At 61.3% G+C, this 228,705-nt stretch carries 214 protein-coding genes, 3 tRNA genes and 1 pseudogene (2 of these 218 only partly in view); 106 read left to right on the forward strand and 112 right to left on the reverse strand.

The window, feature by feature from the left end; all coding sequences use genetic code 11:
• Both PverR02_RS24495 and PverR02_RS24500 read left to right on the forward strand, forming a co-directional pair.
• Positions 1 to 399: the end of a glycerophosphodiester phosphodiesterase family protein gene (locus tag PverR02_RS24495; protein ID WP_017847227.1), read on the forward strand. Its footprint begins 729 nt before the window's first position; only the last 399 of its 1,128 coding nucleotides appear in the window; the start codon falls outside the window, past its left edge; its stop codon occupies positions 397 to 399.
• A gap of 87 nt (positions 400 to 486) precedes the next feature.
• Positions 487 to 795, forward strand: coding sequence for a PepSY domain-containing protein (locus PverR02_RS24500; protein WP_046382309.1), 309 nt, complete (start codon positions 487 to 489; stop codon positions 793 to 795).
• A gap of 59 nt (positions 796 to 854) precedes the next feature.
• Here PverR02_RS24500 and PverR02_RS24505 read toward each other — a convergent pair whose 3' ends face one another.
• The gene (locus tag PverR02_RS24505; RefSeq protein ID WP_046382308.1) at positions 855 to 2,483 is read right to left on the reverse strand and encodes a methyl-accepting chemotaxis protein; all 1,629 of its coding nucleotides are present in this window, start codon (positions 2,481 to 2,483) and stop codon (positions 855 to 857) included.
• 260 nt (positions 2,484 to 2,743) lie between these two features.
• Here PverR02_RS24505 and PverR02_RS24510 point away from each other — a divergent pair, with 260 nt between their 5' ends.
• Both PverR02_RS24510 and PverR02_RS24515 read left to right on the forward strand, forming a co-directional pair.
• On the forward strand, positions 2,744 to 3,766 hold the full coding sequence (locus tag PverR02_RS24510) for a transporter (RefSeq protein WP_017847224.1): 1,023 nt from the start codon (positions 2,744 to 2,746) through the stop codon (positions 3,764 to 3,766).
• Between the two features lie 140 nt (positions 3,767 to 3,906).
• A complete protein-coding gene (locus PverR02_RS24515) occupies positions 3,907 to 5,523 on the forward strand; it encodes an inorganic phosphate transporter (protein ID WP_046382307.1) in 1,617 nt (538 codons plus the stop codon).
• A gap of 141 nt (positions 5,524 to 5,664) precedes the next feature.
• Here the strand turns inward: PverR02_RS24515 and PverR02_RS24520 are convergent, their stop codons facing one another.
• Genes PverR02_RS24520 through PverR02_RS24530 form a run of 3 tightly spaced genes read right to left on the reverse strand, consistent with a single transcriptional unit; the run spans position 5,665 to position 8,328 of the window.
• A complete protein-coding gene (locus tag PverR02_RS24520; protein WP_079444560.1) occupies positions 5,665 to 6,639 on the reverse strand; it encodes a 5-oxoprolinase subunit C family protein in 975 nt (324 codons plus the stop codon).
• Positions 6,636 to 7,514: a 5-oxoprolinase subunit B family protein gene (locus PverR02_RS24525; protein ID WP_017847221.1), complete on the reverse strand. Its 879-nt coding sequence runs from the start codon at positions 7,512 to 7,514 to the stop codon at positions 6,636 to 6,638. The genes PverR02_RS24520 and PverR02_RS24525 overlap by 4 nt, the downstream gene beginning before the upstream one ends.
• A gap of 55 nt (positions 7,515 to 7,569) precedes the next feature.
• Positions 7,570 to 8,328 (reverse strand): 5-oxoprolinase subunit PxpA, encoded by a 759-nt coding sequence (locus PverR02_RS24530; RefSeq protein ID WP_079444561.1) that lies wholly within the window; start codon positions 8,326 to 8,328, stop codon positions 7,570 to 7,572.
• Between the two features lie 104 nt (positions 8,329 to 8,432).
• Here PverR02_RS24530 and PverR02_RS24535 point away from each other — a divergent pair, with 104 nt between their 5' ends.
• Positions 8,433 to 9,350, forward strand: a complete 918-nt coding sequence (locus PverR02_RS24535) for a LysR family transcriptional regulator (RefSeq protein WP_017847219.1) — start codon at positions 8,433 to 8,435, stop codon at positions 9,348 to 9,350.
• On the opposite strand, the gene PverR02_RS24540 is transcribed toward PverR02_RS24535, so the two are convergent.
• Entirely contained in the window at positions 9,347 to 10,243 is an 897-nt protein-coding gene (locus PverR02_RS24540; protein ID WP_017847218.1) for a LysR family transcriptional regulator, read from the reverse strand. The two genes, PverR02_RS24535 and PverR02_RS24540, sit on opposite strands and share 4 nt — an antisense overlap.
• 105 nt (positions 10,244 to 10,348) lie before the next feature.
• Between PverR02_RS24540 and PverR02_RS24545 the strand changes: the two genes are divergently transcribed.
• Positions 10,349 to 11,107, forward strand: a complete 759-nt coding sequence (locus PverR02_RS24545) for an SDR family NAD(P)-dependent oxidoreductase (RefSeq protein ID WP_046382305.1) — start codon at positions 10,349 to 10,351, stop codon at positions 11,105 to 11,107.
• Here PverR02_RS24545 and PverR02_RS24550 read toward each other — a convergent pair.
• On the reverse strand, positions 11,006 to 11,518 hold the full coding sequence (locus PverR02_RS24550) for a multidrug/biocide efflux PACE transporter (protein WP_079444562.1): 513 nt from the start codon (positions 11,516 to 11,518) through the stop codon (positions 11,006 to 11,008). The two genes, PverR02_RS24545 and PverR02_RS24550, sit on opposite strands and share 102 nt — an antisense overlap.
• Positions 11,519 to 11,605: 87 nt before the next feature.
• Here PverR02_RS24550 and PverR02_RS24555 point away from each other — a divergent pair, with 87 nt between their 5' ends.
• Entirely contained in the window at positions 11,606 to 12,460 is an 855-nt protein-coding gene (locus PverR02_RS24555; protein WP_017847215.1) for a LysR family transcriptional regulator, read from the forward strand.
• 54 nt (positions 12,461 to 12,514) lie between these two features.
• On the opposite strand, the gene PverR02_RS24560 is transcribed toward PverR02_RS24555, so the two are convergent.
• The 3 genes from PverR02_RS24560 to PverR02_RS24570 all read right to left on the reverse strand — a co-directional run bounded on the left by PverR02_RS24560 (position 12,515) and on the right by PverR02_RS24570 (position 14,657).
• Positions 12,515 to 13,732 carry an RNA polymerase sigma factor gene (locus PverR02_RS24560; RefSeq protein ID WP_079444563.1) on the reverse strand — a complete coding sequence of 406 codons (1,218 nt, stop codon included), beginning with the start codon at positions 13,730 to 13,732 and terminating at the stop codon, positions 12,515 to 12,517.
• A 118-nt stretch (positions 13,733 to 13,850) separates the two neighbouring features.
• On the reverse strand, positions 13,851 to 14,195 hold the full coding sequence (locus PverR02_RS24565; RefSeq protein ID WP_017847213.1) for a YciI family protein: 345 nt from the start codon (positions 14,193 to 14,195) through the stop codon (positions 13,851 to 13,853).
• Positions 14,196 to 14,237: 42 nt separating this feature from the next.
• A complete protein-coding gene (locus PverR02_RS24570) occupies positions 14,238 to 14,657 on the reverse strand; it encodes a YybH family protein (protein ID WP_046382301.1) in 420 nt (139 codons plus the stop codon).
• Between the two features lie 144 nt (positions 14,658 to 14,801).
• On the opposite strand from PverR02_RS24570, the gene PverR02_RS24575 reads away from it, so the two are divergent.
• Entirely contained in the window at positions 14,802 to 15,296 is a 495-nt protein-coding gene (locus tag PverR02_RS24575; protein WP_079444564.1) for a GNAT family N-acetyltransferase, read from the forward strand.
• 107 nt (positions 15,297 to 15,403) lie between these two features.
• Here PverR02_RS24575 and PverR02_RS24580 read toward each other — a convergent pair whose 3' ends face one another.
• Positions 15,404 to 15,886, reverse strand: coding sequence for a GyrI-like domain-containing protein (locus PverR02_RS24580; RefSeq protein WP_079444565.1), 483 nt, complete (start codon positions 15,884 to 15,886; stop codon positions 15,404 to 15,406).
• 196 nt (positions 15,887 to 16,082) lie between these two features.
• Between PverR02_RS24580 and alaC the strand changes: the two genes are divergently transcribed.
• Entirely contained in the window at positions 16,083 to 17,300 is a 1,218-nt protein-coding gene (alaC, locus tag PverR02_RS24585) for an alanine transaminase (protein ID WP_079444566.1), read from the forward strand.
• A gap of 44 nt (positions 17,301 to 17,344) precedes the next feature.
• Here alaC and PverR02_RS24590 read toward each other — a convergent pair whose 3' ends face one another.
• The 3 genes from PverR02_RS24590 to PverR02_RS24600 all read right to left on the reverse strand — a co-directional run bounded on the left by PverR02_RS24590 (position 17,345) and on the right by PverR02_RS24600 (position 19,705).
• Positions 17,345 to 17,626 carry a hypothetical protein gene (locus PverR02_RS24590; RefSeq protein WP_079444567.1) on the reverse strand — a complete coding sequence of 94 codons (282 nt, stop codon included), beginning with the start codon at positions 17,624 to 17,626 and terminating at the stop codon, positions 17,345 to 17,347.
• A 108-nt stretch (positions 17,627 to 17,734) separates the two neighbouring features.
• Positions 17,735 to 19,087: a GntP family permease gene (locus PverR02_RS24595; protein WP_046382297.1), complete on the reverse strand. Its 1,353-nt coding sequence runs from the start codon at positions 19,085 to 19,087 to the stop codon at positions 17,735 to 17,737.
• 84 nt (positions 19,088 to 19,171) lie between these two features.
• On the reverse strand, positions 19,172 to 19,705 hold the full coding sequence (locus tag PverR02_RS24600) for a gluconokinase (RefSeq protein ID WP_046382296.1): 534 nt from the start codon (positions 19,703 to 19,705) through the stop codon (positions 19,172 to 19,174).
• A gap of 213 nt (positions 19,706 to 19,918) precedes the next feature.
• On the opposite strand from PverR02_RS24600, the gene gntR reads away from it, so the two are divergent.
• The 5 genes from gntR (at position 19,919) to PverR02_RS24625 (ending at position 23,901) form a co-directional block, all read left to right on the forward strand.
• Positions 19,919 to 20,950, forward strand: coding sequence for an HTH-type transcriptional regulator GntR (gene gntR, locus PverR02_RS24605; protein ID WP_162231529.1), 1,032 nt, complete (start codon positions 19,919 to 19,921; stop codon positions 20,948 to 20,950).
• A gap of 175 nt (positions 20,951 to 21,125) precedes the next feature.
• Positions 21,126 to 21,758 (forward strand): glutathione S-transferase family protein, encoded by a 633-nt coding sequence (locus PverR02_RS24610; protein ID WP_017847205.1) that lies wholly within the window; start codon positions 21,126 to 21,128, stop codon positions 21,756 to 21,758.
• A 213-nt stretch (positions 21,759 to 21,971) separates the two neighbouring features.
• A complete protein-coding gene (locus PverR02_RS24615) occupies positions 21,972 to 22,397 on the forward strand; it encodes a hypothetical protein (protein WP_079444568.1) in 426 nt (141 codons plus the stop codon).
• Positions 22,398 to 22,574: 177 nt separating this feature from the next.
• Positions 22,575 to 23,087: a hypothetical protein gene (locus PverR02_RS24620; RefSeq protein WP_057004505.1), complete on the forward strand. Its 513-nt coding sequence runs from the start codon at positions 22,575 to 22,577 to the stop codon at positions 23,085 to 23,087.
• Positions 23,088 to 23,484: 397 nt separating this feature from the next.
• The gene (locus PverR02_RS24625) at positions 23,485 to 23,901 is read left to right on the forward strand and encodes a GNAT family N-acetyltransferase (protein WP_057004506.1); all 417 of its coding nucleotides are present in this window, start codon (positions 23,485 to 23,487) and stop codon (positions 23,899 to 23,901) included.
• A 43-nt stretch (positions 23,902 to 23,944) separates the two neighbouring features.
• Here PverR02_RS24625 and def read toward each other — a convergent pair whose 3' ends face one another.
• The 3 genes from def to PverR02_RS24640 all read right to left on the reverse strand — a co-directional run bounded on the left by def (position 23,945) and on the right by PverR02_RS24640 (position 25,804).
• Positions 23,945 to 24,484 (reverse strand): peptide deformylase, encoded by a 540-nt coding sequence (gene def, locus PverR02_RS24630; RefSeq protein ID WP_026140057.1) that lies wholly within the window; start codon positions 24,482 to 24,484, stop codon positions 23,945 to 23,947.
• 3 nt (positions 24,485 to 24,487) lie between these two features.
• A complete protein-coding gene (locus PverR02_RS24635) occupies positions 24,488 to 25,438 on the reverse strand; it encodes a YihY/virulence factor BrkB family protein (RefSeq protein WP_046382291.1) in 951 nt (316 codons plus the stop codon).
• A gap of 180 nt (positions 25,439 to 25,618) precedes the next feature.
• Positions 25,619 to 25,804: a CsbD family protein gene (locus PverR02_RS24640; protein WP_046382290.1), complete on the reverse strand. Its 186-nt coding sequence runs from the start codon at positions 25,802 to 25,804 to the stop codon at positions 25,619 to 25,621.
• A 199-nt stretch (positions 25,805 to 26,003) separates the two neighbouring features.
• On the opposite strand from PverR02_RS24640, the gene PverR02_RS24645 reads away from it, so the two are divergent.
• Positions 26,004 to 26,381 (forward strand): hypothetical protein, encoded by a 378-nt coding sequence (locus PverR02_RS24645; protein ID WP_017847198.1) that lies wholly within the window; start codon positions 26,004 to 26,006, stop codon positions 26,379 to 26,381.
• Positions 26,382 to 26,497: 116 nt separating this feature from the next.
• On the opposite strand, the gene fadD1 is transcribed toward PverR02_RS24645, so the two are convergent.
• Both fadD1 and fadD2 read right to left on the reverse strand, forming a co-directional pair.
• Positions 26,498 to 28,189 carry a long-chain-fatty-acid--CoA ligase FadD1 gene (gene fadD1, locus PverR02_RS24650; RefSeq protein WP_017847197.1) on the reverse strand — a complete coding sequence of 564 codons (1,692 nt, stop codon included), beginning with the start codon at positions 28,187 to 28,189 and terminating at the stop codon, positions 26,498 to 26,500.
• 384 nt (positions 28,190 to 28,573) lie between these two features.
• Entirely contained in the window at positions 28,574 to 30,262 is a 1,689-nt protein-coding gene (fadD2, locus tag PverR02_RS24655) for a long-chain-fatty-acid--CoA ligase FadD2 (RefSeq protein WP_057004508.1), read from the reverse strand.
• A gap of 210 nt (positions 30,263 to 30,472) precedes the next feature.
• Here fadD2 and PverR02_RS24660 point away from each other — a divergent pair, with 210 nt between their 5' ends.
• The gene (locus PverR02_RS24660) at positions 30,473 to 31,417 is read left to right on the forward strand and encodes an alpha/beta hydrolase (protein ID WP_079444569.1); all 945 of its coding nucleotides are present in this window, start codon (positions 30,473 to 30,475) and stop codon (positions 31,415 to 31,417) included.
• Between the two features lie 57 nt (positions 31,418 to 31,474).
• Positions 31,475 to 31,945, forward strand: coding sequence for a MaoC family dehydratase (locus PverR02_RS24665; RefSeq protein WP_017847194.1), 471 nt, complete (start codon positions 31,475 to 31,477; stop codon positions 31,943 to 31,945).
• 54 nt (positions 31,946 to 31,999) lie between these two features.
• Here PverR02_RS24665 and PverR02_RS24670 read toward each other — a convergent pair whose 3' ends face one another.
• Entirely contained in the window at positions 32,000 to 32,467 is a 468-nt protein-coding gene (locus tag PverR02_RS24670) for a ferritin-like domain-containing protein (protein WP_017847193.1), read from the reverse strand.
• Between the two features lie 207 nt (positions 32,468 to 32,674).
• Here PverR02_RS24670 and PverR02_RS24675 point away from each other — a divergent pair, with 207 nt between their 5' ends.
• Both PverR02_RS24675 and PverR02_RS24680 read left to right on the forward strand, forming a co-directional pair.
• Positions 32,675 to 32,911, forward strand: a complete 237-nt coding sequence (locus PverR02_RS24675; RefSeq protein WP_003213031.1) for a DUF3820 family protein — start codon at positions 32,675 to 32,677, stop codon at positions 32,909 to 32,911.
• A gap of 11 nt (positions 32,912 to 32,922) precedes the next feature.
• Complete coding sequence (locus tag PverR02_RS24680; RefSeq protein ID WP_079444570.1) at positions 32,923 to 34,098, forward strand: aminotransferase class V-fold PLP-dependent enzyme; 1,176 nt, start codon at positions 32,923 to 32,925, stop codon at positions 34,096 to 34,098.
• A 144-nt stretch (positions 34,099 to 34,242) separates the two neighbouring features.
• Here PverR02_RS24680 and PverR02_RS24685 read toward each other — a convergent pair whose 3' ends face one another.
• From PverR02_RS24685 to zwf, 3 genes are read right to left on the reverse strand one after another with little or no spacing between them, the layout of a single operon-like run.
• Complete coding sequence (locus PverR02_RS24685) at positions 34,243 to 34,908, reverse strand: bifunctional 4-hydroxy-2-oxoglutarate aldolase/2-dehydro-3-deoxy-phosphogluconate aldolase (protein ID WP_017847191.1); 666 nt, start codon at positions 34,906 to 34,908, stop codon at positions 34,243 to 34,245.
• Positions 34,909 to 34,925: 17 nt separating this feature from the next.
• Complete coding sequence (gene pgl / locus PverR02_RS24690; protein ID WP_046382287.1) at positions 34,926 to 35,639, reverse strand: 6-phosphogluconolactonase; 714 nt, start codon at positions 35,637 to 35,639, stop codon at positions 34,926 to 34,928.
• Positions 35,626 to 37,092 carry a glucose-6-phosphate dehydrogenase gene (gene zwf, locus PverR02_RS24695; protein ID WP_017847189.1) on the reverse strand — a complete coding sequence of 489 codons (1,467 nt, stop codon included), beginning with the start codon at positions 37,090 to 37,092 and terminating at the stop codon, positions 35,626 to 35,628. Before zwf ends, pgl begins: the two co-directional genes overlap by 14 nt.
• Positions 37,093 to 37,311: 219 nt before the next feature.
• Here zwf and PverR02_RS24700 point away from each other — a divergent pair, with 219 nt between their 5' ends.
• Entirely contained in the window at positions 37,312 to 38,172 is an 861-nt protein-coding gene (locus PverR02_RS24700; protein WP_169850571.1) for a MurR/RpiR family transcriptional regulator, read from the forward strand.
• A gap of 132 nt (positions 38,173 to 38,304) precedes the next feature.
• On the opposite strand, the gene PverR02_RS24705 is transcribed toward PverR02_RS24700, so the two are convergent.
• The 10 genes from PverR02_RS24705 to PverR02_RS24750 all read right to left on the reverse strand — a co-directional run bounded on the left by PverR02_RS24705 (position 38,305) and on the right by PverR02_RS24750 (position 49,356).
• Positions 38,305 to 39,150: a D-hexose-6-phosphate mutarotase gene (locus tag PverR02_RS24705; protein WP_079444571.1), complete on the reverse strand. Its 846-nt coding sequence runs from the start codon at positions 39,148 to 39,150 to the stop codon at positions 38,305 to 38,307.
• A 102-nt stretch (positions 39,151 to 39,252) separates the two neighbouring features.
• On the reverse strand, positions 39,253 to 40,599 hold the full coding sequence (locus PverR02_RS24710; RefSeq protein WP_017847186.1) for a carbohydrate porin: 1,347 nt from the start codon (positions 40,597 to 40,599) through the stop codon (positions 39,253 to 39,255).
• An 86-nt stretch (positions 40,600 to 40,685) separates the two neighbouring features.
• Positions 40,686 to 41,846, reverse strand: a complete 1,161-nt coding sequence (locus PverR02_RS24715; RefSeq protein ID WP_017847185.1) for an ABC transporter ATP-binding protein — start codon at positions 41,844 to 41,846, stop codon at positions 40,686 to 40,688.
• 2 nt (positions 41,847 to 41,848) lie between these two features.
• Positions 41,849 to 42,694 carry a carbohydrate ABC transporter permease gene (locus PverR02_RS24720; protein WP_046382285.1) on the reverse strand — a complete coding sequence of 282 codons (846 nt, stop codon included), beginning with the start codon at positions 42,692 to 42,694 and terminating at the stop codon, positions 41,849 to 41,851.
• Positions 42,687 to 43,595 carry a carbohydrate ABC transporter permease gene (locus PverR02_RS24725; protein ID WP_003175732.1) on the reverse strand — a complete coding sequence of 303 codons (909 nt, stop codon included), beginning with the start codon at positions 43,593 to 43,595 and terminating at the stop codon, positions 42,687 to 42,689. The genes PverR02_RS24720 and PverR02_RS24725 overlap by 8 nt, the downstream gene beginning before the upstream one ends.
• Before the next feature lie 77 nt (positions 43,596 to 43,672).
• The gene (locus PverR02_RS24730) at positions 43,673 to 44,959 is read right to left on the reverse strand and encodes an ABC transporter substrate-binding protein (protein WP_017847182.1); all 1,287 of its coding nucleotides are present in this window, start codon (positions 44,957 to 44,959) and stop codon (positions 43,673 to 43,675) included.
• A gap of 104 nt (positions 44,960 to 45,063) precedes the next feature.
• Positions 45,064 to 46,323: a D-mannose isomerase gene (locus PverR02_RS24735; protein WP_017847181.1), complete on the reverse strand. Its 1,260-nt coding sequence runs from the start codon at positions 46,321 to 46,323 to the stop codon at positions 45,064 to 45,066.
• A gap of 115 nt (positions 46,324 to 46,438) precedes the next feature.
• Positions 46,439 to 47,284, reverse strand: a complete 846-nt coding sequence (locus PverR02_RS24740) for an ATPase (RefSeq protein WP_079444572.1) — start codon at positions 47,282 to 47,284, stop codon at positions 46,439 to 46,441.
• A 127-nt stretch (positions 47,285 to 47,411) separates the two neighbouring features.
• A complete protein-coding gene (locus PverR02_RS24745; protein WP_079444573.1) occupies positions 47,412 to 48,410 on the reverse strand; it encodes an NAD-dependent epimerase/dehydratase family protein in 999 nt (332 codons plus the stop codon).
• A gap of 52 nt (positions 48,411 to 48,462) precedes the next feature.
• Positions 48,463 to 49,356: a LysR family transcriptional regulator ArgP gene (locus PverR02_RS24750; RefSeq protein WP_017847178.1), complete on the reverse strand. Its 894-nt coding sequence runs from the start codon at positions 49,354 to 49,356 to the stop codon at positions 48,463 to 48,465.
• A gap of 100 nt (positions 49,357 to 49,456) precedes the next feature.
• Here PverR02_RS24750 and PverR02_RS24755 point away from each other — a divergent pair, with 100 nt between their 5' ends.
• From PverR02_RS24755 to PverR02_RS24775, 5 genes are all read left to right on the forward strand, one after another.
• Positions 49,457 to 50,056 (forward strand): LysE/ArgO family amino acid transporter, encoded by a 600-nt coding sequence (locus PverR02_RS24755; RefSeq protein WP_057004515.1) that lies wholly within the window; start codon positions 49,457 to 49,459, stop codon positions 50,054 to 50,056.
• A gap of 178 nt (positions 50,057 to 50,234) precedes the next feature.
• Positions 50,235 to 50,831 carry a superoxide dismutase gene (locus PverR02_RS24760; protein ID WP_017847176.1) on the forward strand — a complete coding sequence of 199 codons (597 nt, stop codon included), beginning with the start codon at positions 50,235 to 50,237 and terminating at the stop codon, positions 50,829 to 50,831.
• Positions 50,832 to 50,987: 156 nt separating this feature from the next.
• Complete coding sequence (locus PverR02_RS24765) at positions 50,988 to 51,170, forward strand: hypothetical protein (RefSeq protein ID WP_017847175.1); 183 nt, start codon at positions 50,988 to 50,990, stop codon at positions 51,168 to 51,170.
• Between the two features lie 203 nt (positions 51,171 to 51,373).
• Positions 51,374 to 53,425: a putative bifunctional diguanylate cyclase/phosphodiesterase gene (locus PverR02_RS24770; RefSeq protein ID WP_017847174.1), complete on the forward strand. Its 2,052-nt coding sequence runs from the start codon at positions 51,374 to 51,376 to the stop codon at positions 53,423 to 53,425.
• Positions 53,426 to 53,552: 127 nt separating this feature from the next.
• Positions 53,553 to 54,896, forward strand: a complete 1,344-nt coding sequence (locus tag PverR02_RS24775; RefSeq protein WP_079444574.1) for an imelysin family protein — start codon at positions 53,553 to 53,555, stop codon at positions 54,894 to 54,896.
• 78 nt (positions 54,897 to 54,974) lie between these two features.
• On the opposite strand, the gene PverR02_RS24780 is transcribed toward PverR02_RS24775, so the two are convergent.
• Positions 54,975 to 59,210, reverse strand: a complete 4,236-nt coding sequence (locus PverR02_RS24780) for a dermonecrotic toxin domain-containing protein (RefSeq protein ID WP_167379491.1) — start codon at positions 59,208 to 59,210, stop codon at positions 54,975 to 54,977.
• A gap of 157 nt (positions 59,211 to 59,367) precedes the next feature.
• On the opposite strand from PverR02_RS24780, the gene PverR02_RS24785 reads away from it, so the two are divergent.
• Complete coding sequence (locus PverR02_RS24785; RefSeq protein ID WP_079444576.1) at positions 59,368 to 60,822, forward strand: TrkH family potassium uptake protein; 1,455 nt, start codon at positions 59,368 to 59,370, stop codon at positions 60,820 to 60,822.
• On the opposite strand, the gene PverR02_RS24790 is transcribed toward PverR02_RS24785, so the two are convergent.
• Positions 60,779 to 61,837, reverse strand: a complete 1,059-nt coding sequence (locus PverR02_RS24790; protein WP_079444577.1) for an AraC family transcriptional regulator — start codon at positions 61,835 to 61,837, stop codon at positions 60,779 to 60,781. The genes PverR02_RS24785 and PverR02_RS24790 overlap by 44 nt on opposite strands.
• Positions 61,838 to 61,997: 160 nt before the next feature.
• Here PverR02_RS24790 and PverR02_RS24795 point away from each other — a divergent pair, with 160 nt between their 5' ends.
• The 4 genes from PverR02_RS24795 to PverR02_RS24805 all read left to right on the forward strand — a co-directional run bounded on the left by PverR02_RS24795 (position 61,998) and on the right by PverR02_RS24805 (position 64,155).
• The gene (locus PverR02_RS24795; protein WP_017847169.1) at positions 61,998 to 62,309 is read left to right on the forward strand and encodes a DUF962 domain-containing protein; all 312 of its coding nucleotides are present in this window, start codon (positions 61,998 to 62,000) and stop codon (positions 62,307 to 62,309) included.
• 160 nt (positions 62,310 to 62,469) lie between these two features.
• Positions 62,470 to 62,598 carry a hypothetical protein gene (locus PverR02_RS32925; protein WP_017847168.1) on the forward strand — a complete coding sequence of 43 codons (129 nt, stop codon included), beginning with the start codon at positions 62,470 to 62,472 and terminating at the stop codon, positions 62,596 to 62,598.
• Positions 62,599 to 62,672: 74 nt separating this feature from the next.
• Positions 62,673 to 62,855 (forward strand): hypothetical protein, encoded by a 183-nt coding sequence (locus tag PverR02_RS24800; protein WP_046382277.1) that lies wholly within the window; start codon positions 62,673 to 62,675, stop codon positions 62,853 to 62,855.
• A gap of 103 nt (positions 62,856 to 62,958) precedes the next feature.
• Positions 62,959 to 64,155, forward strand: coding sequence for an MFS transporter (locus PverR02_RS24805; RefSeq protein WP_017847166.1), 1,197 nt, complete (start codon positions 62,959 to 62,961; stop codon positions 64,153 to 64,155).
• Here PverR02_RS24805 and arfB read toward each other — a convergent pair.
• Positions 64,152 to 64,565 (reverse strand): alternative ribosome rescue aminoacyl-tRNA hydrolase ArfB, encoded by a 414-nt coding sequence (arfB, locus tag PverR02_RS24810; RefSeq protein ID WP_017847165.1) that lies wholly within the window; start codon positions 64,563 to 64,565, stop codon positions 64,152 to 64,154. The genes PverR02_RS24805 and arfB overlap by 4 nt on opposite strands.
• Before the next feature lie 110 nt (positions 64,566 to 64,675).
• Positions 64,676 to 66,091 carry an amino acid permease gene (locus PverR02_RS24815; protein WP_057004518.1) on the reverse strand — a complete coding sequence of 472 codons (1,416 nt, stop codon included), beginning with the start codon at positions 66,089 to 66,091 and terminating at the stop codon, positions 64,676 to 64,678.
• Between the two features lie 648 nt (positions 66,092 to 66,739).
• Between PverR02_RS24815 and PverR02_RS32340 the strand changes: the two genes are divergently transcribed.
• Positions 66,740 to 66,877 (forward strand): hypothetical protein, encoded by a 138-nt coding sequence (locus tag PverR02_RS32340; protein ID WP_003175756.1) that lies wholly within the window; start codon positions 66,740 to 66,742, stop codon positions 66,875 to 66,877.
• Between the two features lie 73 nt (positions 66,878 to 66,950).
• Positions 66,951 to 67,922 carry a M29 family metallopeptidase gene (locus PverR02_RS24825; protein ID WP_079444578.1) on the forward strand — a complete coding sequence of 324 codons (972 nt, stop codon included), beginning with the start codon at positions 66,951 to 66,953 and terminating at the stop codon, positions 67,920 to 67,922.
• Positions 67,923 to 68,033: 111 nt separating this feature from the next.
• Here the strand turns inward: PverR02_RS24825 and rluB are convergent, their stop codons facing one another.
• The 5 genes from rluB to PverR02_RS24850 all read right to left on the reverse strand — a co-directional run bounded on the left by rluB (position 68,034) and on the right by PverR02_RS24850 (position 72,833).
• Positions 68,034 to 69,278, reverse strand: a complete 1,245-nt coding sequence (gene rluB / locus PverR02_RS24830; protein WP_017847162.1) for a 23S rRNA pseudouridine(2605) synthase RluB — start codon at positions 69,276 to 69,278, stop codon at positions 68,034 to 68,036.
• Positions 69,279 to 69,568: 290 nt separating this feature from the next.
• A complete protein-coding gene (scpB, locus tag PverR02_RS24835) occupies positions 69,569 to 70,495 on the reverse strand; it encodes an SMC-Scp complex subunit ScpB (protein ID WP_079444579.1) in 927 nt (308 codons plus the stop codon).
• Positions 70,496 to 70,507: 12 nt separating this feature from the next.
• Positions 70,508 to 71,206 (reverse strand): segregation and condensation protein A, encoded by a 699-nt coding sequence (locus PverR02_RS24840; protein WP_169850570.1) that lies wholly within the window; start codon positions 71,204 to 71,206, stop codon positions 70,508 to 70,510.
• Between the two features lie 120 nt (positions 71,207 to 71,326).
• The gene (locus PverR02_RS24845; protein ID WP_017847159.1) at positions 71,327 to 71,956 is read right to left on the reverse strand and encodes an L-threonylcarbamoyladenylate synthase; all 630 of its coding nucleotides are present in this window, start codon (positions 71,954 to 71,956) and stop codon (positions 71,327 to 71,329) included.
• A 13-nt stretch (positions 71,957 to 71,969) separates the two neighbouring features.
• Positions 71,970 to 72,833, reverse strand: a complete 864-nt coding sequence (locus PverR02_RS24850; RefSeq protein ID WP_046382274.1) for a PHP domain-containing protein — start codon at positions 72,831 to 72,833, stop codon at positions 71,970 to 71,972.
• An 87-nt stretch (positions 72,834 to 72,920) separates the two neighbouring features.
• Here PverR02_RS24850 and PverR02_RS24855 point away from each other — a divergent pair, with 87 nt between their 5' ends.
• The 7 genes from PverR02_RS24855 (at position 72,921) to PverR02_RS24885 (ending at position 78,455) form a co-directional block, all read left to right on the forward strand.
• Entirely contained in the window at positions 72,921 to 73,517 is a 597-nt protein-coding gene (locus PverR02_RS24855) for a septation protein A (protein ID WP_046382273.1), read from the forward strand.
• 1 nt (position 73,518) lies between these two features.
• Positions 73,519 to 73,818, forward strand: coding sequence for a YciI family protein (locus PverR02_RS24860; protein ID WP_046382272.1), 300 nt, complete (start codon positions 73,519 to 73,521; stop codon positions 73,816 to 73,818).
• 106 nt (positions 73,819 to 73,924) lie between these two features.
• Entirely contained in the window at positions 73,925 to 74,332 is a 408-nt protein-coding gene (locus PverR02_RS24865; RefSeq protein WP_057004520.1) for a hypothetical protein, read from the forward strand.
• 7 nt (positions 74,333 to 74,339) lie between these two features.
• Positions 74,340 to 75,017 carry a response regulator transcription factor gene (locus tag PverR02_RS24870; protein WP_079444581.1) on the forward strand — a complete coding sequence of 226 codons (678 nt, stop codon included), beginning with the start codon at positions 74,340 to 74,342 and terminating at the stop codon, positions 75,015 to 75,017.
• A gap of 169 nt (positions 75,018 to 75,186) precedes the next feature.
• On the forward strand, positions 75,187 to 75,654 hold the full coding sequence (locus PverR02_RS24875) for an LTXXQ domain protein (RefSeq protein WP_079444582.1): 468 nt from the start codon (positions 75,187 to 75,189) through the stop codon (positions 75,652 to 75,654).
• A gap of 67 nt (positions 75,655 to 75,721) precedes the next feature.
• Positions 75,722 to 77,065 (forward strand): sensor histidine kinase, encoded by a 1,344-nt coding sequence (locus PverR02_RS24880; protein WP_057004521.1) that lies wholly within the window; start codon positions 75,722 to 75,724, stop codon positions 77,063 to 77,065.
• 40 nt (positions 77,066 to 77,105) lie between these two features.
• Positions 77,106 to 78,455 carry a CoA transferase gene (locus tag PverR02_RS24885; protein ID WP_079444583.1) on the forward strand — a complete coding sequence of 450 codons (1,350 nt, stop codon included), beginning with the start codon at positions 77,106 to 77,108 and terminating at the stop codon, positions 78,453 to 78,455.
• Positions 78,456 to 78,514: 59 nt separating this feature from the next.
• Here PverR02_RS24885 and arcD (PverR02_RS24890) read toward each other — a convergent pair whose 3' ends face one another.
• Complete coding sequence (arcD, locus tag PverR02_RS24890; protein WP_046382266.1) at positions 78,515 to 79,942, reverse strand: arginine-ornithine antiporter; 1,428 nt, start codon at positions 79,940 to 79,942, stop codon at positions 78,515 to 78,517.
• Positions 79,943 to 80,382: 440 nt separating this feature from the next.
• Here arcD (PverR02_RS24890) and arcD (PverR02_RS24895) point away from each other — a divergent pair, with 440 nt between their 5' ends.
• From arcD (PverR02_RS24895) to PverR02_RS24950, 12 genes are all read left to right on the forward strand, one after another.
• Complete coding sequence (gene arcD, locus PverR02_RS24895; protein WP_026140052.1) at positions 80,383 to 81,810, forward strand: arginine-ornithine antiporter; 1,428 nt, start codon at positions 80,383 to 80,385, stop codon at positions 81,808 to 81,810.
• 24 nt (positions 81,811 to 81,834) lie between these two features.
• A complete protein-coding gene (gene arcA, locus PverR02_RS24900; protein ID WP_017847148.1) occupies positions 81,835 to 83,091 on the forward strand; it encodes an arginine deiminase in 1,257 nt (418 codons plus the stop codon).
• A gap of 69 nt (positions 83,092 to 83,160) precedes the next feature.
• Positions 83,161 to 84,171: an ornithine carbamoyltransferase gene (locus tag PverR02_RS24905; protein ID WP_017847147.1), complete on the forward strand. Its 1,011-nt coding sequence runs from the start codon at positions 83,161 to 83,163 to the stop codon at positions 84,169 to 84,171.
• Between the two features lie 185 nt (positions 84,172 to 84,356).
• Complete coding sequence (gene arcC, locus PverR02_RS24910) at positions 84,357 to 85,286, forward strand: carbamate kinase (RefSeq protein WP_017847146.1); 930 nt, start codon at positions 84,357 to 84,359, stop codon at positions 85,284 to 85,286.
• Between the two features lie 18 nt (positions 85,287 to 85,304).
• Complete coding sequence (locus tag PverR02_RS24915) at positions 85,305 to 85,667, forward strand: DUF5064 family protein (protein ID WP_079444584.1); 363 nt, start codon at positions 85,305 to 85,307, stop codon at positions 85,665 to 85,667.
• Positions 85,668 to 85,786: 119 nt separating this feature from the next.
• Positions 85,787 to 87,295, forward strand: coding sequence for a sigma-54-dependent transcriptional regulator (locus PverR02_RS24920; protein ID WP_079444585.1), 1,509 nt, complete (start codon positions 85,787 to 85,789; stop codon positions 87,293 to 87,295).
• A gap of 413 nt (positions 87,296 to 87,708) precedes the next feature.
• Positions 87,709 to 88,092, forward strand: a complete 384-nt coding sequence (gene gcvH, locus PverR02_RS24925) for a glycine cleavage system protein GcvH (protein ID WP_079444586.1) — start codon at positions 87,709 to 87,711, stop codon at positions 88,090 to 88,092.
• A gap of 10 nt (positions 88,093 to 88,102) precedes the next feature.
• Positions 88,103 to 90,943 (forward strand): aminomethyl-transferring glycine dehydrogenase, encoded by a 2,841-nt coding sequence (gcvP, locus tag PverR02_RS24930; protein WP_046382262.1) that lies wholly within the window; start codon positions 88,103 to 88,105, stop codon positions 90,941 to 90,943.
• A gap of 165 nt (positions 90,944 to 91,108) precedes the next feature.
• Positions 91,109 to 92,485, forward strand: a complete 1,377-nt coding sequence (locus PverR02_RS24935; RefSeq protein WP_057004524.1) for an L-serine ammonia-lyase — start codon at positions 91,109 to 91,111, stop codon at positions 92,483 to 92,485.
• Positions 92,486 to 92,524: 39 nt separating this feature from the next.
• On the forward strand, positions 92,525 to 93,649 hold the full coding sequence (gcvT, locus tag PverR02_RS24940; protein ID WP_079444587.1) for a glycine cleavage system aminomethyltransferase GcvT: 1,125 nt from the start codon (positions 92,525 to 92,527) through the stop codon (positions 93,647 to 93,649).
• Positions 93,650 to 94,038: 389 nt separating this feature from the next.
• Positions 94,039 to 94,254 carry a cold-shock protein gene (locus PverR02_RS24945; RefSeq protein ID WP_017847139.1) on the forward strand — a complete coding sequence of 72 codons (216 nt, stop codon included), beginning with the start codon at positions 94,039 to 94,041 and terminating at the stop codon, positions 94,252 to 94,254.
• A 105-nt stretch (positions 94,255 to 94,359) separates the two neighbouring features.
• The gene (locus PverR02_RS24950) at positions 94,360 to 94,848 is read left to right on the forward strand and encodes an RDD family protein (RefSeq protein WP_046382260.1); all 489 of its coding nucleotides are present in this window, start codon (positions 94,360 to 94,362) and stop codon (positions 94,846 to 94,848) included.
• 63 nt (positions 94,849 to 94,911) lie between these two features.
• Here the strand turns inward: PverR02_RS24950 and nadA are convergent, their stop codons facing one another.
• Together nadA and PverR02_RS24960 are read right to left on the reverse strand one after the other, a co-directional pair.
• Positions 94,912 to 95,970 carry a quinolinate synthase NadA gene (nadA, locus tag PverR02_RS24955; protein WP_017847137.1) on the reverse strand — a complete coding sequence of 353 codons (1,059 nt, stop codon included), beginning with the start codon at positions 95,968 to 95,970 and terminating at the stop codon, positions 94,912 to 94,914.
• Positions 95,971 to 96,211: 241 nt separating this feature from the next.
• Entirely contained in the window at positions 96,212 to 97,168 is a 957-nt protein-coding gene (locus PverR02_RS24960; protein ID WP_407691831.1) for a hypothetical protein, read from the reverse strand.
• Positions 97,169 to 97,481: 313 nt separating this feature from the next.
• Here PverR02_RS24960 and PverR02_RS24965 point away from each other — a divergent pair, with 313 nt between their 5' ends.
• Entirely contained in the window at positions 97,482 to 99,482 is a 2,001-nt protein-coding gene (locus tag PverR02_RS24965; protein ID WP_227778713.1) for a hybrid sensor histidine kinase/response regulator, read from the forward strand.
• Positions 99,483 to 99,643: 161 nt separating this feature from the next.
• On the opposite strand, the gene PverR02_RS24970 is transcribed toward PverR02_RS24965, so the two are convergent.
• From PverR02_RS24970 to PverR02_RS25055, 18 genes are all read right to left on the reverse strand, one after another.
• Positions 99,644 to 99,719: transfer RNA gene (locus tag PverR02_RS24970), tRNA-Lys, on the reverse strand.
• 63 nt (positions 99,720 to 99,782) lie between these two features.
• Positions 99,783 to 100,457, reverse strand: coding sequence for a 7-cyano-7-deazaguanine synthase QueC (queC, locus tag PverR02_RS24975; protein WP_162231531.1), 675 nt, complete (start codon positions 100,455 to 100,457; stop codon positions 99,783 to 99,785).
• Between the two features lie 16 nt (positions 100,458 to 100,473).
• Positions 100,474 to 101,121 carry a 7-carboxy-7-deazaguanine synthase QueE gene (gene queE / locus PverR02_RS24980; protein WP_017847133.1) on the reverse strand — a complete coding sequence of 216 codons (648 nt, stop codon included), beginning with the start codon at positions 101,119 to 101,121 and terminating at the stop codon, positions 100,474 to 100,476.
• A gap of 164 nt (positions 101,122 to 101,285) precedes the next feature.
• The gene (gene ybgF, locus PverR02_RS24985; protein ID WP_046382258.1) at positions 101,286 to 102,116 is read right to left on the reverse strand and encodes a tol-pal system protein YbgF; all 831 of its coding nucleotides are present in this window, start codon (positions 102,114 to 102,116) and stop codon (positions 101,286 to 101,288) included.
• Between the two features lie 6 nt (positions 102,117 to 102,122).
• On the reverse strand, positions 102,123 to 102,623 hold the full coding sequence (pal, locus tag PverR02_RS24990) for a peptidoglycan-associated lipoprotein Pal (protein WP_003209827.1): 501 nt from the start codon (positions 102,621 to 102,623) through the stop codon (positions 102,123 to 102,125).
• Positions 102,624 to 102,675: 52 nt separating this feature from the next.
• Positions 102,676 to 103,956: a Tol-Pal system beta propeller repeat protein TolB gene (gene tolB / locus PverR02_RS24995; RefSeq protein ID WP_046382256.1), complete on the reverse strand. Its 1,281-nt coding sequence runs from the start codon at positions 103,954 to 103,956 to the stop codon at positions 102,676 to 102,678.
• A gap of 17 nt (positions 103,957 to 103,973) precedes the next feature.
• Positions 103,974 to 105,047, reverse strand: coding sequence for a cell envelope integrity protein TolA (gene tolA, locus PverR02_RS25000; RefSeq protein ID WP_017847130.1), 1,074 nt, complete (start codon positions 105,045 to 105,047; stop codon positions 103,974 to 103,976).
• The gene (gene tolR / locus PverR02_RS25005) at positions 105,047 to 105,499 is read right to left on the reverse strand and encodes a protein TolR (protein WP_160384999.1); all 453 of its coding nucleotides are present in this window, start codon (positions 105,497 to 105,499) and stop codon (positions 105,047 to 105,049) included. The genes tolA and tolR overlap by 1 nt, the downstream gene beginning before the upstream one ends.
• Positions 105,500 to 105,522: 23 nt before the next feature.
• Complete coding sequence (tolQ, locus tag PverR02_RS25010; protein ID WP_017847129.1) at positions 105,523 to 106,218, reverse strand: protein TolQ; 696 nt, start codon at positions 106,216 to 106,218, stop codon at positions 105,523 to 105,525.
• Position 106,219: 1 nt separating this feature from the next.
• Complete coding sequence (ybgC, locus tag PverR02_RS25015) at positions 106,220 to 106,675, reverse strand: tol-pal system-associated acyl-CoA thioesterase (RefSeq protein ID WP_046382255.1); 456 nt, start codon at positions 106,673 to 106,675, stop codon at positions 106,220 to 106,222.
• 139 nt (positions 106,676 to 106,814) lie between these two features.
• Complete coding sequence (ruvB, locus tag PverR02_RS25020) at positions 106,815 to 107,873, reverse strand: Holliday junction branch migration DNA helicase RuvB (protein WP_017847127.1); 1,059 nt, start codon at positions 107,871 to 107,873, stop codon at positions 106,815 to 106,817.
• Positions 107,874 to 108,485, reverse strand: a complete 612-nt coding sequence (ruvA, locus tag PverR02_RS25025; RefSeq protein ID WP_079444590.1) for a Holliday junction branch migration protein RuvA — start codon at positions 108,483 to 108,485, stop codon at positions 107,874 to 107,876. It abuts the gene before it with no gap.
• A gap of 68 nt (positions 108,486 to 108,553) precedes the next feature.
• Positions 108,554 to 109,078, reverse strand: a complete 525-nt coding sequence (gene ruvC, locus PverR02_RS25030; RefSeq protein WP_017847125.1) for a crossover junction endodeoxyribonuclease RuvC — start codon at positions 109,076 to 109,078, stop codon at positions 108,554 to 108,556.
• A 157-nt stretch (positions 109,079 to 109,235) separates the two neighbouring features.
• Positions 109,236 to 109,982, reverse strand: a complete 747-nt coding sequence (locus tag PverR02_RS25035) for a YebC/PmpR family DNA-binding transcriptional regulator (protein ID WP_046490070.1) — start codon at positions 109,980 to 109,982, stop codon at positions 109,236 to 109,238.
• A gap of 135 nt (positions 109,983 to 110,117) precedes the next feature.
• Positions 110,118 to 111,893 (reverse strand): aspartate--tRNA ligase, encoded by a 1,776-nt coding sequence (gene aspS / locus PverR02_RS25040; protein ID WP_079444591.1) that lies wholly within the window; start codon positions 111,891 to 111,893, stop codon positions 110,118 to 110,120.
• Between the two features lie 109 nt (positions 111,894 to 112,002).
• Positions 112,003 to 112,224: an FmdB family zinc ribbon protein gene (locus tag PverR02_RS25045; RefSeq protein WP_026140049.1), complete on the reverse strand. Its 222-nt coding sequence runs from the start codon at positions 112,222 to 112,224 to the stop codon at positions 112,003 to 112,005.
• Positions 112,225 to 112,406: 182 nt separating this feature from the next.
• Positions 112,407 to 112,748, reverse strand: a complete 342-nt coding sequence (locus PverR02_RS25050) for a ribbon-helix-helix domain-containing protein (RefSeq protein ID WP_017847121.1) — start codon at positions 112,746 to 112,748, stop codon at positions 112,407 to 112,409.
• Between the two features lie 182 nt (positions 112,749 to 112,930).
• Positions 112,931 to 113,404, reverse strand: a complete 474-nt coding sequence (locus PverR02_RS25055) for a Dps family protein (RefSeq protein ID WP_046382254.1) — start codon at positions 113,402 to 113,404, stop codon at positions 112,931 to 112,933.
• Positions 113,405 to 113,831: 427 nt separating this feature from the next.
• Here PverR02_RS25055 and PverR02_RS32960 point away from each other — a divergent pair, with 427 nt between their 5' ends.
• A complete protein-coding gene (locus PverR02_RS32960) occupies positions 113,832 to 114,434 on the forward strand; it encodes a cold-shock protein (RefSeq protein WP_010566142.1) in 603 nt (200 codons plus the stop codon).
• 67 nt (positions 114,435 to 114,501) lie between these two features.
• On the opposite strand, the gene PverR02_RS25065 is transcribed toward PverR02_RS32960, so the two are convergent.
• A complete protein-coding gene (locus PverR02_RS25065; RefSeq protein ID WP_017847119.1) occupies positions 114,502 to 114,708 on the reverse strand; it encodes a SlyX family protein in 207 nt (68 codons plus the stop codon).
• Positions 114,709 to 114,711: 3 nt separating this feature from the next.
• Entirely contained in the window at positions 114,712 to 115,137 is a 426-nt protein-coding gene (locus tag PverR02_RS25070) for an HIT domain-containing protein (RefSeq protein WP_017847118.1), read from the reverse strand.
• A gap of 743 nt (positions 115,138 to 115,880) precedes the next feature.
• Between PverR02_RS25070 and PverR02_RS25075 the strand changes: the two genes are divergently transcribed.
• Positions 115,881 to 117,179, forward strand: coding sequence for an OprD family porin (locus tag PverR02_RS25075; protein ID WP_079444592.1), 1,299 nt, complete (start codon positions 115,881 to 115,883; stop codon positions 117,177 to 117,179).
• Between the two features lie 191 nt (positions 117,180 to 117,370).
• On the opposite strand, the gene PverR02_RS25080 is transcribed toward PverR02_RS25075, so the two are convergent.
• On the reverse strand, positions 117,371 to 118,213 hold the full coding sequence (locus tag PverR02_RS25080; protein ID WP_079444593.1) for a mechanosensitive ion channel family protein: 843 nt from the start codon (positions 118,211 to 118,213) through the stop codon (positions 117,371 to 117,373).
• A 135-nt stretch (positions 118,214 to 118,348) separates the two neighbouring features.
• Positions 118,349 to 118,834 carry a YajQ family cyclic di-GMP-binding protein gene (locus PverR02_RS25085; RefSeq protein WP_017847115.1) on the reverse strand — a complete coding sequence of 162 codons (486 nt, stop codon included), beginning with the start codon at positions 118,832 to 118,834 and terminating at the stop codon, positions 118,349 to 118,351.
• Positions 118,835 to 118,957: 123 nt separating this feature from the next.
• Here PverR02_RS25085 and PverR02_RS25090 point away from each other — a divergent pair, with 123 nt between their 5' ends.
• The 3 genes from PverR02_RS25090 to PverR02_RS25100 are packed head-to-tail and all read left to right on the forward strand — an operon-like array spanning position 118,958 to position 122,539.
• Positions 118,958 to 119,875, forward strand: a complete 918-nt coding sequence (locus tag PverR02_RS25090) for a putative 2-dehydropantoate 2-reductase (protein ID WP_017847114.1) — start codon at positions 118,958 to 118,960, stop codon at positions 119,873 to 119,875.
• Between the two features lie 46 nt (positions 119,876 to 119,921).
• Positions 119,922 to 121,958 carry a sensor histidine kinase gene (locus PverR02_RS25095; RefSeq protein WP_026140048.1) on the forward strand — a complete coding sequence of 679 codons (2,037 nt, stop codon included), beginning with the start codon at positions 119,922 to 119,924 and terminating at the stop codon, positions 121,956 to 121,958.
• Positions 121,959 to 121,960: 2 nt separating this feature from the next.
• Positions 121,961 to 122,539, forward strand: coding sequence for a cob(I)yrinic acid a,c-diamide adenosyltransferase (locus PverR02_RS25100; RefSeq protein ID WP_017847112.1), 579 nt, complete (start codon positions 121,961 to 121,963; stop codon positions 122,537 to 122,539).
• Positions 122,540 to 122,654: 115 nt separating this feature from the next.
• Here PverR02_RS25100 and PverR02_RS25105 read toward each other — a convergent pair whose 3' ends face one another.
• The 3 genes from PverR02_RS25105 to secA form a co-directional block, all read right to left on the reverse strand.
• The gene (locus PverR02_RS25105) at positions 122,655 to 123,599 is read right to left on the reverse strand and encodes a Nudix family hydrolase (RefSeq protein ID WP_079444594.1); all 945 of its coding nucleotides are present in this window, start codon (positions 123,597 to 123,599) and stop codon (positions 122,655 to 122,657) included.
• A 19-nt stretch (positions 123,600 to 123,618) separates the two neighbouring features.
• Positions 123,619 to 124,836 carry a bifunctional glutamate N-acetyltransferase/amino-acid acetyltransferase ArgJ gene (gene argJ, locus PverR02_RS25110; RefSeq protein WP_026140046.1) on the reverse strand — a complete coding sequence of 406 codons (1,218 nt, stop codon included), beginning with the start codon at positions 124,834 to 124,836 and terminating at the stop codon, positions 123,619 to 123,621.
• Positions 124,837 to 124,960: 124 nt separating this feature from the next.
• Complete coding sequence (gene secA, locus PverR02_RS25115) at positions 124,961 to 127,696, reverse strand: preprotein translocase subunit SecA (RefSeq protein WP_017847109.1); 2,736 nt, start codon at positions 127,694 to 127,696, stop codon at positions 124,961 to 124,963.
• A 294-nt stretch (positions 127,697 to 127,990) separates the two neighbouring features.
• Here secA and PverR02_RS25120 point away from each other — a divergent pair, with 294 nt between their 5' ends.
• A complete protein-coding gene (locus PverR02_RS25120) occupies positions 127,991 to 128,446 on the forward strand; it encodes a DUF721 domain-containing protein (protein WP_017847108.1) in 456 nt (151 codons plus the stop codon).
• A 4-nt stretch (positions 128,447 to 128,450) separates the two neighbouring features.
• Here PverR02_RS25120 and PverR02_RS25125 read toward each other — a convergent pair whose 3' ends face one another.
• Entirely contained in the window at positions 128,451 to 129,935 is a 1,485-nt protein-coding gene (locus PverR02_RS25125) for a helicase HerA-like domain-containing protein (protein ID WP_046382248.1), read from the reverse strand.
• A 205-nt stretch (positions 129,936 to 130,140) separates the two neighbouring features.
• Between PverR02_RS25125 and PverR02_RS33185 the strand changes: the two are divergent.
• The 5 genes and pseudogenes from PverR02_RS33185 to PverR02_RS25145 all read left to right on the forward strand — a co-directional run.
• Positions 130,141 to 131,172 (forward strand): annotated as a pseudogene (locus tag PverR02_RS33185) (HAMP domain-containing protein); the annotation flags it as partial.
• A 93-nt stretch (positions 131,173 to 131,265) separates the two neighbouring features.
• Positions 131,266 to 132,030: a methyl-accepting chemotaxis protein gene (locus PverR02_RS33190; RefSeq protein ID WP_370737559.1), complete on the forward strand. Its 765-nt coding sequence runs from the start codon at positions 131,266 to 131,268 to the stop codon at positions 132,028 to 132,030.
• Positions 132,031 to 132,173: 143 nt separating this feature from the next.
• Entirely contained in the window at positions 132,174 to 133,295 is a 1,122-nt protein-coding gene (locus tag PverR02_RS25135; protein WP_046382247.1) for a glycosyltransferase family 4 protein, read from the forward strand.
• On the forward strand, positions 133,288 to 134,031 hold the full coding sequence (locus PverR02_RS25140) for a DUF2334 domain-containing protein (RefSeq protein ID WP_079444595.1): 744 nt from the start codon (positions 133,288 to 133,290) through the stop codon (positions 134,029 to 134,031). The genes PverR02_RS25135 and PverR02_RS25140 overlap by 8 nt, the downstream gene beginning before the upstream one ends.
• Positions 134,028 to 135,128, forward strand: coding sequence for a lysylphosphatidylglycerol synthase transmembrane domain-containing protein (locus tag PverR02_RS25145; protein WP_046382245.1), 1,101 nt, complete (start codon positions 134,028 to 134,030; stop codon positions 135,126 to 135,128). The genes PverR02_RS25140 and PverR02_RS25145 overlap by 4 nt, the downstream gene beginning before the upstream one ends.
• 127 nt (positions 135,129 to 135,255) lie before the next feature.
• Here PverR02_RS25145 and purU read toward each other — a convergent pair whose 3' ends face one another.
• Entirely contained in the window at positions 135,256 to 136,104 is an 849-nt protein-coding gene (gene purU, locus PverR02_RS25150) for a formyltetrahydrofolate deformylase (protein ID WP_017847102.1), read from the reverse strand.
• Between the two features lie 347 nt (positions 136,105 to 136,451).
• Between purU and mvaT the strand changes: the two genes are divergently transcribed.
• Positions 136,452 to 136,826 (forward strand): histone-like nucleoid-structuring protein MvaT, encoded by a 375-nt coding sequence (mvaT, locus tag PverR02_RS25155; protein ID WP_005790963.1) that lies wholly within the window; start codon positions 136,452 to 136,454, stop codon positions 136,824 to 136,826.
• Between the two features lie 90 nt (positions 136,827 to 136,916).
• On the opposite strand, the gene sbcB is transcribed toward mvaT, so the two are convergent.
• Positions 136,917 to 138,344, reverse strand: coding sequence for an exodeoxyribonuclease I (sbcB, locus tag PverR02_RS25160; RefSeq protein WP_017846069.1), 1,428 nt, complete (start codon positions 138,342 to 138,344; stop codon positions 136,917 to 136,919).
• 167 nt (positions 138,345 to 138,511) lie between these two features.
• Here sbcB and PverR02_RS25165 point away from each other — a divergent pair, with 167 nt between their 5' ends.
• Genes PverR02_RS25165 through PverR02_RS25180 form a run of 4 tightly spaced genes read left to right on the forward strand, consistent with a single transcriptional unit; the run spans position 138,512 to position 142,851 of the window.
• A complete protein-coding gene (locus PverR02_RS25165) occupies positions 138,512 to 139,204 on the forward strand; it encodes an RDD family protein (protein WP_079444596.1) in 693 nt (230 codons plus the stop codon).
• On the forward strand, positions 139,201 to 140,181 hold the full coding sequence (locus PverR02_RS25170) for a stage II sporulation protein M (protein ID WP_017846071.1): 981 nt from the start codon (positions 139,201 to 139,203) through the stop codon (positions 140,179 to 140,181). Before PverR02_RS25165 ends, PverR02_RS25170 begins: the two co-directional genes overlap by 4 nt.
• The gene (locus PverR02_RS25175) at positions 140,168 to 141,697 is read left to right on the forward strand and encodes a DUF4129 domain-containing protein (protein ID WP_079444597.1); all 1,530 of its coding nucleotides are present in this window, start codon (positions 140,168 to 140,170) and stop codon (positions 141,695 to 141,697) included. The genes PverR02_RS25170 and PverR02_RS25175 overlap by 14 nt, the downstream gene beginning before the upstream one ends.
• Entirely contained in the window at positions 141,694 to 142,851 is a 1,158-nt protein-coding gene (locus PverR02_RS25180) for a DUF4350 domain-containing protein (protein ID WP_079444598.1), read from the forward strand. The genes PverR02_RS25175 and PverR02_RS25180 overlap by 4 nt, the downstream gene beginning before the upstream one ends.
• Before the next feature lie 282 nt (positions 142,852 to 143,133).
• On the opposite strand, the gene PverR02_RS25190 is transcribed toward PverR02_RS25180, so the two are convergent.
• Entirely contained in the window at positions 143,134 to 144,462 is a 1,329-nt protein-coding gene (locus tag PverR02_RS25190) for an OprD family porin (RefSeq protein ID WP_046382240.1), read from the reverse strand.
• 498 nt (positions 144,463 to 144,960) lie between these two features.
• Between PverR02_RS25190 and PverR02_RS25195 the strand changes: the two genes are divergently transcribed.
• The gene (locus PverR02_RS25195) at positions 144,961 to 146,001 is read left to right on the forward strand and encodes an AAA family ATPase (protein WP_186354534.1); all 1,041 of its coding nucleotides are present in this window, start codon (positions 144,961 to 144,963) and stop codon (positions 145,999 to 146,001) included.
• A gap of 7 nt (positions 146,002 to 146,008) precedes the next feature.
• Positions 146,009 to 147,340 (forward strand): DUF58 domain-containing protein, encoded by a 1,332-nt coding sequence (locus PverR02_RS25200; protein ID WP_057004539.1) that lies wholly within the window; start codon positions 146,009 to 146,011, stop codon positions 147,338 to 147,340.
• Between the two features lie 60 nt (positions 147,341 to 147,400).
• On the opposite strand, the gene PverR02_RS25205 is transcribed toward PverR02_RS25200, so the two are convergent.
• Complete coding sequence (locus PverR02_RS25205) at positions 147,401 to 147,760, reverse strand: PilZ domain-containing protein (RefSeq protein ID WP_046385190.1); 360 nt, start codon at positions 147,758 to 147,760, stop codon at positions 147,401 to 147,403.
• Positions 147,761 to 147,986: 226 nt separating this feature from the next.
• Positions 147,987 to 148,361, reverse strand: coding sequence for a tetratricopeptide repeat protein (locus tag PverR02_RS25210; RefSeq protein WP_017139782.1), 375 nt, complete (start codon positions 148,359 to 148,361; stop codon positions 147,987 to 147,989).
• A 172-nt stretch (positions 148,362 to 148,533) separates the two neighbouring features.
• Between PverR02_RS25210 and pyk the strand changes: the two genes are divergently transcribed.
• The gene (pyk, locus tag PverR02_RS25215) at positions 148,534 to 149,985 is read left to right on the forward strand and encodes a pyruvate kinase (RefSeq protein ID WP_079444600.1); all 1,452 of its coding nucleotides are present in this window, start codon (positions 148,534 to 148,536) and stop codon (positions 149,983 to 149,985) included.
• 92 nt (positions 149,986 to 150,077) lie between these two features.
• Here pyk and PverR02_RS25220 read toward each other — a convergent pair whose 3' ends face one another.
• Positions 150,078 to 151,022 (reverse strand): iron-sulfur-binding ferredoxin reductase, encoded by a 945-nt coding sequence (locus tag PverR02_RS25220; RefSeq protein ID WP_079444601.1) that lies wholly within the window; start codon positions 151,020 to 151,022, stop codon positions 150,078 to 150,080.
• A gap of 217 nt (positions 151,023 to 151,239) precedes the next feature.
• On the opposite strand from PverR02_RS25220, the gene PverR02_RS25225 reads away from it, so the two are divergent.
• The 5 genes from PverR02_RS25225 to PverR02_RS25245 all read left to right on the forward strand — a co-directional run bounded on the left by PverR02_RS25225 (position 151,240) and on the right by PverR02_RS25245 (position 158,414).
• Positions 151,240 to 152,763: a fumarate hydratase gene (locus tag PverR02_RS25225; RefSeq protein ID WP_017846082.1), complete on the forward strand. Its 1,524-nt coding sequence runs from the start codon at positions 151,240 to 151,242 to the stop codon at positions 152,761 to 152,763.
• A gap of 105 nt (positions 152,764 to 152,868) precedes the next feature.
• The gene (locus PverR02_RS25230) at positions 152,869 to 154,635 is read left to right on the forward strand and encodes a sensor histidine kinase (protein WP_046382236.1); all 1,767 of its coding nucleotides are present in this window, start codon (positions 152,869 to 152,871) and stop codon (positions 154,633 to 154,635) included.
• Positions 154,629 to 155,954 carry a sigma-54-dependent transcriptional regulator gene (locus PverR02_RS25235; protein WP_079444602.1) on the forward strand — a complete coding sequence of 442 codons (1,326 nt, stop codon included), beginning with the start codon at positions 154,629 to 154,631 and terminating at the stop codon, positions 155,952 to 155,954. The genes PverR02_RS25230 and PverR02_RS25235 overlap by 7 nt, the downstream gene beginning before the upstream one ends.
• A gap of 216 nt (positions 155,955 to 156,170) precedes the next feature.
• Positions 156,171 to 157,490, forward strand: a complete 1,320-nt coding sequence (locus PverR02_RS25240; protein ID WP_079444603.1) for an MFS transporter — start codon at positions 156,171 to 156,173, stop codon at positions 157,488 to 157,490.
• A gap of 291 nt (positions 157,491 to 157,781) precedes the next feature.
• Positions 157,782 to 158,414, forward strand: coding sequence for a flavin reductase family protein (locus tag PverR02_RS25245; protein WP_017846086.1), 633 nt, complete (start codon positions 157,782 to 157,784; stop codon positions 158,412 to 158,414).
• A gap of 124 nt (positions 158,415 to 158,538) precedes the next feature.
• Here PverR02_RS25245 and PverR02_RS25250 read toward each other — a convergent pair whose 3' ends face one another.
• Together PverR02_RS25250 and PverR02_RS25255 are read right to left on the reverse strand one after the other, a co-directional pair.
• On the reverse strand, positions 158,539 to 158,784 hold the full coding sequence (locus PverR02_RS25250) for a hypothetical protein (protein WP_017846087.1): 246 nt from the start codon (positions 158,782 to 158,784) through the stop codon (positions 158,539 to 158,541).
• A gap of 41 nt (positions 158,785 to 158,825) precedes the next feature.
• Entirely contained in the window at positions 158,826 to 159,167 is a 342-nt protein-coding gene (locus PverR02_RS25255) for an antibiotic biosynthesis monooxygenase family protein (RefSeq protein ID WP_046382232.1), read from the reverse strand.
• A 327-nt stretch (positions 159,168 to 159,494) separates the two neighbouring features.
• On the opposite strand from PverR02_RS25255, the gene PverR02_RS25260 reads away from it, so the two are divergent.
• Positions 159,495 to 160,424, forward strand: coding sequence for an AraC family transcriptional regulator (locus tag PverR02_RS25260; RefSeq protein ID WP_079444604.1), 930 nt, complete (start codon positions 159,495 to 159,497; stop codon positions 160,422 to 160,424).
• 130 nt (positions 160,425 to 160,554) lie between these two features.
• On the opposite strand, the gene PverR02_RS25265 is transcribed toward PverR02_RS25260, so the two are convergent.
• The 4 genes from PverR02_RS25265 to edd form a co-directional block, all read right to left on the reverse strand.
• Entirely contained in the window at positions 160,555 to 161,982 is a 1,428-nt protein-coding gene (locus PverR02_RS25265) for an ATP-binding protein (protein WP_162231530.1), read from the reverse strand.
• A 31-nt stretch (positions 161,983 to 162,013) separates the two neighbouring features.
• Positions 162,014 to 162,748 (reverse strand): response regulator, encoded by a 735-nt coding sequence (locus tag PverR02_RS25270; protein WP_079444605.1) that lies wholly within the window; start codon positions 162,746 to 162,748, stop codon positions 162,014 to 162,016.
• Between the two features lie 123 nt (positions 162,749 to 162,871).
• A complete protein-coding gene (locus tag PverR02_RS25275) occupies positions 162,872 to 163,831 on the reverse strand; it encodes a glucokinase (RefSeq protein WP_079444606.1) in 960 nt (319 codons plus the stop codon).
• On the reverse strand, positions 163,828 to 165,654 hold the full coding sequence (gene edd / locus PverR02_RS25280) for a phosphogluconate dehydratase (protein WP_046382228.1): 1,827 nt from the start codon (positions 165,652 to 165,654) through the stop codon (positions 163,828 to 163,830). Before edd ends, PverR02_RS25275 begins: the two co-directional genes overlap by 4 nt.
• A 221-nt stretch (positions 165,655 to 165,875) precedes the next feature.
• Here edd and gap point away from each other — a divergent pair, with 221 nt between their 5' ends.
• From gap to PverR02_RS25315, 7 genes are all read left to right on the forward strand, one after another.
• Positions 165,876 to 166,877: a type I glyceraldehyde-3-phosphate dehydrogenase gene (gap, locus tag PverR02_RS25285; protein ID WP_057004545.1), complete on the forward strand. Its 1,002-nt coding sequence runs from the start codon at positions 165,876 to 165,878 to the stop codon at positions 166,875 to 166,877.
• Between the two features lie 190 nt (positions 166,878 to 167,067).
• Positions 167,068 to 167,586, forward strand: coding sequence for an RNA polymerase sigma factor (locus tag PverR02_RS25290; protein ID WP_017846095.1), 519 nt, complete (start codon positions 167,068 to 167,070; stop codon positions 167,584 to 167,586).
• Positions 167,587 to 167,660: 74 nt separating this feature from the next.
• The gene (locus PverR02_RS25295) at positions 167,661 to 168,629 is read left to right on the forward strand and encodes a FecR family protein (RefSeq protein ID WP_046382226.1); all 969 of its coding nucleotides are present in this window, start codon (positions 167,661 to 167,663) and stop codon (positions 168,627 to 168,629) included.
• Positions 168,630 to 168,745: 116 nt separating this feature from the next.
• Positions 168,746 to 171,310: a TonB-dependent receptor gene (locus PverR02_RS25300; RefSeq protein ID WP_079444607.1), complete on the forward strand. Its 2,565-nt coding sequence runs from the start codon at positions 168,746 to 168,748 to the stop codon at positions 171,308 to 171,310.
• Positions 171,311 to 171,450: 140 nt separating this feature from the next.
• Positions 171,451 to 172,059 (forward strand): biliverdin-producing heme oxygenase, encoded by a 609-nt coding sequence (locus PverR02_RS25305; protein WP_046382224.1) that lies wholly within the window; start codon positions 171,451 to 171,453, stop codon positions 172,057 to 172,059.
• 160 nt (positions 172,060 to 172,219) lie between these two features.
• A complete protein-coding gene (locus PverR02_RS25310) occupies positions 172,220 to 172,621 on the forward strand; it encodes a YbaN family protein (protein WP_057004547.1) in 402 nt (133 codons plus the stop codon).
• A 135-nt stretch (positions 172,622 to 172,756) separates the two neighbouring features.
• Entirely contained in the window at positions 172,757 to 174,895 is a 2,139-nt protein-coding gene (locus PverR02_RS25315) for a methyl-accepting chemotaxis protein (RefSeq protein ID WP_079444608.1), read from the forward strand.
• Positions 174,896 to 174,997: 102 nt separating this feature from the next.
• On the opposite strand, the gene PverR02_RS32930 is transcribed toward PverR02_RS25315, so the two are convergent.
• A complete protein-coding gene (locus PverR02_RS32930) occupies positions 174,998 to 175,126 on the reverse strand; it encodes a hypothetical protein (RefSeq protein ID WP_262377345.1) in 129 nt (42 codons plus the stop codon).
• Between the two features lie 77 nt (positions 175,127 to 175,203).
• Positions 175,204 to 175,767 (reverse strand): NAD(P)H nitroreductase, encoded by a 564-nt coding sequence (locus tag PverR02_RS25320; protein WP_017846101.1) that lies wholly within the window; start codon positions 175,765 to 175,767, stop codon positions 175,204 to 175,206.
• A gap of 140 nt (positions 175,768 to 175,907) precedes the next feature.
• Between PverR02_RS25320 and PverR02_RS25325 the strand changes: the two genes are divergently transcribed.
• From PverR02_RS25325 to PverR02_RS25335, 3 genes are read left to right on the forward strand one after another with little or no spacing between them, the layout of a single operon-like run.
• The gene (locus tag PverR02_RS25325; protein WP_079444609.1) at positions 175,908 to 177,335 is read left to right on the forward strand and encodes a di-heme oxidoreductase family protein; all 1,428 of its coding nucleotides are present in this window, start codon (positions 175,908 to 175,910) and stop codon (positions 177,333 to 177,335) included.
• A gap of 31 nt (positions 177,336 to 177,366) precedes the next feature.
• On the forward strand, positions 177,367 to 178,431 hold the full coding sequence (locus PverR02_RS25330) for an imelysin family protein (protein WP_017846103.1): 1,065 nt from the start codon (positions 177,367 to 177,369) through the stop codon (positions 178,429 to 178,431).
• A 2-nt stretch (positions 178,432 to 178,433) separates the two neighbouring features.
• Positions 178,434 to 179,531: a DUF1513 domain-containing protein gene (locus PverR02_RS25335; RefSeq protein WP_046385189.1), complete on the forward strand. Its 1,098-nt coding sequence runs from the start codon at positions 178,434 to 178,436 to the stop codon at positions 179,529 to 179,531.
• A 97-nt stretch (positions 179,532 to 179,628) separates the two neighbouring features.
• Here PverR02_RS25335 and PverR02_RS25340 read toward each other — a convergent pair whose 3' ends face one another.
• From PverR02_RS25340 to colR, 5 genes are all read right to left on the reverse strand, one after another.
• Entirely contained in the window at positions 179,629 to 179,856 is a 228-nt protein-coding gene (locus tag PverR02_RS25340; protein ID WP_017846105.1) for a hypothetical protein, read from the reverse strand.
• Positions 179,853 to 180,572: a lipopolysaccharide kinase InaA family protein gene (locus tag PverR02_RS25345; RefSeq protein WP_026139920.1), complete on the reverse strand. Its 720-nt coding sequence runs from the start codon at positions 180,570 to 180,572 to the stop codon at positions 179,853 to 179,855. The genes PverR02_RS25340 and PverR02_RS25345 overlap by 4 nt, the downstream gene beginning before the upstream one ends.
• 4 nt (positions 180,573 to 180,576) lie before the next feature.
• A complete protein-coding gene (locus PverR02_RS25350) occupies positions 180,577 to 181,257 on the reverse strand; it encodes a class I SAM-dependent methyltransferase (protein WP_046382219.1) in 681 nt (226 codons plus the stop codon).
• A gap of 187 nt (positions 181,258 to 181,444) precedes the next feature.
• Complete coding sequence (locus tag PverR02_RS25355; RefSeq protein ID WP_046382218.1) at positions 181,445 to 182,725, reverse strand: sensor histidine kinase; 1,281 nt, start codon at positions 182,723 to 182,725, stop codon at positions 181,445 to 181,447.
• Positions 182,715 to 183,398: a two-component system response regulator ColR gene (gene colR, locus PverR02_RS25360; protein ID WP_016975511.1), complete on the reverse strand. Its 684-nt coding sequence runs from the start codon at positions 183,396 to 183,398 to the stop codon at positions 182,715 to 182,717. Before colR ends, PverR02_RS25355 begins: the two co-directional genes overlap by 11 nt.
• Before the next feature lie 203 nt (positions 183,399 to 183,601).
• Here colR and PverR02_RS25365 point away from each other — a divergent pair, with 203 nt between their 5' ends.
• Complete coding sequence (locus tag PverR02_RS25365; RefSeq protein ID WP_079444610.1) at positions 183,602 to 185,551, forward strand: LTA synthase family protein; 1,950 nt, start codon at positions 183,602 to 183,604, stop codon at positions 185,549 to 185,551.
• Between the two features lie 50 nt (positions 185,552 to 185,601).
• Positions 185,602 to 186,339: a phosphatase PAP2 family protein gene (locus PverR02_RS25370; protein ID WP_079444611.1), complete on the forward strand. Its 738-nt coding sequence runs from the start codon at positions 185,602 to 185,604 to the stop codon at positions 186,337 to 186,339.
• A 107-nt stretch (positions 186,340 to 186,446) separates the two neighbouring features.
• On the opposite strand, the gene groL is transcribed toward PverR02_RS25370, so the two are convergent.
• The 5 genes from groL to PverR02_RS25395 all read right to left on the reverse strand — a co-directional run bounded on the left by groL (position 186,447) and on the right by PverR02_RS25395 (position 191,071).
• The gene (groL, locus tag PverR02_RS25375; RefSeq protein WP_017846111.1) at positions 186,447 to 188,093 is read right to left on the reverse strand and encodes a chaperonin GroEL; all 1,647 of its coding nucleotides are present in this window, start codon (positions 188,091 to 188,093) and stop codon (positions 186,447 to 186,449) included.
• 50 nt (positions 188,094 to 188,143) lie between these two features.
• Positions 188,144 to 188,440: a co-chaperone GroES gene (locus PverR02_RS25380; RefSeq protein WP_017846112.1), complete on the reverse strand. Its 297-nt coding sequence runs from the start codon at positions 188,438 to 188,440 to the stop codon at positions 188,144 to 188,146.
• 246 nt (positions 188,441 to 188,686) lie between these two features.
• Positions 188,687 to 189,163 (reverse strand): FxsA family protein, encoded by a 477-nt coding sequence (locus tag PverR02_RS25385; protein WP_017846113.1) that lies wholly within the window; start codon positions 189,161 to 189,163, stop codon positions 188,687 to 188,689.
• Between the two features lie 67 nt (positions 189,164 to 189,230).
• Entirely contained in the window at positions 189,231 to 189,962 is a 732-nt protein-coding gene (locus tag PverR02_RS25390) for a HugZ family pyridoxamine 5'-phosphate oxidase (protein ID WP_079444612.1), read from the reverse strand.
• 101 nt (positions 189,963 to 190,063) lie between these two features.
• Positions 190,064 to 191,071: a DUF481 domain-containing protein gene (locus PverR02_RS25395; protein ID WP_079444613.1), complete on the reverse strand. Its 1,008-nt coding sequence runs from the start codon at positions 191,069 to 191,071 to the stop codon at positions 190,064 to 190,066.
• Positions 191,072 to 191,263: 192 nt separating this feature from the next.
• Here PverR02_RS25395 and PverR02_RS25400 point away from each other — a divergent pair, with 192 nt between their 5' ends.
• The 4 genes from PverR02_RS25400 (at position 191,264) to PverR02_RS25415 (ending at position 196,052) form a co-directional block, all read left to right on the forward strand.
• On the forward strand, positions 191,264 to 191,578 hold the full coding sequence (locus tag PverR02_RS25400; protein WP_186352037.1) for an MGMT family protein: 315 nt from the start codon (positions 191,264 to 191,266) through the stop codon (positions 191,576 to 191,578).
• Positions 191,579 to 191,621: 43 nt separating this feature from the next.
• Positions 191,622 to 193,154 (forward strand): AmpG family muropeptide MFS transporter, encoded by a 1,533-nt coding sequence (locus PverR02_RS25405; protein WP_079444614.1) that lies wholly within the window; start codon positions 191,622 to 191,624, stop codon positions 193,152 to 193,154.
• 208 nt (positions 193,155 to 193,362) lie between these two features.
• Positions 193,363 to 195,078 carry a proline--tRNA ligase gene (locus tag PverR02_RS25410; RefSeq protein ID WP_017846118.1) on the forward strand — a complete coding sequence of 572 codons (1,716 nt, stop codon included), beginning with the start codon at positions 193,363 to 193,365 and terminating at the stop codon, positions 195,076 to 195,078.
• A 20-nt stretch (positions 195,079 to 195,098) separates the two neighbouring features.
• Complete coding sequence (locus PverR02_RS25415) at positions 195,099 to 196,052, forward strand: hypothetical protein (protein ID WP_057004562.1); 954 nt, start codon at positions 195,099 to 195,101, stop codon at positions 196,050 to 196,052.
• A gap of 145 nt (positions 196,053 to 196,197) precedes the next feature.
• Here PverR02_RS25415 and dinB read toward each other — a convergent pair whose 3' ends face one another.
• Positions 196,198 to 197,256, reverse strand: a complete 1,059-nt coding sequence (gene dinB / locus PverR02_RS25420) for a DNA polymerase IV (protein WP_079444615.1) — start codon at positions 197,254 to 197,256, stop codon at positions 196,198 to 196,200.
• A 281-nt stretch (positions 197,257 to 197,537) separates the two neighbouring features.
• Between dinB and PverR02_RS25425 the strand changes: the two genes are divergently transcribed.
• The 7 genes from PverR02_RS25425 (at position 197,538) to PverR02_RS25455 (ending at position 207,267) form a co-directional block, all read left to right on the forward strand.
• Positions 197,538 to 197,614: transfer RNA gene (locus PverR02_RS25425), tRNA-Met, on the forward strand.
• 298 nt (positions 197,615 to 197,912) lie between these two features.
• Complete coding sequence (locus PverR02_RS25430) at positions 197,913 to 198,956, forward strand: HlyD family secretion protein (protein WP_079444616.1); 1,044 nt, start codon at positions 197,913 to 197,915, stop codon at positions 198,954 to 198,956.
• A 2-nt stretch (positions 198,957 to 198,958) separates the two neighbouring features.
• The gene (gene rbbA, locus PverR02_RS25435; protein ID WP_079444617.1) at positions 198,959 to 201,700 is read left to right on the forward strand and encodes a ribosome-associated ATPase/putative transporter RbbA; all 2,742 of its coding nucleotides are present in this window, start codon (positions 198,959 to 198,961) and stop codon (positions 201,698 to 201,700) included.
• Position 201,701: 1 nt separating this feature from the next.
• On the forward strand, positions 201,702 to 202,826 hold the full coding sequence (locus PverR02_RS25440; RefSeq protein ID WP_046382207.1) for an ABC transporter permease: 1,125 nt from the start codon (positions 201,702 to 201,704) through the stop codon (positions 202,824 to 202,826).
• Positions 202,827 to 203,000: 174 nt separating this feature from the next.
• Positions 203,001 to 203,077 (forward strand) — tRNA-Met (locus tag PverR02_RS25445).
• A 267-nt stretch (positions 203,078 to 203,344) separates the two neighbouring features.
• A complete protein-coding gene (gene mprF, locus PverR02_RS25450) occupies positions 203,345 to 205,987 on the forward strand; it encodes a bifunctional lysylphosphatidylglycerol flippase/synthetase MprF (protein WP_079444618.1) in 2,643 nt (880 codons plus the stop codon).
• Positions 205,987 to 207,267: a virulence factor family protein gene (locus PverR02_RS25455; protein ID WP_046382205.1), complete on the forward strand. Its 1,281-nt coding sequence runs from the start codon at positions 205,987 to 205,989 to the stop codon at positions 207,265 to 207,267. Before mprF ends, PverR02_RS25455 begins: the two co-directional genes overlap by 1 nt.
• Before the next feature lie 107 nt (positions 207,268 to 207,374).
• Here the strand turns inward: PverR02_RS25455 and recJ are convergent, their stop codons facing one another.
• Together recJ and PverR02_RS25465 are read right to left on the reverse strand one after the other, a co-directional pair.
• Positions 207,375 to 209,084, reverse strand: coding sequence for a single-stranded-DNA-specific exonuclease RecJ (gene recJ / locus PverR02_RS25460; RefSeq protein WP_046382204.1), 1,710 nt, complete (start codon positions 209,082 to 209,084; stop codon positions 207,375 to 207,377).
• Between the two features lie 57 nt (positions 209,085 to 209,141).
• On the reverse strand, positions 209,142 to 209,684 hold the full coding sequence (locus PverR02_RS25465) for a YaeQ family protein (protein ID WP_017846127.1): 543 nt from the start codon (positions 209,682 to 209,684) through the stop codon (positions 209,142 to 209,144).
• A 148-nt stretch (positions 209,685 to 209,832) separates the two neighbouring features.
• Between PverR02_RS25465 and PverR02_RS25470 the strand changes: the two genes are divergently transcribed.
• Positions 209,833 to 211,032 (forward strand): CaiB/BaiF CoA transferase family protein, encoded by a 1,200-nt coding sequence (locus PverR02_RS25470; protein ID WP_046382203.1) that lies wholly within the window; start codon positions 209,833 to 209,835, stop codon positions 211,030 to 211,032.
• A gap of 16 nt (positions 211,033 to 211,048) precedes the next feature.
• The gene (locus PverR02_RS25475) at positions 211,049 to 211,918 is read left to right on the forward strand and encodes a TIGR02285 family protein (protein ID WP_079444619.1); all 870 of its coding nucleotides are present in this window, start codon (positions 211,049 to 211,051) and stop codon (positions 211,916 to 211,918) included.
• 170 nt (positions 211,919 to 212,088) lie between these two features.
• Here PverR02_RS25475 and PverR02_RS25480 read toward each other — a convergent pair whose 3' ends face one another.
• Positions 212,089 to 212,373 (reverse strand): DUF3509 domain-containing protein, encoded by a 285-nt coding sequence (locus tag PverR02_RS25480; RefSeq protein WP_017846130.1) that lies wholly within the window; start codon positions 212,371 to 212,373, stop codon positions 212,089 to 212,091.
• Positions 212,374 to 212,686: 313 nt separating this feature from the next.
• Here PverR02_RS25480 and PverR02_RS25485 point away from each other — a divergent pair, with 313 nt between their 5' ends.
• Entirely contained in the window at positions 212,687 to 212,908 is a 222-nt protein-coding gene (locus PverR02_RS25485) for a hypothetical protein (protein WP_017846131.1), read from the forward strand.
• Positions 212,909 to 213,005: 97 nt separating this feature from the next.
• On the opposite strand, the gene thrC is transcribed toward PverR02_RS25485, so the two are convergent.
• From thrC to ffh, 9 genes are all read right to left on the reverse strand, one after another.
• On the reverse strand, positions 213,006 to 214,415 hold the full coding sequence (thrC, locus tag PverR02_RS25490; protein ID WP_079444620.1) for a threonine synthase: 1,410 nt from the start codon (positions 214,413 to 214,415) through the stop codon (positions 213,006 to 213,008).
• A 67-nt stretch (positions 214,416 to 214,482) separates the two neighbouring features.
• Entirely contained in the window at positions 214,483 to 215,787 is a 1,305-nt protein-coding gene (locus tag PverR02_RS25495) for a homoserine dehydrogenase (protein WP_017846133.1), read from the reverse strand.
• Between the two features lie 129 nt (positions 215,788 to 215,916).
• Complete coding sequence (locus PverR02_RS25500; RefSeq protein WP_003175893.1) at positions 215,917 to 216,648, reverse strand: thioredoxin fold domain-containing protein; 732 nt, start codon at positions 216,646 to 216,648, stop codon at positions 215,917 to 215,919.
• Between the two features lie 156 nt (positions 216,649 to 216,804).
• A complete protein-coding gene (xerD, locus tag PverR02_RS25505; RefSeq protein ID WP_079444621.1) occupies positions 216,805 to 217,701 on the reverse strand; it encodes a site-specific tyrosine recombinase XerD in 897 nt (298 codons plus the stop codon).
• A gap of 223 nt (positions 217,702 to 217,924) precedes the next feature.
• Positions 217,925 to 218,275 (reverse strand): 50S ribosomal protein L19, encoded by a 351-nt coding sequence (rplS, locus tag PverR02_RS25510; protein WP_003175895.1) that lies wholly within the window; start codon positions 218,273 to 218,275, stop codon positions 217,925 to 217,927.
• Positions 218,276 to 218,320: 45 nt separating this feature from the next.
• Positions 218,321 to 219,094, reverse strand: a complete 774-nt coding sequence (trmD, locus tag PverR02_RS25515; protein ID WP_169864091.1) for a tRNA (guanosine(37)-N1)-methyltransferase TrmD — start codon at positions 219,092 to 219,094, stop codon at positions 218,321 to 218,323.
• A complete protein-coding gene (gene rimM, locus PverR02_RS25520; RefSeq protein ID WP_008014731.1) occupies positions 219,076 to 219,612 on the reverse strand; it encodes a ribosome maturation factor RimM in 537 nt (178 codons plus the stop codon). Before rimM ends, trmD begins: the two co-directional genes overlap by 19 nt.
• A 5-nt stretch (positions 219,613 to 219,617) precedes the next feature.
• Positions 219,618 to 219,869, reverse strand: coding sequence for a 30S ribosomal protein S16 (gene rpsP / locus PverR02_RS25525; RefSeq protein WP_003175899.1), 252 nt, complete (start codon positions 219,867 to 219,869; stop codon positions 219,618 to 219,620).
• Between the two features lie 251 nt (positions 219,870 to 220,120).
• Positions 220,121 to 221,497, reverse strand: coding sequence for a signal recognition particle protein (ffh, locus tag PverR02_RS25530; protein ID WP_017846136.1), 1,377 nt, complete (start codon positions 221,495 to 221,497; stop codon positions 220,121 to 220,123).
• Positions 221,498 to 221,716: 219 nt separating this feature from the next.
• Between ffh and PverR02_RS25535 the strand changes: the two genes are divergently transcribed.
• The 3 genes from PverR02_RS25535 (at position 221,717) to PverR02_RS25545 (ending at position 225,362) form a co-directional block, all read left to right on the forward strand.
• Positions 221,717 to 222,529: a cytochrome C assembly family protein gene (locus tag PverR02_RS25535; protein ID WP_026139922.1), complete on the forward strand. Its 813-nt coding sequence runs from the start codon at positions 221,717 to 221,719 to the stop codon at positions 222,527 to 222,529.
• Between the two features lie 12 nt (positions 222,530 to 222,541).
• Positions 222,542 to 223,780: a transporter associated domain-containing protein gene (locus PverR02_RS25540; protein WP_046382198.1), complete on the forward strand. Its 1,239-nt coding sequence runs from the start codon at positions 222,542 to 222,544 to the stop codon at positions 223,778 to 223,780.
• Positions 223,781 to 224,051: 271 nt separating this feature from the next.
• Positions 224,052 to 225,362: an MFS transporter gene (locus PverR02_RS25545; protein WP_017846139.1), complete on the forward strand. Its 1,311-nt coding sequence runs from the start codon at positions 224,052 to 224,054 to the stop codon at positions 225,360 to 225,362.
• A 107-nt stretch (positions 225,363 to 225,469) separates the two neighbouring features.
• Here the strand turns inward: PverR02_RS25545 and purT are convergent, their stop codons facing one another.
• From purT to PverR02_RS25570, 5 genes are all read right to left on the reverse strand, one after another.
• The gene (gene purT / locus PverR02_RS25550; RefSeq protein ID WP_026139924.1) at positions 225,470 to 226,651 is read right to left on the reverse strand and encodes a formate-dependent phosphoribosylglycinamide formyltransferase; all 1,182 of its coding nucleotides are present in this window, start codon (positions 226,649 to 226,651) and stop codon (positions 225,470 to 225,472) included.
• Between the two features lie 69 nt (positions 226,652 to 226,720).
• A complete protein-coding gene (locus PverR02_RS25555; protein WP_079444622.1) occupies positions 226,721 to 227,188 on the reverse strand; it encodes a preQ0 transporter in 468 nt (155 codons plus the stop codon).
• 162 nt (positions 227,189 to 227,350) lie between these two features.
• Positions 227,351 to 227,566, reverse strand: coding sequence for a DUF1289 domain-containing protein (locus PverR02_RS25560; RefSeq protein WP_046382197.1), 216 nt, complete (start codon positions 227,564 to 227,566; stop codon positions 227,351 to 227,353).
• Positions 227,563 to 228,087: a gamma carbonic anhydrase family protein gene (locus tag PverR02_RS25565; RefSeq protein ID WP_017846143.1), complete on the reverse strand. Its 525-nt coding sequence runs from the start codon at positions 228,085 to 228,087 to the stop codon at positions 227,563 to 227,565. The genes PverR02_RS25560 and PverR02_RS25565 overlap by 4 nt, the downstream gene beginning before the upstream one ends.
• 35 nt (positions 228,088 to 228,122) lie before the next feature.
• On the reverse strand, positions 228,123 to 228,705 hold the 3' portion of the coding sequence (locus tag PverR02_RS25570) for a CoA pyrophosphatase (protein WP_017846144.1). It continues 20 nt past the right edge of the window; 583 of the gene's 603 nt are visible here — the last part of the coding sequence; the start codon falls outside the window, past its right edge; its stop codon occupies positions 228,123 to 228,125.

Raw genomic sequence — 228,705 nt, forward strand, 5'->3', positions numbered from 1 at the left:
AGCATCGAGCCGAAATCCAAGCAAACCTTCGCCGAATCCGGCGAAGCGACCAAGGCCGCTTACTACGCCAAGCAAGAGCCCAAGGACGCCGCCGAGTTCGAAAAGTGGGTCGACGAAGCCAAGAGCCTCGGCGCCATCGGCACGGGCCCGTCGGCGGAGCTGACCGCCCTTGGCGACCAGAGCTACACCGACCTGGTGAAGCCTGGAATGAACAAGCTGACCCACGACAAGGGCCTGCTGGTACACGTCTACACCGTGGATGAACCTGTGGACTTCGAGAAAGTGATGAACGCCGGCGTCGACGGTATCTTCACCAACCGCGCCGCCGAACTGCTGAAGTTCTACAAGCGCTGGCCGTCGTCCAGCGTGCAGGACCTGCTGAACGACCACAAATACTGAGCGAGTCAGTGTGCCATTAAGGATGAATTAAGTTGCGCCGGTTAATCTGGCGCCACTTAAACAGCTCACCGAAAAAGGATACACACCATGAAAACCTTGACTGCTCTGTTTGCCGCGACCGCCCTGACCCTGGCCGCCGGCCTGGCCCAGGCCGATGTCCGCCCGGATCATATCGAAGGTCTGCTCAAATCCGGTGCCGTGATGCCTTTCGACAAGCTCAACGCCGCCGCCGTGGCCAAACATGCCGGCGCCCAGATTACCGACACCGAGCTGGACCACAACAACAGCGGCGTCCTGGTCTACGAAGTTGAACTGACCGACACCGCCGGCAAGCGCTTTGAAGTGAAACTCGACGCCAAGACCGGCAACGTGCTCGAAGACAAGCAAGACACCTGAGTCAAACCCTGAAAAAACCGCGCCACCTTCGGGTGGCGCGGTTTTTTATGGGCGCTTGATCAAGCGCTCAGTCGCGCCGTCACCTCGTTCAATTCGCCGGACAAACCACGCAGATTCTGGCTCGCCGCTTCGGTGCGCTTCACGTTGTCGAGGTTGGCGGTGGCCACGGTGGTGATCTGGGTGATATTGCGCGAAATATCCTCGGCCACCGACGTCTGCTCCTCGGCCGCCGTGGCGATCTGGCGGTTCATGTCGCGAATCGCTTCGACGGCCTGGGTGATGTGAGCCAGCATCGCGCCGGCCTGAGTGACTTTTTCCACGCTGTCATCGCTGCACGACTGGCCAGTGACAATCGCCTCGGCCGCGTCGACCGCGCCGGTTTGCACCGCCTGGATAATCTGATTGATCTCGATGATCGACGCCGCCGTGCGTTGCGCCAGGCTGCGCACTTCATCGGCCACCACCGCAAACCCGCGCCCCGCCTCGCCCGCCCGTGCCGCCTCGATCGCGGCGTTGAGCGCCAGCAGGTTGGTCTGCTCGGCGATCCCGCGAATCACTTCGAGCACCTTGCCGATCCGCACGCTGTCGGTTTCCAGGCGGCGGATGATGGTGCCGGTGTTGAGGATTTCAGTACGCATCTGGCCGATGGTGGCAATGGTGACTTTCATCACGTCGCCGCCCTCGCGGGCCGATTGGTCTGCGTCATCGGCCGCACGGGACGCACTGGCGGCGTGGTGCGCCACTTCCTGGGCGGTGGCCGACATTTCGGTCATGGCCGTGGCCACCTGGTCGGTACGGTTGAATTGTTCGTGGGTACCAGTCGCCATTTGCCCGGCGATCGAATTCAACTCACCGCTGGCGTGGACCAGGTCGGTGGCACTGCGCTGCAGGCGGCTGAAGGTTTCGGCCAAGAAGTCGCGCAAGGTGTTCGCGGCCTCCGCCAGATGCCCCAGTTCGTCCTGGCGACGACTGGCGACACGCTCGGCAAAACGGCCGTGACTCAGTTGGCTCACATAGTCGATCAAGCCACGGATCGGCAGGATCAGGTTGCGGTTGATCAACCACAGGCTGAACAGGCCGATCAATACGCCGGACAGCAACATGATCGCCAGCCCCACCATCACCGTGCGCTCGGCATGGGCGCTGATGACCTGGGATTGCTGGGTGCTTTGGGCACGCAGGTCGCTGACCAGCGCGCTCATCTGTTCACTGGCGGCGCGGTCCACGCCCTTGACCGCGGTGTCTCCGGCGCTCGGGTCGGCGCCGGCGGCCAAGTAGGCATCGCGGCCCTTCTGGTAGGCAACGCCGAGCTGCTGGTGTTCCTGACGCAGGTTCTGGATACGCTGGCTCAGCGCCGGGTCACCGGCGGTCTGGGTGACCAGCCGCGAGAGAATGCCTTGTACATCGCGCTGCCGATCCTGGAACTGGCCCCAGTATTTCTCCAGGTCCTGCGGCTGCTTGCCGCGCAACAACACGTTTTTCCATTCTTGCACCTGCACCTTGAATTGCAGGTTGGCCTCATCAATCAACTGTGAAGTGAGCAACGGCCCGTCGAGCAAACTGCGGTAACTCTGCACCCCGTTGGAAAGGAAGTTGAAACAGGCCAGGGCGATCAACAGCATCGCCAGCAGGCTGCCGCCGAGCAGCGACAAAATCTGTGCCCGCAGGGATGTTCGTAAAAAAGTCATCGGGAAAAGCCTCGAAACAAGGAAAAGGTGCAAATACGTCATGACATCCCTGTCGTCGAAGGCGCCGTCATCCGCAGCGGTTCTTGCGCCCTGAATCGGCCGATCTAGACACTTCTTGAGCTCATTTCGATAGCCGGTCAATAAAATGTCATCAAGGCGAAATAAGTCGAAAACTGTCACAAAACCGTCAAGCATCCTTGCAATGATTCGCTCACGCGAACCTGTGAAACGTCCTACAGGTCCTTTCTCTGCGAGACTCCATGAACCACAGCATCGACCACAGCCACCAGGACTCCGATCTGTTTGGCTTGCTTTACGGTTTCCGTTTCCGCCCAGGCGAAAAGGGTGAGCAGATTGATTCAGCCACCGCTCTCCAGGCCTTGCAGCAACCGCAAGACCCGCAGGAGTTTCTATGGCTGCACCTGAACCTGGCGCATGCCGGATGCGAGCGCTGGATGCTGGCGCATCTGCAATTGCCGGAAGAATTCTTCGAAGCCTTGCACGAAGGCTCGCGCTCCACCCGTATCGAACACGTCGACTCTGCCTTGCTCGCGGTGGTCAACGACGTGGTGTTCAACTTCAGCAGCATGGTCTCGTCGGATATTTCCACATTGTGGGTCTGCGCCCGCAGTCACTTGCTGATCAGCGCGCGCCTGCAACCGCTGCACTCGGTGGACAAGTTGCGTTCGTCGGTCAAGGCCGGTGAGCACTTCCGCTCGCCGCTGGAGCTACTGGTCCACCTGCTGCGCGACCAGGGCGAGGTGCTGACGCAGATCGTGCGCAAGACCAGCATCAGCGTCGACCACATCGAAGACCAATTGCTCTCCTCGCACCTGTCCACCAACCGCGCCGAGCTGGGCGCCATGCGCCGGGTGCTGGTGCGCCTGCAACGCCTGCTGGCGCTGGAGCCCGGCTCGCTGCTGCGGCTGCTCAACCGCCCGCCGCAGTGGCTGCAAAAGGAAGACGTCAAGGAGCTGCGCAAATCCACCGAGGAGTTTGCGCTGATCATCAACGACCTGACGGCCTTGGGCGAACGCATCAAGTTGTTGCAGGAAGAAATCGCCGCCAACCTCAACGAACAAAGCAACCGCACGCTGTTTACGCTGACGGTGGTCACGGTGCTGGCGTTGCCGATCAATATCATCGCCGGCTTTTTCGGCATGAACGTAGGCGGCGTGCCGCTTTCCCAAGACCCGGAAGGCTTCTGGATTCTGGTGGCGTTGGTCGCGACCTTTACCTTGATTGCCGGGCGCTGGGCCTTCAGGAAACGCAACGACTACTGACCCTCACATGCGCTCAAAAAATCTGTGCTTTTGTAGACCAGCGGCCAATCCAATCCGCTAAACACTGATCTATCGCAGCATCTCTGTAATATTCTGCAATGATCATGAGCGACATCCTCTCCGACACTGGATGTTACTGCATGGCCACCCCTTCCCTGACAGCTTCAACGCATACGTCATCCGTTGATACCCGACCCAGGCTGGACAAAAAACCCGGCCTGCTGACGGTGATCATGTTCTTTGCCGTGCTCGCGATGGGCCTGTTGTTCACCGCCTACAGCCTGATGCGCGACATGCACGAACTGGGCACGCTGGTCACCACCTGGACGCCGTTCCTGCTGCTGGGCGTGGCGCTGCTGATCGCCCTGGGTTTCGAATTCGTCAACGGTTTCCACGACACCGCCAACGCCGTGGCGACGGTGATCTACACCAACTCGCTGCCGCCGCAGTTCGCGGTGGTGTGGTCGGGCTTTTTCAACTTCCTCGGGGTGCTGCTCTCCAGCGGCGCAGTGGCGTTCGGCATCATTGCCCTGCTGCCGGTCGAGCTGATTTTGCAGGTGGGTTCCTCGGCCGGTTTCGCGATGATCTTCGCCCTGCTGATCGCGGCGATCCTGTGGAACCTCGGCACCTGGTGGTTGGGCCTGCCGGCCTCGTCCTCCCATACTCTGATCGGTTCGATCATCGGCGTCGGCGTGGCCAATGCCTTGATGCACGGGCGTGATGGCACCAGCGGCGTGGACTGGAGCCAGGCGATCAAGATCGGTTACGCCCTGCTGCTCTCGCCGCTGATCGGTTTCGCTTTCGCCGCCCTGCTGTTGCTGGCCCTGCGCGCCTTCGTGAAAAACCGCGCGCTGTACAAGGCGCCCAAAGGCGACACCCCGCCGCCATGGTGGATTCGCGGCATGCTGATCCTCACCTGCACCGGTGTATCGTTCGCCCACGGCTCCAACGACGGGCAAAAAGGCATGGGCCTGATCATGCTGATCCTGGTCGGCACCCTGCCAATGGCGTATGCGCTGAACCGCGCCATGCCCGCCGAACAATCGCTGCAGTTTGCCGCGGTGGCTGAAGTGACCCAGGTCGCGCTGATGAAAAGCGCGCCGCAAGCGCTGCCGGGCGACCCGCGCCCCATCCTCTCGACCTACGTGCGGACCAAGGACGCCACACCCGAACTGATCCCGGCCCTCGCCGCCCTCGCCGGCCAGATCGGCGATGAAGTCAAAGGCTACGGCTCTTTGGCTAAAGTCCCCGCAGAAGCCGTAGGCAACGTGCGTAACGACATGTACCTGACCAGCGAAACCATTCGGTTGATGGACAAGGCCAAGATCGGCAACTTCGACGCCGACACCCAAGGCAAGCTGCAACTGTTCAAGCAACAGATCGACAACTCCACGCGCTTCATTCCGCTGTGGGTGAAGATCGCCGTGGCCATCGCCCTGGGGCTCGGGACCATGGTCGGCTGGAAGCGCATCGTGGTGACCGTGGGCGAGAAAATCGGCAAGACGCACATGACTTACGCCCAAGGCGCCTCGGCCGAGACCGTGGCGATGCTGACCATCGGCGCTGCGGATATGTTCGGCTTGCCGGTGTCGACCACCCATGTGTTGTCGTCCGGCGTGGCGGGGACCATGGTGGCGAACGGCGGCGGCTTGCAGATGAAGACCATCCGCAATTTGCTGATGGCCTGGGTGCTGACCTTGCCGGCAGCGATTCTACTGTCGGGTAGCCTGTACTGGTTATTCACCAAACTCTTCTGACCCAGCGCCGGTCAACAATGTGGGAGGGGGCTTGCTCGCTTCCACATTGTTGGCCGGTGTGGCAGTGACCAGGGTGGCGATGCTGCTCTACTGGCTGTTCACCAAACTCTGCTGACCCACTACATTTTGCTGGGTGGTGTTTCAGGTATTGAAGAGCCCGGTCATTGCCTTCAGACGCTTCTTGTACACCCGCCGCGCCTCCAACGCCTGCTCCAGGCTGACCGCCACAAACCCTGCCCGCTGGTTCGGCTGCATCTGCCCGATAAAGTCCAGGTCGGCACTGATCACCGTGCCGATCATCGCGTAGCCGCCGCCCGACACCGCGTCCCGATGCAGCACGATCGGCTCCAGCCCGGCCGGCACCTGGATCGAGCCGATCGGGTAGCAACTGTCGACGATGTTCGACGGATCGGACCCCGCGCCAAACGGCTGCTCCCGTGGCTGAAAGCTCAACGCACTGCCGCCCTTGAAGCGATAGCCGATACGATCCGCCTCGGACCCCACCGTCCACGGCTCGGCAAAAAAGCTGCTTTTCGCCGCCGCCGTCAGGCGTTCGTAATACAGGCCGGGCACCACGCGCAAGGTCACATCGCCACCGACTGCCCGGCGCAAGGCCATCGGCAAGCTGTTGCCCGCCCGCCCCTGCCCACTGGGCTCGCCGATGGGCAGCTCATCCCCCGCCTGCAACCGCCGCCCGTGAAAGCCACCGAGTGCGCCGAGGGTGTAGGTCGAGCGACTGCCGAGCACCAACGGCACGTCGATGCCGCCGGCGACCGCCAGATAGGTACGCGCACCGGCCAGGGGAAATTCGAAGCGCAACACCTGCCCGGCGCGGACCTGGAACGCGGTGTCCTGGTGGACCACTTCACCGTCCAGGCGCGGCGCCATCAAGGCGCCGCTGAGGGCGACCAAGGCGTCCCGGCGAAACTCCAGCTCGGGACCGATCAGCGTGCATTCCAGGCCGGCCGCGCCCGGCGGGTTGCCCACCAAATGGTTGGCCGCGCTCAGCGCGTACTGGTCCAGCGCGCCCGACGGCGGAATACCCAGGTGGTAATAACCTTCGCGGCCCAGGTCCTGTACCGAGGTCGCCAGGCCGGGTTTGAGCACCTTGATCATGCCAGCGCCTCCTGCAGGGTTTTCGGATAACCGATGGGGTCGGCGAGAAACGCATCCAGGGAAAATTCCAGGGGGCGGATGCGCAGGTCGAAACGTCCTGCGTCCACCTCGGCGACGGCCAGGTCGTAGGCCTCGCGGTCGATCGGTTTGAACTGCACGATGTCACCCGGCCGGAAGAACACCATGTGGTCCTTGAGGTAGGCCAACTGCTGCGCCGGGTCGTAGATCGGTGCCGGAGTGACGCCGAACATCTGGTAGCCGCCAGCGCCGCGCACCGAGTAGATGCAGCCAAAGCAGCCGCCATGGCCGAGGGTCAGTTTCGGCGTGTCGGTGCGCGGGCGCAGGTACTTGGGCACCTGCAACTGCCGCTCGCGCTCGACCATCTGGAACATGAACGGCAAGCCCGCGACAAAGCCGACCATCGACACAAACCACGGCGCGCCACTGTGGGCCGCGATGAAAGCGTCGACATCGGCCAGGCCGTTGATCCGCGCCGCATATTCCAGGTCGGTGCCGCTGGGGTCTTGATGGCGATCGCGAAAGCGCATCAGGGTTTCGTGGGTCCAGGGGTCGTTGTAGAGCACCGGGATTTCGATGATGCGCGTGTGCAAGGTGCGTTCGGCCACGGCCTGGGCTTCGGCGCTTTGCACCGCGTCGAGCAGCACATGGGGCGCAATGCGGTCCGGGTCGAAGCGGATCTGGAAGGAGGCGTTGGCCAGGCACACATCCAGCACACCGTCCAACGCCAGGCGTTCCACGGCGCGGGTCACGGCCATGCCTTTGAAGAAAGCCTCCAGGGACATGCTGTCGCTGACCTCGGCGAACAGGTGTTCATCGGCGCCGAAGCTGTAGCGGATGGGGGACGTTTCAGCCATGTCTGTTCCTCTTGGAATCGTTATAGAAAGGCAGGCAAAAAAGTATGGGTCGATCTTATTCGGGTGCTCTGACCGCAATGCCCGCTTGGTCCAGGGCTTCACGGGTGGCTTCGACCAACTCCAGGGCGCCGGGGGTGTCGCTGTGCAGGCAGATGGAATCGAATTCGATAAACAGGTCTTCGCCTTCTACGGTGCGTACAAGACCCGTCTGACAAGCCCGTAGGACCCGCGCCGCGACGGTGGCAGGGTCGAGGGCGCGCACCGTGCGGGTGAACACGATGGAGCCGCTCAGGTCGTACTCGCGGTCGGCGTAGAACTCACGCACCACCGGCTGCCCCAGTTCCTTGGCTATGCGCCAGATCACCGAGTTCGGCATGCAGTACAGCAACAGTGTCGGCTCAATCAGTTGCAGGTTTTGCACCAACAACCGCGCGGCGTCTTCATCGCGGGCCAGGTGCATGTAGAGCGCGCCGTGGGGCTTGATGTGTTGCACGGGCACACCCTGGGCGCGGGCGATTTCACGCAGGGCGCCGAGCTGGTAGAGCATGTCGTCCACCAACTCCTGGGCCGGCGCGTTGATATGGCGGCGACCGAAGCCCACCAGGTCGCGAAAGCCCGGATGGGCACCGATGGCGACCCCCAGTTGCTTGGCGCGTGCGACGGTGCGGCGCATGGTGCCGGGGTCGCCGGCGTGGAAGCCGGTGGCGATATTGGCCGAGCTGATGTAGGCCATCAGCTCGGCATCGACGCCATCGCCGATCGTCCAGGGGCCGAAGCCTTCGCCCATGTCTGAATTGAAATCCACTGCCTGCATGAAAAGTCGCTCCGCCAAAGGTGATGCTGAAAAGTAGGCTGCGGCTTGACCCCTTGGGAAGATCTATTATCAGATGGCCTATCTTCTGAAAAACAGATATCGCCATGTCGCTGACCTTGCGCCAAATCCGCTACTTCGTCGCCACCGCCGAGATCGGCCAGATTTCCCAGGCGGCGATTCACCTGAACATCTCCCAATCGGCCGTGACCACGGCGATCAAGGAACTGGAGGCGATGCTCGGCGTGCAATTGTTTGTGCGTTCGGCCCAGGGCATGAACCTGACCGACGCCGGGCGGCACTTTCTCAACCGCGCCTACGTGATCGTGCGCAGTGTCGACGACGCGCTGAACAGCCCATTGCCCGACTACCGCGCCAGCGGCGTGCTAAGGGTCGCCGCCAGTTACACGGTGCTCGGTTACTTCCTGCCGCACCATCTGCAGCGCATGGAACACTGGCACCCGGACGTGACCATCGAGGTGTTCGAGCAGGAGCGCCAGGCCATCGAACACGGCCTGCTCGACGGCCAGTTCGACATGGCGGTGGTGCTCACCGCCAACCTCACCCACGCGGATATCGTGTCGGAAATCCTCTTCAACTCCGAACGCCGCCTGTGGCTGCCCAGCCATCACCCATTGTGCGAACGCGGCGCCGTCAGCCTGGCGGATGTGGCCCGCGAGCCCTACATCCTGCTGACCGTCGACGAAGCCGAACACAGCGCCATGCGCTACTGGGAACAGGCCGGGCAAACGCCCAAGGTGCGGCTGCGCACCAGTTCGGTGGAAGCAGTGCGCAGCATGGTCGCCAATGGCAGCGGCGTGGCGATCCTGTCGGACCTGGTGCATCGGCCCTGGTCCCTGGAAGGCAAGCGCATCGAAACCCTGACCGTGACCGACCCGGTGACGCCCATGAGCGTCGGCCTGGCCTGGCACCGCGAGCGCGCATTTACCCCGGCGATGCAGGCGTTCCGGGACTACTTCCACGACGCCTTCCTGGCCCCGCAGCAGTTGTCGGCGCGGCGTTAGAGTTGGGCTTGCAGCGTCGCGGCCAACCAGTCCATGAACACCCGCACCCGCAGCGGTAAATGCCGCTGCCCGGCATAGAGCAGGGACACGTCCAACGGCGGCGCCGGGTATTCCGGCAAAACCGCCACCAGTTCGCCACTGGCCAACTGATCGCCAATGCCCAGGGCCGGCACTTGGATAATCCCGAAGCCGCCCAGGCAAGCCGACTTATAGGCATCGGTGCTGTTGACCGTGACCCGCCCGGCCATGGGCAGGCGCTGCACCTTGTTGCCCTGCAGGTATTCGAACCCCGCCGAGCGCGAACCCAGCGGGCGCACGTAATGCACCAAGTGGTGGTCGGCCAGGTCGGCCAGCGTCCGCGGCACGCCATAGCGTTGCAGGTAGCCCGCGCTCACGCAGTTGATCATCGGCATGCTGCACAACAACCGGGCGACCACCGACTGGTCCGGCTGCGCACCGACGCGCAGCACGCAATCGAACCCCTCGGCCAGCAGGTCGACCTGACGGTCGGTGGCGCTGATTTCCAGCTCGATCAACGGGTGCGCGTCCATGAAATGCGGCAGGCGCGGCAGGATCAAATCCCGCGCCATCATGGTCGGCAGGTCCACCCGAATGCGTCCGGTCAGTTGTGTTTCGTCCTGGCGAAACAAGCCCTCCAGTTCCTCCATGTGCGCAAGCAAGTCCTTGCTGCGTTCATACAGCACACGGCCGTCCTGGGTCGCCTGCACCTTGCGCGTGGTGCGCTGCAGCAGGCGTGCGCCGAGCAGTTCTTCCAGTGCCTGCACATGCTCGGACACCGTGGAGCGCGGCAGGCCCAGGCTCTCGCCGGCGCCGGTGAAACTCGACAGTTCGGTGACGCGCACGAAGGTGCGCAGCAACTCCAGTTTGTTCATGGGATTGTTCGCCTTTTCCGGCCAGTGATTTCGCTTTACCGCTGTTTATCACGTTACAGGCGGACAAATACACTCATTCCCACGATCACCTCAGAGGACTGCACCATGACCCGCAAAATCGCACTGATCACCGGCGCCAGCCGCGGCTTGGGTAGAAGCGCCGCGTTGCGCCTGGCCGCACAAGGCGTGGATATCATCGGCACTTACCACAGCCAGGCGGATGAAGCCCAGGCAGTGGTCGAGCAGATCGAACAATGGGGTGGCCGCGCCGCCATGCTGAAACTGGATGTGAGCCAGAGCGCCACCTTCGACGCGTTCGTCGAAGCCGTCGGCGGCGTGCTCAAGCGTGTTTTCGCACGGGATGATTTCGACTTTCTGATCAACAACGCCGGTATCGGCATCCACGCCAGCTTTGCCGAGACCAGCGAAGCGCAGTTCGACCAACTGGTCGCGATTCAATTCAAAGGCCCGTTTTTCCTGACCCAGAAACTGCTGCCGCTGATCCGTGACGGTGGCCGCATCCTCAATATCTCCAGCGGCCTCGCCCGTTTCAGCCTGCCCGGCTATGCCGCGTATGCGGCGATGAAAGGCGCCATGGAAGTGCTGACCCGCTACCAGGCCAAAGAGCTCGGCGCGCGCGGTATCAGCGTCAATATCCTCGCGCCGGGCGCCATCGAAACCGACTTCGGCGGCGGTGCCGTGCGCGACAACGCCAACCTCAACGCGATGGTCGCCAATAACACCGCCCTGGGCCGCGCCGGGTTACCGGATGATATCGGCGGGGCCATTGCCAGCCTGCTGGCGGACGGCAGCCACTGGATCACCGGCCAGCGGATCGAGGCTTCGGGCGGCATGTTTCTGTAAGAGCTTTTCGCGCATCACGTCGTAGCCCCAGTGGTACACGTAGGTGTACGGCAGGAAAAACAGCAACACGCCGATATCGAGAATAAACGCCTGCAGCAGGCTGATGTTCAGCCACGCGGCAATCAACGGCACGCACATCAGGACCAGCCCGCCTTCAAACAGCAAGGCGTGCAGCACCCGGGTCCAGCCGTTGTTGGCCAGTTGCAGGCGTGCCTTGAGGCGGTCGAACAGGCCGTTGAAAATCACGTTCCAGGTCAGCGCCATCAGGCTGATCGCCAGGGTGACCATGCCCATTTCCACCGCGGGCTTGTCCATGATCCACGCCAGCAACGGCGTGCAGATCAACAACGCCAGGGCCTCGAAACCGATGGCCTGGCACACACGTTCAGTAATCGACTTGGTAGGGTTCATGCCCCGGCTCCGTGAGTGACTGTGTTGCCATCATTGCGCTTTGTATCGATACTTCATAACCAATAACCATCGATAAAGGCGATAGTCATGGCCTCCCATGAAGTGCTCCAGGCCTTTGTTCAGGCCGCGACCCAAGGCTCGTTTTCTGCGGCGGCACGCAAGCTGGGCAAGAGCCAGTCCACCGTCAGCGCGGCGGTGGCGAGCCTGGAGATTGACCTCGATGTGCTGCTGTTCGACCGCAGCAGCCGCAAGCCGACGCTGACCGCCGCTGGCCATGTGCTGCTGCAACGCGCCGAGCAGGTGCTGGAGGCGAGCAGTCGGCTGGCGTTGGCGGCAAGTCAGCTATCCCAGGGGTTGGAGGCGAAAGTGACGATTGCGATGTCCGACACCTACCAGTCGGAGCGCTTCGAACTTGCGCTCAAGGCCTTTGAGCAACGCTACCCCGACCTGGAACTGGAATGGCTGATCGCCGAGTGCGAAGACCTGATAGCCCTGGTGCAAAGTGGCCGGGCCCAGATTGCCCTGGTGGAGGCCCAGGAGGTTTACCCACCCGACCTGAGCCGTTCGCCAGTGGAAGAGCGCACCGAAATTGCCCTGTTCGTCGCGCCCACGCACCCTTTGGCCAGCCTGGAAAGCGTCAACCAACAGGTGTTGCAGCAACACCGTGAGCTGCGCCTGGCGAGCATCATCAACCCGAATGAAACCCGCCCCATGGGCCGCGTCTGGTCGGCGCCGAGTTTTCTGATGCTGATGGAAATGGCCCAGCTCGGTTTTGGCTGGGCCGCACTGCCGCGCTGGTTGGTGGAACGCTTTGGCAATGCCGGGCTGATTGAACTGAGCGTGCGCAGTTGGCCGCGCTCGGTGGCGGTGGATGCGCTGTGGTCGCGGCAATATCCGCCGGGGCCTGCGGGGAGTTGGTTGTTGGGGCAGATGCTCGATTGAGTTCGTCCAGAGCAGGCAGCGCTTGGTGGTCCCACAGTGGAAATGCGTTGGGCGCTAGATCGGGGTCAGGCTGGCCAGGCGGCGTTCGAGGAAGTGCTTTTCCGGGGTTTGCCGGGTCAGAGACAGGGCTTTTTCATACGCCAGCCGCGCCTCGTCCAGCCGCCCCAATTGTCGGCAGAATTCGCCACGCGCCGAATGCGCCAGGTGATAGTCCAGCAATTCGCCCCGCGCCAGAATCGCCTCCACCTGTTGCAACCCGGCCAACGGCCCATCGCGCATGGCCAGCGCCACTGCGCGGTTCAGTTCGATCACGGGCGACGGCACGGTGCTGAGCAGCACATCGTATAGCCCGACAATCTGCGGCCAGTCGGTGTGCTCGGCACTCGGCGCTTCGGCATGTACCGCCGCAATCGCCGCCTGCAAGCCATAGGGCCCAAAGCGCCGGGTCGTCAGCGCTTGCTCCACCAGCGCACAGCCTTCGGCAATCAGGGACGCATCCCACAATGCTCGGTCCTGTTCGTCCAAGAGCACCAATTCGCCGCCGGCCGAGGTCCGCGCCGGGCGGCGCGACTCGTGCAGCAGCATCAATGCCAGCAAGCCCATGACTTCCGGCTCCGGCAGCAACTCCAGCAACAAACGGCCGAGGCGGATGGCTTCACGGGTCAGGTCGTCGCGCGTGAGATCCGCGCCCATCGACGCCGAGTAGCCTTCGTTGAACACCAGGTAAATCACACGCAGCACGCTGTCGAGGCGCTCGGGCAATTCGGCCAGCGACGGCACCTGATAGGGAATCTTCGCCTCGCGGATCTTGCCCTTGGCCCGCACGATCCGCTGGGCGATGGTGGCCGGCGGAACCAAAAAGGCGCGGGCGATTTCTTCGGTGGTCAGGTCGCAGATTTCACGCAAGGTCAACGGCACTTGGGCGTCAGCCGCCAGCGCCGGGTGGCAGCAGGTGAAGATCAGGCGCAGGCGGTCGTCTTCCACGTCTTCGTCGTCCCAATCGGCCGCTGCCAGCGCATCGGCCTGCGCCTGCAATAACGGGGTGAAACGGGCCTGGCGGCGCAGGCGATCGATGGCCTTGAAGCGCCCGGTCGAGACCAGCCACGCCCGTGGATTGCTCGGCACGCCGTCGTGCTCCCAGCGCTGCATGGCGACCAGGAACGCCTCGTGCAGCGCTTCCTCGGCCAGGTCGAAATCGCCGAGCAAGCGAATCAGCGTCGCCAGCACGCGCCGTGATTCGCGGCGGTAAATCGTCTCGATCGGAGGGGTCAATCGGGCAGATCCTGGGTCACCGGGCGATTGGGCGCGTCGCCCCCAGGTTTGATGGGCCATTCACATTCGGCAGGTTGAGTGTTCATGGGTAAATCTCCTGTTTATGGGTGTTTTGTGTTCAGAGATTCAATTGGCGCACGGGGCGTACTTCCACACTGCCGACCCGGGCCGCCGGAATGCCGCCGGCGACCTGGAGCGCTTCGTTCAAGTCCCGGGCTTCGATCAGGTAAAACCCGGCGAGCTGCTCCTTGGTTTCGGCAAACGGCCCGTCGGTGATCGACAGCTTGCCATTGCGCATACGCACAGTGGTGGCGGTGCTCACCGACTCCAGCGGCTCGGCGGCGAGCATGCGCCCGCTCTTTTGGACGGACTGCGCGTAGGCGAAGCACTCCGGGTCGGCCGGGCTGTCCGGCGCGGTGTGCAGCACCTGTTCGTTGCTGTAGATCAGGCACAGGTATTTCATGGCGTTCTCCGTTTTCGGACTACTGACTATAGTTCGCGGGGCTCAAGGTTTCAGGTCGAACAGCGCGACGCCGGTGGCCATGTCGAAGGGGGCCGACCAATGCTCATGCACCACCTTCCATTGGCCGTCGACACGCTGGTAACCGACGGTGACGCGCATCCAGCAGGTCTTGAGCACGCCGTCCGGGCCGGTGCCACCGCAGTGAGCCAGCCAATGGGCAAAGGCGCTGTTGTCGGCGGCGACGATATGCAACTCATGGAAGTCGAACACACCGGGGCCGGGGCAGACTTCCATGCACGCCTGCCAGTGCGCGCGGTAGGCCGCCTTACCCTTGAACTGCAGGGCGCTAACCGCGTCGAACGCGATGATATCGTCGGCGTAAAAGCTGACAATCTTATCGATGTCCTTGGCGACGACGGCTTGTTTCCATTGTTTGATCAGGGTGTGGATTGCAGTGTTCATGGCGATACTCCTGGGGGGTGAAAATCTTCAGAGACACCCTTAGTCGAATGGCCCGTCGCCCGATCGACAGCGCGCTGAAAAAAAATCTCGCAGCGTGCAAACCCGATAGACTGCGCCCTTCTTTGCAGCCGTTCGGACGCCCCGATGCAAACCCGCCTTGTCGCCTACGAGGCGCTGAACGCTGTGCAAACACAGCAAGTCGGCGCGATCGAAGTTCACCCTGAGCAGTTGCCGTTTTGCGGCGACATGTATTGCGCACTCAACACCCTGCTGGTCAACCCCAGCCCCGGCATCAAAGGCTTTGCGCTGCTGGCCGACGATGTGCCCGTGGCCTTCCTCCTGCTCAAATGCCCGCCATGCCTGCCCCATTGGGCCGATGCCCACAGCGCCACGCTGCACGCGTTACAGGTGGATCGCAGCCAACAGGGCCGGGGATTTGGCAAAGCCTGCCTGCAGGCGCTACCCGCGGCGGCGCTTCAGGCCTGGCCGCAGATCAAGGCGCTGGAGTTGTCGGTGGACACGCACAATGTCGCGGCGATGGGCTTGTACCTGGGGCTGGGCTGGGTGGATCGCGGGGAGGCGTACAAAGGGCGGGTCGGGTATGAGCGCCGTTTGAGTCGGGGCATGGAGCCGCAGTAGATGTCACGTAGAGATGACAGCGACCAACGCTTGAGGGGACGCTGGATCATGAGCATTCCCGCGCAGGAAAAACGGCCGAAGAGTCGCCATCATCTTCGGCCGGCGCTTCAGGCCTTTGCTTCCACAGGCAGCCAGACCTCCACGGTGCCGAGGCCCTTTCTCACATCAAAATCCGCGCTGTACCGCTCAAAATCCACGCCGGCAACCTTGTACCCGGAATGCGGCAACCATTCGAACATGATCCGCTCGTAGGTCTGCGGCAACGCGTGCACCTCGCCGTAGTGCGCGAACACGGCATAGTGATGCGGCGGGATTTCGATGAACTCGAAATTGCTCGGCACATCACCCTTGGCGGGGACTTCAACCCCTGCGATGTAGTCGAACTCATCGTGTCTGGGGTTATGACAAACCCCGTAGGTAAAGCCGCCCAAACGCTTTTTGATGTATTTGACGCTCTCGTCAAACACGCCCCACAACTTGGGAATATCCCCGATGGTGGCCTTCGAATAATGCCCTTGCACCCCGGCGATCACCAGGGCCTTGCCCTCTTCCATGCGCGGCTCTAACGGTTGTTGCGTCTGCTGATCCATCTGAACAGTCTCCTTCTTATGAGAGAACAAACCCGTATTGAGTATAGGGGTATATCCGGATTGCACTGCATGTAGAAATTTTTCCTACGCATCTGGACAACTGGCCATCATCAACCGTATTGTCTGCCCCGCAGGCCACCGCAGTGGCCGACGTCGCTCGGACGGTTCCGGGCGCTTACGTACTTTCGAGGCAACAATGGCCGACCAAGGTTTGCCGCGCCGCTTTGCGCGCATAGATCGACTCCCCCCCTACGTTTTCAATATCACTGCCGAGCTGAAGATGGCTGCGCGTCGGCGCGGCGAAGATATCATCGACTTGAGCATGGGCAACCCTGACGGCCCGACCCCACCACATATCGTGGAAAAAATGGTCACCGTCGCCCAGCGTGAAGACACCCACGGTTACTCCACCTCCAAAGGCGTTCCGCGCCTGCGCCGGGCGATTTCGCGCTGGTACAAGGACCGTTATGAAGTGGATATCGACCCCGAGTCGGAAGCCATCGTCACCATCGGTTCCAAGGAAGGCCTGGCGCACTTGATGCTGGCCACCCTGGACCAGGGCGACACCGTACTGGTGCCCAACCCGAGCTACCCGATTCATATCTACGGTGCCGTGATTGCCGGCGCCCAGGTGCGTTCGGTGCCGTTGATTCCGGGCGTGGACTTTTTCGCCGAGCTGGAACGGGCGATTCGCGGTTCGATTCCCAAGCCGAAGATGATGATCCTGGGGTTCCCGTCCAACCCGACCGCGCAGTGCGTGGAGCTGGATTTCTTCGAGCGGGTGATCGCCCTGGCCAAGCAGTACGACGTGCTGGTGGTGCATGACCTGGCCTACGCCGACATCGTCTACGACGGCTGGAAAGCCCCGTCGATCATGCAGGTGCCGGGCGCCAAGGACATTGCGGTGGAGTTTTTCACCCTGTCCAAGAGCTACAACATGGCCGGCTGGCGCATTGGTTTCATGGTGGGCAACGCAGAACTGGTCAACGCCCTGGCGCGGATCAAGAGCTACCACGACTACGGCACCTTCACCCCGCTGCAAGTGGCGGCGATTGCCGCGCTGGAAGGCGACCAACAGTGCGTGAAAGACATCGCCGAGCAGTACCGCCAGCGCCGCAATGTACTGGTCAAAGGCCTGCATGAGTTGGGCTGGATGGTGGAGAATCCCAAGGCGTCGATGTACGTCTGGGCCAAGATCCCCGAAGCGTATGCCGCCATGGGCTCGCTGGAATTTGCCAAGAAGCTGCTGCTCGAAGCCAAGGTGTGCGTGTCGCCGGGGATTGGCTTTGGTGAATATGGCGACGACCATGTGCGCTTTGCGCTGATCGAAAACCAGGACCGGATTCGCCAGGCGGTACGCGGGATTCGCGGGATGTTCAGGGCGGATGGCTTGGTGCCCAGGACTGGAGTCTGACTGCGAACTGTAATGGGGCATTCATGCCCCATTATCTTGAAAGACTACTTCACGACAAATTTTCGCTCGGTACTACCTGAAACCACCGGAAAAGAAACATAAGCCGAGATGTGGTGGGCGCCCGGAGTCATAACGACGGTGAGCGACCAATTATGTCCGATAGCAACGGCAACTCCCAACTTACCAGTCGAGTCCTCCACTGTTACCGTGGCACCCTCCAGGGGTACTATCCCGGAGATGGTGACAGGGCTAGGGACAGTCGTATTGGCTGCCGGCGCCTGGATTTGAGGCGGCAGTGCCTGCGTGGGTTCATTTTCCTTGGTCATGGCCATTTCCTTTTCTGAATTACATTTGGGGTTTCATTCCCTCATATTCAGAAAAAACCCGGACCTGTGAAAAGTACCAGTTACGACAAGCGGTATTCGCGGTCGCTGTCACACCACCAACGACAGCAACATGATGAAAATCAGTGCCACCACCGACAGAATGGTCTCCATCGCCGTCCAGGTCTTGAACGTCTCGGCCACGGTCATGTTGAAGTACTGCTTCACCAGCCAGAACCCCGCATCGTTGACGTGAGACAGGATCAACGAACCCGCCCCCGTCGCCAACACCAGTAGCTCGCGGTTAACCCCCGGAATCATGCCGACCACCGGCACCACGATGCCTGCGCCAGTGATGGTCGCGACTGTCGCCGAACCGGTCGCCACCCGAATCACCGCCGCCACCAGCCACGCCAGCAGGATCGGGTTGATCTGCGCGTTCACCGCCATATGGCCGATCACGTCGCCCACGCCGCTGGTCACCAGCATCTGTTTGAAACCACCACCGGCACCGATGATCAGGATGATCGCGGCGGTCGGCGCCAGGCTGGCGTCGAGCAGCTTGAGGATCTGCTTGGAGTGGATGCCCTGGCGATGACCGAAGGTGTACAGCGACAGCAGCAACGCCAGCAGCAAGGCACTGATCGGGTGACCGATCATGTCCATCCAGTTGCGCACCACATGACCGTCGACCAAGGCGATGTCGGCGAAGGTTTTCAGCAGCATCAGGAACACCGGCAGCAGCACGGTGATCAGGGTGATGCTGAAGCTCGGCAGCGTCTTGTGCTCCGACTCGCGGGCCAGTTGGTCGATCAGTTCCTGGGACGGGTTGCCCGGGATGTACTTGGCGATAAACGTACCGAAGATCGGGCCGGCGATGATGGCAGTCGGCAGCGCGACGATCAGGCCGTACAGAATGGTCTTGCCGATGTCCGCGCCAAACACGCCGATGGCCAGCAGCGGGCCCGGGTGCGGTGGCACCAGGCCATGGACCGCCGACAGGCCGGCGAGCAGCGGGATGCCGATCTTGATCAGCGACACGCCGGTACGGCGCGCGACGATAAACACCAGCGGGATCAGCAACACAAAACCGATCTCGAAGAACAGCGGGATACCCACCAGGAACGCGGCGAACATCATCGCCCACTGGACCTTTTCCTTGCCGAAGGCGCGGATCAGGGTCTGGGCGATCTGATCGGCACCGCCAGATTCGGCCATCATCTTGCCGAGCATCGTACCCAGCGCGAGGATAATGCCGACAAAGCCGAGCACCCCGCCGAAGCCGTCCTGGAAGGCCTTGATGATCTTGTCCACGGGCATGCCCGAGGTCAGGCCAAGGAAGCCGGCGGCGATGATCAACGCGATAAACGGGTGAACCTTGAACTTGGTGATCAAGAAGATCAGACCAATGATAGTGACCACTGCATCAAGCAGCAGGTAGGACTCGTGGGACATGCCAAACATGGGGGTCTCTCCTGTTTGTTGTTGTTATTAAAGCGGGTGTTGAATTTGTTGTCGGAGATAGCGCTATCTTTTCCGACACAAAAATTAATGAGCTGGTTCAAAACCGTGTTTGCACCACCACGCATGGGTTTGCTCGGCCAACGCCTCGACGCTGTCTTCGCTGGCGTTGAGGGCCAGGGTCAGCGGCTCGCCGATGGGCGACTCAAGGGTGGCGAACTGGCTGTCGATCAGGCTTGCCGGCATGAAATGCCCGGGCCGATGGGACACGCGGTCGGCGGCGACTTCGCGGTTCAGTTCCAGAAACACAAAGCCCAGGCCCGGCGCGGCTTCGCGCAGGTGGTCGCGGTATTTCTTTTTCAATGCGGAACAGGTGAGGACCGGGTGTTCGCCGGCCTTGAGCGAACGGCGTAACTCATCGCACAGGATGTCGAGCCAGCCGGCGCGGTCGTTGTCGTCGAGGGGGTGGCCGGCGCTCATTTTTTCGATGTTCGCGGCGGGGTGAAAGCTGTCGCCTTCAATGGCGGTGGCACCGTTCAGGCGGCACACGGCCTCGCTGACGCTGGTCTTGCCGCAGCCGGCGACACCCATGATGACCAGGGCGGTAACAGGTTGACTCATGAAACACCTCAGGACGCAGATAGCGCTACCTTTGCACGCTGTAAGGCTAGTGCAAAAACAGGCTTTTCCCGCGCCGTCTTGTCTTTTTTTATGGAGTGACGCGTGCATCCGCTCCAAGCATTTGAACTGGATCAGGCAACCCAGCATTCAAGCATTTGCAGCCGTTTGGAGACAGCGCTACCTTAGTGCCTCGATTTTTGTTTGGCAAGCCGCCTGATGACCTCCAAGAACGATAAAAATACGCGCACCACGGGTCGCCCGACCCTCAATGAAGTCGCCCGCCTGGCCGGCGTCAGCCCGATTACCGCTTCCCGCGCCTTGCGTGGCATCAGCACCGTGGCCACCGAACTGGTGGAAAAAGTGCAACGGGCCGCCGCCGAGTTGAACTACGTGGTCAACCCCGCCGCCCGCGCCCTGGCCTCGGCCCAGAGCCATTCGGTGGTGGTGCTGGTGCCCTCGCTGTCCAACCTGCTGTTTATCGAAACCCTCGAAGCGATCCACCAGGTGCTGCGGCCCAAGGGCTTTGAAGTGCTGATCGGCAACTCCCACTATTCCCGCGACGAAGAAGAGACTTTGCTGCGCAACTACATGGCCTACCAGCCGCGGGGTTTGCTGCTGACCGGGTTCGATCGGACCGAAAGCGCGCGACGGATGGTCGAGGCCAGCAATGTGCCGTGCGTGTACATGATGGATCTGGACCCCAACGCTGGCGTGAACTGCGTGGGCTTTTCGCAGTTGGCGGCGGGTGAGACGGCAGCGGCGCATTTGCTGTCCCGTGGGCGCAAGCGCCTGGCGTATATCGGCGCGCAACTGGACCAACGCACCTTGCTGCGCGGCGAAGGCTTCCGCCGTGCGTTGCAACAGGCCGGGCTGTACGACCCGGCGCTGGAACTGTTGACGCCACGCCCCTCCTCCGTGGGCCTGGGCGGCGAGTTGTTCTTGCAGTTGCTGGCGGCCCATCCGGATGTGGATGCGATCTTCTTCGGCAACGACGACCTGGCCCAGGGCGCGCTGCTCGAAGCCCTGCGTCACGGCATCAACGTCCCGGGGCGCGTGGCCGTGCTGGGTTTCAACGACCTGCCCGCCTCCTCCTTCATGGTGCCGCGCCTGAGCAGCATCAGCACGCCGCGCGAGGCCATCGGTCGGCGCGCGGCGGAGCATCTGCTGACGGTCATGGCGGGGAACAAGATCGCCAAGCCGGTGGTGGACATGGGGTTTGAGTTGCAGGTGCGGGAGAGCACGTAGGACGCGGCTGACATTGCGATGTGGCCTTGGCAATTCGTCAGTTGAGGGAGCTGAGCGTATTGCCAGTGGGCAAAGCCATGGCCACACACACATTTTTAACCGTGCCCGCTTGAAGGCATCGCCGTAATGTCCGCCCCCTGCTAGATTGAGCGTTCTCCACTGTCAGGGAAGCACCATGGGACACTCACTGAAAATCTTGGGTCGCGCTTCGTCCATCAACGTGCGCAAAGTGCTCTGGACCTGCCAGGAACTGGGCATCGACTATGTGCGCGAAGACTGGGGCATCGGCTTCAAGCCGACTCAATCCGCCGAATTCCTTGCCCTGAACCCCAACGCCCAAGTGCCGGTGCTGATCGACGACCACGGTGTGCTGTGGGAGTCCAACACCATCTGTCGCTATCTGGTGAACCTCTACCAACGCCACGACCTGCTGCCTCTCGAGCCCGCCCCTCGCGCCCGGGTCGAGCAGTGGATGGACTGGCAAGCCACCGAACTCAACCCGTCCTGGGGTTATGCCTTCCAGGCCCTGGTGCGCAACAGCCCCGATCATCAGGACCCGCAGCGCATCAAGGCAGGCGTGCAAGCCTGGCACGACAAGATGGGCCTGCTGGAACAACAATTGGCAAAGACCGGTGCCTACGTGGCTGGCGACGAATTCACCCTGGCTGACATCCTCATCGGCCTCTCGGTTCACCGCTGGCAGATGACGCCGATGGAGCGCCCGTCCTACCCGGCAGTTGCCGCGTATTACCAGCGCCTTGGCCAGCATGCCGGCTTTAAGACCTTCGCCCTCGACGGCCATGACTGATCACAAAGACGGCAACGTGAAAGGACTCAACGCACAGCTCTCAGGTGCCTGCGACAGAATCGGCAAAACGCTTTTTTCGAAACCTCGAAAGACCGTCTGTCAGGAAAGCGCAGGGACCTGTCAGGTCTGACAGTAGCCCCGTTTCTCCTCTTCGCCTATTCATAAGCACACGCAATGTGCAACACATTGCCCCTTGAATATGGAGAAGCAATCATGGGTTCGATATTGGGTGAGAACGATGCAATCTATGGGGTGATAGCCGGATGGACGGTTCCCTTTAGCACAGACTTTGTAGCTCATTTGAATGGCGGGTCAGGCTTTAATTCAACAGTCGGGATCATGACCGATTTCGCCCTGCTTAAAATCAGCATTGACCAAAATATCAAGGAAGGCGAGACCTACGAGATTGGTGCAACGGCCAGTGAAGACCACAAGGTAAGGCTTGAATTTGACGACACGAGGTCAGGTGAACAGGGCACCTATTTGGCAACCAGCGGAAAATTCACCGTGTTGTACCTGCAAGGCCGTGTCCTGAAGGCGTCCTTTCACTTCAAGGCCAAAACGGCGGCACTTCACCATGCCCTGGAAATGGACTTCACGAGCGGGTCGTTCATCGTCGAGGACTTCAAACACGACTGAACGGCCCTGCCACCGGGAAGGTACTGCACAAGATGGCCTGTCGACGGCAACGTTTGGCCGGCGCCAGAACAATGTTTGCCGCTAGCGCCATGCCAGCCCCCCGTAAAACCGGGGCTGTGCACCCGGCACGCTATTTGCTCCAGCTGACGCATCGAACATTTGCATAGGTGCCCGATCATGCTGATTAACAACAACACTCAAGCCTTGTCGACCGTCGAAAAGCTCAAGCGCCCCGACATGGACCCCGCCAACGCTGCCGCCAGCACGCTGTACAGCGGTGCCCTGCAAACGGCGCAGCAAAGTGTGAGCGTACCCGCCGCGCAGACCCAACTGGACAAGGCCGCCGACCGCATCGACGAAGCCTTCGCCAAGACCCGCGTGCAGTTGCAGGCCTCAACGGCCGCCACCCCGGCGACCACGGATGTGCCCGCAGCCGGTTCTACCACGAGTGCCGCGCGCGCAGACTTCACCGATTACATGAGCAAAACCCCGGCCGAACGCATTCGCGAACAGTTGCTCAAGGAGCAGGGGTTGACCGAGGCGGAGGTGCAGACAATGCCGCAGGAAAAACAGGATGCAATCGCCAAGCAAGTGGCTGATCGTCTGAAGCAACAGCAAGAGCAGCAGGTAGCCGTGAAAACGGCAGAGCCACAAGCGCAATCGGTGAAAGAGACCTTGGCCGCGATCTAAGCGACCCGGCCAATGGGGCCATTCGATCGCGCGGTAACGCCGTGTGCCAGGACGTTGATTTCCCGGCACTGGGTGCCATCACGCTAGTTGGGCATCGACAGCTCAGAGCAGGTGTGTCCTGCTCTGTGCGGTAAGGCGGGAACATCTTGCAGATCGTAGGCTTCTACACGTTCAACTCAGTGACCGAACAGCCCTGTCTCGGATTTCTTGGCTTTCTTGTCAGCGCGTTTTTCATCGGCGGTCTTTGCCGGTTTCTTCTTCGCGGCTTTCTTTGAATCCATACCTTTGGCCATGATGCATGCTCCACTTACAGGGGATGTAACAATGGGTATACCACCTATTGCCGCACATTAGGCGCTTATAATCCCCGGCCCTGGATAACGCCTGCCTGAACACCATGCCCGAATTGCACATCGAACCGCTGGCAGAGCCCCTGTGGCCGCTGCTGAACAAGTTTTATCGCCACCACGATTCGCCGATGAAGGCACTCAAGGGCGGACGTCTGTGGGTGGCGCGGGACCGCGAGATCGTCGCCGGCTTATGCCTGACGCCGGTGGTGGGCGGGCAATGGCTGACCGGGGTGTTTGTCGACCCGGCCTATCGCGGTCAGGGGCTGGCGGCGCGCTTGATTCGTCAAGCGGTGGCCGATGCGGAGGGTACGGTCTGGCTGATGTGTCATCCGGACCTGGAAGGCTGGTATCAACGCATGGGGTTCACCCAGGATACCGTGCTGCCGCAGTCCCTCAGCGAACGGTTGGTGCGCTACAAGCGCAACAAGCCGATGATCGCGATGGGCTTGGAACGCGCCTTGTAACCTCCCGTGGGAGCTGAGGTTGACGTTGCGTTGTGTCAGGAGGCTACTCGTCGGCCGTCGGGTCCATGTCGGGGAACATCACCTCGATGAACCCGAACTTGCTGAAATCGGTAATCCGCGACGGGTACAAGCGGCCGATCAGGTGATCGCACTCGTGCTGCACCACCCGCGCATGGAAGCCATCGGCAATGCGGATGATCGGTTCGCCCTTGGGGTCGAAACCTTCGTAGCGGATCTGCTGGTAACGGTCCACCGCGCCACGCAGACCGGGCACGGACAGGCAGCCTTCAAAGCCCTCTTCCATGATCGGACTGAGCGGCGTGATCAGTGGGTTGATCAAAATCGTCTGCGGTACGGCCGGCGCCTCCGGGTAGCGTTCGCTGCTCTCGAAACCAAAGATCACCAATTGCAGGTCAACACCGATCTGCGGCGCGGCCAGGCCGACACCGCCGACGTGCTCCATGGTCTGGAACATGTCATCGATCAGTTGCCACAGTTCGGGGCTGTCGAACATTTCCGGCGGGACCGGCGGGGCGATACGCAGCAGGCGCTCATCGCCCATTTTCAGGATTTCACGGATCATCAATCAGACTTCATCGGGAGTGGGCTTGGAATGGTCTCGGCCAAGACCGGAGACGTGCTTTTTTTCACCGGCATGGGTGTTTTCATCGAATGTCTTTTCTCCCGGGTCCTTGCCTTCGGCCGACATGTGCTCGATCACGGCATTCATCTCCGCCCCCAGCAACAACACGGCGGCGGAAATATAGAAGTACAGGAGCAGGACAATGATCGCGCCGATGCTGCCATACATGGCGTTGTAGTCGGCGAAGGTTTTGACGTAGTAGCCAAAGCCCAGGGACGCGACGATCCACACCACCACCGCCAGCACCGAGCCTGGGGTGATGAAGCGGAATTTCTGCTGCACGTCAGGCATCACGTAATACATGAGGGCCACGGCGAACATCAGCAGGATCACAATCAGCGGCCAGCGCAGGATGGTCCACAGCGTGACCACGAATTCCTGCATGCCGATCTGCCCTGCCAGCCATTCCATGACCTGCGGGCCGAGCACCATCAGCGCGGCGGCGGCGAGCAACATGCCAGCGATGCCAACGGTGTAGAAAACCGACAGCGGGAAACGCTTCCAGATCGGCCGGCCTTCGATCACGTCGTAGGCGGCGTTCATCGCGCTCATCATCAGGCGCACGCCGGCCGACGCGGTCCACAGGGCAATCACGATACCCACCGAAAGCAGGCCGCCCTTGGACTGCTGCAACTGGTCGATCACCGGGTTGACCTGCTCGAGGGCCTGGGGCGGCAACACCAGTTCCGACTGCAGGCGCAGCCAGGTGAAGAAGTCCGGCAAATGCAGGAAACCGATCAATGCAATGAGAAACAGCAGGAACGGAAACAACGAGAACAGCATCTGGTAGGCCAGTGCCGAGGCGTAGGTGGACATCTCGTCGTTGACGAATTCCTTGACCGTGCGTACCAGCACTTGGTGCAGCTTGAGACCATCGAGTACCGGGAAAATCATAGCGTCTCCTTTCGCCGCAAAAAGTCAGGTTCGTGGGCGACTCAGGGGCCGTTTTCTACATCAAGGTAGCCTATTTGGCGACATTGAAACAATTTCGAAAGATTAACCGCTTCAGGTGACACAAAAACGGCCATCCGTGGATGGCCGTCGGGCTGGGTGAATCCAACCGGCGAATCAGGGTCACTTGATCGCTTTCTTCACCGCATCCTTGATATCACCCACGGCTTTCTGCACTTCGCCTTTCTTTTCCTGGACCACCCCTTCAGCGCGCAGCTTGTCGTTGCCGGTCACTTTGCCGACACCTTGCTTGATGTTGCCGACTGCTTCGTTGGCGACGCCTTTTACCTTATCCGATGTGCTGCTCATGGTATTTCTCCTGGAACAATCGAGGGGTTTTGGTCATTACCTAGAGATTGACCCAGGGCCGTTCGGCAGAGTTTCAATTATTTTTACGCGGGCATTTCATCGCCGACAGCAGGTTTGGCTTTATGTTTTGCGGCCAACCCACGAGAATGCCCGGCACATTCAGGCTACAACGCTGAATAACAGATCCCGTAGGAAGGTTATGAAACTCAATAAAGCACAGGCCATCGCCCGCAGAAACCAGGAACTGGGCGGTGCCGTACTCGGCGTCAACAACTGCCACTTCACCGACCTGGACCGCAAACGCAACATCTGGTGGTTCGACCTGCCGGTGGCGCGGATCGCGGTGGGCCAGTACGAGTGGATTCACTTGTTGCTGCACAACGCCGAGACTGACCAGTTGCTGCACCTGAAGGTGCCGACGGTGTTCCTGCGTGAAAAGCTCGAAGGCTTGGTGGTGCGCAATGCGGGCAAGCGCAAGCCAGAGATTACCCTGGAGCTGAGCGCGGACAAGGACTCGTTCCTCAAGGATGTACGCCCAGCCGGTGCTGGCGTCAGCTTCGCGCCATTCACCCTGTAGGAACGCGGTCAGAATGTGAGAGGGGGCTTGCTCCCGATAGCGGTGGTTCAGTCACTCGATGCAGTGGCTGACACTCTGCCATCGGGAGCAAGCCCCCTCTCACATTTAGGCCTGGGTTACTTTTTCAGGCCCAGTTTCTTCAGTTCTTCATCACGCAATTCGCGACGCAGGATCTTGCCCACGTTGGTGGTCGGCAAGGCATCGCGGAACTCCACGGCCTTGGGCACCTTGTAGCCGGTGACGTTGGCACGCATATGCTCCATCACCTGGTCCTTGGTCAGGGTGGCGCCCGGCTTGACCACGATGAAGATCTTGATGTGCTCCCCGGACTTCTCGTCCGGCACACCAATGGCCGCGCACTGCAGCACGCCCGGCAGGGTCGCCAGCACGTCTTCGAGTTCGTTGGGGTAGACGTTGAAACCGGAGACCAGAATCATGTCTTTTTTACGGTCGACAATCCGCATGTAGCCGTCCGGCTGGATGATCGCGATGTCACCGGTCTTCAACCAACCTTCGCTGTCGAGGATCTCGGCGGTGGCGTCTTCGCGCTGCCAGTAGCCCTTCATGACTTGCGGGCCTTTGACGCACAACTCGCCGACCTCGCCCAGGCCCAGCTCGACGCCGTCATCGGTGATGACTTTGCACAAGGTCGACGGCACCGGAATGCCGATAGTGCCGATCTGGATCTTCTGGATCGGGTTGACCGTCGCCACGGGGCTGGTCTCGGTCATGCCGTAGCCTTCGCAGATGTCGCAGCCGGTCACGGCCTTCCAGCGCTCAGCTGCGGCCAGTTGCAGGGCCATGCCGCCGGACAGGGTGACTTTCAGCGCAGAGAAGTCCAGCTTGCGGAAGCCTTCGTTGTTGCACAGCGCCACGAACAGCGTGTTCAGGCCGACAAAGCCGCTGAACTTCCACTTCGACAGCTCCTTGACCATCGCCGGCAGATCGCGCGGGTTGCTGATCAGGATGTTGTGGTTGCCGATCAACATCATCGCCATGCAATGAAAGGTGAACGCATAAATGTGGTACAGCGGCAGCGGAGTGATCAGGATCTCGCAGCCTTCATTGAGGTTGGAGCCCATCAGCGCCTTGCACTGCAGCATGTTCGCCACCAGGTTGCGGTGGGTCAGCATCGCGCCCTTGGCCACGCCGGTGGTGCCGCCGGTGTATTGCAGCACCGCCACGTCGCTGCTGGCCGGGCTGACATCATTGACCGGTTGGCCGTGCCCCTTGGCCAGCACGTCGTTGAACTTGATCGCCTTGGGCAAGTGATAGGCCGGGACCATTTTCTTCACGTACTTGATGACGCTGTTGATCAGCAGGCGCTTGAGCGGCGGCAGCAGGTCGGCGACTTCGGTGACGATCACATGTTTGACGGCAGTCTTGGGCACGACTTTTTCAGCCAGGTGCGCCATGTTGGCCAGACAGACCAGGGCCTTGGCCCCGGAGTCGTTGAATTGGTGTTCCATTTCCCGCGCGGTGTACAGCGGGTTGGTGTTGACCACGATCAGGCCGGCACGGATGGCACCGAACACGGCGACCGGGTATTGCAGGACGTTGGGCAGTTGCACGGCGATTCGATCGCCAGGCTTCAAATCGGTATGCTGTTGCAGGTACGCGGCGAAAGCGCCGGACAATTCGTACAACTCACCATAGGTGATTGTCTTGCCCAGGTTGCTGAAAGCCGGTTTGTTGGCGAAGCGCTGGCAGGACTGTTTCAGTACCGCCTGAATATTTGGATACTCGTCTGGATTGATGTCTGCAGCAATCCCGGCGGGGTACTTATCCTTCCAAAAGTCTACGTTCATGGAAGCCCACTCCTCAGCGACGCGAATTCATCATCGCATTTGATGCGATTATTATTGGTGTATGTTTTTTAGGTGAGTCTGGCGCGTTTAAGCAGGCCGAGAGGTCACAAAGCGCGCCGAGAGTAGCAGCTTTGCCAAGGGCCGACTAGAGCCAAAAGAGGGCCCTACAGTCATAAACATGACTCATGAATAACTAATAGTCATTTTTAGAGCAAAAATTCTATACGCTTGAAAATGGCTCTAGAACAGGGCTTAACGGGATAAACACAGACAAATGTGGCAGGGGGCTTGCCCCCGATAGCAGTGGATCAGTCAATATACGTATCGACTGACACAGCGCCATCGGGAGCAAGCCCCCTCCCCCATCGTCGACTGCATTTCACATCAGGCGATGTCGCGCAACTCACGCCGCAGGATCTTGCCCACCGGCGTCATCGGCAACGACTCACGCAACACGATGTGCTTGGGCACCTTGTACCCCGTGAAGTTGGTCTTGCAGTAGTTCTTCAACTCCTCAAGGCTCACACCTTCGGCACGCGCCACCACAAACAGCTTCACCGCCTCCCCCGTGCGCTCGTCCGGTACGCCGATCACCGCGCAGTTGGCCACCGCCGGGTGAGCCATCACTACGTCTTCGATCTCGTTGGGGTAAACGTTGAAACCCGAGACGATGATCAAATCCTTCTTGCGATCCACGATGCGTACAAATCCATCCTCGTCGATCACGGCAATATCGCCGGTCTTGAGCCACCCCTCGGCGTCCAGCGCCTCGGCGGTGGCGGCCGGCTGCTGCCAGTAGCCCTTCATCACCTGCGGGCCCTTGATGCACAGCTCGCCGCGTTCGCCCAGGGGCTGCTCGGCGCCTTCATCATCGATCACCTTCATCGCCGTCCCCGGCACCGGGATGCCTACGGTGCCCAGGCGTGACTGATTGCCATACGGATTGGTGCTGGCCACCGGCGACGTTTCCGTCAGGCCATACCCTTCGCCGATCGCACAACCGGTGAGTTGCTCCCAACGTTCGGCGGTGGCCTTGATCAGTGCCGTGCCACCGGAGTTGGTGAGTTTAAGGCTGGAGAAGTCCAGGCTCTTGAAGTCGGGATGGTCCATCAACGCCACAAACAACGTGTTGAGCCCGAGCAAGCCGGTGAAGCGCCAGTTTTTCAGCTCCTTGATAAAGCCCGCGATGTCACGCGGGTTGGTGATCAACACGTTGTGGTTGCCGGAAACCATCATGCACATGCAGTTCGCGGTGAACGCATAGATGTGGTACAGCGGCAGCGGCGCGATCATCACCTCCTGGCCTTCCTTGATCAGCGGGTGGCCATCCTCGCCGGTCTGCGACATGCAGGCGCGTACCTGCTGCATGTTCGCCACCAGGTTGCCATGGGTGAGCATTGCGCCCTTGGCCAGGCCGGTGGTGCCGCCGGTGTATTGCAGCACCGCGACGTCATCGAGGCTCACCGGGTGGCGCGTCACGCCCTGCCCTGCGCCCATGCGCAAGGCGCGCTTGAACGACACCGCGCGCGGCAAGTGATAGGCCGGGACCATTTTCTTCACTTTGTCGACGAGGGTGTTGACCAGCCAGCCCTTGGCCGCTGGCATGAAGTCACCCATCCTGGCTTCGATCAGGTAGTCGATCTCGGTGTCGGTGCAGACGTCCTGCACCCGCGAACCAAACAGGTTGAGGTAGATCAGGCCGCGCACGCCGGCGTCCTTGAACTGATGACGCATCTCGCGCGGGGTGTACAGCGGGTTGGTGTTGACCACGATCAGCCCGGCGCGCAGCGCACCGAACACCGCCACCGGGTAATGCAGCACGTTGGGCATCTGCACCGCGATGCGATCGCCCGGCTTGAGGTCGGTGTGTTGCTGCAGGTAGCCGGCGAACGCCGCACTCTGGCGCTCAAGCTCGGCGTAGGTCAGGGTGACGCCCATGTTGCTGAACGCCGGGCGGTCGGCAAAGGCCTTGCAGGAACGCTCGAAGACTTCAATCACCGACTTGTAGGCGGTCAGATCGATCTCGTTGGGAACGCCCGCCGCGCGTTTGTCATTCCAGAAATCAGGTTGCATTATTCTTGTCCTCTTACCTGAATGTGCCTGGCCGCTTTTCTGCTGCTATAAAAAGCGGAGCTTCGGGGACGTTAGCAGCTATGGCCAAACAGGCAAATACAGGCAATAGCGTCATTGATAGCGTGAATCTTCCTACAAGGGTCTGTACTGATCAGCCGCTTGGCCGAGGATGGGCTATACACTGCAATGACCCCGAGCAAAGGAAGCGCCATGAACCACACCACCTTCTGGCTGACCGCGAATGACCACAGCCGCCTGTACGTCAATCAATGGCTGCCGGACACGCCGCCGAAGGCGTTGATCATGGTGTCCCACGGCATGGCCGAGCATGGCGGTCGCTATGCGCGCCTGGCCCAAGCGTTATGTGGGGCGGGCTACGGGGTGGTTGCCCTGGACCAGCGCGGCCATGGTCGCACCGCCGACGAGGGCACGCTGGGCCTGTTCGCCGAGCGGGACGGCTGGAACAAGGTGGTGGGCGACCTGGCCAGCCTCAACCAGCACATCGGCCAGCAGTTGCCGGGAGTGCCGATCATTTTGCTGGGCCACAGCATGGGCAGCTATATCGCCCAGGCTTACCTGCTGCACCACAGCGCCAGCCTGCATGGGGCGATTCTCAGCGGTTCGAATTTCCAGCCGGTGGCGCTGTACCGCGCCGCGCGGCTGATCGCCCGTGCCGAACGCCTGCGCCAGGGCTTGCGCGGCCGCAGTGCGCTGATCGAGTACCTGTCGTTCGGCTCGTTCAACAAAGCGTTCAAGCCCAACCGCACGGCTTTCGACTGGCTCAGCCGTGACCCGGACGAAGTCGACCGCTACCGCCACGACCCGCTTTGCGGGTTCCGCTGCACCAACCAACTGTGGATCGACCTGCTGGGCGGCTTGCAGCAAATCAGCAAAGCGTCCAATCTCGCGCAGATCGATCCGGGCTTGCCGATCCTGGTGATCGGCGGCGAATGTGATCCGGTGAGTGAAGGCAAGCGTCTGAAAAGACTGGCCCATGCCCTGCGTGAGGCCGGCTGCCAGAACCTGCAACTGAATATCTACCCGCAGGCGCGTCACGAACTGTTCAACGAAACCAACCGCGACGAAGTCACCGCGGATGTGCTGACGTGGCTCGACCAGGCCCTGACCTCGCGCAGGCCGACTCGCTGCGAATAATTTTTCGTTTAAAATCAGCCAATTAAATTATCGATTAGCCACAGGATGCACCTTTAGATGACCCAGGTAACCAACACCCCATACGAAGCCCTCGAAGTCGGCCAGACCGCCAGCTACAGCAAGACCGTCGAAGAGCGTGACATCCAACTGTTCGCCGCGATGTCCGGCGACCACAACCCGGTACACCTGGATGCGGAATTTGCCAAGGCGACCATGTTCAAGGAGCGAATCGCCCACGGCATGTTCAGCGGCGCCCTGATCAGCGCGGCGGTTGCCTGTGAGCTGCCTGGGCCGGGCACGATCTATATCGGCCAACAGATGAGCTTCCAGAAACCGGTGAAAATCGGCGATACCCTGACCGTGCGTCTGGAAATCCTCGAAAAGCTGCCGAAGTTCCGCGTGCGTATCGCCACCCGCGTATTCAACCAGCGCGATGAGCTGGTGGTGGATGGCGAAGCGGAAATCCTCGCGCCACGCAAGCAACAGGTCGTGACATTGACCGAACTGCCAGCCATCACCATCGGCTGATCAATTCCCATAAAAAATCCCCGCATCGGCGGGGATTTTTTATTCAGCGACGGCTCACGACTGAGCGCGAGCCTGGTTACGCAAGGCTTTCACCTGATCGTGGTTGCGTTGTACGCCGTGGTACTGGCGCTCAACCAAGTCACGAATGCCCACCAGGTTGTGCTGGGTGATCTTCTCGATCGCTGCTTTGTAAGCCTTGAGGGCGTGGTCTTCACCGCGCTCGGCTTCGTTCAACACAGCCTCTTCGTCTTTGCCGGTGACCATCGACTTCACATCGACCCAGCCACGGTGCAGGGCGCCGGCAACGCTGCCGGACTGTTCCGGGTCGCCACCCAGGGCACGCACGGCGGTTTTCAGCTCGGCGGCGGCAGTGGCGCAGTCTGCGGAGCGCTTGGCAAACAGCGCCTTGAGTTCGGGATGCTTGATGTCGTCAGCGCACTCTTTGAAACCTTTTTGACCGTCGATGCTGGTTTCGATCAGGTCGTTCAATACGGAGATGGACTCTTTATTGATATCAGTCATTTTTCAATTCCTTATGTGGGTTGAGAAAGGTTGCATTAATGATTGCAGCGCCCGTGCCAGGTTTTAAAAAACAACTTTTTCTTTAGATTTCAATAAGTTAAAAATAATTGAACGATCTGTACATGCGTTATTTGCATGATCTGTCATTTGGCCTTCATGCAGAATGCCTGTATTTTCCAAGACCTCGATGCAAACGCCTGAGCCGTCATGAACCCCGAAAAACTCGAACTGCTGATCACCCGCGAAATGCCCTTCGGCAAGTACAAGGGACGGATCATCGCCGACCTGCCCGGCCCCTACCTGAACTGGTTCGCCCGCGAAGGTTTCCCCCACGGCGAGCTGGGCGGGTTGCTGGCCTTGATGCAGGAAATCGACCACAACGGCCTGTCCGAACTGCTGGAGCCACTGCGCGCCAAACACGGCAAACCCGCGCCTCGTCACTAGGAACCCGCACCATGCCATGCAATGCAGCCAACGAAGCGCACTGGCAGGCCATCGCCGACCGCTATGCACTGGAGCCAGGCCCGATCAACCTGGAAAACGGCTACTTCGGGCGCATGAGCCGCGCGGTGCAAGCGCAGTACCTCGAGCACGTCGCGTTTATCAACCGCAGTAACGCGGTGCATGTGCGCCAGCGTTTCGAGCAGGGCGAAAACGTCGAGATCCGCCGCCAACTGGCCGAACTGATCGACGCCGACCCCGAATCGGTCGCCTTCACCCGCAACGCCACCGAAGCCTTGCAGTCGCTGATCCGTAACTACAACCGCCTGCAACCGGGCGACCAAGTGCTGATCAGCGACTTGGAATACGACACGGTCAAGGCCGCCATGCGCTGGTTGGCCGGCTACCGAGGGGTGGAAGTGATCGAAATTTCCCACGCCCACCCGGCCAGTTTCGATAGCTTGCTGCAGAGCTATCGCGATGCCTTCGTCCAATACCCTCGCCTGAAACTGATGGCGTTGACCTACGTGACCCACCGCACCGGCCTGGTCATGCCGGTCGAAGCCATTGCCAGAGCGGCTCGCGAACACGCTGTCGACGTGATCCTCGACGGCGCCCACGCCCTTGGCCAGATCGAGTTCAACCTCGCTGAAGTGGGTATCGCGTTCGCCGGCTTCAACCTGCACAAATGGATTGGCGCACCGCTGACCCTGGGTTTTCTGTATATAGCCACCGAGCGCCTGGCCGACATCGACCCGGACATGGGTGAGTTCCATTACCCCATCACCGACGTGCGCGCCCGCACGCCCTACAGCACGCCGAACTTCCCGGCGCTGATGACCTTGCCGTTGGTGTTCGAAGAACACCGCGCATTGGGGGACGCCGCGGCCAAAGGCGCACGGATGAATTACCTGCGGGATCTGTGGGTACGCCAGGTGCGGCCATTACCGGGGATTGAAGTGCTGACCTCGGATGACCCGCGACTGTATTGCGGGATCACGGCGTTCAAGTTCATCGGGCGGGATCAGCCGGTGATGGCGGACCGCCTGCTCAGGGACTACAACCTGTTTACCACTACCCGCAGTGGAGCGGCGTTCGGCACCTGTATCCGGGTGACACCGGGGTTGGCGACATCAACCGCAGACATCCATGCACTGATCAACGCCATCACCGCACTCAGCGCGGACTGAAAAATGTGGGAGGGGGCTTGCTCCCTTCCACATTTGAAGATGTGTGGGTCTCAAGGTTTTGCGCAGGCAAAAAAAAGCGGTCCGCCGACCAAGCGCACCGCAAAAATGCCGTTAAGCACAGCAACAACGATTCGATGAATCAGCTCAGTCCAGCAGCGCCAGTGCCTCGGCGGTGACTTCCTGGATACGCGCCCAGTCGCCGTTCTTGACCCATTCCGGGTCGAGCATCCAGCTACCGCCCACGCACATCACGTTTTTCAATGCCATGTAGCTCTTGATATTGGCCGGGCCGACGCCGCCGGTCGGGCAGAATTTCACTTCGCCAAACGGGCCGCCCAGGGCTTTGATGGCTGCGACGCCGCCGCTGACTTCGGCCGGGAACAGTTTGAAGCGGCGATACCCCAGGCTATAGCCTTCCATGATTCCGGAGGCATTGCTGATGCCCGGCAGCAGTGGGATAGGGCTGTGGACCGAAGCTTCAAGCAGGTCGCGGGTAATGCCAGGGGTGACGATAAATTGCGAGCCGGCAACCTCCGCGGCTTCGAGCATATGCCGATCGAGCACGGTACCGGCGCCGGTACACAACTCCGGGCGTTGCTCGCGCAGGACCTGAATGGCCTTGAGGCCGAACTCGGAACGCAGGGTCACTTCCAATGCGGTCAAACCACCGGCTGCCAGGGCGTCGGCCAGTGGCAGGATGTCTTGTTCACGGGCGATGGTGATCACCGGCAGGATCCGCGCCTTGGCGCAGAGGCTGTCGATCAGGGCAACTTTATCCGCCATGGACACGGTCGATTGAGGGCTTTTCATAGCGGCTGATCCTTGGCTCATGGGCACCAGTAAATCTCTAATGTAGGTTGCAAAAATGCGCGAATCGGCATGGCAGCAACGTCGTTGCTGGCGAGCGCGGCGCTCAACGTGGTCAATTTCGAACTGCCGGAAATCGACAGTACGGTGTAGTTCGCCGTAGCCAGCAGCGCGCGACTCATGGTCAGGCGCTGGCGTGGCACGGTCGGCGCGAGCATCGGCCAGCAACGGCGGGTACCGTCGGCCTGCAGGGCTTCGCTCAGGTTCGGACTGTTGGGGAACAACGACGCGGTGTGGCCGTCGTCGCCCATGCCCAGTACCAGCACATCAATGGCTGGCAGTTCGGCCAGCAGGCGATCGGCCTGCTCGGCGGCATCTTCAAGATTGGCGGCGGCGCTGTACAGGCTGAGGAACTTGGCCTTGGCTGCCGGGCCTTGCAACAGGTACTTCTTCAACAGGCCGGCATTGCTGTCGACGTGCTCCACCGGCACCCAGCGCTCATCGGCCAGGCTGACGGTGACCTTGGACCAGTCCAGACCCTGCTTGGCCAGGTTCTGGAAAAACGCCACGGGGCTACGGCCGCCGGACACCACCAGGGTCGCTTCGCCACGGGCACTGATGGCCGCGCGCAGTTGTTCGGCCACGTCGTTGGCCAGGCCATCGGCCAGCAACGCCGGCGAACGGTACTCATGGGCAGTGACGCCCTGAGGCAGTTTCAATTCAGATATCGCCATACCACGACCTCCCATCCCGCGTGATCAGTGCAATCGAGCTCATCGGCCCCCAGGAACCCGCCGCATACGGCTTGGGCGCATCACCGGATTTTTTCCACCCGGCGATCAACTGGTCACACCACTTCCACGCGGCTTCGATTTCATCTTTGCGAACAAACAGATTCTGATTGCCGCGCATTACTTCCAGCAACAACCGCTCGTAGGCATCGGGAATCCGCGCGCTGCGATAGGTGTCGGAAAAATTCAGTTGCAGCGGACCGCTGCGCAGTTGCATGCCTTTGTCCAGGCCCTGCTCCTTGGTCATCACGCGCAAGGAAATACCTTCGTCCGGTTGCAGGCGGATGATCAGTTTGTTGCTGATCTGCAAGCGCTGCTCGGGGGCGAAGATGTAGTGGGACGGTTCCTTGAAGTGGATGACGATCTGCGACAGCTTTTGCGGCATGCGCTTGCCGGTGCGCAGGTAGAACGGCACCCCGGCCCAACGCCAGTTGCGGATATCGGCGCGCAGGGCGACGAAGGTTTCGGTATCGCTCTGGGTGTTGGAATTCTCTTCTTCCAGGTAACCCGGCACCGGCTTGCCGGCGCTGTAGCCGGCGATGTACTGGCCGCGTACCACCTGGGTGGTCAGGCCGTCCGGGCTGATCGGCGCCAGGGCCTTGAGCACCTTGACCTTCTCGTCACGGATGCTGTCGGCGGACAGGTCGGCCGGCGGGTCCATGGCGATCAGGCACAGCAGCTGCAGCAGGTGATTCTGGATCATGTCCCGCAGTTGCCCGGCCTTGTCGAAGTAACCCCAGCGGCCTTCGATGCCGACCTGCTCGGCCACGGTGATTTCCACGTGGGAAATGTAGTTCTGGTTCCACTGGGTCTCGAACAGGCTGTTGGCGAAACGCAGGGCGATCAGGTTCTGAACGGTTTCTTTGCCCAGGTAATGGTCGATGCGGTACGTGCGGTTTTCCGGGAAAAACTGTGCGACAGCGTCGTTGACCTTGCGCGAAGATTCCAGGTCCGAGCCGATGGGTTTTTCCAGCACCACGCGGGTATTGTCCGCCAGGCCGACCTTGGACAGGTTTTCGCAGATCGCCCCGTACACCGCCGCAGGCGTGGCGAAGTAGGCGATCAGGCGCTGCCCGGTGCCGGCTTTTTCAGCCAGGACCACGTAGTCATCGGCGTTCATGAAATCGACGTGAACATACGTCAGGCGCGCCAGGAAACGCTGGGCGATGGCTTCGTCCAGTTCCTTGCCGACGTATTTGCGCAGTTCTGTTTCAATATGCGCCAGGTGCTGTTGCTCGGAACCGGCTTCGCGGGCCAGGGCCAGGATGCGCGTGTCGTCGTGCAAGAGCCCGGCACCATCGAGTTGATAGAGGGCAGGAAATAACTTGCGCAGCGCCAGATCACCCAACGCGCCAAACAGGGCAAAGGTGCAGGGTTCTACCGTTATCGAAGGCATGATGTTTGTTCTTTTATCAAGTTAAGCTACAAATACCTTTTTTCAAGGCATCACTCAAGGAAAAATGTAGTAATAACCACAACATTTTCCCGAAATACGCATTCCGAGTGGTGGTGTTCAGCTACCCTAAGTAGGATAGGCCACCGCAAAGGGCCACTCGTCGATTGGTGACCACCCTTTATTTGCATCGTCGCCCCAAGGAAACACTGTATGGACCGCGTGCGAAATCTTCTGGAACAGATCCGGAACCGCCTCGAAGAATTGAACAAGGCCGAGAAAAAAGTCGCCGAGGTCATCCTGCTCAACCCACAGCAGGCGACCCGCTTCTCGATCGCAGCCCTCGCCCAAGCCGCCTCGGTCAGTGAACCGACGGTCAACCGTTTCTGCCGTTCGTTCGGCGTCAGCGGTTACCCTGAACTCAAATTGCAACTGGCGCAAAGCCTGGCCAGTGGCGCGGCGTATGTCAGCCGTGCGGTGGAGGCCGATGATGACCCCGAGGCCTACACCCAAAAGATCTTCGGCAGCGCCATTGCCTCTCTGGACAGCGCCTGCCAGGCCCTCGACCCGAACCTGATCAGCAAGGCCGTGGACCTGTTGATCCAGGCGCGCCAGATCCACTTCTTCGGCCTCGGCGCGTCCGCCCCGGTGGCCATGGATGCGTTGCACAAGTTTTTCCGCTTCAACCTGTCGGTGACCGCCCATGCCGACGTGCTGATGCAACGCATGATTGCTTCGGTGGCGCACACCGGCGAGCTGTTCGTGATCATCTCCTACACCGGGCGTACCCGCGAGCTGGTGGAAGTGGCGCGGATTGCCCGGGAAAACGGCGCATCGGTGCTGGGTGTGACCGCCGAGAACTCGCCGCTGGCCAAGGTCAGCACCGTGAGCCTGAACATTCCGCTGCCGGAAGACACCGACATCTATATGCCGATGACCTCGCGGATCATCCAACTGACGGTGCTGGATGTACTGGCAACCGGCATGACCTTGCGCCGTGGCGTGGACTTCCAGCCGCACCTGCGCAAGATCAAAGAGAGCTTGAATGACAGCCGGTATCCGGTTGGCGATGAGTTCAACTGAGGCAGACAATGCCTCCAGCAGTCCCGACCTCTTCGCGAGCAAGCCCGCTCCCACATTTTGACGAGTCCTACCTTGGAATACGCTTCAAATGTGGGAACGGGCTTGCTCGCGAAGACGGTATCAGCAACAGCGCTAAACCCCAGCCCTGGCCTGCAAACTCAGATGCGCCCGCTCCCCCGGCGCCAGGCTGGCCCCGGCCATCGCCGACTCGACGCATACAAACCCCGACGCCTCGTTGAAGCTCACCCCCAGCAACGGCCGGCTGCCCGGGTGCCACACCACGGTGTCGGCGCTGTCGCCGGTGTCGATGCACAATTCGCGCTGCCAGGCGTGGTCCTTGAGGTGTAGCTCGCCCTCATGCTGGAACACGCGCTGACACCCGCCTTCCACGCGCAACTCGCCTTCCTGCTGGCAAACCTGGCGATTGAGCTGGTCATAACCTAGCGCCCCGTCGAGCCCAGACAGCGCTATCTCACCGACATTGCCAATCCGCCAGTAAGCGTGCAACGCATGGCTCAGTTGGCACGGCAGCTCATCCTGATGCTCGGTACACAAGCGCAACTCCAGGGTTTCGCCCAGGTGCGCGTGCAAGTCCACCTGCCAGTCGCACAACTGCAACTGCCAGTGCAGGCGCACGCCGTCGTCGTCGGTGTTGCTGTCGAGCAGTTTCCAATCGATCAGCCGCGCCCAGCCATGGGACGGCCACGCATTTTCGCTGGGATGCCGGCCATACCACGGCCAGCACACCGGCACGCCGCCGCGAATGGCACCGACTTGTGGCCACTTGGCTGCACACCACAACCAGGGTTTCTGCCCACGGGGCTGAAAATGCAGCAATTGCGCGCCCTGGCGGCTGAATACCGCCTGGCACAACGGATGGTCGATCACCAACACATCGCGCGTCTGGAAGCGCTCCCAGGCGAACACCGGACGCTCGCGCAGGGATTTGAAAAAGCGTTGCAGCGGATGCTCATGCATGTGCCACGGTCCTGAATATCTTCACAGTGCAATCCAAAAAAAAGCGGATAGCCATGGCTACCCGCAAATGCGCACAGAGAGAAGGAGCTTATCGCAACAGCGTTAGAACACCGACTGAATTTTCAGACCGGCCACCAGCGCGTTGTCGACTTTATCCACGCCGCCCGGGTGGACGACGTATTGCAGGTTGGGACGCACGGTCAGCCAGTTGGTGACGTGGAAACCGTAGTTGATTTCGTAGTTGTACTCGGTGCTGCGCAGCGGCGCGTACAGTGGGTTGTCGTAGTCGCTCACACCATTGGCGACGTTGAGCAGTTCGGCGTTTTTCTTCACGTCGTCGTTAACGTGCAGACGAGCAGCGCCAATCCCCACGTCGTCTTTTGGACGCGCGTCGAAAGGCCCTTTGTACACCAACATGATCGACTGGTAGTTATCGACGGTGTTGGTGTCCTTGTCGTGGAACGTGGCGTTGGCCGCGATGTTCAGACCACGGGACGCGTCGCCGTTATGGGTAGTGAGTTGCTGTTGCGCAACGAACCAATAGCCTTTTTTGCTGCTGTGGGTACGGTAGGCCGCGCCGGTGGTGGCAGCATCGTTGCCGTTGACGTCTTCACGGACGTCGCTGGCATCGGCGGCGCTCTTGTAGTAACCCACACGGTATTCGCCCGGCAGGTTATTGACCTTCGGCGACCAGACCAATTCCACCGGGATCACGGTGCCCTTGGTGCCACTGCCGCTGAGTTTGAAGCCGTTGCCGTGCTCCAACTGCGACGGGTTCTGGTTGTACGCACCGATCTGCGCATACAGCTCAGGCGTGATGTGGTACTTCACGCGGATCGCGGCCTGGGCGACCGGCCAGTTGTACCAGGTGCTGACGTAGTTACCGACCTGGGAGCCGCAGAACGACAAGTTCTGGAAGTCGCACGGGAAGGTGTTGAAGTCTTCGCCTTCACCGAAGTAACCGAGCTTCACGTCCAGCTTGTTGTCGAACATCTGGTGCTGAATCCAGAACTGGGTCAGACGCACCATGTGGCCACGGCCGTACACTTCTTGAGACGAACTCAAGGTGCCGGCACGCGGATCACCGATACGGTCGTTGGAGATGTTCTGGCCGTTACGGTTGGTCAGCTGGATCTTGGCCTGGGTGTTATCCCAGCCCCACAACTTTTGCAGATCCAATGCCACGCCCAGACCGAACTGGTCAGCGTAACGCGCCGTTTTGTCGTTGTTGTAGCCGCCGCTCAGGTTGCCACCGACTTCGCCGACGTAGTCAGCCTTGATATCGATACCTTGCTCGATCAGCTTGGTCCGCTCGCCGCCCCAATCGCCGGTCATCCATTTGGAATCGGCGCTGAACGCGTCGTCCGCCATCGCATTGGCGGACAGGACCAGGGCTGCCACTGCTGACAATTGGCAGATCAGCCGGGTGTTGTTGTGTTGCTTTTTCATCCCTACATCCTCGTCTTTATTGTTATTAAACTGTTTTTATCTAACGCGGGTTACATTTTTTTAATAAAAACAACAACTTACCTAATTCAGCGACCCTTGAACTGGGCCACGTTGTCGGCACGATCCTGTGCCGGCAGCGACGCAGCGGTGCCCAGGCGCTCGCCGGTCTTGGCGTCGAACAGCAACACTTTGGCCGGATCGAATTGCAGGGTCAGGGTCTCGCCCACCTGCGGCGCCACATCGGGCGCCAGGCGGCAGCAGACCTTGGTGTCATTGAGCTGCACGAACACCAGGGTGTCCGGGCCGGTCGGCTCGGTGACCTGGACTTCGGCACGAATACTCGACGAACCGTTGCCCTCCCCCGTCGCCAGCACGATTTGCTCCGGGCGCAGGCCGAGGATCACGTCACGGTCTTCCAGGCCGGCGTTGCTCATGCTCAGCGGCAGCTCGCAACGCGCCTGGCCGCTGTCGAGCAGCGCTACCAGGCCGCCGTCCTTGCGCTGCAGGCGCAGGGGAATGAAGTTCATCGGCGGCGAACCGATAAAGCTCGCCACGAACAGGTTGGCCGGATCGTTGTAGATCTCTTTCGGCGTGCCGAACTGCTGGATGATGCCGTCCTTCATCACCGCCACTTTGTCGCCCAGGGTCATCGCTTCGATCTGGTCGTGGGTGACGTAGACGGTGGTGGTTTTCAGACGCTGGTGCATCAGCTTCATTTCGGTACGCATCTCGACGCGCAGCTTGGCGTCGAGGTTGGACAGCGGTTCGTCGAACAGGTAGATCTTCGGCCGACGCGCCAGGGCCCGGCCCATGGCCACGCGCTGTTGCTGGCCGCCGGAGAGTTGGCCCGGCTTGCGGTTGAGCAGGTGTTCGATCTGCAGCAGCTTGGCCACCCGCGCCACTTCGGCGTCGATATCGGCCTGGGGCATCTTGCGAATCTTCAGGCCGAACTCGATGTTTTCACGCACGCTCATGGTCGGGTACAGCGCGTAGGACTGGAACACCATGGCGATGTCGCGATCCTTGGGGCTCATGCCGCTGACGTCCTGGTCGCCGATCATGATCGCGCCGCCGGTGATGGTCTCAAGGCCCGCGATGCAGTTCATCAGCGTGGACTTGCCGCACCCCGACGGGCCGACCAGGATCAGGAACTCGCCTTCCTTGATCGACAGTTCGATGTTCTTCAAGGTGTCGGGCAGGCCGGCGCCATAGGTCTTGTTTACATTGCGAAGTTCAAGCGTAGCCATGATTACCCCTTGACCGCGCCGGCCGTGAGGCCGCGCACGAAATACTTGCCTGCGATCACATAGACCAGCAGGGTCGGCAGCCCGGCGATCATCGCCGCCGCCATATCCACGTTATATTCCTTGGCCCCGGTGCTGGTGTTGACCAGGTTGTTCAGCGCCACCGTGATGGGCTGCGAGTCGCCGCTGGAGAACACCACGCCGAACAGGAAGTCGTTCCAGATCTGAGTGAACTGCCAGATCAGGCAGACCATGATGATCGGGGTCGACATCGGCAGGATGATCAGACGGAAGATGGTGAAGAAACCTGCACCGTCCAGGCGCGCCGCCTTGATCAACGCATCCGGAATGCTTACGTAGTAGTTACGGAAAAACAGCGTAGTGAACGCCAGGCCGTAGACCACATGGATAAACACCAGGCCGGTGGTGGTGCTGGCCAGGCCCATCTTGCCGAGGGTGAACGACGCGGGCAGCAGCACGGTCTGGAACGGCAGGAAGCAGCCGAACAGCAACAGGCCGAAGAACAGTTGCGAACCACGGAAGCGCCAGAACGACAGCACATAGCCGTTCAACGCACCGATGGCGGTGGAAATCAGCACGGCCGGCACAGTGATCTTGATCGAGTTCCAGAAGTAGCCATCCACCGTGGCCCAGGCCTTGACCCAGCCGATGCCGGTGACCACGGTCGGCCAGCTCAACAGGTTGCCGGTGCTGATGTCTTCCGGGGTCTTGAAGCTGGTGAGCAACATCACCACCAGCGGCACCAGGTACAGCAGCACCGCTAAGATCAGCACCGCGTAGATCGCGATGCGGCTCAGGCTGATGGCAGGTTTTGCGGCAAGACTAGTCATTACGCTTGGTCCTCAGCTCGGAGTACAGGTACGGCACGATGATCGCGAGGATCGCACCGAGCATCAGGATTGCACTGGCCGAACCCATGCCCATCTGGCCGCGACTGAAGGTGAACGAGTACATGAACATCGCCGGCAGGTCGGACGAGTAGCCCGGTCCGCCTGCGGTCATCGCCGCCACCAGGTCGAAGCTCTTGATCGCGATGTGCGCCAGGATCATCACCGCACTGAAGAACACCGGACGCAGGCTCGGCAGCACCACGCTCCAGTAGATGCGCGGCAGGCTTGCGCCGTCGATCTGCGCGGCACGGATGATCGATTGATCGACGCCACGCAGGCCGGCCAGGAACATCGCCATGATGAAACCGGAGGCTTGCCACACGGCAGCGATCACCAGGCAGTAGACCACGCGGTCCGGGTCGATCAGCCAGTCGAGACGGAAGCCTTCCCAGCCCCAGTCCCGCAGAAGTTTGTCCAGGCCCATGCCCGGGTTGAGCAGCCATTTCCAGGCCGTACCGGTGACGATCATCGAGAGCGCCATCGGGTACAGGTAAATGGTGCGGATAAAGCCTTCACGACGGATTTTCTGGTCGAGGAAAATCGCCAGCGTCACACCGATCACCAGGGTGATACCGATGAACATCCCGCCGAACAGCGCCAGGTTCTTGCTCGCGACCCACCAGCGATCGTTGTCGAACAACCGCTCGTACTGCGCAAGGCCCGCCCATTTGTAGCTCGGCAGGAACGTCGACGTGGTGAACGACAGCACAAACGTCCACAGGATGTAACCGTAGAAGCCCACCAACACGATGAACATGCTTGGCGCCAGCACCAGTTTGGGTAGCCAGCGCTGCAGGGCATCGAACGGCGAGGCTTTGCTGAACACAGCAACAGAACTCATGGGAAAATCCAATACAGAGGAAAAGGACTACAGGAACGTACCGGATGGGGGCCAGGGCTCCCCCATCCGGTCAACCGTTACTTGGCCGACTTGATCGCAGCGCCGAGTTTCTTGGCGGTGTCGGCCGGATCGGCTTTCGGGTCGTTGATGTAGTTGGTCACGACGTCAAAGAACGCACCTTGCACGGCCAGCGTGGTGGCCATGTTGTGCGCCATGCTTGGCTGCAGGCCGCCGCTCTTGGCGTCAGCCAGGAAGTCTTTGGCTGCGGTCTGGGCGCAGGAGTCGAAACCGTAGGATTCCATTTTGTTCAGCATGTCGTTGCGCACAGGGATCGAACCCTTGTTGATGCTGAACACTTTCTGGAAGTTTTCACCCAGCACGACTCTGGCGATGTCCTGCTGACCGGCTGCAGTGCCTTTGTCTTTCTGCTTGAACACCGCCAGGGAGTCGATGTTGTAGGTAAAGGCTTTGTCGGTGCCCGGGAAGGCTACGCACTCGTAGTCTTTGCCGGCGACCTTCTTCGCGGCGGTCCACTCGGACTTGGCCCAGTCACCCATGATCTGCATGCCGGCCTTGCCGTTGATGACTTTGCCGGCTTCGAGGTTCCAGTCCTGGCCTTTGCCGTCGACGTCCATGTAGGTCGCGACTTTCTTCAGCTCGGTCAGCGCCTTGACCATTTGCGGGCCAGTCAGCGCGCCGTTGTCCAGGTCAACCAGGGCTTTCTTGTAGCCATCGGCGCCCATCACCGACAGAACGACCGCTTCGAACACGGTGCTGTCCTGCCAAGGCTGGCCACCATGGGCGAGCGCGATGAAGCCAGCGGCCTTGAGCTTGTCGCCAGCGGCGTAGAATTCTTCGAGGGTGGTCGGGTTCTTGGTGATACCGGCTTTCTTGAAGACTTCCGGGTTGATCCACAGCCAGTTCACGCGGTGGATATTCACCGGAACGGCAACGTAGTCACCGTCGTACTTCACGGTGTCGGAGACTTTCTTGTCGAGCAGGGAGTCCCATTTTTCTTCTTTGGCCACGTCTTTAAGGACGTCGGTGTCGAGCAGACCGGTGGATGCCCATTCCTGGATGTCCGGGCCTTTGATCTGGGCTACGCCGGGTGGGTTGCCGGCGACCGCGCGGCTTTTCAGCACGGTCATGGCCGTGGCGCCGCCGCCACCTGCGACAGCACCGTCTTTCCAGGTGAAGCCGTCTTTTTCAACTTGGGCCTTCAGGACATCTACTGCCGCTTTTTCACCGCCCGAGGTCCACCAATGCACAACTTCAACCGTCCCTTTCGAGTCGGCGGCAAATGCACTGAGGGGAAACAACGAGGCAATGGAAATAGCGACGGCGAGGCGATTAATCGCGTTCATCTGAGTACCTTTTCTTGTTGTTATGCATGCAAGTCTGGAGCTTGCGCTGCACGGAGTTTAAACAGGGAATTTTTAAGCGCAGGTAACAAAGGGATGCACAAATGTCACCACTTGGTGACATAGCACCCGGAGCCCAACGCACTAGCCATGCTCGGCGCCAACGGCAGCGCCGGCAGCAAGACCGCTTGCCAGGCATGGTACAGGTCCGGTTTGCCGCCCCAGATCTTGCTGCTGGGCTGGTTGTGCGGGCTGAGTTCGTGGTGCCAACTGCCGTGGGTACGGTCGATGAAATGGCTGTCGCAAAACTCCCAGAAGCGCCGGTACCAGGTTTCGTAATGCGGCTCGAAGGTGCGTTTGAGCAAGGCCTGCGCGGCGGCGCTGGCTTCGGCGTGGGTCCAGTGCAGGCGCTCGCGCACTACCGGGCGCTGGTTCCAGTCCAGGGTGTAGACGATGCCGGGGGCGCCATCCACGGCCCAGGCGCTGTCGCAGGCGCTGGCGAACAGGCCTTTGGCGTCGGTCACCAGCCAGTCCGGCGTGGCCAGCCCGGCCCGCAGGCGCGCAGCCTCCAGGTGCAATAGCAGCCGCGCCCACTCGAAGCCGTGGCCGGGGGTCACGCCATAGGGGCGGAAGCCGTCGGCGGGGTTGTCTTCGTTGTAACCGCGCAAGGGTGTCCACTGGGCGTCGAAGTGCTCGATCACCATGAACTGGTTGCCGGCGGCGTGGGTGTGGATCACGCGCTCTACGATGCGCAGCGCGCGGTCCAGCCAGCGTGTGTCGGCGGTGACGTCGGCCAGGGCGAGGAACGCTTCCGTCGCGTGCATGTTGCTGTTGGCGCCGCGATAGGCCTCGACGCCGCTCCAGTCCTGGGCAAAGGATTCGAGCATGACGCCCTCCTCCTCGCTCCAGAAAAACTGCTCGATGATCTGGATCGCGTCGTTCAACAGGGCTTGTGCGCCGGGTGCGCCCGCGACCAGCGCAGAACTGGCGGCCAAGGCGACAAAAGCGTGCAGGTAGGCAGCCTTGCCGGTATTGCCATCCACAGCGTGGGGCGCGGCGAACCAGCCACCGTGCGCGTTATCGCGCAGCGCGCCGCTGAGGGCGGCCACCCCATGCTCGACCAGCCCGGCATAACCGGGCAACCCCATCGCGTGAGCCATGGCGAAGCTATGGGTCATGCGCGCGGTGTTCATGGTCTCGGCAACGGCATCGGCCGGCAACTGGCCTTTATCGTCCAGGTTGCCGAACCCGTCGGGCAGGCGCGAAGCCTTGGCGAATGACAGCAGGCGCTGGCCTTCGCTGGCGAGCCAGGCGTGGTGGGCAGGTGCGTTCAGCCAACTGCTGGCAGGCAGTGGTTGGGTGGTCATGGGGAGCCCTTATTATTGTTTGTGGGATGACCGGAGTCTAAACAAGGGCGAGGTGAGCACATGTAACGAAGGACCAGGGAAATGTCACCAGATGGTGACATTTCCCCCAAGCCCTTTACTGACCGATCGGCGTGACCGCGGCCGGCGCATTGATGCGCTGATTCAGGTTCTGCACCTGGCTCTGCAAGGTGGTGATATTACGGGTGGTCTGGATGCGGAACACATCGAACTCTTTATTGGTCGGCGCGTCGCTATTGCCCGGCTGGTTGTCCTGCGCGCTCTTTAGCACCACCAGGTCTTGTTCAAGGCGGGCGATGGCTGCACTGGGGTTGCCCTGTTTCTTCAGGGCCGCCACGTCGGCGACCAGTTCCCTGATCTCGGCATCGCGCTTGGCGGCCTCACCTTGTGCCGCCTTGAGGCTGGCCACGGCGTCGGTCAACGCCTGCACCTGGCCTTGCAGCTTGGCGTTGGCGTTCGACAGGTCGGTGGTGCTGGCGGTCATCTGGGCCAGGCGCTTGTCCAGTTCGGTGGCCTGGCCGGCCACGCCGACTTGCTGCTTGCCCTGCTCCAGCAACTGGGTTTCCAGTTGCTTGATCTGCAGTTTCAGCGCTTCGCTGCCGTTGTTCACGCTGGCCTCACTGGCCACGAACTTGCCGGAAATATCCTGCAGGCGCCCCGCCGCTTCTTCGCTGATGCGTGCAAAACTTTCCTGGGTGGCAACCAGTTGCTGGCCCATCAGGGAGATCTGCTGGAAGCTCCACCAGGCCAGGCCGGCAAAGGCGATCAGCAGCGCGCCGACCAAGGCCCACAGCGGCCCGGTACTGGCACTCTTGACCTTGACCACAGGGGTATTGCGCGAACGCACGGAGGTGGCGGCGGTCGGCACGAAATCATCATCGTCCAAGGAGTCGGCCCGCAGGCTGGGAACATTGTCGAAATCGTCGTTGGCATCGTTACGCATGAATCAACCCTGAATCGGTGAGATAGCTATCTGAAAAGCCGAGCGGCGGCAGTATAAACCGCTGTCCTACCGCACTGATCGACCTGGAACCCTGAATTCGGTTCCCGATGTGTTGCTGCTTGTGAGCTTACTTCAGCCCCGGTTCCTGGGCCTTCCACCAGCTGCAGAACTCGTCGAGCGCGGTCCACAGGCTGACCTTGGGGTCATAGTCGAGATAATGCCTTGCGCGGCTGATGTCGAGGGTGAAATCTTTGTTCATCACCTGCATGCCCAGGCGCGACAACGCCGGCTCCGGGCGCCCGGGCCACAGCGCGCAGAATGCCTCGTTCAACGCGGCGATACTGTAGGACAAACCGTAGGACCGATACCGCGTCACCTGGGGCAAGTCCATCTGGCGCATCACGTAGTTCACCACATCCCACACCGGCACCGGGGTGCCGTTGCTGATGTTGTAGGCTTTGCCCAGCGCCGAGCCGGTGGCGAGCAGACTGCTGAGCAGCGCTTCGTTGAGGTTGTGGACACTGGTGAAGTCGACCTTGTTCAGGCCGTCGCCGACGATGGCCAGGCGGTTCTTGCGCTGCATTTTCAACAGACGCGGGAAGATGCTCATGTCGCCGGCGCCGGTGACAAAACGCGGGCGCAGGGCCAGGACTTCGAGGCCGAATTCCTGGGCACCGAACACCTTTTGCTCGGCCAGGTACTTGGTGGCGGCATAAGGATGCTTGAAGCGCTTGGGCACTTGCTCCTCGGTCAGCCCCAGGTGGTCGCGGCCGTCGAAATAGATCGATGGCGACGACAAGTGAACCAGGCGCCCGACCCGTTGCTTGAGGCAGGCTTCGACAACGTTCTCGGTCACCAGCACATTGCCCTGATGGAAATCCTGATAGCGCCCCCACAGCCCGACAGCGCCGGCGCAATGCACCACGGCTTCGACATCGCGGCACAGTTCGCGCACCAGGTCGGCATCATTCAAATCACCCTGGATAAACTCGGCACCGCGCCGTACCAGGTGTTCCACACCTTCGGCGCGCCGCCCGTTGACCCGCACGTCCAGGCCCTGCTCCAGGGCGAAACGCGCAAAGCGCCCGCCGATGAAGCCGCTTGCGCCGGTGACCAGAATCTTCATGTATTACTCCGTGTTCTTTCGTTTTTCATCGCTGTTGCCTTGACGCCCGCCATCAGTCCAACGGCACCAACCATTGACCACAGGCCTGAGCCAGATGGTCGGTCAACAAACCCAGCAGTTGCCCGCCACTGCGCCAATGATGCCAGTACAGCGGCACATCGATGGGCTTATCTGGCAATAACTCGACCAATACGCCCCTTTGCAGCTGGTCGCCGACCTGCAGTTCAGGCACCAGGCCCCAACCGAGCCCGGCTTCCGCCAAGCGGATAAACCCTTCGGACGACGGGCACAAATGGTGCTCGAAACCGCCGTCCACCCCGAGCGCGGCTAGGTAACGGTGTTGCAGGAAATCGTCCGGGCCGAATACCAAGGCCGGCGTGCGCGCCAGTTGATCGGCGCGCACACCGTTGGGGAAGTGCCGTGCGATAAACGCCGGACTCGCCAGCGCCCGATAGCGCATGGCGCCCAGCAACAGGCTGCGCGCCCCGGCCACCGGGCGTTCACTGGCGCAGATACAGGCCGCCACTTCACCGGCGCGCATGCGCTTGAGGCCGACGGTCTGGTCTTCCACCACCAGGTCCAGCAGCAAATGCTGCTCGGCGCAAAAGTCGCTGACGGCCTCGGCCCACCAGGTGGCGAGGCTGTCGGCATTCAACGCGATGCGCAGGCGTTCGGGCATGCCTTCTTCATCCAGCGCCGGCACCTGGCTTTGCAAGTCGCGCTCCAGCAGCCGTACCTGTTGCACATGGTTGAGCAGGCGCCGGCCGATATCGGTCGGCGTCGGCGGCGTGGCCCGCACCAGCACCGGCTGGCCGATCCGTGCCTCCAGCAGCTTGATACGCTGGGAGATCGCCGATTGCGACAACCCCAGCACCTGGGCACCGCGCTCGAAGCCGGCTTGTTCCACCACCGCCGCCAGGGCGGAGAGCAATTTATAGTCGAACATCAGTTTCTCTAATGAGCGATCAGCAATATTGGTTTTTCTTATACAGCTATGCCAGGGAAGATAGCCAGCATCGTTTCGGCTTGAGCAAGGATCTTCAACTATGTGGCAAAGCTATATGAACGGCCTGCTGGTCGCGTTGGGGCTGATCATGGCCATCGGCAGCCAGAACGCCTTTGTGCTCGCGCAAAGCCTGCGTCGTGAACACCACCTGCCGGTGGCGGCCCTGTGCGTGGTCTGCGATGCGCTGCTGGTGGCCGCCGGGGTATTTGGCCTGGCGACAATACTGGCGCAAAGCCCGATCCTGCTGGGGATTGCCCGCTGGGGCGGTGCCGCGTTCCTGCTGTGGTACGGCGCCTGCGCGCTGCGGCGGGCCTGTTCGAAACAGAGCCTCGACCAAGGCGACGCCCTCAAGGTGCGCTCATTGCGCGCCGTGTTGCTTAGCGCGTTGGCGGTGACGTTGCTCAACCCCCACGTTTACTTGGACACCGTGCTGCTGATTGGCTCGCTGGGCGCCCAGCAGACCGAACCCGGCGCCTATGTGGCCGGCGCGGCCAGCGCTTCGTTCCTGTGGTTCGCCACGCTGGCGCTCGGCGCCGCCTGGTTGGCCCCGTGGCTGGCACGTCCGACGACGTGGCGCCTGCTCGACCTTCTGGTGGCGGGGATGATGTTCAGCGTGGCCTATCAATTGATCAGTGCATGATGAATATTCCAAAACGCTCTGGAACCTCTATCCCACACAGTTGTTGCGTGGTTTTGCCACACCCCGGGTGCTATGATCCGGACCCTGCGCCGCAAAGAGTACAAACTCCCCGGCGCTTGTTTGGCCGCCCGTGATCGGCCTTGCGCTCACCGCAACTGACCTGATTAGGAGAATCATCATGGCTTTCGAATTGCCGCCGCTGCCCTACGCACACGATGCCCTGCAGCCGCACATTTCCAAGGAAACCTTGGAATACCACCACGACAAGCACCACAACACCTATGTCGTGAACCTGAACAACCTGGTGCCTGGCACCGAGTTCGAAGGCAAGACCCTGGAAGAAATCGTCAAGTCTTCTTCGGGCGGCATCTTCAACAACGCCGCTCAGGTCTGGAACCACACCTTCTACTGGAACTGCCTGGCGCCAAACGCCGGCGGTCAACCGACCGGCGCACTGGCTGAGGCCATCAACGCTGCGTTCGGTTCGTTCGACAAGTTCAAAGAAGAATTCACCAAGACGTCCGTCGGCACCTTCGGTTCCGGTTGGGGCTGGCTGGTGAAAAAGGCTGACGGTTCCCTGGCCCTGGCCAGCACCATCGGCGCCGGCAACCCGCTGACCAGCGGCGACACCCCGCTGCTGACCTGCGACGTATGGGAACACGCTTACTACATCGACTACCGCAACGCCCGTCCAAAGTATGTGGAAGCGTTCTGGAACCTGGTCAACTGGAAGTTCGTGGCTGAGCAGTTCGAAGGCAAGGCCTTCACTGCCTAAGCACCCCTTGCAGTAAAAAGAGCCCGGCGATTGCCGGGCTTTTTTTTGTGCGTTCGACGGCGGCGCCAGCCGGGCATGACGGAACCAACTGCGCGGAAATTGCCACCCAGGCAGTGAGAGGAATGTCCCTTTCATTCAATGTCGGAGAATTAACTTATGATCGCAGGCGCAGCAGGATTAGGAGCAGCAGCCTCCGCAGCCGCAGCACTCGCCCCCGTGCTAATGCCGTTGGCTGAACAAGCCGCCGGTATGGCCATGAATGTCGCAAAAGACCTTCTGAAAAACGCAACGAGTGCTGCCGGCAGCGCAACGAATCAACAGCAGCAAATCAAATTCTGATTGGGAAAGCGTGAACGGTGGCGGAGCAAAATCAGTCCGCCATCACTTGAATTCCCCCCTCGCCTGACGACCCCGCCTGCAACAGACCGGCCCACCATGGCGTCATGGAGCATCGCGCCGCAATGTTCCTTTGACTGCCATCACCAGATTGCCAATACTCATGGCATATTGAAGGCCACCCGCATGAGACAAGGAATGCCCCTTTGAAGCTGGAACTCAAAAACAGCTTGTCGGTGAAGTTGCTACGGGTTGTGCTGCTGTCGGCATTGATCGTGGGCGTGGCGCTGAGCGTGGCGCAGATCGTTTTCGATGCCTACAAGACGCGCCAGGCCGTGGCCGATGATGCCCAGCGCATCCTCGACATGTTTCGCGACCCCTCGACCCAGGCCGTCTACAGCCTGGACCGCGAGATGGGCATGCAGGTGATCGAAGGTCTGTTTCAGGACGACGCGGTCCGCATGGCCTCCATCGGCCATCCCAACGAAACCATGCTCGCGGAAAAAAACCGCGCCTTGCAGCAATCCTCCAGCCGCTGGTTGACCGACCTGATTCTCGGCCAGGAGCGCACGTTCACCACCGCCCTGGTCGGCAAAGGCCCCTATAGCGAGTATTACGGCGACCTGAGCATCACGCTCGACACGGCCACCTACGGCAAGGGTTTCATTGTCAGCTCGGTGATCATTTTTATTTCCGGGGTGCTGCGCGCACTGGCCATGGGCCTGGTGCTGTACCTGGTGTATCACTGGCTGCTGACCAAGCCGCTGTCGCGGATTATCGAGCACCTGACCTCGATCAACCCCGACCGCCCCAGCGAACACAAGATCCCCCAGCTCAAGGGCCACGAACGCAATGAACTGGGGCTGTGGATCAATACGGCCAACCAGTTGCTCGAATCCATCGAACGCAACACCCACCTGCGTCATGAAGCGGAATCCAGCCTGCTGCGCATGGCCCAGTACGACTTTCTCACCGGCCTGCCGAACCGCCAGAAACTGCAGGAGCAACTGGACAAGATCCTGATCGACGCCGGCCGTCGGCAGCGCCGCGTCGCCGTGTTGTGCGTGGGCCTGGATGACTTCAAAAGCGTCAACGAGCAGTTCACCTACCAGGCCGGCGACAAGCTGCTGCTGGCCCTGGCCGATCGCCTGCGCGCCCACAGCGGCCGCCTCGGCGCCCTCGCCCGCCTCGGCGGCGACCAGTTCGCCCTGGTGCAGGCCGATATCGACCAGCCCTACGAAGCCGCCGAGCTGGCGCAAAGCATCCTCGATGACCTGGAAGCGGAGTTTGCCCTCGACAGCGAGCAGATTCGCCTGCGCGCCACCATCGGCATCACCTTGTTCCCGGAAGACGGCGACAGCACCGAGAAACTGCTGCAAAAAGCCGAACAGACCATGACCCTGGCCAAGAGCCGCTCGCGCAACCGCTATCAGTTCTATATCGCCAGTGTCGACAGTGAAATGCGCCGACGCCGCGAACTGGAGAAAGACCTGCGCGACGCCTTGAGCCGCAATCAGTTTTACCTGGTGTACCAACCGCAGATCAGCTACCGCGACCACCGCGTGGTCGGCGTCGAAGCGTTGATCCGTTGGCAGCACCCGGAACACGGCCTGGTGCCGCCGGACTTGTTCATCCCCCTGGCGGAACAGAACGGCACGATTATCGCGATCGGTGAATGGGTGCTCGACCAGGCCTGTCGACAATTGCGCGAATGGCACGACCAGGGCTTCACCGAGCTGCGCATGGCGGTCAACCTGTCCACCGTGCAACTGCACCACACCGAATTGCCACGGGTGGTGAATAACCTGATGCAGATCTATCGCTTGCCGCCACGCAGCCTGGAACTGGAAGTGACCGAGACCGGCCTGATGGAAGACATCAGCACCGCCGCCCAGCACCTGCTGAGCCTGCGCCGCTCCGGCGCGCTGATCGCCATCGATGACTTCGGCACCGGCTATTCATCCTTGAGCTATCTGAAAAGCCTGCCGCTGGACAAGATCAAGATCGACAAGAGCTTCGTGCAGGACCTGCTCGACGATGACGACGACGCCACCATCGTGCGCGCGATTATCCAATTGGGTAAAAGCCTGGGCATGCAGGTGATCGCCGAAGGCGTGGAAACCGCGGAACAGGAGGCTTACATCATCTCCGAGGGCTGCCATGAAGGTCAGGGCTACCACTACAGCAAACCGTTGCCGGCACGGGAGTTGGCGGCGTATTTGAAGCAGGCCGAACGGAATAACGCGGCCATTCTCTGACACGACCAAACGATAGTTGAGATTTCCCTCGTATAACCCTTTACAGAAAATGCAAATCTTTCGCATTATGTTGCAGTTTTGCGCGGCCCCCGCGCGCCCTATCAACGACCGATGCAGGATGTTCGCCATGATTCGTATGCCCCTGGCCACCGCCAGTCTGTTGGCCATTGCCATTTCGCTCGCCGGTTGCGGCGAAGGTAAAGACAAGGCCGCCGCGCCCCAGGCGCCGACCCCGGCCGCCAGCACTGCCGCTCCGGCGGCTGCCACCCCTGCCGGCCAGGTCGACGAAACCGCCGCCAAGGCCGTGGTCGCGCATTACGCTGACATGGTGTTCGCGGTGTACAGCGATGCCGAGTCCACCGCGAAAACCCTGCAAACCGCGATCGACACCTTCCTCGCCAACCCGAACGACGAGACCCTCAAAGCCGCCCGTACCGCCTGGGTCGCCGCGCGCGTGCCGTACCTGCAGAGCGAAGTGTTCCGCTTCGGCAACACCATCATCGACGACTGGGAAGGCCAAGTGAACGCCTGGCCCCTGGACGAAGGCCTGATCGACTACACCGACAAATCCTACGAGCACGCGCTGGGCAACCCTGGCGCCACGGCCAACATCATCGCCAACACCGAGATCCAGGTCGGCGAAGACAAGGTCGACGTCAAGGACATCACCCCGGAAAAACTCGCCAGCCTCAATGAGCTGGGCGGTTCCGAAGCCAACGTCGCCACCGGCTACCACGCCATCGAATTTCTGCTGTGGGGCCAGGACCTGAACGGCACCGGCCCGGGCGCCGGCAACCGTCCTGCGTCGGACTATATGACCGGCGACGGTGCAACCGGTGGCCACAACGAGCGCCGCCGCACGTACCTGCGCGCCGTGACGCAGTTGCTGGTCAGCGACCTGGAAGAAATGGTCGGCAACTGGAAACCCAACGTCGAAGACAACTACCGCGCCACGCTGGAGGCCGAACCGGCCACCGACGGCCTGCGCAAAATGCTGTTCGGCATGGGCAGCCTGTCGCTCGGCGAACTGGCCGGTGAGCGCATGAAGGTGTCCCTGGAAGCCAACTCGCCGGAAGACGAGCAGGACTGTTTCAGCGACAACACCCACAACTCGCACTTCTACGACGCCAAGGGCATCCGCAACGTCTACCTGGGCGAGTACACCCGCACTGACGGCAGCAAAATGACCGGCGCCAGCCTGTCATCCCTGGTGGCCAAGGCCGACCCGGCCGCCGACGCCGCGTTGAAAGCGGACCTGGCGGCGACCGAAGCGAAGATCCAGGTCATGGTTGACCACGCCAACAAGGGTGAGCACTACGACCAGTTGATCGCTGCGGGTAACGACGCGGGCAACCAGGTCGTGCGGGACGCCATCGCCGCACTGGTCAAGCAGACCGGCTCGATCGAAGCGGCTGCCGGCAAGCTGGGGATCAGCGACCTGAACCCGGATAGCGCTGATCACGAGTTCTGATCACTGCCGACGCCTAAGTGCCATAAAGAATGCCCCGACTCGCTCGGGGCATTTTTTTTACGCCCGCAGTCGAAGGCATTACACCCGAATGATAAAAATCTGCGGCGACGCGATGGGCGTCGTCAGTTGGATGCCGCCGATCAGCGGTACCAGGTTATGACTGGCCTCAGCCTGAGCGACCAGGGTTCGCGTCGGCTCATCCATCAAGCTGCGGTAGGGCGCAACCTGCGCGTCGGCGGCAATCCGCTCACCGACCACACGCCGCGTTCTCAACCAATACAGCCTGACATCCCCCGCACGCCGGAACAGCAGCTCGCCGGCAACGTCATAGCCGCCAAGCACGCCGTAGCGACAGCGGCTCACCACCTCGCTCATCAAGCTCCGCAACCAGCCGGCCGAGCCGGGCGGGAGCGCGTTGAACAGCGGCACCGCGACGGGCTCCGGACGAAAGTCCAGGCGGCGGTAATGCCCGGGCGCGGTCGGTAACAGCCAACTGCCGTCGCTGAGCGTGTGGGTGGGCGGCAGCAACGAAAACGGATCGGCCAACCGCCCCTGCGCCGTGGGCAGCCAGAACTGCCAGTCCCGCAGGGTGCGTATCAGCGAGCGCAGGCCCAGTTGGGTCAAGCCCCCCGGGTTGGCCCGATTGAACAGGATCTGGGCGAGTTCGACTTGGCTGCGGGTGGTCAACAGCGCAAACGCCTCGCGCACATAGGCGGTGACCAGTTTTTTCAAGGCCACGCCACTGGCGACGACCCACAGCCCGTCACCGGTGGCAAACGTCACCTGTCGGGGCTGATTGTAAATGCCGGAGAGCAGCAGGTTTTCCAGATCCAGGAAATGCATGGCCGGCCGCCTCGGGTCACGAATCAATACGTCGTTGGGCGCGCTGGGGTCGCGGGGCAAAATCGCGAAATAGCGCTGGTCCATCTTGATGTATTCCTGCCCCAGCCACTGCGGATCACCGGCAACCCGCCGATAGATGCCCCGCGTCGCATCCACCACCTCGAGTTCGGCCACGTCGAGGGTTCTGCCCCACTCGATGAATTGTTCGTTTGCAGGACGCACCACCGTGGCCTCGGGCGCCGCGACACGGGTACTGGCGCGTGGTGGCGTCGGTAGGCTCGGTGGCAGCTCGGCGGGCGGCGGATGGCGGGTCGCCACCACCGGCAGGTCTGGCAGATCAATCCCGTCCAGACGCCACTGAAACCGCTGAAGCGGTACGTTCAGATAAGTCTCGAAGGCCGCCGTGGAGAGCCTCAGCCGCAGGTTTTCGACCAGGGCCAGCCGATATTCGATTTCGCGCCCCGCCGGGAAGTTGAACGACTCAAACACGCGTCTGGCCTGCACCTCATCCAGCCGAGGGTAAAGGTCCCTGAGGGCACGCTCCGGCGCGTTGCCGCCCTTGAGTCCGGCTAGCGGATGGGAACCTATTTCCCACTGCCCCGACGCATTCCGCCGAATCGGCGCGTAGTGATATTGCGTCAGCTTGCGTGCGTCCCTGAGCCGCCAGGCGGCTTTGTCGCCGTCATCGAGGATCGAGTACCAACGCCCACCGTCATTGAGGAAGTAGTGCTGGGCACCCGCGGCGTTCGAGGGCGCGTGATACACGCCCTGGCCTTCCCATCCGGCCAACGGCACCACGCCGTCGGGCTTTTTCCCCAGCGCCATCTCCGCCGGCAACGCCCTTGGCCGGGAGCCCGCCACCGGTGCGCGGGCGCCGACCGCGCCGTCCACCAGCGCACCGACCAGCTCGCCCAGCGAGCGCACGAAAGACTGTGCGGCACCGGCGCGGTCGCCCAGGTCCAGCGCCTCGACGGCGTTGAACACCGAAAACAGGCTGCGCGCCAAACCGATCGGCAACATGATCCTGACCGGCAGCACCATGGACAGCACGTCGAAGGCCACGGTGGCGACGTTCAGGCCGGTTTCAATGTCGACTTGCCGGGTGCTCTTCGCTTGCGCGGCGGCGTCGTTGATCACGCAGTTCGCTTCAGCCTCATAAGCCTCCTCGAAGAAGTCGTCGGCAATCCGGCTCAGGCTCACCATCGACACGTCGCCGCGGCCCCTGAGCACGGCGCGGACGTGAGGCTCGAAGGCCCGCTCCACGCGCCCCAGCAGGTAGGCGCGCCAACTGCTGTTGATGATGAAGTCGCTCATCAGGCGGTCTTTGGCGTACTCGTGGAACACGCGACCGTCGGGCGCCTGCGGGGTGTACACCACGATCGAGCCGACCCCGGCGGCGGCCGTGCCGAACAGCAGTACCCCGCGCACGCGCTGACCGCGCAGTTTCAAGTGCTGCACGAGAATCCGATGCCCGTCGACGCGCTCGCGCCGATCACTGTCGACGGGGGCATCGAGCACTGCCCGCACCCAATTGAAGCCACGGGCCAGGCGGTCCGGGAGGAAGTCGCCGTGGATCTTGGCCTCGATGGCGTCGAGACGCAGTTGCCGCCGCATGACTTGGCCATAGGTGTGTTTTTGCGCGAGCGCAGCCGGCGAGGTGATAAGGCGGTCCTTCAGAAAGGCGTCGTAGCCTTGTCCGACATTGACCGCGCGCACCAGATCCTTGACCTGTTGCAGGGTCAGCCCGTCATAGGCCGGGGCCGCCTCCAGATCTTCGGGGAGCAGTGCTTCATCAGGCTTTTTGCGCGTGTTTTCACTGAGCCTGGAAAAGTGCGTGAAGTTAAAATCCAGCCCGCCGAGATTCTCCAGGGCCAGCTCGGTCAGCGTGCGGCTTCGCTGCCGGAACAACGCTGTACCGGGCTCGCGCGGCGCCGGAGCAGGCGCGCCCGGAACCACGACAGTCGCCGGTACGAACGGTTCTTTGGTGTGTACGCGGACAGTGTCGGGGTCGATGTCCAGTGCATAGTCAGCCTTGAGGCGAATGCGCAGCTGTTGGTTGGCGTATGCCAGCAGCGTCGGTTTATCACTGAATTGCGCCAGCGACGGCAAGCCCTCGGCGTCCGGCAGGCGCGACAGCAGCTCGTAATAATCGGCCATCGCGGCGCGCCACGCCTGTTTATCGGCGGGGGATGCGTCGTGCAGAAAGGTTCGGAGCTGCGCCTGCCCGCGCTTGATTTCGCGGCCCCACAACACCCCGCCAGCACTGAAAAGGCGAGCTGGGTCCGTGACCCGGTCCAGCACCTGCGGCAGCTCGGCCACTTCGATGGGGTCGACCGGTGACGGGTAGCGCGACAGGGTTGAGGTGAAGTTGTCGAGCATCAACCGGCATTGCGCCTCGACACTCTCAACGAACGGCGACTCGAGCTGTTCATGGTAGACCACCTGCCCCGTGGCCTTGAGCTGACGATGCAGGGCCAAGCCTTGCGCCTGATCCGCCACCGCCAGGCCAGCGAGCACAGCGGCGAATTCGACGGGGTGGTTCAAACGCCGATGCAACTCCCGATCCAGGCTGGCCAGGGAGTCAAACGCTTCAAGCCCGGAGTCCGGCAGAAACAGCAGCAGCGTGCCGACGTTCATGCTTGGCTCCACGGGGCGCACCCGGGCCGGCTCGACCGTCTCCTGCGCCCTCACCACGGCTTGTTCCGGGTCTCTGGAGGTCAGCACAAAGGCGCCGCGCAAGGTCAGGTCCGCAGCGCCGGGAGCTCCCTTGAGGGCAACCGCGTAGACACACGGCCGGTCAGCGCGCAGCGCCTGTCGTGCCTGGGCGTGCGGGTGACGCAGCACCAGGGCGAACAGGTCCTGGTCGGCGGGGCTGAGCAGGCGGTCGGCAGCCAGTAGCGCCACTTCGGTTTTCAGCAGCTCGATACGGGTTTGCACCAACCATTGTTTCTGCGTGCGCGCATCGGTCAGGCTGCGCGCGCGCGTCCAGAAGACTTGCACGAAAGCGCTGTAAGAAGCGCTCAGCCCGGCGGCCAGGCGGTCGAGGAATTTATCCAGCCCGGCCGGGGTGATACCGCTCAAGGGCAGCAGCGCTTCGCCCGTCGCCGGCAGCCGATGCAGGGTCGCCATGCGCCCCGCATAACTCGCTGGCTGGTCAGCGGTGATACGTTGCACCACCGCATCGAACAGCGTGGGCAGCAACTCGACCTCGGTGGGCGGTTGCGCCTCTGACGTCGCTGGCGGGATGGACGTCTCCGGCAGTCGGATGAAGGCGTGGCGCACATCGAGGCTGGGCGTCAAGGTCGGGAATGCTTGCTCGAACGCATGCTGCACAAATGAATGGAACGTCGGTGGCGACTGAAACTGCTCGGCGATCTGGCGGTCGAGCGCCATTAACTGTTCGCGCAACGCGACCTGTTGCGGTGCGTCCTTGACAGTTGGCGGTGCAGATAACAATAAATCAGACGGCATGGTGGCCTCTCGAATAGGAAACATACCGGCCCATCGTGCCTAAGCCCCCCCTGAACCATGCGCTACATAGCTACGCGCCGCCGATCGGCGGCCAAGGTTTACATGCCCTGCACCCCAGGTAGAATGGCGCCCTTCCCCTGTCACCCGAGCAGACTTCATGGCGTTGCCGACCCTTCGCATCATTGGCTTTATCATCGGCATCTTCCTGATCACCCTCGCGATCGCCATGGTCGTTCCGATGGCCATCCTGGTGATCTTCGAACGCACCAGCGACCTGCCGTCGTTCCTGTGGGCCAGCCTGATTACCTTTATCGCCGGCCTGGCCCTGGTGATTCCCGGTCGCCCGGAACATATCCACCTGCGTCCCCGGGACATGTACCTGCTGACGGTGAGCAGTTGGGTGGTGGTGTGCATCTTCGCCGCGCTGCCGTTTTTCCTGACGCAGAACATCAGCTACACCGACTCGTTTTTTGAAAGCATGTCCGGCATCACCGCCACCGGCTCCACGGTGTTGAGCGGGCTGGACACCATATCGCCCGGCATTTTGATGTGGCGTTCGCTGCTGCACTGGCTCGGCGGGATCGGCTTTATCGGCATGGCGGTGGCGATCCTGCCGCTGCTGCGCATTGGTGGCATGCGCCTGTTCCAGACCGAGTCCTCGGACCGTTCGGAAAAGGTCATGCCGCGTTCGCACATGGTGGCGCGGCTGATCGTGGCGGCGTATGTGGGCATCACCATCCTCGGCAGCCTGGCGTTCTGGTGGGCCGGGATGGGCTTGTTCGATGCGATCAACCATGCGATGTCGGCGATTTCCACCGGTGGGTTTTCCACCTCCGATGAGTCCCTGGCGCACTGGAAACAACCGGCGGTGCATTGGGTGGCGGTGGTGGTAATGATCCTCGGCAGCCTGCCGTTCACCCTGTACGTCGCCACGTTGCGCGGCAACCGCCGGGCGTTGATCAAGGATCAGCAGGTGCAGGGTTTGCTCGCCTTGCTGTTGATGACCTGGCTGGTGCTCGGCACCTGGTACTGGTGGACCACCAACCTGCACTGGCTGGATGCGCTGCGCCATGTGGCCCTGAACGTGACGTCGGTGGTGACGACGACCGGTTTTGCACTGGGGGACTACAGCCTGTGGGGCAATTTCTCACTGATGCTGTTTTTCTACCTGGGTTTTATCGGCGGTTGCTCGGGGTCAACGGCGGGCGGGATCAAGATCTTCCGCTTCCAGGTCGCCTATATCCTGCTCAAGGCCAACTTGAACCAGTTGATTCACCCACGCGCGGTGATCAAGCAGAAGTACAACGGCCACCGCCTCGACGAAGAGATCGTGCGTTCGATCCTGACCTTCTCGTTTTTCTTCGCCATCACCATTTGCATGATCGCCCTGGCCTTGTCGCTGCTCGGCCTGGACTGGATGACCGCGCTGACCGGCGCCGCCAGCACGGTATCCGGGGTCGGCCCGGGCCTGGGCGAAACCATCGGCCCGGCCGGCAACTTCGCCAGCCTGCCGGACGCGGCCAAGTGGATACTGGCGCTGGGCATGCTGCTCGGCCGGCTGGAAATCATTACAGTCTTTGTTCTGTGCATCCCGGCGTTCTGGCGTCACTGACCGTCGACGTATCCAGCAAGCGCGCGCGGTACTCGCCGGGCGTGGCGTCGAACCAGCGGCGGAAGGCGCGGAAGAAGTTGCTCGGGTCGGCAAAGCCCAGCAGATAGGCGATCTCCAGCAGGGTCATGCTCGGCTGCGCCAGGTATTGCTCGGCGAGTTCGCGGCGGGTGTCGTCCAGCAGGGTCTGGAAACTGGTGCCCTCCTCCTGCAGACGCCGCTGCAACGTGCGTTGGGACAGGTGCAGGGTCTGGGCCACCACTTCGCGCTTGGGTTCGCCCTGGGGCAACAGGCGGCACAGCACCTGCCGCGCCTTGTGGGTCACGCGGCTTTCGGAGAAGCGCGCCAGGTATTCACCGGCAAACCGGTCGTGCAGCAGCGCCATTGCCTCATTGGCGGTGGGCAGCGGCGCCTCCATGTCGGCGCGCTCGAAAATCAGCGCGTCATAGGCTGCGTTGAATTCCAGGGGCGCATGGAACGCCTGTTTGTAGGGCGCGAGGTCGGCGGGTTGCTCACCTTGCAGCAGCACCTTGCGCGGTTGCAGGGTACGCCCGGTCAACCAACCGCACAGCGCCAGCGCACAGGCCAGCGAGGCTTCGGCGCTTTGCCGGGTGGGCGGCAGGTGATCGCCATGTACTGTCAGAATCAGCGCATAGCCTTCGGGTAATAATCGGAAACTCAGGTCAGCGCTTTCGGCGATGATCCGCTGGTAGCGCACCAGGCGCATAAAGCCTTCCGCCAATGTGTTGCTGGACATCAGCGCGTAACCGGTCACGTGAAACGACGCCGGGCGCACCACTTTGCCCATGTTCAGGCCAATCGCGGGGTTGCCCGACAATTCCACGGCACGCTGCCACAGCCGCGTCATGGAGTCTTGCGGAAAGCGCGCATCGGGGTCGTTGAGGGCGGCATAGTCCAGGCCCAATTGCTTGAACAACACCTGGCAATCCAGGCCGTCCATTTCCAGTGCCTTGACTATCCCCATCGCCCAGCTTGCAGAAGTTGTTCGTTCGCTCATGGCGTCTTCTTAATAAAGCAGGCTGAAACCGCAGCCAGGAAGGCAAGGATACTAAAGTGGCATCTAATGTCACTGGCTGTTACCACTGATCACTCTAGACTCAAATAAGCTCCCCGCCGAACAACTGTTCGACGGCATAACAATCAGAGGGCCGATCACCGTGGGAAATACCAAGCAATTCAATAGCTTCGCCGAGTTTTACCCGTATTACCTGAAAGAACACGGCAACAGCACCTGCCGGCGCCTGCACTTTATCGGCACCACGCTGGTGATTGGGCTTCTGGCGTATGTGCTGGGCAAAGGCGCCCTCGGCCTGCTGATTGCGGTGCCCATCGCCGGCTACGGCTTCGCCTGGGTGGGCCACTTCTTCTTCGAAAAGAACCGCCCGGCGACCTTCCAGCATCCGTTCTACAGCCTGCTCGGGGATTTCGTGATGTACCGCGACATGATCCTGGGCAAAGTGCCGTTCTAGTGGTGCGACGTCTGGTCACTTGTGCTTTAACGATGACGCTTTGTCCATCCGTCGATATAAAAGTCTTTTTGTCATTTACAGTGCTGTATCCTGCCAAGGCTTTTTGAGAGCGCGGAATCACCTGCGATTGAAAAAACAGACTTTGCGAGGAGCGACGACGATGCACGAGATACCTAATCTCCCCTTCCCAAGCCTGCACCCAACAGAGCAGCCAACACCGCAGCAGGCCGGCGACAAGCAGCCTGAGGCCAAAGAAGCAAAACCAGTCGACCGCGAAAGCCAGGACTGACGCCGTACCAGACCGTGTGGAAAGCGCACCTTTGAGCGCTTTCCACACTGCCTGAAATTCCCGAGATACCCGCCATGACCGACAACCACTCCGATAGCCCCAACGCCGCCATACTCGACACTGCCCTGCAGATGGTCGACGTATGGAACCGCCTCAACGCGGACAAACAGGCCCTTCTGCTCAAGCGCTTCGGCACCCAGGAAAACGCCTTGGCCGCCCTGGTCACCACGCAATTGCTCGCTCCTGCCCGGTCCTGACGCGGTTTAGACCGACGTTTTGGCTTTTTACTGCCCTGCGCGGGCCAAAGCATCGGTATCATTAGCAGCCTATCTTTACCTGCTGCGACAGTGGACCCTTCCCATGCCAGATACCCAGCGCCCCATGGCGGTCACGCTGCAAGTTGTTTCCATCGTGTTGTTCACCTTTATCGGCTACCTGAATATCGGCATTCCCCTGGCCGTGTTGCCGGGCTATGTCCACAGTGAGCTGGGCTTTGGCGCGGTGATCGCCGGGCTGGTGATCAGTGTGCAATACCTCGCCACCCTGCTGAGCCGGCCGTATGCCGGGCGCATCATCGATAACCTGGGCAGCAAGCGCGCCGTGCTGATCGGCCTGGCGGGCTGCGGCCTGAGCGGCGTGTTCATGTTGCTCGCGGCGTGGTTTTCCAGCCTGCCGGCGCTGAGCCTGGGCAGCCTGCTCATCGGCCGCCTGGTGCTGGGCAGTGCCGAAAGCCTGGTAGGTTCGGGCGCCATCGGCTGGGGCATTGGCCGGGTGGGGGCGGCGAACACGGCGAAGGTCATCTCGTGGAACGGCATCGCCAGCTATGGCGCCCTGGCGGTCGGCGCGCCGTTGGGGGTGCTGCTGGTGCGTCACCTCGGCTTGTGGAGCATGGGCGTGAGTATCCTGCTGCTGGCGGCGGTGGGTCTGCTGCTGGCGTGGCGCAAAGAGCCGGCACCGATTGTCGCCGGGGTGCGCCTGCCTTTCATGAATGTGCTGGGCCGGGTATTGCCTCACGGTTGCGCACTGGCGCTGGGCTCCATCGGCTTTGGCACCATCGCCACCTTCATCACCTTGTATTACACCACCCAGCATTGGGACAACGCGGTGTGGGCACTGAGCCTGTTCGGCGCCAGTTTTATCGGCGCGCGCCTGTTGTTCGGCAATTTGATCAACCGCATCGGCGGCTTTCGCGTGGCGATCGCCTGCCTGTCGGTGGAGGTGCTGGGCCTGCTGTTGCTGTGGCTGGCGCCGGATGCGCCGTGGGCACTGGCGGGCGCGGCGTTGAGCGGCTTCGGTTTTTCTCTGGTGTTTCCGGCGCTGGGAGTGGAGGCGGTCAATCTGGTGCCTGCGTCCAGCCGGGGTTCGGCGGTGGGCGCGTACTCGCTGTTCATCGACCTGTCGCTGGGGATCACCGGCCCGCTGGCCGGGGCCGTGGCGGCCGGCTTTGGCTTTGCGTCGATCTTCCTGTTCGCCGCCCTCGCCGCCCTGGTCGGGTTGCTGCTGAGTGTCTACCTGTACCGGCAAGCACCCAAGGCCCGCGAGGCGCGCGACGCCTAGAAGTCGACCTTGCCGCGCCCGGCCTTGATGCTGCCGCGCTTGGTCTTGGATTCGAGGCGGCGTTTCTTCGAGCCCAGGGTCGGTTTGGTCGGGCGGCGTTTCTTCTCCACCTTGGTGGCGCTGAGGATCAACTCCACCAGGCGTTCCAGCGCATCGGCGCGGTTCTGTTCCTGGGTGCGGTATTGCTGGGCCTTGAGCACCAGCACGCCGTCGCTGGTAATCCGACTGTCGCGCAGTGCCAGCAAGCGCTCCTTATAGAATTCCGGCAACGACGAGGCCGGAATATCAAAGCGCAGATGCACCGCGCTCGACACCTTGTTGACGTTCTGCCCGCCGGCGCCCTGGGCGCGAATGGCGGTCAGCTCGATCTCGGCGTCGGGCAAGTGGACGTTGTTGGAAATCACCAGCATGAGCAACGGGTTCCTCTAAGGGGAGCCCAAGGATACGCGAATGCGCCCCGCCCATCCCTTCAAACGACAAACCCGGCACGCGGCCGGGTTTGCTCAACAGCATCGAAGGGTTACTCCAGCGCGGCCATCGCCAGACGCTGATCCGCGCGGCGCTTGTTCTTGATCCAGTAACACAGCCCCATGAACGCCACCCACACCGGGATCGCATACACCGAGACCTGAATCCCCGGACTCATCAACATGATCACCAGGATAAACACCACGAACGCCAGGCACAGGTAATTGCCATACGGATACCACAGCGCCTTGAACAACGGCACCTGGCCGGTGCGGTTCATGTGCTGGCGGAACTTGAAGTGGGAGAAGCTGATCATCGCCCAGTTGATCACCAGCGTGGCCACCACCAGCGACATCAGCAGTTCCAGCGCGTGTTGCGGGACCAGGTAATTCATCAGCACCGCCACCAGGGTGATCGCCGCCGAGGCGAGGATCGAGCGCACCGGCACGCCGCGCTTGTCGATCTTCGCCAACACCCGCGGCGCGTCGCCCTGCTCGGCCATGCCCAGCAGCATCCGGCTGTTGCAGTAGGTGCCGCTGTTGTACACCGACAGCGCGGCGGTCAGCACCACAAAGTTGAGGATATGCGCGGCAGTGTTGCTGCCGAGCATCGAGAACACCTGCACGAACGGGCTGCCGCTATAAGCATCGCCGGACGCATTGAGGGTCGCCAGCAGGCTGTCCCACGGCGTCAGCGACAACAGCACCACCAGGGCGCCGATGTAGAAGATCAGGATGCGGTAGATCACCTGATTGATCGCCTTGGGGATCACGGTGCGTGGCTGGTCGGCTTCGGCCGCGGTAAAGCCGAGCATTTCCAGGCCGCCGAAGGAGAACATGATGAGCGCCATGGCCATCACCAACCCACCGACACCGTGGGGGAAGAAGCCGCCGTGTTCCCACAGGTTACTCACCGAGGCTTGCGGGCCGCCGCTGCCGCTGACCAGCAGGTAGCTGCCCAGGGCGATCATGCCGACGATGGCCACCACCTTGATGATGGCGAACCAGAACTCAGCCTCGCCGAAGACTTTGACGTTGGCCAGGTTGATCAGGTTGATCAACACGAAAAACGCCGCCGCCGACACCCAGGTCGGAATCTCCGGCCACCAGTAATGCACGTATTTGCCGACAGCCGTCAGCTCCGACATGCCCACCAGGATGTACAGAATCCAGCAGTTCCAGCCCGACAGGAAGCCAGCGAAACCGCCCCAGTATTTGTGGGCAAAGTGGCTGAAGGAACCGGCTACCGGCTCTTCGACGATCATTTCGCCGAGTTGGCGCATGATCATGAAGGCAATGAAGCCGCAGATGGCATAGCCCAGGATCATCGACGGGCCGGCGGATTTGAGCACCCCGGCCGAGCCCAGGAACAGGCCGGTGCCGATGGCGCCACCGAGGGCGATCAACTGGATATGACGGTTTTTCAGGCCACGTTTCAGTTCGCCTGAAGAGGAATCGGGTCCACTCATGAAAAGGCTCTCACGCAAGGTTTGATGATGTTGAATGCAGGTTGCTGCCTTGTTGTTCGTCTCAAGCAGCGCCGCTCAAACCCCAGCGCAGGCACCAGGAATACAGCGTCGTTCTATCGGTCATGCGTCACCTGTTTGTTTTTATCTGTGACGAAATCGAACCCGTCTGGCTCGTGGCCAGGCGGAGTGATCAGGGTGGATAAACCCTGAGGTCTTGGCCTTTTGCGTGGTTACGCAAGGGGGTCACAGTAAAACGCGGCGCATTGTACACCGCTCGACCGCTTGCGGACGGCCCTGGCGAGCCTCCGCGACAATCTGTCAGGTATTCCTTACAGCACGGCACCGGCCCGATACCGCAGGCCTTTTGCGTAAATCAATCGTTACAGCGCGGAAAATCGGCGTTACACCCAGCCAGTATCTGTCAGTTCACAAAAAATTGGCGGTAGGACATATCCGAACACTCGCCTGCCCCAGTGCGCTGTTTTGCATGGGGAAAAAATGGCGCGCTAAAAACAGAACAAAAAATCCAAATGAGACCGTGTCAATAAAATTTTTGCATTCCGAAACACTCTCACCTAGGTTCTTTCACTTGCCCAGCGAAGCCCGCGGGTAAGCCGTTCTCAAACAACGTCCTCTAGGAGATACACCATGCAAGCACTGGAAAACGACCTGGAAACCGAACTGCAACTCGACGATTGGTTTGAAGCGCCGACCCATGAGGCCGCCGTTGAAATGATGCAAGCCGATGCCGTGGTGCCTTTTGGCACCGCGATGTGGCCGTTCTAACCCCCGGCAGGCATCCGGCAGGCGCAGTGCGCTGCGCCTGCCCCCTTACCCAAGGCACACAAGGACACCCGTCATGGACAAGGCCCGCGCCGTCGAACACTTTCTCTACTACCTCGCCCACCATCCGGCCCTCAGCGGCTTGAGCCGGCCGACCGTGCTGCTGGGCCATACCGAACGCTACGAGGCGATTGCCCAGGCGATTGCCCAGGCGATCAGCCTCGGCAGCGCCGCCCGCTTCAACTTCCAGGTGCAGCGCCTGGACCTGGCCGCCAGCGACACCCTGGCCGAAGCCATCGAAACCTGCGACCTGTACCTGTTTTTCTACGACGCCTCGACCCTGCCCAACCCCCGCGCCGAAGGCCCGGACTTTATCCGCGCCTTGCATGGCGTAATGGCCGAGCACTGGAAAAAATCCCTGCTGTTCAAGGACTACGGCGACTACTTCTACGACACCTTCAGCGTCGAGCCGCAACGCATCGCCGACCTCAACGCCACGCTGATCCGGCGCATGTCCCAGGCCTCGGTGCTGAGCTTCAGCGATCGACACGGCTCACGCCTGCGAGCACCGCTGAGCAGCATCAAGAAGTGGACCAATATCAACGGCATCGGCAACCACGACCTGGCCCCCGGCGAGATCGCTACCCACAGCGAAGCCATCAACGGCCAGGTGCGGTTTGTCGGCACCTTCCTCAGCACCATCCCCTTCGCACGCAAATATGGCGTGCTGCAATCACCGCTGGAGCTGTGGATCGAAAACTCGACCATCTGCAGTGTGGCCAGCGACGTCCCGGGGCTGGCGGACGATTTCAACAAGTACCTGAACGCCAACCCATCGAACCGCCGCGTGGAGGAACTGGGGATCGGTACCAATGAAGGGGTCAAGGAACTGTATGCGCGCAACGCCGGGTTCGAAGAGCGTCACTGCGGCCTGCACCTTGGGTTGGGTGGCGGGCAGAAAGGCAGTCATCACCTGGATTTGATCTTCGCCAGCGGGGTGTTGGCGCTGGATGACAAGCCGGTGTTCGATGGCACCTTTGCGTTCTGATCAGATCCAACTGTGGGAGGGGCTTGCTCCCTCCCACAGTTGATGGCATTGCAAATGCAGATCCAAAAAAAACGCCAACCCGAGGGTTGGCGTTTTTATGCAGCGCTTACATCACTGCGGTTTCTTGCGACCAAAACCCGGGCGCTGACCGGAACCGGCCGGCGCGCCACGGCGCTTGCCCGACGGCTCGTCCGCCACCAGTTTCAGGCCTGGGCGCTTGTTCGGCGCGGGCTTGGCTGGGCGCTTGGTGCTGGCGTTGTCGGCCGGGCGACCTGCGGGCGCACCGCGACCGGCTTCACCGCGATTACCGCGACCACCGCTTGGCGCTTCGCCACGGCCGGCAGGACGCGGCGTGCGTGGCGCACGTTCGCCTTCCTGACGCGATGGCGCGGTTGGACGACGTTCGCCTTCAATGTGCGGCTCACGGGAAATCCGCCCGCCGGTAGCCGGTGCATCCAGCGCCGGGCGCAGGGTGCGGGCAACGCGTTCGGTGCGGGCCACCGGGCGCGACGATTTACGCTGCATGCGTTCGAGCTTGTCTTTGCTCTTGGCGTTCATCTGCGGCATCGCGACCGGCGTCAGGCCGACTTCGGCGCTGAGGATGTCGACTTCGTACTGGCTCATTTCGCGCCAGCGGCCCATCGGCAGGTCGGAGTTGAGAAACACCGGACCGAAGCGCACGCGCTTCAGGCGGCTGACCACCAGGCCCTGGGATTCCCACAGGCGACGCACTTCACGGTTGCGACCTTCCATCACCACGCAGTGGTACCAGTGGTTGAAACCTTCGCCGCCGGGTGCTTGCTTGATGTCGGTGAACTTGGCCGGGCCGTCTTCGAGGACGACGCCCGCTTTCAAGCGCTCGATCATCTCGTCATCGACTTCACCACGCACACGCACGGCGTATTCGCGGTCCATCTCGTAGGACGGGTGCATCAAGCGGTTGGCCAGCTCACCGTCGGTGGTGAACATCAGCAAGCCGGTGGTGTTGATGTCGAGACGGCCGATGTTGATCCAACGGCCTTCTTTGGGCTTTGGCATCTTGTCGAACACGGTCGGACGGCCTTCCGGGTCGTCACGGGTGCAGATCTCGCCATCGGGCTTGTTGTACATGATCACGCGGCGCACCGATTCGGCGGCCTCTTCACGCTTGATGACCTTGCCATCAATGGTGATTGCATCGTGCAGGTCGACGCGCTGGCCGAGGGTGGCCTCGACGCCGTTGACCTTGATGCGCTTCTGGGTGATCCAGGCTTCGACGTCGCGGCGCGAGCCCACGCCGATACGCGCCAGCACCTTTTGCAGTTTTTCGCCTGCTGGGCCGATTTCCTGGCTGTCGTTCTGGTCTTTATCGTTCATCTTAAGCACCTCCCGGTGGGTCGATTCAGGCGTGGCCTGAAGAGTGTTGAAAGCGGGGCTTTGGCCGAATACATCGGCAAAGGGTCGCGAATCATACGCGCATGGCGCGCGTTGCGCATCAGAGGCTAGTCGATAAGTGCCGAGTCGGTGGTTTTTCCGCCGACCGGTGGTGCCCACCGGCTGTAGGAGCGAGCTTGCTCGCGAATATCGTCAACGATAACGCGGGGAATCTGGTTGTCTGCGGTGCTCTTGGGTTTTTCGCGAGCAAGCTCGCTCCTACAAGGTGGGCGTCAGTCGTCGAGCTGGCGGCGCTCGGCCTCGATGGCTTCGGCCAGGGCACGGGCTTCGTCCTCTTCGTCGCTCAGCGGCGGCTGTTCGAGGGCGGCGACGGCGGCCAGGAGTTTTTCGCGGGCTTGGGCGACGCCGAGAATGTCTTCCTCAGGTTCCGCTTCGGGCTCTGGCTCGGCTTCAACATTCACCTGGCTTTCGGGCTCGGCCGCGCCATCACGCAGCAAGTCATCGAAGTCGGTCTTGATCCCCTGCTCCATGTCGTCCAGTTCCAGCAACAAGGTATGGAAACTGGTTTCGTCCTTCGGTTCTTCCGGCTCGGCCGTGGCATCGGCCAGTTCCTGCAGGCTCGCCGGGACCGGGGCGTCGTCGAAGTCGAGTTCCGGCTCGGTTTCCATCTCGCGCAATTCGGCCAAGGGCGGCAGGTCGTCGAGGTTTTTCAGGTTGAAGTGGTCGAGGAACACCTTGGTGGTGGCGAACATCGCCGGTTTGCCGGGCACGTCGCGGTAACCGACGATGCGAATCCACTCGCGCTCCAGCAACGTCTTGACGATATGGCTGTTGACCGCCACACCGCGCACGTCCTCGATTTCACCACGGGTGATCGGCTGGCGATAGGCGATCAGCGCCATGGTTTCCAGCATCGCCCGGGAATAACGTTGCGGGCGTTCTTCCCACAAGCGGCCGACCCATGGGGAAAACTTCTCACGTATCTGCAGGCGATAACCCGACGCCACTTCGCGCAGTTCAAAGGCGCGGCCGTCGCAGGACTTGCGCAGGATCTCCAGGGCTTTCTTGAAGACCGGCGGTTCAGGACGTTCGGCCTCTTCAAAGAGTTCGAACAGGCGCTCCAGGGATTGCGGCTTACCCGAGGCCAGAAGAAAGGCCTCCAGCAGCGGGGCCAGTTCGCGGGGTTCAGTCAGATTCATCGATTCAGCTCGTTATTCGGCTCGCGCCCGCACGTGGATAGCCGCAAAAGGCTCATTCTGGACCAGCTCGACCAAGGATTCCTTGACCAGCTCAAGGATCGCCATAAAGGTCACCACCACCCCCAGGCGCCCTTCTTCGGCGGTGAACAGCTCGACAAACGGCACAAAACCGCCGCCTTTGAGGCGTTCGAGCACATCGCTCATGCGCTCGCGGGTCGACAACGCCTCGCGGCTGACCTGGTGGTGTTCAAACATGTCGCCACGGCGCAGTACCTCGGCCATCGACATCAGCAACTCTTCCAGGCTCACGTCCGGCAACAGCTTGCGCGCCCGGGCTTCCGGGGCATCGAGCTTGGGCACCACCACATCGCGGCCCACGCGGCTGAGGCCGTCGATGCCTTCGGCGGCGGCCTTGAAGCGTTCGTACTCCTGCAGGCGTCGGATCAGTTCGGCGCGCGGGTCGTCCTCTTCGGCCTCGATCGTCTCCGAGCGCGGCAACAGCATGCGCGACTTGATCTCGGCGAGCATCGCGGCCATCACCAGGTACTCGGCGGCCAGTTCCAGGCGCACCGACTGCATCAGCTCGACATAGCCCATGTACTGGCGGGTGATTTCCGCCACCGGGATGTCGAGGATGTTGATGTTCTGCTTGCGGATCAGGTACAGCAGCAAGTCCAGCGGGCCTTCGAAGGCCTCGAGGAACACTTCCAGGGCATCCGGCGGGATGTACAGGTCCAGCGGCATTTCCATGACCGCCTGGCCATACACCATGGCAAACGGCAGTTCCTGCTGGGCGCCGGCCTGGCTGTCGACGGTTTCCACGGCCGACATTCAGGCCTCGGCCATAAACGGCGCGGGGTCGCCGCAGCCGACGCGGATCACTTCGGGGTCGCCGTCGGCCAGGTTGATCACGGTGGATGCCTTGCCGCCGCCGAAACCACCGTCGATGATCAGGTCGACGTGTTTTTCCAGCAGTTGGCGCATTTCGTAGGGGTCTTCCAGCGGTTCAGTGGCGCCGGGCATGATCAGCGACACGCTCATCAACGGCTCGCCCAACTCGGCCAGCAGCGCCAGGGCAATCGGGTGTTCCGGCACGCGCAGGCCGATGGTGCGCTTCTTCGGATGCAGCAGCAGGCGCGGCACTTCGCGGGTGGCGTTGAGAATAAAGGTGTACGGCCCCGGCGTGTGGGCCTTGAGCAGGCGGAAGGTGCCGGTGTCGACCTTGGCGAACAGGCCCAGTTGGGACAGGTCGCTGCAGATCAGCGCGAAGTTGTGCTTGTCGTCCAGCTGACGCAGGCGTCTGACACGCTCGACCGCGTTTTTGTCGCCGATCTGACAACCGATGGCGTAGGACGAATCCGTTGGATAGATCACCACGCCACCGGCGCGAATGATCTCCACAGCCTGTTTGATCAGGCGTGGCTGAGGGTTTTCCGGATGAATCTGGAAGAATTGACTCACGTGCTCTACCTGTTCAGACGGTGGCAATAATGGGGTCATGCTTGAATCGCCCCCACAAGAGCGGCAAGTCTTCCGGGACCGGGCGATATTCGCCGATCTCGGACCAGCCGCCTGGGCCATGAAAGTCACTGCCGGCGCTGACCAGCAGACCAAATTCGCGGGCAAGAATCGCCAGGCTGCCAACCTGTTCGGCGGGTTGATGCCCGTTGACCACTTCAATTGCGTGGCCGCCCGCACCAATATAGTCGCCAATCAGCTTGCGACGCTTGCTGCGGGTGAAATCGTAATGCCAGGGATGTGCCAGGCTGACCCAGGCCCCGGAGGCCCGCAGGGTCTCGACGGTGTCGTCCAAGGTCGGCCAGTGCTGCTTGACGTCGCCCAGCTTGCCGGCGCCCAGCCATTTGCGAAAGGCTTCGGCGCGGTCCCTGACAAACCCTTCGCGCACCATCCAATCGGCGAAATGCGGCCGGGCCGGTGCGTTGCCGCTGTCGCCCAGTTCCTGCTGGATGGCCCGGGCGCCGTCGAGGGCGTTGGACATGCCTTTGAGGCCGAGCTTGCGGCTTATTTCTTCGGAGCGCAGCCAGCGGCCATCGCGCAATTGGGCGATGGCCTCCACCAGCGGCGGGGCTTTCTGGTCGAAACCGTAGCCAAGCACATGAATGGTGGCGCCACCCCAGGTGCAGGACAATTCCACGCCGTTGACCAGTTGCATGCCCAGGGCCTGGGCGGCTTCGCGGGCTTCGTCGAGGCCTTCGAGGGTATCGTGGTCGGTCAACGACAGGACTCGCACGCCTTTTTCAAACGCACGCGCAACCAGCACCGCGGGCGCCAGGGCGCCATCGGAGGCCGTGCTGTGGCAGTGCAAATCAACATTCACGGAAGTGTGTAACCTCAAGTCAGGTGGCGCTTTCGCTACCAAGGATGTTTGTTATTATGCCGCCACATCCAGCTTCTGGCTCTTACTGTGAAACAATTCATCGACTTCATCCCGCTGTTGCTGTTTTTCATCGTTTACAAACTCGACCCCAGGGTCATCGATCTCGCCGGCCATGAACTGACCTTCGGAGGCATCTACAGCGCCACCGCCGTGCTGATCATCAGCTCCATCGTGGTCTACGGCGCCATCTTCATCTCCCAGCGCAAACTCGAAAAAAGCCAATGGCTGACCCTGGTCGCCTGCCTGGTCTTCGGCAGCCTGACCCTGGCCTTCCACAGCGAAACCTTCCTTAAATGGAAAGCCCCGGTGGTGAACTGGCTGTTCGCCCTGGCGTTTATCGGCAGCCACTTCGTTGGCGACCGCCTGTTGATCAAGCGGATCATGGGCCACGCCCTGACCCTGCCGGAGCCGGTATGGACGCGCCTGAACATGGCCTGGATCGTGTTTTTCCTGTTCTGCGGCGCCGCCAACCTGTTCGTGGCCTTCACCTTCCAGGACTACTGGGTCGACTTCAAGGTGTTCGGCAGCCTGGGCATGACCGTATTGTTCCTGGTCGGCCAAGGCATCTACCTGTCGCGCCACCTGCATGACACCGACCCCACTTCGCCGAAAACCGAGGACTGACATGCTCTACGCCATCATTGCCACCGACGTTGCCAACTCGCTGGAAAAACGCCTCTCCGCGCGCCCGGCCCACGTCGAGCGCCTGAAAGTACTGCAGGCCGAAGGCCGCATCGTGTTGGCCGGCCCGCTCCCGGCGATCGACAGCAACGACCCGGGCGACGCCGGTTTCACCGGTAGCCTGATCGTTGCCGAGTTCGCGTCCCTGGCCGATGCCCAGGCCTGGGCCAAGGCCGATCCGTATGTAGCGGCCGGCGTCTACGCGGACGTGGTGATCAAACCGTTCAAGCAAGTCCTGCCTTGACCTCGGTCGCGCCGAACCAATTCGGTTCGGCGCACTCCTAATTGCTCATTATTCTGGGTAACCTGCCGACAACGTTCTGAATATTCGTGTGGAATCAGGAGTTCCGATGCGCTTACGTCAGTTGTGTCTGTTGGCAGTGTTAATGATCGGGGCTACGGCCCACGCTGAAGAAACCTCAAGCACCGGCAGTTCTACGCCCCTGTCCTTGAGCGCCGGCAGCCAGATCACCGAATTGCAGCAACGCTTGAAAGAAAGCGAACGGCTGCGTGAAGAACTGAGCAAGCAACTGCAAACCACGGATGCTGCGCGTGACAGTGCCCAGTTGAGTCGCTTGCGCCAAGAGAACCAACGCCTGGCCCAGCAACTCAAAGAGGTACAGGGCGGCGGCTTGACCCGATGGCTGACCGAACAGCAGCAGTGGTTTGTCACCGGCGCGGCCGTCGCGCTGATCGCCTTGCTGTGCGGGATCTTCGCCAGCGGTGGGCACCGTCGCCGTCGACAATGGCTAAATTGAGTGAGTCATGAGCGAGCTGTTACTGATAGATGATGACCAGGAGCTCTGTGAGCTGCTGACCAGTTGGTTGGGCCAGGAAGGCTTCCAGGTGCGCGCCTGCCACGACGGCTTGAGCGCCCGCAAAGCCTTGGCCGACAACGCCCCGGCGGCCGTGGTGCTCGACGTGATGTTGCCCGACGGCAGCGGCCTGGAGCTGCTCAAGCAATTGCGCAACGACCATCCGGAGTTGCCGGTGCTGATGCTGTCGGCCCGGGGCGAGCCGCTGGACCGCATCCTCGGCCTGGAACTGGGCGCCGACGATTACCTGGCCAAGCCCTGCGACCCGCGGGAACTGACTGCCCGCCTGCGCGCGGTGCTGCGCCGCAGCCACCCGGCTGCCGTGTCGACCCAGCTGGAACTGGGCGACCTGTGCTTCAGCCCGGTGCGCGGCGTGGTCAGCATCGACAATCAGGAATTCACCCTCACCGTCTCCGAAAGCCGCCTGCTCGAAGCCTTGCTGCGCCAGCCCGGCGAACCGCTGGATAAACAGGAACTGGCGCAGATCGCCCTCGGCCGCAAGCTGACCCTCTACGATCGCAGCCTCGACATGCACGTCAGCAATCTGCGCAAGAAGATCGGCCCGCACCCGGATGGCCGGCCACGGATCGTGGCGCTGCGCAGCCGCGGCTACTACTACAGCCTCTGAACCCCGCGCCACACTGATCCCACCGTTGATCTGCTCGTTCCCAAGGGTTTTGTCAGGCGCCGCCAAAACCCTCTTTACCCAAGCTTTACCCACACCTGACCGCCGCTGACCTTGATCTCCGTAATCTACTCACATCCGGACTCACCGGAATAGAGACAGGAGAATCACCATGCGCAAGACCCTAATCGCTCTGATGTTCGCCGCTGCCCTGCCCACCGTTGCCATGGCGGCAATGCCCGAAGGCCCAGGCCCGATGGGCGGCCCAGAAGGCCACATGATGATGGGTGGCCCGGGCCACGGCGGTGAACACGGTCCGCGTGGCAAAGGTGGCCCGCTCAGCCAGCTGGACTTGAGCAAGGAACAGCGCGAGCAAATTGGCAAGCTGATGGGTGACCAATGGCAGGCTCGCAAAGACCTGGTCAAAAAGTACCTGGACAAACTCCCGGCTGCTGAGCAGAAAGCCATGCAAGATGAAATCGCCGCCGGCAAGCAGAAAACCCAGGCCGATATCCGTACCGTACTCAAGCCTGACCAGCAGAAGAAATTCGACGAGATCGTCAAGAAACAGGAACAACGCCGCGCCGAATGGAAGGAATTCCAGGCCTGGAAAGCGCAGCAGCCGCAAAAAGCGCAATAATGCGTTAGCTTCACTGCCCCAGCCCAGCGGTTCGCGCCGCTGGGCTTTTCCTGTTTGAGGGTTTCCTGTGCGTTCATTGTTCTGGCGCATCCTGGCCAGTTTCTGGCTGGCTATCGCCTTGGTTGCCGGGCTGTCGATCCTGCTTGGGCATATGCTCAACCAGGACGCCTGGATTCTCAGCCGCCACCCCGGCCTCAATAACCTGGCCGAAGAGTGGACCCAACTCTACGAAGCCCAGGGCGAGGACGCCGCCCAAGACTTGCTGCAACAGCGCAAGCGTCAGTATCACATTGACGTGCAAGTACTCAACGAAAGCGGCGAGCCCGTGGTCCGCGGCACCTTTCCGCGCCGCGCCGCCGCCTTCGAAGCCCGGCAGAACGACAGCAAGGACGGCCACCTGCCCTGGCGGCGCCTGACCGCCGAGTACACCAGCGAAAAGACCGGCGACACCTACCTGCTGATCTATCGCATCCCCCACCCGGAGCTGGACGCCTGGCACCGCAGCAGCCTGATGTGGCCGTTGAGCGCATTGGCGATTGCCCTGGTGGTGCTGACCCTGTTCAGCCTGCTGGTGACGCTGTCCATCACCCGCCCCTTAAGCCGCCTGCGTGGCGCGGTACACGACCTCGGCCAGGCCACCTACCAGCAGAACAGCCTGGCGCAACTGGCCAACCGCCGCGATGAGTTCGGCGTACTCGCCACCGACTTCAACCGCATGGGCGCACGCTTGCAGAGCCTGATCGGCAGCCAGCGCCAGCTGCTGCGAGACGTGTCCCACGAACTGCGCTCGCCCCTGGCCCGCCTGCGTATCGCCCTGGCCCTGGCCGAGCGGGCCGGCCCCGAGGAACGGGAAAGACTCTGGCCGCGCCTGACCCGCGAGTGCGACCGCCTGGAAGCACTGATCAGCGAAATCCTGGTGCTGGCCCGGGTCGATGCCGACAACGCCAGTGCCGAAGACGTCGACCTCATCCCGCTGCTCAAGACCCTGCAAAAGGACGCCCAACTCAGCGCGCCGGACCAAGTGGTGCAACTGAGCGCCGATCCCGACCTGCGCCTCAAAGGCTGGCCGACCATGATCGAACGCGCCGTGGATAACCTGTTGCGCAATGCCCAGCGCTTCAACCCGCCCGGCCAACCGATCGAGTTGCAGGCGCGCCGCCTGGGCGAACGCATTCTGATCAGCGTGCGCGACCACGGCCCCGGCGTCGAAGCCGAGCACCTGAGCCAACTGGGCGAGCCGTTCTACCGCGCCCCCGGCCAAACGGCGCAGGGCCACGGCCTGGGCCTGGCGATTGCACGGCGCGCAGCGGAACGGCATGGCGGCAACCTGATCCTGGCCAATCATCCCGACGGCGGTTTCAGCGCCAGCATCGACCTGCCATTGACGCCGGGGGTTGTCACACCGGTGTGATGATCTTCTATAGTGGCCCTTCTCTTATGGAGGGCCTTCGATGACTGACCTGCTGACTCCCATCCAAGCCGCACTCGATCTACCGCGCACCCCGCTGACCTCGACCGGGGCCGGCGCCCTGCCGTCGATCTTCGCCGTCAGCGACCTGGCCTGCGCCAGCATCGGCGCCGCCGGCCAGGCGGTTGCCCAACTCATCCTGCAACAGACCGGGCGCTTGCCCAGCGTGAGCGTGGACCGACGCCTCGCGTCTTTCTGGTTCTCTTCTTCGATCCGCCCCACAGGCTGGCAAGTACCGCCACTGTGGGACCCGGTGGCCGGCGACTATGCCAGCGCCGACGGCTGGATTCGCTTGCACACCAACGCGCCGCATCACCGTGCGGCTGCCGAGCGGGTGCTGGGCCACGTCGCTGACCGTGCCGAGATGGCGAGCAAGGTCGCCGCGTGGAACGCTGCCGAGCTGGAGCAGGCGATTGTCGATGCCGGCGGTTGTGCCGCGCAGATGCGGTCGTGGCAGGCCTGGCAGCAACATCCCCAAGGCTTGGCGGTGAATGCCGAGCACCTGGTTCAGCGCCAAACCTTTGAACCCACCGCCAACAGGCTCTGGCGCGGCTCGGCGGCTCGCCCGCTGGCCGGCCTCAAAGTGCTGGACCTGACCCGCGTGCTGGCCGGCCCCGTGGCCAGTCGTTTTCTCGCCGGGCTGGGCGCGGACGTGTTGCGCATCGACTCGCCGACCTGGAACGAGCCGGGCGTGGTGCCGGAAATGACCCTGGGCAAACGCTGTGCGCGCCTGGACCTGAAAACCGCCGCAGACCGCCAGGTTTTCGAAGGGTTGCTCAAAGACACCGACATCCTGTTCCACGGTTACCGCGCCGATGCCCTCGAGCAATTGGGCTACACCGCCAGCGCATTGCAGCAGCTCGCCCCCGGCCTGATCGACGTGAGCCTCAACGCCTATGGCTGGAGCGGCCCGTGGCGCAATCGCCGGGGCTTCGACAGCCTGGTGCAGATGAGCTGCGGCATCGCCGACGCGGGCATGGTCTGGAAACACACGGATGAACCTGTGCCGCTGCCGTTGCAGGCGCTGGATCACGCCACCGGCTACTTGATGGCGGCCAGCGCGATCCAGGCCCTGCGCGAGCGCTTGGCGTCCGGCCGTGGCGGCTCGGCGCAATTATCGTTGGCGCGCACGGCAAAATGCTTGATGGAGGCCGGGCCGGTTCCGGAGCAACCGGCATTGCGGGCCGAAGCCCTCGAAGACCAGGGGCTGGTGGTGGAGCAAACCGCCTGGGGACCGGCGCACCGATTGCTCGCGCCGCTGACCATCAGCGGCACACCGTTGCAGTGGGATTTGCCGGCAGGGGAATTGGGGTCGCACCGGCCTCGCTGGTGACCTGAGACCGCCATCGCGGGCATGCCCGCGATGAGGCCCACACGATCAAGCCACCCAGCTCATAACGACAACACCCCGCTATACAGCCCATACGCCGCCAACCCCGCGCCCGCAATCACACAGGCGAAAATGCCTTTTTCCACATGGGTAAACAACGGCAGGCCCTGCTCGCGCTTGGCCAGGGCAAACAGCACCACGCCCGGCGCATACAGCAACGCCGACAGCAGCAAGTACTTCAGGCCCCCGGCGTACAGCAGCCACACCGCGTAGCCCAATGCAATCAGGCCCACCAGCAGATCTTTCAGACGCTGGCGCTGGGCGCCTTCGTAGGTTTCCCCGCGCCCGCTCAACAACACCGCGTAGGCCGCCGACCACAGGTAAGGCACCAGGATCATGGATGAAGCCAGGTAAATCAGGGTGGTGTAGGTGCTTTCGGAAAACAGCGTGATCACCAGGAATATCTGGATCATCACATTGGTCAGCCACAGCGCATTGACCGGCACCTGATTGGCGTTTTCCTTTTTCAGGAAGGCCGGCATGGTCTTGTCATGGGCCGTGGCGTAGAGGATTTCCGCGCAGAGCAGCGCCCATGACAACAACGCGCCCAGCAGCGATACCGCCAAACCGATGCTGATCAGCAGCGCGCCCCAGGGACCGACGATGTGCTCCAGCACGCCGGCCAGGGACGGGTTCTGCAATTGCGCCAGTTCCGCCTGGCTCATGATCCCCAGGGACAGCAGATTCACCAGCACCAGCAACGCCAGCACACCGAGAAACCCGATCACCGTGGCCCGGCCCACGTCCGAGCGCTTCTGCGCCCGCGCCGAGTACACGCTGGCGCCCTCAATGCCGATGAACACGAACACCGTGACCAGCATCATGTTGCGCACCTGATTCATCACACTGCCGAAATGCGGCTTGCCCAGGCCCCAGATGTCGGCGGTGAAGACATCGGCCTTGAACGCCACGCCGGCGATGACCACGAACATCAGCAGCGGCACGAGCTTGGCCACGGTGGTGATCTGGTTGATGAACGCCGCCTCCTTGATCCCGCGCATCACCAGAAAATGCACGGCCCACAGCAACACCGAGGCGCAGCCGATGGCCACAGGCGTATTGCCCTCACCGAATACCGGAAAAAAATAGCCGAGGGTGCTGAACAGCAACACGAAGTAACCGACGTTGCCCATCCACGCACTGATCCAGTAACCCCAGGCGGACGAGAAGCCCATGTAGTCGCCGAAACCGGCCTTGGCGTAGGCATACACCCCGGAATCCAGCTCGGGTTTGCGGTTGGCCAGGGTCTGGAACACAAATGCCAGGGTCAGCATGCCCACGGCGGTGATCGCCCAGCCGATCAATACCGCGCCGACTTCCGCGCGCGCGGCCATGTTTTGTGGCAGGGAAAAAATCCCGCCGCCGATCATGGAGCCCACCACCAGGGCGATCAAGGCGCTGAGTCGAAGCTTTTCAGACGATTGCGACATGAATTCTCCAGAATTAAAAGAACCACCGTGTACTCAACTAATTTACGCAGGCGCGTTAGCGTTTATCAGATATCGCGAATAAAACGCAGGCTCTAATAACCCAAAGGCATGTCAAAAAATAGAGTTTAGTCAAATTTATAAATTAAATAAGTATTGAACTTTAAGGTTTTGAGCGTCTTGCCAAGCCGGCCCGGAAAAAGTTTGCACATTCACCAAAAGGGACTAGCTTGAAACGTCCCGGCAATCAGGAAACCTTAACAATAAAAAAGCGCATAGAGGCTCTATGACGAGCGTCTTGGCGGCACTATCGCGCGCACGGCATTTTCACTCTAAGTCATTAATTCACAATGGAATGTGCCAATGATGTGATCTAAGTCAGCTGTTTGATTAGCGCACGGAATTATTCTGTGGTCTCTCTTCTCCTGCATTGGAGTCATACAATGTCTGAATCTGCCGGAAAACTTCGACTTGGCGCACTGGTTGCACTTGTCGTGGGTTCAATGATTGGCGGCGGGATCTTCTCTCTGCCGCAAAACATGGCGGCCAGCGCCGATGTCGGCGCCGTCCTGATTGGCTGGGTGATTACGGCTGTAGGCATGTTGACCCTGGCGTTTGTGTTCCAGACCCTGGCTAACCGCAAACCCGATCTCGACGGCGGCGTATATGCCTACGCCAAGGCCGGCTTCGGCGACTACATGGGCTTCTCGTCCGCCTGGGGTTACTGGATCAGCGCCTGGCTGGGCAACGTCGGCTACTTCGTGCTCTTGTTCAGCACCCTCGGCTACTTCTTCCCGATCTTTGGCGAGGGCAACACCCCGGCCGCGGTGATTGGCGCTTCGGTGCTGCTGTGGGCCGTGCATTTCCTGGTATTGCGCGGGATCAAGGAAGCGGCGTTCATCAACCTTGTGACCACCGTCGCCAAGGTCGTGCCGCTGGTGCTGTTCGTGCTGATCGCTGTATTCGCGTTCAAGCTGGACATCTTCACCGCTGACATCTGGGGCCTGAAAAACCCGGACCTGGGCAGCGTGATGAACCAAGTGCGCAACATGATGCTGGTCACCGTGTGGGTGTTCATCGGCATCGAAGGCGCAAGCATCTTCTCGGCGCGGGCCGAAAAACGCAGCGACGTGGGCAAGGCCACTGTGATCGGCTTTATCACCGTGTTGCTGTTCCTGATGCTGGTCAACGTGCTGTCCCTGGGCATCATGACCCAACCGGAACTGGCCAAGCTGCAGAACCCGTCGATGGCGGCCGTGCTGGAGCACGTCGTGGGCCACTGGGGCGCCGTGTTGATCAGCGTCGGCCTGGTCATCTCGCTGCTCGGCGCGCTGCTGTCGTGGGTGCTGCTGTGTGCGGAGATCATGTTCGCCGCCGCCAAGGACCACACCATGCCGGAGTTCCTGCGCCGCGAGAACGCCAACCACGTGCCGGCCAATGCCCTGTGGCTGACCAACGCTCTGGTCCAGGTGTTCCTGGTGATTACCCTGTTTTCCGCCAGCACGTACCTGTCGCTGATCTACCTCGCCACCTCGATGATCCTGGTGCCTTACCTGTGGTCGGCAGCTTATGCGCTGCTGCTGGCGGTACGTGGCGAGACCTACGAAAACGCCCCGGCCGAGCGCAGAAAGGACCTGATCATCGGCGCGATCGCGCTGATCTACGCGGTCTGGCTGCTCTACGCCGGCGGTACCAAATACCTGCTGCTCTCCGCCCTGCTCTATGCCCCTGGCGCGATCCTGTTCGCCAAGGCCAAGCATGAACTGGGCAAACCGATTTTCACCAACGTCGAGAAGCTGATTTTCGCTGCGGTGGTCGTTGGCGCCCTGGTGGCTGCCTATGGCCTCTACGCCGGCTTCCTGACTATGTAATTGTTGCTCACTGGAGGATCTGTAATGACCACGGAAAAAGTGAAGTACGGCGTACATTCCGAAGCCGGCAAACTGCGTAAAGTCATGGTGTGCTCCCCAGGTTTGGCCCACCAGCGGCTGACCCCCAACAACTGCGATGAACTGCTGTTCGATGATGTGCTGTGGGTGGCCCAGGCCAAGCGCGACCATTTCGACTTTGTCACCAAGATGCGCGAACGGGACATCGATGTGCTGGAAATGCACAACCTGTTGACCGATATTGTCGCCATCCCCGAAGCCCTGGACTGGATTCTGGAACGCAAGATCACCGCCAACCAGGTCGGCCTCGGCCTGATCAACGAAGTCGGCTCGTGGCTGCGCAGCCTGGAGCCGCGCAAAATCGCCGAGTTCCTGATCGGCGGCGTGTCGGCCGATGACCTGCCGGACAGCTTCGGTGGCAAGACCATCGAGATGTTCCGCGATTTCCTCGGCCACTCCAGCTTCATCCTGCCGCCGCTGCCGAACACCCAGTTCACCCGCGACACCACCTGCTGGATCTTTGGCGGCGTGACGCTGAACCCGATGTACTGGCCGGCGCGACGCCAGGAAACCCTGCTGGCCAGCGCCATCTACAAATTCCACCCCGAGTTCACCAACGCCGACTTCCAGATCTGGTACGGCGACCCGGACCAGGACCATGGCAACGCCACCCTCGAAGGCGGTGACGTCATGCCGCTCGGCAACGGCGTGGTGTTGATCGGCATGGGCGAGCGTTCGTCGCGCCAGGCCATCGGCCAACTGGCGCTGAACCTGTTCAAGCACAAAGCCGTCGAGCGCGTCATCGTCGCCGGCCTGCCGAAATCCCGCGCCGCGATGCACTTGGATACCGTGTTCAGCTTCTGCGACCGCGACCTGGTCACCATCTTCCCCGAAGTGGTCAGCCAGATCGTCGCCTTCAGCCTGCGCCCGGACGACAGCAAGCCCGGTGGCATCGATGTGCGCCGTGAAGACGCAAGCTTCCTCGACGTGGTCGCCACCGCCCTCAAGCTCAAAACCCTGCGTGTGGTCGAAACCGGCGGCAACAGCTTCGCCGCCGAGCGCGAGCAGTGGGACGACGGCAACAACGTCGTGGCCCTGGAGCCTGGCGTGGTGATCGGCTACGACCGCAACACCTACACCAACACCCTGCTGCGCAAGTCCGGCGTGGAAGTCATCACCATCAGTGCCGGTGAACTCGGCCGTGGCCGTGGCGGCGGCCACTGCATGACCTGCCCGATCATCCGCGACCCTATCGACTATTAATTTCCAGGCCTTGGCCGCCGCCCACAAGGCGTCGGCCAAGGGGATAACCTGAACACAAGGAGATCCACCATGGCTTTCAACATGCGCAACCGCAGCCTGCTGTCGCTGATGCACCACACCAACCGCGAGCTGCACTACCTGCTGGACCTGTCCCGCGACCTCAAACGCGCCAAATACACCGGTACCGAGCGCGCGCACCTCAAGGGCAAGAACATCGCGCTGATCTTCGAAAAAACCTCGACCCGCACCCGCTGCGCCTTCGAAGTCGCGGCCCACGACCAGGGTGCCCACGTCACCTACATCGACCCGGTGTCGTCGCAGATCGGCCACAAAGAAAGCATGAAAGACACCGCCCGCGTCCTCGGTCGGATGTTCGATGCCATTGAATACCGTGGCTTCGAGCAGGAAATCGTCGAAGAACTGGCCAAGTTCGCCGGTGTGCCGGTGTTCAACGGCCTGACCGCCGAATTCCACCCGACCCAAATGATCGCCGACACCCTGACCATGCGCGAACACAGCGACAAGCCGCTGCATGACATCAGCTACGCCTACCTGGGCGACGCACGCTACAACATGGGCAACTCGCTGCTGATGATCGGCGCCAAGCTGGGCATGGACGTGCGTATCGGCGCGCCGAAAGCCCTGTGGCCCCACGAAGACTTCATCAAACAGTGCCAGGCCTTTGCCGAAGAAAGCGGCGCGCGCATCACCATCACCGAAGACCCTCTTGAAGCGGTGAAGGGCGTGGACTTCATCCACACCGATATCTGGGTGTCCATGGGTGAGCCAGTGGAAGCGTGGGACGAGCGTATCGAGCAACTGCTGCCGTACCAGGTCAACGCCAAGATGATGAAAGCCTCGGGCAACCCCCGGGTGAAGTTCATGCACTGCCTGCCGGCGTTCCATAACAGCGAAACCAAGGTTGGCAAGGACATCGCCACGCGTTATCCGAACCTGGCCAATGGCGTGGAAGTGACCGAAGAGGTGTTTGAATCCCCGGCCAACATTGCCTTTGAACAGGCGGAAAACCGCATGCATACCATCAAGGCGATCCTGGTGTCGGCGTTGGCGGATATCTGATTTCGACACAACGCCTACTGTAGGAACACGGTCAAAATGTGGGAGGGGCGGTGCGACGATTCGACTTGCCCCCGATAGCGGTGTATCAGTCGACACAAGTATTGAATGTTAGCCCGCCATCGGGAGCACGCTCCCTCCCACACTTAGTCCTGTGTTCACACGCTGAACTCTAGAAGGATTGCATTATGCGTATCGTCGTTGCACTGGGCGGTAACGCCCTGCTCCGCCGTGGTGAACCCATGACAGCGGACAACCAACGCGCCAATATCCGAATCGCTACCGAACAGATCGCCAAAATCCATTCCGGCAACGAACTGGTGATCGCCCACGGCAATGGTCCGCAAGTCGGCCTGCTGTCGTTGCAGGCAGCGGCCTACACCAGCGTCTCGCCGTACCCGCTGGACGTGCTCGGTGCCGAAACCGAAGGCATGATCGGTTACATCATCGAACAGGAACTGGGCAACCTGCTGGACTTCGAAGTCCCGTTTGCCACCCTGCTCACCCAGGTCGAAGTGGACGCCAACGACCCGGCCTTCAAAAAACCCAGCAAACCGATCGGCCCGGTGTACTCCCAGGCCGAAGCCGAGAAACTCGCCGCGGAGAAAGGCTGGACCATTGCCCCGGATGGCGATAAATACCGCCGCGTGGTGGCCAGCCCGCGGCCGAAACGCATCTTTGAAATTCGCCCGATCCAATGGCTGCTGGAGAAAGGCAGCATCGTGATCTGCGCCGGCGGTGGCGGTATCCCGACGATGTATGGCGAAGACGGCAAACTGCGCGGCATTGAAGCAGTCATCGACAAAGACCTGTGCTCATCGCTGCTGGCTTCGCAACTGGAAGCCGATTTGCTGGTGATCGCCACCGACGTCAACGCGGCGTTTATCGACTACGGCAAACCCACCCAGAAGGCTATCAGCCAGGCCCACCCGGACGACATGGAAAAACTCGGTTTCGCCGCCGGTTCCATGGGGCCCAAGGTCCAAGCGGCCTGCGAGTTCGCCCGCCAGACTGGCAAAACCGCGGTGATCGGTTCACTCTCGGACATCGAAGCCATCGTCCAGGGCACCGCCGGCACCCGTGTCAGCACAGCGACCCCTGGCATCCGTTATCTGTGAAGTTGAGGAGAAACGCCTATGGCTACCTTTGCACCCGGGCACTTGCACATCGAACGTCACGCGCTGCACGACGGCGACTACAGCTACAACCTGTGCATCGACTATGAAATCAGCCAGCATCCCAAGGAAGGCCAGGGGATGCTGTTCACCCTGCATGGGTCGGTGCAGGGCAAGGACCTCAAGGAAGAATTCTTCCTGCCCAAGGACCAGGCCTTCGACTTTGCCCGGCACGCGATGAATATCGCGCAGAAGTACGGGATGCCGAAGAGCGCGACACTCAATGGCGAGATGCACAAGCAGTACGACTCGATGTTCGAAGATGTGCGGCATCAGTTGAATGTGAAGCCCGGCGACCCCGTCAAACCCGAACACCTCGCATAACTCGGTCCAAATGTGGGAGGGGCAAGTCGAATCGTCGCACCGCCCCTCCCCCATTTTTGATCTCCCCCCCTGTCTGGCATACTTGCCGCCTCTCGCTCCCCAGAATTGTCAGCCGCCCCATGCGTATCCACGTCAGCTTCATCGACCGCGTCGGCATTACCCAGGAAGTCCTGGCCTTGCTCGGTGGGCGCAATCTCAACCTGGACGCGGTCGAGATGGTGCCGCCCAACGTCTACATCGACGCGCCGACCCTGAGCGCCGAAGTCCTCGAAGAGTTGCGGGACGCGCTGTTCAGCGTCAACGGCGTGCAGGCAGTGACCGTGGTGGACATCCTCCCCGGCCAACGCCGCCACCTGCAACTCGACGCCCTGCTGGCGGCCATGACCGACCCGGTGCTGGCCCTGGACAGCGCAGGCAAGATCCTGCTGGCCAACCCGGCGTTGATCGCCTTGTACGGTCGCGAACCGGCCGGCGAAAGCATCAGCGAACTGTTCAACGATCCGGCCTTGCTCGACACCTTGCTGGAGCAAGGCTTTCGCTTGCCTCTGCGCGAGATCAGCGTCAACGGCCAGACCTTGCTGCTGGAGGCGACGCCGATCACCGATGCCGGTGCCCTGCTCAGCCTCTACCAGCCCAACCGCATCGGCGAACAATTGTCGGCGCTGCACCACGACCATGCAGAAGGTTTCGATGCGCTGCTCGGCGAGTCGCCGGCGATCCGCACCCTCAAGGCGCGCGCGCAGCGTGTCGCGGTACTCGATGCGCCGCTGTTGATCCAGGGCGAGACCGGCACCGGCAAAGAGCTGGTGGCGCGGGCCTGCCACGCCATCAGCGCACGCTGCAGTGCGCCGTTCCTGGCGCTGAACTGCGCGGCGCTGCCGGAAAACCTCGCCGAAAGCGAACTGTTCGGCTACGCCCCCGGCGCCTTTACCGGGGCCCAGCGCGGCGGTAAGCCGGGGCTGATGGAACTGGCCAACCAGGGCACGGTGTTCCTCGATGAGATCGGCGAAATGTCGCCGTACCTGCAGGCCAAGCTGCTGCGCTTTCTCAACGACGGCAGCTTTCGCCGGGTAGGCGGCGACCGCGAAGTGAAGGTGAACGTGCGTATCCTCAGCGCCACCCACCGCGACCTGGAGAAGATGGTCGCCGAGGGCACCTTTCGCGAAGACCTGTTCTACCGCCTCAACGTCCTCAATGTCGAAGTGCCGCCCCTGCGCGAGCGCGGCCAGGACATCCTGCTGCTGGCGCGCTACTTCATGCAGCAAGCCTGCGCGCAGATCCAGCGCCCGGTCTGCCGCCTGGCCCCCGGCACTTACCCGGCCTTGCTCGGCAACCGCTGGCCGGGCAACGTGCGGCAGTTGCAGAACGTGATCTTCCGCGCCGCCGCCATCTGTGAAAGCAGCCTGGTGGACATCGGCGACCTGGACATCGCCGGCACCTCGGTCGCACGTCAGAGCGACAGCGAAATCACCAGCCTGGAACAGTCCGTGGAAGACTTCGAACGCAGCCTGCTGGAGAAGCTCTACGCCAGCTACCCCTCGACCCGCCAGTTGGCAAGCCGCCTGCAAACCTCCCACACCGCTATCGCCCATCGCCTGCGCAAATACGGCATCCCCAACAAACCCTGAGCGGGGCGCTGTCCACTGTAGGAGCGAGCTTGCTCGCGAAAAACCCAAGGGCACCGCGTTCATCCAGGCTTCCCACATCATCGTTGACGATCTTCGCGAGCAAGCTCGCGCCTACAGGGCTCGCATTCCAAATTGGGTCTGAGAACGACATCAACTGTACTGAAAGCGCTACAGCGTAACGATATCGCTACAACCCTGCTTTTTGCGCGCCATGCAAGGCTTTGATCCACATAGGCTTTTTTTCCAGCGCCGAACTGTAGCGAAATCGCTACAACCTCAGCCGGCAACGCATTCGTCATTTTTATCAAGTCATTGATTTATAAACACTTAATGACATTGGCCGCGATATTGCTAAGCAACTCCCCATTATTCCAATCCCGTCCACCAGACGAATCTGGCCCCGAGGAGTTTCCATGAGCGAGTTGCGTTTCACTGAAGATCACGAATGGCTGCGCGCCGAAGCTGACGGCAGCGTCACCGTGGGTATCACCGCATTCGCGCAAAATGCGCTGGGTGATGTGGTTTTCGTGCAACTGCCAGAGTTGCAGGCTTACGAAAAAGGCGCCGAGGCGTCCACCGTCGAGTCAGTCAAAGCCGCCAGCGGCGTGTACATGCCCCTGGACGGTGAAGTGCTCGAAGTGAACGCCGAGCTGGAGGGCCGCCCGGAACTGGTCAACGAAGACCCGATGGGCGAAGGCTGGTTCTTCCGCTTTAAACCCGCCGATGCCAACGCAGTGACTACGCTGTTGGATCAGGATGCGTATGACCGCCTGATCAAAGCCACCGCCGAAGCCTGAGGAGCGCGCCATGACGATCAACTTGAGCACCGCCAACGAATTCATCGCCCGCCACATCGGCCCGCGCCAGGAAGATGAGCAGCAGATGCTCGCCAGCCTGGGCTTCGACTCCCTGGAAGCCCTGAGCGCCAGTGTGATCCCGGAAAGCATCAAGGGCACCAGCGTGCTCGGCCTGGAAGATGGCTTGAGCGAAGCCGAGGCCCTGGCCAGGATCAAAGCCATCGCCAGCCAGAACCAACTGTTCAAGACCTACATCGGCCAGGGCTACTACAACTGCCACACGCCGTCGCCGATCCTGCGCAACCTCCTCGAAAACCCGGCCTGGTACACCGCCTACACCCCGTACCAACCGGAAATTTCCCAGGGCCGCCTGGAAGCGCTGCTGAATTTCCAGACCCTGATCAGCGACCTCACCGGCCTGCCGATCGCCAACGCTTCGCTGCTCGACGAAGCCACCGCCGCCGCCGAAGCCATGACCTTCTGCAAGCGCCTGAGCAAGAACAAGGCCAGTAATGCCTTCTTCGCCTCGATCCACAGCCACCCGCAGACCCTCGACGTGCTGCGCACCCGTGCCGAGCCGCTGGGCATCGACGTGGTGGTGGGCGATGAACGCGAACTGAGTGATGTCAGCCCGTTCTTCGGCGCCCTGCTGCAATACCCGGCCAGCAACGGCGACGTGTTCGACTATCGCGAGCTGACCGAACGCTTCCACGCCGCCAACGCCCTGGTGGCCGTGGCCGCCGACCTGCTGGCCCTGACCGTGCTGACCCCGCCGGGTGAGTTCGGCGCCGACGTGGCCATCGGCAGCGCGCAACGCTTCGGCGTCCCGCTGGGCTTCGGCGGCCCGCACGCGGCGTACTTCTCCACCAGGGATGCGTTCAAGCGCGACATGCCGGGCCGCCTGGTCGGTGTTTCGGTCGACCGCTTCGGCAAGCCGGCCTTGCGCCTGGCCATGCAGACCCGCGAGCAACATATCCGCCGCGAGAAAGCCACCAGCAACATCTGCACCGCCCAGGTCCTGCTCGCCAACATCGCCAGCATGTACGCCGTGTACCACGGCCCCAAAGGCCTGACCCAGATCGCCCAGCGCATTCACCAGTTGACCGCGATCCTGGCCAACGGCCTGCGCGCCCTGGGCCTGAAAGTCGAGCAAGAACACTTCTTCGACACGCTGACCCTCAACACCGGCACCCGCACCGCCGCCCTGCACGACCAGGCCCGCGCCCAGCGCATCAACCTGCGTGTGGTCGACGCCGAACGTCTCGGCCTGTCGGTCGACGAAACCACCACCCAGGCCGATATCGAAACCTTGTGGGCACTGTTTGCCGACGGTAAAGCCCTGCCGGACTTCGCCGCCAAGGTCGAAGGCAGCCTGCCGGCCGCGCTGCTGCGTCAGTCGCCGATCCTGACCCACCCGGTGTTCAACCGTTATCACTCGGAAACCGAGCTGATGCGCTACCTGCGCAAGCTGGCCGACAAGGACCTGGCGCTGGACCGCACCATGATCCCGCTGGGCTCCTGCACCATGAAGCTCAACGCCGCCAGCGAAATGATCCCGGTGACCTGGGCCGAATTCGGTGCCCTGCACCCGTTCGCCCCGGCCGAACAAAGCGCCGGCTACCTGCAATTGACCTCCGACCTGGAAGCCATGCTCTGCGCGGCCACCGGCTACGACGCCATCTCGCTGCAACCGAACGCCGGTTCCCAGGGCGAATACGCGGGCTTGTTGGCGATTCGCGCCTATCACCAGAGCCGTGGCGATCAGCACCGCGATATCTGCCTGATCCCGTCGTCGGCCCACGGCACCAACCCGGCCACCGCCCACATGGCCGGCATGCGCGTGGTGGTGACCGCTTGCGACGCGCGCGGCAACGTCGACATCGAAGACCTGCGCGCCAAAGCCATCGAGCACCGCGACCACCTCGCCGCGCTGATGATCACCTACCCGTCGACCCACGGCGTGTTCGAAGAAGGTATCCGCGAAATCTGCGGGATCATTCACGACAACGGCGGCCAGGTATACATCGACGGCGCCAACATGAACGCCATGGTCGGCCTGTGCGCGCCGGGCAAGTTTGGCGGCGACGTCTCGCACCTGAACCTGCACAAGACCTTCTGCATCCCCCACGGCGGCGGCGGCCCGGGCGTTGGCCCGATCGGCGTCAAATCCCACCTGGCCCCATTCCTGCCCGGCCACGCGGCCATGGCACGCAAGGAAGGCGCGGTGTGCGCGGCGCCGTTCGGCAGCGCGAGCATCCTGCCGATCACCTGGATGTACATCAGCATGATGGGCGGCGCGGGCCTCAAGCGCGCTTCGCAGCTGGCGATCCTGAACGCCAACTACATTTCCCGTCGCCTGGAAGAGCACTACCCAGTGCTCTACACCGGCAGCAACGGCCTGGTGGCGCATGAATGCATCCTGGACTTGCGCCCGTTGAAAGACAGCAGCGGCATCAGCGTGGATGACGTGGCCAAGCGCCTGATCGACTTCGGCTTCCACGCGCCGACCATGTCGTTCCCGGTGGCCGGCACCTTGATGATCGAGCCGACCGAAAGCGAATCCAGGGAAGAACTGGACCGCTTCTGCGACGCGATGATCGCCATCCGCGAAGAAATCCGCGCGGTGGAAAACGGCACCTTGGACAAGGACGACAACCCGCTGAAAAACGCCCCACACACCGCGGCGGAACTGGTGGGCGAATGGAGCCACCCTTACAGCCGTGAACAAGCGGTGTACCCGCTGGCGTCGTTGATCGACGGCAAGTACTGGCCGCCGGTCGGCCGGGTCGACAACGTGTTCGGCGATCGCAACCTCGTGTGCGCCTGCCCTTCGATCGAGAGCTACGCATAACCTGGTCAAGAATGTGGGAGGGGGCTTGCTCCCGATGGCAGAGTGTCAGTTGATAGATCTGGTGACTGACACCCCCTCATCGGGGGCAAGTCGAATCGTCGCACCGCCCCTCCCACACTTGACCGCGTATGACCTCAAGAATAATAAGAACCTGGAGAACAACTCATGTCGTTAAGCGTGTTCGACCTGTTCAAGATTGGCATCGGCCCCTCCAGCTCCCACACCGTCGGCCCGATGCGCGCCGCCGCGCGCTTTGTCGAGGGCTTGCGCCGTGACGACCTGCTGAGCGCCACCACCTGCGTCAAGGTGGAACTCTACGGCTCACTCGGCGCCACCGGCAAAGGCCACGGCAGCGACAAGGCCGTGTTGCTCGGCCTGGAAGGCGAACACCCGGACACCGTGAACACAGAAACCGTCGCCACGCGCCTGGCACAGATGCGCAGCGCCGGCCGTTTGAACCTGCTCGGCGAACACAGCATTGCGTTCAACGAGAAAGAACACCTGGCGATGATTCGCAAACCCCTCGCCTATCACCCCAACGGCATGATCTTCCGTGCCTTCGACGCCGCCGGCATCCAGATCCGCAGCCGCGAGTACTACTCGGTGGGCGGTGGCTTTGTGGTAGATGAAGACGCTGCCGGCGCCGACCGGATCGTCGAAGACGCCACGCCGCTGACCTTCCCGTTCAAGAGCGCCAAGGACTTGCTCGGTCATTGCGCCACCTACGGGCTGTCCATCAGCCAGGTGATGCTGACCAATGAAAGTGCCTGGCGCCCCGAAGCCGAAACCCGCAACGGCCTGCTGAAGATCTGGCAGGTGATGCAGGACTGTGTGGACGCTGGCTGTCGCAATGAAGGGATCTTGCCGGGAGGCTTGAAGGTCAAGCGTCGTGCCGCCGCCCTGCATCGCCAGCTGTGCAAGAACCCGGAGTCGGCCCTGCGCGACCCGTTGTCGGTACTCGATTGGGTCAACCTGTACGCGTTGGCGGTCAACGAAGAAAACGCCAACGGTGGGCGCGTGGTCACCGCGCCCACCAACGGTGCGGCCGGGATTGTGCCGGCGGTGCTGCATTACTACATGCGCTTTATCCCCGGCGCGAGTGAAGACGGCGTAGTGCGCTTTCTGCTCACCGCCGCCGCGATCGGGATTCTGTACAAGGAAAACGCGTCGATCTCCGGTGCCGAGGTTGGCTGCCAGGGTGAAGTCGGCGTGGCCTGCTCGATGGCCGCCGGAGCGCTGTGCGAAGTGTTGGGCGGCAGCGTGTCCCAGGTCGAAAACGCCGCCGAGATCGGCATGGAACACAACCTCGGGCTGACGTGCGACCCGATCGGCGGCCTGGTGCAAGTGCCCTGCATCGAGCGCAATGCCATGGGCTCGGTCAAAGCCATCAACGCAGTGCGTATGGCCTTGCGCGGCGATGGGCAGCATTTTGTGTCCCTCGACAAGGTCATCCGCACCATGCGCCAGACCGGCGCCGACATGAAAAGCAAATACAAGGAAACCGCCCGTGGCGGTTTGGCGGTCAACATTATCGAGTGCTGACGCTTAGAAGCGCGTCCGCACGTTTTTCAGGAGCTGAATATGTCCACCGAAACCCTGTTGAAAACCCCGTTGCACGCGCTGCACATCGAACTCGGCGCGCGCATGGTGCCCTTCGCCGGCTACGACATGCCGGTGCAATACCCATTGGGCGTGATGAAAGAACACCTGCACACCCGTGATCAGGCCGGGCTGTTCGACGTGTCTCACATGGGCCAGATCCGCCTGACCGGCGCCAATGCCGCCAAGGCCCTGGAAACCCTGGTGCCGGTGGATATCATCGACCTGCCCGTAGGCATGCAGCGCTATGCCATGTTCACCAACGAGCAGGGCGGTATTCTCGACGACCTGATGGTGGCCAACCTGGGGAACGACGAGCTGTTCCTGGTGGTCAACGCGGCCTGCAAGGACCAGGACCTGGCGCACCTGCGTGCCAGGATTGGCGACCAGTGCAGCATCGAGCCGCTGTTCGAAGAACGCGCCCTGCTCGCCCTGCAAGGCCCGGCAGCGGTAAAAGTGCTGGCACGCCTGGCCCCTGAAGTGACCAAGATGACCTTCATGCAATTCACGTCCCTGCGCCTGCTGGGCGTGGACTGCTACGTCAGCCGCTCCGGCTACACCGGTGAAGACGGCTTCGAGATCTCGGTGCCCGCCACCCACGCCGAAAGCCTGGCCCGCAGCCTGCTGGCCGAGACCGAAGTCCAGGCCATCGGCCTGGGCGCCCGCGACTCGCTGCGCCTGGAAGCCGGCCTGTGCCTGTATGGCCACGACATGAACACCGACACCACCCCGATCGAAGCCAGCCTGCTCTGGGCGATCTCCAAGGCCCGTCGCGCCGACGGCGCTCGTGCCGGTGGCTTTCCCGGCGCCGACCGGATCTTTACCCAGCAGCAAGCCGGTGTGAGCCGCAAACGTGTCGGCCTGCTGCCTCAGGAGCGCACACCCGTGCGTGAAGGTGCGGAAATCGTCGACGAACACGGCACCGTGGTCGGCAGCGTCTGCAGCGGCGGCTTTGGCCCGAGCCTCGGCGGCCCGTTGGCGATGGCCTACCTGGACAGCGCGTTCACTGCGTTGGATACCGAAGTTTCTGCACTGGTGCGTGGGAAAAAGGTGCCACTTCGTGTAAGTAAAATGCCATTTGTGCCGCAACGGTACTACCGCGGCTGATTGATTGTTTCTATAAGTAACGCGGTTGCGTTAACGCGCACTAATCTGTAACGCAACCGCCATAAAACAGTGCATTGACGATAGTCATTGTTATAGGGGTCAACCTATAACAAGTGACCATTTCTATCGAATAAGTCGTCCGCCCATTGTTCCCCCAAGTGCCACAAAGCCGAGCAAAAGCTGGGCTTTGCGCAGGGCTTGTTTTTTCTCCATTAGTTGACGTAGAGTTTGCTCACTGTGTTTGCATGGGTCGCTTGGAACCTGGACCTGGGCAGTAGCCAAAGTTTGCTACAACCCGTTCGACGTCTCTTACTTTCCTGCAACCCAGCCCAGTACTCTTTCATGCGAAAGGGGCTGTCATTCATTTTTAGCGTCAAGGAAATAAGAAAATGTCGGATAAACGTCAGAGCGGTACCGTCAAGTGGTTTAACGACGAGAAAGGGTTTGGTTTTATCACTCCAGAAAGCGGTCCGGATCTGTTCGTGCATTTCCGCGCTATTCAGGGCAACGGCTTCAAGAGCCTGAAAGAAGGCCAGAAAGTGTCTTTCGTCGCCGTGCAAGGCCAGAAAGGCATGCAGGCTGACGAAGTGATCGCCGAAGGCTGATCCCTCCTGCGACAAAAAGCCCCTGATGGTGACATCAGGGGCTTTTTTATGGGCGCGGTAAGGGCATTGCGCCGTAAAATGCTTTTTTTCTTCAGAGAGCCGGCCATGTCCAAACCCCTGCTGAGCCCCCAAGGCGAATTCCCCGCCGTTGGCCTGGGCCGTCGTCTGGCAGCGATGTTCTATGACTTCCTCCTCTGCACGGCGCTACTGATTGTCACGGCCTTTCTCTACAAGCTGGTGTGGATCGCATTCGTGGGCGAAGCCAAAATGCGTACCCTCACCGAATCCGGCGCGCTGGACGGCGACCCGCTGCTGTCGACGATTCTGTTCTTCGTGCTGTTTGGCTTCTTCGCCAAGTTCTGGACCCATTCCGGGCAGACCCTGGGCATGCAGGTGTGGGGCGTGCGCGTACAGAACGCCGACGGCTCGCGGATCAGCCTGTGGCAGGCGCTGTTGCGCTTCGTGGTGTCGATTGCATCGTGGTTGTGCGTGGGGCTGGGGTTTATCTGGTCACTGTTCGACAAGCAGAAACGCAGCTGGCACGACATTTATTCTGACACGCAGTTGGTGCAGGTTCCGAAGCGGAAAAAATAACGCCCTGCTGGTGCGGATCAAAATGTGGGAGGGGGCAAGCCCCCTCCCACATGTTCGACCGGGTCAGGCGTTGCCGGCCAGCTTCAGGCGCGCAGCCTGGGTGAAGTCCAACATGCGCTTGAGCGGGCGCACCGCCTGCGGGATCACCGAAGGCTCGACGAAGATCTCGTTACTGCCCTCACGCAGGCACTGCAGCGTGCGCTCCAGCGTATTCATCGCCATCCACGGGCAGTGCGCGCAACTGCGGCACGCCGCGCCGTTGCCGGCGGTAGGCGCTTCGACGAAGACCTTGTCCGGGCACAGCTGCTGCATCTTGTAGAAAATGCCGCGGTCGGTGGCGACAATGAACGTTTTGTTCGGTAAACGCTGAGCGGCGGCAATCAGTTGGCTGGTGGAACCCACTGCATCCGCCAGTTCGATCACCGAGGTCGGGGATTCCGGGTGGACCAGGATCGCCGCGTCCGGGTACAGCGCCTTCATGTCTTCCAGCTGCTTGGACTTGAACTCTTCGTGGACGATGCACGCACCGTCCCACAGCAGCATGTCGGCACCGGTCTGGCGCTGAATGTAAGTACCCAGGTGCTTGTCCGGCCCCCAGATAATGGTCTCGCCGTTGTCCATCAGGCTTTCGACGATTTCCAGCGCGCAACTGGAAGTCACCACCCAGTCCGCCCGCGCCTTGACCGCCGCCGAGGTGTTGGCATACACCACCACCGTGCGTTCGGGGTGTTGATCGCAGAACGCGGAAAACTCCTCCACCGGACAGCCCAGGTCGAGGGAGCACGTGGCTTCCAGGGTCGGCATCAGGATGCGTTTTTCGGGGGTAAGGATTTTGGCCGTCTCGCCCATGAAACGCACACCGGCGACCAGTACGGTCTTGGCCGGGTGAGCAGCGCCGAAGCGTGCCATTTCAAGGGAGTCGGAGACACAGCCGCCGGTTTCTTCGGCCAGGGCCTGAATCACCGGGTCGCAATAGAAGTGGGCGACCAGCACCGCGTCCTGAGCTTTGAGCTCGGCGGCGATGGCGGTACGCAGGCTAGCTTCTTCCTCGGCACTGAGGGCCTTGGGCTGCTTGGCGTCGAGGTGGGCTTGAACCAGAAGGCGTTCGGAAATTTGCGTCATGTTCGCAAGACCTGCAGGCGCCGTTGCGCGAAAGTCGAGTGTACCACCGGCTCTGGAGCCCTTCAGGCGCCGCCGGACGAAGTGATGATGTCATCAAGCACGGGTTAAGGTGAAGCTGCGCAAGGCTACAGAATATCGAATGGATTCAAAAGCCTAATCTGGCATGGCGCGACGCATCTGTCAGGCAAAAAAAAACGCGAAGGCGCATCACTGGGGCTGCGCGCGTTGACCACGATGAACCTCAGCGCATCAGCACATCCGGATCATCCTGCAACAGGACTGAGTCATGCATCTTCGCCAATGCATCCTTCAACGTCGACTGCTCCAGCGCATCCTTGGATTTTTTGCTTTCCCTGCCCGCGTGTTCGAGCAGCGCCAGGTAGTCACGCTTGGATGAGCCTTCCTTCGGCACCACGGTGTCTTCTACCAGGTTGGCCATCACATACTTCTGCGTGTGGGTATTCTGGGAAGCCGACTGTGTGACGGAAGCACGGGGCAATTGGCTGTCTGTATAGGCAAAGCTCGCGGTGCTGCTGGCCCTGTCCTGTACTTGCACATACAGGTAATTCTGCGATTCGCGACTGCCATCAAACACCGGCGGTTTCCCACCATCAAGGCCTTTGTGGAAGCTCGCCGAAAGCACCGATTGCTGGTTCTGTGTGACGCTGCGATCCGCGCTGCTGCGACCATTAACCTGGTTTTTTTGCGACACATTGTAAGAAAAGCTGTCGACCTCTGAAGGGCGTATCGGGTTGGAGCTGTCTACGGCCTGCTTGATGGAAGCCTTGAAGTCCGCCAGACCGGTCAGCAAGCCTTTATCGCTCCCGGCCCGGTCGGCCGTGGTGTTGAGCACCGACTGTGAAATGTCCGCGCCGCCGCCTTTGGCGAACTGCGCCACCAATGCTGCCCCCAAGCCGCTGTAGCGACTGGCCGTGGAGGTCGAGTTAAAGCGGGTGTTGATGATCTTGCTGACTGCGTCCTGGCTGCTATTTTCCCAGGCCCGCACACTTTCCCGACCCGGCATTTGCCCGTCTCGGGAGTAGATATCAACGACATCGGCAGCCGGATTACCGAGGCTGACCACCGACGCTGGTCGCACCGGCAAGACATCGACAGTGTTCGCCGAAATGGCGAGCGGTGTGGCTACAGCGCGAACAATGAGGGGATTGCTAGCGATGATCGGAGTTAGCGTAGTCATGACAGTCCATGTCTTGAAAGCTTAGCCTCCAATCTAGCCAAGATACGCCGCGTATTGACAGCATTAAAGCCGAAATAAGTGGCAAAGAGCCACATCAAAAAAACCGCCTCTTTACCGCATCACGCAGACTCAGGAGCTGTAAGTCAACGCCACACATACCGCGCGATCGCTCGTAGGAATATGTACAGAACGTGCCGGCATTATCCAATGCCTTCCCACAGCAAAAGCAGTGCAGTGCGTAAGGAAGTCGCTGGTGGGGGGAGGTATCTTAATGACATGATGAAGGCCATTTAACCCGCTCGGCCAAACTCAAATGAATAGCACCGTCGGGATGGGCTCTGAGGTCAGCGAACTGGCCACCTCCGGCCTGAGCCAAAACGAAGCGTTCACCGAGCGCGTACTGGCCAGCATCAACGATTGCATCCAAGTACTCGATCTCGATGCCCGCCTCACGTTCATGAGCGAAGGCGGCCGAAACATCATGGAGGTCAGTGACTTCAACACCATCCGTGGCTGCTCCTGGCCCGATTTCTGGCAGGATCAAGGCAACCTAGACGCCAAGGCCGCCGTACAGGCCGCCAGAAACGGCGAGAGCGCCAGCTTTATCGGCCCGGCCCAGACCCTGGCCGGTAACCTGAAGTGGTGGCATGTACAGGTGAGCCCGATCCTGGGCAGTAACGGCCGGCCGGAACAGATCCTCTGCGTATCCCGCGACATCACGGCCCTGCGTGAAGCCGAAGAAGCACTGCGCAAGCTCAACGAGTCCCTGGAACAGCGGGTGGTGGAACGCACCCGCGACCGCGACCGCATCTGGCGCCTGTCCCCGGACCTGATGCTGGTGGCCCAACTCGACGGCGTGATCTCCGCCGTCAACCCAGCCTGGACTCGCATGCTCGGCCACGCCGAACACGACTTGGTGGGCAGCCAGTTGCTTGCCCTGGTTCACCCGGACGACTTGGCCGACTCCGCATCGGCAGTCAGCCGCCTGGGAGACGGCAAGAACTTCCCCAACTTCAAGAACCGTTACCGCCACCAGGATGGCAGCTATCGCATGATCGCCTGGACCGCCGTACCCGACAGCGACTACATCCATGCGGTGGGCCGGGATATCCAGGCCGAAGAAGAAGCCAAGGACGCCCTGCGCCTGTCGGAAGATGCCTTGCGCCAATCCCAGAAACTGGAAACCATTGGCCAACTTACCGGCGGCGTCGCACACGACTTCAATAACCTGCTGACGGTAATCAAATCCTGCGCCGACCTACTCAAGACCCCATCCCTGAGCGAAGTGCGGCGCATCAAATACATCGATGCCATCGCCAGCACCGTCGACCGCGCCGCCCGCCTGACCGCGCAACTGCTGACCTTCGCCCGCCGCCAGGCCCTGCGCCCGGAAGTATTCAATGTCGGCGACAGCGTGTTGCGGGTGGGCGAGATGATGGACAGCCTGACTGGCTCGCGGATCAAGGTCACCATCGAAGTGCCGGATGAGCCCTGCTTTATAAACGCCGATGAAAGCCAGTTCGATACCGCACTGGTGAACATGGTGGTCAATGCGCGGGATGCCATGGCCGGCAATGGCCACTTGACCATCCAGGTCGCGACAGCCGCCTGGCTGCCGTCGGTGCGCGCCCACCCGGGGCGGGTCGCCGACTACGTGACCATCGCATTGAGCGACACCGGATCAGGCATTGCGCCGGAAAAACTCGACGCCATCTTCGAACCCTTCTACACCACCAAAGGCATCGGCCAAGGCACCGGGCTGGGCTTGTCGCAAGTGTTCGGCTTTGCCAAACAGTCGGGCGGGGAGATTCTGGTGCAGAGCGAACGCGGCAAAGGCAGCCAGTTTACGTTGTACCTGCCCAAGGTCGAGGCCAGCACGATCCCGACCGCCCAGGACAACCATCGCGTACCGATCGTCTCGAACTTGTGCGTGCTGATGGTCGAGGACAATGCTGACGTTGGCCTCTACACCTCGCAGACCCTGGAACAGATGGGCTTTCACGTGTTGTGGGTGCCGGACGCCAAGAGCGCACTGGAAGCCCTGGCCCCCAACCCGGAAAGTTTCCAGGTGGTGTTCTCCGACATCTCCATGCCCGGCATGAGCGGCCTGGAACTGCTCGACGCGATCGAGGCGCTCTATCCATGGCTGCCGGTGGTGCTCACCACCGGCTACAACGACGAATACGCGCGCATTGCCCAAGAAGAAGCCAAGCGTTTTGTACTGCTGCAGAAACCCTATGCCACCGAGACGCTGGCCTTGCTCCTGCAAAAGGTCGTCAAGGGCCGTCTGGGCGGCTTGATGGGGGTGGAGTAGGTCGACGCGACTTTAGGATCAGCACGCTGTCGCCTTTCAGCATCGGAAGGCGGGTTGCATGTGGTGGGACTTGGCAGCTTACACGGGCTTTTCACAAGGCAAAAAAAAACCCGGAAATCCTCACTTGCGTGGGCCTTCCGGATTTTCTAAACCGCCAAAAATGGTGGGTCGTGTGGGATTCGAACCTACGACCAATTGGTTAAAAGCCAACTGCTCTACCAACTGAGCTAACGACCCGCTGTGTTGTGGCGCGTATAATACTGATTTCTAAGGATTATTCAACACCTTATTTTAAATAAATCAAAAATAACGCGTTGGGTCCGTAATTCCGGCCATTTTGAAGCCTTCTGCACGCAGTCGGCAGCTGTCGCATTTCCCACAAGCACGGCCGTCATCGTCTGCCTGATAGCAGGAAACAGTCAGCGAATAATCGACGCCAAGCCCTACGCCAGCCTTCACGATATCGGCCTTGCTGAGGTTTTGCAGCGGCGCCAGGATACGGAAGCCCTGCCCCTCTACCCCGGCCTTGGTCGCCAGGTTGGCCATGCGTTCGAACGACTCGATGAACTCTGGGCGGCAGTCCGGGTAGCCGGAATAATCCACTGCGTTGACGCCGATGAAGATATCGCGGGCATTCAGCACTTCCGCCCAGCCAAGGGCCAGGGACAGGAACACGGTGTTGCGCGCCGGGACGTAGGTGATCGGGATGCCTTCGCTGGGTGCTTCCGGCACGTCGATGCTGCTGTCGGTGAGCGCCGAGCCGCCGATGCCGTTGAGATTCAGGCCAATGACCTTGTGCTCGGCCACACCCATGTCGCGGGCGACGCGGGCAGCGGCGTTCAGCTCGGCGCGATGGCGCTGGCCGTAGTCGAAGCTCATGGTGTAGCAGGTGTAGCCTTCAGCCTGCGCCATGGCCACCACCGTGGCGGAGTCGAGGCCGCCGGACAGCAGGATTACCGCACGTTTTTGATCAATCGGTTGTTCAGTCATTTCAGCGTCCTGGCTCGTCGTTCCAAAGGTATTTATGCAGTTGCAGTTGCAGACGGACCGGTAGGTTATCAGCCACCACCCAGTCGGCCAGGTCGCGTGCGTTCAGGTCGTGATGGCTTGGAGAGAACAGCACCTCGCCCGCGCGGCGGTCCAGGCCGTACTGGATCAGCTTGGAGCTCGCCCAGTCGTAATCGTCGCGGGAACAGATCACGAACTTGACTTGGTCGTTGGCCGTCAGCAGGTCCAGGTTCTCGTAGAGGTTGCGATGCGCCTCTTTGGAGCCAGGGGTCTTGAGATCGACCACTCGGCTTACACGCGGGTCCACCGCGGAAATATCCAGGGCGCCGCTGGTTTCCAGGGACACCTCGTAACCGGCGTCACACAGCTGCTTGAGCAAAGGGATGGCGTTGGGTTGCGCCAGCGGCTCACCGCCGGTCACGCAGACGTAGCGCGGCCGGTAACCGGCAACCTGTTCAAGGATGTCTTCAAGGGTTCGCACGGTGCCGCCACTGAAGGCGTAGGCGCTGTCACAGTACTGGCAACGCAGAGGGCAACCGGTCAGGCGCACAAATACTGTGGGCAGGCCGGCCGTTCGCGTTTCACCCTGTAACGAGTAAAAAACTTCGGTGATGCGTAATGTGTCTTGCATAGTCGCCACGGGCGTAACAGCTAAACAGGCTGTCCGCCTCCGTCAGGCACTTCAAGGAATTCCGCCAACGCGTAAACCCCAGGAAGCGTGTTTCATAAAAGGGCGTGGATTCTAACGAAAAAACCCGCGCCAGGCGCGGGTTTCTTCTAAACGGACAGCATCGCTTACAAGCGCTGCAGGTCGCGTTGAGCCAACTGGGCAGCGGAAGTCCCCGGATACTGGGCAACGACCTGCTGCAGAATGCCTTTGACCTTGTCGGTGTGACCCAGGCGGCGTTCTACGTCAGCGAGTTTGTACAGCGAATCCGGCACCTTGGCGTGCTTGGGGTACAGCTGGCTGACCTTGGCAAATGCCTGGCCAGCCCCCTGCAGATCACCCTTTGCCAGGTTTACCTCACCCAGCCAGTACTGGGCGTTGCCCGCGTACTGACTGTTTGGGTAACGACCGAGGAATGCGGTGAAGGCCTTGCTGGCCTTGTCGAAATCCTTGGCCTTGATCAGGTCGAAGGCTGCATCGTAATACAGTTTTTCCTTCGCCGGATCACCCGGTTCGCTGCTGGCGGCAGGGGCTGCGGCGGCGGCCCCTGCTGCAGCACCACCGGCGGCGGCACTTGGCGCGCCACCGGCAGAAGAATTATCAGGAGTAGCGGCAGGTGTAACGCCGGCTCCTATGCGTCGATCAAGATCCTGGTATCGCTCCAGGCCTTCTTGCTTCAGCTGGTTCACTTGATTCTGCAGAACTTCAATGGCGCCTTGTTGCTGCGACAATTGATCCTGCATGCGTTGCAACTGGTTGAACAGTTCGCCCTGTGCCGAGGGAGCGGACGTAGCCGCCCCCCCAGCATAGGCGCCGTTCGTGCCATAACCTGCTGGCGGATAACTGCTCCCGCTATTGTTATAGCCTGAGTTGCTATCTTCCACAGGAACCGCAGCCCACACCGCAAGCGGCGCGAGGCTGAGAGCCAATACAGTTAGAGCACGACGGCACGTTCGCATGACGAATTACTTACGCAGTTCGACGCGACGGTTTTGAGCCCAGGACTGCTCGTCGTGGCCAGTAGCAACTGGACGCTCTTTACCGTAGGAAACCAGTTCCAGTTGGCCTGGAGCAACACCTTGCAGTACCAGATAGCGCTGAACGGCTTTCGCACGACGCTCGCCCAGTGCCATGTTGTACTCGCGAGTACCACGTTCGTCGGTGTTACCTTCCAGAACAACGCGAGCGCCGTTAGCTTTCAGGTCCTTCGCGTGAACGTCCAGAGCGCGCATGGCTTCTGGTTTCAGGTCCGAACTGTCGTATTCGAAGTAGAAAGTGGTGATTGCGCGCAGAGCAGCTTCTTCGCTCAGGGAGCCGTCAACTGCACCAGTGTTGGCGCCATAACCAGCGTTTGGATCAACAGCTGCGCCTTCACCGGCATTGTCGCCGCCTTTAGACGAGCAACCAACGGCTACGGACAGAGCCAGAGCCAGAGCAGCAAACTTACCAAACTTCAGCATTTCCATCGTGAAACTCCTAATGAACCCCAGTGTGTTAAGCAAATCATGTAGCGCCGCGTCAGTTCAGGTAAGGGGACCAGGATGGTTCTCTGACTTCGCCTTGTGCGGTAGGAAGCGGGAGCCTTACGCGTCCATTAATGGACACGAGCATCAAGACTCCCCGGCCCTGCTGGCGGGTGGCGTAGATTACCATGGTGCCGTTGGGCGCAACAGTGGCTGACTCATCTAGGTTGGTATCTGTAAGGATTTTTACGGTTCCGCGCTGCAAATCCTGGGCCGCAACCCGGAAATTAGTGAAACCATCCTGACGGTGAATCATCACCAACGTCTTTTCATCAGCCGAAAGCTTAGGGTTGGCGTTGTAGTTACCAATAAAGGTCACGCGTTCCGCGCCACCGCCACCCACGCTCGTTTTATAAATTTGAGGCTTGCCGCCACGGTCGGAGGTGAAATAGATGGTCGAACCATCTTTACCCCAGAACGGTTCGGTGTTGATACCAGGACCGCTGGTCACGCGGCTGATCTGGCGCGAAGCCATGTTCATCACGTAGATATCCGGGTTGCCGTCCTTGGACAGCACGAAAGCCAGGCGCGAACCATCCGGCGACCAGGCTGGCGCACCGTTGAGGCCTTCGAAATTGGTGATCTGCTCACGACGGCCAGTGTCGATGTGCTGGACGAAGATGCGCGGACGCTTCTGCTCGAAGGACACGTAGGCAATGCGCTTGCCGTCCGGCGCGAAGCGCGGCGACAGGATTGGCTCACGCGATTGCAGCAAGGTCACAGCGCGCGCGCCGTCATAGTCGGAACGCTGCAGCGTGTAGCGCGTGTTGTCTACGGAGAAACGCTCGGCCGTTACATACAGCAGACGTGTCGAGAAAGCCCCCTTGATACCGGTGAGCTTTTCAAACGACTGGTCCGAGATGTAGTGGGCCATGTCGCGCAGTTGTTCGGCGGTGCCCGATACGCTGCCGGTCAAGACCTGCTGCTCGGTCGCCACGTTGAACAAGGCGTACTGGATCTGCAGGCGACCGCCGGCCGGCACGATGCTGCCGACCATCAGGTACTGGGCACCCACGGCTTTCCAGTCGCGGAAGATGACTTCGCTGGCCTGGGTCGGCTGGCTGATCATGTTGCCTTTGGGAATCGGCGCGTAGTAACCGGAGTTGCGCAGGTCGTCGCTGACGATCTGAGCCATGTCGTCCGGCAACACGCTGCCGCCCTGCCAGCCGAACGGTACAACGGCGATCGGGGTGGCCCGATCGCTACCGCTGGTGACCAGGATGTTCTTTTCATCCGCCGCCGCTATCCCTGCCATACAGCAAATAACGACAAGCATTCCTCGAAGAAGGTTTCTCACAAGGCTAAATCCTCAGGTGTGAATGTCATCTTGAATGAACGATAGGGAGCGAAGTCGCTTGGTTTCATTCCCTGCATCTCGGTCAACCGGCCAATATTCTTGACCGCCGCGACCGCCGAACTGTCGAACGAACCGTCACCACTGGACTTGGCCACGCTGACCGAAGTCACCGTACCGTCCGGCAACATGCCGATCTGCAGCACTACTGTCATGCCTTTGCGTGCCGAAGGCGGACGTGTCCAGCCTTCTGCTGCCCGCGCCCGAATCAGGTCGTCGAAACTGCCCGCGACTTCATCGCCACGTTCATCGGCCAAGGCTTGCTGACGCTGCGGCGTGTCGGAGAGCAAATCTGCCAAGGCCTGGGCCTTTTTCTCTTCGGCGGATTTACGCGCTGCTTCCTGGGCCTTTTTCTTGGTGGCATCGGCGGCAGCTTTCTTCTTCGCGTCGTCGGCGATTTTCTTCTTCGCCTCGTCTGCTTCAGCTTTTTTCTTGGCGTCTTCAGCGGCTTTCTTCTTCGCGTCTTCGACTATCTTTTTCTTGGCGTCTTCAGCGGCCTTTTTCTTGGCCTCTTCTTCGGCAGCTTTTTTGGCTTCTTCTTCAGATTTCTTCTTGGCTATATCAGCCAATTGTTTCTCTTCGGCTTTTTTAGCTTCGGCAGCTTTCTCGGCTTTCTTGGCTTCATCAGCCTTTTTCGCCTCGTCAGCCTTCTTCGCTTCGTCAGCCTTTTTCGATTCCTCGGCCTTTTGAGCCGCCTCTTCTTTCTTTTGTTCCGCAGCAGCCTTCACTGCTTCCTGCTCGACCTTCTTCTGTTCCATCTGCTCGACTTCAGTCTGGCGCGCAGCCGACTTCTGGGCCTCACCCGCAATCTTCTGATTGGTCTGGGTAGTGGCCTGACTTTTCGATTTCAGCTGATACAGGGTCGCCTGCACGATCGGCTTGGCTGGCGGCAGGTCCGGGGTCATGGCAAAGCTGACGAACAGCATGCCAAACACCAGGACGTGCAGGGCAATTGCCCAGACGCTAGGCCAGAAGTAGCTTTCCGAGGCGGACGGCTCTCGCTGTTGGTGCATCAGGGCGCCTCGGTAATCAAGCCAACGTTACCGACGCCGGCCTTCTGCAGCCCGCCCATGGCGCCCATGACGGAACCGTAGTCGACCGACTTGTCGCCGCGGATGAACACCTGGGTGTGCTTGCCGCCTTCGTTGCCGGAGCGAATGATCTTGGTCACCGCATCGGTCATCGCCGGCAAGGTCAGGGCCTTGTCCTGTTGTTTCTGCGTATCGACTTCGCTGCCAAGGTTCCAGTAGTAGGTCTTGTCAGCCTTGATCGAAATCGTCAGCACCTGGGTGTTGTTGTCCTGGGGCAAGGCTTCGCTGGAAACCTTGGGCAGATCAACCTTCACACCCTGGTTGAGCATCGGCGCGGTCACCATGAAGATCACCAGCAGCACCAGCATCACGTCGATGTAAGGCACTACGTTCATCTCGGCGACCGGCTTGCGCTTGGTTCGTGCTCGAGTGATTAAAGCCATCGGGGAGTACCTGCTTATTCTTCGCTGGTGTGCACTTTACGGTGCAGGATCGCCTGGAATTCGTCGGCGAAGGTGTAGTAACGGCTGATCAGGGTCTCACCGCGCGCGGCGAAGCGGTTGTAGGCGATAACCGCCGGGATCGCAGCGAACAGGCCGATCGCGGTGGCGACCAGGGCTTCGGCGATACCCGGGGCCACGGTGGCCAGGGTCGCTTGCTGGGCCTGGGCCAGGCCGCGGAAGGAGTTCATGATCCCCCACACGGTACCGAACAGACCGATGTACGGGCTGACGGAACCCACGGTGGCGAGGAACGGCAGGCTCTGCTCCAGCTTCTCTTCTTCGCGGGAGATGGCCACGCGCATGGCACGGGCCACGCCTTCCATGACCGCTTCCGGATCGACGCCCGGCTGCTGGCGCAGGCGCGAGAACTCCTTGAAGCCGGCACGGAAGATTTGCTCGACACCCGAATCCGGGTCAGGGTTGCTACCGGCCTGGCGATACAGTTTGGACAGGTCGATACCCGACCAGAAGCGCTCTTCGAAGCTCTCCAGGGCACGTCGACCGGCACGCAGCAGGTTGCTGCGCTGAAAAATCATGACCCAGGATGTAACCGATGCGGCTAACAGGATCAGCATCACCAGTTGAACCACAACACTGGCATTACTGACCAGGCTCCACATGGAGGAATGGTCGACGACGGTAGGTTCCACGCTAAATCTCCTGCTTTGATTGTTTACCCGCGCCGCTCACGGCGGCAAAGGCCGCACGTAGAGTTTCGGGAATGGCCCGAGGTTTCAAACTATTGGGGCGCACACACGCCACCAGGAACTGCCCCTCACAGAGCAGCGTTGCATCCGCAGCCCGCCTGACCTGCTGTTTAAAGCGCAGGCTGACACGGTTCAATTCGATTACTTCAGCGCTGACCAGCAGCTCATCGTCCAATCGCGCCGGCGCGTAATAACGCGCCTCGCTGGAATGCACGACAAACAACAGGTCCTCCCCTGCCAGCTGGGATTGGGCAAAGCCCAGCTCCCGTAGCCGCTCGGTTCGAGCCCGCTCCATGAACTTGAGGTAATTGACGTAATACACGATGCCGCCAGCATCGGTGTCCTCGTAATAAACGCGACAGCGATGTGCGAACGACTGATCCCCGTTTTGCGCGCGCATACTCTAGTGCTTACTCCTCAGGTTGCCAATCCGGCTGGGCAACTGTTTTTTCATTCTATGAAACATTTCTAACGACTGAATGACGACGCCAGCCACTAGGACAGCACAAACCTTGAATAAATCGACCCGAGTGACCTTTTTAATCGTCCACTGCATCGAGGAATTCGTCTAGCACGGGCATCTCGCCCAATCGTGACGGAATGTTTAGCCCAAAGTGCAAATAGGCATGGCGGGTAACCACCCGGCCCCTTGGTGTACGCATGATGTAGCCCTGCTGGATCAGGTACGGCTCCAGCACGTCCTCAATGGTATGGCGCTCTTCACTGATGGCCGCTGCCAGGCTGTCCACGCCCACCGGGCCACCGTCGAATTTCTCGATCATGGTCAACAGTAGCCGCCGGTCCTGGTGATCGAAGCCGTGTTCATCCACGTCCAGCAGGTTCAACGCCAGGTCGGCCACGGCCTTGGTGATATGGCCCTTGGCTCGCACTTCGGCAAAATCGCGCACGCGTCGCAGCAAGCGGTTGGCGATCCGTGGCGTGCCCCGCGCCCGCCGGGCGATTTCAAACGCGCCTTCGGGGTCCAGGGGCAAGCCGAGAATGCCGGCCGAACGGCTGACGATGGTCGCCAGGTCTGCGGTGCTATAGAACTCTAGACGTTGGACGATGCCGAAACGGTCTCGCAACGGGTTGGTCAGCATGCCCGCGCGCGTGGTCGCGCCCACCAGGGTGAACGGCGGCAGGTCGAGCTTGATCGAGCGGGCCGCGGGGCCTTCACCGATCATGATGTCGAGCTGGAAGTCTTCCATCGCCGGGTACAGCACTTCCTCGACGATGGGCGACAGGCGGTGGATTTCGTCGATGAACAGCACGTCGTGCGGTTCGAGGTTGGTCAGCAGCGCCGCGAGGTCGCCCGGACGCTCCAGCACCGGGCCGGAGGTGGACTTGATCGACACCCCCATTTCCTGGGCGATGATGTTGGCCAGGGTGGTTTTACCCAACCCCGGCGGGCCGAAGATCAAGGTGTGGTCCAGGGATTCACTGCGCCCACGCGCAGCCTGGATGAACAACTCCATCTGCTCGCGCACGGTGGGCTGGCCGATGTAGTCGGCCAGGCTCAGGGGGCGGATGGCGCGGTCCTGGACTTCTTCACGGTCACGGGGGCCGGTGGCCGCGATCAGACGATCAGCTTCAATCACTTAAATCATTCCCTTCAGGGCTCGGCGGATCATGTCTTCGCTGCTCAGGTTCTTGTCCTTGATGGCCGACACCGCTTTACTGGCTTCCTGCGGCTTGTAGCCCAGGGAAATCAGCGCGCTGACCGCATCGCTTTCGGCACTGGCCACCTGGGCCGCCGGCTGGTTCGGCTGGTTCGGCACCAGGGCGAACATGCTCAGCACGACTTCCCAGGCTTTGAAACGGTCCTTGAGCTCCACCAGCAAGCGTTCGGCGGTTTTCTTGCCGACCCCCGGCACCTTGGTCAGCGCCGAGGTGTCCTGGGCCGACACCGCGCGTACCAGTTCATCCACTTCCAGGCTCGACATCAGCGCCAGGGCCAGCTTCGGCCCCACACCGTTGAGGCGAATCAATTCGCGGAAGAAGTCCCGGTCACGCTTGCCAATGAAGCCATAGAGCAGTTGTGCATCTTCGCGCACCACAAGGTGAGTATGCAGGGTCAATGGCTCGCCAACCGACGGAAGGCGATACAGGGTGGTCATGGGCACTTCCAGCTCATACCCCAGCCCGTTGACATCCAGAATCAGGTGCGGCGGCTGTTTCTCAGCCAGGGTGCCGCGCAAGCGTCCAATCACGGTTCAGATCCTTAAAGCTTGGGGGTCAGATCGAGGCCTGACCGCAAATAACGATTGCGCCGATGCTATCAGAGACGCAGCCGCCCGCCACGACTACGTGCCGCCCCCAGGCCGTGAGGCAGCAGGCTGGAACGGGTATGCGCGTGGCAAATGGCGATGGCCAGGGCGTCGGAGGCGTCGATCTGCGGCTTGGAGGTGAGTTTGAGCATGTGCATGACCATCATCTGCACCTGCTCTTTATTGGCCGCGCCGGTGCCGACCACGGCCTGCTTGACCTGGGTGGCGGTGTACTCGGCAATTTCCATGGCCTCCTCGGCACCGGCGACGATGGCGGCGCCACGGGCCTGGCCGAGCTTGAGAGCCGAGTCGGCGTTTTTGGCCATGAACACCTTTTCGATCCCCATGGTCACCGGCTTGTAGGTCTGGATCACTTCACGCACGCCGCGATAGACGATCTGCAGGCGCTCGGCCAACTCGCCCGCGCCGGTGCGGATGCAGCCCGAGGCGACATACACGCAGCCGCGCGGGGTGTGTTGCACCACACCAAAACCGGTGATGCGTGAACCGGGGTCGATACCTAGAATTAAAGTCATAACGCCTGCAGGTCGGGTAAACACAATTTTTGATACAGGTAAAATCCAATGTGGGAGGGGGCTTGCTCCCGATTACGGTGATTCAGTCTATTCATAAATGACTGACACACCGTAATCGGGAGCAAGCCCCCTCTCACATTTAGATCCACATCGCCCGTCAGCCTAGCTGCTCGGCGACCGACTCTGGAATATCAGCATTCGAGTAGACGTTCTGCACGTCATCCAGGTCCTCGAGCATATCCAGCATCTTCAGCACTTTCTGCGCGCCGTCCAGGTCCAGTTCGGCGCTGGTGGTCGGCAGCATCACGATTTCTGCGTCGGTGCCTTTGAAACCAGCGGTTTCCAGCGCGTTACGCACCGCATAGAACCCGGCGAACGAGGTGAACACATCGATCGAGCCGTCTTCATTGGTCACCACGTCGTCGGCATCCGCGTCCATCGCGGCTTCCATCAACGCGTCTTCATCCACGCCCGGCGCGAAGGAAATCTGGCCCTTGCGCTCGAACAGGTAGGCCACCGAGCCATCCGTGCCGAGGTTGCCACCGCACTTGCTGAACGCATGACGCACCGCCGCGGCAGTACGGTTGCGGTTATCGGTCATGCACTCGACCATCACCGCCACGCCGCCCGGGCCGTAGCCTTCGTAGGTCAGCTCGACCATGTCGTCGGTATCGGCCGCACCGGCGCCACGGGCCACGGCGCGGTCGATGATGTCGCGACTCATGTTGGCGCCGAGGGCCTTGTCCAGCGCCAGGCGCAGACGCGGGTTGGAGCCCGGGTCACCGCCGCCTTGGCGGGCGGCGACGGTCAGTTCGCGAATCCACTTGGTGAAGATCTTGCCTTTCTTGGCATCCTGACGCTCTTTGCGGTGCTTGATGTTCGCCCACTTGGAATGGCCAGCCATAACACAACTCCGAAATTCTCTAGAAACCTTATCAACCCCGCCCCAGGCGGGATACAACCCTTGTAACGCAAAGGCGCATCCGAAGATGCGCCTTTTTGACTGCGTAAAACCTTATCGCGCTTTCACGCAGCGGCCTTACTCAGCCTTTGGCGCCTCGCGCAGGCGGATATGCAGCTCGCGCAGTGCCTTGGCATCCACGACACCTGGCGCCTGGGTCATGACGTCCGCAGCGCTCTGGGTTTTCGGGAAGGCGATCACTTCACGGATCGACTGGGCGCCGGTCATCAGCATCACCAGACGGTCCAGGCCGAAGGCCAGGCCGCCGTGGGGCGGTGCGCCGTACTTCAGGGCGTCGAGCAGGAAGCCGAATTTCTCTTCCTGTTCGGCTTCGTTGATGCCCAGCAGACGGAATACCGCTTGCTGCATTTCCTTGCGGTGGATACGGATCGAACCGCCACCCAGCTCAGTGCCGTTCAAGACCATGTCGTAGGCCCGGGACAGAGCGCCCGCCGGGTTGGCTTCGAGCTCTTCCGGCGAGCACTTCGGCGCGGTGAACGGGTGGTGCAAGGCGCTGAAGCTGCCGTCGTCGTTCTCTTCGAACATCGGGAAGTCGACGACCCACATCGGTGCCCACTTGCAGGTCAGCAGGTTCAGGTCGTGGCCCAGCTTGATCCGCAGCGCGCCCAGGGCTTCGCTGACGATCTTGGCCTTGTCGGCGCCGAAGAACACGATGTCACCGTCGACTGCGCCCACGCGATCGAGGATCACATTGAGGTTGGTTTCCGGGATGTTTTTCACGATCGGCGACTGCAGGCCATCAACGCCCTTGGCACGCTCGTTGACTTTGATGTACGCCAGGCCCTTGGCACCGTAGATGCCGACGAACTTGGTGTAGTCGTCGATCTGCTTGCGCGGCATGCTCGCGCCGCCAGGCACGCGCAGGGCGGCGATGCGGCATTTCGGGTCGTTGGCCGGGCCGCTGAACACCTTGAAGTCGACGTCCTTGAGTTGGTCGGCCACGTCCACCAGTTCCAGCGGGATACGCAGGTCAGGCTTGTCGGAACCGTAGCGGCGCATGGCTTCTTCGAAGGTCATGTGCGGGAATTCGCCGAATTCCAGGTCCAGCACTTCCTTGAACAGGTTGCGGATCATTTGTTCGGTGATGCCCATGATCTCTTTTTCATCGAGGAAGCTGGTCTCGATGTCGATCTGGGTGAATTCAGGCTGGCGATCGGCGCGCAGGTCTTCGTCACGGAAGCACTTGGCGATCTGGTAGTAACGGTCGAAGCCGGCCACCATCAGCAGTTGCTTGAACAGCTGCGGCGATTGCGGCAGGGCGAAGAAACTGCCGGCGTGGGTACGGCTCGGCACCAGATAGTCACGCGCGCCTTCCGGGGTGGCACGGGTGAGGATCGGCGTTTCAACGTCGAGGAAGCCGTTTTCATCGAGGAAGCGACGGATGCTGGTGGTCATGCGCGAGCGCAGACGCAGCTTCTCGGCCATTTCCGGGCGACGCAGGTCCAGGAAGCGATAACGCAGGCGGGTTTCTTCGCCAACATCGGAATATTCGTTCAGTGGGAACGGCGGGGTTTCCGACTCGTTCAGCACTTCCAGCTCGTAGCCCAGCACTTCGATCGCGCCGGACGCCATGTTCGGGTTCACCGCACCGGCCGGACGCAGGCGCACCTTGCCGGTGATCTTCACTACGTATTCGCTGCGCACGCGGTCGGCGGCGGCGAAGCTCTCGGCGCGGTCCGGGTCGAACACCACCTGGGCCAGACCATCACGATCACGGATATCGAGGAAGATCACCCCGCCGTGGTCGCGGCGACGGTGAACCCATCCGCAAAGGGTGATTTCCTGACCTTCCAGGGTCTCGTTCAGTTGGCCGCAATAATGGCTGCGCATCATGGTAGTGGTTTCACTTCTCGTAATTCGAAATTCGGTGGCAGGCTTGGCCTCAGTCACCGTACATAAGTCAGGGGACGGATAATGCAGGAGCCTGCGCGTAGAGTTCAACTCAGTCTGCTTTGTCGCCGCCCGCCAGATTCTTCTTCGAGCCGGTCTTGAAGTCGGTCTCGTACCAGCCGCTGCCGCTCAGGCGGAAGCCCGGCATGGACAACATCTTTTTAAGCTCAGGCGCCTTGCAAGCTGGGCAATCGACCAGCGGCGCGTCGCTGATCTTCTGGATGGCTTCCAACTGATGACCACAGGAAGCGCATTGATAGTCGTACATGGGCATGGAGATGTCTCGGCGATCAGATCGTTACTGTGCCGCGCCGGCCTCCGGATAGAGGCCACTGCGCAGAAAGCGCCTGCAGCGGCAAAGCGCGGGATTATATCTGGTAAATCGAGGCAGCGCAGCCGGCTTTCTGCCCGAGGCCCGGCCCGCCTGAACGCCGGGCCAGCCCCGGAACCCCCGGATTACTCGGGATTGGACAGGCAAGCGCGGCCTTTCAATACGTGAACCACGCAGACCACCCTGACCAGCCCGCTGAAGTTCTTCACGCCGCCATAGCGCAAATGCACTTCCCGATCGACATAAGACAACAGCGCACTGACTGAACAGGCATTGAGCCTGGCTATTTCCGTGAGGATATTCCAGTAGATCTGTTCCAGCCGCAGGCAAGTGGAAAACCCATTGAGCCTTACCGATCGGGACAACGGCCGCGCCAGCCCCATATCGAACCCTTTGACAAAGGGGTCGACGTTTATCTTATGAAAACCACAGGTCTCCATCACTCTACTACCCACTCCACGCGACATACACCTGACACTCCATTGCCAAACAGCAGTCCATGGGCTTCTCCCATTGGACGGTGGGCCTATCAAACAGCAGGACGACGGGGGGCAGCCAGAAGACGGGGAGTTGATAGTCGTAGGACAACGCCAGGAAGCACGGAGAAACAAGCGGGCGGCGCCAGGGCGGCGCCGCCCGAGGTCGGTGTTTACTTGTTTTCGAGTAGGGAACGCAGCATCCACGCAGTTTTTTCGTGAACGTGCATACGCTGGGTCAACAGGTCGGCCGTCGGTTCGTCGCTGACCTTATCGAGCAGCGGAAAAATACCTCGCGCGGTACGCGTAACCGCCTCCTGGCCCGCCACCAGTTGCTTGATCATCTCTTCAGCGCTGGGCACGCCCTCTTCTTCCTTGATCGAAGAAAGACGCGCATAGATCGAATAGGCACCCGGCGCCGGGAAGCCCAGGGCACGAATGCGCTCGGCAATCAGGTCCACCGCCAGCGCCAGCTCGTTGTACTGCTCTTCGAACATCAAGTGCAGCGTGCGGAACATGGGGCCCGTGACGTTCCAGTGGAAATTGTGGGTCTTCAGGTACAGTACATAGGTATCGGAAAGCAGGCGCGAAAGCCCGTCGACGATGGATTTGCGATCTTCTTCACTGATACCGATATCGATTGCCATGTTTATCCCCTTCAATTGAACAGCATTCATTGATCAGGTGCCGGATCACTCTAGCAAGAGTACCCACTGTGTGCAGCCCGACGCACCGAGGCGACGTGCGGCAAATCGCCCTGCGCGGCCTCGCTGGCCCGCGACGGTGAAGGCTTTAGGCGCGACAGAAAATTTCCCCGACAGCAGGCAAAACGCCTGCAACTGTCTAGGACAAGCGTTTGACGCAGAAATGCCCCGCCCCTTGCAACGCCCGGAAATGCTTGATTTGAGTAGGCACAGCCTTTGCTGTTAAATAGGCAGCGTGTCGCTGCCGTTATTTTCTTCGGCCAGCGCATAGGCTGATACCCGCGCACGTGCCCAACGCCTCCCATTGTTCAGAAGCGAACCGTGCCAGTCAGCTCTTCCTTGTGATCCGTCTTAACGTGAGTTAATCAAAATGTTGAAAATCGTCCACCTGCTAACGGGCGTTGCAGCTTTGCTGCTGTCCTTTATCCCGAGCCTGCAGCCTGAAAGCCTGCCCTACCTGCAACAACATGACGCTCTGTACCTGGCCTTGTTCGGCCTTCTTAACCTGACGCTGGCGCCAGTGATCCCTTACTGGAACAAAGGCACGCGTCATCAACTGCAAAACCTGGTCAGCGCGCTGCTGGTGCTGACTGTTGTCGTACAAACCCTCACCCTCCTGGCACCCATGCCTGAAGTCGGCGGCCACCCGGCCATCCTGCTCAGCCTGGTGATTGCGCTGGTCGCCATCGTTCTTCACCTGGCCATCAGCTTCTACCGTTCGTCCCCTGCGGCCGCGTCGCAAAACTACGACATGACCAATCGGGATACCGGGACCGTCAAGTGGTTCAACACGTCCAAGGGCTTCGGCTTTATTTCCCGCGATTCGGGCGACGATATCTTCGTCCACTTCCGGGCCATCCGTGGCGAAGGCCATCGCGTCCTGGTCGAAGGCCAGCGTGTGGAATTCTCCGTCATGAACCGCGACAAAGGCCTGCAAGCCGAAGATGTGATCGCCGCGTTGCCGCGTCGCTGATTCCAAGCCAGGCAAAAAAAACCGCGATCCGGCACAAGCTGGATCGCGGTTTTTTATTGCGCGGCTATTAATAGTGAGGCGGCGGCGCTTCTTCTTCGGACGACTCGAACTGGCCGCCCATTTCTTCCTGGCGCTTGAGCAGCGCGGTCATCTGCAGTTGCAGGCGTTCGACCGCCCGCTGCTGGGTGACCAGGATGTCGTTGAGGGTTTCGATGGTGTCGTCCTGAAAGGCCAGGCGGCTTTCCAGGTCGGTCACGCGGTCTTGCAGATCCATGGTTCAGTCCTGGCTAAAGATGAAGTCGGCAGGTAACAGCTCGCGCAACCGTGCACGGATCGCTGCCACCTGTTCTTCAGTATACGGCCGGGCCGGATGCTTGCCCCAGACCGGCGCAGGCCAGGCCATGTCATCGCGCTTGCGCACGATCACATGCACATGCAACTGGCTGACAACGTTCCCCAGCGCGCCGATGTTCATCTTGTCGGCGCCGAAACCTTCACTCAGCAATTGCGCAAGGGTTGTCGTTTCATTCCACAGTTTTTGTTGATCTATGACAGACAATTGAAAAACTTCGCTGATACCGTTTATGCGCGGTACCAGAATAAACCAAGGGTAATTCGAGTCATTGGACAGCAGCAGGCGGCACAACGGGAAGTCCCCGATGGTCAGTGTGTCTTGTTGCAGGCGTTGATCTAAGGCGAACACCGCGGGCACTCCGTTCGGCAGGTCAGATTCTGGCGCCCAGCATACCTTCGAACGCCGACGGCTTCACTTCGAATACAGACGCCAACGCGCATCCCGATAAAAAACCTGCCCCTTTTCGAGGCAGGCGAATAATTGAGCTACGCTGAATCGGGACTCATCGGAGTGCACCAAAATGACCCACTCATGCCTCAAAGAGATCCGCCAAGTACCCACCCATGAGGGTGAACCGGTAACGTTTCGCGCAGGTACAGGATTCATGCACCACCGAATCAATGGAATGCATGGCCGTCAAGGACAAACTGAACGGCTTGAGAGGCCCGTGTTTATGCGGTTTTTACACTGCAGTGAGGCTTTTCACGAAAAAATGACATTCAGTTACCGGTTTGGGCGCGCTTGTTGCATTCACACCCACATCGTCGGCAACGGCACCCTTCGGGAAGCGGGTGTTTCGCGATAAGAACACTAGCGAGTCAATGCGTATCAAGGATGCATTCAAACTTAGAAAAGGGTTTGAAAACAGCATTGAAGTTGTCAGTTCGGTAACATTCGGACTGTGAATTTGCGACATGGACCTAGCAATTCACGACAGCCTCGTAAAGAAGCTGAAAGGAAAGATGGGTAAGTATCGTCATTAGAGTCAGCGTGATATAACTTTACGCGGACACAAAAAAAGAAAGAGCCGCCCAGATAAAAATACAGGTGGGACGGCAGTACTCTTCCTAAAACCAAAGGAGCAAATCACGATGCGCGTGATGAAGTGGAGCATGATCGCCCTGGCTGTTTCAGCAGGCACCTCGCAGTTCGCAATGGCGTCTGCCCAAGACGATGCCAAGGGCTTCGTTGAAGACAGCACTTTCAGTATCAATACCCGTGCGCTGTATTTCAGCCGCGACAAACGCAACAATGACTCCGGCCAAAGCCGCAGCGAAGAAACCGGTCTTGGTTTCAACGGTCTGTACCAATCGGGCTTCACCCAAGGCACCATCGGTGTCGGCGTCGACGCCATCGGCCTGCTGGGCCTCAAGCTCGATAGCGGCAAGGGCCGTGCTGGCACTGGTCTGTTCCCAACAGGTTCGGATGGTCGTTCGCAAGACGACTACTCCAAAGGCGGCGCCGCAGTTAAATTCCGCGTCTCCAATACCGTGCTGAAAGCCGGCGATCAATACACCACAGCGCCTGTATTCGCCTCTGATGACAGCCGCTTGCTGCCTGAGTTGCCGCAAGGTATCTCGATCACCAGCAACGAGATCAAAGACCTGAAGCTTGAAGCCGGTCACTTCACCTCGATCGTCGCCCAAGACCATACCTACAAGGACAGTATCTCCAGCTCCGAGCCGATTACCGGCCGTGGCCTGCGTGATGCCAACTTCCTGGGCGGTGTTTACGCCTGGACCCCAGAGTTCACTACCAGCCTCTACTACTCGAAAGTAGAAGACTACTGGAAGAAACTTTACGCCAACGTGAACTGGACCCACGCGCTGAGCGCCGATCAGTCCCTGGCCGTAGACTTCAACATCTACAGCACCAAAAGCGACGGCGCCGGTCTGCAACGCGCAGAAAAAGACAACACCACCAAGCTGGATAACCGTGCCTACAGCCTGCAAGGCGCTTACACCTACCAGGCTCACACCTTTACCCTCGCTTACCAGAAAGTTAGCGGTGACGGTGACTACGGTTACGGCGTAGACGGCGGCGGCACGGTTTTCCTGGCCAACTCCATCGCCCGTTCCGACTTCAACGCTGAAGACGAGAAATCCTGGCAAGCTCGCTACGACCTGAACATGGCCACCTTCGGCGTGCCAGGCCTGAGCTTCATGACTCGTTACGTCAACGGTAGCGGCGCCAACACTGGCACCACGTCGAACGGCAAAGAGTGGGAACGCGACATCGAAGCCAAATACGTGATCCAGAGCGGCCCAGCGAAAGACCTGAGCCTGCGTATACGCCAAGCGACTTATCGCTCGTCTGACGGCGTGTACTACGGTTCGGCGTCGCTCGACGAACTGCGTCTGATCGCGCAATACCCGCTGAACATCTTGTAATTGCCCGTTCGATTACAACGATGACTTAAGGCTTCGGCCTTAAATTAAAAGCCGCTCCCCTGCATGCAAGGGAGCGGCTTTTTTATTGCAATATTATTTCAGCAGTAAAATAACTAGCAAGCTAACTAACGACAGTATCGTTCCCGCACTTAACGTGACCTATCAGCCAAGTTAAGTGCAAATGCCTTTCATTACTTCGCCGCTGTTTCCTGCATCACCCGAATAACCCGCTGCGGAAATGGAATATCGATCCCCGCCGCTTTCAAGCGATCACGTGCCAGTTCATTGAACATGAACATCACGTCCCAATAATCCGCCGTCTTGGTCCAGCACCGCAAAGACACCGTGATCGAACTGTCGCCCAAGGTCGAAACCACGGCCACTGCCGCCGGATCAGCCAATACACGCGGGTCTTTTGCCAGCTCCAGCAACACTTCGCGGGCTTTCTGCAGGTCGGCCTCGTAGTCCACCCCCACATCAAACACCACCTTGCGGGTAGGCTGACGGTTGGTGTTGGTGATGATGCCGTTGGAGAGGATGCCGTTCGGCACGATCACGGTCTTGTTGTCGCCGGTGCGCAGCACGGTGTGGAAGATCTGGATGCTGTCGACGGTACCAGACGTACCTTGGGCTTCGATCCAGTCGCCGATACGGAACGGGCGGAACAACAGAATCAGCACGCCACCAGCAAAGTTAGCCAGGCTGCCCTGCAAGGCCAGGCCGATGGCCAGGGTCGCGGCACCGATGGCGGCGACGAACGAGGTGGTTTCCACGCCGATCATCGAGGCCACGCTGACGATCAGCATGACCTTCTGCACGATGTTCGCCAGGCTGGTGATGAAGTGCTGCAGCGCCAGGTCCGCGTTACGGATGGCCAGCAAACGCCCCACTCTGTGGGTCAGGCGGTTGATCAGCCACCAGCCGATGGCCAGGGTAATCACGGCCAGCAATACCCGGCTGCCGTATTCCATGATCATCGGGATCCACGACTGGGAGGTCTTGATCAGGTGATCCACTTCAGCGTTCAAATCCATCTACATTCTCCTGTTTGCCGGATGTACGGCGTTTTTTGTGCCCACTAACGCAATTGAGCCCCGAAGGGCTCAATGGCAGGCGCAGGTTCTGGGGCGTGGGACGTCAAAAACGGCCGCAGGTTCCCCAAAGTGCCATCAGTCGCGGAAGTTATTGAACTGCAGCGGCATCTCGAAGGTCTTGGCGCGCAGGGCAGCGATGGCCTCTTGCAGGTCGTCACGTTTCTTGCCGGTGACGCGCACCTGCTCACCCTGGATGGCGGCCTGGACTTTCAGCTTGGCGTCCTTGATATGCGCCACGATCTTCTTCGCCAGTTCCTTGTCGATGCCTTCCTTGAGGACGGCTTCCTGCTTCATCAGCTTGCCGGACGCGTAGGCGTCCTTGACTTCAAGGCACTGCACGTCGATCTTGCGCTTGACCAGGGCGAGCTTGAGGATCTCGATCATCGCTTCCAGCTGGAAATCGGCTTCAGCGGTCAGGTTGACGGTCAGTTCCTTTTCCTTGAATTCGAAACTGCCCTTGCCTTTCAAGTCATAGCGACGGTCCAGTTCCTTGACGGCGTTCTCGACGGCGTTGGTGACTTCGTGTTTGTCCAGTTCGGATACCACGTCGAACGAAGGCATGTCATTTCTCCAATATAAGGGGCGGGCTCAGTAGAGATGGAGCGCGCCCAAGCTAAAATGCCGGGGCATTATAGCGGTTCTTTCGCCCCATTCGCTGTGAGCGACCCTACGGAGCACAAACTGATGTCGACCACCTGGCATATTCTCGGCGCCGGCAGCCTCGGCACGCTGTGGGCCACCCGCCTGGCCCGCGCCGGCCTGCCGGTGAAGCTGATCCTGCGCGATGCGGCACGCCTGGCCAGCTATCAGGCGGCCGACGGGCTGACCCTGGTGGAGCACGGCGTAGCGCACACTTACCCGGTACTCGCCGAAACGCCTGACAGCCCCGAGCCGATCCATCGCCTGCTGGTGGCGTGCAAAGCCTACGACGCTCAAAGCGCCGTCGCACACCTGCAATCGCGCCTCGCGCCCGGCGTCGAATTGATCCTGCTGCAAAACGGCCTGGGCAGCCAGGACGCCGTCGCCGCGCAATATCCCCAGGCCCGCTGCATTTTTGCCTCCAGCACCGAAGGCGCGTTTCGCGACGGCGATTGGCGCGTGGTGTTTGCCGGCCACGGCTACACCTGGCTGGGGGACGCCAGTCACCCCACGGCCCCGGTGTGGCTGGACGACTTGCGCGCCGCCGGCATCCCTCACGAATGGAGCAGCGACATTCTTACGCGCCTGTGGCGCAAGCTCGCACTCAATTGCGCCATCAACCCGCTGACCGTGCTGTACCAATGCCGCAATGGCGGCCTGCAAGCCCATCAGTGCGAAGTCGCAACCTTGTGCGCCGAACTCACCGAGCTGCTGCAATGCTGCGGCCAACCGGCAGCGGCGCAGGACCTGCAGACGGAAGTGGAACGGGTGATCCAGGCCACGGCGGCCAATTACTCTTCGATGTACCAGGACGTGGCCAGCGCGCGGCGCACCGAAATCAGCTACCTGCTGGGCTACGCCTGCCAGGCCGCCGCTCGGCATCGGCTGACGCTGCCGCATCTGCAACAGGTGTACACGCGCCTCGTCGACCAGCTGGTTGCACGCGGATTGCCCCGCGACTGAGGCACGCGCTACCCTGCCCACTCGTCTATTACCTGTGAAACCCCTGATGCCACTGCGCCAGCGTCTTGAAAACCTACCGGTAGGGCAGAAACTGCTGGCCGCCCTGCTGGTGTTGCTGACCACTGTGTTACTGGTGGCCAACCTGACTTTTATCAGCGCCGCTTACTGGATCTCCCAGGAGAGCATGGCGCCCCAGGCGCTGCAGGCGATTGGCCGGCTGGTGTCCAACCCGGCGCTTGCCGCCGAAGCCCTTGAGTCTCCGGCCAAGGCCGACGCCCTGCTCAATGAGCTGACCAGCTATTCGCCGCTGCGCGCAGCCGCGTTGTACGACGCCGAGGGCAACCGCCTGGCACAGATGCAACACGGCGACCGCCTGCACCTGCCGGGCAACTACCGGGATATCGAAGCCTGGCGCCTCACCGAGTTTCGCAGTAACCAAGTCATCACCCTGCCCCGCCCCGGCCAGCCTTCCGGGCATTTGTTGCTGGTGGCCAGCAGTGAGCTACCGGTGGCGTTCTATACCGGCACGCTGACGGCGAGCCTGGGCATCCTGATTTTCAGCGTGCTGCTGTGGCTGGTCATCGCCCGGCAGATCAAACGCCTGATCACCCGGCCGATCCATGAGCTGGAAGAGCTGTCGCGCCAGGTCACCCGCGAAGAGAACTACGCCCTGCGCGCCGGCCGTGGCAACCATGACGAAATCGGCAGCCTGGCCGAAGCCTTCAACACCATGCTGTCGCGCATCGAGGCCCGCGAGCAGCAGCTCAAGCGCGCGCGCGATGAGTCCCAGGCGGCCTACGACCAGGCACAGGGCCTGGCCGAAGAAACCCGCCACACCAACCGCAAACTGGAGCTGGAAGTCCAGGTGCGCAGCAAGATCGAGAAAAAACTCACCGGTTTCCAGAACTATCTCAACAGCATCATCGACTCGATGCCCTCGGCGCTGATCGCCCTGGATGAACAGCTCTATGTCACCCAGTGGAACCAGGAAGCCACCGCACTTTCCGGCACACGCCTGGATGAAGCGCTGAACCAGCCGATCTACCTCGCTTTCCAGCCGCTCAAACCCTACCTGCCGCAGATCAAGGCCACGGTCGAGCAACACACGGTGGAGCGCATCGAGCGTGTCACCTGGGTCAAGGACGATGAATCCAAGCATTACGCCCTGACGTTCTATCCGCTGATGGGCGGCGCCGGGCGCGGTGTGGTGATCCGGATCGATGACATCACCCAGCGCCTGTCCCTGGAAGAAATGATGGTGCAGTCGGAGAAGATGCTCTCCGTCGGCGGCCTTGCTGCGGGTATGGCGCATGAAATCAACAACCCGCTGGGGGCGATCCTGCATAACGTGCAGAACATCCGCCGCCGGCTGTCCCCCGACCTGCCCAAGAACCTGGAACACGCCGAACAAGTGGGCATCGAACTGCAGACGGTCAACCGCTACCTGCAAAGCCGCGAAGTCCCACAATTGCTCGACGGTATCCAGCAGGCCGGCGCGCGGGCGGCGAAAATCGTCACCCACATGCTCAGTTTCAGCCGGCGCAGCAATCGGCAGATGGCGCCGTGTGATTTGCCGGCGCTGATCGACCAGGCGGTGGAAATCGCCGGCAACGACTTTGACCTGGCGATCGGCTTCGACTTCAAGGGCCAGGCGATCATCCGCCAGTTCGACCCGCAGCTCGGCCCGGTGCCCGGCACCGCCAACGAGTTGGAACAGGTGCTGCTCAACCTGCTGAAAAACGCGGCGCAGGCCATTCACCAGCGCGAAGACGACCGCGAGCCGGGGCGCATCATCCTGCGCACCCGCCTCAACCCGCCCTGGGCGGAGATCCAGGTCGAAGACAACGGCATCGGCATGAGCGAGAACGTGCGCAAACGCACCTTCGAGCCATTCTTCACCACCAAGGAAATCGGCCAGGGCACCGGGCTGGGGTTGTCGGTGTCGTACTTCATCATCACCAATAACCACAAAGGGCAGATGGAAGTGCATTCCACCCTGGGCCAAGGCACCTGCTTCACGTTGCGCCTGCCCCTGGCCGGCAGCCAATTGTCCCCCGCTGAACTTACCCAACTGGAGCACTGATCATGGGCTTTCGCCTGTCGAAGATTTACACCCGTACCGGCGACCAGGGTGAAACCGGGCTCGGCGACGGTCGCCGCGTGCCCAAGGACCACCCGCGGGTGGAAGCCATCGGCGAAGTCGACACGTTGAACAGTCAGCTGGGCTTGCTGCTGGCCGGCCTTGAAGAGCAAAGCGGCAAGCATCCGCATCTGAAGGATGTGATCGAAGTGCTGACGCCTTGCCAGCATCGTCTGTTCGACCTCGGCGGCGAGCTGGCGATGCCGGTGTACAAAGCGCTGAACGCGGCAGAGGTGAATCGGCTGGAGGCAGCGATTGATCGCTGGAACGAAGAGGTCGGGGCGCTGGAGAACTTCATCTTGCCCGGTGGCTCAGCGCTGATCGCCCAGGCCCACGTGTGCCGCAGCGCAGCACGCAGTGCCGAGCGCCGCTGTCAGCACCTGAATGCGGTTGAACCGTTGGAGGGGGTGGCTTTGGCGTATATCAACCGGCTGTCGGATTTGCTGTTTGTGGCGGCGCGGGTAATTGCCAAGCGCCAGGGTGTGGCGGAGATTTTGTGGCAGGCGGCGGCCAAACCCCACTGATTATCAGGTGTCTGGTCTGGCGCCATCGCGGGCAAGCCCACTCCCACATTTGGATTTGTGAACACCTTCCAATGTGGGAGTGGGCTTGCCCGCGATGAGGCCAACAAACGCTAGATCAATTTTGCGGCCAGAACGCCCGAATCCCTGCCACACCTTGAGCGCCGGCATCCCATGCCTGCTCGCGCTCAGCAGGCCCAACGCCACCCAACAGATACACCGGCTTGCTGAACCCGCGGATCAGCTCTGCCGCCTGCTCCCAACCCAACGGTTGGGCATCGGGATGGGTCTGGGTCGGCTGCACCGGCGACAGCGTGACAAAATCCACGTCCATCAATTCCGCCAGCGCCAGTTCCTCGGCGTTATGGCAAGACGCCGCCAACCAGCGATCCTTCGGCAGCGGTCGGCCCTTGCTTGCGTATTTGCGCAACTGCGCCGAGGTCATGTGCCAACCGGCCGCGGGAAAATCCCCCAGCCATTCGAACGGGCCCTTGAGCATCAGTTGCGCCTTGCCGGCACACAGGCCCACGGCGTCTACCGCCAGGTCACGGTACTTGGGGTCGTAACCGTTAGGGGCGCGCAGTTGCACCAGCTTGATGCCGCCCGCGATGGCTTTCTGGATACCGCGCAACAGCGGCGCGGTTTCCAGCTCGCCCGGTGTGATCAGGTAGTCGCCGGGCAACCGTGCGGCGGCAACGATCGGCGCATTGGCCGCCGGGAACTCATAGTTGAGCAGGTCACGCGCCGCGACCCATTCCAGGGGTTGACCTTCGGCGCCGTGTGGCTCGCCGGTAAAGGCCGAGACTTCCCAGACATCCAGCAACACCTGCTTATCCGGGTAGTCATGCTGCACCTTGATCAACGGTCGCGCCGTGGTGACCTGGATGCCCAGCTCTTCCTGCAACTCGCGGGACAGCGCCGTGGCGACCGACTCGTCGGCCTCCACCTTGCCGCCGGGAAACTCCCAGAGGCCGCCCTGATGCTGGGTATCGGCGCGGCGCGCCAGCAGGATTCTGCCGTCGACGCCGCGGATCACCGCTGCTGCTACATGCACTCGTTTCACCGCGTTTATCCTCCGGGCTTCAGGTACGGTATTCCGCGTTGATCTTCACGTACTCGTGGGACAGGTCCGTGGTCCAGATGGTTTCGCTGCACTCGCCGCGACCCAGCTCGATGCGGATGGTGATTTCTTCCTGCTGCATCACCGCCGAACCCTGGGCTTCGGTGTAGCTCTCGGCGCGGGCGCCACGGCTGGCGATGCACACGTCACCGAGGAACACGTCGATCTTGCTCACGTCCAGGTCCGGCACGCCGGCACGGCCGACGGCGGCGAGGATACGGCCCCAGTTCGGGTCGGAGGCGAACAACGCGGTCTTGATCAGCGGCGAGTGCGCCACGGTGTAACCGACATCCAGGCATTCCTGGTGGTTGCCGCCGCCGTTGACTTCAACCGTGACGAACTTGGTGGCACCCTCGCCGTCACGCACGATGGCCTGGGCCACATCCATGCACACTTCGAACACCGCTTGCTTCAACGCGGCGAACAGCGGGCCGCTGGTGGAGGTGATTTCGGGCAGGTTGGCCTGGCCGGTAGCGATCAGCATGCAGCAATCGTTGGTGGAGGTGTCGCCGTCGATGGTGATGCGGTTGAACGACTTGTTGGCGCCGTCCAGCATCAAGCGCTGCAGCACGTCGCGGGAGACTTTGGCGTCGGTGGCGATGTAGCCAAGCATGGTGGCCATGTTCGGGCGGATCATGCCCGCGCCCTTGCTGATGCCAGTGACGGTGATGGTCACGCCGTCATGCACAAACTGACGGCTCGCGCCCTTGGGCAAGGTGTCGGTGGTCATGATGCCGGTGGCGGCGGCCGCCCAGTTATCCACAGACAGGTCATCCAGCGCGGCTTGCAGGGCGCCTTCGATTTTTTCCACCGGCAGCGGCTCACCGATCACTCCAGTGGAGTACGGCAGCACCTGGCTGGCGTCGACGCCGGCCAGTTGTGCCAGTTTGGCGCAGGTCCGCGCGGCGGCGACCAGGCCAGGCTCGCCGGTGCCGGCGTTGGCGTTGCCGGTGTTGGTCAGCAGGTAACGAATCGGACCGGCCACGCGCTGCTTGGCCAGGATAACCGGCGCGGCGCAGAAGGCGTTGAGGGTGAACACACCGGCGACGGTCGAGCCTTCAGCACAGCGCATCACCACGACATCCTTGCGCCCCGGGCGTTTGATGCCGGCCGAAGCGATACCGAGTTCAAAACCGGCAACCGGGTGCAATGTGGGCAAAGGACCAAGACCAACAGCCATGAATGCGCTCCTTAAAAATAGATGATGTCTGTGCCGTCGCGTTCGACGGTGGGAATTAATGGCAAAACGCCGCGACGGCTGATGCCGGTCGCGGCGCGGGGTGTTGCAGCGTCAGGCGAAAATCTTAGTTGATTTCGCCGTGGCAGTGTTTGAACTTCTTGCCCGAACCGCACCAGCACAGCTCGTTACGGCCCAGCTTCTGCTCGTTGCGCACCGGCGTCTGAGCCAGGGCCACATCGACCTCTTCGCCCAAGACCTCAGGCGCTTCAAGACCTGGCGCTTCCTCATGCTGGAACTGCATGCGCGCCGCCAGTGCCTCGGCTTCCTCACGCAGGCGCGCTTCTTCCTCGACCGGGTCTTCGCGACGCACCTGGACGTGGGACAGCACGCGAATCGAATCGCGCTTGATCGAATCCAGCAGTTCGGAGAACAGCGTGAACGACTCGCGCTTGTACTCCTGCTTCGGGTTCTTCTGGGCGTAGCCACGCAAGTGGATACCGTGACGCAGGTGATCCATGGTCGACAGGTGGTCTTTCCACAGGTCGTCCAGCACGCGCAGTACGATTTGTTTCTCGAAGGTGCGCAGCGCTTCGGCACTCGCCTGCTCTTCTTTCTCGTTGTACGCGGCCAGCAGCTCGGTCATCAGCTTCTCGCGCAGGGTTTCTTCGTACAGGTGATCGTCTTCGTCCAGCCACTGCTGAACCGGCAAGTCGACACCGAAGTCGCTCTTCAACGCGGCTTCCAGGCCGGCAACATCCCACTGCTCTGGCAGGGACTGTGGCGGAATGTGTGCGCTGACGGTGGCGTTGAGCACGTCCTGACGGAAATCGGCGATGGTCTCGCCAATGTTGTCGGCGGCCAGCAACGTGTTACGCATGTGATAGATCACTTTACGCTGTTCGTTGTTGACGTCATCGAACTCGAGCAGTTGCTTACGAATGTCGAAGTTGCGGCCTTCGACCTTGCGCTGGGCCTTCTCGATGGCGTTGGTCACCATGCGGTGCTCGATCGCTTCACCGGACTGCATGCCCAGGGCTTTCATGAAGTTCTTCACCCGATCCGAGGCGAAGATACGCATCAGGCTGTCTTCCAGGGACAGGTAGAAACGGCTGGAACCGGCGTCACCCTGACGACCGGCACGACCACGCAGCTGGTTGTCGATACGGCGCGATTCGTGACGCTCGGACGCAATCACCTGCAGGCCGCCGGACTCCAGCACCGCCTGGTGGCGTTTCTGCCAGTCGGCTTTGATCTGGGCGATCTGCTCGGGAGTCGGGTTGTCCAGGGAAGCCACTTCCACTTCCCAGTTGCCGCCCAACAGGATGTCGGTACCACGACCGGCCATGTTGGTAGCGATGGTCAGTGCGCCGGGGCGACCGGCCTGGGCGATGATCTCGGCTTCTTTTTCGTGGAACTTGGCGTTGAGGACCTTGTGCTCGATGCCTTCCTTGTTGAGCAGGTTGGACACGTGCTCAGACGTTTCGATCGTCGCGGTACCCACCAGGATCGGACGCCCCTGGGCCATGCCGTCCTTGATGTCGTTGATGATCGCCGCGTATTTCTCTTCGGCGGTCAGGAACACCAGGTCGTTGAAGTCTTTACGCGCCAGCGGCTTGTTCGGCGGGATGACCACAACCGACAGACCGTAGATCTGGTGGAATTCGAACGCTTCGGTGTCGGCCGTACCGGTCATGCCGGACAGTTTGTTGTACAGACGGAAGTAGTTCTGGAAGGTGGTGGAAGCCAACGTCTGGCTTTCGGCCTGGATGTTGAGCACTTCCTTGGCCTCGATGGCCTGGTGCAGGCCCTCGGACAGACGACGACCCGGCATGGTACGCCCGGTGTGTTCGTCAACCAGGACGACCTGGCCGTCCTGGACGATGTATTCGACGTTGCGATGGAACAGCTTGTGCGCGCGCAGGCCGGCATACACGTGGGTCAGCAGGCCCAGGTTGTGGGCCGAATACAGGCTTTCGCCTTCGGCCAGCAGGCCGATCTGGGTCAGCATGTCTTCGACGAACTGGTGACCGGCTTCGTTGAGTTCGACCTGACGGGTCTTCTCGTCGATGGTGAAGTGACCTTCTTTGGTCACCACGCCTTCCACTTCCTCGATGTGCTGCTCCAGGCGTGGGATCAACTTGTTGATCTCGGTGTACAGGCGCGAGCTGTCTTCGGCCTGGCCGGAGATGATCAGCGGGGTACGGGCTTCGTCGATGAGGATGGAGTCGACTTCGTCGATCACGGCAAAGTTGAGTTCGCGCTGGAATTTTTCTTCCATGCTGAACGCCATGTTGTCGCGCAGGTAGTCGAAACCGAATTCGTTGTTGGTGCCGTAGGTGATGTCGGCAGCATAGGCCGCACGCTTCTCTTCCGGCGGCTGGAACGGCGTCACGACGCCGACGGTCAGGCCGAGGAATTCATACAGCGGGCGCATCCAGTTGGCGTCACGGCGGGCCAGGTAGTCGTTCACCGTCACAACGTGCACGCCCTTGCCGGACAGCGCGTTGAGGTAAACACCCAGGGTCGCCACCAGGGTCTTGCCTTCACCGGTACGCATTTCGGCAATCATGCCTTCATGCAAGGTCATGCCGCCGATCAGCTGGACGTCGAAGTGGCGCATGCCCATGACACGCTTACCGGCTTCACGGGCGACCGCGAAGGCTTCGGGAAGCAACTTGTCGAGGGTTTCACCTTTGGCTATGCGGGCCTTGAACTCTTCGGTCTTGGCGCGCAATTGCTCGTCCGAAAGGGCAACCATCTGCTCTTCGAAGGCATTGACCAGCTGCACCGTCTTGAGCATGCGTTTGACTTCGCGCTCATTCTTGCTTCCAAAAAGTTTCTTTAACAAAGGCGCAAACATATCGGCAGGTTCTTCCACACATAGGGATGGAGGGCGCACCGTGAGTGGCCCGAGCGGCCCTCACGGGCGCATGCGAACGCGCATTCTACCCGGAATCGTGGGTGAGGAAAGTGGCGTTGTTCCCCAATGCAGGCATGAGCCCGTGAGAGGGCTCATTTAAAATAAGGGCTTTTACCGGAACTTCAACCCATGGAGTGCATTGATTTCGCAGATAAAGCCCCGCCAATGCATTGCCTGGGGGTCCACAGGCGCTTTCTGCTAAGATGGCGGCTCTGTTACTTAAGGTGTCTGATCATGGCGTTTCGCCCTCTTACAGCCCGCGCGCCCAGCGTGTTGCTTCGCGAAGCCAAGCCGTTGAAAGCCATCTTCAGCCATGCGCAACGCCTGGGCCACCTGCAACGCCTGGTTGAAAGCCAATTGCAACCGGCAGCGCGGGAACATTGCCATGTCGCCTCGTGGCGCGAGGGCAACCTGCTGCTTATTGTCACAGACGGCCATTGGGCGACACGCTTGCGCTATCAGCAAAAACGCTTGCAGCGACAATTGATGGCGTTTGACGAGTTTGCCAGCCTGACGCGTATCCAATTCAAGGTGCAACCGCCGACCGTTCCGCAAGGCGCGGCGGGGCACACCATGGATTTATCGGCGAATGCGGCCGAAACCATTCAGGCAACGGCCGACGGCATCAGCGATCCGGGTTTACGCGCGGCGCTGGAACGCCTCGCCGCGCACGCCAAGCCCAAAGCCTGATCGGCTATCTACGCTTGCTGCCGCCCAGCAACGACCCCAGCAAGCCCCGCACCAATTGGCGCCCCACCTGATTGGCGGCCTGTTGCATGGCTGACTTGAGCGCCTTGCCGGCCGCAGTCCCGAGGAATGCCCCGGCTCTGTCGGTAAAGCTCGGCTCTTCGCTCACCGGCTTGGCTTCTTCGGCTTCGGCCGGGCCCAACGCCTTGCGCGCCATCAGCACTTCATAGGCCGATTCGCGGTCAATCGGCTTGTCATAGCGGCCCTGCAACGGCGAACTGGCAATCAGGGCGGCGCGTTCGGCGTCGCTGAGCGGGCCGATCCGCGATTGCGGTGGCGCGACCAACACGCGCTGGACGACTTCCGGTGTGCCCTTTTCCTGCAAAGTGCCCACCAGTGCTTCACCGGTGCCCAGCTCTGTCAGGACCGACAACGCATCAAATGTCGGATTGGGCCGAAAACCGTCCGCCACCGCGCGCAGTGATTTCTGCTCTTTGGTGGTGAATGCGCGCAGGCCATGCTGGATACGCAAGCCAAGTTGCGCCAACACGCTGTCAGGCAAGTCCCCGGGCGATTGCGTGACGAAATACACACCCACGCCTTTCGAGCGAATCAACCGCACCACCTGTTCGAGGCGGTCCTGCAAGGCCTTGGGCGTATCGGCAAACAATAAGTGCGCTTCGTCGAAAAACAGCGCCAGCAGCGGCTTATCGGCATCGCCGCGTTCAGGCAACTGCTCGAACAGTTCAGCCAGCAGCCATAAAAGGAAGGTTGCGTACACCTTGGGGGCTTCGTGGACCAGGCGGCTGGCGTCGAGCAGGTGGATACGCCCGCGACCATCGCTGGCGGGTTGCAAAATATCCTCGAGCTGCAGCGCCGGCTCGCCGAACAACGCTTCCGCGCCCTGCTGCTCCAGCACCGCCAGGCGCCGCAACAGCGCCTGGCTGGAGCCGGTGGTCATCAGCGCCGCATCTTCACCCAGCAGTTCCGGGTGGTAGCGCAAGTGATTGAGCAGCGCCTTGAGGTCCTTCAAATCCAGCAGTAACAGGCCTTCGCGGTCCGCCACCTTGAAGGCGGCATACAACGCTGACTGCTGGCTGTCGGTGAGCTCCAGCAGGCTGCCGAGCAGCAACGGCCCCATTTCACTGATGGTGGTACGCAATGGATGACCGGACTCACCGTGAATATCCCACAGCGTGACCGGATACGCCTTGGCCGTGTAATTCAGGAAAGGCATGCCGGCGATGCGCTCGGCCACCTTGCCCTGGGGGTTGGCCGCAGCGCCGAGACCACAAAGGTCGCCCTTGATATCCGCGGCGAATACCGCCACGCCCGCATCGCTGAACGCTTCTGCCAGGCGTTGCAGGGTGACGGTCTTGCCAGTGCCCGTGGCACCGGCAACCAACCCGTGACGATTGGCCAGGCGCATGGCCTGGGCGATGGGCTGGCCATCAAGGCCGGCGCCGATAAGGAGTTGCGTGGAGTCAGGCATTTCGTCACCTATGGTTAATCTTTCGTGCCGCAAGGTCGATACACATCAATGTAAGACCCACAAAGTCTAAAAACAGGTCAGACAGCTCCTACAGGGACCTCACAGGGCTATCGCCAGAAATATCACACCTTTTTTGACGCTACCATTCTGCGCATCCCATAAGGACGCGTTTTGGATATTAAGACCTTAGCGGACCCTTCAGGCCATGAATAAAAACCTGCGCTTCAGCCACAAAATCCTGCTTGCTGCCTCCCTTATCGTCATCGCCGCCTTCGCGCTGTTTACGCTTTATAACGACTACCTGCAACGCAACGCAATTCGCGAAGATCTCAACAATTACCTGCATGAAATGGGTGATGTCACTGCCAGCAACATTCAAACCTGGCTCACCGGACGCATTGTCCTGGTGGAAAACGCAGCACAAAATATTGCGATCAATCCCGACCCCAAGGTGGTCGCCAGCCTGCTGGAACAGAAAGCCCTGACCTCCTCGTTCATGGCAACCTACGTGGGCGACAGCCAGGGCGCGTTCACTATCCGCCCCGACACCAAGATGCCGGACGGTTTCGACCCACGCGTTCGTCCTTGGTACAAAGGCGCCCAGAGCAGCAATGGTTCGACCCTGACCGAACCCTATATCGATGCCGCGACGGGGCAATTGATCATTTCCATCGCGACCCCCAGCGCCCAGGGCAGCCAGAGCATCGGCGTGGTCGGCGGCGACCTGAGCCTGCAAACCCTGGTGGACAACATCGGCGCGCTGAACTTCGGCGGCATGGGCTATGCGTTCCTGGTCAGCGCCGACGGCAAGGTGCTGGTCCACCCGGACAAAAACCTGGTGATGAAAACCCTGGCCGACGTCTACCCGAAACACACGCCGAAGATCAGCAGCGACTTCAGTGAAGTCGAGGCCAACGGCAAGGACAACATCGTGACCTTTACACCGATCAAGGGCCTGCCGTCGGTGAACTGGTACCTCGGTATTTCCGTGGATAAAGCCACCTCCTTCGCCATGCTCAGCGAATTCCGCACCTCGGCGATCATCGCCACGATCATTGCCGTGGTAATCATCATCGCCTTGCTCGGCATGCTGATCCGAGTGCTGATGCAACCGCTGCACGTGATGACTCGCGCCATGCAGGACATCGCCGATGGCGAGGGCGACCTGACCCGTCGCCTGAGCATCCAGAATCACGACGAATTCGGCATCCTGGGTAATGCGTTCAACCGCTTCGTGGAGCGGATTCATACATCGATCCGCGAAGTGTCCTCGGCCACCGGGCAGGTCAATGAAGTCGCCCTGCGGGTGGTCAGCGCGTCCAACTCGTCGATGATCAATTCCGACGAGCAGGCCAACCGCACCAACAGCGTCGCCGCGGCCATCAACCAATTGGGGGCCGCCGCCCAGGAAATCGCGCGTAACGCCGCACAAGCCTCGAACCAGGCCAGCGATGCGCGGCACTTGGCCGAAGACGGTCAGCAGGTGGTTGAACGCAATATCAAGGCAATGACTCAGTTGTCCGCGATGATCAGCGCTTCCAGCAGCAACATCGAAGCACTTAACAGCAAAACGGTGAATATCGGGCAAATCCTCGAAGTGATCACCAGCATCTCTCAGCAAACCAACCTGCTGGCGCTCAACGCCGCCATCGAGGCGGCGCGCGCCGGGGAAGCCGGACGTGGGTTTGCGGTGGTGGCCGACGAAGTGCGCAACCTGGCGCACCGCACCCAGGAATCGGCACAACAGGTGCAAACGATGATCGAGGAGCTGCAAGTCGGCGCCCGGGATTCGGTCAGTACCATGAGCGAAAGCCAGCGCCACAGCCTCGACAGCGTGGAAATCGCCAACCTGGCCGGCGAACGCCTGAACAGCGTGACCCAGCGCATCGGCGAGATCGATGGGATGAACCAGTCGGTCGCCACCGCCACCGAGGAGCAGACCTCGGTGGTGGAGTCGATCAACATGGACATCACCGAGATCAACACACTCAATCAGGAAGGCGTGGAAAACCTGCAATCGACCCTGCGCGCCTGCGCCGACCTGGAACAGCAGGCGGCACGGCTGAAGCATCTGGTGGGCAGTTTCCGTATCTGACCGACACCACAGAACCTTGTGGGAGCACAGGTCCGCCTTGCGCCCACATTGACCTTTATCAACTAGAGCGCGCGCGCCCCCAATTCCGATCGAACATCTATCATTACCTCAGGTCCACGTAAGGAGAGCTACGGATCGGAGGAATGTTCATCGTGCATATCGCGGACATCACCATGTTCTACGCCCCCGCCAGCGGTGGCGTACGCACTTATCTCGACGCCAAGCACCGGCGTCTGACGCTCAAACCCGGCATTCGCCACAGCCTGTTGGTCCCCGGCGCGCACTTGAGCGAACGGGATGGGATATTCAAGGTGCCGGCCCCCGCCCTCCCCTTCGGCAAAGGCTACCGCTTCCCCCTTCGGCTCGCGCCTTGGCGAAATGTCCTGCACGATTTACAGCCCGATCTGATCGAAGTCGGCGACCCCTACCTGACCGCCTGGGCGGCGCTGGATGCACGACGCCAACTGGATGTGCCCGTCATTGGTTTTTATCACTCGGATCTGCCGCTGCTGGTGAGTAACCGCATGGGGTCGTGGTTTACCCCGAACGCTGAAGCCTACGTCAGCAAACTCTATGGGAATTTCGACCGGGTACTGGCGCCCAGCCAAGTGATGGCTGACAAGCTCATCGGGCTTGGGGTGAATAATGTCTTCGTGCAGCCGCTGGGGGTCGACCTGCAGACGTTCTGCCCGGACGTCCGCGACCCGGGCTTGCGCGCCGAACTGGGGATCGCCGCGGATACCCGGCTGCTGATCTTCGCCGGGCGCGGTTCCAAGGAAAAAAACCTGCCGCTGCTGCTCAACTGCATGAAACGCCTGGGGGACAACTACCACTTGCTGTTGGTGGGCTCCGGCATGCCGGCCAGCGTGCCGGACAACGTCACCGTGATCGATGGGTTCCGCCCCGCCCAGCATGTCGCCCGGCTGATGGCCAGCGCCGACGCGCTGCTGCATGGCGGCGATCAGGAAACCTTCGGCCTGGTAATACTGGAGGCCATGGCCTGCGGCATACCGGTGGTCGCCGTGGCGGCCGGCGCATTTACCGAGATCATTGACGAGCGCTGCGGCCTGCTGTGTACGCCCAATAATCCACGGGCCATGGCCGATGCGGTGCGCGAGCTGTTCGGTGCCGACAGCCGTCGCCTGGGCGCGCAGGCTCGGCGTCATGTCGAACAGCATTACGCCTGGGAGACGGTCGTCGACAGCCTGTTGACGCACTATTATGCGGTGCTGGGCAGCCACAAGCCGATGCTCGCCCATGGATGAGCGCTCGGTGCTGCTGGTGCTGCACGATGTAGCACCGCAGACCTGGGCCGACTACCGCCCATTCGTCGCAGCCGTCGACGCGTTGGGCGGCGTGCCCATCACCTGGCTGGTGGTGCCGGAGTTTCATCATCATGACGCCCTGACCGCCCATGGCGACTTTCGCCGCCTGCTGGACAGCCGCGTGGCCAAGGGCGATGAGCTGACCTTGCACGGCTACTACCATTGCGACGACCAACCGGCTCCGCGCACCCCCAAAGCCTGGTTCATGCGGCGCCTGTATACCCATGAGGGTGAGTTCTACCAACTGCGCCAGGATCAGGCGCTGCAGCGTATCAGCGATGGCATCGAGGTATTCCGTCGCTACGACTGGCCGCTGCAAGGCTTTGTCGCTCCCGCCTGGCTGATGAGCCACGGCACCCGCGAGGCACTGCGCCAATTGCCGCTGACCTACACCAGCGACCCGCAGCATCTGTACCGGCTACCCGACTTCACGCCGGTCAACGCCCCGGGGCTGGTGTGGAGTGCGCGCAGTGCCTGGCGCCGAGGTCTGTCCAAGTGTCTCAGCGACCGACGGGAACAGCGCTGGCAGGCGGCCCCGGTGATTCGCCTGGGGCTGCACCCGGTGGACATGCGCCACGAATTTTCCCGCCGCTACTGGCTTGAAACCCTACAACGCCTGCTCAACGCCGGACGCACACCACTGACCAAGGCCGCTTGGCTGGCCACCCAGCCATGAGCCGGGTGATCTGGCTGCTGCTGGGCCTGCTGCTGGCGCTGGCGATTCCCGTGTGGCTGGGAGGTGGCGAAACCGTTACGCGCCTGAAGCAATTCCCGCTGCCCCAACTGTCGCTGATGTTCGGCATGATTATCCTGTGCTGGCTGATCAACAGCGTGCGTATCCGCTTATTACTGGGCGAGCAACGCGGCCAACTGGGGCGACTCAACAGCCTGGGCGTGGTGATATCGACCGAATTCGCCATGTGCGCCACGCCCGGAGGTAGCGGCGGGCCACTGACACTGATGGTCCTGCTGGCGCGCAACGGCATACGTCCGGCCCATGGCAGCGCGGTGTTCGCCATGGATCAGTTGAGCGACTTGCTGTTTTTTTTCTGCGCACTGGTGGGAATCGCGTTGTACGCAGTGTTCCACAGCCTCAGCCCACGCCTGGAGTGGCTGTTGGGGCTCAGTGCGGCATCGATGGTGGGCGCAGTGTTCAGCGCTGTGCTGCTGGTGCGCTTTCATCGCCGCCTGATACGCCTGAGCGGCACCTTGCTCCAGCGATGCAAGGTAAGCACCGCGACTCGCCGGCGCTGGGCGCGCAAAGTGTTGCGCTTCCTGGCGGCATTTACCCAAACGCTGAAATTGCCGTGGCGCACCCTGTCCGCCGTGTTTGCCTTGACCAGCCTGCATTGGATACTGCGCTACAGCGTGCTTTACCTTGCGGTGCAAGGGTTGGGAGGCGATGTGCAGTGGGCCTGGAGTTTCCTGATCCAGATGCTGTCGTTGACGGCGGGCCAGTTCAGCCTTATGCCCGGCGGGGCCGGTGCGGCGGAGTTGACGTCAGCGGCCTTGCTCGCGCCCTGGCTGGGCAAATCCAGCGCAGCGGCGGCGATTCTGATCTGGCGGGCGGTGACCTACTATTTCTATCTGCTGGCCGGTGGGCCGGTGTTTCTGCTGATGCTCGGCAGGCCGCTGCTCAAGCGTCTGTTTCAGGGGACGCCGGCCGTTTCTGCAACTCGTCCCACAATTGGGCTGCCCCAGGAAAGTCAGTACCATCCTCGGCCTCCAGCTCATCCGGGTCATAGCGACTCAGACACCCCTCGCCCAACGTAGCGGGCGCCCTGGACGTAGCTTTATCGAGTGGATCGGTCATGGGCTTGTCCTGCTGGGCAGATCAATGAAAAAAGGCCTGGGACGATTTAACGCCCAGGCCCTTCATTCTTCAATCAAAACGCGTTGATCAGAACACGACTGTTTTGTTGCCGTGTACCAGCACGCGGTCTTCCAAGTGATAGCGCAGACCACGGGCCAGGACCATTTTCTCGACGTCACGGCCGAAGCGCACCATGTCATCAATACTGTCGCTGTGGCTGACACGCACCACGTCCTGCTCGATGATCGGGCCGGCGTCCAGTTCTTCGGTGACGTAATGGCACGTTGCGCCAATCAACTTCACGCCACGCAGGGAAGCCTGGTGGTACGGTTTGGCACCGACAAACGACGGCAGGAAGCTGTGGTGAATGTTGATCACCTTGCCGGCGTATTCGCGGCACAGTTCCGGCGGCAGGATCTGCATGTAGCGCGCCAGCACCACGACGTCGGTTTCATGCTGCTTGACCAGGCGGGACACCTCGGCGAACGCCGGTTCCTTGTCCTGCGGGTTGACCGGCACATGGTAGTACGGGATGCCATGCCACTCGACCATGCTACGCAGGTCGTCGTGGTTGGAGATCACGCAGGCGATCTCACAGTCCAGCTCGTCGCTGTGCCAGCGGTGCAGCAAGTCCGCCAGGCAGTGCGATTCACGGCTGGCCATCAACACCACACGTTTTTTCTGCTCGGTATCGCTGATGTGCCAGATCATCGAAAACTCTTCGGCGATCGGCGCAAACGCCTCGCGAAACGCCTCAAGGCCAAAGGGCAGCGTATCGGCACGGATTTCGTGGCGCATGAAGAACCAACCGCTGAGATTGTCCGAGTGATGGCTCGCCTCGGTGATCCAGCCGTTGTGGGAGGCCAGAAAGTTACTGACTTTGGCAACGATGCCAACCCGGTCCGGGCAAGCGATCACCAGCCGAAAAGTGTGCATTAGGGGGGAACTCCAGAACTTCGCAAAGGCGGCCATTCTAGCGATTACGCAGAAAAACTGCAGTATCCGTTGACGCTTATTCTGCCCTCGCCTTGACCACACCCCTTAATAACGTAGGGTTTTACCACCGCTATATGCATGTGCATCGGCACGCTCAGGCAGTTAGCGGAAATTAAGCAGGTAGTCTTTGCCCATACCCGCTACTAATTAACTCGTTTGCATAGATTTGCCACAAACATTCAAAGTAATTCACATAAATGTTCCCTTAAATGTTTACTTGGGGAAATAGCCTGACTATTATTGGGCCACTATCCCTGTCAATCAGCGCTCTACATAAGGTAGTCCACATGTCCCTGATCAACGAATACCGTGCCACCGAAGAAGCTATCAAAGAGCTGCAAGCCCGTTTGAAGAATCTGTCCCAAGACGACAAACTGCAAACCGAGCTGGAATTCGAAGGCAAACTGCGTACCCTGATGGGTGAATACTCCAAATCCCTGCGTGACATCATCGCGCTGCTGGATCCAGAGTCTAAAGTTAAAGCACCGCGCGGCGCAGTGAAAACTACCGGCACCAAGCGTGCCCGCAAGGTCAAGCAATACAAAAACCCGCACAACGGCGAAGTGATTGAAACCAAAGGTGGCAACCACAAGACGCTGAAAGAGTGGAAAGCCAAGTGGGGCGGTGACGTGGTTGAAGGCTGGGCTACCCTGCTGGGCTAAGCCTCGCCAGGCTCTTGCCTGATACGCGACAGACGAAAAACGCCAGCTTGCTGGCGTTTTTTATTGTCTGAATAATCTGCAATTGCCTGATTACAGATTGAACCGAACGGCTAAAGAGTCAGCATACTCCTGCCATTGATCCAGCACCTGACGCTGAAACGGCGTGGCACTAACAGCCAATTCAATACGAGCACGTTTAAATGCCTCCAAGGTATTGGGTGCACCCCATTCGCCATCTGACAAGCGTTGCTGACAGAAAAGTTTCCAGCGTTGTTGCTCCTCGCTGTTCAAGGTTGCAGGAAAGTTGCGCGCACGGTAGCGAAATAATAATTCCGGCAAACGCTGATCATCAAAGGGCCACTGCTGCCGCGCCAATTGCGCCGGCTCTGCCGCGCGGACTTGTTCGCACAAACGACGATCGCGGTCGCCGATAAAACCATCATAGAGCTGCTGCTCCGGGTCCGAACTCGGTGCAAAATCTTCCTCGGCATAAATCTCCGCCAACTTGTCGCGCCAAACTTCCTGTGCGTCAGTTAGCCGCAGCGCCCGCGCCTGATAAGCGTCCATATCCAATTGCAGTCGTTCACGGTCTTGCGCCCGCAGCACATTCAATGGCGCCACCACCGGGCAGCGGTTGATATGCAACAACTTGAGCGGTACCGGTAACTCGCCTGCGGCCAGGTCATCACGACGGGTGTAGAGGCGCTGACGCAAGGTATTGGCGTCGAGGTCCAGCAGCCCTTGCGGATCAAGGCCCAGGTCACAGACGATCAACGCGTTGCGATTGCGCGGGTGCCAGGCCAGGGGCAGTACAACGCCGAGGAAATGGCGCTCGGCTGAAAAACGCCCGGAGATATGCACCATCGGTTGCAGCAGCCGCACCTGGTCCATCACCCGTTGCTTGCTGCGCAATTGGAATAGCCAGTCGTACAACCTGGGCTGTTTTTCACGGACCAATCGGGCCAGGGCAATGGTCGCGCGCACGTCGGACAACGCATCGTGGGCCTGGCCATGGGCGATCCCGTTGGCCTCGGTCAAACGCTCCAGCTTGAGGGTGACACGCCCATCCTGCTCGGGCCAGACGATTCCCTCCGGGCGCAGCGCGTAGGCGGTACGCATCACATCGATCAAGTCCCAGCGGCTGTTACCGCCCTGCCATTCACGCGCGTAAGGGTCGAAGAAATTGCGATAGAGGCTGTAACGGGTCATTTCATCGTCAAACCGCAGGGTGTTGTAACCCACCCCACAGGTACCGGGAGCCGCCAGTTCGGCATGCACCCGCGTCATGAAATCGGCTTCGGCCAAGCCCTTTTCCGCCAGCATGCGCGGGGTGATGCCGGTGATCGCACAGGCCGCCGGATGGGGCAGGATATCGTCGCTGGGTTGGCAATACAGGTTGACCGGCGGGCCAACCTCGTTGAGGTCGACATCGGTGCGAATACCGGCGACCTGGAGGGGGCGATCGCTGCGCGGGTTGATGCCGGTGGTTTCATAGTCGTACCAGAAAAGAGTGGTCACGGGCTATTCCTGTGCTGAAGATCGACGAAGTCTAGGCGCTGGAAGGTGCCTGAGGCCAGCGCCAGTTCAACTGTATAAACATCCAGCAAAACCTTGAATGGTTGCTTCCATCGCCGACACTGCTAGCATCCGTGTCTTCCAACCGCTCTGCGCTGCCAAGGATCGCGATGCCATCAGCTCCATTGGATACCCGTTACCAGATCGAGACCCCGGAGGGCATCGACCTGCCCTTGCGCCCGGCCGGCCTGCTGCCACGTGCGCTGGCCTTCGCCTTCGACCTGGGCGTGCGCGGGTTGCTCATGGGCATCCTGCTGGTTCCGTTGGCCCTGCTCGGCAACATCGGCATAGGGCTGGGCTCGTTGCTGCTGTTCCTGGTCAGTTGGTGGTACATGGTGCTGTTTGAAGTACTCAACCAGGGCTGCTCGCCGGGCAAGCAGGTCATGGGGATGCGCGTGGTACAGGATGACGGCACGCCCATCAGTTGGTCGGCCTCACTCATCCGCAACCTGCTGCGCTTTGTCGATATGCTGCCGTTCGGCTACTTTCTCGGCGCCATCAGTTGCCTGCAGCACCCTAACTTCAAACGGCTCGGTGATCTGGCGGCCGGCACGCTGGTGGTCTACCGCGAACTGCCATTGGCACGCCCCAAGGTGCCGCAGGCCCCTGCCCTGCGCCTGCCATTTGCCCTGGACCTGAGCGAACAGCGCGCCATCCTCAATTTCGCCGAGCGCCAGGGCGAACTGTCCGCCGAGCGAGTACAGGAACTGGCCTCGATCCTCGCCACGCCCCTGCAGGTGTCCCCGGCTCGCGCTGTCGAGCAGCTCAACGGCGTGGCCCGTGGCTTGCTGGGGCCGACATGAAACAGAGCCTGTTCGAAAGCCGTCATCAGCCCCAATGGCAAGCGTTCGCCGAACAACTGACGCAGTTGGAACAAGGCAAGGCCAAGGCCGCTGAGCTGGCTGATTTCCCTCATCAGTATCGACGCCTGTGCCAGCACCTGGCCATGGCCCAGGAGCGCGGCTACAGCAGTTACCTGGTGGACCCGCTGCAACAACTGGCCCTGCGCGGCCACCAACAGCTGTATCGCCACCGCAGCCAATTGGGTGCGAACGTATTGGCTTTCCTGCTGGCCGGTTTCCCCCGGCTGGTGCGTGAACAGTGGCGCTTCGTGTTGATCGCCAGCCTGCTGTTCTTCGGCAGCCTGGTGGGTATTGCACTGCTGGTGTACCTGTTTCCCGAACTGATCTACAGCGTCGTCAGCCCCCAGCAGGTGGCCGAGATGCATAGCATGTACGACCCGGACGCCAGTCGCCTGGGCCGCGTCGCCGAACGTGCATCCAGTGAAGACTGGATGATGTTCGGCTACTACGTGATGCACAACATCGGCATCGCCTTCCAGACCTTTGCCGCGGGCTTGCTGTTCGGCCTGGGCAGCGTGTTCTTTCTGATATTCAACGGCCTGATCATCGGTGCGATCTCCGGGCACCTCACTGAAATCGGCTACGGCCAGACCTTCTGGTCGTTTGTCATCGGCCACGGTGCCTTCGAACTCAGCGCAATTGCCCTGGCTGGCGCGGCAGGCTTGCAGTTGGGCTGGGCGTTGATCGCTCCGGGGCACCTGACACGCGGTGAATCCCTGCGGCTGGCGGCACGTAAAAGCGTGCAGATGCTCTGCGGCGTCATGCTGTTCCTGCTGATCGCAGCATTTATCGAAGCCTACTGGTCTTCCACCACCGCGATCGCGCCTTGGGTCAAATACCTGGTGGGCGCGGGGCTCTGGCTACTGGTGGCCGCCTACCTGACCCTTGCCGGACGGACTCGCCATGCGCCTGAGTGATGCCAGCGTAGTGATTCGCCCGCGAACATCATGGGAAGCCATGGACCTGGGCGTGTTAATGGCCCAGGAACACCGACTGCTGCTGATGGCCAGTTGGGCGCTGGTGAGCCTGCCGATATTCATCGCGCTTAGCGTTCTGTTGTGGCAATACCCGTCCACGGCCTTGTTTGTGTTCTGGTGGTTGAAGCCGGCCTTCGACCGGCTGCCCCTGTATATTCTGTCCAAGGCCCTGTTTGGCGAGACGCCCAGCCTGAAACAGGCCGTGCGTCACTGGCCGCGCCTGCTCAAGGGCCAACTCCTGGCCAGCCTGACCTGGCGGCGACTGAGCCTGAGCCGCAGCTTTTTGATGCCGGTCAGCCAACTCGAGGGCCTGGATGGTCAGGCACGCCAAAAACGCCTGGGCGTGCTGCAACAACACAACGCCGGCGCGGCGCGCTGGTTGACCACGCTCGGTGTACACCTGGAAATCGGCCTGTGGTTCGGCTGCATGGCGCTGTTCTATCTGTTCATCCCCCAGCAGGTTGAACTGGATTGGGACTGGCAACGGCTGGCCCTGGCAACCGGCCCGGAGGGGTTGTGGCTGGAACACCTGAGCAACGCCTTCTACGCGCTGGTCCTGGTGTTCTGGGAACCGATCTACGTCGCCTGTGGTTTCAGCCTCTACCTCAACCGTCGCACCGTGCTGGAAGCGTGGGACCTTGAGCTGGTTTTTCGCCGCCTGCGCCAGCGCCTGAGCAGCGCGGCCCCGTTGCTACTGCTGGTGATCGGGCTGATGCTGCTGCCGCTGGGCCGACCCGCGATGGCCGATGACTCGCCCCCCACCCGGCAAGTCACCCCCCAATCCGCCAGCCAATCGATCAAGGCGCTGCTGGACAAGCCTCCGTTCAAAAATCCGGAAACCGTCACGCGCTATCGCTTTGCTGACGAAAAACCCAACACCAAGCCCCAGGCACGCGGTGACGGCAAACTACCGGCCTGGCTGCAAGCACTGCTGGACAACTTCAACAGCGACGCCTTCAAGCATCTCGCCCAAGGCCTGGAGGTGCTGCTGTGGAGTCTGTTGGCGGGCGGCGTGGCGTTGCTCGCCTGGCGTTATCGCGAGTGGCTGCGCACCTTTGTCAGCCGGCGTGGGCCACGCCAACCCAAGCTCGCCAAACCGACACCCACCCAACTGTTCGGCCTGGAGCTGGGCGCCGAAACCCTGCCCGATGACATTGCCAGCGCCGCCGAGCGACTATGGCCCAACCACCCCAGGGAAGCCCTGGGCCTGTTGTATCGCGGGCTGCTCAGCCGGTTACTGCACGACTTCAACCTGCCACTGAAAACCGCCGACACCGAAGGCCAGGTCCTGGAACGCGTTCAACGCTTGCAACTACCACAATTGCTGGCATTCAGCGACGAATTGACCCGGCACTGGCAAAACCTCGCCTACGGGCACCGCCTTCCGCCCACGGAGGTACAGCAGCAGTTGTGCAACGATTGGCGCACCCTGTTCAGCTCGGGAGTCGCCCGATGAAGCGGCCATTGCTGTGGGTGGGGTTGCTGCTTGCTTGCCTGCTGGGGGCGGGCGGCCTGTATGTGTGGCACAAGGCAATGCCTTATGACGAAGTGGTGGATCGCGGCCCTTCCCCCGAAGCATTGGGCAATCCCTACCTGGCGGCCGAACACTTTCTGCGCCAGCAAGGCCTGGCGGTGGAGCGTGCCAGCGGCCTTGAACAGCTCTCCGATCTGCCCCCCAGAGGCCGCAGCCTGTTGCTGCTGGGCGAACGCGACAACATGACCCCGCGCCAGGTGGATCAACTGCTGGACTGGGCAAAGTCCGGTGGCCACCTGCTGGTGGTGGCCGAAGCGCTGTGGGATGAAGAAACCGCTAAAAGCGGCGACCTGCTGCTCGACCGCCTGCATATCCAGCAGACCTTGAGCGACGAATCCGAGCAACCCGCTCCGGCACGCAAACAGAAAAAACCGGACCTGACCAAGCTCTATGTCGACAATGAAACCGCCCCGGCGTATTTCAGCTTCGATACCGACTTCAATCTCACCGACCCCAAGCACCTGGCCCAGTTTTCCGCCAACAGCGCCAGGTCCAGCCACCTGATGCAACTCAATCTCGGCCAAGGCCGTGTGACAGTCGTCACCGACAGCGACTTATGGAAAACCCCGGGAATCGGCCAACACGATAACGCCTGGCTGCTGTGGTACCTCAACCAGGGCACCGACGTGAGCCTGCTGTTCAACAGCGACGTGGACGACCTGTTCACCTTGTTGATGCGCTATTTCCCCCAGGCGCTGGTGGCGCTCGCCGCGCTGATCGCCCTGGCGCTCTGGCAGGCCGGCATGCGCCAAGGCCCGATCCACGCGCCAGCGCCCAGAGCTCGCCGACAACTGCAGGAACACTTGCAGGCCAGCGCCGACTTCCTGCTGCGCCGCAGCGGCCAGGGCACCCTGTTGCACGCCTTGCAGCGCGATATCCTGCGCGCCGCAAGGCGGCGCCACCCTGGCTTTGAACACCTAAACACCGCAGACCAGTGGCAGGTGCTTGAACACCTGACGCGCCAACCCTCTCACGTGATCAGCCAGGCCCTTGGCCCACTTGCGGCAAAACGGCTTTCCAGCGCCGATTTCAGCCGCCAGGTGGCGTGCCTGCAAACGCTCAGGAATGCACTATGACCCCGCGTTCTGTGACGAAGGTGCGTGGTACAACGCCAGCAAGAGGGCGCTGCGCCTCGACTCTGAGGTTCAGCGGCTCGTGGAATCCACACCCAGAGTGAGAACCAACCTGGAGTGCCTGATCCGTCGCCTGATTGCCCCGGCCGAGTCTCTGGACGCACAAGCCCCGGCAGACCTCAAAGGCCGCGTTTGGTTATATCGCATTTGTGCGGCAAGACTGTCGGTCGAGTTTCGTCGTTGAATCCAAACACGTTAACTAAAGCGACAAGTAAGCCCGCCTGTTTAGAAGATATTCAACGGGTACTCAGTAATCAGACGCGTCTGCACCAAATGCCCCCCGGTAGAAGCATCGCCATCGTGCCAGGCCTCCCGCAGGTGAACAGTCAGTTTCTTGGCCGGGCCACTCTGTACGACGTATTTCACTTCGGCGTCGGTTTCGTGTTCCTGGTCGTTGGCGCCATAGGCCCCGGCGTAGGCCGAGTTACTGGCAGTATGCGTACCGTCGATGCCAGAACCGCGAATATGACGAGCCATGAAGCTCAGGCCTGGGACGCCAAAGGAACTCATGTCCAAGTCATAGCGCATCTGCCAGGACTTCTCGCCCGGGCCGTTGAAGTCGGAGTACTGCACCGAATCAGCGAGGTTGATCGAGTTACCGTAGCGGCCGGCACCGACACCGGCGTTGGTCTCCCCAAAGCCGACATAGTCGAACGGCTCGTCACCATGGATCTTCTGTCCGGCCAGGGTGAAGGTGTGCGCGCCCAGGGTGTAGGCAGCCGCCAGCGAGGCTGCAGTGGTGTCGATGGTACCGGCCTTGGCGCTGCCGTCGTCCAGTGTGCGATAGAGGTTGAAATCCAGTGCGACGGATTGGTCAACGGCCAATGGATGAACAAGGTTCAAGTTGACGTAGTACTGGTTCCAAACGTCTTCCAGGCGCGCTCCGTACAGCGACGCGGTGAATTCCTTACTGAACTGGTACTTGCCACCCGCGAAGCTGGCCGACGCCGCTTCCACACCCGCATAGCTGGCGAGAATGTCGCCGCTGCGCGACGTGGTGGTGTTACCGGTACCGGCGGTGTAATGACCGGCCTCCAGGTTCAGGCCCGTGATTTCATGACTGTCGATCTGGAAGCCTGATGCGGTCTGTGGCATCAGGTAGTTATCAGCGGTGGCAAACACCGGCGACGTGGGCTGCAAGTCGCCGACCTTGAGCGTGGTATTGGAAACACGGAACTTGACGTCACCGCCGGCCTTCGCGAGGCCGTGATCCGGATGGCCATTGGCATCGGATGGAATGTTCGGGCCTCCGGCACGGTCGGTGCCCCCGTCGATGCGCAACGCCAGGTCGGCAAACGCATCAATGCCGACGCCGACGGTGCCTTGGGTGAAGCCCGAGCTGAAGGTCGCCATCAGCGCTTGACTCCAGTCACGGGTGTGGGTGCCGCTGCCGTTCTGGTTCCAGAACATGTTGCGATTCAGAATATTTAAACTGCTGTCCGCGACAAACCCCTTGGAATCGGACTGATCGCTGGCATAGCTCATGGCCGGCAAGGCAAATGCCAGCGCCACGGCCAAGGTATTGAGTTGAAGTGCCGATTGGTGTTTTTTCATTATTTTTGCTCCAGTGCACGATGTCGTGTTGGAGCATTAAGGCGATAGCCCAGACGATCAACAAATGAAACCAGATGAATATTCTGATATTAAACTTGGCGGCTAAACAAGCCAGCTTGTTACTCGAGAGCGGCTGCTTTTGCCCAACGCTGTTGGAAAAGTGGCTCTTCTGCCGCCCTATAACGAGCTGCCCGTTGCAGCCGGAGAGGCGAGAGAGCGTCTTATTGAGGTTTACAAAGCACAGCCAGTCTGTAGTGTCTTCTCTTGAGCGGCCACACTTCCATTGCCCTTGGCATCAGGGGATGATCCGGAAGGCAGTGCCACTGGCGCCTGGAGGCATCCCTCCAAACCGAAGCGGGTCATTATGGCCGACGCGTCGTCTGTCGAGCGCCCAAAGTCGGGGACTATCATGGAATGAAAGTTGTGCATATCGACCTGATTCCATTCATCCGGCCCATAAAAACCCAACAATAGTTAGATTAGGTAAGTATCTGATTTATGGATAATACAACCAATGTAACAATGAATAAGGCTCCGGAAATCATCAGCGAATTTCCAACACCCACTGCCCTGACCACCGAAACCCTGCAACACGCCAGCCGCCAAGCCCAGGCGTTGCGTGTTGAGCTGCGCAAGGCGGTGATTGGCCAGGACCAAGTGATCGACGACGTCCTCACCGCCTTGATCGCCGGCGGCCACGTGCTGCTTGAAGGCGTACCCGGCCTGGGCAAGACCTTGTTGGTTCGGGCCCTGGCCCGTTGCTTCGGCGGCGACTTCGCGCGCATCCAGTTCACGCCGGACCTGATGCCCAGCGATGTCACCGGGCACGCCGTGTACGACCTGCACACCGAGCAGTTCAAGCTGCGCAAGGGGCCGTTGTTTACCCACCTGTTGCTGGCCGACGAGATCAACCGCGCGCCGGCCAAGACCCAGGCCGCCTTGCTCGAGGCCATGCAGGAGCGCCAAGTGACCCTTGAGGGCGAAGCGCTGCCCATCGGCCAACCGTTCATGGTGCTGGCCACCCAGAACCCCATCGAGCAGGAAGGCACCTACCCGCTGCCCGAGGCCGAACTGGACCGTTTCATGCTCAAGGTGCGGATGGACTACCCCGACTCCCAACAAGAGCTGGAGATGGTGCGCGAAGTCACGCGCTCATCCCGGGCCGACATGCTCGACGTACAACCCCTGCGCACCGTGCTGCAAGCCGAGGACGTGTTGCAACTGCAACAGATCGCCAGCGAACTGGCGCTGGATGAGCAAGTGCTCGACTACGCCGTGCGCCTGGCACGGGCCACCCGCAGTTGGCCGGGGCTGACCATCGGTGCCGGCCCACGCGCATCCATTGCCCTGGTGCGCGGCGCCCGTGCCCGCGCCTTGCTGCGCGGGGGCGAGTTCGTCACCCCGGACGACATCAAGGGCTGCGCCCTGGCGGTGCTGCGTCATCGCGTTCGCATCGCCCCCGAGCTGGATATCGACGGACTGGAAGTGGACCAGGTCCTCCAGCAACTGCTGGACCAGATTTCGGCACCTCGGCAATGACCCATCCATGAAGCCGACCCGTCTGCTGTTGATCTGGCTCGGCGTGCTGCTGGGCCTGAATATATTGCTGGGCGCCGCACAGGCGTTGCAGCTCCCGGTGCCCGACAGCCTGCATTCGGTGGCCTGGGGTCTGCTGCTGGCGCTGTTGTTGCTGGCGCTATTGGACGCGATGCGCCTGCGCCGTCGTCCGTCCGCGCGAGTACAACGGCAGATGCCCGGCAGCCTGGCATTGGGGCGCTGGGGCGAAGTACGCCTGACGCTTGAACACGATTACCCACAACCGCTGACGGTGCAGGTGTTCGATCACGTCCCCGACGGCCTGAGCCTGGAACACATGCCGCAGTCGATCGAACTGCGCCCCGGCGAACGCAGCGAACTGGGCTATCGGCTGCGCCCCCTGCGGCGTGGGCACTTCAGTTTCAGTCGCTGCGAGCTGCACCTGCCCAGCCCCTTGGGGTTGTGGTCCGCGCGGCGCTTTATTGAGGTCAGCGATGCCACCCGGGTCTATCCGGATTTCGCCCGTCTGTATGGCGCGCAGCTCTTGGGTGTGGATAACTGGCTGAGCCAGTTGGGCGTGCGTCAACGCCAGCGCCGGGGGTTGGGGCTGGAGTTTCATCAACTGCGCGAGTTTCGCGAGGGCGACAGCCTGCGGCAGATCGACTGGAAAGCCACCGCACGCCAACGCACGCCGATCGCCCGGGAATACCAGGACGAACGCGACCAGCAGATCGTGTTCATGCTCGATTGTGGTCGGCGCATGCGCAGCCAGGACGCAGAGCTGTCCCACTTCGATCACGCGCTCAATGCCTGCCTGCTGCTCAGTTATGTCGCCTTGCGCCAGGGCGATGCCGTCGGCCTATGCACCTTTGCCTGCGACCAGCCGCGCTACCTGGCGCCCGTCAAGGGCACCGGGCAGTTGAATCTGTTGCTCAACACCGTCTACGACCTCGACACCACGCGACGCGCGGCCGACTACGAAGCCGCGGCCAACCAGTTGCTGGCTCGGCAGAAACGCCGGGCGCTGGTGATCGTGGTGAGTAACCTGCGAGATGAGGACGATGAGGCGCTGCTGACCGCGGTCAAACGCATCAGCCGGCAACACCGGGTACTGGTCGCCAGCCTGCGCGAAGAAGTACTCGACCAACTGCGCCTTTCGCCGGTGCAAACCCTGCCCGAAGCGCTGGCCTATAGCGGCACCGTCGACTACCTCAATCAACGCGACGAACTGCATGACCGCCTGAACGCCCATGGGTTGTCGGTACTGGATACGCGCCCCTCGGAGTTGGGCGCCGCTCTGGTGACACGTTACCTGGGCTGGAAAAAAGCCGGCGTTCTGTGAAAACAGCGCACCCCCCGGCTTGGGTCGCCACACCCAAGCCGGGGCGACTGCACGCTATGTCTAAGCGGACGCCTGTAAGGGGTCAAAGCTGAAATACTGCAGCAAGGCATTGATCAGTTGGCCGTATTCGGCAGGCGCCTCAGCCACGCTGAAACCCGAGTCGTAATGCTGGGGATTGATGTCCTCGTGACTCCATAAACAGGTCGCCGTGAAATCAACGGCCTGGAAATCACCGTCGACCGTGGGAATCTTCAAGCGCAGCTCGAACGCCACGTCGACCATCATCGGCAATTGACTGATCAACATCAGTCCTTCTGCGGATACGTTACCCAAGTAACCAATGGGCTTATCCGTAAGCCGGTTGAACACTTGCAGGAAACAAGACAATTGATGCCGCTCAATTCGTCGGTCGGTAAACATGATGATATCGCCATCCATTGGCCATAACTCTGGCCACGCCAGTGATTCGGAACGGGCTAAACACCCCGCTCTCCCTGGAGATCAGTGCGACAACAGCTAGCGCTTTGCCACTCTACAGCCTGCCAATCCCAAGTGTTCTATCCGTTTGGACACAAACTTGTACAAACGGACATTCAAAGAATAGCCTAAGACTGGCAACGGGCCAGCTACGCAACGACAAATACCATCACAACGACGCCGGACGTGGCTGCGCAACGCTCGCGCCGGAGTAGTGCCCCAGTTGTTGCAGGGTGTCGAGACGCGCACGGGCCCGGTAGGCGTACTCGCTGGACGGGTACTGGTTGATGATGAACTGATAGGTTTGCACCGCGTCGACGAACAACTTCTGTCGCTCCAGGCACTGCCCGCGCAACATCGAGACCTCCGGCTGCACATAGCGCCGGGTGCGACTTTCCCGGTCGACCTGGGACAATTCCAGGGTCACGCGCTCGCAGTCACCAACCCCATACGCACGGTAGGCGTTGTTCAAATGGTGGTCCATCGACCAGCGGGTACAGCCGACAACACTGACGGCCAGGGCAGCAATGAGCAAAATTCGCATGAGGGTTCTCCTGTCTTGTGCAGTGTATCGACCCCTCGTCAAAAATCTTCAAGGTTGTTCAGCTATTCAACCGGAGCGAAAAGCGAATCGCCGATAAGTAGTGCAAACGAACAATGACTACAACCAAAGAGCATAGTAGCCTTCCTCAGCGCTTGAACTCAGGAGTCTGTGCATGTCCGTCCGTCGTACCAAAATCGTCGCCACCCTTGGCCCGGCCAGTAACTCGCCGGAAGTCCTCGAACAGCTGATTCTGGCTGGTTTGGACGTTGCCCGTCTGAACTTCTCCCACGGCACCCCGGACGAGCACAAGGCTCGCGCCAAGCTGGTGCGTGACCTGGCCGCCAAACACGGTCGCTTCGTCGCATTGCTGGGTGACCTGCAAGGCCCGAAAATCCGCATCGCCAGATTCACCGACAAACGGATCGAGCTGAAGATCGGTGACACGTTCACCTTCTCCACCAGCCACCCGCTGACCGACGGCAACCAGCACGTCGTGGGTATCGACTACCCGGACCTGGTCAAGGATTGCGGCGTCGGCGACGAACTGCTGCTGGACGACGGCCGCGTGGTCATGCGAGTCGACACCGCCAGCGTCACCGAGCTGAACTGCACCGTGATCATCGGCGGCCCGCTGTCGGATCACAAAGGTATCAACCGTCGCGGTGGTGGCCTGACGGCGCCGGCCCTGACTGAAAAAGACAAGGCCGACATCAAGCTCGCCGCCGAAATGGAAGTGGACTACCTCGCGGTGTCCTTCCCACGCGACGCTGCCGACATGGAATACGCGCGCAAACTGCGCGACGAAGCCGGTGGTACTGCCTGGCTGGTGGCGAAGATCGAACGCGCCGAAGCCGTGGCCGATGACGAAACCCTCGACGGCCTGATCAAAGCGTCCGACGCGGTGATGGTTGCCCGTGGCGACCTGGGCGTGGAAATCGGTGATGCCGAGCTGATCGGTATCCAGAAAAAAATCATCCTGCACGCACGCCGCCACAATAAAGCAGTGATCGTGGCGACCCAGATGATGGAGTCGATGATCCAGAACCCGATGCCGACCCGCGCCGAAGTGTCCGACGTGGCCAACGCCGTGCTCGACTACACCGACGCCGTGATGCTCTCGGCTGAAAGTGCCGCTGGCCCGTACCCGCTGGAAGCCGTCCAGGCCATGGCGCGTATCTGCATCGGTGCCGAAAAGCACCCGACCAGCAAGACCTCCAGCCACCGCATCGGCAAAGTGTTCGAAAGCTGCGACCAGAGCATCGCCCTGGCCGCCATGTACACCGCCAACCACTTCCCTGGCGTCAAAGCGATCATCGCCCTGACCGAAAGTGGCTACACGCCGTTGATCATGTCGCGTATCCGTTCCTCGGTACCGATCTACGCGTTCTCCCCGCACCGCGAAACCCAGGCCCGCGCGGCGTTGTTCCGTGGTGTCTACACCGTACCGTTCGACCCGGCGTCGTTGCCGCCTGAGCAAGTCAGCCAGGCTGCCATCGACGAACTGCTCAAGCGTGGCGTGGTGGAGAAAGGCGACTGGGTCATCCTGACCAAGGGCGACAGCTACCACACCATCGGCGGCACCAACGGCATGAAGATCCTGCACGTTGGCGACCCAATGGTCTGAGTGATCTGCTGAAAAAACAAAGCCCCGCCCTGTGAATGGCGGGGCTTTTTGCTTTGCGGCTCACAGTGATGGGCTTGCCTGTGGAAACGCCATCAGCACCCGCTGATCGACCTGGACAGGAACACATCAGCCAACAGTTGATTGCGCGGCAGCCCTGCCAGGAACAGGCGCTTGGAGAACGCCTCGACGCTGGCCGGATGCCCACAGAGCAAGGCCAGTGTTTGCCGGGAAACCAGCCGCAGTTGCGCCAAGGCCGGGGTCAACTGCGCCGCCGTCCACAGCTCCACCGTCAGGTTCGGATGGCGCTCGGCCAGCGCTGCCAGGGGCTCGGCCAAGTAGTGACCGCTGGCATCGTGGGCCAGGTGAATCAAGCGGATCGCGCCTTGGTGGTCCTGGCGCAACGCCTCACGCAACACGCCCCACAACGGGCCCAGGCCGGTGCCGGACGCCAACAGCCACAGTGGCCGGGTTTGCCAGTCGGGGTCGTACTGCAAAGCGCCACCGCGCAGTTCGCCCAGGCGCAGACGGTCACCGACGCGCAACTGTCGAGCGGCATCGCTGAACGCGCCGGGCTGACGGCAGTCGAGATGAAACTCCAGGAACGGATCTTCCTCGGGCAGGCTGGCCAAGGAATACGGGCGCGCCACCGGCCCCGCCCACAACACCAGATGCTGCCCGGCCCGGTAGCGCAGGCCGCGCTCCGGTTGCAGACGCAGGCGCAGCACATGCGTGCTCAACCACTCCACGCCGACCACCGCGGCCGGCACGCCGTCACGGCTCGGGTCAAACGCTTCGACGTGCAGGTCCGCCACCACCCGGCACTGGCAGGCCAGGCGCCAGCCGTTCTCGCGTTGCGCCGGGCTGAGGGCGTCGGGCTGCTGATCCTCGACCTCGCCCCGGCAACGCACCAGGCACGCATGGCAACTGCCGGCGCGGCAACTGTAGGGCACGGCAACGCCGGCCTGGTTCAGGGCATCCAACAGGTTGCTGCCGGTGGAGACCGACCAGTGGCGTTCGCCGACGTACAGTTCAGGCATACAAAGTCTCAGATCAAAAAAGCCTACACAGGGAATCACGCCCGGCAGAGTTTGACCATAGTCGGGTGTATCGGCCACCGTGCCGGGTTATACTGCCGCGCCTTTTTAGCGTCGCGCCAGCATCACTCGGCGTGCCTTGGAAAGGTGGTTTCAGCCGACCGATACACCCCACTGAAGCCACCTTTATTGAATGTTCCCTTATAGAGGAGCGCGACTCATGACCGTGATCAAGCAAGACGACCTGATTCAGAGCGTTGCCGACGCCCTGCAATTCATTTCCTACTACCACCCCGTTGACTTCATCCAGGCAATGCACGAAGCCTACCTGCGCGAAGAATCGCCGGCAGCCCGTGACTCCATCGCCCAGATCCTGATCAACTCGCGCATGTGTGCCACCGGCCACCGCCCGATCTGCCAGGACACCGGTATCGTCACCGTGTTCGTGCGCGTAGGCATGGACGTGCGCTGGGACGGCGCCACCATGGGCCTGGACGACATGATCAACGAAGGCGTGCGTCGCGCCTACAACCTGCCGGAAAACGTCCTGCGTGCTTCGATCCTCGCCGACCCGGCGGGCGCGCGTAAAAACACCAAGGACAACACCCCGGCGGTGATCCACTACTCCATCGTCCCGGGTAACACCGTGGAAGTGGACGTGGCCGCCAAGGGCGGTGGTTCCGAGAACAAGTCGAAAATGGCCATGCTCAACCCGTCCGACTCGATCGTCGACTGGGTGCTCAAGACCGTTCCGACCATGGGCGCCGGCTGGTGCCCACCGGGCATGCTCGGCATCGGCATCGGCGGCACCGCCGAGAAAGCCGCCGTGATGGCCAAGGAAGTGTTGATGGAATCCATCGACATCCACGAGCTGAAAAAGCGTGGCCCTTCCAACCGTATCGAAGAGATGCGCCTGGAGCTGTTCGAGAAGGTCAACCAACTGGGCATCGGCGCCCAGGGCCTGGGTGGCCTGACCACCGTGCTCGACGTGAAGATCATGGATTACCCGACCCACGCCGCCTCCCTGCCGGTGTGCATGATCCCCAACTGCGCCGCCACCCGTCACGCGCACTTCGTGCTCGACGGTTCGGGCCCGGCATCGCTGGAAGCGCCACCACTGGACGCCTACCCGGAAATCGTCTGGGAAGCCGGCCCGTCGGCCCGTCGCGTCAACCTCGACACGCTGACCCCGGAAGACGTGCAGAGCTGGAAGCCGGGCGAAACCGTGTTGCTCAACGGCAAGATGCTGACCGGTCGCGACGCGGCGCACAAGCGCATGGTCGAGATGCTGAACAGGGGCGAAACCCTGCCGGTGGACCTCAAGGGTCGCTTCATCTACTACGTCGGCCCGGTTGATCCGGTGCGCGACGAAGTGGTTGGCCCTGCCGGCCCGACCACCGCGACGCGGATGGACAAGTTCACCCGTCAGATCCTCGAACAGACCGGCCTGCTGGGCATGATCGGCAAATCCGAGCGCGGCCCGACCGCCATCGAAGCGATCAAGGACTACAAGGCCGTGTACCTGATGGCCGTAGGCGGTGCTGCTTACCTGGTGGCGCAAGCCATCAAGAAGTCGCGCGTGGTGGCTTTCGCCGAACTGGGCATGGAAGCGATCTACGAGTTCGAAGTGAAAGACATGCCGGTCACCGTTGCGGTGGACAGCAAAGGCGAATCCGTCCACATCACCGGTCCTGCCATCTGGCAGAAAAAGATCAGTGAAAGCCTGGCGGTAGAAGTGCAGTAAGCGCTTCTTCGCACCGATAAAGGCGACTGCGGCTACACAGCCCAGTCGCCTTTTTTATTGCGCATGCTATGGTGCTCCCCCCTAATTGCAGCTGTTCATCTCCGTATGATCGCGATCCCTCGCCCCCTGCGCCTGACCTTCTACTCCCTGTTGATCATCGCCGGTGCGGTGCTGGCCGCTGCCTTGGCCACCCGCCACGCTGAACGCCAGGCCCTGGTGGACGATGCCGCCCGTGCCAATCAGCAATTAGCGCTGTATGCCAACTCGCTGCACACCCTGATCGAACGCTACCGCGCCCTGCCCGCCGTGCTGGCACTGGATTCGGAAATGATCAGCGCGTTGAAAGGCCCGCTGGATGCCGCGACCCAGGACCTGCTCAACCGTAAACTGGAACGTATCAACGGCGCCGCGCAGTCCTCCACATTGGAACTGATGGACCGCACCGGCCTGGCCGTGGCCGCGAGCAACTGGAAGCTGCCGAGCAGTTACGTCGGGAACAATTATGCGTTCCGGCCATATTTCAGGCAGACCCTGAGCCAGGGCACCGGGCGCTTTTATGCGGTCGGGGTGACCACCGGCGTGCCGGGGTATTTCCTATCCAGCGCGGTGCTCGATGAACACGAACAGTTCCTCGGCGCGATGGTGGTCAAACTGGAGTTCCCCGAACTCGAGCGCGAATGGGCCCAGGGCAACGACCTGCTGCTGGTCAGCGATGCGCGCGGCATTGTGTTTATTGCCAACCAGCCGGGCTGGCGTTATCGCAACCTGCGCCCGCTGTCGGCCAGCGACCTCGCCGAACTCACGGCCACCCGCCAGTACGACAAGAAACAGCTGCAATCGCTGGAGACCCAGACCCTGCAGCGTTTCGACGAAAACAGCCACCTGATGCGCGTCAACGGCCCCGACGGCAACGCCCGGTACCTCTGGGAATCCCTGCCGCTGAAGGGCGAAGGCTGGACCTTGCACCTGCTGCGCAAACCCCAGTTCGCCTTCGAAGACCAACGCAACGCCGGCCTCGCCGCCGCCGGTTCGTGGCTGGCGCTGGTGTTCCTGGTGCTGTTCCTGACCCAGCGCTGGCGCCTGGCCCGCATGCGCCAGCGCAGCCGCGAAGAGCTCGAACAGCTTGTCGAGGAGCGCACCCAGGCCCTGCGCACGGCCCAGGATGGTTTGGTGCAATCGGCCAAGCTGGCGGCGCTGGGGCAGATGTCTGCCGCCCTCGCCCATGAAATCAACCAGCCGCTGACCGCACAGCGCATGCAATTGGCGACCCTGCGCCTGCTGCTCGACCATGGCCGCGTGGAAGATGCCTACAAGGCGCTCACACCACTGGACGACATGCTCACCCGCATGGCCGCGCTGACCGGCCACCTCAAGACCTTCGCCCGCAAAAGCCCCAGCGGCCTGCGCGAGCGCCTGGACTTGGCCAGTGTGGTCGACCAGGCCCTGCAACTGCTCGACGCACGCCTGCGCGATGAAGGCATCGGCACCGTGCTGGACCTGACCCGCCCCGCCTGGGTCCGGGGCGACGCGATCCGCCTGGAACAGGTACTGATCAACCTGTTGCGCAATGCCCTCGACGCCATGGCCAACAAGCCGCGCAAACGCCTGGAAATCCGCCTGCACGCCGATGAGCAACTGTGGCAACTGACCGTCAGCGACAGCGGCGGCGGCATCGCCGAAGAACACCTGAACAGCGTGTTCGACCCGTTCTTCACCACCAAGCCCGTGGGTGATGGACTCGGCTTGGGGCTGGCGGTGTCCTACGCTATCGTGCATGAACTGGGTGGACGCCTGTGCGTCGCTAACCGTGGCGACGGCGCGGTGTTTACCCTGACCCTGCCTATCGCGCTGGAGACGCCGGAGCTATGTTGAATGCGGTGATTGTGGTCGATGACGAAGCCAGCATTCGCACAGCCGTTGAGCAATGGTTGAGCCTGTCGGGATTTGACGTGCAATTGTTCAGTCGCGCCGAGGCCTGCCTGGTGCAACTGCCCAAGGACTTTCCCGGGGTGGTGTTGAGCGACGTGCGTATGCCCGGCCTCAGCGGCCTGGAACTGCTGGCCGAAGTGCGGCGGCGCGACGCCGACTTACCGGTGATCCTGCTGACCGGCCATGGCGATGTGCCGATGGCCGTCGAGGCCATGCGCGACGGGGCCTACGACTTCCTGGAAAAACCCTTCAGCCCCGAAGCCCTGCTCAACAGCCTGCGTCGCGCCCTCGATAAACGTGGGCTGATCCTGGAAAACCGCCGCCTGCATCAACAAGCCGATCATCGGACACAACTGGAAAACAGCCTGCTGGGCGTGTCCCGCAGCATGCAGAACCTGCGCCGCCAGGTGCTCGACCTGGCGACGTTGCCGGTCAATGTACTGATCCGCGGCGAGACCGGCAGCGGCAAGGAACTGGTCGCCCGCTGCCTGCACGACTTCGGCCCACGGGCGAAGAAAGCCTTTGTCGCGCTCAATTGCGCGGCAATCCCCGAGCAGCTGTTTGAAGCCGAGCTGTTCGGCCACGAGAGCGGCGCGTTTACCGGCGCTCAGGGCAAGCGTATCGGCAAGCTGGAATACGCCCACGGCGGCACGCTGTTTCTGGATGAAATCGAAAGCATGCCCCTGGCCCAGCAAGTCAAATTGCTGCGGGTGTTGCAGGAGCAGAAGTTGGAGCGCCTGGGCTCCAATCAGAGCATCCACGTCGATCTGCGCATCATCGCTGCGACCAAACCGGACCTGTTGGAAGAAGCCCGCGCCGGACGTTTTCGCGAAGACCTGGCCTATCGGCTGAACGTCGCACAACTGCGCCTGCCGCCCCTGCGCGAGCGCCGTGAAGATATACCGCTGCTGTTCGATCACTTTGCGCAAAGCGCCGCCGAACGCCTGGGCCGCACCGTTGAACCGCTGAGTGGCGCGCAACTGGGGCGCCTGCTCAGCCATGACTGGCCGGGCAACGTGCGCGAACTGGCCAACGTCGCCGAACGCCAGGTGCTGGGGCTGGGCGAACCGGAGCCCGAAGGCATCGAGGCCGGGCAATCATTGGCGGCGCAACAGGAAGCCTTCGAGGCCCACTGCCTGAAAGCCGCACTGACCCGACACAAAGGCGATATCAAGGCGGTACTGGCCGAGCTGCAACTGCCCCGGCGCACCTTCAACGAGAAAATGCAGCGGCATGGGTTGGTGCGCGAGATGTTTCTCTAGGGCGTTCTTTGTGGTGTTTTCAAAGACGCCATCGCGGGCACGCCATAAGCGGATTTCCGCTCACCCACCCCAGAACCATCGGCGGCTTTCCGCTCAAAAAAAGCTGCAAACCCTTCTAGATCGGGCCTTCCCCCACCTGGCACAGCTCCTGCTATAGCCCCAGTCAGGCTGTGCTCAGGCACGCTCCATAAAAACAACTATCTGAAGGTTCCTTCAATGGATAACTCCAATACTTTGCCTCTGGGGTCGGCGGCTGCGCCGGCGAAAGAACGCACCACCACCAGCCGCATCAAATCGATCTTCAGCGGATCGGTCGGCAACATGGTCGAGTGGTACGACTGGTACGTCTACGCGGCGTTCTCGCTGTACTTCGCCAAAGCCTTCTTCCCGAAAGGCGACACCACCGCCCAACTGCTCAACACCGCTGCGATCTTCGCCGTGGGCTTCCTGATGCGCCCGATCGGCGGCTGGCTGATGGGCCTGTATGCCGACCGCGCCGGTCGCAAGGCCGCGTTGATGGCCTCGGTGCTGCTGATGTGTTTCGGCTCGCTGATCATCGCCCTGAGCCCGGGTTATGAAACCATCGGCGTCGGCGCACCGATCCTGCTGGTGTTCGCCCGTCTGCTGCAAGGCTTGTCGGTGGGTGGCGAATACGGCACCTCGGCCACTTACCTGAGTGAAATGGCGACCAAGGAGCGTCGCGGTTTCTTCTCCAGCTTCCAGTACGTGACCCTGATCTCCGGCCAGCTCATAGCCCTGGCGGTGCTGATCGTGCTGCAACAAGTGCTCACCACCGAGCAACTGTACGATTGGGGCTGGCGTATCCCGTTCGCCATCGGCGCCCTGTGTGCAGTGGTCGCGCTGTACCTGCGTCGCGGCATGGAAGAAACCGAGTCGTTCACCAAGAAGGAAAAAGCCAAGGAAAGCACAATGCGTACCTTGATGCGCCACCCCAAGGAACTGATGACCGTGGTCGGCCTGACCATGGGCGGCACCTTGGCCTTCTACACCTACACCACCTACATGCAGAAGTACCTGGTGAACACCGTCGGCATGAGCATTTCCGACTCCACCACCATCTCGGCGGCGACGCTGTTTCTGTTCATGTGCCTGCAACCCCTGGTCGGCGCGCTGTCGGACAAAGTCGGCCGCCGTCCGATCCTGATCGCCTTCGGCATCCTCGGCACGCTGTTCACCGTGCCGATCCTGACCACCTTGCACACCATCCAGACCTGGTGGGGCGCGTTTTTCCTGATCATGGCGGCGCTGATCATCGTCAGCGGCTACACCTCGATCAACGCGGTGGTGAAGGCTGAGCTGTTCCCCACCGAAATCCGCGCGCTGGGCGTGGGCCTGCCGTATGCGCTGACCGTATCGATCTTCGGCGGCACCGCTGAATACATCGCGCTGTGGTTCAAGAGCATCGGCATGGAAACCGGCTACTACTGGTACGTGACCGCATGTATCGCGGTGTCGTTGGTGGTCTACGTGACCATGAAAGACACCCGCAAGCACTCGCGGATCACCACGAACTAACCGCCGAACGCAGTCACGAATGTGGGAGGGGGCTTGCTCCCGATCGCGGTGTATCAGTCAACTTGTCTCAAGCTGACCCACCGCCATCGGGAGCAAGCCCCCTCTCACATGTGGAATCAGGACAACTCTGGGCCGACTTATAGGGGGGGGGTCGACCGCGCGCGCAGACTGAACGGGACGCAGTGAAAAATAGGTGGGCGCTGAATGAAAATTCCATAGGGTCGATGGAAATTCGCCGCCATGGCTTGCACTATGACGGCCTCCCAGAAAAGCGCAGCAGGAACCCCAGCCATGTCTGACGACAGCTACTACTACGAACCCGCCAAGGGCCACGGCCTGCCCCATGACCCGTTCAACGCCATCGTCGGCCCGCGACCGATCGGTTGGATTTCGTCCCACGACAGTGAGGGCCACCTGAACCTGGCGCCCTACAGTTTCTTCAATGCGTTCAACTACATTCCGCCGATCATTGGGTTTTCCAGTGTCGGGCGCAAAGACAGCCTGAACAACATCGAACAGACCGGCGAGTTTGTGTGGAACCTGGCCACCCGTCCGTTGGCCGAGCAGATGAACCAGAGCTGTGCCGCCGTGCCGCCGCAGGTGAATGAGTTCGAGTTGTCCGGCCTGACGCCGGTGGCCTCGAAGATCGTCGGCGTGCCGCGAGTGGGCGAGAGCCCGGTGGCGTTCGAGTGCAAGGTCACGCAGATCATTCAGCTGCAGCGCGCCGACCATGTGCTGGTACCCAGCTGGCTGGTGCTGGGCGAGGTGGTCGCGGTGCATATTGCCAAGTGGCTGCTCAAGGATGGGATCTACGACACCGCCGCCGCCGAGCCGATCCTGCGTGGCGGCGGCCCGGCGGATTACTTCCAACTGGGCCCCGAGGCGCTGTTCAGAATGTATCGCCCAGGCGCCACCCAAGCCTGACTGCAATGCAATAAAAATGTGGGAGGGGGCTTGCCCCCGATAGCGGTGTTTCAGCTACAGATAGGCTGACTGACACACCTCCATCGGGGGCAAGCCCCCTCCCACATTAGATCAGCGGCGTGCGTTAGTTTGTGGCAGTCGCCCAGGTCAACTGACCTTCTGCGTCGACGTCGGTCAACAACTCAAGGTGCAGCGTCGCCGCATCATCGGCATCGGATGCCGTCTTGAACTTCTGTCCATCCAGGATCTTGTGAAACTGCGGTGCGCCCATGCCATCGAGTGCCTTGACGGCGACGGCGGCGCTGTAGCCCCCTTCGCCCGGTACTACGGCGGAAACGGCTTCGTGGTGGGCAAATTGTTTACGTGCCATGTTGCAGGTCCTGGCCAATGGAAAGTCGGCCATTCTAAACCCTAACCGGCGAGTTGCAGGTACTCGCCGTAAGCACTGGCGGCGGATGCATCGGTGAAGGTCTGGAAGTCCATGCTGCGCACGACTGCGTCGTTCAACAGCTCGGTGAAGATCATCAGGGCTGGCGAGTTGAAGTAGGCACTCATCGCCTGCTCGCTGCTCCAGAGGCCCGAGACCAGCCAGACATCGGGGTCGACCTGGGAATGCTGCAACGAAAATTGCAGGCAACCCTGAGCCTGACGGCCCGGTTCGATCAAACTGCTCAAACGAGCACCGAGTTCGGTGCTGCAGCCGCTACGGGCGCGGATAAAGGCCATATGGCTCGCGGGAATGGGGGTGGACATGTTCGACTCTCCCGTTGAGAAGTGATGCTCGGCAAGCACTGTGAGGGTGTGTTGCCACAGGATCAAAGATAACGGCGCAGGTCGAGGCGCGGTTAGTCGATTCCTGCCGGCTTATTGCACAATCCTGCGAAAAGCGTAGACAGGACGATTGCCCGCCGGTTTTATTCCACCGGCAAACGCCTTGTTTCAGGGACGTGACAACCGCCGCGCTTGCCTGATTCACGCAGCTTCGCAGGATCAGGCAAGGATTGTGCAGAATCGACATAACACGGTTTGCACCGCCACCGCTAAGCTGAGCCCATCAAAGAAGCCTGCAGAGGACGCCCTATGTCGTCGCCCGAACCTAAGCCCGTGCCCCTCGATGCCGAGATGGAAAAACAGCGCACCGAACTGGCCAGCATCGTGCGTCGGCATACCTGGGAAGACGGCTCCTACGGTACGGCGATCACGTCACTGTTCCTGAACCGCCACAACACCCCACGCGACTTCAGCCCGGTGCTGGTGGAGCCCGCCTTGTGCATCCTGGCCAATGGCCGCAAGGAAGTGCGCCTGGCCGATGAAATCTTCGCCTATGACCCACTCAATTACCTGGTGTTTTCGGTGTCGATGCCCGTGGCCGGGCGGATCATCGATGCCACCGCGCAAGACCCGAACCTGTCGATCCGCATCAACATCGACCCGGCGCAGCTCACCGCCCTGATCGCAGAAGCCGGGCCGATGGGCGTGCCATCGCGCCCGACTGCGCGTGGGATGTACGTCGACCGCCTCGACAACCAACTGCTCGACGCCGTACTGCGCTTGACGCGCTTGCTCGATTCGCCCAAAGACATTGCGATGCTGGCGCCGTTGATCAGCCGTGAAATTCTCTACCGCTTGTTACGTGGGCCGCAGGGCTATCGGCTGTATGAAATTGCCGTAGCCAACAGTCAGAGTCATCGGGTCAGCCAGGCGATCAAATGGCTCAATGGCAACTACGAACAACCGCTGCGCATCGATGACCTGGCCAGGGAAGTGAACCTGAGCGTCTCGACCTTGCACCACCGCTTCAAGGCCATCACCGCGATGAGCCCGCTGCAATACCAGAAGCAGTTGCGCTTGCAGGAGGCGCGGCGGCTGATGCTTGCCGAAGGTCTGGAAGCCTCCGCGGCGGGGTATCGGGTGGGGTATGAAAGCCCGTCGCAGTTCAGCCGCGAATACAGCCGGCTGTTTGGTGCGCCGCCGCTGCGGGATTTGGCCAGGTTGCGTCAGAGCGTGTGATTCACTGCCGATCAGATGTGGGAGGGGTGGTTCGACTTGCTCCCGATGGCAGTGAGTCAGCTAAAGATAAGCTGACTGTTGCACCGCTATCGGGAGCAAGCTCCCTCCCACATTTGATCGGCGGCGCTGCTTAGTCGAGGGTGCGGGGCAGTTGCAAGGTGACCCGCAAACCACCCTCGCGCAAATTCTGCAAACTCACTTCGCCGCCATGGCTGTGCGCTATGTTGCGCGCGATGCCCAGGCCCAGGCCGTAGCCCTGCTGCTGGCCGGCGAGGCGGAAGTGCGGTTCGAAGACTTGCTCCAGGCGCTGTTCCGGCACGCCGGGGCCTTCGTCGTCGACGTGCAGGATGAACTCCGCGCCATCGTCCTCGATATGCAAATGGGCGTTCTGCCCGTACTTCAATGCGTTGTCGATCAGGTTGCCGATGCAGCGCTTGAGCGCCAGCGGCTTGCCCGGGTACGGTGCCAACGCGCGCCCATGCTGGGTCACGCGGCCGTTGCCGTTGGGCGCCAGGTACGGTTCCACCAGGCAGTCGAGCACATGGTTGAGGTCCACCGGCTCGATGTTTTCGTGGATGTCGGTGTCTTTCACGCATTGCAGCGCGCCTTTGACCAGCAACTCCAACTCGTCCAGGTCGCGGCCGAATTTGGTTTGCAGGTTTTCATCTTCAAGCAATTCAACCCGCAGGCGCAGGCGTGTGATCGGTGTGCGCAAGTCGTGGGAAATTGCACTGAACAACTGGCTGCGTTCGGTGAGGTAACGGCTGATGCGTTCACGCATGGCATTGAAGGCGCGCCCGACTTCGACCACTTCACTGCCGCCGCCTTCGGCCACCGGCTCCACGTCGGCGCCCAGCGACATGTCCCGCGCCGCCCGCGCCAGGCGCTTGAGCGGCCGGCTCTGCCAGTGGACCAACAGGCCGATGAACAGCAGCAAAAAGCCGCTGGTCAGCACGATAAACCACACTTGCTGCGACGGCAGGCCTTGTTCTTCGAGGCTGGTGTACGGCTCGGGCAACAGCGAGGCGATGTACAGCCATTCGCCGGGGGCGAGTTGGATCTGGGTGACCAGCACGGGCGGGTTCACCGGTTCCAGGGTCAGCGCGTAATGCGCCCAGGAGCGTGGCAGCTCATCGAGTTTCAACCCGGCATTGAAGATGCGCAGGTCTTCGGCGCTGACGAATTCCACCGAGATATGCACATCGGCGCCCAAGGTCTGGCGCAACACTTCATCGACCGCCTTGAGCACCGCTTGCTTGCGCGGGGTCTGCGGCAAGATCGCCATGTCCAGCGGGCGGTCGTTGAGCGTCACCACAAACCGTGTGCCGCCCATGCTGCGCAATTGGTCGAGGACCAACGGGCGATAAGCCACCGGCAACGAACGGAAATAGCTCACGCTGGCGGTCATCGAATGCGCCAGGCTGCGGGCGCTGGTGACCAGGCCTTCGAGCTGGGTGGCGCGCAATTGCGAGACCCAGATCACGCTGGACAGCGCCTGGGCGAACAGCACCGCGAGCAGCGTCAGCAGGAGCATGCGCCCGAGCAGCGAGCGCGGCACCGGGAAGCGGCGGCGACGTTCGCTCAGGTGTTCAGTGGACACTGCCGGCAACCACGCTGGCTGCCAGTTGATAACCGCTGCCGCGCACAGTGCGGATCAGCCTCGGCGGTTTTTCCGTGTCGCGCAGGCGTTGGCGCAGACGGCTGACGGCCATGTCGACGATCCGGTCGAGCGGCATCAGGTCGCGGCCACGGGTGGCGTTGCCGATGGTGTCGCGGTCGAGGATCTGTTGCGGGTGGTCGAGAAACAGCTTGAGCAGGGCAAAGTCGGCCCCGGAGAGGATCACCTCTTCACCGTCGACGTGAAACAGTCGGTGGCTGATCGTGTCCAGGCGCCATTCATCGAACACCAACACGTCGCCATTGCCGCCGCGCTCCTGGCCGAACTGGCAGCGGCGCAACAGTGCCTTGATCCGCGCCTGCAACTCGCGGGGGCTGAAAGGCTTGCCGATGTAGTCGTCGGCGCCCAGCTCCAGGCCGATCACACGGTCGGCTTCGTCGGAACTGGCGGTGAGCATGATGATCGGCACCTGCGCCTGGCGCGGGTGCTGGCGAATCCAGCGACACAGGCTGAAGCCGTCTTCGTCCGGCAACATCACATCGAGGATGACCAGGTCGCACGGCGCCTCGTCCATCGCCTGACGGAACCCCGCACCGTCCGGCACGCCACGCACCTGGAAACCGGCGCGACTGAGGTAGGTTTGCAGCAATTCGCGGATTTCCTGGTCGTCGTCGACGAGGAGAATCGATTTACTGATTACGCTCACGGGGTCCTCCTTGTTGTTATGGCCATGCTGTAGGAGCGAGCTTGCTCGCGAAAATCCTGAGGCTGCCGCGTATCACCTGATGCGCTTCGTTATCGTCAACGTTCTTCGCGAGCAAGCTCGCTCCTACATGGCGAATGCCTGTTCAAGCGCCACACCCGCCCCGGTCAACCCGGAATACGGCGCCGTCACCAGCCATACCGGAATGCCCTTGAAATAGTCGCTCATGCAGCCTTTGTCACTGAAGCTCTTGGCAAAATCGCTGTGGATAAAGAAGTCGGCAAACCGCGGGATCACCCCGCCGACGATATACACACCGCCCCGTGCGCCGGTGGTCAGGACGTTGTTACCGGCTACGCGGCCCAGCCAGATACTGAACTGGTTCAACACTTCCATCGCCACCGGGTCGCCGGCCAGGCCTGCCGCCGTGATCGCTTCCGGCGTATCCAGCACCGGCGAGTGACCATCCACCGCACAGATCGCCCGATACACCCGTGGCAAACCTGCACCACTCAAGGCGCTTTCGGCGCTGACATGGCCGATCTCATTGTAAATGTGCTGCCACAGCTGGGCTTCCCGCGGGCTGCTCAGGGGCAGGTCGACATGGCCGCCCTCCCCCGGCAACGCGGCCCAACGGCCGCCGCCCAGGTCGAGCAAGGTGCCGACGCCCAGGCCGGTGCCCGGACCGATCACCACCGCCGGGCGCAACGGTTCCGGCGTGCCAGGGCAGACCACGCGGAATTCGTCGGGCTTCAAGCGGGTCATGCCCAGGGCCATGGCCGAGAAGTCATTGACCAGCAGCAATTCATCCACCTGCAAGGTGTTGCAAAACGCAGTCTTACTCAGGCGCCAGTGGTTGTTGGTGAATTTAAATTCATCACCGCTCACCGGCCCGGCCACCGACAGGCACACCGCGCCGATGTCGCCGATCGCCAGGCCTTCTTCCTTGAGGTAGACCTTGATCGCGTCCTCAGGGCTTTTATGATCCGCGGTGGCCTGCACCCGGATCGAATGCAGTGCCTGATCCCGCCACAACGCAAACCGGGCGTTGGTACCGCCAATATCACCGACCAGCGCAAGCTTCACTTAAGCGTCTCCAAGGCACAGGTAAAGGCGCTGGCGCCTTGCTCTGCGGAGCTTGCGGCCAAGCGCATAAATGCAAACAGCTCGCGACCGGCCCCCACGTTATTGCCCAACAGGCCCGTGGCAGGTGTGCGCGCTGCAAATTCTTCGGCGTCCACCTTAAGCTCCAAGGTACCTTTGACGCCATCCACACGAATGATATCGCCATCGCGCACCCGTGCCAGCGGCCCGCCGCTCTGGGCTTCGGGGTTGACATGGATCGCGGCGGGGATCTTACCCGACGCGCCGGACATGCGCCCGTCCGTTACCAGCGCCACTTTGAAGCCACGGTCCTGCAACACGCCGAGGAACGGCGTCATCTTGTGCAATTCGGGCATGCCGTTGGAGCGCGGCCCCTGGAAGCGCATCACCGCGACAAAGTCTTTTTCCAACTGACCGGCCTTGAACGCATCGGCCAGATCTTGCTGGTCCTGGAACACCACCGCTGGGGCTTCGACAACCTGGTGCTCGGGGGCCACGGCGGAGACTTTCATCACGCCACGGCCGAGGTTGCCTTGCATCACGCGCAAGCCACCTTCGGGCGAGAACGCGCGGGCCACCGGGCGCAGGATGGCTTCGTCGAGGCTTTCGATCGGGCCGTCGCGCCAGATCAGTTCGCCGTCGACCAGGAACGGTTCCTGGATGTAGCGGCTCAGGCCTTTGCCGGCCACGGTGTTGACGTCTTCATGAAGCAGGCCGGCTTCGAGCAGTTCGCGGATCAGGAACGACATACCGCCCGCCGCCTGGAAGTGGTTGATGTCGGCCTTGCCGTTTGGATACACGTGGGACAGGGTCGGCACCACCTCGGAGAGGTCGGCCATGTCTTGCCAGGTCAGGATGATCCCCGCCGACATGGCGATGGCCGGCATGTGCAGGGTGTGGTTGGTGGAACCGCCGGTAGCGTTGAGCGCAACGATGGCGTTGACGATGGATTTTTCGTCGACGATCTCGCCGATCGGCGTGAAGTTGCCGTTGGCCTTGGTCAGGCGCGTGACCTGATGCGCGGCTTCGCGGGTCAGTGCGTCACGCAGCGGCGTGTACGGGTTGACGAACGAGGCGCCGGGCAAATGCAGGCCCATCACTTCCATCAGCAACTGGTTGGTATTGGCGGTGCCATAGAAGGTGCAGGTGCCGGGGCTGTGGTAGGACTTCATCTCCGACTCCAGCAGCTCTTCGCGGCTGGCCTTGCCTTCGGCGTAGCGCTGGCGCACGTCGGCCTTCTGCTTGTTGGAGATGCCCGACGGCATTGGCCCGCCAGGAACGAAGATCATCGGCAGATGGCCGTAGCGCAGGGCGCCCATCATCAGGCCGGGGACGATCTTGTCGCAGATGCCCAACATCAGCGCAGCGTCGAACATGTTGTGGGACAGCGCTACCGCCGTGGACATGGCGATGACTTCACGGCTGAGCAGGCTCAGCTCCATGCCCGGCTCGCCTTGGGTCACGCCGTCGCACATGGCGGGCGTGCCGCCGGCGAACTGGCCGACCGAGCCGACTTCGCGCAGGGCTTTTTTGATCTGGTCCGGGAAATGTTCATACGGCTGGTGCGCCGAGAGCATGTCGTTATATGACGAAACAATTGCCACGTTGGCGGCATTCATCATACGCAGACTATTTTTATCTTCGGTGCCGCAACCGGCCACGCCGTGGGCAAAGTTGGCGCATTGCAGCTTGCCGCGCATCGGGCCGTCGCTGGCGGCGCCGCGAATGAGCGCAAGGTAAGCCTCACGGGTTGCACGACTGCGGGCGATAAGCCGATCGGTGACCTCAAGAACGCGGGGATGCATGTGTAGAACTCCAGGCTAACGGATGTGGCGACCTGAGTGTCTATGCTGATCAAACGCCCGCGGCACATGGGATGGCAGAGAGTCGTTTGGATCATCGGACCAGTTGATTCAGGTCACTCGTTGTAGATTGAACAAAATATTGCCACTAAAAAGGCTTGTTTTCTATTTTTATGCGAATAATCTTGTAATTCTTACAACAAATCGACGACAGGCACTCTTCAATGACTCTTCGAATCGCAATCAATGGTTTTGGCCGTATCGGCCGCAATGTCCTGCGCGCACTGTATACCCAAGGCTATCGCCAGGATTTGCAGATCGTCGCGATCAATGACTTGGGCGACAGCTCGATCAATGCCCACCTGCTCAAATACGACACCGTCCACGGTACTTTCGATGCAGAAGTCGCGCACGATCAGGAAAGCCTGACCGTCAATGGTGACCGGATCGCCGTCAGCGCCATTCGCAACCCGGCCGAGCTGCCCTGGGCTGCGCACAATATCGACGTGGTGTTCGAATGCACCGGCCTGTTCACCGACCGGGCCAAGGCTGCTGCCCATATTAGCGCCGGCGCGCGCAAGGTGATCATCTCTGCCCCGGCCAAAGGCGCGGATGCCACCGTGGTCTACGGGGTAAATCATGACATTTTGCGTCAATCCCACCAGATCATCTCCAATGCTTCCTGCACCACCAACTGCCTGGCACCCGTGGCCCAGGTGCTGCACCGCGAGCTGGGCATCGAGAGCGGCCTGATGACCACCATCCATGCCTACACCAACGACCAGAACCTGACCGACGTCTACCACACCGACCCCTACCGCGCGCGCTCGGCCACCCAGAACATGATCCCGAGCAAGACCGGCGCCGCCGAAGCGGTCGGCCTGGTGCTGCCGGAACTGGCGGGCAAGCTGACCGGCATGGCCGTGCGGGTGCCGGTGATCAACGTATCGCTGGTGGACCTGACCGTGCAGTTGAAGAAAGACGCTACCGCCGAGGAAGTCAACGCGCTGCTCAAGGAAGCCAGCCAGCACTCGAAGATCCTCGGCTACAACACCCTGCCGCTGGTTTCCAGTGACTTCAACCACAACCCGCTGTCGTCGATCTTCGACGCCAACCACACCAAGTCCAGCGGCAAACTGCTGAAAGTGCTGGCCTGGTACGACAACGAGTGGGGCTTCTCCAACCGCATGCTGGACAACTGCCTGGCGCTCTGCAACGCCGAATAATCTTTTGTGGGAGGGGCGGTTCGACTTGCTCCCGATGGCGGTGTATCAGTCATGCATGTGTTGACTGACATTCCGTAATCGGGAGCAAGCCCCTCCCACATTTGATCGGTAGAGGCCCAGAGAAACAGCCACTTGCCATTTGTGCTGATGATACGCATTATCATTAACTACAAATCGGTCCGGTATCGCTGTGAGCCAATCTCGCTTCAACCAAGTCTTTCTCACCCAACGGGTGATTCTGCTACGCACCTTGCAGCGGATGGTGAACAACCACAGCACCGCCGAGGACCTGTTGCAGGAAACCTACCTGCGCGTGACCCGGGCCCTGGGCGAGCGGCCGATCGATCACCTCGAACCCTTCGTCTACCAGACCGCGCGCAACCTCGCGCTGGATCACTTGCGTTCCCGCAGGATACAGGCGCGCACACTGCAGGAAGATGTCCCGCTGGACGTCCTGCAAAGCGTCGCCGCCCCCATCAGCACGCCCGAAGACGCGACCCAGGCCGAGCAACTGCTTGAGCACCTGAGCATCAGCCTCGGCCAATTGAGTGCCCGCCAGCAACGGATTTTCATCCTCAGCCGCCTGCACGGTTGCAGTTACCAGGAGATTGCCGATCAATTGGAAGTGTCCTTGAGCACGGTGCAAAAGGAACTGAAATTGATCATGGCCATCTGTGTAGGTGTGGCCGAACGGCTGGATCAGCCTTAAGCTTCACCCGACAGAAATGTCGACCCAGGCTGTAGGAAAGATAAATAGAACGTGGCGAAGACCCGAGGCACACCGTGACCGACCCGAATAAACTGCGCCCCCATGCGCTGGCTCATGAGGTGTTGCAAGACCCGGCGATGGACCAGGCCCTCGACTGGCTGATCGCCCTGCAGTGCCCGCAACCCGGGCAGCAGGCCGCGTTCGAAGCCTGGCTGGCCGGCGATCCGGCACGCGTCCGTGCCTTCGGCAAAGCCCAGGCCGCCTGGGGCGGGGCGCCCGTCCACAGCGCCGCCGTCGCGCTGGCCGCACCGCGCAAACCCGGGGCCTGGCGCCGCATCAAACCGCATTGGAAACCACTGGCCACCGCCGCCGTGTTGATGCTCGGGCTGTTCAGCTTCAGCAACCTGCCGGTACGCCTGCAAGCTGACCACCTCACCGTGGTGGGTGAGCGCCAGCGCCTGCAATTGGATGAGGGCTCGAACGTCCTGCTGAACACCGATTCGGCGTTCTCCAGCACCACCCGGGATCACCAGCGCATCGCCCGCCTCTACCAAGGCGAAGCGTTTTTCGAGGTAACGCCCAACCGCGGCCTGCCCCTGGAAGTCGACGCCGGCCCGGTGCGCGCCAGCGTGCGCGACACCGCATTCGCCGTGCGCTACCTCAACGGCGAAGCGCAGGTGCAGGTGCAGCGCGGCGACGTCGACCTGAGCAACACCTTCGACGATGCCCGCGTGCGCCTGAGCGCTGGGCAAAGCATCCGCATCGGTCCCAAGGGCTTCGGTCAACCCGCCAGGCTCGACGCCAACAAGGACCTGGCCTGGGTCCAGGGCCGGCTGATCTTCGAAAACCGCCCGATGAGCGAAGTGCTCGCCGAATTGCGCCGCTACTACCCCGGCTGGATCGTCAACACCAACGACCAACTCGCCAGCGTCGCCGTCACCGGCAACTACCGCCTCGACCAACCGTTGGACGTAGTGCGTTCCCTGGCCCACATCACCTCGGCCAAGCTCTCTGAATACCCGGCCTTGGTGATCCTGAACTAAATGAGAATTATTTTTACTCGATAGACCTCGGCTGTACGTCTCGTCTTAGCCAATGCAACTGATTCCTATTTGAACCAGTGCGCAACTATAAGACTCGTACTTCCGGAGCGCTCTCGATGTCCTCTCGTTTCAATCGCCGGTCTTCTTCACCCGTGCTGTCCTTGCTGACCGCCGCCCTCCTGCTGGCCGGTACCCCGCTGACGGTCGCCGCCGCCGAACCGACCGCCCGCAGCCACGGCAACTACAGCTTCAGCATCGAACAGCAGCCACTGGTTTCGGCACTCAATGCCTTCACCGCCGTGACCGGCTGGCAAGTCGGCCTGCCGGCGGAGCTGGGCCAGGGCGTGTCGTCCCCTGGCGTGCGCGGTGCGCTGTCGCCGGAAAAAGCCCTGGAGCGCTTGTTGGTGGGGACCAACCTGGGCTACCGCAAACTCGGCAACAGCAACATCGTCCTGGAAAAGCGCGCTGCCGGCGGTGTCCTCAACCTGCAACAGGTGACCATCAGCGCCACCCGTAACGAGCAGGACGTCAACAGCGTACCGAACACCGTCAGCGTGCATGATCGCCAAACGCTGGACCGCCAGAACGTCAACACGATCCGCGAGCTGGTGCGTTACGAGCCCGGCGTCTCGGTCGGTGGCGCCGGCACCCGTGCCGGCAATGCGGGCTACAACATTCGCGGTATCGACGGCGACCGCATCCTCACCCAGGTCGATGGCGTGGAAGTGCCGGACAACTTCTTCAACGGCCCCTACGCCAAGACCCGTCGCAACTACGTCGACCCGGAAATCGTCAAGCGCGTGGAAATCCTGCGCGGCCCGGCGTCGGCCCTGTATGGCAGCAGCGCCATCGGCGGCGCGGTGAGCTATTTCACCCTCGACCCGGACGACATCATCAAGCCCGGCCAGGACGTCGGCGCCCGCCTCAAGACCGGCTACAGCTCCGCCGACGAGAGCTGGCTGACCTCCGCCACCGTCGCCGGCCGCGTACAGGACGTCGACGGTTTGCTGCACCTGAGCCAGCGCAACGGCCATGAAACCGAAGCCTACGACGGCAACAACGCCACCGGCCTGGCCCGCACCGGCGCCAACCCCGAGGAGGCGCGCACCACCAACGTGTTGGCCAAACTGGGCTGGAACTATGGCGATGACAACCGTCTGGGCCTGACTTACGAGAAGTACAAGGACGATCGCGACGTCAACCTGAAGAATGCCGTGGGTGGCCCGTTCGTCGGTGGTCAAGGTTTCAATCTCTACCGTGATCGCCGAGGCAACGACACCATCACCCGCGAACGTTTCGGCCTGGAAAACACCTTTGCCTTCGACTCGCCCGTGACCGATCGCATCAAGACCAGTCTCAATTACCAGATCGCCAAGACCGACCAGAGCACCGCAGAAATCTACCAGGCCGGCCGTCGGGTATTGCGCACCCGCGACACGCTTTATGAAGAAAAACAGTGGGTATTCGATGCCCAGCTGGACAAGGCATTCAGCGTCGGCGAAACCGATCACCAAGTGACCTACGGCACCACGCTCAAGCAGCAGAAAGTCACCGGCTCCCGCGAGGGCGCGGCCACTTGCCTTGCCGTCGGCGCCGGTTGCACAGCCATTGGCGCGCCCAGCCCAACGGCCAGCGACAGCGTGAAGAAGGCCAGCGACTTCCCCGACCCGACCATCAACACCTATTCGTTGTTTGCCCAGGACCAGATTGCCTGGGACAAATGGACCTTCCTGCCCAGCCTGCGTTATGACTACACCCAGCTCAAACCCAAGCTGACTCAAGCGTTCCTCAGTACCGTCAACCCGACCGGCCAATACCCGGTGAGCGACAAGGAAAAAACCTGGCACCGTGTCACCCCCAAGTTTGGCCTGACGTATGCCCTGACCGATCACTACACCCTGTTTGGCCAATACGCCGAAGGCTTCCGCACCCCCTCGGCCAAGGCGCTGTACGGACGCTTTGAAAACCTGAACCTGGGCTACACCGTCGAGCCCAACCCCGACCTCAAGCCGGAAACCAGCAAAGGCATTGAAACCGGGATTCGCGGCAAGTTCGCCGCAGGGTCCTTCGACATCGCGGTGTTTTACAACAAGTACCGCGATTTTATCGACGAAGACAACGCGGTCGTCGGCGGCACCGTCGAACAGTTCCAGGCCGTCAATATCAAGCGCGCAACCATCAAGGGCGCGGAAGCCAAGGGCCGCTTGAACCTCGACGCCTTCGGGGCGCCTCAGGGCCTGTATACCCAGGGGTCGATTGCCTACGCCTACGGGCGCAACGACGACAGCGGCGAGCCACTGAACAGCGTCAACCCACTCAAAGGCGTATTCGGCCTGGGTTACGAACAGGACAACTACGGTGGCCTGCTGAGCTGGACCCTGGTGAAGAAACAAGACCGTGTCGACAGCAAGACCTTCTTCGCGCCCGACGGCGACAGCGCCAACGGCCCGTTCAAGACCCCAGGCTTCGGCATCCTCGACCTGACCGGCTTCTATAAAGTCACCCACGACGTGACCCTCAACGCCGGCCTCTACAACCTGACCGACAAGAAGTACTGGAACTGGGATGACGTGCGCAGCTACGACAGCGTCGGCGAAGCCGGTGTCACCGGCCCGGCCAACCTCGACCGCCTGACCCAGCCCGGTCGCAACTTTGCGATCAATGTGATCTGGGACATCTGATCAATCCGCCTCGCCTCGCCGGAATCAATCACCGGCGAGGTGAGGATTTTTTACTGTGCCGCGTCTTCTTGTTCGTCTAGTTACTAACCGCCCAGCCATGCCTCAGGGCAACACGGCGCTCCCTTCACAAGGACTTTGTCATGACCGCTTCGCCTTCCGCAGAACGCCCAAGCCTGCGCTCCCAGCGCCTGAACCAGATCACCAGCGAGCCGCACACCCGGCTCGATGCGCTGGTCAAGGCGCACGCGCCGTTTGAAACCCAGCCCAACTTCGCGCGCTTCGTGGTGGCGCAGTACCTGTTCCAATCGGAACTGGTGGCGCTGTACAACGATGCCGCGCTGATCAAGATCGTCCCCGACCTGGCCGAGCGCTGCCGCGCCGACGCCGCCAGACTGGACCTGGCCGACCTGGACACTGACGTGCCGGCCGCCGTCCCCGGCGCCGTGCAGAACCCGAGCCAAGCCGAAGCCCTGGGCTGGTTGTTCGTCTCCGAAGGCTCCAAGCTGGGCGCGGCGTTCCTGATCAAGCGCGCCGTGGCCCTGGGCCTGAGCGAAACCTTCGGCGCCCGCCACCTCGGCGAGCCGGCCGGCGGCCGCGCCGACGGCTGGAAGCGCTTCACCCGCACCCTCGACGGCCTGGAATTCAGCGCCGAAGAAGAAGCCGATGTGGAAAAAGGTGCGCTCAATGCGTTTATGCGCTTCACGGTGTTGCTCGAACAGGCATACGCTACCGCCCCTGAACTGGCCTGATATTCGATTGAAATGCGTATTCGGTGGGAGGGGCGGTGCGACGATTCGACTTGCTCCCGATAGGGATGGGTCAGCCATGAAAGTGGTGGCTGACACGCCCCCCCCACACTTGGATCTCATGCCAAGCTGAATAATTGTTTTCCCCGACTTGCACACACCCATGACCGGCAAATCCCCATCCACCTCGAGAATCGCCCGGCTCCTCTTCGGCCTGCTGGCCTACGTCAGCCTGGGTATCGGGTTGGTGGCGATTGTCGTGCCGGGTTTGCCCACCACCGAATTCATCCTGCTGGCTGCCTGGGCCGCCACCAAAAGCTCGCCGCGCCTCAGCGCCTGGCTGGAAAACCACCGCCTGTTCGGGCCGATCCTGTTCAACTGGCGCAACGGCAAGATCATTGCGCGCCGCGCCAAAATCAGCGCCACCGTCAGCATGCTGCTCTGTGCCCTACTGATGCTGCTGACGCTCGATCACGGCTGGCCGATCTACCTGACCATCGCCGGAATGAGCCTGGGCAACCTGTGGATATGGTCCCGCCCGGAACGGCTTGCACGCCCCGTATAACGCGGGATGTAGGCGTTTTCCTACCGTTCATCGCCTCCCTCTCATGAAACCCCTGGCTACGCCGATGCTCCGGATAAGGCGCCGAATGGACTTGGCCCGGCTCGCATACCAACAAGCCCATCCGTGAGTGAACCTATGTTCGATACCCTCTCCATCCGCTTGAAAATCGTGCTGCTGTCCGGCCTCTGCCTGCTGGGAGTGATTGCGCTGGTGGTCGGCATGAATATTTACAATACCGCGCAGAACAATGCGCTGGTCAGCGACTCAAGCTCACGGATGCTCACCGCCAGTGTGCAACAACTGCTGCAAGCCAAGGCTGCCGAACAGGCGGTACAACTGCAGCGAACCTTCGGCGACAGCCTGGTGGCGCTGACCGCCCTCGCCGACCAGGTCAAAGACCTGCGCACCCTGGCCGCCAAGCGCTCCCTCGAACCCGGCGCGCTGCGTGAAGAACTCAACCAGAGCCTGAAAACCGCGTTTGAACGCAACAGCAAGGTGCTGGGGATCTGGATGTCGTTCGAGCCCAATGCGCTGGATGGCAAGGACAGTGAGTTTGTCGACGACAAGGCGCGTGTCTCCAACGATAAAGGCCGTTTCTCCAGCTACTGGAGCCGCGCCGGCGGCGAAGGCTTGAACACCATCATGGTCGAAGAGGACCTGAACAAAACCACCCTCAACCTCAACGGCACCCCCTACAACATCTGGTACACCTGCCCACGGGACACCCGTCGCGCTTGCCTGCTGGACCCGTATGAAGACACGGTGGGCGGCAAGACTGTACTGATGACCACCATCGCCCTGCCGTTGCTGGTAGACGGCAAACTCATCGGCGTCCTGGGCGTCGACATTGCCCTCAATGCCTTGCAAGCCAGCACCGATGTTGCACAGAAAGACCTGTTCAACGGTATGGCGCAGTTGGAGATTATCTCCAGCACCGGTTTGATCGCCGCCTACAGTGGCGAACCGGCCAAGGTCGGCAAGAACCTGATCGACACCCTGGGCGCCGAAGGCAAAGAGATCGTGCAACTGCTGGGCAGCGACAACCGCACGATTCTCGAACAGGACAACACCATTCGCGCGGTGTACCCGGTCAAACCGCTTGCCGACGCCAAGTCCTGGGGCATAGTGATCAAACTGCCCAAGGCGGTACTGCTGGCCGACAACGTCAAGCTGCAAGCCGTACTCGACAAGGCCCAGGCCAGCGGCACGCTCAAGGCCTTGCTGGTCGCGGCCGTCGCCGCATTGCTCGGCCTGCTGCTGGTCTGGCTGACCGCCACCGGCGTGACCCGGCCGATCAACAGCGTGGCCGCCATGCTCAAGGACATCGCCAGCGGCGACGGCGACCTCACCCAGCGCCTGGCCTACTCCAAGAAAGACGAGTTGGGCGAACTGGTGACCTGGTTCAACCGTTTCCTCGACAAGCTGCAACCGACCATCGCGCAGATCAAGCAAAGCATCAGCGAAGCCCGTGGCACGGCGGACCAGTCTTCGGCCATTGCACGCCAGACCAGCGAAGGCATGCAGGTGCAGTTCCGCGAGATCGACCAGGTGGCCACGGCGTCCAATGAAATGAGCGCCACCGCCCATGACGTCGCCAACAGCGCCTCCAACGCCGCCAGCGCAGCGCGCGGGGCCGATCAGTCGGCACGCGAAGGCATGTCGATCATCGAGCAGAGCACCCGCGATATCACCACCCTCGCCGACGAAGTCAGCAAGGCCGTGAGCGAAGTCGAAGCACTGGCCGTCAACAGCGAGCAGATCGGTTCAGTGCTGGAAGTGATCCGCAGCATTGCCGAGCAGACCAACCTGCTGGCGCTCAACGCCGCCATCGAAGCGGCACGCGCCGGGGAAAGCGGGCGCGGGTTTGCGGTAGTGGCCGACGAAGTACGCAACCTGGCCAAGCGCACCCAGGATTCGGTGGAGGAAATCCGCCAGGTGATCGAACGCATCCAGAGCGGCACCCGTGGCGTGGTGGCGACCATGCATTCGAGCCAACAGCAGGCCCAGAGCAATGCCGGACAGATCCATCAGGCCGTGCAGGCGTTGGGCAAGATCAGCGACGCGGTGACGGTGATCAGCGACATGAACCTGCAGATCGCCAGCGCCGCCGAACAACAGAGCGCAGTGGCCGAAGAGGTCAACCGCAATGTGTCGGCGATCCGCACCGTGACCGAAACCCTCACCGGCCAGGCCACGGAATCGGCGGCAATCAGCAGCCAACTCAATGCACTGGCGACTCAACAGATGAAGTTGATGGACCAGTTCAGGGTGTAAACAACACTGTAGGAGCGAGCTTGCTCGCGAAGAACGTCAACGATCACGCGTGAATCCTGGATGAACGCGGTGTCCTTGAGTTTTTCGCGAGCAAGCTCGCTCCTACAGGCCGGTCCAGGCCGTGACAAACGCCGCCACATCCTCGATCATGCGTGCATCCTGGATGAACGCGGTGTCCTTGAGTTTTTCGCGAGCAAGCTCGCTCCTACAGGCCGGTCCAGGCCGTGACAAACGCCGCTACATCCTCGATCACGCGTGCATCCTGGATGAACGCGGTGTCCTTGAGTTTTTCGCGAGCAAGCTCGCTCCTACAGGCCGGTCCAGGCCGTGACAAACGCCGCTACATCCTCTTTCGGCGCGGTACGCGGCGGGTTCTGCGGGGTGCCAAGGTAGAGGAAGCCAATGACTTCCTCGCCCTCTTTCAGTCCTAGGCCCTTGGCCACATGGGCCGAGTAGGACAAGTCCCCGGTGCGCCACACCGCGCCAATCCCCTGGGCGTAGGCCGCCAGCAGGATGCCATGGGCGGCACAAGCCGCCGCCAGTAACTGCTCGGATTTCGGCACCTTGAAGTGTTCCTGCAGGCGGGCAATCACCACTACGACCAGCGGCGCGCGCAACGGGCCGTTCTGGGCCTTGTCGAGGACGGCCTGCGGCGCGTCGGGGTCTTGCAGGCGGGCGGCTTCGACCAGCAACGTGCCCATCTGCTCACGGGCCGCGCCTTCCACGGTGAGGAACCGCCAAGGACGCAACTGGCCGTGGTCGGGCGCACGCATGGCCGCGGCGAACAGCACATCACGCTGCTCCTGGGTCGGTGCCGGTTCCAGCAGGCGCGGCACGGAAACACGGTTGAGCAAAGCGTCGAGAGCCTGCATTGGCCACCTCCAGAAAAAAATGTGCGGTCATTCTAGCGGGAATGGACCGGGATGCCATCAAACGATAATTGCTCTTATTCAAACCGCCCCGCCCTGTTAGACTTTGCGACCTTATTTTCCGCCTTTGCTCAGGAAACTCGATGCTCCGTTCGCTTCTTCGCCTGTCTGCAGGACTGATGGCCATGAGCCTGGTTGCCTGCGACGACGCCCCCCGGTTTACCCAGGCTGAGCCGGGGGAAGCGCGGGCCGGCGGGGCAACGACGGTGAACAAACACGGCCAGAACGCCTTTTCCCTGCCCTCGGCCAACCTGTCGCCAACCCGTCGCCTGGATTTCAGCGTCGGCAACAGTTTCTTTCGCAGCCCCTGGGTGATCGCGCCTTCCACCACCACCGCGCGCGACGGCCTGGGGCCGCTGTTCAACACCAATGCCTGCCAGAACTGCCATATCAAGGACGGCCGTGGCCACCCGCCGCTGGCCGACGCGCAGAACGCCGTGTCGATGCTGGTGCGCCTGTCGATCCCGGATGCGCCGCCGTATGCCAAGCTCATCGAGCAACTCGGCGTAGTGCCCGAGCCGGTCTACGGTGGGCAGTTGCAGGACATGGCCGTACCCGGCGTGACGCCGGAGGGCAAGGTGCGGGTCGACTACACACCGGTCAACGTCACGTTCACGGACGGCAGCGTCGTCGAACTGCGCAAGCCCAACCTGCAGATCACCCAACTCGGTTACGGCCCGATGCACCCGGACACGCGCTTCTCCGCACGCATCGCCCCGCCGATGATCGGCCTGGGCCTGCTCGAAGCGATTGCCGACGCGGATATCTTGCGCAACACCGACCCGAAGACCGCCGACAAAGACGCCATCGTCGGCCGCGCGAACTGGGTCTGGGATGACGCCCGGCAAAAAACCGTGCTCGGACGTTTCGGCTGGAAAGCCGGGCAACCCAATCTCAATCAACAGAACGTTCACGCGTTTTCGGGGGATATGGGCCTCACCACGTCGCTGAGACCGTTCGATGACTGCACCGACGCCCAGGTCGCCTGCAAACAGGCGCCCAACGGCAATGGCCCCGATGGCGAGCCGGAAGTCAGCGATAACATCCTGCGCCTGGTGCTGTTCTATACCCGCAACCTGGCGGTGCCCGTGCGCCGCGACGTCGACGCACCACAGGTGCTGGCCGGGAAGAACCTGTTCTACCAGGCCGGTTGCCAGGGGTGTCACACGCCGTCGTTCACCACGGCGGCCAATGCTGCCGAACCTGAACTGGCCAACCAGGTGATTCGCCCCTACAGCGACCTGCTGTTGCATGACATGGGCGACGGCCTGGCCGACCACCGCACCGAATTCAAGGCCAGTGGCCGCGACTGGCGCACGCCACCGTTGTGGGGCATCGGCCTGACGCAAACCGTCAGTGGCCACACCCAGTTCTTGCATGACGGCCGCGCCCGCAACCTGCTGGAAGCCGTGCTCTGGCACGGCGGTGAAGCACAAGCGGCGCAGCAGCATGTGTTGTCCTTCAATGCCGAGCAGCGCGCTGCACTGCTGGCGTTCCTGAACTCTTTATAAGCTTCGCCCCACTTACAGAAGGGAGCTCGACATGTTCCGTCCCAAGTTGTTGTTCACCAGCCTGGCCGCCCTCGCGCTCGGTGCCTGCTCGCCGCAAGACCCGCAAGCGGTGACCTCGGCCGCCATCGCCAAGCAAGTGATCTTGCCGACCTACAGCCGCTGGGTGGAAGCCGACCGTCAACTGGCCGTCAGCGCCCTGGCGTACTGCCAGGGCAAGGAAAGCCTGGACACCGCTCGCGCCGACTTCCTTCACGCCCAAAAAGCCTGGGCCGAACTGCAACCGCTGCTGATCGGCCCGCTGGCCGAGGGTAACCGTTCGTGGCAGGTGCAGTTCTGGCCGGACAAGAAAAACCTGGTGGGTCGTCAGGTCGAGCAACTGGTCGCCGCCCAGCCGCAGATCGATGCGGCCGCCCTGGCCAAATCCAGCGTAGTGGTGCAGGGCCTGTCGGCCTATGAATACATCCTCTACGACGCCAAGACCGATATCGCCGACGCCGCGCAGAAAGCCCGCTACTGCCCGCTGCTGACGGCCATCGGCGAGCGCCAGAAAGCCCTGGCCGAAGAGATCCTGGCCAGTTGGAACAGCACCGACGGCATGCTCGCGCAGATGAGCAAGTTTCCCAACCAGCGCTACGCTGATTCCCACGAGGCCATTGCCGACCTGCTGCGCGTACAAGTGACCGCACTGGACACCCTGAAGAAAAAACTCGGCACGCCGATGGGTCGCCAGACCAAGGGCATCCCGCAGCCGTTCCAGGCCGACGCGTGGCGCAGCCAGTCGTCCCTGCGAAGCCTGGAAGCCAGCCTTGCCGCGGCTCAGACCGTGTGGGTCGGCGTCGACAACAAAGGCCTGCGTGGCTTGTTGCCGGCCGATCAAAAGGCCCTGGCCGAGAAGATCGACGCCGCCTATGCAGCATCCCTGAAACTGTTCGCCAGCAACCAGCGCACCCTCAACGAATTGCTCGGCGATGACGCCGGACGCCAGCAGCTCAACGATCTCTACGACAGCCTCAACGTCGTCCACCGCCTGCACGAAGGCGAGCTGGCCAAGGCGCTGGGCATCCAACTGGGCTTCAACGCCAACGACGGTGACTGATGATGCTCAGGCGACAGGCTTTGGCCATTGGCAGCGCGTTGCTCGGCGCACTCACGCTGGGCGGCTGGACGTTGTTCAAGCAGAAAGACAAGGGCCCGCTGCTGCTGTCGGCGCGGGATGATGCAGACGGCAAACACTATGCTGTCGGTTATCGCCTGGACGGCCAGCGGGTGTTCGCCACCCAGGTCGGCCAGCGCTGCCACGACATCATCAACCACCCGACGCTGCCGATCGCGCTGTTTGTCGCCCGTCGCCCGGGCACCGAGAGTTACCTGATCGACCTGCGTGATGGCGCGCTGCTGCAAACCATCACCGCGAATGCAAACCGCCACTTCTATGGCCACGCGGTAATCCATAAAAGTGGCGACTGGCTGTACGCCACCGAAAACGACACCTCCGATCCGGGCCGTGGCCTGCTCGGGGTGTACCGGTTCGAAGGCGAACGGCTGGTGCATAGCGGCGAGATTTCCACCCATGGCATCGGCCCGCACCAGGTGGCGTGGATGCCCGACGGCGAAACCCTGGTGGTGGCCAACGGCGGCATCCGCACCGAAGCCGAAAGCCGCGTGGAAATGAACCTCAACGCCATGGAACCGAGCCTGGTGCTGATGCAACGCGACGGCAGCCTGATCAGCAAGGAAACCCTCGGCCAACAGATGAACAGCGTGCGCCATATGGGCATCGCCAGCGATGGCACCATCCTCACCGGGCAGCAGTTCATGGGGCCGTCCCAGGAGCGCTCCGAGTTGCTTGCGATCAAGCGGCCGGGGCAGCCATTCATGGCGTTTGCGGTGGCCGACGAGCAGTTACAAGCGATGGCGCACTACACCGCCAGCGTCGCGGTACACAGCGAATTGCGCCTGGTCGCGTTGACCGCACCGCGCGGCAACCGCTTGTTTATCTGGCACATCGACAGCGGCGAGCTGCGCCTGGATGGGCCGTTGCCGGACTGTGCGGGCGTGGGTGCAGTGGCGGACGGGTTTGTCGTGACCTCCGGCCAGGGGCGCTGCCGGTTCTATGACTGCCGCCAGGCACAGCTGAGCGCAACACCGTTGGAATTGCCAGCCGGGCTTTGGGATAACCATCTGCATCTGGTCTGACGGTCAGGCTCGGCCCGCGCTGCGCCCGACGGGCAAATCGCTGGCGAAAAAAAAGGGCCTCGTCTCACAAGGCCCTTTTTGGGTGGTTTCGATCGTTTCAACTTTGTGGCCCCACCCCTCGAGACATCCCGAACATGAACAGCAGCAGGTCATGATCGGGCTTGACCGTCGCATTCGCCTTGGCGATGCGCGGCAGCAGGCATTGCCCGCTGCCTTGCACCGCACTGAGGACCTGTGTCCGAGGCTGTTCCCATGCAGCCAGGGCCAGGGCAGCAACGCCCAACGCCCCGACCAGAAACAGACCTCGAGCTATTTCTAGCTTCATTTGGTTAAACCCTTGATAGCGCTGCCAAACGCCGTCTCGTAAAAGTAGCTGAGTTTTGCCCAGTCGCCATCGCTCCACGACGAATGGCGGCGCAGTTGCAGCATGTCATGGGAGGCGGCTCGATAAGCGGTCAGGCGCTGGCGGCATTTCTCGAAGTCCAGCAGCGCGACTTCCACGTTGGCCGAGTCGGGCTCACCCGTGACGCGCACAAAGATATGCTTGATGTACAAGCAACCGTGTTGCCAGCGACCTTTGTGCATGCGCGCCAATGTCGCCGCCACCTCTTTGAGTACACGCTCGTGTACCGCTTCGCCGTACTGTTCACGGCCACCGGCGGCGTACCATTTTTCGATTTCGTCGAAACCGTCCAGCGAAGCCGTCACCAACAATGCTTTCCATTGGTGTTGCGGATCACGACGCGCCTCGCAGAACACCATCTCCGGTACCCGTACATTCAGCGCGCGCAGGCCTTTGAGAGCATCCCGTTCGCGCAACACCGTCGGGCGTCCAAACGGATGCAGCCAACTGCGGTAGATATGCCCGGTCTGACGTTTGCTGTAGAGCAAACGCCCGGTGGGCCCCATCACACGCTGCACGCCACTTTCACCGCCACGCCGACGATTAGGCTCTTCGACCCACTCGCCCTGCTGGCGCCAGAAATACTCAAATCGCTCTTCGGGAGCTACATGACTGCCTGCTACGCACTCAACTGCCATCCTGTTACCTCTTGCGCAATACATATACTCGCCACATGGCGTAGAGCGGAATGAAGTCCAGGGACTCCTGAACACGGAAACCGGCCTGCTCAAACTCTGCCTCGACAGTAGCAGCCGGTAACACGAACCGGTTTTGGTAACCTTCCTGCTCACCTTTCCTACGACGTTTTACTTCAGCACGCTTGCGTTTCCAGGCCTTGAAGTTGCCATCCACCCACAGCGAGATGATCACGCTGTCGCGGGTAACACGATGAAACTCCTGCAATATCGCCAAGCGGTGCTCAGGCTCACCAATGTGGTGCATCAGGCGCATGCAGAAGATGCTGTCGACCGCGTTATCAGGCAAATCGATATCAAAGGCGGATGTCTGCAAAGGGCGTACCCGTTTGACCACGTCCGGTGGCTGGGCGACCATCGCGACCTTCAACATCGACTCCGAATTATCGGCGCCGATGATCACCCGGTTGGGTTTTTCCGCCAGCAACGGCCAGAAACGCCCGGCCCCGCAAGGCAAGTCCAAGACCAGGCCAGGTTCACCGGCCATGGCCAGCGCACCGCGCGCCAACTGCTCGTCACGTTTGTGGGACAGCCGGCGAGCTAAATTATCCTGATGTTTGAGCAAATAATTCTGTGCATGCTCTTCGTCGTACTTATCGGAAAATTCGAGCTTGATCGGGGTAGGCATCTTACGTCTCCGTTTACTGATGCCTACGACCTTAAGTTGCAGACTGTGATCAATAGGTCAACTCGTTGTGAAAAACTTGTCCTGTCCAGATTCATACATGTCAAGACTTTACCGACACAAATGATAGCAACGGGCTATCTACGACGAATTACACTGATCGTTGCCAGCATAGCGGTAGCACACACGGTCAGGATTTGACCTGGCTCAGTTGGACATGAAAGCGGCAACCATTGGGTTCCATGGTGCTCAGGCTGACGCTCCAGCCTTGGTTTTCGCAGATCCTCTGCACCAGCGACAGCCCCAGTCCAAGGCCCTCACCGCGTTTTTCGCTGCCGCGCACGAAGGGCTCGAACATGGCTTCGCGCTTGTCTTCAGGAATGCCGACGCCGGAGTCTTCCACCACAAAACCACTCGGTTCCAGGGTGAGCCGGATAAAGCCCTGCTCGGTGTAATGCAGTGCATTACGCAGCAGATTGCCCATCACCGCATGCAGGAAGGTGGTGTTATAGCGGGTATCCAGGGGGTTGCCCGGCTGGTAGATCAGTTGCAGGCCTTTTTGCTCGATCGGCTCACGCCAGATGCCGAGCAAATCATCCGCCACCTGGGTGAGGGTTACCCGGGGGGACATGGTGGCGTCGTTGTGTTGGGCGCGTGCCAGCATCAGGAAGGTCTGCACCAGTTCGCGCATTTCTTCGCAGGCCCTGGCGATGCGCAGCACCTGGTTGCGCCCACGCTCGTCGATGGCCGGGTTTTCCAACAGCAGCTCGCAGGAACTGGCCAATACCATCAACGGCGTGCGCAATTCGTGGCTCACATCACTGGTAAACAACTGCTCGCGGGACAGCGCCTGGCGCAGACGGCCCAATGTGGCGTCGAAGGCCACGGCCAGCTCGCCCACTTCATCGGCGGCGTAATCCGGTGCCAGGGGCGGCGCCAGGCCGAGCAACTGGTCACGATGACGCACCTGGCGCGCCAGGCGCACCACCGGTGCCATCACCTTGCGGGCCAGCACCCAGCCGAGGAAGACCGCCAGCGCCAGGCTGAGCACGAAGCCCACCAGCACCACCGCGAACAGCACGCGCTCACGCTCTTCGAAATCGCTCTGATCTTGCAGCAGCACGTAACGCCGACCATCGACCACTTCGACCATGGCGTGGTACGACAACGCCTCGCGGAACACTTCATGAAAACCCGGTTCCAGGTGCCGCAGGTCCTTGGGCAGCTCGAAATCCCCGCGCCCGCCGCTGAAATAGAACAGCTGGTCCGGCTCGGGTCGGTGGCTCCAGTCCTCGACGCTGTCCATCAGCAGCAGGCGCTGCAAGTCGCCGCCCAGACCTGCCGAAATCAGCTTCTCTTCCACCAGATGCACCGTCGCGATGATCCCCATCGCGAAGGCGCCCGCCACCAATGCGCTCATCAAGGCAAAGGCGATGATGATCCGCTGGGCAAGGCTTTGCTTAAACTCCATCACGACCCTCGGCCAGGCGGTAACCCACACCGTGTACCGTTTGCAGCAATGGTTTGGCGAAAGGTTTATCGATCACTTGGCGCAACTGGTGGACGTGACTGCGCAGGCTGTCACTGTCGGGGCAATCATCCCCCCATAGGGCTTCTTCGAGAATTTCCCGACGCAGCACATGGGGACTTTTCTGCATCAACACCGCCAGCAGCTTCAGGCCCACCGGGTTGAGCTTGAGCAGGCGCCCTTCGCGGGTGACTTCCAGGGTATCGAGGTCGTAATGCAGGTCGGCCACCTGCAGGGCACGGCGTCCGCCCCCCTGGGCGCGGCGCAGCACGGCTTCGATGCGCGCGGCCAGTTCCGACAGGGCAAACGGTTTGAGCAAGTAGTCATCAGCGCCGGACTTGAAACCCTGCAGGCGGTCATCCAACTGGTCGCGGGCGGTGAGCATGATCACCGGCGTATCGCGGCGCGCATCTTCGCGCAGGCGTTTGCACAGGGTGTAGCCATCGATGCCGGGCAGCATGATGTCGAGTACGATCAGGTCGTAGTGCTCGGTGGCAGCCAGGTGCAGGCCCGACAAACCGTCCTGCGCGCAGTCCACGGTGTAACCTTTGAGCCCCAGATAATCGGCCAGATTGGCCAAAATATCGCGGTTGTCTTCAACCAATAAAATTCGCATGGGCAGTGTCTCCGTACTTTCGTGCCAGCCGTGTGTTGGCTCGCGCAGCTTAAGGCCTAGTGGGGCTCAGGGATAGAGCTGAGCGCTGCGTAGATAAACGATTTCAACCGATTAAAGAGTTGAACGAGTTTTTCACTATAGCTTCACAAACTGACTACAGTGCCAGGCCGAAGATCGCCCCCATCGATCTAAGGAAGTTGGACATGGGGTTTCTCAAAACAGCGCCTATGCGCTATTTGCTGTTGGTAACCGGTGCCTGGCTGGTTGTTTTCCTGCTCACCCGCAGCGCACTGCTCATTACGCATCTGGATGAAGTCGGCGGCAATCTGCTGCCGGTGTTTGGCGTGGGCCTGCTCTATGACCTGGCTTTTCTAGCCTATGCCGCCCTTCCTCTGGGGCTGTACCTGTTGCTGTGCCCGCCCGCGCTGTGGCGTCGCCGCGGCCATCGCTGGTTCCTGCAGGCGGTGCTCACCGTCAGCCTGTTCGCGATGCTGTTCACCTCGGTGGCCGAATGGTTGTTCTGGGATGAGTTTGGCGTGCGCTTCAACTTTATCGCCGTCGACTACCTGGTGTACTCCGACGAAGTACTGAACAACCTGCTGGAATCCTACCCCATCGGCAAGTTGCTCAGTTTGCTGGCGATGCTGGCCATCGTGTTGAGCCTGGCCCTGCGCAAGCCATTCAATGCGGCAATGAACGCCCCGCTGCCGCCCATGCGCGGCCGTTTGTTGAATGCCTTGGCGCTGTTGGTCGTCGCGGGCCTGAGCCTGCAACTGATCAGCCAGGACAGCCCACGCGCCCAAGGCGGCAATGCCTACAAGAACGAACTGGCGAGCAATGGCCCGTATCAGTTTTTCGCCGCGTTCCGTAACAACGAGCTGGATTACTCACAGTTCTACAAGAGCCTGCCAACCGAGATCGTGGCCAAGCAGTTGCGCGCCGAACTCAGCGAGCCCAATGCGCGCTTCATCGGCCAGGACCCACTGGATATCCGCCGTGCCATCACCCACCCGGGCACGCTGCGCAAACCCAACATCGTGCTGGTGACCATCGAAAGTTTCAGCGCCAAATACATGGGCAGCAATGGCGACGGGCGCAACCTCACGCCGAATCTCGACGCCTTGCGTCAACAAAGCCTGTACTTCAACAACTTCTACGCCACCGGCACCCGCACCGACCGTGGCCTGGAGGCGATCACCCTGGCCATCCCACCGACGCCGGGACGCTCCATCGTCAAGCGCATTGGTCGGGAGAGCGGCTTCGCCAGCCTGGGGCAACAACTCACGGCCATCGGTTACGACAGCGTGTTTGTGTACGGCGGGCGCGGTTATTTCGACAACATGAACGCGTTTTTCAGCGGCAACGGTTATCGCGTCGTAGACCAGAGCAGCGTGCCCGAGTCAGAAATCTCGTTCAAGAATGCCTGGGGCATGGCGGACGAGGATCTGTACAAACAGACCCTGAAGCTGGCCGATGCCGACTACGCCAAGCAGCAGCCGTTCCTGCTGCAACTGATGACCACCTCCAACCATCGCCCCTACACCTACCCGGACGGGCGCATCGATATCAAATCCGGCAATGGCCGCGACGGCGCGGTGAAGTATACCGACCATGCCATCGGCCAGTTCCTGGAAGCGGCGCGTCAGAAGCCATGGTTCGATAACACGATCTTCGTCTTCGTCGCCGACCACACCGCCGGCAGTGCAGGCCAGGAAGACCTGCCCATCGCCAACTATCAGATTCCACTGTTCATCTATGCGCCGAAGCTGATCGACGCACGGGAATCGGCGCAACTGGCCAGCCAGATCGACCTGGCGCCGACCCTGCTGGGCCTGATCAACCTGAGCTATGAATCGACCTTCTTTGGCCGTGACCTGTTGCAGGACAACCCATTGCCCCCTCGGGTCGTGGTCGGCAACTACCAGCACCTGGGGCTGTTCGACGGCAAAAACCTGGCGATTCTCAGCCCACGCCAGGGCCTGCGTCGCCACGACGAGGCGCTGGGTAAAAGCCAGGAGTTGCGGGTCGGCAGCGATGACCCGCTGATCCAGCGGGCAATCACCTACTACCAGGCCGCCAGTTATGATTTCAAACAACAACTGCTGAGCTGGAAAGCGCCCAAGGAAGAGGCCCCGGCATTAAGCACGCGCTAACCAAAACGTCCCGTACAGCCGAGTACGGGACTTTTTTATCAGGGTTTACCATGCAATCCCCACCTGTTGTTCTGGTTTCCAAACCTCTCAATTTCTGGCTGTGCCTGGGCATCCCCGCCGGCGCTGTGCTGCTGATGCTATTGCTGCAGCTGACATCGCTGGACATGGACCTCGCCAAGCAGTTCTACAGCGCTGCGGGTGGCGGCTTCATCGGGCGTTACAGCTTCTTCCTCGAAGACATCCTGCATGACCGCGCCAAACAGATGGTCATCCTGTTCTCGGTGCTGGCCATTCTGGGGTTTGCCGGTACCTTTATCCTCCAGCGCCTCAAGCCGTACCGCCGCGAACTGGGCTGCCTGGTGTTGTCCCTGGGGCTGGCCACGGCGTTCGTCTCGCCGTTGAAAACCGTCACCGCCGTGCAATGCCCGTGGAGCCTCAAGGAGTTCGGTGGCCAGGAAACCTACAGCGAACTGCTGAGCCCTCGCCCGCCCACCGATAAACCTGGGCGCTGCTGGCCCGGCGGGCATGCGGCAACCGGGTTCGCCCTGTTCGCCTGGTTCTTTGCGCTACGGGATCGCCGGCCGCGGATGGCACGCAAGGCGTTCATCTTTGCCGTGGCGCTGGGCAGCGTGTTTTCCGTGAGCCGCATGGCGCAGGGCGCGCACTTCTTTTCCCACAATGTGTGGACGGCGATTTTCTGTTGGCTGATCTGCCTGGGGCTGTACTGCCTGATACTCTATCGACCATCGAAGGTCAGGGTGTCAGAAGTGCGTGCATTGAATACGTAGACCGGCCAACCACTTCAGTTACCTCCCTCCCTTATTACGCACCCGCATAAAAAAACCCCGCCTGCATCGCTGCAGGCGGGGTTTTTCAGTCGCCGGGTAAGGCTGGCTTACATCATGCCGCCCATGCCACCCATGCCGCCCATGTCTGGCATACCGCCGCCAGCCGAGCCTTCTTTCTTCGGTGCTTCAGCAACAGCGGCTTCGGTGGTCAGGATCAGACCGCCGATGGAGGAAGCTGCTTGCAGCGCCGAACGAGTCACCTTGGTAGGGTCCAGGATGCCCATTTCGATCATGTCGCCGTATTCGCTGGTTGCCGCGTTGTAACCGAAGTTACCTTTACCGTTCTTCACAGCGTTAACCACAACGCTTGGCTCGTCGCCGCTGTTGGCAGCGATCTGACGCAGCGGTGCTTCAACGGCGCGACGCAGTACAGCGATACCCACGTCCTGATCGGCGTTGTCGCCTTTCAGGTCCAGGATGGCTTCCAGGGCGCGGATCAGTGCAACACCACCGCCAGGTACCACGCCTTCTTCAACGGCTGCGCGGGTTGCGTGCAGGGCGTCTTCAACGCGGGCTTTCTTCTCTTTCATTTCAACTTCGGAGCCAGCGCCAACCTTGATCACTGCAACGCCGCCGGACAGCTTGGCCAGACGCTCTTGCAGTTTTTCACGGTCGTAGTCCGAGGAAGTTTCGGCAACCTGGGCACGGATCTGAGTGATGCGCGACTGGATGTCCTGATCTACGCCAGCACCGTCGACGATGATGGTGTTTTCCTTGGAGATGGTCACGCGCTTGGCGCTGCCCAGGTTTTCCAGGGTGGCGCTTTCCAGGCTCAGGCCGATCTCTTCGGAGATAACGGTACCGCCGGTCAGAACGGCGATGTCCTGCAGCATGGCCTTGCGACGGTCGCCGAAGCCTGGAGCCTTGACGGCTGCAACCTTGACGATGCCACGCATGTTGTTCACAACCAGAGTCGCCAGGGCTTCGCCTTCAACGTCTTCGGAAACGATCAGCAGTGGGCGGCCGGCCTTGGCAACGGCTTCCAGCACCGGCAGCATTTCGCGGATGTTGGAGATTTTTTTGTCGACCAGCAGGATCAGCGGGCTTTCCAGCTCGGCAACCATGGTTTCTGGCTTGTTGACGAAGTACGGGGACAGGTAGCCACGGTCGAACTGCATGCCTTCTACAACCGACAGTTCGTTTTCCAGGCCAGTGCCTTCTTCAACGGTGATCACGCCTTCTTTACCGACTTTTTCCATGGCTTCGGCAATGATGTCGCCGATGGAGTTGTCGGAGTTGGCGGAGATGGTACCCACCTGAGCGATAGCCTTGGTGTCAGCGCATGGCTTGGACAGGTTTTTCAGCTCTTTGACGATGGCGATGGTCGCCTTGTCGATGCCGCGCTTGAGGTCCATCGGGTTCATGCCGGCAGCGACGGCTTTCAGGCCTTCGTTGACGATCGACTGAGCCAGAACGGTAGCGGTGGTGGTGCCGTCGCCTGCGTCATCGTTGGCACGGGAGGCAACGTCTTTGACCAGCTGCGCGCCCATGTTCTCGAAACGGTCTTCCAGTTCGATTTCTTTGGCGACGGAAACGCCGTCCTTGGTGATGGTCGGAGCGCCGAAGCTCTTCTCGATGATCACGTTACGGCCTTTAGGGCCCAGGGTCGCTTTTACTGCGTCAGCCAGGACGTTGACACCGGTGAGCATTTTCTTGCGGGCGGAATCGCCGAATTTAACTTCTTTAGCAGCCATTATCGATATTCCTTAAATACTTTGTAGTAACGGGAAAATGAGCGGGGAAATCAGCCTTCCAGAACGGCGAGAATCTCGTTCTCAGCCATGACCAGCAGGTCTTCGCCGTCGACTTTCACAGTGTTGCTGCCGGAGTAAGGACCGAATACAACCTTGTCACCGACTTTAACGGCCAGCGCACGTACTTCACCGTTTTCCAGAGTCTTGCCTGGGCCTGCAGCGACGATCACACCGTGGTTGGCTTTTTCAGCAGCCGAACCTGGCAGAACGATACCGCCAGCGGTTTTCTTTTCTTCTTCGCTGCGACGGATAACGACGCGGTCGTGCAGAGGACGAAGCTTGCTCATTGTCGATCTCTCCTAATTGTGTTTTTCATCGGCCGGTGTCAGTACCGGCAGGTTAAATCCGGCGGGGCCGGTCGCGGTTCGCAGGGCGAAACGCGGAAGTCTGTCTGGTGTCGCCACCAGAAACCTTGCGGTGACCGTTACATAAGGGCGCATCAGCTTATTACAAGGGGCCGGCGATGAATTTTTTTGCGTCTGCCGGCCCTTAAAAACAACACAGCCCCCGAAGGGGCCGCGCCAGTGAAGCGGTTATTTGCTGTCGCGATGCTCGAACTCACCTTCGATCACATCACCTTCTCGCCCCAACGGCTGGCGCGGAGCCGGGCCGCCACGGGGTTGCAGGTCGTCGGCGAACGCGCGCTGGCGAATCGCAGCCTCTTCGGCGCGCTGGCGCATCTTGCCCGCCAGCAGCTTGCGCGTGAACGGCAGCAACATGACCAGGCCGAGCACATCGCTGATGAAGCCTGGCAGGATCAACAGGCCACCGGCCAGGGCCATCATCAGCCCTTCGAGCATGGTTTGTGCCGGCAATTCGCCGCGATTCAGGCTTTCACGGGCACGCAGCGCCGTGGCCAGACCGGCGACGCGCAGCACCAGAACGCCGAGCATCGAGCCGAGAATGATCAGCAGCAGTGCCGGAAAAAACCCGATCGCACCACTGACTTTTACGAATACGAACAGCTCCAACACCGGGAACAGCAGAAAGAGCAATAAAAAAGGGCGCATCAAATGGTTTCCTCAACGCAAGATTGCCTTGCCAGTCCACCTTAGATGACGTCGCCATTTCGTGAATTCAAGCTTCAGCGACGCTTTTTTTCGGCCAGACCTCAGCATGAGCCAAGGAAACCAGGGCCTCGCGCACTTGTGTCGGCGTGTTGCAAGACTCGGCGAACGGCAACCAGTGCAGCGCATGCCCTATGCGCAGGTGCATGCCTTCGCTGTCGATCCCGGCCAGTTGCGCCGGCTCGTGGGTGGGCAAACCGGCCAACTCGACGTAATGGGCGATGGCCTTGGAGTGGTCGGCGTTCATGTGCTCGACCATGCTGCGCTCGGCCGGGCCGGCGAACGGGTTGGCCAGGGTCAACCGGTCAAGCCAGTGAATCGCGCCAAAGCCGCCGATATAGCGGTGACGTACCGGCTTGAGTACCCAGAAGTCAAAGTCGTGGGCCTGGTGATAATTGGCCGATTCGGGGAAGTAGCGGTAGTAGCGTTCGGCGGCCGCTTCAATCGCGGCGGCGTCGTGCAATTGCTCGGCTTCGGCCAGGTAGGTCAGGCGCCCCACTGCCTGCACGTCATCCGCTTCACGCTCGCCGACCAGCAGCGAGCACTTGGGGTCTTTCTGCAGGTTATGGGTGTGTTGGGCAATTCGGCTGATCAGGATCAGCGGCCGGCCTTGCTCGTCCAGGCAATACGGCACGACCGAACCGAAGGGAAAGCCAGGCATGGCTTTGGACAATGTGGAGAGGGCTCCACGGTATTCCTTGAGCAGCAGCTCTCGGGCGTTCTTGGCAACGTGCGCGCTCAACGTATGACTCCTCGGGAATTCAGTCGCCCATAGCGTATGGGAATGGATCTCAAGCCAAGGTAATCAATATCCGCGCAGGTTGCCAGCGGGCACGAAGCGGATTACCAGGCCACGCCAAACCCTGCGGTGTAGCGGGTCTTGCTCAAGCTGCTTTCCGAGTCGCCGCTGATCACGTCACGCTCGGCCTTGAGATTGAGCGACGCCCACTCGGTGACCTTGTAGCGCAGGCCCATTTCCGCATCGAGGGCATACTCGGCCGGCCCGCCGATAGGCTTGCCCAACTCGCCGGAGGTGAAGAATTCAACTGTCTTACCGATCAGGTAGCGGTTGTAGTCCCACTTCATGGCCAGGGAATAGAAGTTGTCCTTGCCGCCATCGAAATATTCGTAATCGGTGCGGTTGACCAACGAACCCAGGGAGAACGCGCCGAGCTCATCGTCCCAGAATTGGTAGCCCGGGCCGGTGCCGACAGTGCGTTGGCGGGACAGGTCTTCGACCCTGTCGCGCTTGTAGGTCAAGCGGCCCTGCCAGAACCAGTGCTCGGTGATGAAGCGGTCGAGGTCGTATTCCAGGGACCAGTTGTCGGTGGTGGTGACGTCGTCCTGGAACTCGCGGTTGTACTCGCCCTGCCCGGTGTGGCGCCATTGGCCGTGGCGGGCGGAGGTTTTGAAGTCGATGTCGTAGTCGTTGGTGTCTTTCTCGGCGCGCCTGTAGTCCAGCGCCATGTCGACATTGCCTTTCCACACCAGGTCTTCGATCACCGGCTTGGGCTTGATGATCTGCTGGATGCTGGCCAGTTCCACGGTCTTGGGCGCCTCGCCATTGGCCAGCACCACTTTGCCATCAGCCGCAGCCTGCAAGGATTTGGCTTTCTCACCGGTGTAGGCATCCTGCTTGACCAACAACTCCTGATCGCTCTCCAGGGTTTTCACCTGTTTCCAATCCACCGGGATAGCCCCCGCATAGTCGGTCTGGATCAGCAGCTTGCCACCGTCGAAGAGCTTGATCTTGCCGGACAGGCGGTCACCGTTCTTTAACCAGACGGTGTCGGCGAGCAAGGGGGTGGAGGCGCTGAAAACAGCAAGGCACAGCAGGGTTCTGGACAACATAAGCAGATAAGGGGCTCAGGATTGGCGAAATAGGGGCGTTATCGTGTTAGATAGCTAGGACTGACTCAATGAATTGTGTTGAGTTCAGTTCTCATCTGCATATTTACAGACGTTTCTTACAAGAAACCGACGATCTGAACGGATATATCCACCGTGAAGCAACCCGCCGAAGCCCCGCAAAGCCCTGCCGAGATGCGCCGCACCGCGCTGTACCTGACGCTGGCGCAAATCCCTGAAGGTTGCGTGGTGAGTTACGGCGAACTGGCCCACCTCGCCGGGCTGGGGCGTGCGGCGCGTTGGGTCGGGCGCACCCTGAGCCAACTGCCCGACGATACCCGCTTGCCCTGGCACCGCGTGCTGGGTGCCGGCGGTCGGATAAGCCTGCCGGCGGGCAGCGCCTCAGGCGACGAACAACGTGCGCGTTTACGCAACGAAGGTGTCGCTATCCTGAACAATCGCGTGGATATTCAGCGTCATGGCTGGCGCCCGGTAGAGCACAGCGGTTAGAGTGCGCGCTTTGTTTCCGTGAATCTGAGGCAGACTCCAGCCCATGCCCCGTAAAACCTGGCGCGCCGCGCTCGCCGCCTATGCCAGCCCCTCGACGTTAGTGCTGTTGTTGCTCGGCTTTGCCGCCGGCTTGCCTTACATGTTGGTGTTCTCGACGCTTTCGGTATGGTTGCGTGAGGCCGGTGTGGCCCGCGAGACCATCGGCTATGCGAGCCTGATCGGTTTGGCGTATGCCTTCAAATGGGTGTGGTCGCCATTGCTCGACCAATGGCGGCTGCCGCTGCTGGGCAAACTCGGACGTCGTCGCTCCTGGCTGGTACTGGCCCAATCGCTGGTGATCCTCGGATTGATCGGCATGGGCTTCTGCGACCCGCAGAAACACTTGTCCTGGCTGATCGCTATTGCGGTGATCGTCGCCTTCGCTTCGGCTACCCAGGATATTGCAGTCGATGCCTATCGCCTGGAAATCGCCGATGACAGCCGCCAGGCTGCCCTGGCCGCCAGCTATATGTCCGGTTACCGCATCGCCGCCCTGCTCGCCACGGCCGGCGCGCTGTTTTTTGCCGAAGGTTTCGGCTCTACCGGTTTCAACTATAAACACTCGGCGTGGACCGGCACCTATGTGCTGTTCGGCGTGCTGATGATTCCGGCGCTGCTGACCACCCTGTTCATGCGCGAGCCCAATGTGCCACTGCGCACCCAGTTGCAGGCTGGACGCTACAGTTTCGTGCATCAGTTGGTGTCGGTGTTTGTGCTGATCGTGCTGTTGGTGTCGGTGCCGGCGACGTTCACCCAGTTGTACAACACCGATTTCGCCAGCGTGCTGTTCCACGGTGTCAGCCTGTGGGAACTGTTAATGGAAGACCGCGCCTTCCTGCGCGCCATCCTCTACATCACCCTGACAACATTGTGCTTGTCGGCCATGGGCCGCCGAGGCCTGGCGCCGGTGCTGACGCCGGTCAACGACTTCATCCTGCGCTATCGCTGGCAGGCGCTGCTGCTGCTTGGGCTGATCGCCACCTATCGCATGTCCGATACCGTGATGGGCGTGATGGCCAACGTGTTCTATATCGACCAGGGCTTTACCAAGGACCAGATTGCCGGGGTCAGCAAGATCTTCGGCCTGATCATGACCCTGGTCGGCGCCGGCATGGGGGGCCTGTTGATTGTGCGCTTCGGCATCCTCCCGATCCTGTTCATCGGCGGCATCGCCTCGGCCGGCACCAACCTGCTGTTCGTGATGCTCGCCGACATTGGCCCGGACCTGCAGATGCTGATCTTCACCATCTCCCTGGACAACTTCAGCTCAGGCCTTGCCACCTCGGCGTTTGTCGCCTACCTGTCGAGCCTGACCAACCTCAAGTTCTCCGCCACCCAATACGCGCTGCTGAGTTCGATCATGCTGTTGCTGCCGCGCCTGATCGGCGGGTATTCGGGGGTGATGGTGGAGAAGTTCGGTTATCACAACTTCTTCCTGATCACCTGCATGCTGGGTGTGCCGACCTTGCTGCTGATTGCGCTGCATTGGTTCCAGGAAAGCCGACGGATTCGCTTGAATCCACCGGCAGAAGACTGACAGAGCCTCCCCTTGTAGCTGTAGCGAGCTTGCTCGCGAAGAAGTCACAGACACCGCGTTTATCCCGGTTTCCCGCGTCATCGTTGACGATCTTCGCGAGCAAGCTCGCTCCTACAAACAGCTCTGCGTCCTGATGCCTGTACGGCGGCAGTTTGCGCCCGTACAATCCCAAGTCACTTCAAGTCCAAGCAACCGACAACGGCCTACCATGCGTACCAGTCAATATTTGCTCGCCACACTGAAAGAAACGCCTTCCGACGCGGTTGTGATCAGCCATCAGCTGATGCTGCGCGCCGGTATGATCCGCAAGCTGGCTTCTGGCCTGTACACCTGGCTGCCCATGGGCCTGAAGGTGATGCGCAAGGTCGAAGCCATCGTTCGCGAAGAAATGAACGCTGCCGGTTCTCTGGAAGTGTTGATGCCGAGCACCCAACCGGCCGAGCTGTGGCAGGAATCCGGGCGCTGGGAAGAGTACGGCCCTGAATTGCTGCGCTTCAAGGACCGTCATGGCCGCGACTTCTGCGCTGGCCCGACCCATGAAGAAGTGATCACCGACCTGATGCGCAACGAGTTGAGCAGCTATAAACAGCTGCCCCTCAACCTGTATCAGATCCAGACCAAGTTCCGTGATGAGATCCGCCCACGCTTCGGCTTGATGCGCGGCCGCGAGTTCATCATGAAGGACGCGTATTCGTTCCACGCCGACCAAGCGTCCTTGCAGGTCACCTATGACCGCATGCACACTGCCTACTGCAACGTGTTCACGCGCCTGGGCCTGAAATTCCGCCCGGTTGAAGCGGACAACGGCTCCATCGGCGGCGCCGGCTCCCACGAGTTCCACGTACTGGCCGAGTCCGGCGAAGACGATATCGTGTTCAGCAACGGTTCCGACTACGCGGCGAACATCGAGAAAGCCGAAGCCGTGCCACGGGAAACCGCCCGTCCAGCCCCGGCTGAAGAACTGCGCCTGGTGGACACCCCGGACACCAAGACCATCGCGGCCCTGGTGGAAAAATTCAATCTGCCGATTGAAAAGACCATCAAGACCCTGATCGTTCACGCCGAGGAAGCCGGCAAGCTGATCGCCCTGGTGATCCGTGGCGACCACGAGCTCAACGAAATCAAGGCCGCCCAGCAACCGGGCGTGGCCAGCCCGCTGGTCATGGCCTCCGATGCCGAACTGCGCGACGCCATTGGCGCCGGTGCCGGCTCCCTGGGCCCGTTGAACCTGCCGCTGCCGATCATCATCGACCGCTCGGTCGAGCTGATGAGCGACTTCGGTATCGGCGCGAACATCGACGACAAGCACTACTTCGGCGTGAACTGGGAACGCGACTTGCCGGTGCCGACCGTGGCCGACCTGCGTAACGTGGTCGCCGGCGACCCGAGCCCGGATGGCAAGGGCACCCTGGAAATCAAGCGTGGCATTGAAGTCGGGCACATCTTCCAGCTGGGCAACAAGTACAGCAAGGCGATGAAGTGCGAAGTGCTGGGCGAAAACGGCAAGCCGATCACCCTCGAAATGGGTTGCTACGGCATTGGCGTATCGCGCGTGGTTGCCGCTGCCATCGAGCAGAACAACGACGAGAAAGGCATTATCTGGAGTGACGCCCTGGCGCCGTTCCAGGTGGCCCTGGTGCCGCTGCGCTATGAAACCGAGCAAGTCCGTGAAGCCACCGACAAACTGTATGCCGAACTGACGGCCGCCGGTTTCGAAGTGTTGCTGGACGACCGCGACAAGAAAACCAGCCCAGGCATCAAGTTCGCCGACATGGAGCTGATTGGCATCCCGCACCGGATCGTGGTCAGTGACCGTGGCCTGGCCGATGGCAATCTGGAATACAAGAGCCGGACCGAAGCCGAAGCCCAACCGTTGCCGGTGGCTGACGTGCTGTCTTTCCTTCAGGCGCGTATTCGTCGCTGAAAACCAGATCAAGAGAAGTCATGTTCAAGCGAAACACCAGAGCCCTGGGGGGCGCCGCCTTGTGCGGCGCCCTGCTGGTCAGCGGCTGCGCCAACCAGATGTCGCAACGCAGTGAGCACGAGGAGCGGGTCGAGCGTAAGTTGCTCGACCACAGCCTGCAGATCGATGTAGGCGAACCCAAAGTGCTGGAGCTGCCGCAACGCCGGGTTCGCATTCACGAGCAGAAGACCTTCGAGGTCACCGAATTCGAAGTCACCCGTCGTTACGACCGCTACACCCCCTACCAACCCTGGCGCAAACTCTATGAGATGCCGCTGGGCGCGGTCGCTTTGGTGGCCGGCGCGGGCGCCAACGTGGCGAATATCTTCGCCCTCGGCAACCTGCCGACTAGCATGACCCACGATTGGCTGAGCTACGGCATCGACGGCATCAACCCGTTCATGAACGTGCAATCCCACGGGCGTGCACAACAGAACCTGGCGGGTATCGATGAAGTCCAGCGCGACAAGCGCGTGGAGTATTCGAGCCTGCCCTGGAGCGAACGCCCGGTGCAGGTCACCGCCGGCAGGCAAGTGTATGAAATGACCACCGACCGCAACGGCGTACTGCGCCTGAACCTGTTGGACAGCCCGTTTGCCGAGCAGGATCTGAACCGCATCAGCACCTTGAAGATCAGCGTGGAAGATGGCCAGGACGACGTACATTCGGACTCGACCCTGGCGGTGAGCCACACACTGCGCGGCAAGTTGCTCGAAGCCCACGGCCTGATCTACGACGACCTGGAAGACGACGAAGTCAGCCAGTGGGTCCACCGGGTCAAGCGCCTGTCGGAGCTGGGCCTGGAGGAAGAAGCCAGCGAACTGGAGCAGAGCCTGATCGAACTGACCCACAATGATCCGGAGTTGCAGCAGGAATTCCTGCAAGCGCTGACCAAGGACGCGGGGCGACTCGTCGCAGATCCTGGCGCACGCTGAGCCCTCAGGAGCACTAAAGGACTAATGTGGGAGGGGGCTTGCCCCCGATAGCGGTGACACATTCAACACCTTAGTTGACTGACACACCGCTATCGGGAGCAAGTCGAATCGTCGCACCGCCCCTCCCACATTTGGTTTCCGGGCTCTACCAGGAGAGTTCGAGTTGTTCATTGCCACTGCTCAGGTCGAGCAACCGCACCCCAATCCCCAGCAACCGCACCGGCTTGCCACCGCGATTGAACGCCTGGGTCATCAGCTGTTGATAACTCTCCAGGTCCCGCCCTGCCCCCGCCTGCTCCAGGGTCGTCTGGGTAAAGTCATGAAACTTCACCTTCACGAACGGCTTCCCCGCGCGGTAACTGCTGTCGATGCGCGCGATGCGTCCAGCCAGGGTTTCCATCAGTTCAGGCAGTTTCGCCAGGCAACTTGAAAGATCTGGCAGGTCCACATCGTAGGTATTTTCCACACTGATCGATTGCCGACGACTGTCGTTCTGCACCTCGCGCTCATCTATCCCACGCGCCAGGTTCCACAGTCGCTCGCCAAAACTGCCGAATTCGCGCACCAGCGCCAGCTTGTTCCATTCGCGCAACTGCAGGCAGTCTTCGATCCCCAGGCGCGCCAGCTTGTCGGCGGTCACCTTGCCCACGCCATGCAGCTTTTTCACCGGCAATATCGACACAAAGTCTTCGACCTGGTCCGGGGTGATCACAAACAGGCCGTTGGGTTTCTTCCAATCACTGGCGATCTTGGCCAGAAACTTGTTGGGCGCCACACCGGCGGACACGGTGATATGCAACTGATTGGAGACCCGGCGGCGGATGTCCTGGGCAATTCGCGTGGCGCTGCCGCCAAAATGCGGGCTGTCGGAAACATCCAGGTAAGCCTCATCCAGGGAAAGCGGCTCGATCAGGTCGGTATAGTCGCGAAAGATGCCGTGGATTTCCTTCGACGCTTCCTTATAGGCATCCATACGCGGCTTGACGATGGTCAGGTCGGGGCAGAGCTTCAAGGCATGGCGTGATGACATCGCCGAACGCACCCCATAGGCCCGCGCTTCGTAGTTGCAGGTTGCGATCACCCCGCGCCGATCCGCCGAGCCGCCGACGGCCAGCGGTTTTTGCGCCAGGCTCGGGTCATCGCGCATCTCGATGGCGGCGTAGAAGCAATCACAGTCGACGTGGATGATTTTGCGCTGCGTCATATATAAGAAGGGGAGCAATCCAACGGATGGGCAGTATCGCACTCACCCCTGTATATAGCACCAGTAGTTTGAATCTTCCGCTTGAGCGGTAGGAAATTTCTCAGATGAATTTATTTTCTCAATCGAATTTAACCTGCCAATAGAGCTGAAACCCTCGGCCAGACTGGCCCCGAAGGCTCAACCTGGCTGTGATGGAGAGCTAACCGATTGAAGCACAAGCGCTTTTCTTCGATTCATAGGTTGACACCCCTGCGTTGCGCTGTAGAATGCCGACACACAGACGCGGGATGGAGCAGTCTGGTAGCTCGTCGGGCTCATAACCCGAAGGTCGTCGGTTCAAATCCGGCTCCCGCAACCAGTTTTAAGTACACGTCAAACACCGCCACGACCTCACCGTCGCGGCGGTGTTTTCGTTTGTGCTGATTTTAATGACTGAGACTGAGGGCGATGGCCGCGCCCGGTTTCGGCTCGATTGCTTGATAAAAATCAACGTTATGTGCAGCCCTTGGTTGGTAACGTTTACCCGGATGGGCAAGCATCGGAATTCACCTGCCGCAACGGATGAAATAACGCGCCCGCGTTTGCGTCTCGCGGCCTGACAGGTGCTGGTGTACGCCTCAATCGATCTTCACGCCTCCCCACTCAAGGATCGGATCATGACGGCCATCCCGAGTAACGATGCAAAGTGGTCTTGGCGGCGTGTCACAAGGATTGTTCTGATCCTTGTCATCGTCTTGGCAGCCGGCGCCGGTGGCGCCTGGTACTGGTGGCAAAGCCAGCAAGGCAAGTTGCCCGAGGGCATTGTCTCCGGGAACGGCCGCATCGAATCCGACCAAATCGACATCGCCGCGAAGTTGGCCGGACGCGTGCGCGAGGTGCTGGCCCGGGAAGGTGACCTCGTCACCGAAGGCCAGGTGCTCGCCCGCCTCGATACCACGGAGTTGCAAGCGCAACGCGCCAAATATGCCGCCGACGTGGCTTCCGAGGAGGCCTCGATGCTCGAGGCAAAGGCGACCGTCGTGCAACGGCAGGCAGAACTGACCCTCAAGGAAGCAAAGCTGCGCCGCGCCCTCAAGCTGATCGTCACCGGGGCGATCAGTGAGGACAACCGCGATGAGGCGCAGGGCGAACGCGATTCTGCGCGCGCCGTTCTCGACGCCGCGCAGCGGACCGTAACCGCGCGCGAGCGTTCGGTGGTGGCCGCACAAGCCCTGGTTAATCAGACCGACGCCCAGATCGCCGACACCATTCTTGTGGCGCCCGTGCAGGGGCGTGTTCTGTATCGTCTCGTCAACCCCGGGGAAGTCGTTTCGGCGGGCGGAAAGGTGCTGACGATCATCGACCTGTCCGAAATCTACATGGAGATTTATCTCCCCTCCGAACAGGCCATGCGCGTAACGATCGGGTCGGCCGCACGAATTGTGTTCGACGGTGCCGACTTCGCCGTGCCGGCCAAAGTGAGTTTCGTGTCGCCGGACGCGCAGTTCACGCCCAAGCAGGTCGAGACGCGCAGCGAACGCGACAAGCTTATGTTCCGGGTCAAGCTGCGCATCCCGCCGAGCCTCATCGCGCGCCACCTCAACCAAGTGAAAACGGGCACCCGCGGCATCGGCTATGTGCGCCTCGATCCGAACCCGCCCAATTGGCCGGACACCCTGCAAAAGCGCATTCAGGCCGATCCTGTCGACGCTGAGGATTGATAATGGAGACTCGCGCAGCGCTGATTGCCGAGGTTTCCAACGCGAGCCATGTCTATGGCAAGGTTCTAGCGCTCGACAATGTCTCGCTCGCACTGCCGAGCGGCCAGATGACGGGCATCATCGGCCCTGACGCCGCCGGCAAGTCCACGCTGCTCGGCCTGATCGCCGGTGCGCGGAAGATGCAGACCGGATCGGTCGAGGTCCTCGGCGGCAGCATGAGCAATGCCCGGCACCGCCGCTCCGTCTGCACACGCATTGCCTATATGCCGCAAGGGCTCGGCAAAAACCTCTATCAGGAAATCAGCGTCCGCGAGAACTTGGCCTTCTTCGCCACCCTCTTCGGCCTGTCCGCATCGGAACGTGACGCACGCACCCGGCGCCTGGCGGCGGCGATAGGCTTACTCGCGTTTCTCGAGCGGCCGGCCGGAAAGCTGTCGGGCGGCATGAAGCAAAAGCTCGGCCTGTGCTGCGCGCTCATTCACGACCCCGACCTGCTCATTCTCGATGAGCCGACGACCGGCGTCGATCCGTTGTCGCGTCGACAGTTCTGGGACCTGATCAGCGAACTGCGGCGCGAGCGACCGACGATGAGTGTCGTCATTTCCACCGCCTATATGGACGAGGCCGGCCAATGCGATTGGCTCATCGCAATGGATCACGCCCGCGTGCTTGCCTGCGGCACCGCGGATGAGCTGCGCGAGAAGACCGGCCAACAAGACATCGAAGCGGTGTTTGCCGCCCTACAGCCGGGGCACAAATCGACGGCGCAGCGCTTCGTCATTCCGCCGCGCCAACCAGGCAGCGAGGCGCCGGTCATTGTCGCGAGGAATCTGACACGTCGTTTCGGCAGTTTCACCGCGGTCGATAACGTCAGCTTCGCCATCGAGCGCGGAGAAATCTTCGGCTTCCTCGGCTCGAACGGCAGCGGCAAGACCACCACCATGAAGATGCTGACCGGACTGCTGGCGCCAAGCGAGGGAGAGGCCGAGGTCTGCGGCAAACCTGTCGATGCCAACGACCTGTCGGTCCGCCAGCGCGTCGGCTTCATGTCGCAATCGTTCTCGCTCTATGGCGAACTCACCGTGCGGCAAAACCTGCGTCTTCATGCGCGCCTTTTTCATCTGGCCGCGGACCACGCTAACGCGCGTATCGCCCAGCTCATGGTCGATGTCGGCCTTGTCGACTATGCCGACACCGAAGCGAACTCGCTGCCGCTCGGCGTGCGACAGCGCCTCTCGCTGGCCGTGGGGATCGTTCACGACCCCGAGTTGCTGATCCTTGACGAGCCGACCTCGGGCGTCGATCCGCTGGCACGCGATGAATTCTGGCGCTTGCTCGGCGATCTCTCGCGAACCCGCAATGTCACGATCTTCGTCTCCACGCATTTCATGAGCGAAGCCATGCGCTGCGACCGCATCTCATTGATGCACGCCGGTCGCGTCCTCGTCTGCGACACGCCGCAAAACGTCATTACCGCCAAGGGCAGCGCGAATCTCGAAGAGGCGTTCATCGCCTATATCGAGGATGCCGAGCCCGCTGCGCCCGCGCCCTCCGTGGCGGATGCCGAGGCGCAGACCCAGCGCGATGCAGCGGCGTTGTCGCCCAGCCGCTCGACCTTCATGCCGCTGCGCCGCCTCCTGGCCTTTACCAAGTGCGAGACGTTGTCGCTTATGCGCGATCCGGTACGGCTCGCCTTCGCCTTCCTCGGCTCCTTCATCATGCTGTTGATCTTCGGCTTCGGCGTCTCCAGCGATGTGACCAACCTCACCTATGCGGCGTTCGACCACGACGACACGCCGGAGAGCAGAGCCTATCTCGCCAACTACTCGAGCTCCCGATATTTCACCGAAAAGACGCCGATCCACAGCGTCGACGAAATGCAAAGGCGCCTGAAGTCGAACGACATCACGCTGGCCATCGAAATCCCACCTGGCTTCGGGCGCCTGGTAAAGCGCGACTCGGATTGGCAGGTATCGGCCTGGATCGACGGCGCCAACACCTCGCGCGCCGCCACCATCGAGGGTTACGTCGAGTCGGCGCACAACCTCTTCGCCGAAGAGAGAAAGCGCCAGTCCAGCGACGTAGCGAGCAAGAAACCGACGACCAGCATCGTGATCCGCAACCGTTACAACCCGACGGCCGAGAGCATTTATGCGATCGGGCCGGCCGTGCCGGCGATGCTGCTCATGATGTTTCTCGCCATTCTCACAGCCGTCAGCGTTGCCCGTGAAAAGGAGATCGGCACGATCACGAACTTCTACGCCACGCCCACGACGCGCCTGGAGTTCCTGATCGGCAAACAACTGCCCTACATTGGCGTCGGCATGATCAATTTCTTCATCATGACCGTGACCGTGCGGTTCCTCTTCGATGTTCCGCTCAAGGGCGACGGCCTTACGCTGACCCTGGGCGCGCTGTTCTATGTGGCGGCGGCCACCGGCTACGGGCTGTTCATCTCGACGTTCACCTCAAGCCAGGTCGCAGCGGTGTTCGCCGGAGCGGTGCTGTCGATGCTGCCGACCATGCAGTTCTCCGGCATGATGCAGCCCGTCTCGACGCTGGAGGGCGGCGCGCGCCTCATGGGGTACCTCTGGCCGACGAGCTATTACATGCACATGAGTGTCGGTGCGTTCACCAAGGGGCTTGGCTTCACCGACATGGTGACCGACCTGCTCGCGCTGAGCCTGTTTTGCCCGGCCTTCTTATTGCTGTCCGCGCTGCTCCTGCGCAAACAGGAGAAATAAGATGCAGAGTCTCTCCAACATTTTCTGGCTCGGCGTCAAAGATCTGCGCACCCTCTCGAAGGACCTGATGATGATCCTCTTCATCATCTATTCCTTCGGCCTCAGCATTTATATGCAGTCGACCGGAGCCGGCGAGACCGTCAACAATGCCTCCGTGGCGATCGTCGACGAGGACCACTCCAGCCTGTCGCGATCGATTGCCGGACTGTTCTATCCGCCGTACTTCCAGGCAGCCAAGATGATCAGCGCCGCCGACATCGATCGCGGCATGGACAACGGCCTTTACACCCTCGTCATCGTGATTCCTCCGCACTTTGAAGCGGATGTGCGAAAGGGCCGCGATATCGAAGTCCAGGTCAACGCAGACGCCACCGCGGTCCAGCAGGCGTCCCTGGGGTCGGGCTATATCCAGAACATGGTGACCGACGAAGTCACGCGCTACCGACAGGAGGCGCAGCAAACCACCGGGCTGCCCTCCGATCTCGTCGTGCGCCGCGCCTTCAATGCCAACGGCACACAATCCTGGTTCCGCGCGATCGTCGGCCTTGCCGATCAGTTGTCGATGCTGATCATTATCCTGACCGGCGCGGCGCTCTTGCGCGAGCGCGAGCACGGCACGATCGAGCACTTGTTGGTGATGCCGTTGACGGCCTTCGAGATAGCGCTCGCCAAAGTGTGGTCGAGCGGGCTGGTGATCTTCATCGGCTTCATCTGTTCCCTGTTGTTCGTGGTCGAGGGCCTTCTCGACGTTCCGATTGCCGGCTCGCGCGGTGTGCTGCTGCTCGGCACCCTCATCTATATCTTCGCCACGGCAGCGATCGGCATCTTCCTTGGCACCCTCGCCCGCACCATGGCGCAATTTGCCCTGCTGATGATGATGGCCGTCATGCCGATGATGATGCTGTCGGGCGGCATGTCGCCCATCGAGAGCCAGCCGCAATGGGTCCAGTACGTGACGTGGTTTTTCCCGTCGCGGCACTATGTGAGCTTCATGCAGGCGATCGTGTATCGAGGCGCGGGCCTCGATATCGTGTGGAAAGAGTTCGTGACGGTCCTGGTGATGGGCGTGACATTTATCGCGATGAGTTTGCTGCTGTTCCGCCAGTCTGTTGCGACCTTGCGCTAAGGCTTTTTTGCGCCTGCCCGCGTCAGGCGTGGACGATTGTCCGACAAAAAACCTTGCCCGAGCGCGCACTTAGCGCATTTCGTTGAGATTCAACGGCCAATTTGCACTTATTTGACCCAACGGACCATTAACGGTTGACACTCCGCCGCTGGGCTGTAGAATGCCGGCCACAGACGCGGGATGGAGCAGTCTGGTAGCTCGTCGGGCTCATAACCCGAAGGTCGTCGGTTCAAATCCGGCTCCCGCAACCAAACATCAAAAAAGGCTACTCGAAAGAGTGGCCTTTTTTGTATCTGACAAAAAAGTTCTTCTGAAACAATGACATGGCATCTTTCATGAAACCCTAGACGTTTCGTGGAGTCCATTTCATCGCACGCTATGCTTGATCCTTCTACGACCAATGGCCGCAGTCGCCGCATCCGGTGATCCGCGTTAATATTTGTAATTATTTTGTCCATAGGGATTGGTAACTTGGCTGGATACCCCCATCCTGTCGCGCACAATCCACGAGGTGATTGATGCGCGCCAACTCGTCTGAACCACAAGACCCTGTCACAGCGACACAACCGATCACTCCCACCCGTTTGCGCTGGCTGGATCTGTTAAGCAAGTATCGGCAACCCATCGGGCTGGCCGTGACGCTGTTGCTGTTCGCAATCGCCCTGATCGCCTGCCGACACCTGCTGCTGGAACTGGATCTCTACGCCCTCCACGACTCGATCCTGGAAGTACCCAAACCGGCGTTGCTGGGCGCGTTCGTCGCCGCCATCGCCGGCTTCGTCATTCTATTGGGCTATGAGTTCTCCGGCGCACGCTATGCCGGGGTGAAACTGCCCCGCAAGACCCTCGCCCTCGGCGGCTTTACCGCCTTTGCCATCGGCAACGCCATTGGCCTGTCGATGCTCTCGGGCGGTTCGGTGCGTTACCGTTTATATGCGCGCCATGGCATCGGGGCTTCGGAAGTCGCCCGCATGACTGTGTTCGCCAGCCTCTCCCTGGGCTGCGCCCTGCCGCCGCTGGCGGCCTTGGCCACCTTGAGCAACTTGCCCGCCGCGTCCACTGCCCTGCATGTGTCGCAAGCCTTGCTGGGGGCGATTGCCGGCGTCGTGTTGCTGTTGTCGGCCGCGCTGTGCATCGGGATTTATCGCCGTCGCCTGCCGGAACAGCCCTACACGGACAACCTGCTGGTCAAGGTCGGCCGCCGCACCCTGCGCCTGCCCGGTCGACGCCTGACGTTCCTGCAACTGATCATCACCGCGCTGGACGTCGCCGCTGCCGCCACCGTCCTTTATATGCTGCTGCCGGAAGCGCCACCGTTCGGCCCGTTCCTGCTGGTGTACCTGCTGGCGCTGGCCGCTGGCGTACTCAGCCATGTGCCGGGTGGCGTCGGGGTGTTCGAGGCGATCCTGCTCGCGGCCTTTGCCGACAAGCTCGGCGCCGCGCCATTGGCCGCCGCCCTGCTGCTGTACCGCATGATCTATGTGGTGCTGCCGCTGCTGATCGCCTGTGTGTTCCTGCTGGTCAACGAGGCCCAGCGCCTGTTCCAGACCCAGCAGAGCCTGCGCGTGGCGTCGGGCTTCGCCGCGCCGGTGCTGGCCTTACTGGTTTTTTTGTCCGGCGTGGTCCTGCTGTTTTCTGGCGCCACGCCGGAGATCGACTCACGCCTGGAAAACATCGGCTTCCTGATTCCCCACCGCCTGATTGACGCCTCGCACTTTGGCGCGAGCCTGATCGGCGTGTTGTGTCTGTTGCTGGCCCAAGGCCTGCGTCGACGCTTGTCGGCGGCCTGGATGTTGACCATGGTGCTGCTGCTGACCGGCGCCCTGCTCTCGCTGCTCAAGGGCTTCGACTGGGAAGAAGCCAGCCTGATGACCATGACCGCCGTGCTGCTGGCGATCTTCCGCCGCTCCTTCTACCGCGCCAGCCGGCTGACCGAATTGCCGTTCTCGCCGCTGTACCTGGTAGCCAGCGTGTGCGTGCTGGGGGCTTCGATCTGGCTGCTGCTGTTTGCCTATCAAGACGTCCCGTATAGCCACCAACTGTGGTGGCAGTTCACCCTCGACGCCAACGCCCCGCGCGGCCTGCGCTCGCTGTTGGGGGCCGCGGTGCTGCTGGTGATCGTGTCGCTGACCTGGCTGCTGCGTACCGCGCGCCCGGTGATCCACCTGCCGACAGCCGAAGAACTGGAACGCGCCACCAAGATCCTGATGGCCTCATCGCAACCCGACGGAGGCCTGGCGCTGACCGGCGACAAGGCGCTGCTGTTCCACCCCAACGACGAAGCCTTCCTGATGTATGCCCGTCGCGGGCGCAGCCTGGTAGCCCTGTACGACCCGATCGGCCCGACCCAACCCCGCGCCGAGATGATCTGGCAGTTCCGCGACCTGTGCGACATCCACCATGCGCGCCCGGTGTTCTACCAGGTACGCGCGGAAAACCTGCCGTACTACATGGACATCGGCCTGACCGCGATCAAGCTGGGCGAAGAAGCCCGCGTCGACCTGAAACGCTTTGACCTGGAAGCCAAGGGCAAAGAGATGAAGGATTTGCGCTACACCTGGAACCGTGGCACCCGGGATGGCTTGTCCCTGGAGATCCACGAACCGGGCACGGCGCCGATGGACGAACTCAAGGTTATTTCCGACGCCTGGCTGACCGGCAAGAACGTGCGGGAGAAGGGGTTTTCCCTGGGACGCTTCAGCGACGACTACCTCAAGCACTTTCGCATCGCGATCATTCGCTTCGAAGGGCACCCGGTGGCCTTCGCCAACCTGCTCGAGACCTACAGCCACGACCTGGCCAGCCTCGACCTGATGCGCGCCCACCCCGATGCGCCCAAGCTGACCATGGAATTCATGATGGTCGGCCTGATTCAACACTATAAGAGCCACGGTTATGCTCGCTTCAGCCTCGGCATGGTGCCATTGTCTGGCCTGCAACCGCGTCGTGGCGCGCCGCTGACCCAACGCCTGGGCTCGATGGTGTTCCGCCGTGGCGAGCAACTGTATAACTTCCAAGGTTTGCGCCGCTTCAAAGACAAGTTCCAGCCTGACTGGGAACCCCGTTACATGGCCGTGCCCGCAGGACTTGATCCGCTGGTGGCACTGGCCGATACCGCCGCCCTGATCGCAGGCGGCTTGACTGGATTGGTGAAACGCTGATGATTCGACGCTCCTGGCGGTATGTATTAGCCTTTGTGGTGCTGCTCGCCGTGGTCCTGGGTGGCGGCTATTGGTACTGGAACCGCCCTGCCCCACAGCCGACCCTGGAGCAACTGCCCCAGGCCGATGGCTCGGTGATGACCCGCGTCACCCCGGCCGGCACCCCCAAAGCCCGCGTGGCCGTGGCGGTGATGGCCGACGAGACCCTGACCGACAGCCAACTGATTGCCCTCAGCCAGGGCGGCAAGGCGCAGATCGTGCAGGTGATCCTGCCCAAGGATGACTGCACACTGCAGCAACAGGCACTGCAAGGCGCCCTGAGCCAGCTCAAGGGCCCTGCGACGCTGGTCAGCGGCATCGGCCCTGGCGCCGCCCTCGCCTGGCGCTGGCTGGCCACACAGAATGACGACAAGGCCAATGCCATCTCCGTCGGCTTCGCCCTGGTGCAGGAAGGCTGCAAAGACCCGCTGCCGAAAACCGCCGCCCACGGCAACTGGCTGGTGGCGTGGAACGACAACCCTGACGATGAAAGCGCCAGTTTCGTGCGCGACACCCCCCGCGCCACCACCAGCATCAGCGACTACGACATTCACTACCCACAAGTGCTGAATAACGAACTGCGCAAGCAACTGGTCGGTTCGGACAACGGCGGCCTGGCGATTCCGGTCGTGGAAGTCCCGGCTGGCCAGGCCAAGGACACCGTGACCCTGTTCCTCTCCGGTGACGGCGGCTGGCGTGACCTCGACCGCGACGTGGCCGGTGAAATGGCCAAGATCGGCTACCCGGTCGTGGGCATCGACACCCTGCGCTACTACTGGCAGCACAAGACTCCGGAACAAAGCGCCAAGGACCTCAGCGAGCTGATGCAGCACTATCGGCAGAAATGGGGCACCAAGCGCTTCGTACTGACCGGCTATTCGTTCGGCGCCGACGTGTTGCCGGCCATCTACAACCGCATGCCGGAAAGCGAGCAGCAGCGCGTCGACGCAATCATCCTGCTGGCGTTCGCACGCACCGGCAGCTTTGAAATCGAAGTGGAAGGTTGGCTGGGCAACGCCGGCAAAGAAGCCGCGACCGGCCCGGAAATGGCCAAGCTGCCAGCGGCCAAGGTGGTGTGCATCTACGGTGCCGAAGAGGTCGACGAAAGCGGCTGCACCGACAAGACCGCCGTCGGCGAAGCGATCAAGCTGCCGGGCGGGCACCACTTCGATGAGAACTACCCGGCGCTGGCCAAGCGTTTGGTGGATATCATCGTCAAGCACCAGGCCAAGGCCGAGTAATTCCGCGCTGTACGCAAAACCCAATGTGGGAGGGGGCTTGCCCCCGATAGCGATAGGTCAGTCATACCGCTATCGGGGGCAAGCCCCCTCCCACATTGGGGTTGGAACTAGCGCGGCTCGATATGCGCAATCATCAACTGCACGGTTTCCTGCCCACGGAACTCGTTCACATCCAGCTTGTAGGCCAACTCCACCCAACGCACGGTCGGGTTCGGCCAGACTTCACGGTCAACCCCAAACGCAATGCCATCGAGCTTCACGGAGCCGCATTCGCTCTTGAGCACCACTTTCAGGTGCCGCTCCCCCACCACACGCTGCTCGACCAACTGAAACACCCCGTGAAACAACGGCTCGGGGAAGTGCTGCCCCCAGGGGCCGGCATGCCGTAGCGCGCGCGCCAGCTCCAGGTGAAACTCTTCCACCGCCAGGGTGCCGTCGGACAATAGCCGGCCGGTCAAGTCTTCTTCGCGCAGTTGCCGACGCACTTCGGCATCGAAGGCCTGGGCAAACAACGGGAAATTCGCCTCGGGCAATGTCAGGCCGGCCGCCATGGCGTGACCGCCGTATTTGCTGATCAGGTTGGGATGCTGGCTCGCCACCACCGCCAGCGCATCGCGGATGTGAAAGCCCTGCACCGAGCGGCCTGAGCCCTTGAGCAGGCCATCACCGGCGTCGGCAAAGGCGATGGTCGGACGGAAATAGCGCTCTTTCATGCGCGACGCCAGGATCCCGATCACACCTTGGTGCCACTCCGGGTCGAACAGGCACAAGCCATACGGCATCGACTCCAGCGGCAAGTCCTTGAGCTGGGCCAGGGCCTCGCGCTGCATGCCTTGTTCGATGGATTTGCGGTCCTGGTTCATGCCGTCCAGTTGCGCGGCCATCTCCCGTGCGGCGGCGAAATCCGTGGTGAGCAGGCATTCGATGCCCAGGCTCATATCGTCCAGGCGCCCGGCGGCATTGAGCCGTGGCCCGAGGATAAACCCGAGGTCAGTGGACGTGAGGCGAGCGTGGTCACGCTTGGCCACTTCGAGGATCGCCTTGATCCCCGGCCGCGCGCGACCGGCACGGATACGCTCCAGGCCCTGGTGGACCAGGATGCGGTTATTGGCGTCCAGCGGCACCACGTCGGCGACGCTGCCCAGGGCGACCAGGTCAAGCAACTCGCCAATGTTCGGCTGCTGCGTGTTCTCGTACCAGCCCAGGCTGCGCAAACGGGCGCGCAGGGCCATCAAGACATAAAAGATCACCCCGACCCCGGCCAACGCCTTGCTCGGAAACTCACAGCCGGGCTGGTTCGGGTTGACGATGGCATCCGCCGCCGGCAACTCATCCCCCGGCAAGTGGTGGTCGGTGACCAGCACCTTGAGCCCCGCCGCTTTCGCCGCCGCCACGCCTTCGACGCTGGAGATGCCGTTATCCACGGTGATCAGCAACTGCGGCTCGCGCTGCAGGGCCACGGCGACGATTTCTGGCGTCAGGCCGTAGCCGTATTCGAAACGGTTGGGCACCAGGTAATCGACATGGGCCGCACCGAGCAAGCGCAGGCCCAAGGTGCCCACCGTACTGGCAGTGGCGCCATCGGCGTCGAAATCGCCGACGATCAGGATGCGCTGGCGTTGCTCCAAGGCCGTCACCAGCAGGTCTACCGCGGCGTCGATGCCCTTGAGCTGCTGATAAGGGATCAACCGCGCCAGGCTCTTGTCCAGCTCAGCCTCCGAGCGCACCCCGCGCGCAGCGTAGAGGCGGGTCAACAGCGGTGGCAATTCACCGAGAAACGGCAGGACAGCAGGCAACGGGCGGGGATCGATACGCATGGGACGCTGGGAAATTCTCTGTAGGGGAAATATTAACGGCAAGCTACAAGCGCTAGCTCAACCGCGCTCGCCGATCAGCCATTGCAGTTGCACTTCATGCTGGCCACGATCATCGGTGACGAAGATCGTGCCTTCGCTGATCATCACGTCCCACTTGATCACGCGGGGCATGTCCTTGGCCAGGGTCTCGAGGACTTCCTGCGGCACGGCGGCGATGTGGACGTTCTTCAGGGTTTTCGCCACCGGAATCACCTTGCCTTCCCACACGCGCAGGCTGCCGTAAGCCAGCAGACTGGTACGCTCGGCACGACGCGAGCACCAGGTCAGGCGGTCGGCATCGGGCTGGCCGACTTCGATCCAGTGCAAAACCCGATCATCCAGACTTTTTTCCCACAGGGCTGGCTCGTCTACATCTGACAGTCCACGGCCAAACGACAGCTGCTCGCTGTACCAAAGGGCGTAGGCCAGCAGACGCACGGTCATGCGCTCTTCGGTTTCCGAAGGGTGGCGGGCAATGGTCTGTTTGACGCTCTCGTACACCGAGCGATCGAGGTCGGTGAGGTTGAGTTCGAACTTGTAGGTCGTGGACGGCTGGGCCATGAACGGGCTTCTAGAGACAGGGAAAGGCGGGCAGTCTAACCGATGGTAGGGCTATTCAACGAATCCTGCGCTGCATCATCCTTATCCCTGCGCGACTCGCCTATGTTAAAAGGCATTACACCACTGTGCTGCGTATGAAAGGTTCCTCATGTCGTTTAACGCCAAACCGCTTGCCGGCCTGAAAGTCATCGAACTCGGCACCCTGATCGCCGGCCCGTTCGCTTCACGCATCTGCGCCGAATTCGGCGCCGAAGTGATCAAGGTCGAATCCCCGGACGGCGGCGACCCGCTGCGCAAATGGCGCAAGCTGTACGAAGGCACCTCACTGTGGTGGTTCGTACAGGCACGCAACAAAAAATCACTGACGCTGAACCTCAAGCACCCCGACGGCCTGGCCATCCTCAAGCAGTTGCTGGCGGACGCCGACATCCTGATCGAGAACTTCCGCCCCGGCGTCCTGGAAAAGCTCGGCCTGAGCTGGGACACCCTGCACGCGCTGAACCCCAAGCTGGTGATGGTGCGCCTCTCGGGCTTTGGCCAGACCGGCCCGATGAAAGACCAGCCGGGGTTTGGCGCGGTCGGCGAATCGATGGGCGGGCTGCGTTACATCACCGGCTTTGAAGACCGCCCGCCGGTACGCACCGGGATTTCCATCGGCGACTCCATTGCCGCCCTGTGGGCGGTGATCGGCGCGCTGATGGCGTTGCGTCACCGCGAGGTCAACGGCGGGCTGGGCCAGGTGGTGGATGTGGCACTGTATGAGGCCATCTTCGCCATGATGGAAAGCATGATCCCGGAGTTCGATGTGTTCGGGTTCATCCGCGAACGCACCGGCAACATCATGCCCGGCATCACACCGTCCTCGATCCACACCAGCGCGGACGGCAAGCATGTGCAGATCGGCGCCAACGGCGATGCGATCTTCAAGCGCTTCATGTCCGCCATCGGCCGTGAGGATCTGGCCAACGACCCGCAATTGGCCAGTAATGACGGGCGTGACGAGCGCCGCGACGAGCTGTATGGCGTGATTGATCGCTGGGTCAATTCGCTGCCGCTGGAACAGGTGGTCGAGCAACTCAACAAGGCCGAGGTGCCGGCCAGCCGCATCTATAGCGCCGAAGACATGCTCGGGGACCCGCAATTCCTGGCGCGGGAAATGTTCCTCAAGGCGCAACTGCCCGACGGCAAGGACTTCAAGATGCCAGGCATCGTGCCCAAGCTCTCCGACACCCCTGGCAGTTGCGAGTGGGTGGGACCGCAACTGGGCGAACACAACAGCGTGGTACTCGGTGAGCTGGGCTATGACGCGGCGGCCATCATCCGCTTGCGTGAACAAGGGGCGATCTGATGGCGCGTTCAAGATAATGACTCGCCGCTGGCTATTGCACCTGTGCGCGCCCTTGTTGGGGCTATTGCCGCTACCGACCCAGGCGGCGCAGACCTTGATCTGGCTGGTTCGCGACCTGCCGCCGCTGACGATCTTCGAAGGCCCGCAAAAAGGCCAGGGCGCCATCGACGAATTGTTGCCGATGCTGATGGAGCACCTGCCGGAGTATCAGCACCAGGTCCAGCACGTCAACCGTGCGCGGGGCATGCAGATGCTCCAGGCGCCCTCCCTCACCTGCGACCCTACCCTGCTGTGGACGCCGGAGCGGACCCAATGGATTGTGTATTCCGGCCAGGCGTTTCCCGTGGTGAGCAATGGCGTGGTCGTCCGCCAGCAAAACCGTGAAGTCCTGGCGCCCTTTATCGTGCAAGGCAAGGTCGACCTGGACGCGATGCTACGGGACAAGAGCACACGCCTGGGCATCATCGCCGAGCGCAGCTACGGGCCATTCATCGACGGCATGCTGCAGCAAGGCGACACGCACAATCGAGTGATGCACTACGGCACCGACGCCTTGGGCAGCCTGCTGCAAATGCAGCGCCTGGGACGCCTGGAAGGCGTACTGGGTTACTGGACCGAAATTCGCTATCACGCATTGCGGCAAGGCATCGATCCCGAAGGGCTGGCGTTCTATCCGATTGCCGGCACCGCGCCCTATCAGCACATCCATATCGGTTGTTCGGATACGCCCGAGGGGCGCGAGGTCATGGCGCGTATCAACCAGTTGCTGGGCAACCTGCCGCAGGCGCAGTTGCTGCGTTCCTACGCGTCATGGCTCGACCCGGCCCTGCGCGAGCAATACCTGCTGGACCATTCGCGATTCTATGAAGAAGTGCCCACCCCGTGATAAATCGCGGGCAAAAAGAAACCCCGAAGAGTGGGGAGACACTTCGGGGTTAAACGTGGCCTACAAAGACCAGTACAGCAAGTCACAAACACCGGAGCACAATGTCTGCTCTTGCTGTTACTAAATCTGACCGGCCACGCCGTAGGAAGTTTCCGCGGATAAACAATTCTTCATGCGAGGGCGCTGCTGCGGGTCTGGGCCGCATTGCGCAAGGCAGCGATGACCGAGGGCTCCAGGCGCCCTTCGGCGATTTTCAGATCGCGCAGCAAGCAATCCACGACATCCACCAGGACGCGCTTGTCGGTCAGTTGCGCTCGGTCGACTTCACGCTCGACCACGATGGCACCAGCAGGGTTCTTTACGGTTACCAGGCACTCGCCCTGCACACCAGCGGTGGTCAGCGTAACCTGATAAGGGCTCAGCGCTTCTTCGAGCAATAGGCTGATACTTTCCATTTCGATCACCACTCAATAGTTCGGGAACAATCGTTTCAATGGGGGTTGCCTCTCTCCTAAGTGACTGTTTGTAACGTAGGAAAGTTCGCTTTTTCGTGTTTATGGAGCCGTCAGGGAGTGACTTGATCCAGCATGCGCTTGCAACATGACAACGAAAAAACGGCCGCACATAACTGCTTACGCAATGGGCGGCCGTTTCGGGGTTCGCCCTGCAGCGCGGCCGAGGGTGAACCCTATACTCGGTAAGCGCTGATCACGCTGTCACGCAGCTAGAAGTGCATGTCAAAGGCCCTTATTGCTAAGGATGAACATGATGGTGGAACACAACGAACAACAAGCGTCGATGGAGAAGATGCATGCTGACGTATCTCGCATCTATGCCGAGATTTCACGCATGCATGCCGAGCGAGGCAAGCTCAACGCAGAGTCCTTGAAGATAACCTGTGAGACTTTCTGGTACCCCGTGGGTATCGCCACGGGTTTCTACGCCGCTGTCGGCACCGTGATTGTCGTGGCGCAGAAACTACTCTCATAACGCTCAGCAACCCGGGCCTGCCTGAAACGAAAAACGCCGCTGACCCACGGAAGGGAAAGCGGCGTTTTTGTCTGCGCCAGGGCGCCGGCAGTTTGCCTTACAGCGGCTTACCGCGATTGCCATGCTGGCTGACAAACGCCTGCATCGCCTTCAGGTCATTCGGCAGCACGGTGCAACGCTCTTCACGCTCGAACAGGTCGGACAGATGCTCCGGCAACTCCAGCGCCTTGCCAACGCCGGCCTTCTCCACCGCTTCCGGGAATTTGACCGGGTGCGCGGTGCCGAGGATCACCATCGGGATATCCAGGCTGCGACGGCATTCGCGTGCAGCCCTCACGCCGATCGCGGTGTGCGGGTCGAGCAGTTCGCCGGTCTGGGCATAGACTTCTGCGATGGTTTCGCAGGTCTGCGCATCGTTCACGGCCAGGGAGTCGAACAGCTTGCGGGTTTCGGTCCAGCGCTCTTCATCGACACTGAAACCGCCACCGCTTTTGAAGGTGTCCATCAAGCCGGCAATCGCCGCGCCGTTGCGGCCGTGCATGTCGAACAGCAGGCGTTCGAAGTTCGACGACACCATGATGTCCATCGACGGCGACAAGGTGGCGTGCAGGGTTTCCTTGACGTACTGGTTGCCGCTCATGAAGCGGTGCAGGATGTCGTTGCGGTTGGTGGCGACGATCAACTGATTGATCGGCAGGCCCATGTTGCGCGCCAGGTAGCCGGCGAAGATGTCGCCGAAGTTGCCGGTCGGCACCGAGAACGACACCGAACGCGCCGGCCCGCCCAGCTGCAGCGCGGCGTGGAAGTAGTAGACGATCTGGGCCATGATCCGCGCCCAGTTGATCGAGTTCACCGCAACCAGGCGCGTGCCCTTGAGGAAGCTCTGGTCAGCGAAGCTGTTCTTGACCATTTCCTGGCAGTCGTCGAAGTTGCCTTCGATAGCGATGTTGTGGATGTTTTCACCGAAGATGGTGGTCATCTGCCGACGCTGTACTTCCGACACGCGCTTGTGCGGGTGCAGGATGAAGATGTCGACGTTTTCGCAGTGCTTGCAGCCTTCGATGGCCGCCGAGCCGGTATCACCGGAAGTGGCGCCGATGATCACCACGCGCTCGCCGCGCTTCTCCAGCACGTAATCGAGCAGGCGCCCCAGCAGTTGCAGAGCGAAGTCCTTGAACGCCAGGGTCGGGCCATGGAACAGCTCCAAAACCCACTCATTGCCATTCAGTTGGCGCAGAGGCGCGATGGCGTTGTGGGAAAACACGCCGTAGGTCTCTTCCAGGATCTTTTTGAAATCCGCATCCGGAATGCTGCCGGTGACGAACGGGCGCATCACCCGGAACGCCAGTTCGTGATACGGCAGGCCGGCCCAGGAAGCGATTTCTTCCTGGGTGAAGCGTGGCAGGTTTTCCGGCACGTACAGGCCGCCGTCGGTGGCAAGACCTGCCAACAAAACGTCTTCGAAATTCAGGGCCGGTGCCTGGCCGCGGGTGCTGATGTAACGCATGACTGGCTCCTCTAAAATATTCTCGAACAGGGGCCGCCGATCACACGGGGCCCCTGGAACAAATCGGTTAGTTCAGGTGTTCGACGCGAATCCGTACCACCGGGCCCACTACGCCTTGCAAGGCTTCCAGGGCTTTGATGGCATCGTTGATGTGCTGCTCGAGCACGCGGTGAGTCAGCAGGATCATCGGCACCTGGCCGTTCTGCTCCTCGACTTCCTTCTGCATGATCGACTCGATGTTGATGCCACGTTCCGACAGGATGCTGGCAACCTGGGCCAATACGCCCGGATGATCCTTGGCCTGGATGCGCAGGTAGTAGGCGCTTTCGCACGCCTCGATCGGCAGGATCGGGTGGGCCGACAGCGAATCCGGCTGGAAGGCCAGGTGCGGCACGCGGTTTTCCGGGTCGCTGGTCATGGCGCGAACCACGTCCACCAGGTCGGCGATCACCGACGAAGCGGTCGGCTCCATACCGGCGCCGGCACCGTAGAACAGGGTCGAACCGGCGGCGTCACCGTTGACCATCACGGCGTTCATCACGCCATTGACGTTGGCGATCAGGCGGTCGGCCGGGATCAGCGTTGGGTGTACGCGCAACTCGATACCGGCCGCGGTGCAGCGCGCCACGCCCAGGTGCTTGATGCGATAGCCCAGGGCTTCGGCGTAATTCACGTCGGCAGTGGTCAGCTGGGTGATGCCTTCGGTGTAGGCCTTGTCGAACTGCAGCGGGATGCCAAAGGCAATGGACGCAAGGATGGTCAGTTTGTGCGCCGCGTCGATGCCTTCAACGTCGAAGGTCGGGTCGGCTTCGGCGTAACCCAGAGCCTGGGCTTCGGCCAGCACGTCTTCGAAGGTGCGGCCCTTCTCGCGCATTTCGGTGAGGATGAAGTTACCGGTGCCATTGATGATGCCGGCCACCCAGTTGATGCGGTTGGCGGACAGGCCTTCACGGATCGCCTTGATCACCGGGATACCACCGGCCACCGCGGCTTCGAACGCGACGATCACGCCCTTCTCACGCGCCTTGGCGAAGATCTCGTTGCCGTGGACGGCGATCAGCGCCTTGTTGGCGGTGACCACGTGCTTGCCGTTTTCGATCGCCTTGAGCACCAGCTCGCGGGCAATGGTATAGCCGCCCACCAGCTCGATGACGATATCGATTTCTGGGTTGGTCGCCACGGCGAAGACATCGTTGGTAATCGCAATACCGGTCGTTTCGAACTGAGGCTTTGGCGAACGCGTGGCAATTTGCGCCACTTCAATCCCGCGCCCTGCACGGCGGGAAATTTCTTCAGCATTACGCTGAAGTACGTTGAAGGTGCCGCCACCGACGGTCCCTAACCCACAGATGCCTACTTTGACCGGTTTCACTGAAGAACTCCCCATGAAACGGCCGACGCAAGGTCGGCCGTGGAAAACAGCCGCACAACCGCGGCTTTCAATTAATGGCCCATCGACTTATCGAAGGGCCATGATCGTCAAAGGTTCGACGATGCTGGTTTATTTGGCACTCAGCGCCAGTTTGGCAACTTGCGGTGCCGGCTGATAGCCCGGAATCACCTGGCCGTCAGCCAAAACGATGGCCGGTGTACCGTTTACACCAATGGACTGGCCCAGGGCGAACTGCTTGGAAACCGGATTGGCGCACTTGGCCGCTTTGATTTCCTTGCCGTCGACCATCTTGTCCATCGCCGCTTTCTTGTCGGCCGAGCACCAGACCGCCTGCAACTGCTCGTCGCCCGGCGAACCGAGGCCCTGACGCGGGAACGCGACATAGCGCACTTCCACACCGAGCTTGTTCAGCGCCGGCACTTCGGCGTGCAGCTTGTGGCAGTACGGGCAGGTGGTGTCGGTGAACACGGTGATGTGCGTCTTGGTCTCGCCGATGGCCGGGTAGACCACGGTTTCTGCAACCGGAATGCCGTTGATCAGCTTGGACACGCCCAGGCGCTCGGCTTTCTCGGTCAGGTTGACCGGCTTACCGTCCTTCAACTGGAACAGGTAGCCCTGGACAATGTACTGGCCGTCGGCACTGGCATACAACACGCGGCTGCCCTTGAGCTTGACTTCGTACAGACCGGCCATCGGGCTGGCACTGATGCTTTCGATCGGTGTGTCGAGTTGCAGGTTGGCCAGGCTCTTGCGAATAGTCTGCTCGGCAGCGTCATCGGCGACGGCAAAGGTGGAAACCAACGCAATGGCTGCGGCGGCAATAATCTGGGTCAAGCGCATGGGAACTCCTGAAGGCAGATGCAGGGACGGGTGTGTCGAACACCGATCTGGAAACACGGCACTGTAATCACAAGTCACGCCGTCCCCTTTGCTAACCGGCAAAGCCTACCACAGTTGGGCCGCAGGGCAGCCCGTGGCGGGATAATTTGGCGGTTTTCAGCCTCGCGGATGGTGCTTGGCGTGCATATCCTGCAAGCGCGCCCGTGCCACATGGGTGTAGATCTGGGTTGTGGATAAGTCACTGTGGCCAAGGAGCATTTGCACCACGCGCAAATCCGCGCCGTGGTTGAGCAAATGCGTGGCAAATGCATGGCGCAGAGTATGCGGCGACAGGCTCTTGCCGATCCCCGCCACCTTGGCCTGGTGCTTGATGCGATGCCAGAAAGTCTGGCGGGTCATCTGCTCACCGCGCTGGCTGGGGAACAGCACATCGCTGGGGCGCCCACCGAGCAGTTCGCCGCGCGCATCGCGCATGTAGCGCTCGACCCACACAATCGCTTCTTCCCCCATCGGCACCAGCCGCTCCTTGCTGCCCTTGCCCATCACCCGCAGCACGCCCTGGCGCAGGTTGACTTGCTCGAGGGTCAGGCTGATCAGCTCGGTCACCCGCAGGCCGCAGGCGTACAGCACTTCGAGCATGGCACGGTCGCGCTGGCCGATGGCTTCGCTCAAGTCCGGGGCGGCGAGCAAGGCGTCAACATCGGCTTCCGACAAGGACTTGGGCAATGGCCGACCCAATTGCGGCATGTCGACCTGTAACGTCGGGTCGAGGGTAATGAGCTTTTCCCGCAGCAGGTAGCGATAAAAGCCACGCACACCGGAAAGGAAGCGCGCTGTGGAGCGCGGCTTGTAGTTCTGCTCCAGGCGCCAGGCCAGGTGATCGAGGATCAACTCACGGCCGGCATTGATCAGCTCGAGGTTTTTTTCCTGCAGCCAGCCGTTGAACAGCGCCAGGTCGCTGCGGTAGGCCTGGCGAGTGTTGTCCGACAGGCCTTTTTCCAGCCAGAGGGCGTCGAGGAAGCGGTCAATCAGAGGATGGTCGATGGCGGGCATGGGGGCTCAGGCAGATGACGGTGGTGTCTGGTAGATCCTATCGCAGGCAAGTCGGCTCCCACATTGGATTTGTGTCGCGCATCGATTTTATGACCACTAATGATCAAGTGTGCAAGCTGGCCCGCCTGCGATAGGCGCGCCGCCGACCCGCCCCCGTCAATAAATCCCAGGCACAAAAAAAGCAGCCCGCAGGCTGCTTTTTTTCTGCATCGGGAAGCTGGACTTAAGCCAGTTTTTCCTTGATGCGAGCTGCTTTACCGGACAGGTCACGCAGGTAGTACAGCTTGGCTTTACGCACGTCACCGCGACGCTTAACAGCCATGCTGTCGATTTGCGGGCTGTAGGTCTGGAAAGTACGCTCTACGCCAACACCGTTGGAGATTTTACGAACAGTGAAAGCACTGTTCACACCACGGTTACGCTTGGCGATTACCACGCCTTCGAACGCTTGCAGACGCGAACGGTCGCCTTCCTTCACTTTCACCTGAACGACAATGGTGTCGCCCGGGGCAAAGGTAGGGATCTCTTTGGTCATCTGCTCTGCTTCGAGTGCAAGGATGATTTTGTTAGTCATGCTGTGCTCCTAAGGTAAGTCAATGGACCTACCATCGATACGTTGTTAACTATCGTCCCGCGCGAGGATGTATTCCTCGAGCAGCTTCTTCTCTTCTCCAGAAAGCGAGCGGCTTTCCAGAAGATCGGCGCGTCGTTCATAGGTCCGACCAAGGGACTGCTGTAAACGCCAACGCCGGATGTGTGCGTGATTGCCACTTAGCAATACGTCGGGAACACGCTGATCCGCATACACCTCCGGTCGGGTGTAGTGCGGGCAATCCAGCAAACCATCCGTGAAGGAATCTTCCTCCGCGGAGTCCGCATGCCCTAAAGCTCCAGGCAGCAGTCGTGTAACCGCATCTATCAGGACCATCGCCGGCAGCTCACCGCCAGACAGGACATAGTCCCCAATCGACCACTCTTCATCGACATGAGCTTCAATGAAACGCTCGTCAATGCCTTCATAGCGACCGGCAATCAGGATCAGTGCTTCCTCATTCGCCAGTTCGCGTACCGCCGCCTGTTTCAGCTGACGGCCTTGAGGGGACAGGTAAATTACCTTCGCCTTCTCCCCGGCGGCAGCCTTGGCCTGAGCCAACGCGTCTTCCAGGGGCTTGATCTTCATCACCATGCCCGGGCCACCGCCAAATGGGCGATCGTCCACAGTGTGATGTCGATCCGTCGTGTAGTCTCGCGGGTTCCAACAGGTGAGCTGCAAGAGCCCCTGTTTCACCGCCCGACTGGTGATGCCGTACTCGCTGATGGCGGAGAACATCTCGGGAAACAAACTGATCACTTCAATGCGCAAATTAGCCACGCTTAGAAGTCCGCGTCCCATTCCACCTTCATCTCGCCCGCGGCCAGGTCGACGGCCAACACGCATTGCTCGGTATAGGGCAACAGGCGTTCGCGATCATCCAGGCTGCCAGCGCAAGGCTTGACCACCATTACATCATTGGCGCCGGTTTCCAGAAGATGATCGATTTTCCCGAGCAATTGCCCGAGTTGATCAATAACCTTCAGACCTTCCAGCTGGTACCAGTAGTACTCGCCGTCGGTCAATTCAGGGAACAGGTTGCGCGGCACGCAGATCTCATAACCGGCCAGAAGACGAGCTTCTTCACGATCATCAAGACCCTTGAGCTTTGCGACCAGGAACTTATCGTTCCCGCGTCCACTGACCAGCTCGACCTGTTTCACATTCCCCTCGCGCTTGAGCGTCCAGGTTTTGTACTGCAACAGGTTTTCAGTCGGATCAGTAAAGGAATACACCTTCACTTCGCCGCGAACGCCATGAACAGAGTAAATCTTGCCGATAACGATCAAATCATCAGCAACAGCTGGCGTCGCGTTCATATTGCTCAGGCTGCGGCCTTAGCCGAGTCCTTCAACAACTTGGCAACACGCTCGGAAGGCTGTGCACCAACGCTCAGCCAGTAGGCTACGCGCTCTTGGTTCACGGACAGACGAACTTCTTGACCACGAGCAACAGGGTTGAAGAAACCAACCTGTTCCTTGTGCGAACCGTCACGCGGGTTGCGGCTGTCGGTTACGGTCAAGTGGTAAAACGGGCGCTTTTTGGAGCCGCCAAGGGCAAGACGGATTGTTAGCATGTGAACATCGTTCCTGTAGTCGGTGCTGCAAATCTAAATGCACAGCGGGCATAGGTGCCCGAAAGGCCGCATATTCTAAGGAATATCCGGACTTTTGCAAATGTCTTTTTCTGGCGCCTATCAGCGTGCCATTCAGATCTGCTATAGAGCCGTCGGTTAAAACGGCAAGTCAGCTCCCGCCAGACGGCGGGTTTGCTGGAGATCCCACATCCCTGTGGGGCGGAGCAGGAGCACGCCCCCGCTCGAATACTTTACATTTTCGGCATGCCGCCGCCGGGCAACATACCGCCCATGCCGCGCATCATCTTGGCCATTCCGCCCTTGGCGGAGAATTTCTTCATCATCTTCTGCATCTGCTTGTGCTGCTTGATCAAGCGACCGATGTCCTGCACCTGGGTGCCGGAGCCCATGGCGATCCGACGCTTGCGCGAACCGCTGATCAGCTCAGGGTCGCGGCGCTCGGCCGGGGTCATGGAGTTGATGATGGCTTCCATCTGCTTGAACTGCTTCTCTGCCGCGCCCTGGGCATTGCCCATTTGCGCCAGGTTCACACCGCCGATGTTCGGCAGCTTGTCCATCAGGCCGCCGAGGCCGCCCATGTTCTTCATTTGTTGCAACTGATCGCGGAAGTCTTCGAGGTCGAAGCCCTTGCCCTTCTTCAGTTTCTTGGCCAGTTTATCGGCCTTGTCCTTGTCGAGCGTCGCTTCGGCCTGCTCGATCAGGCTGAGTACGTCGCCCATGCCGAGGATACGCGAAGCGATACGCTCAGGGTGGAACGGTTCGAGCGCGTCGCTCTTCTCGCCCATACCGATGAATTTGATCGGCTTGCCGGTGATGGCGCGCACCGACAGCGCGGCACCGCCACGGGCGTCGCCGTCGACCTTGGTCAGAATCACGCCGGTCAGCGGCAGTGCGTCACCAAAGGCCTTGGCGGTGTTGGCCGCATCCTGGCCGGTCATGGCGTCGACCACGAACAGCGTCTCGACCGGGTTGATCGCGGCATGCAGCGCCTTGATCTCGCCCATCATCTCTTCGTCGATGTGCAGGCGACCGGCGGTATCGACGATGACCACGTCGATGAACTTCAGCCTGGCTTCTTTGATCGCCGCATTGGCGATGTCGACCGGCTTCTGGCTCAGGTCGGACGGGAAGAAGGTCACGCCCACTTCGCCCGCGAGCATTTCCAGCTGCTTGATGGCCGCCGGACGGTACACGTCGGCCGACACCACCATCACGGTTTTTTTCTTGCGCTCTTTAAGGAAGCGCGCCAGCTTGCCGGCGGTGGTGGTCTTACCCGCACCTTGCAGACCGGCCATCAGCACGACGGCCGGCGGCACGGCGCTGAGGTTCAGGTCTTCGTTGGCCGCGCCCATCAGGCTTTCGAGCTCGGCCTGGACGATCTTCACAAAAGCCTGGCCCGGCGTCAGGCTGCGGGACACTTCGGTGCCGACCGCGCGCTCCTTGACCGAGTTGACGAAGTCCTTGACCACAGGCAAGGCCACGTCGGCTTCCAGCAACGCCATGCGTACTTCACGCAGGGTGTCTTTGATATTGTCCTCGGTCAGCTTGGCCTTGCCGGTTACATGGCGCAGCGTCTGCGAGAGACGGTCAGTCAAGTTTTCAAACATGCGCAATCCTTTCAGGCCCTATGGTAGACCGAGGTAATGGCGGCCCAGGCTGTGATAAATCGCTATTAAAAACAGCGCTCGGCGAGCCTGCGGCGTGGGCAGGTCGCGGATTATAGCGAAGACTGCGCCCATGCACACCCGCTGTCTGGCCCTGAAGTCTTTCGTGGAACGCAGGTGTATGCCAAACTCAGCGCCTTTCGGGCTTGCCTAACAGGATTTATGCTCCCTTTGTCACCCAGTTTGCTACCCAGTCTCGCCGCCGCCTTTTTATATGCCGCTGCGACCCTCTACCAGGGCACTCGCCTGGCGCAAGGCGCCAAGGCCGACACTCGCCTGCTGGCAGGCCTTGGCGTCCTCGCCCTGCTGGCCCATGCCGCGAGCCTGTTCACCCACTTGATGACGCCGGTCGGCCTGGGCCTGGATTTTTTCAGCGCCGCCAGCCTGATCGCCGCCGCAGTGATCGCCCTCACGCTGATCGCCTGCGCACGCATCCCGGTGGAAAACCTGCTGGTGCTGCTATTCCCCCTGGGCATGCTGACGGTGCTGCTGGCGCAATTCGCCCCCACCGGCACGGTGCAGGTGATCGACGAAGAGCCGGGCATCCTTGCGCATATCCTGCTGTCGATCCTGGCCTACGGCATGTTCACCATCGCGGTGTTCCAGGCGTTGCTCCTGCTCGTGCAGGACCATCAGCTCAAGCACAAGCATCCGTCGGGCCTGATCAAGAACTTCCCGCCGCTGCAAACCATGGAAAGCCTGCTGTTCAGCTTCCTGTGGGCCGGCTGGACGCTGCTGTCGCTGTCGCTGATCTCTGGCTGGCTGTTCGTCGAGAACCTGTTCGCCCAGCACCTGGTGCATAAAACCCTGCTGGCGTGCCTGGCGTGGGTGGTGTTCAGTGTGCTGCTGTGGGGCCGCAACCGCCTTGGCTGGCGCGGGCACAAGGCGATCCGCTGGACCCTGGCCGGTTTCTGCCTGCTGATGCTGGCCTATTTCGGCAGCAAGCTGGTTCGCGAATACATCCTGCATATCTGACGGGCAGCGATCATGGACAACTTGCCCTTAGGGCCGATGCTCGCGGTAATCGCCTTGCTGATTTTGTGGGCGGCGCTGTTTACCGCCATCGAAGCCGCACAACAGCACCTGCTGGCCCTGCGCCCCGGTACCCGCCAGGGCGACAAAGCCGCCGCCCGTCTGCACTTCCCGCGCCACAGCATGATCCTCTGCAACACCCTGTGCCGTGCTGGCGTGGTGATCCTTTGCACCCTGCTGGCGATCTACGCCTGGGCGCAAAACGGCGCGTGGCTGGGCTGGCTGGTCTCCTGCTCGATCCTGCTGGTGCTGGCCGATTACCTGCCGCGCGCCCTGGCCACCCGCCATCCGCAAGCGGTGCTGGGCTTCGGCAATGCCCTGCTGGGCGTGCCGCTGAAAATTATCTACCCCCTCGCCTGGCTGCTCAATGGCATCAGCCTGCTGTTGCTGCGCCCCTTTGCCCGCCCGCCGGGCATGGTGAAAAAAAGCGACGACCCGCAGCCCGACCATGATGACGAACCCGAGCCAGAGGGAGATGAACGTCGCACGCCCGGCATGCCCGGTATCCACGCGCTGGACAACATCACCGTCAACGACATCCTGGTGCCGCGCAGCGAAGTGGACGGCATCAACCTGGACGACTCGCTCGACGCGATCCTTGAGCAACTGCGCAACTCCCAGCGCACCCGCCTGCCGGTGTTCCACAGCGACATCAACCAGGTCGAAGCCGTGCTCAACACCCGGCTGATCCAGCACCTGCTACCGGATGCCAGCCTGACCAAGGAGACCTTGCTCGAGGCCTGCTACGAACCCTACTTCGTCCCGGAAAGCACGCCCCTGCAACTGCAACTGCTGAACTTCCACAAGCAACAGCGGCGCCTGGGCATGGTGGTGGACGAGTATGGCGAAGTGCTGGGCATCGTCACCCTGGAAGACATTCTCGAAGAAATCGTCGGCGAATTCGAAAGCGAACAGAGTGCCGACAACCCGCATATCGAAGCGCAACCGGACGGCCGCTACATCGTCGACGGCACCGCCTCGATCCGCGAATTGAACAAGAGCCTGGCCTGGCACCTGCCCAGCGACGGGCCCAAGACCCTCAACGGCCTGGTGACCGAAGCGCTGGAAACCATTCCCGATTGCGCGGTGTGCCTGAAGATCGGCCGCTACCGCCTGGAAATCCTCGAGACCGAAGACAACCGCGTGAGCAAGGTGCTGATCTGGCACACCAGCCGCGTGCCGGTTGCCACGTAGCCTCGCCGACGGAACACACTGATCCACTGTGTGCAGACGATCAGATTTTCCCCCTTGTTGGATGCGCAACCCCCTTCCTATAATCGGGTCGGCTTACCCAAGCCGCGCCCGACCGCGTGCTATCCGCACGGACCGCGTCCAGGCACTGCCTTGCCCTGTACGACCGGTGTCCGCTCTCATCCCGAGCCGCTCCGCCCACAACCCTGATCCATGGGTGTTCGACCAATAATAATCCGCGTCCAAACGCGCACTGCCCCTCAGGGATACCGCCATGAGCACCACCTATAACGAGGCTGCGACCGCCGCCCCGACCAACTCGACCGCCCGCGTCGCCACCGCCAGCATCGTCGGCACGGCCATCGAGTTCTACGACTTCTATATCTATGCCACTGCGGCCGCGCTGGTGATCGGCCCGGTGTTCTTCCCGCAGACCTCCGGCACGGCGCAGATGCTCGCGTCGTTCCTGACCTTCGGCATCGCGTTCATCGCCCGCCCGCTGGGTTCGGCGCTGTTCGGCCACTTTGGCGACCGTATCGGCCGCAAATCGACGCTGGTGGCTTCGCTGCTGCTGATGGGGGTGTGTACCACGCTGATCGGCTTGCTGCCGGGGTATGACAGCATCGGCGCCTGGGCACCGATTCTGTTGTGCGTGCTGCGTTTCGGCCAAGGCCTGGGGCTGGGCGGGGAATGGGGCGGTGCGGCGCTGCTCGCCACCGAGAACGCGCCGAAGGGCAAACGCGCGTGGTTCGGCATGTTCCCGCAACTCGGTCCTTCGATTGGCTTCCTGGCGGCCAACGGCCTGTTCCTGATCCTGGCCATGAACCTGAACGACGAGCAGTTCCGCAGTTGGGGCTGGCGCATCCCGTTCATCCTCAGCGCGGCGCTGGTGATGGTCGGCCTGTATGCGCGGCTGAAGCTGCATGAAACCCCGGTATTCGCCAGTGCGGTAGCGAAGGAAGCACCGGTAAAAGTGCCGTTGGTGGAACTGTTCAGCCAGCATTGGCTGCCGGTGCTGCTGGGTGCCGCGTCGATGGTGGTGTGTTATGCGCTGTTCTATATCACCACGGCGTTTTCCCTGAGCTACGGCGTTTCGACCCTGGGCTACAGCCGCGAGACATTCCTCGGCTTGCTGTGTTTTGCCGTGTTGTTCATGGGCCTGGCGACGCCGCTGGCAGCCTTGGCCAGCGATCGATTCGGGCGCAAGCCGGTGCTGATTGTCGGTGCGCTGCTGGCGATTCTGTCGGGGTTCACCATGGAGCCGTTGCTGACCCACGGTTCGACCTGGGCCGTGGCGCTGTTCCTGGCCCTGGAGCTGTTCCTGATGGGTGTGACCTTCGCCCCAATGGGCGCGCTGCTGCCGGAACTGTTCCCGACCCGCGTGCGTTATACCGGCGCTTCGGCGGCGTATAACCTGGGTGGGATCGTCGGTGCGTCGGCGGCACCGTTCTTCGCGACCAAGCTGGTGGCGATGGGCGGGCTGAGTTATGTCGGCGGGTATGTGTCGGCGGCAGCGTTGCTGAGCTTGATTGCGGTGCTGTGCTTGAAAGAGACGCGGGATAACGATTTGAACAAGGTTGCCTGATAGATCGCTATCGGGGGCAAGCCCCCTCCCACATTTTGACCGCATTCCTACAGATTAAACGCGGTTAAGTGTGGGAGGGGGCTTGCCCCCGATAGGCACGACGCGGTTTAGAGCTCTACAACAACCGCCTGAGCCGCACGGGTCGCCTTGGCGCGAGCCGCTTCAATCGACTCATCCCGCGCCAACGCCACGCCCATGCGGCGCTGGCCGTTGACTTCCGGCTTACCGAACAGACGCAACGCCGTGTCCGGCTCGCTCAGGGCCGCGCCGAGGTTGGCGAAAGCGGTCTGGGTCGATTGCCCTTCCACCAGGATCACCGCCGACGCCGAAGGCCCGAACTGACGGATCAATGGGATCGGCAGGCCCAGGATGGCGCGCGCGTGCAGGGCGAACTGCGACAAGTCCTGGGAAATCAAGGTGACCAGGCCGGTGTCATGCGGGCGTGGCGACACTTCGCTGAACCACACCTGATCGCCCTTGATGAACAACTCCACGCCAAACAGGCCGCGGCCGCCCAGGGATTCCGTGACGGCCTTGGCCACGCGCTCGGATTCCGCCAGGGCAATCGGGCTCATGGCCTGAGGCTGCCAGGATTCCTGGTAATCGCCTTTCTCCTGACGGTGGCCGACCGGCGCACAGAAGGTCGTGCCGCCGATGTGGCGCACGGTCAGCAGGGTGATTTCGTAGTCGAAGTCGATAAAGCCTTCGATGATCACCCGGCCCTTGCCGGCACGCCCGCCTTCCTGAGCGTAATCCCAGGCTTTCTGCACGTCGTCGGCACTGCGCAGCAGGCTCTGGCCCTTGCCCGACGAACTCATCACCGGCTTGACCACACACGGGAAGCCCAGGTCTTGCACGGCCTTGCTGTAGTCTTCGAAGGTATCGGCGAAGTGGTACGGCGAGGTCGGCAGGTCCAGCTCTTCGGCGGCCAGGCGCCGGATGCCTTCGCGGTTCATGGTCAGCGACGCGGCGCGCGCGGTCGGGATCACGGTGAAGCCTTCGGCCTCCAGCTCCACCAGGGTGGCGGTGGCGATGGCTTCGATTTCCGGCACGATGAAGTGCGGTTTTTCCGCCTCGATCACCGCACGCAGGGCCGCGCCGTCGAGCATGTTGATCACATGGCTGCGATGAGCCACCTGCATCGCCGGCGCGTTGGCGTAGCGATCCACGGCAATCACTTCAACGCCCAGGCGTTGCAGTTCGATTACCACTTCCTTGCCCAGCTCACCGCAGCCACACAGCAAAACGCGGGTCGCGGTTGGCGACAATGGAGTTCCGATTCGGGTCATCTCAGGTCCTCAGGGGAGCGGATCATGGGGAGAAAGGCCGGCATTTTACATGAACTGCACAGATTGGCTTCAGTTGGCGACGGCACGTTTGCGGATACGCCAGGCCATGATCAGCCAGACCGCCGTGACCCCGGCGAATTTCGACGCCAGCGCGGTGCCCACCACGGCAGGCGTAAGCGCGCCGATCAAGCCGAAAAAGATAAAGGTATCGAGGGGAATGCTCAGCGCCGAACTTATCCACAGGCGATCGTGGAGCGGGCGCTTGGTGATGCTGAACACCAGCCAGTCAATGCACTCGGATACCGCGAACGCAGTGGCGCTGGCCAGCGCGATGGACGGGTCGGAGGTGATATACGACAGCGCCAGCGCCGCCAGCATGGCAAGGATCGCGCCGTGGCCGAAGCGGGTTTGCACCATGTCGCGCAGGATAAACACCAGGCCGCCCCAGGCGGACCAGATCACATCCAGGTGCGGCGCGGTGGAGAAGGCGAAGTTGATCAGCACGACGCTGCTGATGTAGGCGATCAGGAAGAACATGGGGGGATGGACCTGTGGGTAATGCCGCACAGGGTACACAATTACAGGGATGTCGTCTGGGATGGCGCCATCGGGGGCAAGCCCCCTCCCACATTTTGACCGCGTTCCTACAGTTTAAACGCGGTCGAATGTGGGAGGGGGCTTGCCCCCGATAGCGATGATTCAGCCAACGGATTTACCGGACGCCATAAACACCAACCCACCCGCCAGCGCCCGCTCATGACACAACCCCAACACCACCCGACGCTCGGCGTTGTCCATGCGGCTCCAACGCGTGATTTCTTCCACGGTACGCTGGCAGCCGGTGCAAATGTCGTCGTCATCCAGCGCGCAAATGCTCACGCACGGCGAGGCGACGGGGCGCTCTGGCGGCTTCATTCTTCCTGCTCGACCAGATCCCGCGCATAACGCTGGGCGTTATGCACATAGTGCGCAGCGCTGGCCTCGAGCATCTTCTTCTGCGCGTCAGTCAATTCGCGCACGACTTTGCCCGGCGAGCCCATGACCAGCGAGCCATCGGGAATCTCCTTACCTTCGCCGATCAGCGAATTGGCGCCGATGATGCAGTGCTTGCCGATCTTCGCGCCGTTGAGGATCACCGCGTTGATGCCGATCAGGCTGTAGTCGCCGACGGTGCAGCCATGCAGCATGGCGTTATGGCCGATGGTCACGCCGGTGCCCAGGGTCAGCGGGTAACCCATGTCGGTGTGCATCACGCTGCCGTCCTGCACATTGCTGTTCTTGCCGATCAGGATCAGTTCGTTGTCGCCACGCAACACCGCGTTGAACCAGACATTGGCGCCCTCCTCCAGCTTGACCTTGCCCACCAGCGTGGCATTCGGCGCCACCCAGCTGTGTGGGTGCGTCTCGACGCGGGCGTCGCCCAGGCGGTATTTCATGATATGTCCTCACGACTGGCCATTTAAACGATGGCTTATAGATGGATGAAGCTCTTGGGCGGCTGGTGCAGGCTGATGTTGGCATCGTCATAGAGCAAATTGATCAGCTCGACGATCATGATTGCCGTCAGCCCCCAGATCTTGTATTCGCCGAACCGATAGCTCGGCACGTACCAACTGCGGCCCTGGTAATCGATGCGGTGCGTATGTTCGCGCGGGTCCTGGCGGAAAAACTCCAGGGGCACGCTGAAGACGGCGGCGATTTCGGCGTCGTTGGCCAGGTAGTCGACGTAGTCCGGGATGACGCCAACGTAGGGCGTGACCCGAATGCCATGCAGGGAAATCAGCGGGCTCAACGGGCCGATTACCTCGACCAGGCCAGGCGGCAGGCCGATTTCTTCTTCGGCTTCGCGCAGGGCGGTGAAGATCAGGTCCGGGTCTTCGGGGTCGCGACGCCCGCCGGGAAAGGCCACTTCGCCACCATGGGTCGACAGGCCGCTGGCGCGCAGGGTCAGGATCAGCTCAGGTTCGTCACTGCGGGTAATCGGCACCAGCACGGCGGCCTCGGGGAAACGCCCGTCGGTCTCAAGCCGTTGCGGTGTGTGATTGCTTACCCGG

It is taken from the genome of Pseudomonas veronii (assembly GCF_002028325.1).
Lineage (GTDB): Bacteria > Pseudomonadota > Gammaproteobacteria > Pseudomonadales > Pseudomonadaceae > Aquipseudomonas > Aquipseudomonas veronii.

Coding starts and splice junctions, on each gene's coding strand:
- fadD2 (WP_057004508.1), bottom strand. CDS start 30,262: ATGCAACCTGATTTCTGGAATGACAAACGCGCGGCGGGCGTTCCCAAC.
- PverR02_RS24660 (WP_079444569.1), top strand. CDS start 30,473: ATGAACCACACCACCTTCTGGCTGACCGCGAATGACCACAGCCGCCTG.
- pyk (WP_079444600.1), top strand. CDS start 148,534: ATGTCCGTCCGTCGTACCAAAATCGTCGCCACCCTTGGCCCGGCCAGT.
- groL (WP_017846111.1), bottom strand. CDS start 188,093: ATGGCTGCTAAAGAAGTTAAATTCGGCGATTCCGCCCGCAAGAAAATG.
- PverR02_RS24505 (WP_046382308.1), bottom strand. CDS start 2,483: ATGACTTTTTTACGAACATCCCTGCGGGCACAGATTTTGTCGCTGCTC.
- PverR02_RS25170 (WP_017846071.1), top strand. CDS start 139,201: ATGAAACAGAGCCTGTTCGAAAGCCGTCATCAGCCCCAATGGCAAGCG.
- PverR02_RS25340 (WP_017846105.1), bottom strand. CDS start 179,856: ATGAAGCTAGAAATAGCTCGAGGTCTGTTTCTGGTCGGGGCGTTGGGC.
- PverR02_RS25260 (WP_079444604.1), top strand. CDS start 159,495: ATGTCGTCGCCCGAACCTAAGCCCGTGCCCCTCGATGCCGAGATGGAA.
- PverR02_RS25410 (WP_017846118.1), top strand. CDS start 193,363: ATGCGTACCAGTCAATATTTGCTCGCCACACTGAAAGAAACGCCTTCC.
- PverR02_RS25125 (WP_046382248.1), bottom strand. CDS start 129,935: ATGCCTGACTCCACGCAACTCCTTATCGGCGCCGGCCTTGATGGCCAG.
- PverR02_RS25535 (WP_026139922.1), top strand. CDS start 221,717: ATGCTCCCTTTGTCACCCAGTTTGCTACCCAGTCTCGCCGCCGCCTTT.
- PverR02_RS24730 (WP_017847182.1), bottom strand. CDS start 44,959: ATGAACGCGATTAATCGCCTCGCCGTCGCTATTTCCATTGCCTCGTTG.
- PverR02_RS25315 (WP_079444608.1), top strand. CDS start 172,757: ATGTTCGATACCCTCTCCATCCGCTTGAAAATCGTGCTGCTGTCCGGC.
- mprF (WP_079444618.1), top strand. CDS start 203,345: ATGCGCGCCAACTCGTCTGAACCACAAGACCCTGTCACAGCGACACAA.
- PverR02_RS24685 (WP_017847191.1), bottom strand. CDS start 34,908: ATGAAAAGCCCTCAATCGACCGTGTCCATGGCGGATAAAGTTGCCCTG.
- PverR02_RS24825 (WP_079444578.1), top strand. CDS start 66,951: ATGGACAAGGCCCGCGCCGTCGAACACTTTCTCTACTACCTCGCCCAC.
- PverR02_RS24710 (WP_017847186.1), bottom strand. CDS start 40,599: ATGAAAAAGCAACACAACAACACCCGGCTGATCTGCCAATTGTCAGCA.
- PverR02_RS25455 (WP_046382205.1), top strand. CDS start 205,987: ATGATTCGACGCTCCTGGCGGTATGTATTAGCCTTTGTGGTGCTGCTC.
- rplS (WP_003175895.1), bottom strand. CDS start 218,275: ATGACTAACAAAATCATCCTTGCACTCGAAGCAGAGCAGATGACCAAA.
- arfB (WP_017847165.1), bottom strand. CDS start 64,565: ATGCTGGTGATTTCCAACAACGTCCACTTGCCCGACGCCGAGATCGAG.
- PverR02_RS25085 (WP_017847115.1), bottom strand. CDS start 118,834: ATGCCTTCGTTCGACGTGGTATCCGAACTGGACAAACACGAAGTCACC.
- PverR02_RS25055 (WP_046382254.1), bottom strand. CDS start 113,404: ATGGCAATCGATATCGGTATCAGTGAAGAAGATCGCAAATCCATCGTC.
- PverR02_RS24590 (WP_079444567.1), bottom strand. CDS start 17,626: ATGACCAAGGAAAATGAACCCACGCAGGCACTGCCGCCTCAAATCCAG.
- PverR02_RS25065 (WP_017847119.1), bottom strand. CDS start 114,708: ATGGATCTGCAAGACCGCGTGACCGACCTGGAAAGCCGCCTGGCCTTT.
- dinB (WP_079444615.1), bottom strand. CDS start 197,256: ATGACGCAGCGCAAAATCATCCACGTCGACTGTGATTGCTTCTACGCC.
- PverR02_RS24720 (WP_046382285.1), bottom strand. CDS start 42,694: ATGACTAGTCTTGCCGCAAAACCTGCCATCAGCCTGAGCCGCATCGCG.
- PverR02_RS25240 (WP_079444603.1), top strand. CDS start 156,171: ATGGATAACTCCAATACTTTGCCTCTGGGGTCGGCGGCTGCGCCGGCG.
- PverR02_RS24785 (WP_079444576.1), top strand. CDS start 59,368: ATGGCGTTGCCGACCCTTCGCATCATTGGCTTTATCATCGGCATCTTC.
- PverR02_RS25555 (WP_079444622.1), bottom strand. CDS start 227,188: ATGTTCTTCCTGATCGCCTACATCAGCAGCGTCGTGCTGATCAACTTC.
- PverR02_RS25075 (WP_079444592.1), top strand. CDS start 115,881: ATGCGCGTGATGAAGTGGAGCATGATCGCCCTGGCTGTTTCAGCAGGC.
- PverR02_RS25475 (WP_079444619.1), top strand. CDS start 211,049: ATGACTCGCCGCTGGCTATTGCACCTGTGCGCGCCCTTGTTGGGGCTA.
- arcD (WP_046382266.1), bottom strand. CDS start 79,942: ATGTCGCAATCGTCTGAAAAGCTTCGACTCAGCGCCTTGATCGCCCTG.
- gcvT (WP_079444587.1), top strand. CDS start 92,525: ATGTCCACCGAAACCCTGTTGAAAACCCCGTTGCACGCGCTGCACATC.
- rluB (WP_017847162.1), bottom strand. CDS start 69,278: ATGAACGATAAAGACCAGAACGACAGCCAGGAAATCGGCCCAGCAGGC.
- PverR02_RS25220 (WP_079444601.1), bottom strand. CDS start 151,022: ATGCCTGAACTGTACGTCGGCGAACGCCACTGGTCGGTCTCCACCGGC.
- pgl (WP_046382287.1), bottom strand. CDS start 35,639: ATGGCGATATCTGAATTGAAACTGCCTCAGGGCGTCACTGCCCATGAG.
- PverR02_RS25355 (WP_046382218.1), bottom strand. CDS start 182,725: ATGGAGTTTAAGCAAAGCCTTGCCCAGCGGATCATCATCGCCTTTGCC.
- PverR02_RS24545 (WP_046382305.1), top strand. CDS start 10,349: ATGACCCGCAAAATCGCACTGATCACCGGCGCCAGCCGCGGCTTGGGT.
- PverR02_RS25430 (WP_079444616.1), top strand. CDS start 197,913: ATGACGGCCATCCCGAGTAACGATGCAAAGTGGTCTTGGCGGCGTGTC.
- arcD (WP_026140052.1), top strand. CDS start 80,383: ATGTCTGAATCTGCCGGAAAACTTCGACTTGGCGCACTGGTTGCACTT.
- tolB (WP_046382256.1), bottom strand. CDS start 103,956: ATGCTTGTCGTTATTTGCTGTATGGCAGGGATAGCGGCGGCGGATGAA.
- PverR02_RS24805 (WP_017847166.1), top strand. CDS start 62,959: ATGCCAGATACCCAGCGCCCCATGGCGGTCACGCTGCAAGTTGTTTCC.
- PverR02_RS24555 (WP_017847215.1), top strand. CDS start 11,606: ATGGCCTCCCATGAAGTGCTCCAGGCCTTTGTTCAGGCCGCGACCCAA.
- PverR02_RS25370 (WP_079444611.1), top strand. CDS start 185,602: ATGCAATCCCCACCTGTTGTTCTGGTTTCCAAACCTCTCAATTTCTGG.
- PverR02_RS24615 (WP_079444568.1), top strand. CDS start 21,972: ATGGGTTCGATATTGGGTGAGAACGATGCAATCTATGGGGTGATAGCC.
- PverR02_RS24815 (WP_057004518.1), bottom strand. CDS start 66,091: ATGAGTGGACCCGATTCCTCTTCAGGCGAACTGAAACGTGGCCTGAAA.
- PverR02_RS24625 (WP_057004506.1), top strand. CDS start 23,485: ATGCCCGAATTGCACATCGAACCGCTGGCAGAGCCCCTGTGGCCGCTG.
- PverR02_RS25405 (WP_079444614.1), top strand. CDS start 191,622: ATGCCCCGTAAAACCTGGCGCGCCGCGCTCGCCGCCTATGCCAGCCCC.
- PverR02_RS25120 (WP_017847108.1), top strand. CDS start 127,991: ATGGCGTTTCGCCCTCTTACAGCCCGCGCGCCCAGCGTGTTGCTTCGC.
- PverR02_RS25140 (WP_079444595.1), top strand. CDS start 133,288: ATGGATGAGCGCTCGGTGCTGCTGGTGCTGCACGATGTAGCACCGCAG.
- rpsP (WP_003175899.1), bottom strand. CDS start 219,869: ATGCTAACAATCCGTCTTGCCCTTGGCGGCTCCAAAAAGCGCCCGTTT.
- PverR02_RS25205 (WP_046385190.1), bottom strand. CDS start 147,760: ATGTTTACCGACCGACGAATTGAGCGGCATCAATTGTCTTGTTTCCTG.
- PverR02_RS24570 (WP_046382301.1), bottom strand. CDS start 14,657: ATGAACACTGCAATCCACACCCTGATCAAACAATGGAAACAAGCCGTC.
- PverR02_RS25090 (WP_017847114.1), top strand. CDS start 118,958: ATGTCGACCACCTGGCATATTCTCGGCGCCGGCAGCCTCGGCACGCTG.
- arcA (WP_017847148.1), top strand. CDS start 81,835: ATGACCACGGAAAAAGTGAAGTACGGCGTACATTCCGAAGCCGGCAAA.
- PverR02_RS25380 (WP_017846112.1), bottom strand. CDS start 188,440: ATGAGCAAGCTTCGTCCTCTGCACGACCGCGTCGTTATCCGTCGCAGC.
- tolA (WP_017847130.1), bottom strand. CDS start 105,047: ATGCACCAACAGCGAGAGCCGTCCGCCTCGGAAAGCTACTTCTGGCCT.
- PverR02_RS24510 (WP_017847224.1), top strand. CDS start 2,744: ATGAACCACAGCATCGACCACAGCCACCAGGACTCCGATCTGTTTGGC.
- PverR02_RS24680 (WP_079444570.1), top strand. CDS start 32,923: ATGCCATGCAATGCAGCCAACGAAGCGCACTGGCAGGCCATCGCCGAC.
- PverR02_RS24600 (WP_046382296.1), bottom strand. CDS start 19,705: ATGAGTCAACCTGTTACCGCCCTGGTCATCATGGGTGTCGCCGGCTGC.
- PverR02_RS25345 (WP_026139920.1), bottom strand. CDS start 180,572: ATGGCAGTTGAGTGCGTAGCAGGCAGTCATGTAGCTCCCGAAGAGCGA.
- PverR02_RS25440 (WP_046382207.1), top strand. CDS start 201,702: ATGCAGAGTCTCTCCAACATTTTCTGGCTCGGCGTCAAAGATCTGCGC.
- PverR02_RS25100 (WP_017847112.1), top strand. CDS start 121,961: ATGGGCTTTCGCCTGTCGAAGATTTACACCCGTACCGGCGACCAGGGT.
- PverR02_RS25320 (WP_017846101.1), bottom strand. CDS start 175,767: ATGCAGGCTCTCGACGCTTTGCTCAACCGTGTTTCCGTGCCGCGCCTG.
- PverR02_RS24800 (WP_046382277.1), top strand. CDS start 62,673: ATGACCGACAACCACTCCGATAGCCCCAACGCCGCCATACTCGACACT.
- thrC (WP_079444620.1), bottom strand. CDS start 214,415: ATGCGTTACATCAGCACCCGCGGCCAGGCACCGGCCCTGAATTTCGAA.
- PverR02_RS25330 (WP_017846103.1), top strand. CDS start 177,367: ATGTTCCGTCCCAAGTTGTTGTTCACCAGCCTGGCCGCCCTCGCGCTC.
- PverR02_RS24965 (WP_227778713.1), top strand. CDS start 97,482: ATGAATAGCACCGTCGGGATGGGCTCTGAGGTCAGCGAACTGGCCACC.
- PverR02_RS24595 (WP_046382297.1), bottom strand. CDS start 19,087: ATGTTTGGCATGTCCCACGAGTCCTACCTGCTGCTTGATGCAGTGGTC.
- PverR02_RS25180 (WP_079444598.1), top strand. CDS start 141,694: ATGAAGCGGCCATTGCTGTGGGTGGGGTTGCTGCTTGCTTGCCTGCTG.
- PverR02_RS24745 (WP_079444573.1), bottom strand. CDS start 48,410: ATGAAGATTCTGGTCACCGGCGCAAGCGGCTTCATCGGCGGGCGCTTT.
- PverR02_RS24540 (WP_017847218.1), bottom strand. CDS start 10,243: ATGAACAAACTGGAGTTGCTGCGCACCTTCGTGCGCGTCACCGAACTG.
- PverR02_RS24945 (WP_017847139.1), top strand. CDS start 94,039: ATGTCGGATAAACGTCAGAGCGGTACCGTCAAGTGGTTTAACGACGAG.
- PverR02_RS24565 (WP_017847213.1), bottom strand. CDS start 14,195: ATGAAATACCTGTGCCTGATCTACAGCAACGAACAGGTGCTGCACACC.
- PverR02_RS32340 (WP_003175756.1), top strand. CDS start 66,740: ATGCAAGCACTGGAAAACGACCTGGAAACCGAACTGCAACTCGACGAT.
- PverR02_RS25565 (WP_017846143.1), bottom strand. CDS start 228,087: ATGAAATACCGCCTGGGCGACGCCCGCGTCGAGACGCACCCACACAGC.
- PverR02_RS24530 (WP_079444561.1), bottom strand. CDS start 8,328: ATGCAGGCAGTGGATTTCAATTCAGACATGGGCGAAGGCTTCGGCCCC.
- PverR02_RS24780 (WP_167379491.1), bottom strand. CDS start 59,210: ATGCCGTCTGATTTATTGTTATCTGCACCGCCAACTGTCAAGGACGCA.
- PverR02_RS25305 (WP_046382224.1), top strand. CDS start 171,451: ATGACCGCTTCGCCTTCCGCAGAACGCCCAAGCCTGCGCTCCCAGCGC.
- PverR02_RS24705 (WP_079444571.1), bottom strand. CDS start 39,150: ATGCATGAGCATCCGCTGCAACGCTTTTTCAAATCCCTGCGCGAGCGT.
- PverR02_RS25210 (WP_017139782.1), bottom strand. CDS start 148,361: ATGCGAATTTTGCTCATTGCTGCCCTGGCCGTCAGTGTTGTCGGCTGT.
- PverR02_RS24550 (WP_079444562.1), bottom strand. CDS start 11,518: ATGAACCCTACCAAGTCGATTACTGAACGTGTGTGCCAGGCCATCGGT.
- PverR02_RS24575 (WP_079444564.1), top strand. CDS start 14,802: ATGCAAACCCGCCTTGTCGCCTACGAGGCGCTGAACGCTGTGCAAACA.
- PverR02_RS24620 (WP_057004505.1), top strand. CDS start 22,575: ATGCTGATTAACAACAACACTCAAGCCTTGTCGACCGTCGAAAAGCTC.
- PverR02_RS25080 (WP_079444593.1), bottom strand. CDS start 118,213: ATGGATTTGAACGCTGAAGTGGATCACCTGATCAAGACCTCCCAGTCG.
- def (WP_026140057.1), bottom strand. CDS start 24,484: ATGATCCGTGAAATCCTGAAAATGGGCGATGAGCGCCTGCTGCGTATC.
- PverR02_RS25135 (WP_046382247.1), top strand. CDS start 132,174: ATGTTCATCGTGCATATCGCGGACATCACCATGTTCTACGCCCCCGCC.
- argJ (WP_026140046.1), bottom strand. CDS start 124,836: ATGGCTGTTGGTCTTGGTCCTTTGCCCACATTGCACCCGGTTGCCGGT.
- pal (WP_003209827.1), bottom strand. CDS start 102,623: ATGGAAATGCTGAAGTTTGGTAAGTTTGCTGCTCTGGCTCTGGCTCTG.
- PverR02_RS24915 (WP_079444584.1), top strand. CDS start 85,305: ATGGCTACCTTTGCACCCGGGCACTTGCACATCGAACGTCACGCGCTG.
- PverR02_RS24775 (WP_079444574.1), top strand. CDS start 53,553: ATGATTCGTATGCCCCTGGCCACCGCCAGTCTGTTGGCCATTGCCATT.
- alaC (WP_079444566.1), top strand. CDS start 16,083: ATGGCCGACCAAGGTTTGCCGCGCCGCTTTGCGCGCATAGATCGACTC.
- PverR02_RS24735 (WP_017847181.1), bottom strand. CDS start 46,323: ATGACCACCCAACCACTGCCTGCCAGCAGTTGGCTGAACGCACCTGCC.
- PverR02_RS24755 (WP_057004515.1), top strand. CDS start 49,457: ATGTGGCAAAGCTATATGAACGGCCTGCTGGTCGCGTTGGGGCTGATC.
- PverR02_RS24740 (WP_079444572.1), bottom strand. CDS start 47,284: ATGCGTAACGATGCCAACGACGATTTCGACAATGTTCCCAGCCTGCGG.
- ybgC (WP_046382255.1), bottom strand. CDS start 106,675: ATGCGCGCGCAAAACGGGGATCAGTCGTTCGCACATCGCTGTCGCGTT.
- PverR02_RS25400 (WP_186352037.1), top strand. CDS start 191,264: ATGCGCCGCACCGCGCTGTACCTGACGCTGGCGCAAATCCCTGAAGGT.
- PverR02_RS24640 (WP_046382290.1), bottom strand. CDS start 25,804: ATGAGCAGCACATCGGATAAGGTAAAAGGCGTCGCCAACGAAGCAGTC.
- PverR02_RS25350 (WP_046382219.1), bottom strand. CDS start 181,257: ATGCCTACCCCGATCAAGCTCGAATTTTCCGATAAGTACGACGAAGAG.
- PverR02_RS24905 (WP_017847147.1), top strand. CDS start 83,161: ATGGCTTTCAACATGCGCAACCGCAGCCTGCTGTCGCTGATGCACCAC.
- PverR02_RS25195 (WP_186354534.1), top strand. CDS start 144,961: ATGGATAATACAACCAATGTAACAATGAATAAGGCTCCGGAAATCATC.
- PverR02_RS24645 (WP_017847198.1), top strand. CDS start 26,004: ATGAAACTCAATAAAGCACAGGCCATCGCCCGCAGAAACCAGGAACTG.
- PverR02_RS25095 (WP_026140048.1), top strand. CDS start 119,922: ATGCCACTGCGCCAGCGTCTTGAAAACCTACCGGTAGGGCAGAAACTG.
- PverR02_RS25465 (WP_017846127.1), bottom strand. CDS start 209,684: ATGGCCCAGCCGTCCACGACCTACAAGTTCGAACTCAACCTCACCGAC.
- PverR02_RS25165 (WP_079444596.1), top strand. CDS start 138,512: ATGCCATCAGCTCCATTGGATACCCGTTACCAGATCGAGACCCCGGAG.
- PverR02_RS24725 (WP_003175732.1), bottom strand. CDS start 43,595: ATGAGTTCTGTTGCTGTGTTCAGCAAAGCCTCGCCGTTCGATGCCCTG.
- PverR02_RS25480 (WP_017846130.1), bottom strand. CDS start 212,373: ATGGAAAGTATCAGCCTATTGCTCGAAGAAGCGCTGAGCCCTTATCAG.
- PverR02_RS24580 (WP_079444565.1), bottom strand. CDS start 15,886: ATGGATCAGCAGACGCAACAACCGTTAGAGCCGCGCATGGAAGAGGGC.
- PverR02_RS25385 (WP_017846113.1), bottom strand. CDS start 189,163: ATGCGCCCTTTTTTATTGCTCTTTCTGCTGTTCCCGGTGTTGGAGCTG.
- PverR02_RS24500 (WP_046382309.1), top strand. CDS start 487: ATGAAAACCTTGACTGCTCTGTTTGCCGCGACCGCCCTGACCCTGGCC.
- PverR02_RS25225 (WP_017846082.1), top strand. CDS start 151,240: ATGACCGTGATCAAGCAAGACGACCTGATTCAGAGCGTTGCCGACGCC.
- rbbA (WP_079444617.1), top strand. CDS start 198,959: ATGGAGACTCGCGCAGCGCTGATTGCCGAGGTTTCCAACGCGAGCCAT.
- PverR02_RS25230 (WP_046382236.1), top strand. CDS start 152,869: ATGATCGCGATCCCTCGCCCCCTGCGCCTGACCTTCTACTCCCTGTTG.
- PverR02_RS24670 (WP_017847193.1), bottom strand. CDS start 32,467: ATGACTGATATCAATAAAGAGTCCATCTCCGTATTGAACGACCTGATC.
- ruvC (WP_017847125.1), bottom strand. CDS start 109,078: ATGACTTTAATTCTAGGTATCGACCCCGGTTCACGCATCACCGGTTTT.
- PverR02_RS25250 (WP_017846087.1), bottom strand. CDS start 158,784: ATGGCACGTAAACAATTTGCCCACCACGAAGCCGTTTCCGCCGTAGTA.
- PverR02_RS25175 (WP_079444597.1), top strand. CDS start 140,168: ATGCGCCTGAGTGATGCCAGCGTAGTGATTCGCCCGCGAACATCATGG.
- fadD1 (WP_017847197.1), bottom strand. CDS start 28,189: ATGAACGTAGACTTTTGGAAGGATAAGTACCCCGCCGGGATTGCTGCA.
- PverR02_RS24610 (WP_017847205.1), top strand. CDS start 21,126: ATGGGACACTCACTGAAAATCTTGGGTCGCGCTTCGTCCATCAACGTG.
- PverR02_RS25365 (WP_079444610.1), top strand. CDS start 183,602: ATGGGGTTTCTCAAAACAGCGCCTATGCGCTATTTGCTGTTGGTAACC.
- secA (WP_017847109.1), bottom strand. CDS start 127,696: ATGTTTGCGCCTTTGTTAAAGAAACTTTTTGGAAGCAAGAATGAGCGC.
- colR (WP_016975511.1), bottom strand. CDS start 183,398: ATGCGAATTTTATTGGTTGAAGACAACCGCGATATTTTGGCCAATCTG.
- PverR02_RS24920 (WP_079444585.1), top strand. CDS start 85,787: ATGCGTATCCACGTCAGCTTCATCGACCGCGTCGGCATTACCCAGGAA.
- PverR02_RS24515 (WP_046382307.1), top strand. CDS start 3,907: ATGGCCACCCCTTCCCTGACAGCTTCAACGCATACGTCATCCGTTGAT.
- PverR02_RS25245 (WP_017846086.1), top strand. CDS start 157,782: ATGTCTGACGACAGCTACTACTACGAACCCGCCAAGGGCCACGGCCTG.
- purT (WP_026139924.1), bottom strand. CDS start 226,651: ATGACCCGAATCGGAACTCCATTGTCGCCAACCGCGACCCGCGTTTTG.
- purU (WP_017847102.1), bottom strand. CDS start 136,104: ATGCACACTTTTCGGCTGGTGATCGCTTGCCCGGACCGGGTTGGCATC.
- PverR02_RS25560 (WP_046382197.1), bottom strand. CDS start 227,566: ATGAAGCCGCCAGAGCGCCCCGTCGCCTCGCCGTGCGTGAGCATTTGC.
- gap (WP_057004545.1), top strand. CDS start 165,876: ATGACTCTTCGAATCGCAATCAATGGTTTTGGCCGTATCGGCCGCAAT.
- scpB (WP_079444579.1), bottom strand. CDS start 70,495: ATGAATCTGACTGAACCCCGCGAACTGGCCCCGCTGCTGGAGGCCTTT.
- PverR02_RS32960 (WP_010566142.1), top strand. CDS start 113,832: ATGTTGAAAATCGTCCACCTGCTAACGGGCGTTGCAGCTTTGCTGCTG.
- PverR02_RS25395 (WP_079444613.1), bottom strand. CDS start 191,071: ATGTTGTCCAGAACCCTGCTGTGCCTTGCTGTTTTCAGCGCCTCCACC.
- ffh (WP_017846136.1), bottom strand. CDS start 221,497: ATGTTTGAAAACTTGACTGACCGTCTCTCGCAGACGCTGCGCCATGTA.
- xerD (WP_079444621.1), bottom strand. CDS start 217,701: ATGCCCGCCATCGACCATCCTCTGATTGACCGCTTCCTCGACGCCCTC.
- PverR02_RS24790 (WP_079444577.1), bottom strand. CDS start 61,837: ATGAGCGAACGAACAACTTCTGCAAGCTGGGCGATGGGGATAGTCAAG.
- PverR02_RS24870 (WP_079444581.1), top strand. CDS start 74,340: ATGAGCGAGCTGTTACTGATAGATGATGACCAGGAGCTCTGTGAGCTG.
- PverR02_RS24865 (WP_057004520.1), top strand. CDS start 73,925: ATGCGCTTACGTCAGTTGTGTCTGTTGGCAGTGTTAATGATCGGGGCT.
- trmD (WP_169864091.1), bottom strand. CDS start 219,094: ATGGGACGCGGACTTCTAAGCGTGGCTAATTTGCGCATTGAAGTGATC.
- ybgF (WP_046382258.1), bottom strand. CDS start 102,116: ATGCGAACGTGCCGTCGTGCTCTAACTGTATTGGCTCTCAGCCTCGCG.
- PverR02_RS24935 (WP_057004524.1), top strand. CDS start 91,109: ATGTCGTTAAGCGTGTTCGACCTGTTCAAGATTGGCATCGGCCCCTCC.
- gcvP (WP_046382262.1), top strand. CDS start 88,103: ATGACGATCAACTTGAGCACCGCCAACGAATTCATCGCCCGCCACATC.
- nadA (WP_017847137.1), bottom strand. CDS start 95,970: ATGACGCAAATTTCCGAACGCCTTCTGGTTCAAGCCCACCTCGACGCC.
- PverR02_RS24535 (WP_017847219.1), top strand. CDS start 8,433: ATGTCGCTGACCTTGCGCCAAATCCGCTACTTCGTCGCCACCGCCGAG.
- PverR02_RS24520 (WP_079444560.1), bottom strand. CDS start 6,639: ATGATCAAGGTGCTCAAACCCGGCCTGGCGACCTCGGTACAGGACCTG.
- PverR02_RS24885 (WP_079444583.1), top strand. CDS start 77,106: ATGACTGACCTGCTGACTCCCATCCAAGCCGCACTCGATCTACCGCGC.
- PverR02_RS25545 (WP_017846139.1), top strand. CDS start 224,052: ATGAGCACCACCTATAACGAGGCTGCGACCGCCGCCCCGACCAACTCG.
- PverR02_RS24960 (WP_407691831.1), bottom strand. CDS start 97,168: ATGACTACGCTAACTCCGATCATCGCTAGCAATCCCCTCATTGTTCGC.
- PverR02_RS24665 (WP_017847194.1), top strand. CDS start 31,475: ATGACCCAGGTAACCAACACCCCATACGAAGCCCTCGAAGTCGGCCAG.
- PverR02_RS25050 (WP_017847121.1), bottom strand. CDS start 112,748: ATGTCGCGTGGAGTGGGTAGTAGAGTGATGGAGACCTGTGGTTTTCAT.
- gcvH (WP_079444586.1), top strand. CDS start 87,709: ATGAGCGAGTTGCGTTTCACTGAAGATCACGAATGGCTGCGCGCCGAA.
- aspS (WP_079444591.1), bottom strand. CDS start 111,893: ATGATGCGCAGCCATTATTGCGGCCAACTGAACGAGACCCTGGAAGGT.
- PverR02_RS25045 (WP_026140049.1), bottom strand. CDS start 112,224: ATGCCCATGTACGACTATCAATGCGCTTCCTGTGGTCATCAGTTGGAA.
- PverR02_RS24950 (WP_046382260.1), top strand. CDS start 94,360: ATGTCCAAACCCCTGCTGAGCCCCCAAGGCGAATTCCCCGCCGTTGGC.
- PverR02_RS24525 (WP_017847221.1), bottom strand. CDS start 7,514: ATGGCTGAAACGTCCCCCATCCGCTACAGCTTCGGCGCCGATGAACAC.
- mvaT (WP_005790963.1), top strand. CDS start 136,452: ATGTCCCTGATCAACGAATACCGTGCCACCGAAGAAGCTATCAAAGAG.
- recJ (WP_046382204.1), bottom strand. CDS start 209,084: ATGCGTATCGATCCCCGCCCGTTGCCTGCTGTCCTGCCGTTTCTCGGT.
- PverR02_RS25255 (WP_046382232.1), bottom strand. CDS start 159,167: ATGTCCACCCCCATTCCCGCGAGCCATATGGCCTTTATCCGCGCCCGT.
- PverR02_RS25485 (WP_017846131.1), top strand. CDS start 212,687: ATGGTGGAACACAACGAACAACAAGCGTCGATGGAGAAGATGCATGCT.
- edd (WP_046382228.1), bottom strand. CDS start 165,654: ATGCATCCCCGCGTTCTTGAGGTCACCGATCGGCTTATCGCCCGCAGT.
- PverR02_RS25035 (WP_046490070.1), bottom strand. CDS start 109,982: ATGGCTGGCCATTCCAAGTGGGCGAACATCAAGCACCGCAAAGAGCGT.
- PverR02_RS25300 (WP_079444607.1), top strand. CDS start 168,746: ATGTCCTCTCGTTTCAATCGCCGGTCTTCTTCACCCGTGCTGTCCTTG.
- rimM (WP_008014731.1), bottom strand. CDS start 219,612: ATGAACGCGACGCCAGCTGTTGCTGATGATTTGATCGTTATCGGCAAG.
- PverR02_RS25335 (WP_046385189.1), top strand. CDS start 178,434: ATGCTCAGGCGACAGGCTTTGGCCATTGGCAGCGCGTTGCTCGGCGCA.
- PverR02_RS24715 (WP_017847185.1), bottom strand. CDS start 41,846: ATGGCTACGCTTGAACTTCGCAATGTAAACAAGACCTATGGCGCCGGC.
- PverR02_RS24635 (WP_046382291.1), bottom strand. CDS start 25,438: ATGATTTTCCCGGTACTCGATGGTCTCAAGCTGCACCAAGTGCTGGTA.
- PverR02_RS24860 (WP_046382272.1), top strand. CDS start 73,519: ATGCTCTACGCCATCATTGCCACCGACGTTGCCAACTCGCTGGAAAAA.
- PverR02_RS25310 (WP_057004547.1), top strand. CDS start 172,220: ATGACCGGCAAATCCCCATCCACCTCGAGAATCGCCCGGCTCCTCTTC.
- PverR02_RS25235 (WP_079444602.1), top strand. CDS start 154,629: ATGTTGAATGCGGTGATTGTGGTCGATGACGAAGCCAGCATTCGCACA.
- arcC (WP_017847146.1), top strand. CDS start 84,357: ATGCGTATCGTCGTTGCACTGGGCGGTAACGCCCTGCTCCGCCGTGGT.
- PverR02_RS24875 (WP_079444582.1), top strand. CDS start 75,187: ATGCGCAAGACCCTAATCGCTCTGATGTTCGCCGCTGCCCTGCCCACC.
- PverR02_RS25325 (WP_079444609.1), top strand. CDS start 175,908: ATGCTCCGTTCGCTTCTTCGCCTGTCTGCAGGACTGATGGCCATGAGC.
- PverR02_RS25500 (WP_003175893.1), bottom strand. CDS start 216,648: ATGCGCTTGACCCAGATTATTGCCGCCGCAGCCATTGCGTTGGTTTCC.
- PverR02_RS33190 (WP_370737559.1), top strand. CDS start 131,266: ATGATCAATTCCGACGAGCAGGCCAACCGCACCAACAGCGTCGCCGCG.
- PverR02_RS24760 (WP_017847176.1), top strand. CDS start 50,235: ATGGCTTTCGAATTGCCGCCGCTGCCCTACGCACACGATGCCCTGCAG.
- PverR02_RS25190 (WP_046382240.1), bottom strand. CDS start 144,462: ATGAAAAAACACCAATCGGCACTTCAACTCAATACCTTGGCCGTGGCG.
- zwf (WP_017847189.1), bottom strand. CDS start 37,092: ATGCCTTCGATAACGGTAGAACCCTGCACCTTTGCCCTGTTTGGCGCG.
- queE (WP_017847133.1), bottom strand. CDS start 101,121: ATGCAAGACACATTACGCATCACCGAAGTTTTTTACTCGTTACAGGGT.
- PverR02_RS24765 (WP_017847175.1), top strand. CDS start 50,988: ATGATCGCAGGCGCAGCAGGATTAGGAGCAGCAGCCTCCGCAGCCGCA.
- PverR02_RS25470 (WP_046382203.1), top strand. CDS start 209,833: ATGTCGTTTAACGCCAAACCGCTTGCCGGCCTGAAAGTCATCGAACTC.
- PverR02_RS25540 (WP_046382198.1), top strand. CDS start 222,542: ATGGACAACTTGCCCTTAGGGCCGATGCTCGCGGTAATCGCCTTGCTG.
- PverR02_RS25200 (WP_057004539.1), top strand. CDS start 146,009: ATGAAGCCGACCCGTCTGCTGTTGATCTGGCTCGGCGTGCTGCTGGGC.
- PverR02_RS32925 (WP_017847168.1), top strand. CDS start 62,470: ATGCACGAGATACCTAATCTCCCCTTCCCAAGCCTGCACCCAACAGAG.
- PverR02_RS24750 (WP_017847178.1), bottom strand. CDS start 49,356: ATGTTCGACTATAAATTGCTCTCCGCCCTGGCGGCGGTGGTGGAACAA.
- PverR02_RS25145 (WP_046382245.1), top strand. CDS start 134,028: ATGAGCCGGGTGATCTGGCTGCTGCTGGGCCTGCTGCTGGCGCTGGCG.
- PverR02_RS24675 (WP_003213031.1), top strand. CDS start 32,675: ATGAACCCCGAAAAACTCGAACTGCTGATCACCCGCGAAATGCCCTTC.
- PverR02_RS25415 (WP_057004562.1), top strand. CDS start 195,099: ATGTTCAAGCGAAACACCAGAGCCCTGGGGGGCGCCGCCTTGTGCGGC.